At 70.3% G+C, this 227,448-nt stretch carries 211 protein-coding genes, 2 tRNA genes and 4 pseudogenes (1 of these 217 only partly in view); 147 read left to right on the forward strand and 70 right to left on the reverse strand.

The genetic code is table 11. The features are described 5' to 3' along the window. The 5 genes and pseudogenes from AC0L6Y_RS04150 to AC0L6Y_RS04170 form a co-directional block, all read left to right on the forward strand. Window positions 1-546, forward strand: partial view of a hypothetical protein gene (locus tag AC0L6Y_RS04150; RefSeq protein ID WP_473556091.1) — the 3' portion only. 882 nt of this gene lie to the left of the window's left edge; 546 of the gene's 1,428 nt are visible here — the last part of the coding sequence; the start codon falls outside the window, past its left edge; it ends in the stop codon at window positions 544-546. Between the two features lie 61 nt (window positions 547-607). Next, on the forward strand, window positions 608-1,435 hold the full coding sequence (locus AC0L6Y_RS04155) for a transglutaminase-like domain-containing protein (RefSeq protein ID WP_473556096.1): 828 nt from the start codon (window positions 608-610) through the stop codon (window positions 1,433-1,435). Next, on the forward strand, window positions 1,432-2,424 hold the full coding sequence (locus tag AC0L6Y_RS04160) for a double zinc ribbon domain-containing protein (RefSeq protein ID WP_473556100.1): 993 nt from the start codon (window positions 1,432-1,434) through the stop codon (window positions 2,422-2,424). Before AC0L6Y_RS04155 ends, AC0L6Y_RS04160 begins: the two co-directional genes overlap by 4 nt. 1,102 nt (window positions 2,425-3,526) lie before the next feature. Then, window positions 3,527-4,159, forward strand: a pseudogene (locus tag AC0L6Y_RS04165) (FtsK/SpoIIIE domain-containing protein); the annotation flags it as partial. A 313-nt stretch (window positions 4,160-4,472) separates the two neighbouring features. After that, window positions 4,473-5,426: a hypothetical protein gene (locus AC0L6Y_RS04170; RefSeq protein ID WP_473558649.1), complete on the forward strand. Its 954-nt coding sequence runs from the start codon at window positions 4,473-4,475 to the stop codon at window positions 5,424-5,426. On the opposite strand, the gene ald is transcribed toward AC0L6Y_RS04170, so the two are convergent. Then, on the reverse strand, window positions 5,412-6,527 hold the full coding sequence (gene ald / locus AC0L6Y_RS04175) for an alanine dehydrogenase (RefSeq protein WP_473556105.1): 1,116 nt from the start codon (window positions 6,525-6,527) through the stop codon (window positions 5,412-5,414). The two genes, AC0L6Y_RS04170 and ald, sit on opposite strands and share 15 nt — an antisense overlap. A 192-nt stretch (window positions 6,528-6,719) precedes the next feature. Between ald and AC0L6Y_RS04180 the strand changes: the two genes are divergently transcribed. The 5 genes from AC0L6Y_RS04180 (at window position 6,720) to AC0L6Y_RS04200 (ending at window position 12,283) form a co-directional block, all read left to right on the forward strand. Then, on the forward strand, window positions 6,720-7,928 hold the full coding sequence (locus AC0L6Y_RS04180) for an ABC transporter substrate-binding protein (RefSeq protein ID WP_473556108.1): 1,209 nt from the start codon (window positions 6,720-6,722) through the stop codon (window positions 7,926-7,928). A 24-nt stretch (window positions 7,929-7,952) separates the two neighbouring features. Next, the gene (locus AC0L6Y_RS04185; RefSeq protein WP_473556112.1) at window positions 7,953-9,149 is read left to right on the forward strand and encodes an ABC transporter ATP-binding protein; all 1,197 of its coding nucleotides are present in this window, start codon (window positions 7,953-7,955) and stop codon (window positions 9,147-9,149) included. A 2-nt stretch (window positions 9,150-9,151) separates the two neighbouring features. Continuing rightward, window positions 9,152-10,069 carry an ABC transporter permease gene (locus tag AC0L6Y_RS04190; RefSeq protein WP_473556117.1) on the forward strand — a complete coding sequence of 306 codons (918 nt, stop codon included), beginning with the start codon at window positions 9,152-9,154 and terminating at the stop codon, window positions 10,067-10,069. Between the two features lie 86 nt (window positions 10,070-10,155). Beyond that, window positions 10,156-10,911 carry an ABC transporter permease gene (locus AC0L6Y_RS04195; RefSeq protein ID WP_473558248.1) on the forward strand — a complete coding sequence of 252 codons (756 nt, stop codon included), beginning with the start codon at window positions 10,156-10,158 and terminating at the stop codon, window positions 10,909-10,911. Between the two features lie 4 nt (window positions 10,912-10,915). Next, entirely contained in the window at window positions 10,916-12,283 is a 1,368-nt protein-coding gene (locus AC0L6Y_RS04200) for a transaminase (protein ID WP_473556121.1), read from the forward strand. 165 nt (window positions 12,284-12,448) lie between these two features. Here the strand turns inward: AC0L6Y_RS04200 and gabT are convergent, their stop codons facing one another. Further along, window positions 12,449-13,795 carry a 4-aminobutyrate--2-oxoglutarate transaminase gene (gene gabT / locus AC0L6Y_RS04205; RefSeq protein WP_473556128.1) on the reverse strand — a complete coding sequence of 449 codons (1,347 nt, stop codon included), beginning with the start codon at window positions 13,793-13,795 and terminating at the stop codon, window positions 12,449-12,451. Window positions 13,796-13,872: 77 nt separating this feature from the next. On the opposite strand from gabT, the gene AC0L6Y_RS04210 reads away from it, so the two are divergent. Continuing rightward, entirely contained in the window at window positions 13,873-14,343 is a 471-nt protein-coding gene (locus tag AC0L6Y_RS04210) for an OsmC family protein (RefSeq protein ID WP_473556133.1), read from the forward strand. On the opposite strand, the gene AC0L6Y_RS04215 is transcribed toward AC0L6Y_RS04210, so the two are convergent. Genes AC0L6Y_RS04215 through AC0L6Y_RS04225 form a run of 3 tightly spaced genes read right to left on the reverse strand, consistent with a single transcriptional unit; the run spans window position 14,340 to window position 16,981 of the window. Beyond that, the gene (locus tag AC0L6Y_RS04215) at window positions 14,340-14,576 is read right to left on the reverse strand and encodes a response regulator (protein WP_473556137.1); all 237 of its coding nucleotides are present in this window, start codon (window positions 14,574-14,576) and stop codon (window positions 14,340-14,342) included. The two genes, AC0L6Y_RS04210 and AC0L6Y_RS04215, sit on opposite strands and share 4 nt — an antisense overlap. Window positions 14,577-14,623: 47 nt before the next feature. Continuing rightward, window positions 14,624-15,649, reverse strand: coding sequence for a hypothetical protein (locus tag AC0L6Y_RS04220; RefSeq protein ID WP_473556141.1), 1,026 nt, complete (start codon window positions 15,647-15,649; stop codon window positions 14,624-14,626). 6 nt (window positions 15,650-15,655) lie between these two features. Continuing rightward, window positions 15,656-16,981 (reverse strand): aminotransferase class III-fold pyridoxal phosphate-dependent enzyme, encoded by a 1,326-nt coding sequence (locus tag AC0L6Y_RS04225; RefSeq protein WP_473556144.1) that lies wholly within the window; start codon window positions 16,979-16,981, stop codon window positions 15,656-15,658. A gap of 104 nt (window positions 16,982-17,085) precedes the next feature. Between AC0L6Y_RS04225 and AC0L6Y_RS04230 the strand changes: the two genes are divergently transcribed. Both AC0L6Y_RS04230 and dxr read left to right on the forward strand, forming a co-directional pair. Beyond that, a complete protein-coding gene (locus tag AC0L6Y_RS04230) occupies window positions 17,086-18,051 on the forward strand; it encodes an FKBP-type peptidyl-prolyl cis-trans isomerase (protein WP_473556148.1) in 966 nt (321 codons plus the stop codon). A gap of 56 nt (window positions 18,052-18,107) precedes the next feature. Beyond that, the gene (gene dxr / locus AC0L6Y_RS04235) at window positions 18,108-19,187 is read left to right on the forward strand and encodes a 1-deoxy-D-xylulose-5-phosphate reductoisomerase (protein WP_473556154.1); all 1,080 of its coding nucleotides are present in this window, start codon (window positions 18,108-18,110) and stop codon (window positions 19,185-19,187) included. 41 nt (window positions 19,188-19,228) lie between these two features. On the opposite strand, the gene AC0L6Y_RS04240 is transcribed toward dxr, so the two are convergent. Then, window positions 19,229-20,611, reverse strand: coding sequence for a permease prefix domain 1-containing protein (locus AC0L6Y_RS04240; protein WP_473556158.1), 1,383 nt, complete (start codon window positions 20,609-20,611; stop codon window positions 19,229-19,231). Beyond that, a complete protein-coding gene (locus AC0L6Y_RS04245; protein ID WP_473556161.1) occupies window positions 20,608-20,967 on the reverse strand; it encodes a PadR family transcriptional regulator in 360 nt (119 codons plus the stop codon). Before AC0L6Y_RS04245 ends, AC0L6Y_RS04240 begins: the two co-directional genes overlap by 4 nt. Before the next feature lie 96 nt (window positions 20,968-21,063). Between AC0L6Y_RS04245 and AC0L6Y_RS04250 the strand changes: the two genes are divergently transcribed. The 24 genes from AC0L6Y_RS04250 to rbfA all read left to right on the forward strand — a co-directional run bounded on the left by AC0L6Y_RS04250 (window position 21,064) and on the right by rbfA (window position 46,961). Next, window positions 21,064-22,431 carry a M50 family metallopeptidase gene (locus tag AC0L6Y_RS04250; RefSeq protein ID WP_473556166.1) on the forward strand — a complete coding sequence of 456 codons (1,368 nt, stop codon included), beginning with the start codon at window positions 21,064-21,066 and terminating at the stop codon, window positions 22,429-22,431. 156 nt (window positions 22,432-22,587) lie between these two features. Further along, the gene (locus AC0L6Y_RS04255; protein WP_473556170.1) at window positions 22,588-23,775 is read left to right on the forward strand and encodes a substrate-binding domain-containing protein; all 1,188 of its coding nucleotides are present in this window, start codon (window positions 22,588-22,590) and stop codon (window positions 23,773-23,775) included. Between the two features lie 3 nt (window positions 23,776-23,778). Further along, window positions 23,779-24,534, forward strand: a complete 756-nt coding sequence (locus AC0L6Y_RS04260) for an ABC transporter ATP-binding protein (protein ID WP_473556174.1) — start codon at window positions 23,779-23,781, stop codon at window positions 24,532-24,534. Next, complete coding sequence (locus AC0L6Y_RS04265) at window positions 24,531-25,244, forward strand: ABC transporter ATP-binding protein (protein ID WP_473556179.1); 714 nt, start codon at window positions 24,531-24,533, stop codon at window positions 25,242-25,244. Before AC0L6Y_RS04260 ends, AC0L6Y_RS04265 begins: the two co-directional genes overlap by 4 nt. Next, entirely contained in the window at window positions 25,241-26,116 is an 876-nt protein-coding gene (locus tag AC0L6Y_RS04270; protein WP_473556185.1) for a branched-chain amino acid ABC transporter permease, read from the forward strand. Before AC0L6Y_RS04265 ends, AC0L6Y_RS04270 begins: the two co-directional genes overlap by 4 nt. Continuing rightward, on the forward strand, window positions 26,113-27,204 hold the full coding sequence (locus AC0L6Y_RS04275; RefSeq protein ID WP_473556190.1) for a branched-chain amino acid ABC transporter permease: 1,092 nt from the start codon (window positions 26,113-26,115) through the stop codon (window positions 27,202-27,204). Before AC0L6Y_RS04270 ends, AC0L6Y_RS04275 begins: the two co-directional genes overlap by 4 nt. Then, window positions 27,201-28,796, forward strand: a complete 1,596-nt coding sequence (locus AC0L6Y_RS04280; RefSeq protein ID WP_473556194.1) for an AMP-binding protein — start codon at window positions 27,201-27,203, stop codon at window positions 28,794-28,796. The genes AC0L6Y_RS04275 and AC0L6Y_RS04280 overlap by 4 nt, the downstream gene beginning before the upstream one ends. Continuing rightward, window positions 28,793-29,452: a TetR/AcrR family transcriptional regulator gene (locus AC0L6Y_RS04285; RefSeq protein WP_473556197.1), complete on the forward strand. Its 660-nt coding sequence runs from the start codon at window positions 28,793-28,795 to the stop codon at window positions 29,450-29,452. Before AC0L6Y_RS04280 ends, AC0L6Y_RS04285 begins: the two co-directional genes overlap by 4 nt. Then, window positions 29,449-30,207: a 3-hydroxybutyrate dehydrogenase gene (locus AC0L6Y_RS04290; RefSeq protein WP_473556203.1), complete on the forward strand. Its 759-nt coding sequence runs from the start codon at window positions 29,449-29,451 to the stop codon at window positions 30,205-30,207. Before AC0L6Y_RS04285 ends, AC0L6Y_RS04290 begins: the two co-directional genes overlap by 4 nt. Beyond that, window positions 30,204-31,109, forward strand: a complete 906-nt coding sequence (locus tag AC0L6Y_RS04295; protein WP_473556206.1) for an alpha/beta fold hydrolase — start codon at window positions 30,204-30,206, stop codon at window positions 31,107-31,109. Before AC0L6Y_RS04290 ends, AC0L6Y_RS04295 begins: the two co-directional genes overlap by 4 nt. Beyond that, the gene (locus tag AC0L6Y_RS04300) at window positions 31,106-31,885 is read left to right on the forward strand and encodes a CoA transferase subunit A (RefSeq protein ID WP_473556211.1); all 780 of its coding nucleotides are present in this window, start codon (window positions 31,106-31,108) and stop codon (window positions 31,883-31,885) included. Before AC0L6Y_RS04295 ends, AC0L6Y_RS04300 begins: the two co-directional genes overlap by 4 nt. A 1-nt stretch (window position 31,886) precedes the next feature. Further along, on the forward strand, window positions 31,887-32,528 hold the full coding sequence (locus AC0L6Y_RS04305; RefSeq protein WP_473556215.1) for a CoA transferase subunit B: 642 nt from the start codon (window positions 31,887-31,889) through the stop codon (window positions 32,526-32,528). 37 nt (window positions 32,529-32,565) lie between these two features. Further along, window positions 32,566-33,627 (forward strand): alpha/beta fold hydrolase, encoded by a 1,062-nt coding sequence (locus AC0L6Y_RS04310; protein ID WP_473556220.1) that lies wholly within the window; start codon window positions 32,566-32,568, stop codon window positions 33,625-33,627. A gap of 78 nt (window positions 33,628-33,705) precedes the next feature. Further along, window positions 33,706-34,857 (forward strand): flavodoxin-dependent (E)-4-hydroxy-3-methylbut-2-enyl-diphosphate synthase, encoded by a 1,152-nt coding sequence (ispG, locus tag AC0L6Y_RS04315; RefSeq protein ID WP_473556227.1) that lies wholly within the window; start codon window positions 33,706-33,708, stop codon window positions 34,855-34,857. 273 nt (window positions 34,858-35,130) lie between these two features. Then, window positions 35,131-35,733 (forward strand): SipW-dependent-type signal peptide-containing protein, encoded by a 603-nt coding sequence (locus tag AC0L6Y_RS04320; RefSeq protein ID WP_473556230.1) that lies wholly within the window; start codon window positions 35,131-35,133, stop codon window positions 35,731-35,733. 20 nt (window positions 35,734-35,753) lie between these two features. After that, on the forward strand, window positions 35,754-36,323 hold the full coding sequence (locus AC0L6Y_RS04325) for a signal peptidase I (protein ID WP_473556235.1): 570 nt from the start codon (window positions 35,754-35,756) through the stop codon (window positions 36,321-36,323). Continuing rightward, window positions 36,320-37,036 (forward strand): hypothetical protein, encoded by a 717-nt coding sequence (locus tag AC0L6Y_RS04330; RefSeq protein ID WP_473556240.1) that lies wholly within the window; start codon window positions 36,320-36,322, stop codon window positions 37,034-37,036. The genes AC0L6Y_RS04325 and AC0L6Y_RS04330 overlap by 4 nt, the downstream gene beginning before the upstream one ends. Further along, window positions 37,033-38,862 (forward strand): choice-of-anchor G family protein, encoded by a 1,830-nt coding sequence (locus AC0L6Y_RS04335; protein WP_473556246.1) that lies wholly within the window; start codon window positions 37,033-37,035, stop codon window positions 38,860-38,862. The genes AC0L6Y_RS04330 and AC0L6Y_RS04335 overlap by 4 nt, the downstream gene beginning before the upstream one ends. Window positions 38,863-38,894: 32 nt before the next feature. After that, window positions 38,895-40,658 (forward strand): proline--tRNA ligase, encoded by a 1,764-nt coding sequence (locus AC0L6Y_RS04340; protein WP_473556251.1) that lies wholly within the window; start codon window positions 38,895-38,897, stop codon window positions 40,656-40,658. A gap of 287 nt (window positions 40,659-40,945) precedes the next feature. Continuing rightward, entirely contained in the window at window positions 40,946-41,848 is a 903-nt protein-coding gene (locus tag AC0L6Y_RS04345; protein ID WP_473556255.1) for an endonuclease domain-containing protein, read from the forward strand. A gap of 448 nt (window positions 41,849-42,296) precedes the next feature. Further along, window positions 42,297-43,277 (forward strand): transcription termination factor NusA, encoded by a 981-nt coding sequence (nusA, locus tag AC0L6Y_RS04350; RefSeq protein ID WP_473556261.1) that lies wholly within the window; start codon window positions 42,297-42,299, stop codon window positions 43,275-43,277. Window positions 43,278-43,288: 11 nt separating this feature from the next. After that, window positions 43,289-43,567 carry a YlxR family protein gene (locus AC0L6Y_RS04355; RefSeq protein ID WP_473556266.1) on the forward strand — a complete coding sequence of 93 codons (279 nt, stop codon included), beginning with the start codon at window positions 43,289-43,291 and terminating at the stop codon, window positions 43,565-43,567. Window positions 43,568-43,664: 97 nt separating this feature from the next. Next, window positions 43,665-46,364 carry a translation initiation factor IF-2 gene (gene infB, locus AC0L6Y_RS04360; RefSeq protein ID WP_473556270.1) on the forward strand — a complete coding sequence of 900 codons (2,700 nt, stop codon included), beginning with the start codon at window positions 43,665-43,667 and terminating at the stop codon, window positions 46,362-46,364. A 156-nt stretch (window positions 46,365-46,520) separates the two neighbouring features. Continuing rightward, window positions 46,521-46,961 (forward strand): 30S ribosome-binding factor RbfA, encoded by a 441-nt coding sequence (gene rbfA, locus AC0L6Y_RS04365; RefSeq protein WP_473556277.1) that lies wholly within the window; start codon window positions 46,521-46,523, stop codon window positions 46,959-46,961. Window positions 46,962-47,547: 586 nt separating this feature from the next. Here the strand turns inward: rbfA and AC0L6Y_RS04370 are convergent. After that, window positions 47,548-48,975 carry an RNB domain-containing ribonuclease gene (locus AC0L6Y_RS04370; RefSeq protein WP_473556281.1) on the reverse strand — a complete coding sequence of 476 codons (1,428 nt, stop codon included), beginning with the start codon at window positions 48,973-48,975 and terminating at the stop codon, window positions 47,548-47,550. A gap of 9 nt (window positions 48,976-48,984) precedes the next feature. After that, a complete protein-coding gene (locus tag AC0L6Y_RS04375; RefSeq protein WP_473556284.1) occupies window positions 48,985-49,902 on the reverse strand; it encodes an HhH-GPD family protein in 918 nt (305 codons plus the stop codon). 38 nt (window positions 49,903-49,940) lie between these two features. Here AC0L6Y_RS04375 and AC0L6Y_RS04380 point away from each other — a divergent pair, with 38 nt between their 5' ends. Beyond that, on the forward strand, window positions 49,941-50,528 hold the full coding sequence (locus tag AC0L6Y_RS04380; RefSeq protein WP_473556287.1) for a nucleoside/nucleotide kinase family protein: 588 nt from the start codon (window positions 49,941-49,943) through the stop codon (window positions 50,526-50,528). A gap of 86 nt (window positions 50,529-50,614) precedes the next feature. Here the strand turns inward: AC0L6Y_RS04380 and AC0L6Y_RS04385 are convergent, their stop codons facing one another. Then, a complete protein-coding gene (locus AC0L6Y_RS04385) occupies window positions 50,615-51,610 on the reverse strand; it encodes a ketopantoate reductase family protein (RefSeq protein WP_473556292.1) in 996 nt (331 codons plus the stop codon). Between the two features lie 53 nt (window positions 51,611-51,663). Here AC0L6Y_RS04385 and truB point away from each other — a divergent pair, with 53 nt between their 5' ends. The 4 genes from truB to AC0L6Y_RS04405 are packed head-to-tail and all read left to right on the forward strand — an operon-like array spanning window position 51,664 to window position 54,398. Then, entirely contained in the window at window positions 51,664-52,575 is a 912-nt protein-coding gene (gene truB / locus AC0L6Y_RS04390; protein ID WP_473556297.1) for a tRNA pseudouridine(55) synthase TruB, read from the forward strand. After that, window positions 52,572-52,940, forward strand: a complete 369-nt coding sequence (locus AC0L6Y_RS04395; protein WP_473556301.1) for a hypothetical protein — start codon at window positions 52,572-52,574, stop codon at window positions 52,938-52,940. The genes truB and AC0L6Y_RS04395 overlap by 4 nt, the downstream gene beginning before the upstream one ends. Before the next feature lie 43 nt (window positions 52,941-52,983). Then, on the forward strand, window positions 52,984-53,439 hold the full coding sequence (locus tag AC0L6Y_RS04400) for a hypothetical protein (RefSeq protein WP_473556304.1): 456 nt from the start codon (window positions 52,984-52,986) through the stop codon (window positions 53,437-53,439). After that, entirely contained in the window at window positions 53,436-54,398 is a 963-nt protein-coding gene (locus AC0L6Y_RS04405) for a bifunctional riboflavin kinase/FAD synthetase (protein ID WP_473558250.1), read from the forward strand. The genes AC0L6Y_RS04400 and AC0L6Y_RS04405 overlap by 4 nt, the downstream gene beginning before the upstream one ends. 6 nt (window positions 54,399-54,404) lie before the next feature. Here AC0L6Y_RS04405 and AC0L6Y_RS04410 read toward each other — a convergent pair whose 3' ends face one another. After that, entirely contained in the window at window positions 54,405-54,992 is a 588-nt protein-coding gene (locus tag AC0L6Y_RS04410; RefSeq protein WP_473556309.1) for a hypothetical protein, read from the reverse strand. A 71-nt stretch (window positions 54,993-55,063) separates the two neighbouring features. Here AC0L6Y_RS04410 and AC0L6Y_RS04415 point away from each other — a divergent pair, with 71 nt between their 5' ends. Further along, window positions 55,064-56,320 (forward strand): MFS transporter, encoded by a 1,257-nt coding sequence (locus AC0L6Y_RS04415; RefSeq protein WP_473556313.1) that lies wholly within the window; start codon window positions 55,064-55,066, stop codon window positions 56,318-56,320. Here AC0L6Y_RS04415 and AC0L6Y_RS04420 read toward each other — a convergent pair. Continuing rightward, window positions 56,317-57,258, reverse strand: coding sequence for an ROK family protein (locus AC0L6Y_RS04420; protein WP_473558254.1), 942 nt, complete (start codon window positions 57,256-57,258; stop codon window positions 56,317-56,319). The two genes, AC0L6Y_RS04415 and AC0L6Y_RS04420, sit on opposite strands and share 4 nt — an antisense overlap. A 104-nt stretch (window positions 57,259-57,362) precedes the next feature. On the opposite strand from AC0L6Y_RS04420, the gene AC0L6Y_RS04425 reads away from it, so the two are divergent. From AC0L6Y_RS04425 to AC0L6Y_RS04450, 6 genes are all read left to right on the forward strand, one after another. Beyond that, the gene (locus tag AC0L6Y_RS04425) at window positions 57,363-57,818 is read left to right on the forward strand and encodes an SRPBCC family protein (RefSeq protein ID WP_473556317.1); all 456 of its coding nucleotides are present in this window, start codon (window positions 57,363-57,365) and stop codon (window positions 57,816-57,818) included. A 31-nt stretch (window positions 57,819-57,849) separates the two neighbouring features. Beyond that, window positions 57,850-58,878 (forward strand): deoxyribose-phosphate aldolase, encoded by a 1,029-nt coding sequence (deoC, locus tag AC0L6Y_RS04430; protein WP_473556321.1) that lies wholly within the window; start codon window positions 57,850-57,852, stop codon window positions 58,876-58,878. A 10-nt stretch (window positions 58,879-58,888) separates the two neighbouring features. Continuing rightward, the gene (locus tag AC0L6Y_RS04435) at window positions 58,889-60,406 is read left to right on the forward strand and encodes an aldehyde dehydrogenase family protein (RefSeq protein WP_473556327.1); all 1,518 of its coding nucleotides are present in this window, start codon (window positions 58,889-58,891) and stop codon (window positions 60,404-60,406) included. A gap of 61 nt (window positions 60,407-60,467) precedes the next feature. Then, on the forward strand, window positions 60,468-61,328 hold the full coding sequence (locus tag AC0L6Y_RS04440) for an aldehyde dehydrogenase family protein (RefSeq protein ID WP_473556330.1): 861 nt from the start codon (window positions 60,468-60,470) through the stop codon (window positions 61,326-61,328). Window positions 61,329-61,516: 188 nt separating this feature from the next. After that, the gene (locus AC0L6Y_RS04445) at window positions 61,517-63,019 is read left to right on the forward strand and encodes an SDR family oxidoreductase (RefSeq protein WP_473556334.1); all 1,503 of its coding nucleotides are present in this window, start codon (window positions 61,517-61,519) and stop codon (window positions 63,017-63,019) included. Window positions 63,020-63,118: 99 nt separating this feature from the next. After that, entirely contained in the window at window positions 63,119-64,036 is a 918-nt protein-coding gene (locus AC0L6Y_RS04450; RefSeq protein WP_473556339.1) for a glycerophosphodiester phosphodiesterase, read from the forward strand. Here AC0L6Y_RS04450 and AC0L6Y_RS04455 read toward each other — a convergent pair. Next, entirely contained in the window at window positions 63,924-65,375 is a 1,452-nt protein-coding gene (locus AC0L6Y_RS04455) for a M20/M25/M40 family metallo-hydrolase (RefSeq protein ID WP_473556341.1), read from the reverse strand. The genes AC0L6Y_RS04450 and AC0L6Y_RS04455 overlap by 113 nt on opposite strands. A gap of 52 nt (window positions 65,376-65,427) precedes the next feature. On the opposite strand from AC0L6Y_RS04455, the gene AC0L6Y_RS04460 reads away from it, so the two are divergent. Next, window positions 65,428-65,790, forward strand: a complete 363-nt coding sequence (locus AC0L6Y_RS04460; protein ID WP_473556344.1) for a DUF6804 family protein — start codon at window positions 65,428-65,430, stop codon at window positions 65,788-65,790. A 176-nt stretch (window positions 65,791-65,966) separates the two neighbouring features. After that, window positions 65,967-68,087, forward strand: coding sequence for a DEAD/DEAH box helicase (locus tag AC0L6Y_RS04465; protein ID WP_473556347.1), 2,121 nt, complete (start codon window positions 65,967-65,969; stop codon window positions 68,085-68,087). A 250-nt stretch (window positions 68,088-68,337) separates the two neighbouring features. Here AC0L6Y_RS04465 and AC0L6Y_RS04470 read toward each other — a convergent pair whose 3' ends face one another. Further along, window positions 68,338-68,883 carry a LysR substrate-binding domain-containing protein gene (locus AC0L6Y_RS04470; RefSeq protein ID WP_473556351.1) on the reverse strand — a complete coding sequence of 182 codons (546 nt, stop codon included), beginning with the start codon at window positions 68,881-68,883 and terminating at the stop codon, window positions 68,338-68,340. Window positions 68,884-68,905: 22 nt separating this feature from the next. On the opposite strand from AC0L6Y_RS04470, the gene AC0L6Y_RS04475 reads away from it, so the two are divergent. Further along, window positions 68,906-69,316, forward strand: coding sequence for a DUF5997 family protein (locus tag AC0L6Y_RS04475; RefSeq protein ID WP_473556353.1), 411 nt, complete (start codon window positions 68,906-68,908; stop codon window positions 69,314-69,316). Window positions 69,317-69,327: 11 nt separating this feature from the next. On the opposite strand, the gene AC0L6Y_RS04480 is transcribed toward AC0L6Y_RS04475, so the two are convergent. Next, entirely contained in the window at window positions 69,328-69,666 is a 339-nt protein-coding gene (locus AC0L6Y_RS04480; RefSeq protein ID WP_473556356.1) for a tryptophan synthase subunit alpha, read from the reverse strand. Window positions 69,667-69,732: 66 nt separating this feature from the next. Here AC0L6Y_RS04480 and AC0L6Y_RS04485 point away from each other — a divergent pair, with 66 nt between their 5' ends. The 5 genes from AC0L6Y_RS04485 to AC0L6Y_RS04505 all read left to right on the forward strand — a co-directional run bounded on the left by AC0L6Y_RS04485 (window position 69,733) and on the right by AC0L6Y_RS04505 (window position 74,766). Further along, window positions 69,733-70,701, forward strand: a complete 969-nt coding sequence (locus tag AC0L6Y_RS04485; RefSeq protein ID WP_473556360.1) for a J domain-containing protein — start codon at window positions 69,733-69,735, stop codon at window positions 70,699-70,701. A gap of 42 nt (window positions 70,702-70,743) precedes the next feature. Further along, the gene (locus AC0L6Y_RS04490) at window positions 70,744-71,448 is read left to right on the forward strand and encodes an SGNH/GDSL hydrolase family protein (protein ID WP_473556365.1); all 705 of its coding nucleotides are present in this window, start codon (window positions 70,744-70,746) and stop codon (window positions 71,446-71,448) included. Continuing rightward, entirely contained in the window at window positions 71,430-72,662 is a 1,233-nt protein-coding gene (locus tag AC0L6Y_RS04495) for a GNAT family N-acetyltransferase (protein ID WP_473556368.1), read from the forward strand. Before AC0L6Y_RS04490 ends, AC0L6Y_RS04495 begins: the two co-directional genes overlap by 19 nt. 247 nt (window positions 72,663-72,909) lie before the next feature. Then, window positions 72,910-74,298 (forward strand): GNAT family N-acetyltransferase, encoded by a 1,389-nt coding sequence (locus AC0L6Y_RS04500; protein WP_473556373.1) that lies wholly within the window; start codon window positions 72,910-72,912, stop codon window positions 74,296-74,298. A gap of 120 nt (window positions 74,299-74,418) precedes the next feature. Then, window positions 74,419-74,766, forward strand: coding sequence for a hypothetical protein (locus tag AC0L6Y_RS04505; RefSeq protein WP_473556379.1), 348 nt, complete (start codon window positions 74,419-74,421; stop codon window positions 74,764-74,766). 30 nt (window positions 74,767-74,796) lie between these two features. On the opposite strand, the gene AC0L6Y_RS04510 is transcribed toward AC0L6Y_RS04505, so the two are convergent. From AC0L6Y_RS04510 to AC0L6Y_RS04520, 3 genes are all read right to left on the reverse strand, one after another. Then, a complete protein-coding gene (locus AC0L6Y_RS04510) occupies window positions 74,797-75,882 on the reverse strand; it encodes a nuclease-related domain-containing protein (RefSeq protein WP_473556384.1) in 1,086 nt (361 codons plus the stop codon). Between the two features lie 13 nt (window positions 75,883-75,895). Beyond that, complete coding sequence (locus AC0L6Y_RS04515; protein ID WP_473556389.1) at window positions 75,896-76,798, reverse strand: nuclease-related domain-containing protein; 903 nt, start codon at window positions 76,796-76,798, stop codon at window positions 75,896-75,898. 76 nt (window positions 76,799-76,874) lie between these two features. Next, on the reverse strand, window positions 76,875-77,501 hold the full coding sequence (locus tag AC0L6Y_RS04520) for a VWA domain-containing protein (protein ID WP_473556393.1): 627 nt from the start codon (window positions 77,499-77,501) through the stop codon (window positions 76,875-76,877). A gap of 240 nt (window positions 77,502-77,741) precedes the next feature. On the opposite strand from AC0L6Y_RS04520, the gene AC0L6Y_RS04525 reads away from it, so the two are divergent. Next, the gene (locus tag AC0L6Y_RS04525) at window positions 77,742-77,996 is read left to right on the forward strand and encodes a hypothetical protein (RefSeq protein WP_473556397.1); all 255 of its coding nucleotides are present in this window, start codon (window positions 77,742-77,744) and stop codon (window positions 77,994-77,996) included. A gap of 31 nt (window positions 77,997-78,027) precedes the next feature. Here the strand turns inward: AC0L6Y_RS04525 and AC0L6Y_RS04530 are convergent. From AC0L6Y_RS04530 to AC0L6Y_RS04555, 6 genes and pseudogenes are all read right to left on the reverse strand, one after another. Then, a pseudogene (locus AC0L6Y_RS04530) lies at window positions 78,028-78,675 on the reverse strand (IS3 family transposase); the annotation flags it as partial. Next, a pseudogene (locus AC0L6Y_RS04535) lies at window positions 78,660-78,749 on the reverse strand (hypothetical protein); the annotation flags it as partial. The pseudogenes AC0L6Y_RS04530 and AC0L6Y_RS04535, both read right to left, overlap by 16 nt. Window positions 78,750-78,756: 7 nt before the next feature. Then, window positions 78,757-79,197, reverse strand: coding sequence for a transposase (locus tag AC0L6Y_RS04540; RefSeq protein ID WP_473556400.1), 441 nt, complete (start codon window positions 79,195-79,197; stop codon window positions 78,757-78,759). Window positions 79,198-79,236: 39 nt separating this feature from the next. Further along, a complete protein-coding gene (locus AC0L6Y_RS04545) occupies window positions 79,237-79,596 on the reverse strand; it encodes a hypothetical protein (protein WP_473556404.1) in 360 nt (119 codons plus the stop codon). Between the two features lie 340 nt (window positions 79,597-79,936). Then, entirely contained in the window at window positions 79,937-81,370 is a 1,434-nt protein-coding gene (locus AC0L6Y_RS04550) for a hypothetical protein (protein ID WP_473556407.1), read from the reverse strand. Window positions 81,371-81,374: 4 nt separating this feature from the next. After that, entirely contained in the window at window positions 81,375-82,433 is a 1,059-nt protein-coding gene (locus AC0L6Y_RS04555) for a hypothetical protein (protein WP_473556412.1), read from the reverse strand. A gap of 72 nt (window positions 82,434-82,505) precedes the next feature. Here AC0L6Y_RS04555 and AC0L6Y_RS04560 point away from each other — a divergent pair, with 72 nt between their 5' ends. Together AC0L6Y_RS04560 and AC0L6Y_RS04565 are read left to right on the forward strand one after the other, a co-directional pair. Next, window positions 82,506-83,120: a hypothetical protein gene (locus tag AC0L6Y_RS04560; protein WP_473556414.1), complete on the forward strand. Its 615-nt coding sequence runs from the start codon at window positions 82,506-82,508 to the stop codon at window positions 83,118-83,120. Next, window positions 83,117-84,787 (forward strand): ATP-binding protein, encoded by a 1,671-nt coding sequence (locus AC0L6Y_RS04565; RefSeq protein WP_473556419.1) that lies wholly within the window; start codon window positions 83,117-83,119, stop codon window positions 84,785-84,787. Before AC0L6Y_RS04560 ends, AC0L6Y_RS04565 begins: the two co-directional genes overlap by 4 nt. A gap of 694 nt (window positions 84,788-85,481) precedes the next feature. Here AC0L6Y_RS04565 and AC0L6Y_RS04570 read toward each other — a convergent pair. Next, on the reverse strand, window positions 85,482-85,721 hold the full coding sequence (locus AC0L6Y_RS04570) for an HhH-GDP family DNA glycosylase (protein ID WP_473556423.1): 240 nt from the start codon (window positions 85,719-85,721) through the stop codon (window positions 85,482-85,484). 205 nt (window positions 85,722-85,926) lie between these two features. Here AC0L6Y_RS04570 and AC0L6Y_RS04575 point away from each other — a divergent pair, with 205 nt between their 5' ends. The 8 genes from AC0L6Y_RS04575 to AC0L6Y_RS04610 all read left to right on the forward strand — a co-directional run bounded on the left by AC0L6Y_RS04575 (window position 85,927) and on the right by AC0L6Y_RS04610 (window position 100,508). After that, window positions 85,927-86,514 carry a hypothetical protein gene (locus AC0L6Y_RS04575; protein WP_473556428.1) on the forward strand — a complete coding sequence of 196 codons (588 nt, stop codon included), beginning with the start codon at window positions 85,927-85,929 and terminating at the stop codon, window positions 86,512-86,514. After that, window positions 86,511-87,674 (forward strand): hypothetical protein, encoded by a 1,164-nt coding sequence (locus AC0L6Y_RS04580; RefSeq protein WP_473556432.1) that lies wholly within the window; start codon window positions 86,511-86,513, stop codon window positions 87,672-87,674. The genes AC0L6Y_RS04575 and AC0L6Y_RS04580 overlap by 4 nt, the downstream gene beginning before the upstream one ends. Before the next feature lie 70 nt (window positions 87,675-87,744). Continuing rightward, window positions 87,745-89,076 carry a hypothetical protein gene (locus tag AC0L6Y_RS04585; RefSeq protein ID WP_473556436.1) on the forward strand — a complete coding sequence of 444 codons (1,332 nt, stop codon included), beginning with the start codon at window positions 87,745-87,747 and terminating at the stop codon, window positions 89,074-89,076. A gap of 124 nt (window positions 89,077-89,200) precedes the next feature. Further along, window positions 89,201-89,881: a hypothetical protein gene (locus tag AC0L6Y_RS04590; RefSeq protein WP_473556441.1), complete on the forward strand. Its 681-nt coding sequence runs from the start codon at window positions 89,201-89,203 to the stop codon at window positions 89,879-89,881. After that, entirely contained in the window at window positions 89,803-91,731 is a 1,929-nt protein-coding gene (locus AC0L6Y_RS04595; protein WP_473558259.1) for a hypothetical protein, read from the forward strand. The genes AC0L6Y_RS04590 and AC0L6Y_RS04595 overlap by 79 nt, the downstream gene beginning before the upstream one ends. Before the next feature lie 5 nt (window positions 91,732-91,736). Then, the gene (locus AC0L6Y_RS04600) at window positions 91,737-95,180 is read left to right on the forward strand and encodes an SNF2-related protein (RefSeq protein WP_473558264.1); all 3,444 of its coding nucleotides are present in this window, start codon (window positions 91,737-91,739) and stop codon (window positions 95,178-95,180) included. Continuing rightward, window positions 95,170-98,499 carry a helicase-related protein gene (locus tag AC0L6Y_RS04605; protein WP_473556446.1) on the forward strand — a complete coding sequence of 1,110 codons (3,330 nt, stop codon included), beginning with the start codon at window positions 95,170-95,172 and terminating at the stop codon, window positions 98,497-98,499. The genes AC0L6Y_RS04600 and AC0L6Y_RS04605 overlap by 11 nt, the downstream gene beginning before the upstream one ends. Then, window positions 98,496-100,508 carry an AAA family ATPase gene (locus tag AC0L6Y_RS04610; RefSeq protein WP_473556451.1) on the forward strand — a complete coding sequence of 671 codons (2,013 nt, stop codon included), beginning with the start codon at window positions 98,496-98,498 and terminating at the stop codon, window positions 100,506-100,508. The genes AC0L6Y_RS04605 and AC0L6Y_RS04610 overlap by 4 nt, the downstream gene beginning before the upstream one ends. Before the next feature lie 6 nt (window positions 100,509-100,514). Here the strand turns inward: AC0L6Y_RS04610 and AC0L6Y_RS04615 are convergent, their stop codons facing one another. After that, on the reverse strand, window positions 100,515-103,472 hold the full coding sequence (locus tag AC0L6Y_RS04615; RefSeq protein ID WP_473556453.1) for an AAA family ATPase: 2,958 nt from the start codon (window positions 103,470-103,472) through the stop codon (window positions 100,515-100,517). Continuing rightward, the gene (locus tag AC0L6Y_RS04620) at window positions 103,469-104,653 is read right to left on the reverse strand and encodes an exonuclease SbcCD subunit D (protein WP_473556456.1); all 1,185 of its coding nucleotides are present in this window, start codon (window positions 104,651-104,653) and stop codon (window positions 103,469-103,471) included. The genes AC0L6Y_RS04615 and AC0L6Y_RS04620 overlap by 4 nt, the downstream gene beginning before the upstream one ends. 148 nt (window positions 104,654-104,801) lie before the next feature. Here AC0L6Y_RS04620 and AC0L6Y_RS04625 point away from each other — a divergent pair, with 148 nt between their 5' ends. Then, window positions 104,802-108,359 (forward strand): TM0106 family RecB-like putative nuclease, encoded by a 3,558-nt coding sequence (locus AC0L6Y_RS04625; protein WP_473556460.1) that lies wholly within the window; start codon window positions 104,802-104,804, stop codon window positions 108,357-108,359. Window positions 108,360-108,563: 204 nt separating this feature from the next. Beyond that, entirely contained in the window at window positions 108,564-109,352 is a 789-nt protein-coding gene (locus AC0L6Y_RS04630; protein WP_473556466.1) for a DarT ssDNA thymidine ADP-ribosyltransferase family protein, read from the forward strand. Between the two features lie 61 nt (window positions 109,353-109,413). Here the strand turns inward: AC0L6Y_RS04630 and AC0L6Y_RS04635 are convergent, their stop codons facing one another. From AC0L6Y_RS04635 to AC0L6Y_RS04655, 5 genes are all read right to left on the reverse strand, one after another. Further along, window positions 109,414-109,869, reverse strand: a complete 456-nt coding sequence (locus tag AC0L6Y_RS04635) for a hypothetical protein (RefSeq protein WP_473556471.1) — start codon at window positions 109,867-109,869, stop codon at window positions 109,414-109,416. Between the two features lie 143 nt (window positions 109,870-110,012). Next, window positions 110,013-110,705 carry a histidine phosphatase family protein gene (locus tag AC0L6Y_RS04640; RefSeq protein WP_473556474.1) on the reverse strand — a complete coding sequence of 231 codons (693 nt, stop codon included), beginning with the start codon at window positions 110,703-110,705 and terminating at the stop codon, window positions 110,013-110,015. A gap of 108 nt (window positions 110,706-110,813) precedes the next feature. Continuing rightward, window positions 110,814-111,512, reverse strand: a complete 699-nt coding sequence (locus AC0L6Y_RS04645; protein WP_473556479.1) for a DUF2510 domain-containing protein — start codon at window positions 111,510-111,512, stop codon at window positions 110,814-110,816. Window positions 111,513-111,537: 25 nt separating this feature from the next. Then, window positions 111,538-112,731: a DUF2510 domain-containing protein gene (locus AC0L6Y_RS04650; RefSeq protein WP_473556486.1), complete on the reverse strand. Its 1,194-nt coding sequence runs from the start codon at window positions 112,729-112,731 to the stop codon at window positions 111,538-111,540. A 204-nt stretch (window positions 112,732-112,935) separates the two neighbouring features. After that, entirely contained in the window at window positions 112,936-114,189 is a 1,254-nt protein-coding gene (locus AC0L6Y_RS04655) for a DUF2510 domain-containing protein (protein WP_473556490.1), read from the reverse strand. Window positions 114,190-114,373: 184 nt separating this feature from the next. On the opposite strand from AC0L6Y_RS04655, the gene AC0L6Y_RS04660 reads away from it, so the two are divergent. Then, window positions 114,374-116,989, forward strand: coding sequence for a DEAD/DEAH box helicase (locus tag AC0L6Y_RS04660; RefSeq protein ID WP_473556496.1), 2,616 nt, complete (start codon window positions 114,374-114,376; stop codon window positions 116,987-116,989). Between the two features lie 141 nt (window positions 116,990-117,130). Here the strand turns inward: AC0L6Y_RS04660 and AC0L6Y_RS04665 are convergent, their stop codons facing one another. Continuing rightward, window positions 117,131-117,451, reverse strand: a complete 321-nt coding sequence (locus AC0L6Y_RS04665) for a hypothetical protein (protein ID WP_473556503.1) — start codon at window positions 117,449-117,451, stop codon at window positions 117,131-117,133. A 288-nt stretch (window positions 117,452-117,739) separates the two neighbouring features. On the opposite strand from AC0L6Y_RS04665, the gene AC0L6Y_RS04670 reads away from it, so the two are divergent. From AC0L6Y_RS04670 to AC0L6Y_RS04680, 3 genes and pseudogenes are all read left to right on the forward strand, one after another. Continuing rightward, window positions 117,740-118,162 (forward strand): DUF1761 domain-containing protein, encoded by a 423-nt coding sequence (locus AC0L6Y_RS04670; RefSeq protein ID WP_473556508.1) that lies wholly within the window; start codon window positions 117,740-117,742, stop codon window positions 118,160-118,162. 96 nt (window positions 118,163-118,258) lie between these two features. Then, window positions 118,259-119,709, forward strand: a pseudogene (locus AC0L6Y_RS04675) (aspartate ammonia-lyase). Next, window positions 119,706-120,545: a CPBP family intramembrane glutamic endopeptidase gene (locus tag AC0L6Y_RS04680; RefSeq protein WP_473556515.1), complete on the forward strand. Its 840-nt coding sequence runs from the start codon at window positions 119,706-119,708 to the stop codon at window positions 120,543-120,545. Before AC0L6Y_RS04675 ends, AC0L6Y_RS04680 begins: the two are co-directional and overlap by 4 nt. Here AC0L6Y_RS04680 and AC0L6Y_RS04685 read toward each other — a convergent pair. The 5 genes from AC0L6Y_RS04685 to AC0L6Y_RS04705 all read right to left on the reverse strand — a co-directional run bounded on the left by AC0L6Y_RS04685 (window position 120,539) and on the right by AC0L6Y_RS04705 (window position 124,270). Continuing rightward, window positions 120,539-120,745, reverse strand: coding sequence for a hypothetical protein (locus AC0L6Y_RS04685; protein WP_473556522.1), 207 nt, complete (start codon window positions 120,743-120,745; stop codon window positions 120,539-120,541). The genes AC0L6Y_RS04680 and AC0L6Y_RS04685 overlap by 7 nt on opposite strands. A gap of 62 nt (window positions 120,746-120,807) precedes the next feature. Next, complete coding sequence (locus tag AC0L6Y_RS04690) at window positions 120,808-121,074, reverse strand: DUF7218 family protein (RefSeq protein ID WP_473556527.1); 267 nt, start codon at window positions 121,072-121,074, stop codon at window positions 120,808-120,810. Window positions 121,075-121,131: 57 nt separating this feature from the next. Further along, a complete protein-coding gene (locus AC0L6Y_RS04695) occupies window positions 121,132-122,013 on the reverse strand; it encodes an SDR family oxidoreductase (protein WP_473556533.1) in 882 nt (293 codons plus the stop codon). 96 nt (window positions 122,014-122,109) lie between these two features. Continuing rightward, a complete protein-coding gene (locus AC0L6Y_RS04700) occupies window positions 122,110-122,658 on the reverse strand; it encodes a DUF6328 family protein (RefSeq protein ID WP_473556538.1) in 549 nt (182 codons plus the stop codon). 10 nt (window positions 122,659-122,668) lie between these two features. Continuing rightward, a complete protein-coding gene (locus tag AC0L6Y_RS04705) occupies window positions 122,669-124,270 on the reverse strand; it encodes a DNA-3-methyladenine glycosylase 2 family protein (RefSeq protein ID WP_473556543.1) in 1,602 nt (533 codons plus the stop codon). 84 nt (window positions 124,271-124,354) lie between these two features. On the opposite strand from AC0L6Y_RS04705, the gene AC0L6Y_RS04710 reads away from it, so the two are divergent. From AC0L6Y_RS04710 to AC0L6Y_RS04725, 4 genes are all read left to right on the forward strand, one after another. Further along, entirely contained in the window at window positions 124,355-125,746 is a 1,392-nt protein-coding gene (locus AC0L6Y_RS04710) for an FAD-binding oxidoreductase (protein ID WP_473556550.1), read from the forward strand. 100 nt (window positions 125,747-125,846) lie between these two features. Next, window positions 125,847-126,464: a hypothetical protein gene (locus AC0L6Y_RS04715; protein WP_473556553.1), complete on the forward strand. Its 618-nt coding sequence runs from the start codon at window positions 125,847-125,849 to the stop codon at window positions 126,462-126,464. Between the two features lie 40 nt (window positions 126,465-126,504). Beyond that, window positions 126,505-127,278, forward strand: coding sequence for a hypothetical protein (locus AC0L6Y_RS04720; protein ID WP_473556557.1), 774 nt, complete (start codon window positions 126,505-126,507; stop codon window positions 127,276-127,278). Window positions 127,279-127,382: 104 nt separating this feature from the next. Continuing rightward, the gene (locus AC0L6Y_RS04725; protein ID WP_473556562.1) at window positions 127,383-128,579 is read left to right on the forward strand and encodes a PrsW family intramembrane metalloprotease; all 1,197 of its coding nucleotides are present in this window, start codon (window positions 127,383-127,385) and stop codon (window positions 128,577-128,579) included. On the opposite strand, the gene AC0L6Y_RS04730 is transcribed toward AC0L6Y_RS04725, so the two are convergent. The 5 genes from AC0L6Y_RS04730 to AC0L6Y_RS04750 all read right to left on the reverse strand — a co-directional run bounded on the left by AC0L6Y_RS04730 (window position 128,569) and on the right by AC0L6Y_RS04750 (window position 133,552). Next, the gene (locus AC0L6Y_RS04730; protein WP_473556567.1) at window positions 128,569-129,645 is read right to left on the reverse strand and encodes a hypothetical protein; all 1,077 of its coding nucleotides are present in this window, start codon (window positions 129,643-129,645) and stop codon (window positions 128,569-128,571) included. The two genes, AC0L6Y_RS04725 and AC0L6Y_RS04730, sit on opposite strands and share 11 nt — an antisense overlap. A 185-nt stretch (window positions 129,646-129,830) precedes the next feature. Further along, complete coding sequence (locus AC0L6Y_RS04735) at window positions 129,831-131,021, reverse strand: MarP family serine protease (protein ID WP_473556572.1); 1,191 nt, start codon at window positions 131,019-131,021, stop codon at window positions 129,831-129,833. Between the two features lie 82 nt (window positions 131,022-131,103). Then, a complete protein-coding gene (locus AC0L6Y_RS04740) occupies window positions 131,104-131,952 on the reverse strand; it encodes an ABC transporter permease subunit (RefSeq protein WP_473556576.1) in 849 nt (282 codons plus the stop codon). Further along, window positions 131,949-132,866, reverse strand: a complete 918-nt coding sequence (locus AC0L6Y_RS04745; protein WP_473556580.1) for an ABC transporter ATP-binding protein — start codon at window positions 132,864-132,866, stop codon at window positions 131,949-131,951. Before AC0L6Y_RS04745 ends, AC0L6Y_RS04740 begins: the two co-directional genes overlap by 4 nt. Then, window positions 132,863-133,552 (reverse strand): TetR/AcrR family transcriptional regulator, encoded by a 690-nt coding sequence (locus tag AC0L6Y_RS04750; protein ID WP_473556584.1) that lies wholly within the window; start codon window positions 133,550-133,552, stop codon window positions 132,863-132,865. The genes AC0L6Y_RS04745 and AC0L6Y_RS04750 overlap by 4 nt, the downstream gene beginning before the upstream one ends. 150 nt (window positions 133,553-133,702) lie before the next feature. Between AC0L6Y_RS04750 and AC0L6Y_RS04755 the strand changes: the two genes are divergently transcribed. Together AC0L6Y_RS04755 and AC0L6Y_RS04760 are read left to right on the forward strand one after the other, a co-directional pair. Then, entirely contained in the window at window positions 133,703-134,176 is a 474-nt protein-coding gene (locus AC0L6Y_RS04755; protein WP_473556586.1) for a hypothetical protein, read from the forward strand. Continuing rightward, a complete protein-coding gene (locus AC0L6Y_RS04760; protein ID WP_473556590.1) occupies window positions 134,173-134,409 on the forward strand; it encodes a helix-turn-helix transcriptional regulator in 237 nt (78 codons plus the stop codon). The genes AC0L6Y_RS04755 and AC0L6Y_RS04760 overlap by 4 nt, the downstream gene beginning before the upstream one ends. Here the strand turns inward: AC0L6Y_RS04760 and AC0L6Y_RS04765 are convergent. After that, complete coding sequence (locus AC0L6Y_RS04765) at window positions 134,406-135,173, reverse strand: lysophospholipid acyltransferase family protein (protein ID WP_473556595.1); 768 nt, start codon at window positions 135,171-135,173, stop codon at window positions 134,406-134,408. The two genes, AC0L6Y_RS04760 and AC0L6Y_RS04765, sit on opposite strands and share 4 nt — an antisense overlap. A gap of 56 nt (window positions 135,174-135,229) precedes the next feature. Between AC0L6Y_RS04765 and AC0L6Y_RS04770 the strand changes: the two genes are divergently transcribed. Next, window positions 135,230-137,545, forward strand: a complete 2,316-nt coding sequence (locus tag AC0L6Y_RS04770) for an LLM class flavin-dependent oxidoreductase (RefSeq protein WP_473556602.1) — start codon at window positions 135,230-135,232, stop codon at window positions 137,543-137,545. A 7-nt stretch (window positions 137,546-137,552) separates the two neighbouring features. Here the strand turns inward: AC0L6Y_RS04770 and AC0L6Y_RS04775 are convergent, their stop codons facing one another. Together AC0L6Y_RS04775 and AC0L6Y_RS04780 are read right to left on the reverse strand one after the other, a co-directional pair. Further along, a complete protein-coding gene (locus tag AC0L6Y_RS04775) occupies window positions 137,553-138,479 on the reverse strand; it encodes a DUF4190 domain-containing protein (RefSeq protein ID WP_473556607.1) in 927 nt (308 codons plus the stop codon). Window positions 138,480-138,667: 188 nt separating this feature from the next. Further along, window positions 138,668-138,913, reverse strand: a complete 246-nt coding sequence (locus AC0L6Y_RS04780; protein WP_473556613.1) for a DUF167 domain-containing protein — start codon at window positions 138,911-138,913, stop codon at window positions 138,668-138,670. Between the two features lie 114 nt (window positions 138,914-139,027). Here AC0L6Y_RS04780 and AC0L6Y_RS04785 point away from each other — a divergent pair, with 114 nt between their 5' ends. From AC0L6Y_RS04785 to AC0L6Y_RS04815, 7 genes are all read left to right on the forward strand, one after another. Continuing rightward, a complete protein-coding gene (locus tag AC0L6Y_RS04785; protein WP_473556617.1) occupies window positions 139,028-140,914 on the forward strand; it encodes a patatin-like phospholipase family protein in 1,887 nt (628 codons plus the stop codon). Window positions 140,915-141,017: 103 nt separating this feature from the next. Continuing rightward, window positions 141,018-142,262 (forward strand): type II toxin-antitoxin system death-on-curing family toxin, encoded by a 1,245-nt coding sequence (locus AC0L6Y_RS04790; RefSeq protein ID WP_473556622.1) that lies wholly within the window; start codon window positions 141,018-141,020, stop codon window positions 142,260-142,262. A gap of 128 nt (window positions 142,263-142,390) precedes the next feature. Then, window positions 142,391-142,660, forward strand: a complete 270-nt coding sequence (gene rpsO, locus AC0L6Y_RS04795; protein ID WP_294178546.1) for a 30S ribosomal protein S15 — start codon at window positions 142,391-142,393, stop codon at window positions 142,658-142,660. 92 nt (window positions 142,661-142,752) lie between these two features. Continuing rightward, window positions 142,753-143,514, forward strand: coding sequence for a dienelactone hydrolase family protein (locus AC0L6Y_RS04800; RefSeq protein WP_473556629.1), 762 nt, complete (start codon window positions 142,753-142,755; stop codon window positions 143,512-143,514). 21 nt (window positions 143,515-143,535) lie between these two features. Next, window positions 143,536-144,573 carry an LLM class flavin-dependent oxidoreductase gene (locus AC0L6Y_RS04805; protein WP_473556635.1) on the forward strand — a complete coding sequence of 346 codons (1,038 nt, stop codon included), beginning with the start codon at window positions 143,536-143,538 and terminating at the stop codon, window positions 144,571-144,573. A 130-nt stretch (window positions 144,574-144,703) separates the two neighbouring features. Continuing rightward, the gene (locus AC0L6Y_RS04810; RefSeq protein WP_473556640.1) at window positions 144,704-145,330 is read left to right on the forward strand and encodes a TetR/AcrR family transcriptional regulator; all 627 of its coding nucleotides are present in this window, start codon (window positions 144,704-144,706) and stop codon (window positions 145,328-145,330) included. Beyond that, window positions 145,327-146,181: a 3-hydroxyacyl-CoA dehydrogenase gene (locus tag AC0L6Y_RS04815; RefSeq protein WP_473556645.1), complete on the forward strand. Its 855-nt coding sequence runs from the start codon at window positions 145,327-145,329 to the stop codon at window positions 146,179-146,181. The genes AC0L6Y_RS04810 and AC0L6Y_RS04815 overlap by 4 nt, the downstream gene beginning before the upstream one ends. Before the next feature lie 11 nt (window positions 146,182-146,192). On the opposite strand, the gene AC0L6Y_RS04820 is transcribed toward AC0L6Y_RS04815, so the two are convergent. The 3 genes from AC0L6Y_RS04820 to AC0L6Y_RS04830 are packed head-to-tail and all read right to left on the reverse strand — an operon-like array spanning window position 146,193 to window position 148,670. Further along, complete coding sequence (locus AC0L6Y_RS04820; protein WP_473556648.1) at window positions 146,193-146,900, reverse strand: M50 family metallopeptidase; 708 nt, start codon at window positions 146,898-146,900, stop codon at window positions 146,193-146,195. 39 nt (window positions 146,901-146,939) lie between these two features. Next, complete coding sequence (locus AC0L6Y_RS04825; RefSeq protein ID WP_473556653.1) at window positions 146,940-147,602, reverse strand: phosphoribosyltransferase; 663 nt, start codon at window positions 147,600-147,602, stop codon at window positions 146,940-146,942. 33 nt (window positions 147,603-147,635) lie between these two features. Beyond that, window positions 147,636-148,670, reverse strand: coding sequence for an NAD(P)H-hydrate epimerase (locus AC0L6Y_RS04830; protein WP_473556657.1), 1,035 nt, complete (start codon window positions 148,668-148,670; stop codon window positions 147,636-147,638). A 138-nt stretch (window positions 148,671-148,808) separates the two neighbouring features. Here AC0L6Y_RS04830 and AC0L6Y_RS04835 point away from each other — a divergent pair, with 138 nt between their 5' ends. From AC0L6Y_RS04835 to AC0L6Y_RS04850, 4 genes are all read left to right on the forward strand, one after another. Beyond that, window positions 148,809-149,396 carry an HhH-GPD-type base excision DNA repair protein gene (locus tag AC0L6Y_RS04835; protein ID WP_473556664.1) on the forward strand — a complete coding sequence of 196 codons (588 nt, stop codon included), beginning with the start codon at window positions 148,809-148,811 and terminating at the stop codon, window positions 149,394-149,396. 85 nt (window positions 149,397-149,481) lie between these two features. Continuing rightward, window positions 149,482-149,817 carry a YciI family protein gene (locus tag AC0L6Y_RS04840; protein ID WP_473556669.1) on the forward strand — a complete coding sequence of 112 codons (336 nt, stop codon included), beginning with the start codon at window positions 149,482-149,484 and terminating at the stop codon, window positions 149,815-149,817. Between the two features lie 33 nt (window positions 149,818-149,850). Next, on the forward strand, window positions 149,851-150,819 hold the full coding sequence (locus tag AC0L6Y_RS04845) for a squalene cyclase (RefSeq protein ID WP_473556673.1): 969 nt from the start codon (window positions 149,851-149,853) through the stop codon (window positions 150,817-150,819). Between the two features lie 95 nt (window positions 150,820-150,914). Beyond that, window positions 150,915-151,697 (forward strand): SDR family oxidoreductase, encoded by a 783-nt coding sequence (locus AC0L6Y_RS04850; RefSeq protein WP_473556677.1) that lies wholly within the window; start codon window positions 150,915-150,917, stop codon window positions 151,695-151,697. 21 nt (window positions 151,698-151,718) lie between these two features. Here AC0L6Y_RS04850 and AC0L6Y_RS04855 read toward each other — a convergent pair whose 3' ends face one another. Then, complete coding sequence (locus AC0L6Y_RS04855) at window positions 151,719-152,531, reverse strand: DeoR/GlpR family DNA-binding transcription regulator (protein WP_473556682.1); 813 nt, start codon at window positions 152,529-152,531, stop codon at window positions 151,719-151,721. A 128-nt stretch (window positions 152,532-152,659) separates the two neighbouring features. On the opposite strand from AC0L6Y_RS04855, the gene AC0L6Y_RS04860 reads away from it, so the two are divergent. The 3 genes from AC0L6Y_RS04860 to AC0L6Y_RS04870 all read left to right on the forward strand — a co-directional run bounded on the left by AC0L6Y_RS04860 (window position 152,660) and on the right by AC0L6Y_RS04870 (window position 156,027). Further along, window positions 152,660-153,364 carry a spermidine synthase gene (locus AC0L6Y_RS04860; protein ID WP_473556687.1) on the forward strand — a complete coding sequence of 235 codons (705 nt, stop codon included), beginning with the start codon at window positions 152,660-152,662 and terminating at the stop codon, window positions 153,362-153,364. Window positions 153,365-153,430: 66 nt separating this feature from the next. Then, entirely contained in the window at window positions 153,431-154,912 is a 1,482-nt protein-coding gene (locus tag AC0L6Y_RS04865) for an SPFH domain-containing protein (protein WP_473556690.1), read from the forward strand. 26 nt (window positions 154,913-154,938) lie between these two features. Further along, entirely contained in the window at window positions 154,939-156,027 is a 1,089-nt protein-coding gene (locus tag AC0L6Y_RS04870) for an LLM class F420-dependent oxidoreductase (RefSeq protein WP_473556694.1), read from the forward strand. A 21-nt stretch (window positions 156,028-156,048) separates the two neighbouring features. Here AC0L6Y_RS04870 and AC0L6Y_RS04875 read toward each other — a convergent pair whose 3' ends face one another. Then, window positions 156,049-156,225 carry a hypothetical protein gene (locus AC0L6Y_RS04875; RefSeq protein ID WP_473556700.1) on the reverse strand — a complete coding sequence of 59 codons (177 nt, stop codon included), beginning with the start codon at window positions 156,223-156,225 and terminating at the stop codon, window positions 156,049-156,051. 57 nt (window positions 156,226-156,282) lie between these two features. Here AC0L6Y_RS04875 and AC0L6Y_RS04880 point away from each other — a divergent pair, with 57 nt between their 5' ends. After that, entirely contained in the window at window positions 156,283-156,870 is a 588-nt protein-coding gene (locus tag AC0L6Y_RS04880; protein WP_473556704.1) for a mismatch-specific DNA-glycosylase, read from the forward strand. On the opposite strand, the gene AC0L6Y_RS04885 is transcribed toward AC0L6Y_RS04880, so the two are convergent. After that, window positions 156,849-158,660: a glycoside hydrolase family 15 protein gene (locus AC0L6Y_RS04885; RefSeq protein ID WP_473556710.1), complete on the reverse strand. Its 1,812-nt coding sequence runs from the start codon at window positions 158,658-158,660 to the stop codon at window positions 156,849-156,851. The two genes, AC0L6Y_RS04880 and AC0L6Y_RS04885, sit on opposite strands and share 22 nt — an antisense overlap. Window positions 158,661-158,695: 35 nt before the next feature. Continuing rightward, window positions 158,696-158,980 (reverse strand): GNAT family N-acetyltransferase, encoded by a 285-nt coding sequence (locus AC0L6Y_RS04890; protein ID WP_473556716.1) that lies wholly within the window; start codon window positions 158,978-158,980, stop codon window positions 158,696-158,698. Window positions 158,981-159,053: 73 nt separating this feature from the next. Here AC0L6Y_RS04890 and AC0L6Y_RS04895 point away from each other — a divergent pair, with 73 nt between their 5' ends. Then, entirely contained in the window at window positions 159,054-159,575 is a 522-nt protein-coding gene (locus AC0L6Y_RS04895) for a glutathione peroxidase (protein ID WP_473556720.1), read from the forward strand. A 36-nt stretch (window positions 159,576-159,611) separates the two neighbouring features. Here AC0L6Y_RS04895 and AC0L6Y_RS04900 read toward each other — a convergent pair whose 3' ends face one another. After that, window positions 159,612-159,992, reverse strand: coding sequence for an RNA-binding S4 domain-containing protein (locus tag AC0L6Y_RS04900; protein WP_473556724.1), 381 nt, complete (start codon window positions 159,990-159,992; stop codon window positions 159,612-159,614). A gap of 39 nt (window positions 159,993-160,031) precedes the next feature. Between AC0L6Y_RS04900 and AC0L6Y_RS04905 the strand changes: the two genes are divergently transcribed. After that, the gene (locus AC0L6Y_RS04905) at window positions 160,032-160,535 is read left to right on the forward strand and encodes an NUDIX domain-containing protein (RefSeq protein WP_473556728.1); all 504 of its coding nucleotides are present in this window, start codon (window positions 160,032-160,034) and stop codon (window positions 160,533-160,535) included. On the opposite strand, the gene AC0L6Y_RS04910 is transcribed toward AC0L6Y_RS04905, so the two are convergent. Beyond that, a complete protein-coding gene (locus AC0L6Y_RS04910; RefSeq protein WP_473556734.1) occupies window positions 160,494-160,988 on the reverse strand; it encodes a hypothetical protein in 495 nt (164 codons plus the stop codon). The two genes, AC0L6Y_RS04905 and AC0L6Y_RS04910, sit on opposite strands and share 42 nt — an antisense overlap. A 140-nt stretch (window positions 160,989-161,128) precedes the next feature. On the opposite strand from AC0L6Y_RS04910, the gene AC0L6Y_RS04915 reads away from it, so the two are divergent. The 4 genes from AC0L6Y_RS04915 (at window position 161,129) to AC0L6Y_RS04930 (ending at window position 163,631) form a co-directional block, all read left to right on the forward strand. After that, a complete protein-coding gene (locus tag AC0L6Y_RS04915) occupies window positions 161,129-161,731 on the forward strand; it encodes a CDP-alcohol phosphatidyltransferase family protein (RefSeq protein WP_473556739.1) in 603 nt (200 codons plus the stop codon). 80 nt (window positions 161,732-161,811) lie between these two features. Beyond that, window positions 161,812-162,243, forward strand: coding sequence for an FHA domain-containing protein (locus AC0L6Y_RS04920; RefSeq protein WP_473558272.1), 432 nt, complete (start codon window positions 161,812-161,814; stop codon window positions 162,241-162,243). Next, window positions 162,243-162,938: a transcriptional regulator FtsR gene (gene ftsR, locus AC0L6Y_RS04925; protein ID WP_473556746.1), complete on the forward strand. Its 696-nt coding sequence runs from the start codon at window positions 162,243-162,245 to the stop codon at window positions 162,936-162,938. The genes AC0L6Y_RS04920 and ftsR overlap by 1 nt, the downstream gene beginning before the upstream one ends. Window positions 162,939-163,079: 141 nt before the next feature. Further along, window positions 163,080-163,631 (forward strand): MerR family transcriptional regulator, encoded by a 552-nt coding sequence (locus AC0L6Y_RS04930; protein ID WP_473556751.1) that lies wholly within the window; start codon window positions 163,080-163,082, stop codon window positions 163,629-163,631. Window positions 163,632-163,685: 54 nt separating this feature from the next. On the opposite strand, the gene AC0L6Y_RS04935 is transcribed toward AC0L6Y_RS04930, so the two are convergent. Further along, entirely contained in the window at window positions 163,686-164,525 is an 840-nt protein-coding gene (locus AC0L6Y_RS04935; RefSeq protein ID WP_473556758.1) for a ParA family protein, read from the reverse strand. 66 nt (window positions 164,526-164,591) lie between these two features. Here AC0L6Y_RS04935 and AC0L6Y_RS04940 point away from each other — a divergent pair, with 66 nt between their 5' ends. The 3 genes from AC0L6Y_RS04940 (at window position 164,592) to AC0L6Y_RS04950 (ending at window position 169,872) form a co-directional block, all read left to right on the forward strand. Then, entirely contained in the window at window positions 164,592-167,990 is a 3,399-nt protein-coding gene (locus AC0L6Y_RS04940) for a pyruvate carboxylase (RefSeq protein ID WP_473556763.1), read from the forward strand. Between the two features lie 65 nt (window positions 167,991-168,055). After that, the gene (locus tag AC0L6Y_RS04945) at window positions 168,056-169,372 is read left to right on the forward strand and encodes a MinD/ParA family ATP-binding protein (RefSeq protein WP_473556768.1); all 1,317 of its coding nucleotides are present in this window, start codon (window positions 168,056-168,058) and stop codon (window positions 169,370-169,372) included. Continuing rightward, window positions 169,369-169,872: a peptide deformylase gene (locus tag AC0L6Y_RS04950; RefSeq protein ID WP_473556773.1), complete on the forward strand. Its 504-nt coding sequence runs from the start codon at window positions 169,369-169,371 to the stop codon at window positions 169,870-169,872. The genes AC0L6Y_RS04945 and AC0L6Y_RS04950 overlap by 4 nt, the downstream gene beginning before the upstream one ends. A 496-nt stretch (window positions 169,873-170,368) precedes the next feature. Here the strand turns inward: AC0L6Y_RS04950 and AC0L6Y_RS04955 are convergent, their stop codons facing one another. Next, window positions 170,369-172,198 carry an AMP-dependent synthetase/ligase gene (locus AC0L6Y_RS04955; protein WP_473556779.1) on the reverse strand — a complete coding sequence of 610 codons (1,830 nt, stop codon included), beginning with the start codon at window positions 172,196-172,198 and terminating at the stop codon, window positions 170,369-170,371. Window positions 172,199-172,301: 103 nt separating this feature from the next. On the opposite strand from AC0L6Y_RS04955, the gene AC0L6Y_RS04960 reads away from it, so the two are divergent. From AC0L6Y_RS04960 to AC0L6Y_RS04970, 3 genes are all read left to right on the forward strand, one after another. Next, window positions 172,302-173,267 (forward strand): ROK family protein, encoded by a 966-nt coding sequence (locus tag AC0L6Y_RS04960; protein ID WP_473556785.1) that lies wholly within the window; start codon window positions 172,302-172,304, stop codon window positions 173,265-173,267. Window positions 173,268-173,293: 26 nt separating this feature from the next. Next, window positions 173,294-173,983: a lysophospholipid acyltransferase family protein gene (locus AC0L6Y_RS04965; RefSeq protein ID WP_473556790.1), complete on the forward strand. Its 690-nt coding sequence runs from the start codon at window positions 173,294-173,296 to the stop codon at window positions 173,981-173,983. Window positions 173,984-174,072: 89 nt separating this feature from the next. Further along, complete coding sequence (locus AC0L6Y_RS04970; RefSeq protein ID WP_473556796.1) at window positions 174,073-175,452, forward strand: class II 3-deoxy-7-phosphoheptulonate synthase; 1,380 nt, start codon at window positions 174,073-174,075, stop codon at window positions 175,450-175,452. Between the two features lie 39 nt (window positions 175,453-175,491). Here AC0L6Y_RS04970 and pknB read toward each other — a convergent pair whose 3' ends face one another. After that, on the reverse strand, window positions 175,492-177,414 hold the full coding sequence (gene pknB, locus AC0L6Y_RS04975) for a Stk1 family PASTA domain-containing Ser/Thr kinase (RefSeq protein WP_473556801.1): 1,923 nt from the start codon (window positions 177,412-177,414) through the stop codon (window positions 175,492-175,494). Between the two features lie 137 nt (window positions 177,415-177,551). Next, window positions 177,552-178,760: a LysM peptidoglycan-binding domain-containing protein gene (locus AC0L6Y_RS04980; RefSeq protein ID WP_473558276.1), complete on the reverse strand. Its 1,209-nt coding sequence runs from the start codon at window positions 178,758-178,760 to the stop codon at window positions 177,552-177,554. Between the two features lie 316 nt (window positions 178,761-179,076). Between AC0L6Y_RS04980 and AC0L6Y_RS04985 the strand changes: the two genes are divergently transcribed. Continuing rightward, on the forward strand, window positions 179,077-179,418 hold the full coding sequence (locus AC0L6Y_RS04985; RefSeq protein WP_473556806.1) for an Rv2175c family DNA-binding protein: 342 nt from the start codon (window positions 179,077-179,079) through the stop codon (window positions 179,416-179,418). Here AC0L6Y_RS04985 and AC0L6Y_RS04990 read toward each other — a convergent pair. Beyond that, window positions 179,415-180,032 (reverse strand): hypothetical protein, encoded by a 618-nt coding sequence (locus AC0L6Y_RS04990; protein WP_473556813.1) that lies wholly within the window; start codon window positions 180,030-180,032, stop codon window positions 179,415-179,417. The two genes, AC0L6Y_RS04985 and AC0L6Y_RS04990, sit on opposite strands and share 4 nt — an antisense overlap. A 211-nt stretch (window positions 180,033-180,243) precedes the next feature. Here AC0L6Y_RS04990 and leuA point away from each other — a divergent pair, with 211 nt between their 5' ends. Continuing rightward, window positions 180,244-182,010, forward strand: a complete 1,767-nt coding sequence (leuA, locus tag AC0L6Y_RS04995; protein WP_473556817.1) for a 2-isopropylmalate synthase — start codon at window positions 180,244-180,246, stop codon at window positions 182,008-182,010. A 406-nt stretch (window positions 182,011-182,416) separates the two neighbouring features. On the opposite strand, the gene AC0L6Y_RS05000 is transcribed toward leuA, so the two are convergent. Then, complete coding sequence (locus AC0L6Y_RS05000) at window positions 182,417-183,100, reverse strand: trimeric intracellular cation channel family protein (protein ID WP_473556822.1); 684 nt, start codon at window positions 183,098-183,100, stop codon at window positions 182,417-182,419. Continuing rightward, window positions 183,097-183,849, reverse strand: a complete 753-nt coding sequence (locus AC0L6Y_RS05005) for an SDR family oxidoreductase (protein WP_473556826.1) — start codon at window positions 183,847-183,849, stop codon at window positions 183,097-183,099. The genes AC0L6Y_RS05000 and AC0L6Y_RS05005 overlap by 4 nt, the downstream gene beginning before the upstream one ends. Before the next feature lie 72 nt (window positions 183,850-183,921). On the opposite strand from AC0L6Y_RS05005, the gene recO reads away from it, so the two are divergent. The 17 genes from recO (at window position 183,922) to AC0L6Y_RS05090 (ending at window position 202,380) form a co-directional block, all read left to right on the forward strand. Further along, complete coding sequence (gene recO / locus AC0L6Y_RS05010) at window positions 183,922-184,653, forward strand: DNA repair protein RecO (RefSeq protein WP_473556830.1); 732 nt, start codon at window positions 183,922-183,924, stop codon at window positions 184,651-184,653. 182 nt (window positions 184,654-184,835) lie between these two features. Continuing rightward, a complete protein-coding gene (locus AC0L6Y_RS05015) occupies window positions 184,836-186,329 on the forward strand; it encodes an ABC transporter substrate-binding protein (RefSeq protein WP_473556835.1) in 1,494 nt (497 codons plus the stop codon). Window position 186,330: 1 nt separating this feature from the next. After that, entirely contained in the window at window positions 186,331-187,329 is a 999-nt protein-coding gene (locus AC0L6Y_RS05020; protein ID WP_473556842.1) for an ABC transporter permease, read from the forward strand. Further along, complete coding sequence (locus AC0L6Y_RS05025; protein WP_473556847.1) at window positions 187,326-188,192, forward strand: ABC transporter permease; 867 nt, start codon at window positions 187,326-187,328, stop codon at window positions 188,190-188,192. The genes AC0L6Y_RS05020 and AC0L6Y_RS05025 overlap by 4 nt, the downstream gene beginning before the upstream one ends. Then, on the forward strand, window positions 188,189-189,964 hold the full coding sequence (locus AC0L6Y_RS05030) for a dipeptide ABC transporter ATP-binding protein (RefSeq protein ID WP_473556852.1): 1,776 nt from the start codon (window positions 188,189-188,191) through the stop codon (window positions 189,962-189,964). The genes AC0L6Y_RS05025 and AC0L6Y_RS05030 overlap by 4 nt, the downstream gene beginning before the upstream one ends. Then, on the forward strand, window positions 189,961-191,046 hold the full coding sequence (locus tag AC0L6Y_RS05035; RefSeq protein ID WP_473556859.1) for a peptidase C39 family protein: 1,086 nt from the start codon (window positions 189,961-189,963) through the stop codon (window positions 191,044-191,046). The genes AC0L6Y_RS05030 and AC0L6Y_RS05035 overlap by 4 nt, the downstream gene beginning before the upstream one ends. A 35-nt stretch (window positions 191,047-191,081) precedes the next feature. Next, complete coding sequence (locus AC0L6Y_RS05040; protein ID WP_473556865.1) at window positions 191,082-191,882, forward strand: isoprenyl transferase; 801 nt, start codon at window positions 191,082-191,084, stop codon at window positions 191,880-191,882. A gap of 132 nt (window positions 191,883-192,014) precedes the next feature. Continuing rightward, window positions 192,015-192,770, forward strand: a complete 756-nt coding sequence (locus tag AC0L6Y_RS05045; RefSeq protein WP_473556869.1) for an NUDIX hydrolase — start codon at window positions 192,015-192,017, stop codon at window positions 192,768-192,770. Then, complete coding sequence (gene nadA, locus AC0L6Y_RS05050) at window positions 192,757-194,067, forward strand: quinolinate synthase NadA (RefSeq protein ID WP_473556874.1); 1,311 nt, start codon at window positions 192,757-192,759, stop codon at window positions 194,065-194,067. The genes AC0L6Y_RS05045 and nadA overlap by 14 nt, the downstream gene beginning before the upstream one ends. Before the next feature lie 2 nt (window positions 194,068-194,069). Next, complete coding sequence (nadB, locus tag AC0L6Y_RS05055) at window positions 194,070-195,797, forward strand: L-aspartate oxidase (protein WP_473556878.1); 1,728 nt, start codon at window positions 194,070-194,072, stop codon at window positions 195,795-195,797. Then, a complete protein-coding gene (gene nadC, locus AC0L6Y_RS05060) occupies window positions 195,794-196,663 on the forward strand; it encodes a carboxylating nicotinate-nucleotide diphosphorylase (RefSeq protein ID WP_473556884.1) in 870 nt (289 codons plus the stop codon). Before nadB ends, nadC begins: the two co-directional genes overlap by 4 nt. Beyond that, a complete protein-coding gene (locus AC0L6Y_RS05065) occupies window positions 196,660-197,814 on the forward strand; it encodes a cysteine desulfurase family protein (RefSeq protein WP_473556887.1) in 1,155 nt (384 codons plus the stop codon). The genes nadC and AC0L6Y_RS05065 overlap by 4 nt, the downstream gene beginning before the upstream one ends. 41 nt (window positions 197,815-197,855) lie before the next feature. Then, the gene (locus AC0L6Y_RS05070; protein WP_473556892.1) at window positions 197,856-198,938 is read left to right on the forward strand and encodes an Rv2578c family radical SAM protein; all 1,083 of its coding nucleotides are present in this window, start codon (window positions 197,856-197,858) and stop codon (window positions 198,936-198,938) included. A 61-nt stretch (window positions 198,939-198,999) separates the two neighbouring features. Continuing rightward, a complete protein-coding gene (locus tag AC0L6Y_RS05075; RefSeq protein ID WP_473556897.1) occupies window positions 199,000-200,058 on the forward strand; it encodes an aminotransferase class V-fold PLP-dependent enzyme in 1,059 nt (352 codons plus the stop codon). Window positions 200,059-200,157: 99 nt separating this feature from the next. Next, window positions 200,158-201,543, forward strand: a complete 1,386-nt coding sequence (locus AC0L6Y_RS05080; protein WP_473556902.1) for a glycine--tRNA ligase — start codon at window positions 200,158-200,160, stop codon at window positions 201,541-201,543. Between the two features lie 46 nt (window positions 201,544-201,589). Further along, on the forward strand, window positions 201,590-202,243 hold the full coding sequence (locus AC0L6Y_RS05085; protein WP_473556907.1) for a DsbA family oxidoreductase: 654 nt from the start codon (window positions 201,590-201,592) through the stop codon (window positions 202,241-202,243). Beyond that, window positions 202,240-202,380, forward strand: a complete 141-nt coding sequence (locus AC0L6Y_RS05090) for a hypothetical protein (RefSeq protein ID WP_473556913.1) — start codon at window positions 202,240-202,242, stop codon at window positions 202,378-202,380. The genes AC0L6Y_RS05085 and AC0L6Y_RS05090 overlap by 4 nt, the downstream gene beginning before the upstream one ends. 13 nt (window positions 202,381-202,393) lie before the next feature. Here AC0L6Y_RS05090 and AC0L6Y_RS05095 read toward each other — a convergent pair whose 3' ends face one another. Next, on the reverse strand, window positions 202,394-202,876 hold the full coding sequence (locus tag AC0L6Y_RS05095; RefSeq protein WP_473556918.1) for an aminoacyl-tRNA deacylase: 483 nt from the start codon (window positions 202,874-202,876) through the stop codon (window positions 202,394-202,396). Between the two features lie 153 nt (window positions 202,877-203,029). Between AC0L6Y_RS05095 and dusB the strand changes: the two genes are divergently transcribed. The 12 genes from dusB to AC0L6Y_RS05155 all read left to right on the forward strand — a co-directional run bounded on the left by dusB (window position 203,030) and on the right by AC0L6Y_RS05155 (window position 214,787). After that, window positions 203,030-204,106, forward strand: a complete 1,077-nt coding sequence (gene dusB / locus AC0L6Y_RS05100) for a tRNA dihydrouridine synthase DusB (protein ID WP_473558279.1) — start codon at window positions 203,030-203,032, stop codon at window positions 204,104-204,106. Then, window positions 204,099-205,352 carry a deoxyguanosinetriphosphate triphosphohydrolase gene (locus AC0L6Y_RS05105; RefSeq protein WP_473556923.1) on the forward strand — a complete coding sequence of 418 codons (1,254 nt, stop codon included), beginning with the start codon at window positions 204,099-204,101 and terminating at the stop codon, window positions 205,350-205,352. The genes dusB and AC0L6Y_RS05105 overlap by 8 nt, the downstream gene beginning before the upstream one ends. Window positions 205,353-205,390: 38 nt before the next feature. Next, window positions 205,391-207,286 carry a DNA primase gene (gene dnaG, locus AC0L6Y_RS05110; protein ID WP_473556929.1) on the forward strand — a complete coding sequence of 632 codons (1,896 nt, stop codon included), beginning with the start codon at window positions 205,391-205,393 and terminating at the stop codon, window positions 207,284-207,286. Window positions 207,287-207,475: 189 nt separating this feature from the next. Then, window positions 207,476-209,011: an ABC transporter substrate-binding protein gene (locus tag AC0L6Y_RS05115; protein WP_473556935.1), complete on the forward strand. Its 1,536-nt coding sequence runs from the start codon at window positions 207,476-207,478 to the stop codon at window positions 209,009-209,011. Window positions 209,012-209,030: 19 nt separating this feature from the next. Then, the gene (locus AC0L6Y_RS05120; RefSeq protein WP_473556941.1) at window positions 209,031-209,816 is read left to right on the forward strand and encodes an ATP-binding cassette domain-containing protein; all 786 of its coding nucleotides are present in this window, start codon (window positions 209,031-209,033) and stop codon (window positions 209,814-209,816) included. Then, a complete protein-coding gene (locus AC0L6Y_RS05125; RefSeq protein WP_473556945.1) occupies window positions 209,813-210,826 on the forward strand; it encodes a lactonase family protein in 1,014 nt (337 codons plus the stop codon). The genes AC0L6Y_RS05120 and AC0L6Y_RS05125 overlap by 4 nt, the downstream gene beginning before the upstream one ends. 64 nt (window positions 210,827-210,890) lie before the next feature. Further along, window positions 210,891-210,966 (forward strand) — tRNA-Asn (locus AC0L6Y_RS05130). Between the two features lie 104 nt (window positions 210,967-211,070). Beyond that, window positions 211,071-212,312 carry a sensor histidine kinase gene (locus AC0L6Y_RS05135; protein ID WP_473556950.1) on the forward strand — a complete coding sequence of 414 codons (1,242 nt, stop codon included), beginning with the start codon at window positions 211,071-211,073 and terminating at the stop codon, window positions 212,310-212,312. After that, the gene (locus AC0L6Y_RS05140; RefSeq protein ID WP_473556956.1) at window positions 212,309-212,977 is read left to right on the forward strand and encodes a response regulator; all 669 of its coding nucleotides are present in this window, start codon (window positions 212,309-212,311) and stop codon (window positions 212,975-212,977) included. Before AC0L6Y_RS05135 ends, AC0L6Y_RS05140 begins: the two co-directional genes overlap by 4 nt. Window positions 212,978-213,103: 126 nt before the next feature. After that, window positions 213,104-213,403 carry an SHOCT domain-containing protein gene (locus tag AC0L6Y_RS05145; protein ID WP_473556962.1) on the forward strand — a complete coding sequence of 100 codons (300 nt, stop codon included), beginning with the start codon at window positions 213,104-213,106 and terminating at the stop codon, window positions 213,401-213,403. A gap of 68 nt (window positions 213,404-213,471) precedes the next feature. Then, entirely contained in the window at window positions 213,472-214,371 is a 900-nt protein-coding gene (locus AC0L6Y_RS05150; protein WP_473556967.1) for a sensor histidine kinase, read from the forward strand. After that, window positions 214,368-214,787 carry a response regulator gene (locus tag AC0L6Y_RS05155; protein ID WP_473556971.1) on the forward strand — a complete coding sequence of 140 codons (420 nt, stop codon included), beginning with the start codon at window positions 214,368-214,370 and terminating at the stop codon, window positions 214,785-214,787. The genes AC0L6Y_RS05150 and AC0L6Y_RS05155 overlap by 4 nt, the downstream gene beginning before the upstream one ends. Before the next feature lie 4 nt (window positions 214,788-214,791). Here AC0L6Y_RS05155 and def read toward each other — a convergent pair whose 3' ends face one another. Next, window positions 214,792-215,358, reverse strand: coding sequence for a peptide deformylase (gene def / locus AC0L6Y_RS05160; RefSeq protein ID WP_473556976.1), 567 nt, complete (start codon window positions 215,356-215,358; stop codon window positions 214,792-214,794). Between the two features lie 40 nt (window positions 215,359-215,398). Here def and AC0L6Y_RS05165 point away from each other — a divergent pair, with 40 nt between their 5' ends. The 3 genes from AC0L6Y_RS05165 to AC0L6Y_RS05175 all read left to right on the forward strand — a co-directional run bounded on the left by AC0L6Y_RS05165 (window position 215,399) and on the right by AC0L6Y_RS05175 (window position 217,976). Continuing rightward, complete coding sequence (locus tag AC0L6Y_RS05165; RefSeq protein WP_473556981.1) at window positions 215,399-216,316, forward strand: DMT family transporter; 918 nt, start codon at window positions 215,399-215,401, stop codon at window positions 216,314-216,316. 70 nt (window positions 216,317-216,386) lie between these two features. After that, entirely contained in the window at window positions 216,387-217,595 is a 1,209-nt protein-coding gene (locus AC0L6Y_RS05170; RefSeq protein ID WP_473556986.1) for a glycosyltransferase, read from the forward strand. Between the two features lie 307 nt (window positions 217,596-217,902). Continuing rightward, window positions 217,903-217,976: transfer RNA gene (locus AC0L6Y_RS05175), tRNA-Ile, on the forward strand. Here AC0L6Y_RS05175 and AC0L6Y_RS05180 read toward each other — a convergent pair. Beyond that, window positions 217,958-218,308 (reverse strand): PGPGW domain-containing protein, encoded by a 351-nt coding sequence (locus AC0L6Y_RS05180; protein ID WP_473556992.1) that lies wholly within the window; start codon window positions 218,306-218,308, stop codon window positions 217,958-217,960. The genes AC0L6Y_RS05175 and AC0L6Y_RS05180 overlap by 19 nt on opposite strands. Window positions 218,309-218,349: 41 nt before the next feature. Between AC0L6Y_RS05180 and rlmC the strand changes: the two genes are divergently transcribed. Next, window positions 218,350-219,495: a 23S rRNA (uracil(747)-C(5))-methyltransferase RlmC gene (gene rlmC, locus AC0L6Y_RS05185; RefSeq protein WP_473556998.1), complete on the forward strand. Its 1,146-nt coding sequence runs from the start codon at window positions 218,350-218,352 to the stop codon at window positions 219,493-219,495. Window positions 219,496-219,508: 13 nt separating this feature from the next. On the opposite strand, the gene AC0L6Y_RS05190 is transcribed toward rlmC, so the two are convergent. After that, window positions 219,509-220,276 carry a maleylpyruvate isomerase N-terminal domain-containing protein gene (locus AC0L6Y_RS05190; RefSeq protein ID WP_473557002.1) on the reverse strand — a complete coding sequence of 256 codons (768 nt, stop codon included), beginning with the start codon at window positions 220,274-220,276 and terminating at the stop codon, window positions 219,509-219,511. A 101-nt stretch (window positions 220,277-220,377) separates the two neighbouring features. Here AC0L6Y_RS05190 and AC0L6Y_RS05195 point away from each other — a divergent pair, with 101 nt between their 5' ends. The 4 genes from AC0L6Y_RS05195 to AC0L6Y_RS05210 all read left to right on the forward strand — a co-directional run bounded on the left by AC0L6Y_RS05195 (window position 220,378) and on the right by AC0L6Y_RS05210 (window position 224,513). Then, window positions 220,378-221,217 carry a DUF1684 domain-containing protein gene (locus AC0L6Y_RS05195; RefSeq protein WP_473557007.1) on the forward strand — a complete coding sequence of 280 codons (840 nt, stop codon included), beginning with the start codon at window positions 220,378-220,380 and terminating at the stop codon, window positions 221,215-221,217. A 791-nt stretch (window positions 221,218-222,008) separates the two neighbouring features. Next, window positions 222,009-223,664 (forward strand): bifunctional 3'-5' exonuclease/DNA polymerase, encoded by a 1,656-nt coding sequence (locus tag AC0L6Y_RS05200; RefSeq protein WP_473557012.1) that lies wholly within the window; start codon window positions 222,009-222,011, stop codon window positions 223,662-223,664. Window positions 223,665-223,809: 145 nt separating this feature from the next. Beyond that, complete coding sequence (locus tag AC0L6Y_RS05205) at window positions 223,810-224,343, forward strand: DUF3145 domain-containing protein (RefSeq protein ID WP_473557018.1); 534 nt, start codon at window positions 223,810-223,812, stop codon at window positions 224,341-224,343. A gap of 8 nt (window positions 224,344-224,351) precedes the next feature. Beyond that, window positions 224,352-224,513: a hypothetical protein gene (locus tag AC0L6Y_RS05210; protein WP_473557022.1), complete on the forward strand. Its 162-nt coding sequence runs from the start codon at window positions 224,352-224,354 to the stop codon at window positions 224,511-224,513. A 16-nt stretch (window positions 224,514-224,529) separates the two neighbouring features. Here AC0L6Y_RS05210 and AC0L6Y_RS05215 read toward each other — a convergent pair whose 3' ends face one another. The 4 genes from AC0L6Y_RS05215 to AC0L6Y_RS05230 all read right to left on the reverse strand — a co-directional run bounded on the left by AC0L6Y_RS05215 (window position 224,530) and on the right by AC0L6Y_RS05230 (window position 227,447). Beyond that, the gene (locus tag AC0L6Y_RS05215; RefSeq protein WP_473557026.1) at window positions 224,530-225,276 is read right to left on the reverse strand and encodes a cytochrome c biogenesis CcdA family protein; all 747 of its coding nucleotides are present in this window, start codon (window positions 225,274-225,276) and stop codon (window positions 224,530-224,532) included. Between the two features lie 5 nt (window positions 225,277-225,281). Continuing rightward, complete coding sequence (locus AC0L6Y_RS05220; RefSeq protein ID WP_473557031.1) at window positions 225,282-225,779, reverse strand: thioredoxin family protein; 498 nt, start codon at window positions 225,777-225,779, stop codon at window positions 225,282-225,284. 75 nt (window positions 225,780-225,854) lie between these two features. After that, window positions 225,855-227,096, reverse strand: coding sequence for a beta-ketoacyl-[acyl-carrier-protein] synthase family protein (locus tag AC0L6Y_RS05225; RefSeq protein ID WP_473557034.1), 1,242 nt, complete (start codon window positions 227,094-227,096; stop codon window positions 225,855-225,857). 102 nt (window positions 227,097-227,198) lie between these two features. After that, window positions 227,199-227,447 carry an acyl carrier protein gene (locus tag AC0L6Y_RS05230; RefSeq protein ID WP_473557037.1) on the reverse strand — a complete coding sequence of 83 codons (249 nt, stop codon included), beginning with the start codon at window positions 227,445-227,447 and terminating at the stop codon, window positions 227,199-227,201. Between the last annotated feature and the right edge of the window lies 1 nt (window position 227,448).

A 227,448-nucleotide genomic window follows, 5' to 3' on the forward strand; every position in this document is an offset into this window, starting at 1 on the left:
GATACCGGGGAGCGCATCCGCATCGCCACACTCGACCAGTACGACGGCGTCGTCTACTCGGTCGGCAGCGCGGCCGAGGGCGGAAGCTCCGCGGACTTCGTTCGCGTGCCCGCGGCGATCGACCGCAGCTCCCTGGGGCTGCCGAGCCGCCAGCTCGAGGTGGAGATCGTCGACTACGAGGGCGTCTGGCTGCCGAGCCTCGGCCGGATCGAGTCGGTGGACTTCGCGGGCGAGGATGCGGCGGCTCTCAGCGATGACCTCGTGATCAACCTCGACACCGACACTGCCGCGGTCATCAGCGGAGTCGCCTCGGGCGACACGTATCGCCTCACCTCGGTGGCGACGACGACCCTGAGCCTGAGCGCGCTCCTGACGCTTACCCCCGGGTCGAGCGATCTGCCGCGCCTGGAGAACGTGCCGGACGGACTCTCGGCGCTGCTGGACTCGTGGGTTCGCGGGGTCACCCAGCCGGGGGAGCGACTGACGCGCACCTTCGATCAGCTCGCCGAGCTCGGCTACATCAGCCACGGCCTCAGCGTTCGATGAGCCGCCGAGCAGGTCGGGGCACGGCGCCGATCGGATCAGCGAGCTGCTGACGGCGCCGCGGATGATCGGCGACGCGGAGCAGTATGCCGTGACGGCGGCGCTCATGGCGCGCCAGCTCGGATTCCCGGCGCGCGTGGTGTTCGGGTTCGCCCCCGAGTCCGACGGCGCCACCGCGACCACGGAGGTGCGCGGCGGCGACGTGTCGGCCTGGATCGAGATCGAGACCGCCGAGTACGGCTGGGTCGCGGTCGATCCGGTGCCGGCGGAGCGTCCGATTCCGGAAGACGACCTCGACCAGGTCGAGGAGATCGCGCGGCCGCAGTCGCTCGTGCCGCCGCCCGCCGACGCCGTCAACGACCACGAGGAGCAGACCCCGCCGGAGAGCACCCGCGAGGACCCCGAGTCGATCGATCCGGTGCTCGCGGCGCTGCTCGCCGTGGTGCAGGGTCTCGGCGTGCTGCTCATGATCGCCGCGGTGCTGCTCGCCCCGTTCATGCTCGTGATCGCCGCCAAGCTGCGCCGTCGGCGGCTGCGTCGGAAGGGCGAGACGCCGCTCGATCGCATCCAGGGCGGCTGGGACGAGTTCGCCGACACGGCCCTCGACCACGGGATCACCCCGCCCGCCGCCGCCACCCGCGCCGAGTTCGCGAACCAGGTGGGATCACTGCCGTCCCGGGTGCTGGCCGCGGTCGTCGACCGCTCCATCTTCGCGCCGGAGACGGCCGAGCCGGAGGACGCCGAGCACGTGTGGAGCGCGGTGGACGAGCTGCGCGCGAGCCTGGACCAGTCGACGACGCGCTGGGGTCGCATCCGGGCCAGGATCTCGGTTCGATCGTTGGGTGCGGCGCGCTGGCTGGAGCGACGCGCCGGGAAGGAGACGGGCTCATGAACTGTCGATACTGCGGCTCTTCGCTTCGCACCGGAGCGCTCTTCTGCGGAGAGTGCGGACGTTCGGTGAACGGCGAGCGCAGCCTGCGGGGCCCGTCTGAGCCGGTGGGCGCGACCGAGGAGGTGACGCCGATCCCGATCGAGGAGCCGGGGCTGCCGTTCCCGCTCGCGCGCTCCACGTCGCTCCCGCGATGCCCGCAGTGCAGCGCGGTGGCGCTGAGCACGGATGTCTTCTGCCGCGAGTGCGGCTTCGTCGTCGGCGCCGCGGAGGTTCCGTCCGCGCGCGACACGGTCGCGGTGGAGGGGGACCTCGTGCCGCCAGCCTCCGACTCGTCGGAGGACGCCGAGGGGCTCGACGCCATTCCGGAGCCGTGGCCCGAGCAGGGCGAGGAGTCCGAGCCGAACGTCGACGTCGAGTCGGTCGAGGACTCCGCGCCGGTGCCGGAGAGCGCGAGCGAGGCGGAGGCCGAGCGGGACGTCGAGCCCGATGCGGAGCCGGATGCCGAGGCAGGCGCCGAGCCCGATGCGGAGCCGGATGCCGAGGCAGGCGCCGAGCCCGACGCGGAACCGGATGCCGAGCCGGACGGGAAGGACGACGAGTCCTCCTCCGCGGCGGCCGGACTGGATCTCGCCCCGCACCGCGACCCCGCCGCCGCGGGCACGGGGGAGCGCTTCGTGCTGCAGTTCAGCACCGGCGAGTCCGTCACGGTCACCGGCTCCGGTCTCATCGGCCGCAACCCGGTCGCACAGCCCGGGGAGTTCGTCGACCAGCTGATCGTCGTCTCCGACCCGGCGAAGACCGTCTCGAAGACGCATCTCGAGTTCGGCCAGGAGGGAGGCGTCTTCTGGGTGAGCGACCGCTATGCGACGAACGGCTCCGTGGTGCGTCCGGCTGGCCATGACCCGTGGCGCTGCGAAGCGGGCCGGCGCTACCGGATCGAGCGCGGCTCCCGGGTCGACATCGGCGACCAGTTCTTCGTCGTGAGCTAGGGGAGGTCGCGACTCCTCCGCCGGGTTCGCGCGGGGGAGGACTCCACGAGCCCCGCCCTGCGTGCGCGGGCGCGCGGTGCGGAGACGGTCGAATGGCGGCATGCCCGTCGACACGACTCCCGCAGCCCCGACGCCGCGCCCCATGCCGACGCCGCCGAGCGCGCCGCCCCGACCGCCGTTCCCGGTCGCGATGGCGGTCATCCCGCTGGTGCTCTCGGGCGCGATGTGGCTGTTGACCGGCTCCGCGCTGGTGCTCATCTTCGCGGCCCTCGGACCGCTGGCCGCCGTCGCGAATCTGGCCGACGGCTGGCGACAGCGGCGTCGCACGGCGCGGCGCGACGCCGAGAGCTTTCGGCGCGCGCTGGCGTCCTGGAACGCCGATGTCGACCGTCAGCACGACGCGGCCCGGGCGAGGCTCGCGCGGTCGCGGCCGAGCCTCGACGGGGAGCAGGCGGGCCTCGCGGTCGTGAGCGCGTGGCACCGAGACGCGGACGAGCTCCCGCTCGTCGTCGGGCTGGCGGAGCTGCGAGGCCTCGACATCGCGGACGAGGGGCCGGCCGCCGACATCGACGCCGAGAGCCGGGAGTGGCTGGAGGCCGGGCGCGCCCGCGCCGGTCGCCTCCGGAACGCGAGCGTCGTCATCGACGCCCGCGGCGGGGTGGGCATCGTCGGCCCGCGCGCACTCGCGCGAGCCCTGGCGCGCGAGCTGGCCACGCAGCTCGCCGCTCGGCTGTCGCCGGTGCGCTGGGGCCTGGTGTCACCCGAGGAGGAGAGCTGGATACGCGAGCTGCCGCACGAGCATCGCCATGACGGCGAGGCGGCGTTCCGCTTCCACGCGACCGATCGCGAGGGCGGCGCCGAGGTCGTGGTGCGGTGGGCGGGCGAGAGCGACGCGCCCGGCGACGCCACGCCGTTCGGCGACCTCGCCGCCGTCGTGCGGCTCGACGAGCTCGGCGCCGCGGAGCTGATGCGCGGTGGCCCGGAGGTGCGCGGCCTGCGCGTCGAGGCGCTCACCCAGCTCGAGGCCCGGCGGCGTGCGCGCGCGCTCGCGACGCTCGCCGCACGTCACGACCTGGCGCCCCGCTACGCGTTGATGCCGGAGATGCTGGCCTTCGCCGAGCTGGCGCCCGCCCACCGCGAGGCGGCCGGGCATCGCGGGCTGGCCGCGATCTTCGCCGTCGCCGAATCCGGACCGATCGCGGTCGACCTCGACGAGGACGGTCCGCACGCGCTGATCGCGGGAACCACGGGCTCGGGCAAGAGCGAAGCTCTCGTGTCGTGGGTGCTTGCGCTCTGCGCCACGCACACGGCCGTGGAGCTGGCGTTCGTGCTGATCGACTTCAAGGGCGGCGCGACCTTCGAGCCGCTCGCCGGGCTGCCGCACGTCGCGGGGGTCGTGACCGATCTGGACGCTCGCCGGGCGCGTCGGGCCATGCACGGGCTGCGCGCCGAGCTGCGGCGACGCGAGCGGATCCTCGCCGAGGCGGAGGCACGGAGCATCGCCGAGGTGCCGCCGGGGCGCCTCGCCCGCCTGGTCGTCGTCGTCGACGAGTACGCCGCCGTGGTGGCCGACCATCCCGAACTGCACGCCGTGTTCATCGATCTGGCGGCGCGGGGGCGCTCGCTCGGCGTGCACCTGATCCTGTGCACCCAGCGCCCGACCGGGGTCGTGCGCGAGGGGATCCTCGCCAACGTCACCCTGAAGCTCGCGCTGCGCGTGACCGACCGCGCCGAGTCCGCGGCGGTGCTCGGAACCGAGAGCGCAGCGCGGCTCGCCTCCGCCCCGCGCGGACGCGCCATCCTCAAGGACGCGCGGGGCGAGCGCGAGATCCAGCTCGCGCTGACGTCCCGTGGGGATGTCGAGACCGTCCGGCGCAGCGCATCCGCGCGACCGCCGGGGCTGCGGCCGTGGAGCGATCCGCTCCCCGCGACGCTCTCGCGGGACGAGACCCATCGCGCCCCGGGCGCCCCGGGCGCCCCGGGCGGCGGGTTCGAGCTCGCGCTCGGGCTCGTTCGATCGCGTGGAGCGCGCGACGCACGAGTGCGCGGTGTACCGCCCTGCGGACCACGGCGCGCTGCTGGTGATCGGTGCGCCGCGCTCGGGCCGCACGACGGTGCTTGCGACGCTCGCCGAGGAGGCGCAGCGGTCGGCCCCCGGCGGGGTGGTCGTCGTGCCCGTCGTGCCCGCCGAGGCGTGGGCGTGCCTGGACGCCGTCGTCTCGGATGCGAGCCGGCTGGGCCGACTGGTCGTCATCGACGATCTCGATGTGCTGCTCGAGTCCTTCCCGCCCGAGCAGGCGGTCGAGTTCCTCGGCCAGGTGACCCGGCTCACCCGCGACGCGGCGCGCACCGGCACGGGCGTGGCGCTCGCGGTGTCGCGTCTCGCGGGGGCGCTGCACGGGGTGGCGGGCGCGATCACCGCGCGGCTCGTGCTGCGCCAGGCGAGTCGCGAGGACCATCTGCTCGCGGGGCTGCCCGCCGCCAGCTTCGATCCCGCGCCGCCGCCGGGCGCGGGATGGTGGGACGGGTCCGCGATTCAGGTTGCACGGCCCGAGGGCGACGCCGAGCGCCTCCTCGCCGAACTGGCGCAGCGCGGGACGCGCGAGCCGGAGACCCTGCGCGTGCCGGACGAGCGCGGCATCGCGGTCGTGACGCCCCGCGTGCGCGCGTGCCGGGCGGCGTGGCAGGCGCTCGGATGGCCGGTCCGTGAGCTCTCGGAGCTCGCCGCCGTTCCCGACGCGGCCGTCACCGTGCGCGACGGAGGAGCGGCGCTCATCGGCGACGCCGACGACTGGAACGCGTCATGGGCGCTGCTGGCGCTCGCGCGCCGGGAGCTGCGATTTCTGGTGGACCGGAGCGTCCCGGTGTCGGAGCTGCGCCAGCTGACCCGGGTGCGGGCCGTGCCGCCGCCGCTCGCGTCGCCGAGCCTCGCCGATGACGTCGAGGAGTGGTGGCTGGTCGAGGGCGGCGAGGTGCGCCGGGTCCGGCTAGGCGAGGACTGACGCCAGCGGGGTCGAGGGCAGCCCGTGAGCGACGGCGACCGGTTCGGTGACCAGGCTGCCCGCGTGCACGTTGAGCCCGAGCGCAAGCGCCGGGTCGCGCCGCAGCGCCTCGCGCCAGCCGAGGTTCGCGAGCGTCGCCGCGTACGGCATCGTCGCGTTGGTCAGCGCGTAGGTCGAGGTGTGCGCGACGGCGCCGGGCATGTTCGCGACGCAGTAGAAGAGCGACTCGTGCACCCGGAACGTGGGATCGGCGTGCGTCGTCGGGTGGCTGTCCTCGAAGCAGCCGCCCTGATCCACGGCGATGTCGACGAGCACGCTCCCGGGCTTCATGCGCGAGACGAGCTCGTTGCTGACCAGCTTCGGCGCCTTGGCGCCGGGGACGAGCACCGAGCCGATCACGAGGTTGGCCTCGCTGACCGCGAGTTCGATCTCGAACCGGTTGGAGACCGTGGTGCGGACGCGGCCCGCGTAGAGCGCGTCGAGCTCCCGCAGGCGCTGGATATTGGTGTCGAGGATCGTGACTCGGGCGCCGAGACCGACGCTCACCGCCGCCGCGTTGGTGCCCGCGACGCCGCCGCCGAGGATGACCACCTCGGCGGACCGCGTGCCGGGGACGCCGGGAACCAGGATCCCCGGTCCGCCCTGCGGGCTCATCATCGCGTTGGCGCCGACGATCGGAGCGAGACGGCCCGCCACTTCGCTCATCGGGGCGAGCAGGGGGAGCGCGCGGTTCGGCAGCTGCACGGTCTCGTAGGCGATCGCGGTGATGCCGCTGGCCATGAGCGCCTCGGTGAGCTCGCGCTCAGCGGCGAGGTGCAGGTAGGCGAAGATCGTCAAGTCGGGCCGGAAGTAGCCGTACTCGGACTCGATCGGCTCCTTCACCTTGAGGATGAGCTCCGACTCGTTCCATACGGTCGCCGCATCCTCGGCGATGCGCGCCCCCGCGCCGCGGAAGTCGTCGTCGGTGATGGACGAGCCGAGGCCCGCGCCGCTCTGCACCGTGACCTCGTGACCGTGACTGGTGAGCTCATGGACGCCCGCGGGAGTGATGGCCACGCGGAACTCATTGTTCTTGATCTCGCTCGGAACCCCGACCTTCATGGCTTCAGCGTAGCCCGGGGGCGCCACGGATTCCGCAATTATTTTCGGAGCAGAGCGCGGATTTCGTGAAATGTATGTTTCGGAATGGAGGTTTTGCGCGATTTCCGTTCCCTCGCGGAACCCGCTGTGCCAGTATCGGAACACGGCGCCAGCGCCGACGATATTCGCGTGATTTGTGAGGAGATCCCCGTCATGACTCGGCCGCTTCCCGAAGACCCGATCATCCGCCAACTGGTTGCGCAGGCGCGCCGCTCGCAGCTGAGCCGCCGCGCGGTTCTCGCGGGCGCCGGGGCCGGCGCCACCGCCCTCGCGCTCGCCGCGTGCACGCCGTCCGGCACCGAGGCGCCGACCGCGGCGACCGACAACTCCGCGAACGACCCGACCCTCAACTGGGCGAACTGGCCCGCCTACCTCGACGAGGACGACGACGGCAACAACCCCACCCTCGACGCGTTCATCGCCGAGACCGGGATCGCCGTCAACTACCTGGTCGACATCGACGACAACAACACCTACTACGCGAAGGTGCGCGACCAGCTGGTGCTGGGCCGCGACATCGGCGCCGACCTGGTCTGCCTCACCGACTGGATGTGCAACCGCTGGATCCGCCTCGGCTACACGCAGGCGCTGAACGACGCCAACATCCCGAACAAGGCCAACCTGAACCCGAGCCTCGTCGACGTGAGCTTCGACCCGGGCCGCACCAACTCGCTGCCGTGGCAGGGCGGGTTCGCGGGCATCGCCTGGAACAAGGAGCGCGTGCCGGAGGGCATCCGCACCGTCTCCGACCTCTGGAAGCCGGAGTTCAAGGGCCGCGTCGGCGTGCTGAGCGAGATGCGCGACACGATCGGCGTCATCATGAGCGAGCAGGGCGTCGACATCTCGAGCGACTTCACCGAGGACCAGTTCCAGGCGGCGCTCGATGTGTTCCGCGAGCAGATCACGAACGGCCAGATCCGCAACGTGGCCGGCAACTCCTACCTCGACGACCTGGTCAACGAGGACACCCTCGTGGCGATCTGCTGGTCGGGCGACATCACGGTCATCAACTACGAGGCCGGCGACAAGTGGGAGTTCATGATCCCCGAGGGCGGCGGAACCCTCTGGAACGACAACTTCATGATCCCGATCGGCTCGACCCGCAAGACCAACGCCGAGACGCTCATGAACTACTACTACGAGCCCGAGGTCGCGGCCGAGGTCGCGGCGTGGGTGAACTACATCACCCCCGTCGAGGGCGCGCAGGAGGCCATGCTCGCGATCGACCCGGACCTCGCCGAAGACCAGCTGATCTTCCCGAACGCCGAGACGCTCTCCCAGGTCAAGGTGTTCCGGGGCCTGACGTCCGCGGAGGAGCAGTCGTTCGACAGCGCCTTCCAGGCCGTCCTGCTGGGCGCCTAGGCCGAGGGCGGGCGCGAGACGACCATGGCGAGCACCTTCGCCGAATCGGGCGCCGACCTCGAACTGGTCGGCGTCAGCAAGCGGTTCCCCGGTTTCACGGCGATCGAAGAGCTCGATCTGATGATCCCGGCAGGGTCGTTCTTCGCCCTGCTCGGCCCGTCCGGCTGCGGCAAGACGACGACCCTGCGCCTCATCGCGGGGCTCGAGGAGCCGACCTCGGGTCAGATCCTGATCGGCGGCAACGACGTGACCCACGTCAAGACCTACCGCCGTCCGGTGAACACCGTGTTCCAGAGCTACGCGCTCTTCCCGCACATGTCGATCATCGAGAACGTGGCCTTCGGCCTGAAGCGCCGCCGGATCGAGAACGCGATGGGGCTCGCCCACGAGGCCCTGCGTCTGGTCGAACTCGATCACCTCGCGCAGCGCCGGCCGGCCTCGCTCTCGGGCGGGCAGCAGCAGCGTGTCGCTCTCGCGCGCGCGGTCGTGAACCGTCCCGCCCTGCTGCTGCTCGACGAGCCGCTCGGCGCGCTCGACCTGAAGCTGCGTCGGCAGATGCAGATCGAGTTGAAGGACATCCAAGAGGATGTCGGCCTCACCTTCCTTCACGTGACCCACGATCAGGAGGAGGCCATGACCATGGCCGACACGATCGCGGTCATGAACAAGGGCCGCATCGAGCAGATGGGCGCGCCGGAGGAGCTCTACGAGCTGCCGACGACGGCGTTCGTGGCGAACTTCCTCGGGCAGTCGAACCTGTTCAGCGGCCCGGTCACCGCCTCCGCCGGCGACACCATCGTCGTCGACGTCGCCGGGCGCAAGATCAGCACCCCGACCTCGCGCGCCCAGCGACACACGGGCGAGGTGACGATCGGCGTGCGACCGGAGAAGCTGACGGTGCACTCGAAGGAGCCCGCCGAGAAGGCCGGCGTGAACATGCTCGGTCCGGGACGCGTCAACGATGTCTCGTTCTCGGGCGTCAGCACGCAGTACCAGATCGGCATCCCCGGCGTCGGCAACATCGTCGCCTTCGCGCAGAACATGGGATTCGGTCCGGCCGTGCACGACGGCGCCGAGGTGTGGGTGACCTGGAACGTCGAGCACGGATTCGGCCTCGCCGACGACCCGGCCGATCTTCGGCGCTTCGACCCCGATGACGACACCAAGTCGATCGCGCTGCAGCAGCGCCAGCGGCTCGAGGCGGAGCTCGGGAAGGCCTGACGATGGCCTTCGGAGCCTTCGCCGGGACGCCCACCAGCACCGCCGAACCGGCGGTGCGGCGGCGCAGTCCGATCGCGCTCTTCCTGCTGCTGCCGGGAGCGTTCTACCTGCTGCTGTTCTTCCTGGTGCCGCTGTTCTCGCTCATCCTGACGAGCCTCCAGGCGCCCCGCGAGTTCGGCGACATCGGGCAGTACGACTACGCCTTCAAGTGGGAGAACTACGTCACCGTTCTCGACACGTACTGGCCGGTCATCATCCGCTCGTTCGGCTATGCCGCGACGGCGACGGTGTTCGCGCTCATCATCGGGTACCCGCTTGCGTACTTCATCGGCGTCAAGCTGCGGCGATTCCCGCTCTGGCAGGCCCTCGCGCTGACGCTCGTGATCGCCCCGTTCTTCATCAGCTTCCTGCTGCGCACGCTCGCCTGGAAGCAGATCTTCTCCGATGAGGGCGTGGTCGTGGGCGCGCTGCAGGCGCTGTCGCTGATCGCGCCGGGGGACTACATCACCGGCACGCCGTTCTCGGTCATCTTCGGTCTGACCTACAACTTCATTCCGTTCATGACCCTGCCCATCTACACGTCGCTTGAGCGGCTCGACCTGCGCTACGTCGAGGCCGGCGGTGACCTCTACGCGAGCCCGGCGAGCACCTTCGTGCGCGTCACGCTGCCGCTGTCGCTGCCCGGCGTGATCTCGGGCACCCTGCTGACGTTCATCCCCGCGGCGGGCGATTACATCAACGCGAGCCGAGACTTCCTCGGCTCGACCGACACGGTCATGATCGGAAACGTCATCGAGGCGAACTTCCTCGTGCTGCAGAACTTCCCGGCCGCCGCGGCGCTGTCGATCGTGCTGATGGCCGCCATCCTCGTGCTCGTCAGCGCCTACGTGCGCCGGAGCGGAACGGAGGACCTGCTGTGAGCACCTCGACCCCCGTGCGTCGCACCGCGACCCGCCGCCCATTCCGGCTCGGCGTGGGCAAGTGGGGCCTCGGCGCGTACTCGATCATGGCGCTGGTGTTCCTCTTGATCCCGATCGCCTACACGATCGTGTTCTCGTTCAACGACGTGCGGCGCACCAACATCGTCTGGCGCGGCTTCACCTTCGACAATTGGCTGAACGTCTGCGACCAGGAGGAGGTGTGCGTCGCCTTCGGCAACAGCATCCTGGTCGGAGGCGCGGCGACGATCGCCGCGACGACGCTCGGCACCGCGATGGCCATCGCGCTCGTGCGCTACCGCTTCCGGTTCCGCGCGGCGACGACGCTGCTGCTGTTCCTGCCGATGGCGACGCCCGAGGTGGTGCTCGGCGCGGGCCTGGCCGCGCAGTTCCTCTCGGCGGGCATCCCGAAGGGGCTGCTCACGATCATCATCGCCCACACGATGTTCTGCATCAGCTTCGTCGTCGTCACGGTGCGCGCCCGCGTGGCGAGCCTCGACCCGGCGCTCGAGGAGGCGGGGCGCGATCTGTATGCGAGCCCCGGCCAGGTGTTCTGGCGCATCACCTTCCCGCTGCTGCTGCCGGGCATCATCGCGGCCGCGCTGCTCTCCTTCGCGCTGAGCTTCGACGACTTCATCATCACGAACTTCAACTCGGGTGCCGCCGTGACCTTCCCGAAGTACGTCTACACGGCGGCCGCGCGCGGCATCCCCGCGCAGGCGAACGTCATCGCCTCGGCGGTGTTCTTCACGGCGATCATCCTGGTGGTGGCCGCGCAGCTCTCCGCCGCGGCGCGGCGCAAGAAGCTCGCCAAGACCGGCTGACGCCATGTACGCCGATCGGGACCGGCTCGCGCGACTGTTCGAGGAGGAGCTCGCGCGCTACGCCGAGGCGCGCCCCGAATCGAAACGGCTCTGGGAGGCGGGGCGCGAGCACCTGCCCGACGGGGTTCCGATGCTCTGGATGGCGAAGTGGCCCGGCCCGTGGCCGCCCTACGTCGTCTCGGCTGCGGGGGCGCACTTCGAGTGCGCCGACGGGATCGACCATGTCGACCTGTGTCTCGGCGACACCGGCGCGATGGTCGGGCACGCGCCCGAGAAGTCGGTCGCCGCGATCACCGCGCAGCTGCGTCGCGGGTCCACCTTCATGCTGCCGACCGCCGACGCCGCGGCGGCCGCGGGCCTGCTCGCGGAGCGCTTCGGTCTGCCGCGCTGGCAGTTCACGCTGAGCGCGACGGACGCCAACCGGCACGTGCTGCGCTACGCGCGTCAGGCGACCGGGCGCGGCAGGGTGCTCGTGATCGACTTCTGCTACCACGGCACCGTCGACGAGGCCTACGCGACGCTTGACGATGAGGGGCACGTCGTCTCGCGGCGCGGCAACATCGGTCCGCCCGTCGACCCGGCTCAGACGACGGTCGTGGTTCCCTTCAACGACGTGCCGGCGATCCAGGCGGCGCTCGCCACGCGGGAGATCGCCGTCGTGCTGATCGAACCGGCGCTCACCAACATCGGCATCGTGCTGCCCGAGGCCGGCTGGCACGAGGCGGTGCGCGCGGCGTGCGACGAGACCGGCACGGTGCTCGTCATCGACGAGACCCACACGCTGTGCGCGGGGCCCGGCGGGATGACCGCGCGCGACGGACTGCGACCCGACGTGGTCGTGGTCGGCAAGACCATCGGCGGAGGCATCCCGGCTGCGGCCTGGGGAATGACCGACGAGCTGGCCGATCGGGTGAGCGAGAGCCTGCACTGGCGCGGCGAGGGTCGCGAGGACCTCGACGTGGGCGGGGTCGGCGGCACGCTCGCCGGCAACGCGCTGTCGATGGCGGGGATCCGCGCCACCCTCGGCGAGGTGCTGACCCCGGAGGTCTACCCGGGCATGATCGAGCGGGCCCGGGAGTGGACCGAGGGCGTGCAGGCGGCGATCGACGAGTTCGGGGCGCGCTGGCAGGTGACCCAGCTCGGCTGCCGCGCCGAGTACAGCTTCCGGCCGACGCCGCCGCGCGACGGACGCGAGGCGGCCGACGCCGACGATTTCGAGCTGCAGCAGTACCTGCACCTGCACGCGCTGAACCGCGGGATCCTGATCACGCCGTTCCACAACATGGCGCTGATGTGCCCGGCGACCACGAGCGACGACGTCGCGCGGCACACGATCGCGTTCCGTGAGGCCGTCGCCTCCCTCTACGACTGAGCGTGCTGTCGCGGCCGGATCGCGCAAAGTCGGAGAATCCGGTGTCTCGGCCACGAGTCGTGGACAGACCCGCCGAATCTCCGACTTTGCGGAGAGGTGCGGAGAGGTGCGCGGAGGAGGGCGCGCGGGACGCGCCGGGAGGCGCGGGGTGCGGAGGCGCGCGGGTTACAGCGCGGCGAGGCCCTCCTCGAGCACGCCGAGGGCGTCGCGCAGCTGCTCGTTCGTGATCGCGAGCGACGGCAGCATGCGCAGCACGTTCCCGTAGGTGCCGGCCGAGAGCAGCAGCACGCCCTGCTGGGCGGCGAACGCCACGAGCGAGCCGACGGCGGCCGCATTGGGGGCGCCGGTCTCGGGGTCGGCGAGCTCGATCGCGATCATCGCGCCGATGCCGCGCACCTCGCGGATGACGGGGAAGCGCGACTGCAGCTCGCGCAGCGCCGGCAGCAGCACGCCCTCGATGCGCGTCGCCTCGGCGAGCAGATCGTCGCGCTCGATGCGGTCGAAGACGGCGATCGCCGCGGCGCAGGCGACCGGGTTACCGCCGAAGGTGCCGCCGAGGCCGCCGGGCTGGGCGGCATCCATGATCTCGGCACGGCCGGTCACCCCGGCGAGCGGCAGCCCGCCCGCGATGCCCTTGGCCGACAGCACCAGGTCGGGCACCAGCCCGAAGTGCTCGCTGGCGAAGTAGCGCCCGGTGCGCGCCATGCCGGACTGGATCTCGTCGGCGATGAACACGATGTCGTTGGCGGTGCACCACTCCTGCAGCGCCGGCAGGTAGCCCTCGGCGGGCACGACGAAGCCGCCCTCGCCCTGGATGGGCTCGACGACGAGGCAGGCGAGGTCGCTCGCCCCGACCGTCTTCTCCAGGTACGAGATCGTGCGGGCCGCCGCCTGCTCGCCGGTGAGTCCGTCGTGCAGCGGGTAGGAGTTGGGGGCGCGGTAGACGTCGCCCGCGAACGGCCCGAAGCCGAGCGCGTAGGGCATGGCCTTGAAGTTCATCGCCATGGTGAGGTTGGTGCGACCGTGGTAGGCGTGCTCGAGCACGGCGACCCCGGAGCGCCCCGTGAACTTGCGGGCGATCTTGACGCCGTTCTCGACCGCCTCGGCGCCCGAGTTGACCAGCACGGTCTTCTTGGCGAAGTCGCCGGGGGTGTGCTCGGCGAGCAGTTCGGCGACCCGCACGTACTCCTCGTAGGGCGTGATGGTGAACAGCGTGTGGGTGACATCGCCGAGCTGCTCACGCGCGGCGGCCACGACGGCGTCGTCGGTGTGGCCGATCGTGGTCACGCCGATGCCGCCCCCGAGGTCGAGCAGCGCGTTGTCGTCGACATCGACGAGGATCGCGCCGTGGGCGCGCGCGATGTAGACGGGAAGCGCCGAGGAGACGCCCGCCGAGACCACCGCGCGGCGTCGCTCCTCCAGCTCCGCGGACCGCGGCCCGGGAATGGCCGTGACGACGCGCCGCGTGGTCGGCACCGGGGCTAGCGTGGGGGAGGACAGCGTCTCGCTCATGCTCAGATCCTACGACTCCGGGCGCGACGAAGATGCACGAAAAGCGCAACAAGAACGCGCCGAAAAGAGGGATTCCGGTGAAAAACGCACACGAGTTTGCGGTTTCCGTCGAGTGGACCGGAAACCGGGGCGAGGGCACCCGCTCGGCGCGAGGCTTCGGCCGCGAGCATCGTGTCTCTGCGGCCGGCAAGCCGGCGCTCGAGGCGTCGAGCGCGCGCGTCTTCCACGGGGATGCGGCGCGCTGGAATCCCGAGGAGGAGCTCATCGCGGCGCTCAGCCAGTGCCACATGCTGAGCTACCTCTACGTGGCGACGGCCGCGGGCGTGGTGGTCGAGGAGTACGAGGATGAGGCCTCGGGCACCCTCGTGGTCGACCCGGACGGCGCGGGGCGCTTTCGCGAGGTCGTGCTGCGGCCGGTCGTGACGATCTCGGCGGGTGATCCGGAGAGAGCGCGGGCGCTTCACGCGGAGGCGAACGCGCTGTGCTTCATCGCCAACTCGGTGAACTTCCCGGTGCACCACGAGCCTCAGCTCGTGGTGCGGGCCTAGTCCTCGGGGGCGGGGTTCGCCGAGTTCTCGGCGTCGTAGCGGAACGGCACCATCGTGGGTCCATCGTGCGGTCCGGTGTTCTCGGCCTCGCCCGCGCGACGGTAGATCAGCTGTCCCTGCTCCCAGGGCAGGATCAGCTCGTCATCGACCTCGGCGAGCGTCGTCGCCGAGAGCGGCAGCGTCTGACCGCCGAGCGGTCCGCCGCTGAGTCTGCCCAAGATCTTGTCGCTCATCGCTTCTCCTTCGAAGGTCGTGACCCGATCGTACGACGCTTTGCCGGTTAATCCTCGACGCTCGGCGGTGCCTGTGTGCTGTCCAACTGCGAATACAGGTCGGTGTAGCGCGTGTCGAGCGCGTTCAGCTCGGCCACGAGGGCGTTGTAGCGCTCGGTGTCGGCATTGAGCGCGACGCGGTCGGCCTCGAGGGCGTCGCTGCGGGCGAGCAGCGCCGCGCGTTCCGAGTTGAACTGCTCCTGGCTCTCGAACTCGCCGTCGTCGGCGCGCCGATTGAAGTCCTCGATCTCCGCGTTGAGCGCCGCGAGCTGCTGCTCGTACTGGTCGCCGCGCACCTCCAGGTCGGCCCCGAGCTCGTCGATCTGGGCGACCAGGTCGTCGATCTGCACCTCCAGCTCGGTCAGCGCCGCGCGCGACTGCACGTTCAGGTCGACGATGAGCTGGCGGTCCTCGAAGTACTGCGCGAAGTGCTCCTCGAGCTCGGGGCTCAGGTCGGCGAACTCGGTCGCCAGCCGCGCGTGCCATTCGTCGGCCAGCTGCGAGTCCGCGTAGGTGGCGAGCACCTCGCGCACGGGGTCGGCCTCCGGGATCTCGGCGACCGCCGCCGCCACCAGGGCATCCACGCGCTCCCGCTCGGAGCGGGGGAGCCGATCGTAGAGCGCGTGCATGAGCTCGTGGACTGCCGTCACCTCGACGGTGCCGGCGAGCCGCTCATCCGTCACGTCGAAGACGTAGATGCGCTCCGCCGCGTAGCAGCCGAGGACGGTCGAGCCCTCGATCGAGCAGTGCTCGTTGAAGGTCTCGGCCGACTCGATCGTCGGAAGGCTCGCGAAGAACACGCGGCGGGCGTCCTCGGTGAGCAGCGTCGCATCGGCGATCGCCTCGATCTCGGCGCTCGGCGGATTCGTCCAGACGGTGATCTGGTCGGCGATCGCCTGGCGCCGCTGCGCATCCCACGGCGCGATGACGATCGCCGCGATGGCGATCACGCTGAGCGAGGCGATCAGGGAGATCCAGGGCGAGCGCCGCGACTGACGGTGCCGCCCGGAGGCTGGCGACAGGGTCGTGCTCATGATCGGTCAGGCGAGCGAGGCGAAGGCCTCTTCGAGCACCGTCGCGGCGTCGTCGATGAGCTCCTCGCTGATCACGACGCTCGGCATGATGCGCAGCACCGAGTCCCAGCTTCCGGCATCCAGGGGGATCACGCCGCGGGCGAGCGCGAACTTCAGCACCGCGCTGAGCGCCTCCGGGTTCGGCTCGCGCGTGCCGGGCTTCACCAGTTCGACGCCGAACATGGCGCCCTTGCCGCGCACCTCGCCGACGATGTCGAACTTCTCGGCCCAGTCGCCGATGCGCGCCTGGAGCGCGCGCTCGACACGCAGCGCCTCGCCCAGCAGGTTGTCGCGCTCGATGATCTCGAACACCTTGAGGGCGGCCGCGGTCGAGACGGGGTTGCCGCCGAAGGTGCCGCCGATGCCGCCGGGCTGCACGGCATCCATGATCTCGGCCCGGCCGGTCACGGCGGCGAGCGGGAAGCCGCCCGCGATGCCCTTCGCGGTGGTGACCAGGTCGGGCACGACGCCGTGGTGCTCGATCGAGTACCAGGTGCCGGTGCGGGCGATGCCGGCCTGGATCTCGTCGGCGACGAAGACGATGCCGTTCTCCTCGCAGAACGCCTTGATGGCGGCGAAGTAGCCGGGGGCGGGGATGACGATGCCGCCGTCGCCCTGAATCGGCTCGACGAAGAAGGCCGCGACCTCGCTCGCCCCGATGTGGGTCGTGATGTAGTCGATCGTCTTGGCGGCGGCCTCCTCGCCGGAGAGCCCGTCGCGGAACGGGTAGCTGACCGGCACCGAGTACAGCTCGCCGGGGAACGGGCCCATGCCGGCGCGCTCGGGCCAGGGGCGGTAGGTCATCGCCATCGTGAGGTTGGTGCGGCCGTGGAAGGCGTGGTCGAGCGAGACGATCGCGCGGCGCCCGGTGTACTTGCGGGCGATCTTGACGGCGTTCTCGACCGCTTCCGCGCCCGAGTTGACGAGGATCGAGTGCTTCTCGAAGTCGCCGGGGGTGATCTCGGCGAGCTTCTCGGCGACGGCGACGTAGTTCTCGTACGGCGTTACCGTGAACAGCGTGTGGGTGAGCTTCTTGGACTGCTCGTAGGCGGCCTCGGCGACCTCCGGATGCGCGTGGCCGATCGTGGTGACGCCGATTCCGCAGCCGAGGTCGATCAGCTGGTTGCCGTCGACGTCGACGAGGATCGCGCCCGCGCCGTGGTCCATGTAGATGTTCGCGAGCGTTCCCGCTCCGCGCGACACGCTCGCCACGCGGCGCTCCTGCAGCGCGATCGACTTCGGGCCGGGGAGTTCGCTGACGAGCTTGCGCTGCTGCGGGACGCTGAATTCCATACCACCCAGCGTAGTTCGCGCCCGCCAGCGGGGCGTACAGCGCGAACATAGCTTTCTGCACGAGGATGAACGAAACCAACCCGAGGAGTCCCGTGCGTTTCGCTGTGCCCATTCTGTCTCTGAGCGTTGGCGCGCTCGTTCTCGCGGGCTGCACCGCGACCACCACCGATACCGAGACGAGCACGGGAGACGGCTCCTGCGTCGGAGTCGCCTCCGGCTCGGCCTCGGACGCGATCTCGGTCGTCGGGAACTTCGGCGAAGAGCCGACGGTCACGATCGATTCCCCGGTCTCGGTCGACGCCACCGAGCGCACGATCGTCAGCGAGGGCGACGGCGACCTGGTGGAGAGCGGCAGCCTCGCGCTGCTCGACTTCACGCTCTACAACGCCGTCACCGGCGAGCTGGCCACCTCGACCGGCTTCGGCACGGGCGAGTCGATCCAGCTCACCGTCGATGAGGCCGTCACGCTGGCCGGCATCGTGAAGACCGTCGAGTGCGCGCACGTCGGCGACCGCATCGCGAGCGTCGTGTCCTCGGAGGACGCCTTCGGCGACAGCGGCTACGCCGACTTCGGCATCGCGGCCGGCGACTCGGTGATCTTCGTCGTCAACGTCGTCGACGTCGTGGCGACGGCCGCCGACGGCGAGGAGCAGGACCTGCCCGAGGACTTCCCGCTCTCGGTGGAGTTCGACGAGGACGGCCGCCCGACGGTCACGATCGGCGACGAGGACGCCCCCGACGAGCTGACGATCGCGCTCACGCGCGTGGGCGACGGCACCGTGGTCGCCGAGGGCGACACCGTCACGGTCCAGTACCAGGGCATCAACTGGCGCACCGGCGAGATCTTCGACGAGAGTTGGGGGAGCGGCCCGACGAGCTTCTCGACCGAGGGCGTGATCGAGGGCTTCGGCGACGCGCTCGTCGGCCAGGCCGTCGGCTCGCAGGTCGTCGTGATCATCCCCGCCGACCTCGGCTACGGCCCGAGCGGCGGCAACGACAGTGCGGGCATCGAGGAGGACGACACCATCGTCTTCGTCGTCGACATCCTCGCCACGCAGTCCGCATCCTGATCTCCGGACGCGCGTCGGGCGCGCGCTGCGGGGTTCGCAGCGCGTAGCCTGACGTGATGCGCCGCGTCATCGTCCTCGGGTCCACCGGCTCCATCGGAGTCCAGGCGCTCGAGGTGATCGCCGCGAACCCCGACCGCTTCGAGTTAGTTGGGCTCGCCGCCGGCCGCAACAAGGAGAAGCTCGCCGAGCAGGTGCTCGCGACCGGCGTCGAGCGCACTGCCCTCGGGGTCGACGAAGCTGTTCAGCTGGTGCGCGACACCCCCGCCGACGTCGTGCTCAACGGCATCACCGGCTCGGTCGGGCTCGCGCCGACGCTCGCCGCGCTCGAGACCGGGGCGACGCTCGCTCTTGCCAACAAAGAGAGCCTGATCGTCGGCGGCCCGCTCGTGAAGGCGCTCGCGAAGCCCGGGCAGATCGTGCCCGTCGACTCCGAGCACTCCGCGATCGCGCAGGCGCTGCGCTCGGGGACGGATGCCGAGGTCGCCCGTCTGGTGCTCACCGCATCCGGGGGTCCGTTCCGCGGTCGCAGCCGCGATCAGCTGCGCGAGGTGACGCCCGCGGAGGCGCTCGCTCACCCCACCTGGGACATGGGCAAGGTCATCACCACCAACTCGGCCACGCTCGTCAACAAAGGCCTCGAAGTGATCGAGGCGCACCTGCTCTTCGACGTGCCCTACGACCGGATCGCGGTCACGGTGCACCCGCAGTCGATCGTGCACTCGATGGTCGAGTTCGTCGACGGCTCGACGATCGCGCAGGCCTCGCCGCCCGACATGCGACTGCCGATCTCACTGGGCCTCGACTGGCCGCACCGGGTGGCCGGTGTCGGAGTTCCGCTCGACTGGACGACGGCCTCCACGTGGGAGTTCGCGCCCCTCGACGAGGAGGCGTTTCCGGCGGTCGCGCTCGCCAAGCGCGTCGGCACGGCGGGGGCCACGTTCCCCGCGGTGTTCAACGCCGCCAATGAGCAGGCGGTCGAGGCGTTCCACGCGGGCGTCATCGGGTTCCTCGACATCCTCGACACCGTCGAGCGCGTCGTGGAGGCGCACCAGCCGGAGTCCGAGCTGAGCCTGGAGACGGTGCTCGAGGCGGAGCGCTGGGCGCGCGAGCGCGCCGACGCCCTGCTCGCGGGCTGAGTCCGCGCAGCCGTTGGACCTGCACGCCGGCTCACCCCGGTTTACGCGTAGCCGAACAGCGGCGGGAGCACCACGACCATGAGCAGCGCCCACGCACCGAACACCGGCAGGTAGCCGGTCTGCCAGCGCTCCGGGGAGGCCGGAGCTCCCCGGCCTCGAAGCGCGCGGATTCCGAGGCCCGCGGCGACCGCGAGGTTGGCGAAGAGCAGCACGTTGAGCCCGAGCGCCGCGACGCGGTTCGGGGTGAAGCCGAACTCGCCGATGCGGGCGAACATCGACCCCAGCACGAGAGCGTCGAGCGCCAGGGCTGCCGCAATCGCGACGAGGCGCAGCACATCCATCACTCTCGAGGCTGTCTCAGGACGCCGGGCCGAGAGGCCGTAGAGCACCAGAGCGAGCACCACCACCAGCACGACGTCGAAGGTGGCGAGCAGCTCGCGGTCGAAGTCGCGACCGATTCCGAAGGCGGCGTAGAGCGCCGCCGAGATGGCGAGCATCACCGCGAACAGCGGCGTGAAGATGGCCGTCAGCACGGGCGCGATGTTCTCGATCACGCTCTGCTTCGATTCCACCAGCCAGGCCGCCACCACGAGCGCGGCCGCGCCCCCGGAGGGAAGGATCCATGCCCCCAGTTCGGACACCGCATCCGGCGCGATCGCCCCGATGATGACACTCGTCAGGCCGAACAGCACTCCGCCGCCGAGCACGATGAGCACGACGTAGATCGCGAACTCGCCGGTGAAGCGAACGACGTCCATGCGGCGCTCTGACGACCTCCACTCGGTTCCGAGATAGGTCAGCGCGACGGCGAACCAGAGCACGACCGGGGAGTGGATCGCGGCGACGGGAGCTGTGAGGCCGCCGAGATCGAAGGGCGGGATGAGCAGAGCGAGGGTGGTCACCGTCACGAGCGCCGCGGGCGCCGCGATCTCGGCGGGGCTCAGACGCCGCAGCCAGGCGAGATAGCCGACGACGGGCGTCGTGAGCACGGCGGGCAACAGCCCGCTGAACCACCGGAACCCCTCGGCTCCATACGGGGAGTCTGCGCTGCCGGCGCCGGTTCCGAAGCGAAGAAGCTGCACGAGCACCGCCGCGCCAAGGGCGAAGGTCACCACGACGAGAAGCTCGTGTCGCCGAGCGCGACTGGCCGCCGCCGCCTCCGGCCCGACCCCGGAGAGCACGAGCTGCTTCCAGAGCCGGGCGCTGTGCACGCGCGCGAACTCGCGGGAGATCGGGTCGAGCGCGCCGAGGCGCTTCGCGGCGACGAGGAACGCCTCGTCGTCGTCGAGCCCGGCCTCGCAAAGCGCGTCGATCGAGTCGCGCAGGTGCGACTCGAGCTCCTCGGCATCGACTGCATCGACGGCGCGGCCGCGGGTGGCGAAGGCGCGCCATTCGGCGATCCGGGCCTCGAGTGCGGCGCTCACGCGGTCACCGCCGAACCCAGGCCGAAGTCGAGGCGGCCGAAGGCGCGTTCCAGCGCGCCCGAGGCGGTCGCCCACTGCGAGCGCTGTTCGCCCAGGGCGCGGCGGCCGTCGGAGGTGATCGCGTAGTACTTGCGCCGCCGACCTTCGTCGGAGCTGCGCCACTCGCTCGTGACGTAGCCGAGCCGGTGCAGCCGGTGGAGCAGGGGGTAGAGCATGCCGTCGGTCCATTCGAGTTCGCCGCCGGAGAGCTCGGTCACCCGGCGGAGGATGGCGTAGCCGTAGTTCTCGCCCTCGCTCAGGATCGCGAGCACGAGCGGGGTGGCGATCGCCGCCACCAGGTCCTTGTCGATTCGCAAGACTCTCCCTCGATACCTTGAGGAACTATACATTGCAGAACAATGTATGGGCGCGTTTGCGGGCAATTCGCGGCTCGGGCGCATTAGCCTGAGCGCGTGGAAACGGTCCTGCTCTACGCGCTCGGCGTGCTGATCCTGCTCGTCGGCCTGATGCTCTCGATCGGCCTGCACGAGGTCGGGCACCTGGTGCCGGCGAAGAAGTTCGGCGTCAAGGTCGGCCAGTACATGATCGGCTTCGGGCCGACGCTGTGGTCGAAGAAGTTCGGCGAGACCGAGTACGGCGTGAAGGCCATCCCGCTCGGCGGCTACATCTCGATGGCGGGGATGTTCCCGCCCGCCAAGCCCGGCGGCCGCGCGCGCACCGCGAGCACCGGCTTCTTCGACACCGTCATGCAGGAGGCGGATGCCCCCGCACGGCGTGGCAGCACCATGATCGCCGAGGCGCGCGAGGCCTCCCTCGACGGGCTCGAGGACGGCCATCACCGCGCCTTCTACAAGCTGGCGACCTGGAAGCGCATCATCGTCATGCTGGGCGGCCCGGCGATGAACCTGCTGCTGGCGATCCTGTTCTTCGGGATCGTCTACAGCGGCTTCGGTATCCCGCAGGTGAGCACCACCGTGGGCAGCGTCTCCGCCTGTGTGCTGCCGATCACCAGCGAGCGGCAGGAGTGCCTCGACACCGATCCGGCGGCGCCCGGCGCGGCGGCCGGACTGCTGCCCGGGGACGAGATCGTCGAGGTCGACGGGGTCGCGGTCGCCGACTGGACCGAGGCGACCGAGATCATCCGCGCGCACCCCGACGAGACCATCTCGTTCGTGGTGCTGCGCGACGGCGCCGAGACCGATTTGAGCGTGACGCCGATCCTCACCGAGCGCTACACCTTCGACGACGCCGGTGAGGTCGTGCTCGATGCGAGCGGAGATCCGGTGCTGGAGCCGGTCGGCTTCGTCGGCATCTCGCCCGCCTACGAACGGGTGACCGAGCCGGTCACCGCCGTCATTCCAGCGGTCTGGGATCGCGCCGTCGCGGTGGGGGAGGTCATCATCACCCTGCCCGGGCGCCTCTACGACCTTGCCGTCTCGACGTTCTCGGGCACCGAGCGCGACCCGAACGGGCCGGTGGGCATCGTCGGCGTCGGCCGCATCGCGGGCGAGATCGCGAGCCTCGACACGATCCCGGTGGTCGATCGCGCCGCGGGCATGATCGAACTGCTCGGCGGGCTGAACCTGGCGCTGTTCCTGTTCAACCTGATTCCGCTGATGCCGCTCGACGGCGGTCACGTCGCGGGCGCGATCGTGGAGTCGATCCGCCGCGGGCTCGCCAAGCTCTTCGGGCGCCCCGATCCGGGCCCTGTCGACACGGCGAAGCTGATCCCCGTGACGCTGACGATCACCACGGTGCTGGCGCTCATGAGCGTGTTCCTGATCTTCGCCGACATCGTGAACCCGGTGAGCATCTTCTAGTCGCGACCGCGAAAACGGCGGGCTCCCCTCGGGGAGTCCGCCGTTTCCGTGCGCGCGCCGTCTTGACTTCGGCGGGGTCGATTCCTAGGCTGACTGATACCTGAACCACCTGTCAGGTTTTTGCAATCCTTCTACGGCAGCAGGAAAGGTTCCACCATGCGAGTAACAAAGAAGTTGCTGGCGCCGGCGATCATCAGCATCGCCGCGCTTGCCCTTGCGGGCTGTGCGCCCACGTCCGACACCCCGGACAACTCCGGCGAGACCCCGATCGACATCGCCATCATCACCTCCGAGACCGGACCGCTTGCGGCCTACGGGGCGTCCTACCTCGCCGGCTTCGAAGCCGGCCTCGACTACGCCACCGACGGCACCGGCACGGTCGACGGCCGCGAACTCAACATCGAGTACGCGGACGACGCCGCCGACGCCGACAAGGCGGTGAGCGCGGCCAAGGACTTCATCGGCCAGGGCTTCAAGATCATCGCCGGCACGGTCTCCTCGGGCGTCGCGCTCGCGGTCGCCGAGCAGGCGGACCAGAACCAGGTGCTCTACATCTCGGGCCCGGCCGCCGCCGACGCCATCACCGGCGTCAACGGCTACACCTTCCGCTCGGGTCGCCAGACCTACCAGGACGTCGCCACCGCGGGAACCTTCATCGGTGACCCGGCCGGCCAGGACATCCTCGTCTTCGCTCAGGACACCGCCTTCGGCCAGGGCAACCTCGCCGGTGTCGACGCCGTCCTCGGCGCCGCCGGAGCGAACGTCTCCAGCGTGCTGGTTCCGGAGGACGCGACCGAGTTCACGCCTTTCGCGCAGCAGATCATCGACGCCTCGCCGGACCTCGTGTTCGTCGCCTGGGCCGGTGCCACCTCGGGCGCGATGTGGGAGGCCCTCACGCAGCAGGGCGTCTTCGACGCGACCACCGTCGTGACCGGTCTCGGTGACGTCTCCACCTACGGTGCGTACGGCGCGGCGAGCGACCAGCTCAACTTCCTGAACCACTACTTCGGCGGAGCCGCAGGCACCGACGTCGAGGCGGCCATGATCGAGAGCATCGAAGCCGCTGGCGGCACTGCGGACCTCTTCAGCCCCGACGGATTCGTCGCGGCGCAGATGATCGTCCAGGCCATCCGCGAGGGCGGCGACGACGTCGACGCCATGATCGCGGCGCTCGAGGGCTGGACCTTCGACGGCCCGAAGGGCAGCACGACCATCCGCGCGGAGGACCACGCGGTCATCCAGCCGATGTTCCAGGCCCGACTCGTCGCCGACGGCGACAGCTGGATCCCGGAGCTGGTCGACGTCGTTGACGCCGACAGCGTCGCCCCGCCGGTCGCAGGCTGAGTCATGACAGATCGGCCCGTGCTCACCGTCGAGCACCTCGGCCTCTCGATCGGGGGCGCACGCATCATCGATGACGTGTCGCTCTCGGTCGCCGAGGGAGAGATGCTCGGAGTGATCGGCCCCAACGGGGCCGGCAAGACAACACTGTTCAACCTCATCTCGGGTCTGATGGTCCCCACCGAGGGACGCGTCGAACTCGAAGGGGTCGACGTCACGTCGCACTCCATCCCACGACGGGCACGGGCCGGTCTGGGCCGCACGTTCCAGACCTCGAGCCTCTTCGGCGGCCTGACGGCTCTCGAGAACGTTCGGCTCGCCGCCCAATCCAAGCTCGGCGGTGCGCTCTCAGTCGTCCGCTTCCCGCGCATGCGGGATCAGGCGACCGAGATCGCCCGCCAGCGACTGGCCGAGGTCGGCCTCGCCGATTACGCCGACACCGAAGCGGGAGTCCTCTCGCACGGCGACAAGCGCAAGCTCGAGATCGCGATGCTGCTGGCGCAGGAGCCCCGCGTCATCCTGCTCGACGAGCCGATGGCCGGGGTCAGCTCCGGCGACGTCGCCGGTCTCGTCGAGGTCATCCGCGGCGTGCACCAGAGCGGTCGCACCGTGCTCATGGTCGAACATCACATGGATGTCGTGCTCGGCCTCGTCGACCGCGTCGCGGTCATGCACCACGGCAGCGTGCTCGCCTGCGACACGCCCGACAAGGTCATGGCCGACGCCACCGTCCAATCCGCCTACCTGGGGGAGTCCCTGTGAGTGAGCCCATCCTGCGCGTGAAGGGTCTGCGCGCCCAGATCGCCGGGCAGCAGGTCGTCGAAGACGTCAGCCTCGAGGTTCCGTCGACCGGAGTCACGGCGCTGCTCGGCCGCAACGGCGTCGGCAAGACGAGCACCGTCAAAGGCATCCTCGGTCTGATCGAGCGCAGCGGCGAGATCGAATTCGCCGGTGAGCGCATCGACCGCGAACCGACGCACCGCATCGTGCAGCGAGGCATCGGCTACGTGCCCGAAGACCGCGAGGTCTTCGCGAGCCTGAGCGTCGCCGAGAATCTGCGCCTCGCCGAACGCGACCGCGCGCCGCGGCGCGAACTGGTCGCCGAGCTCTTCCCCGACATCCACGCCCGGTCTGCCCAGCAGGCCGGCACGCTGTCGGGCGGACAACAGCAGATGGTGTCGCTCGCGCGCGCCCTGCTCAACGACAACCGCCTGCTGCTGGTCGACGAGCCCACCAAGGGGCTCGCCCCGCGCATCGTCAGCGAGGTCGCCGTCGCCCTCGAGAAGATGGCCGAGGCGACGCCGATCCTGCTGGTGGAGCAGAACCTGCAGGTCGTGCGCCGCCTGGCGGCGACCGTGGTGGTGCTGGAGGCGGGACGCGTCGTCTTCGCCGGCCTCGCCGCCGACCTGCTCGACGACGAGGAGAAAACGATGTCGCTGCTCGGCGTGCACTCGGCGGAGGACGCCGCATGAGCACCGTCATCCTGCTGCTCATCACGGGCCTCGGCCTCGGGGCGCTGTACTTCCTGATCGCCTCCGGCCTCTCGCTGATCTACGGGCTGATGGGCGTGCTGAACTTCGCCCACGGCAGCTTCCTCACCCTCGGCGCGTTCGCGGGCTTCGAACTCGCCCGGAGGCTCGACGGCGCCAGTTGGGGAACCTTCTTCCTCACCGTGATCCTCGGCGCACTCGTCGGTGCTCTCGTCGCGGCCCTCACCGAGCTGCTGCTGATCAGGCGGCTCTACAACCGGCACATCGAACAGGTGCTCGTCACGGTGGGTCTCGCGCTCGCGAGCGTCGCCCTGTTCGAGGGCATCTGGGGCACCGACGCGATCTACGTCTCGGCACCGGAGTGGTTCTCGCAGACCACCGAGATCCTCGGCGCGCGCATCCCCAACGACCGCTTCATCCTGATCGCGGCCGCGGTGATCGTGCTGCTCGGCATCGTGTTCTTCCTGCGGTTCACCCGCTTCGGCCTGGTCATCCGGGCCGGGGTCGAGAACCGGTCGATGGTCACCGCGCTCGGCATCGACGTGCGCAAGGCGTTCACGGTCGTGTTCGCGATCGGCGGCGCCGCGGCCGGGCTGGGAGGCGTGCTCGCCTCGCACTACTTCGGCTACGTCTCGCCCCACCTCGGCGGATCGCTGCTGATCTTCGCGTTCATCGTCACCGTGATCGGCGGACTCGGCTCGCTCGCGGGCGCCGCGATCGCCTCGGTGATCGTCGCCGTGCTGCAGCAGTTCGCGAACTTCTATCTCGGCGGCACGGGCGACCTCGTCGTCGTGCTGCTGCTCGCGGGCGTGCTGCTCGTGCGACCGTCCGGACTGCTGGGGAGGAAGGCATGAACCGCGTGCGCGCATTCATCACCGCGAACCGTTCGTGGCTGCCTTGGGCGGTCGGCGGGGTGTTCCTCGCCCTCGCGGCGATCCTGCCCCTGCTGGCGATCGAGATCCCGGGCGTGTTCCCGGGGGCCAGCTACACGCCGGGCACGCTGCAGCTGCTCGCGCTCTGCCTGCTGTTCGCCTCGTTGGCGCTCAGCTACCACCTGCTGTTCGGCACCGTCGGGCTGCTCTCGTTCGGCCACGCGCTGTACTTCGCGGTCGGCGCCTACGGCCTTGGCATCGTGCTCGAGCAGACCGACCTCGAGCTGCTGCCCGCGGTCGGCCTCGCGCTCGCCGCCGCGATCGTGATCGCCTCGCTGCTGGGAGCGGTGAGCCTCCGGGTCACCGGGATCTCGTTCGCGATGGTCACGCTCGCGTTCGCGCAGGCGGGCAACGTGATCGTGCGCCGCAACCCCGCGATCACCGGCGGCGAGGAGGGCATCCGACTCGACATCGAGCACGTGCCCGACTTCCTCGTGGGCGTGCTCAACACGCGCAACCTGTACTGGCTGACGCTCGTGCTGCTCGTCGTCGTGTACCTCGCGGTGCTGTGGTTCGAGAAGTCACGCGGCGGCCGGGTGGCCGCGGCGACGCGCGAGAACGAGCTGCGCGTGCGCGTGATCGGTCTGCGCCCGATCATCATCAAGCTGGCCGCGTTCGTGCTCGCCTCCGCGCTCGCCGCGCTCGTCGGCATGGCCTACCTGCTGCTGCAGAGCGGCGCGACGCCGCGGGCGACCTCGGCCGACTTCACGCTCACCCTGCTCGTGATCGTGGTGCTCGGCGGCGTCGGCTCGCGCTGGGGCGCGATCGTGGGCGGCATCATCTACACGCTGCTCGACCAGCGGCTGACCTCGCTCGCCGGCTCCGACGCGATCGCGGGGCTGCCCGACATCCTCCGCATCCCGCTCTCGGAACCGCTGTTCATCCTCGGCACCCTGTTTATCCTGGTCGTGCTGTTCCTGCCCGGGGGCATCGCCGGGATCGCGCGCACCGCGGTCACCGGTCGAGGCTCGCTCCGCAAGGACCGCGACGAGCTCGAGGAGGTCTCGTGAACCAGGGCGATGGACTGCACACGCTCGGGCGGTGGACAGCGGATCGTGCGCTGGCGACCCCGGACCGCGTCGCGATCGACGACCGCGGTGTCGTGCTCAGCTATCGCGCGCTCGATGATCGCGCCACCGCGCTCGCCGAGGCGCTGCTCGACAACGGCTACGGCGTCGGCGACCGCATCGCGACGATCACCGGCAACAGCGCCGACCATGTGGTGCTGTTCTTCGCCTGCGCGAAGGCCGGGCTGGTGCTCGTGCCCCTGTCGTGGCGGCTCTCGCCGCGCGAGCTCTCGGAGCAGCTCGACCTCGCCGACCCCGCTCTGCTGCTGGTCGAGGAGGAGTTCGCCTCGGTCGCCGAGGCGGCCCGGGAGCGCCTCGCGAACCCGCTCGCGGTGGGCGCCCTCGGGATGACCGGCATCGAGCGCACGATCGTGCCGCCGGTTCGTCGCACCGCCGATCCCGTCACCCGCCGCGCCGTGCGCGACGACGACGCGCTGCTGCTGATCTTCACCTCGGGCACCCTCGACCGGGCGCGCGCGGCGATCCTCACGCACGCGAACTGCTTCTGGACGAACCTCTCGCTCTCGCGCACCGCCGAGCTGACCAGCTCCGACGTCGTGCTCGCCGTCATGCCGCAGTACCACGTGGGCGGCTGGAACATCCAGCCGCTGCTGGCCTGGTGGATGGGCGCGACCGTCGTCTTGGAGCGCACCTTCGACGCGGGCCGCGTGCTGCACCTGATCGAGGACCGCCAGATCACCTCGATGATGGGCGTGCCCGCCAACTACCTGTTCCTCGCGCAGCACCCTGCCTTCGCGACCACCGACCTGACGAGCCTGCGGCACGCGATCGTCGGCGGCGCGCCGATGCCCGAGCCGCTGCTGCGGGTCTGGCACGGTCGCGGCGTGGCGCTCACCCAGGGCTACGGGCTCACCGAGGCGGCGCCCAACGTGCTCTGCCTGCCCGATGAGGACGCGCGCCGCAAGGTCGGCTCCGCCGGCAAGCCCTACCCGCACGTCGAGGTCGCGCTCGCTGACCCGGTGACCGGGGAGCACGTGACCGGGCCCGGCTCGGGTGAGCTGCTCGTGCGCGGCCCCGGCGTCTTCGCCGGCTACTTCCGCGACCCGGCGCAGACCGCCGCGACGATGCGCGGCGGCTGGCTCGCGACCGGCGACCTCGCGCGGCGCGACTCGGAGGGCTACTACCGGGTCATCGACCGGCTGAAGGACATCTTCATCACCGGCGGCGAGGGCGTCGCCCCGGCCGAGATCGAGGGCGTGCTGTTCCAGCATCCCGCGGTGGCCGATGTGGCCGTCGCGGGCGTGCCCGATGACACGTGGGGCGAGGTGGCGGTGGCCTGGGTGGTGGCGCGGCCCGGTGTCGCGACCGACGAGCACGACCTGCTCGCCCACTGCGAGGGAGCGCTCGCCCGCTTCAAGGTGCCCAAGCACGTCCGCTTCGTCGCCGCGGTCCCGCGCTCCGCGGCCGGCAAGACGCTGCGTCGCGCACTCGTCGCCGAATGGCTCGCCGAGAGCGCGCTCGGCTCGCTGGATCCGGCCGCCTCGACCGACGCCGAGTCGGAGCGCCGACCATGACGATCACGCCGCCGCGAACCCCGCGCGGCACGCGCACCCGGGCCAAGCTGATCGAGGCCGCCGAGCACGTCTTCTCGGCCGTCGGCTACGCCGACGCCTCCGTCGTGCGGATCACCGAGCGCGCCGGGGTCGCCCAGGGCACGTTCTACCTGTACTTCGAGAGCAAGCTGCAGATCTTCGAAGAGCTCGTCGAAGACCTCAACCACCGCGTCCGGCTGGCGATGAGCGAGGGCGCGCGCGGTGCCGTCGGGCGCCTCGAGGCCGAGCGGGCCGGCTTCCGGGCCTTCTTCCGCTTCACGGCCGAGCACCCGGCGCTCTACCGGATCATCCGCGAGGCCGAGTTCGTCTCGCCGCGCACGCTGCGGCTGCACTACACGCGCATCGTCGAGGGCTACATCGAAGGTCTCACCGCGGCGCAGGCCGCCGACGAGATCAGCGACATCGATCCGGTCGTCGCCGCGTGGGCGCTGATGGGCGTCGGCGAGATGATCGGGATGCGCTGGGTGCTCTGGGGCGACGGCGATGCGGCCGGCGACGACGCCGATCCCACCGCGAGCGGCACCTCCGAGGTTCCCGACCACGTCTTCGACGAGATGATGCGCTTCATTCGGGGCGCGCTGACGGCACCCAAGACCGAGGGGACGGCGACACCATGACCGAGCAGACCGCGCCACTGAGCGGACGCCACGCGATCGTGACCGGAGGCGGAAGCGGAATCGGCGAGGCCTGCGCGCGAGCGCTCGCTGCGGTCGGCGCGCGCGTCACGGTGGCCGACATCGACCTGACCGCCGCGGAGCGCGTCGCGGGCGAGATCGGCGGCACGGCCTGGCAGGTCGACCTCGCCGACACGGCCGCGCTCGCCGAGCTCAGCCTCGACGCCGACATCCTGGTCAACAACGCCGGAATCCAGCGGGTCAGCCCGATCGAGGACTTCGATCCCGAGTTCTTCGCCCGCATGCTGCGCATCATGCTCGAGGCGCCGTTCCTGCTGATCCGGGCGAGCCTGCCGCACATGTACGCGCAGAACTTCGGCCGCATCATCAACATCAGCTCGGTGCACGGCCTGCGCGCCTCGCCGTTCAAGTCGGCCTATGTCGCCGCCAAGCACGGCCTCGAGGGGCTCTCGAAGGTCGCGGCGCTCGAAGGCGCCGCGCACGGCGTCACGAGCAACTGCGTCAACCCCGGGTACGTGCGCACGCCGCTCGTCGAGAAGCAGATCGCCGACCAGGCGCGCGTGCACGGCATCCCCGAGGCCGAGGTCGTCGAGAAGGTCATGCTGACCGAGTCGGCGATCAAGCGACTGCTGGAGCCCTCCGAGGTCGCCGACCTCGTCGTCTGGCTGTGCGGTGACACGGCCGGCATGGTGACCGGCACCAGCCACACCATGGACGGCGGGTGGTCGGCGCGATGACCGGGTACCGACCCTTCACCGCGCCGGTGCGCGGCGGGGAGCTTGCGGCGGGGGAGTGGCGCCACGGCGCCGAGCCTCTCACGGCGGTGCTCGCGGTGCACGGAATCACGGCCTCGCATCGGGCCTGGCCGCTCGTTGCCGAGCGGCTTCCGGGAACGCGCGTGATCGCCCCGGACCTGCGCGGTCGCGGCGGCAGTCGTGGGCTTCCGGGCCCCTGGGGCATGCCGCAGCACGCCGACGATCTGGCGGCGCTGCTGGATGCGGCCGAGGTCGAGAGCTGCCTGGTCGTCGGGCACTCGATGGGCGCGTTCGTCGCCGTCGAGCTGGCTCGGCGCCACCCCGACCGGGTGACCGGACTCGTGCTCGTCGACGGCGGACTGCCGATTCCTCGACCCGAGGGCATCAGCGACGACGAGCTCGCGGCGGCGCTCATCGGCCCCGCGGCCGCGCGACTGTCGATGACCTTCCCCGACCACGCCGCCTACCGGGACTACTGGCGCGAGCACCCCGCCTTCGCCGCCGAGTGGGGCCCCACCATTGAGCAGTACATCGACTACGACCTCGTCGGCGAGGCGCCGGGCCTGCACCCCGCGACGCGCCTGGAGGCCGTGCAGCAGGACTCGCTCCAGCTGGACGGCGACACCGAGTACGCCGCGGCGCTCGCCGCGCTGCCGGTCGGCGTCGACTTCGTGCGGGCACCGCGGGGCCTTCTGAACCAGGTTCCGCCGCTGTACCCGGACTCGGAGATGGCGCGCTGGCGCGCCGCGCTGCCGAAGGTCGAGATCCACGAGGTCGCCGACGTCAACCACTACACGATCGTCATGGGGGAGCGCGGCGCCGACGCCGTCGCCGACCTCGTCGCGCGTCGCATCGCCGACACACACGCAAGGAGCACGGGATGAGCATCGACAAGACCGTCGCGACCGCCGCCGAGGCGGTCGCCGATATTCCCTCCGGGGCATCCATCGCCGTCGGCGGATTCGGTCTGAGCGGGGCGCCGATGGCGCTCATCGAAGCGCTGCTGGAGCAGGGCGCCGATCAGCTCGACATCGTCAGCAACAATTGCGGCGTCGACGACTGGGGGCTCGGGATCCTGCTCGGGGCCGGTCGCATCCGCAAGATGACCTCCTCCTACGTCGGCGAGAACAAGGAGTTCGAGCGCCGGTACCTGAGCGGCGAGCTCGAGCTGGAGCTCACGCCGCAGGGAACCCTCGCCGAGAAGCTGCGCGCCGGAGGCTCCGGCATCGCGGCGTTCTTCACCCAGACCGGCGTCGGCACGCAGGTCGCCGAGGGCGGACTGCCGCGCCGCTACGCCCCCGACGGCACTATCGCCGTCGCCTCGCCGCCCAAGGAGGTGCGGCGGATGATGTACGCGGGCCGCGAGCGCGACTTCGTGCTCGAGGAGTCGATCACGACCGACTTCGCACTGCTGCATGCGTGGCGCGGAGACCGCCACGGCAACCTCGTGTTCCGCAAGGCCACCCGCAACTTCTCGCCGCTCGCCGCGATGGCCGGCCGCACCTGCATCGTGCAGGTCGAGGAGCTCGTCGAGCCCGGCGAGATCGATCCGGATGCCGTGCACCTGCCCGGCGTCTACGTCTCGCGCGTTATCGAGGTCGGCGGCGACATCGAGAAGCGCATCGAGAAGCGCACCGTCAGCTCGGCGAAGGAGTCCTGAGATGCCCCTGGATCGCATTGGAATGGCGGCGCGGGCCGCGCTCGAACTGCCCGACGGCGCCTACGTCAACCTCGGCATCGGGCTTCCCACGCTCGTGCCCAACTACCTGCCCGAGGGCCGCACCGTCGTGCTGCAGTCCGAGAACGGCATCCTCGGCGTCGGCCCCTACCCGAGCGAGGACGCGGTCGATGCCGACCTCATCAACGCGGGCAAGGAGACGGTGACGACGCTGCCCGGCTCCGCCTTCTTCGACTCGGCGACCAGCTTCGGGATGATCCGCGGCGGCAAGATCGACGCCGCCATCCTCGGCGCCATGCAGGTCTCTGAGCACGGCGACCTCGCCAACTGGATGATCCCCGGAAAGATGGTCAAGGGCCCCGGCGGCGCGATGGACCTGGTGCACGGCGTCCAGCGCGTGATCGTGCTGATGGAGCACGTCGCCAAGGACGGCTCGGCCAAGATCGTGCGCGAGTGCTCGCTTCCGCTGACCGGGCGCGCGGTGGTTCACCGCATCATCACCGACCTCGCCGTCATCGACGTCGAGCCCGACGGCCTCGTGCTGCGCGAGCTCGCCCCCGGCGTCACCGTCGACGAGGTGCGCGCCGCGACCGAGCCCGAGCTGCGCGTCGAACTGACCGAATAGATCCCCGCACCGCCCTCGAGAACAAAGGAGTTCCTTGATGTCGCAGTCCCTCTTCGACGGAATCGTCGCCCACGACGTGACGACCCCGCGCCTCACCGCGCGCGTGCTGGAGCGCGCCGCGGCCGGGGAGGCGTCCGCCACCGTCGTGCTGATCCACGGCAACGTGTCGTCGTCGCTGTTCTTCCAGCCGACCATGCTGGCGCTGCCCGCCGAGTACCGCGCCCTCGCAATCGATCTGCGCGGCTTCGGCGAGAGCCAGACCCTCCCGGTGGACGCGACGCGCGGCGTGCGCGACTTCTCCGACGACGTGGCGAGCGTGCTCGACGCGCTCGGCGTCACCTCCGCCCACGTGCTCGGCTGGAGCATGGGCGCCGGCGTCGTCATGCAGCTCGTGCTCGACCGCCCCGAACTGGTCAAGAGCATGACGCTCGAGTCGCCGATCTCGCCCTACGGCTTCGGCGGCACCGGGGCGGGCGGACGCCGCCTCGATGCGGAGGCCGCCGGCACCGGCGGCGGGGGAGCGAACCCCGACTTCGTCGCCCGGCTCGAGTCGGGTGACACCAGCGCCGACGAGCAGACCTCGCCGCGCTCCGTCTACCGCGCCGCGTACGTCGCGCATCCGGAGAGCATCGAGCACGAGGACCTCTGGGTCGCCTCCATGCTCACCACCAAGACCGGAGTCGACAACTACCCGGGCGACGCGCGCGTCGTCGACGCCTGGCCCGGATTCGCGCCCGGAGGTCGCGGCGTGCTCAACACGATGTCGCCCGACCACTTCGACACGACGGCGATCGTCGACCTGCTGAGCAAGCCGCCCGTGCTGTGGGTGCGCGGCACCGCCGACGCGATCGTCTCCGACGCCTCGTTCTTCGACCTGAACATGCTCGGGCAGGTCGGGGCCGTCCCCGGCTGGCCGGGCGCCGACGTCGCCCCGCCGCAGCCGATGGTCACCCAGACCCGCGAGGTGCTGGAGCGCTACGCGGAGGCCGGAGGGTCGTATCGCGAACTCGTCTTCGAGGACTGCGGGCACTCGCCCCACCTCGAACAGCCCGCCGAGTTCGATTCGGCCTTCGCCGCGCACATTGCGGCGGCCGAGTAGCGGTGCGCGCGGTGGCGGGGTCGTGACGCGCGACCCCGCCACAGCGAGTCCTGTGCTTCGACCCGTAGGCTGGGGTCTGTGCCTGCACTGAACATTGGGATGCCGAAGCCCGCCCCCGAGACCCTTGCCCCGCGACGGAAGTCGCGTCAGATCAAGGTGGGCAAGGTGCTCGTCGGCGGCGATGCGCCCGTCAGCGTCCAGTCGATGACGACGACCCCGACGACGAACATCAACGCGACCCTGCAGCAGATCGCCGAGCTCACGGCTTCCGGCTGCGACATCGTGCGCGTCGCCGTGCCGAGCCAGGACGACGCGGATGTGCTGCACATCATCGCCAAGAAGAGCCAGATCCCGGTCATCGCCGACATCCACTTCCAGCCGAAGTACGTGTTCCAGGCGATCAACGCCGGCTGCGCTGCCGTGCGCGTCAACCCCGGCAACATCCGCAAGTTCGACGACCAGGTCGGCGCCATCGCCAAGGCCGCCAAGGACGCGGGCGTGAGCCTGCGCATCGGCGTCAACGCGGGCAGCCTCGACCCGCGCCTGCTCCAGAAGTACGGCAAGGCCACCCCCGAGGCGCTCGTCGAGAGCGCCGTCTGGGAGGCCTCGCTGTTCGAGGAGCACGACTTCCACGACTTCAAGATCTCGGTCAAGCACAACGACCCGATCGTGATGGTGAAGGCCTACCGTCAGCTCGCCGAACGCGGCGACTGGCCGCTGCACCTCGGCGTGACCGAGGCGGGCCCCGCCTTCCAGGGCACGATCAAGAGCGCGACCGCGTTCGGCATCCTGCTCGGGGAGGGCATCGGCGACACCATCCGCGTGTCGCTGTCGGCGCCGCCCGCCGAAGAGGTCAAGGTGGGTCTGCAGATCCTGCAGTCGCTCAACCTGCGCGAGCGCAAGCTCGAGATCGTCTCCTGCCCCTCCTGCGGCCGCGCCCAGGTCGATGTCTACACGCTGGCCGACGAGGTCACCGCGGGGCTCGAGGGCATGAGCGTGCCGCTGCGCGTCGCCGTCATGGGCTGCGTCGTCAACGGGCCCGGCGAGGCCCGTGAGGCCGACCTGGGCGTCGCCTCCGGCAACGGCAAGGGTCAGATCTTCGTCAAGGGCGAGGTGATCAAGACCGTTCCGGAGTCGGAGATCGTGGCGACGCTGATCGAGGAGGCGAACCGTCTCGCCGCCGAGATGCCGCCGGGCGAGAGCGGAGCCCCCGAGGTCGTCACCGCCTGATTCGCGGGTCTTCCTCACGATTTGTCCCCCCAATCGGGGGCAAAGCGGATCTTTACTCAACAGACTGGTCCGTCTACCTTGGAGATACCCGGATTTACCAACCGGGCTGCCGGTCGAAGTCGACCGGCCCATTAGGGGATCAGGGACTCGATGGGGCATGTCTTCACGCGCTCCTGATCGCCGACCGCTGGGGGTCAGGACATGGGGCAGAAAATCAATGCGCGTCGAGCGCGCGCACGCAACAGAATCATCGCACTCGGCTCTGCCGGGCTCGTGCTGGGCGGAGGGATCGCCGCGGGCTCGCTCGCAGCGTGGACCGACGTCGAGTGGATCACGGGCGGAGTCGACAGCTCCGCCGGAGTGACCGCCTCCACCTTCGAGGTGGAGCAGAATGTGGGCGCCGCGGCGGCGTGGGATCACCACGAGACCGAGCCGGCGGCCAACACCGTCAACTTCAGCACGGCGGCGGCGACGCTGACACCGGGAGACACGGTCTACGGCTTCGTGCGGCTGCGCACTCCCGTCGACTCGCTCGGGGGTGAACTCAGTCTCGTCGCCGACACCGACACCTCGGCTGCGAGCAGTCTGGAGGCGGCTCTCACCTACGGCGCCGTCCTGATGGACGCGCACACCAGCTGCAACGCGACCGACTACACCGACGACGCGACGGCCACGCTCGTGGCGCTCGGCTCGGCGCTGGACAGCGACGGGGCGGCCACGTTCGACCTCGCCGCCGCGACGGCCACCCTGCCGGGAACCGAGCAGACGGTGTGTTTCGCGCTCACCTTCCCGGCGAGCTACGCGAGCGACGACGCCCTCCAGGGGGAGACCGCGACGCCGGTGTGGCACTTCGACGCGATCTCGGTCGCGCCGTAGTCCGCAGCTCGCGCGCCGAGATGTCGACGACACTGCTGCCGTCGCCCGTGATTCGCGGGCGACGGCCCCGCGGCTCGACCGCGACCACGCTGGTCGCGGGTGCCAAGACGGTGATCATCACGATCGCCGGACTGCTCGGGCTCGTCATGGTGCTCGCGAGCATCGCGCCGGCTTTCGGGATCGCGATGGTGCGGCTCGAGACGGGCTCGATGGCGCCCACGTACCCCGCGGGCGCACTGCTCGTGGTGCGCGACGCGAGTGCCGACGAGCTGGCTGTCGGCGACGTGGTGACCGTCTCGCGAGCGGGGCACGCCCCCGTCACCCACCGCATCGTCGGCCTCGAGACGACCGGGGAGGGAGCCGCCCTGACACTGCGCGGCGACGCTAACTCGATCGATGACCCGCAGCCGTATCTGGTTCAGCGGGTCGGCCTCGTCCTCGGCGGGGTTCCCGTCGTCGGAGCGCTCGTCGGCGCGGCACAGCAGCCCGCCGGTGTCATCGCGCTGAGCGCCGTGGCCGCCGCCGTCGTGCTCTGGGCGTGGTGGCCGCCGCGACGTCGCCCCGACCACCGGGCGGAGCCGGCGTCATGAGCGCGAAGCTCCGCGGCCCTTTCGCTGCGGGTGGCGCGCTGACCGTCGGCGCGGCGCTCGCTGTCGGCGGTGCGGCCGCGCCCGCGGCGGCCGACATCGTCGACGACGGCGCCTCGAGCCTGCTCTGGATCGACGCCGCGCCCGTCACCATCGCGGCCGAGCTTGAGCCCGGCGACCGCGTCTACTGGTCGTTCACGACCGGTCTATCGGATGCGACCGACGGCGAGCTGTGGATGACGGTGCGGCGCTCCGGAGAACTGGCCGCACACCCGGAGGGCCTGCGGATCGAGATCCGCGAGTGCTCGACCGCCTGGGTCGTCCCGGCCGACGCCGCCGACGAGGCGACCTGCGCGGGTGTCGCGACGACCACGCTCGCGGACCGCGCGTTCGCCGACATCGGGGACGCCGAGCTCTGGGCGCTCGGATCGCTCGCCAACGACAGCGAGCGCCACTTCCTCGCCACGATCCGCTTTCCCGACCTCGCCCCGAGCGAGCTTCAGGCCACCTCCGCGAGTTTCGACATCGAGTTCCGGGCCGCCGGCGATACCGAGGGGATAGCCGGCGGCTCCGGTCAGCCCTCCCCGAACATCGCGCTCACCGGGGTCAACCCGGCCGCGGCACTCGCGCTCGCCGCCGTCCTGCTCGGCGCGGGCGGGCTGATCGTCGCCGCGGCACGCGCCCGGTTCGCGCGCCCGTCGGGGGCCCGCTCGTGAGCGCGCGCGACGGCGCCCGAGCCCGTCGCGGCGCCTCGGTCGCGGTCGCCGGGCTCGCCCTCACCTCGATCGTCGCCACCGGCCTGGTCGGCAGCTCCACGGCGGCGTGGACCGACACCGAGTGGGTCGAGACCTCCTCCGCCGGGCTCGACTGCACGGCGCCGGGTCTCGGCACCAGCACGGCGGCGGGCACCATGCTCGGCGGCGAGTTGCTCGGCCTCGACCTCGCGACGATCGCCGAGCTCGACGGCGTCCGCGTCGACAACGACGGAACCGACGCCGCACCGACGCCGGCGAGCGCCGATCCGGTGCCCGCATCCGATGACCAGGCCTGGCGAGACCCGCTCGAGTTCTCCGCCGCGTTCGACGCGATCAACCTGTCTCTCGGCGATGTGCTCGTGCTTCCCCTCGACACGGCGACGGGCGTGTACCACCAGTACGCACGCGCCTCCGACGACCTCGGCTCGGCAGCCGCGGCCGGGGCGGCGACCGACACCGGGGGCATCGCGCTCGACGCGTTCTCAGGACCGCAGGAGGACCGCCCGGAGTTCGGCACCCTCGAACTCGGCACCGTGCTCACCGGTGCGACCGGCGAGACGCTGTCGGACCTGGTCACCGCGAATCTGACCGACCTGCGGCTGGAGCTCGGCGCGCTCGTCGGCGTCGCGCAGGTGGACGGGTGCGGCGCCGCATGGAGCGACGACATCTATGCGGAGCTCCAACGCGACTACGCGATCGCCGGGCTCGACCTCGATCTCGACTCGCCGCTGGTCGGCAGCCTGGTCACCTCGGTGCAGTCCACGCTCACCGCACTCGAAGGCGCGGTCGCCGGGCTGTCGGGCGATGCCGGGCTCACGAACGCCCTGGCATCCGGAGTGCTCGGCTCGCTGTCCGGCGTGCTCGGGGCGCTCGGGGTGGGCGCCCCGACGGCGACCGTCGCGGTGACGGTCGACTTCTCGGCCGTCGACGCGCTGCTCGACGACACCATCAGCGACGACGAGGGCATCGTCGAGATCGACCTCGCCGCCGGAACGATCGGCGTCGACCTGGCGGCTCTGCTCGGTGAGCAGTACGGCACCGACGGGCTCAACGGACTCGACCCCAACACCGAGCTGCTCATCAACGACGCCGTGCTCACGGCGCTCACCGACGCGGTCTCGGCCGCCCTTGCGGACTGGGTCGCCGACGTCGTCTCGGCCATCGAATCCGCGCTCGACGTTGTCGACGTGAGCGTCACGGTGACCGTGCCGGTGAGCGTCACGGTCGTGGTCACCACCGTCGACCTCGGCAACCTGGTGATCGACATCGACGGCTCCCTCGACGAGCTGCTGGCCGGCTCCGGCACGATCGACGCGACCCTCGGGCTGGGCTCCTGCGGGCTGGTCTGCGCCGCGGTGTCGACGATCGTGAACGGCGTGCTCACCGGGGTCGAAGGCTCCATCGCGACGGTCGGGCCGGTCGTGGGCGGCCTCGTCCAGACGGCGCTGTCGACCGCGACCGGTCCGCTCGTGACCGCCCTCGAGTCGACCCTGTCGTCCACCTCCGCGGCGCTCATCGGGGTGCTCGGGGGCACGCTCGGCGGACTGTTCGGCACCGACGGGATCCTCTCGGTACTGGTCAACGCGCAGAACGATCCGGACCCGGCGTTCGTCGGAGCGGGCGCCGAGCCGCCGTCCTGGGCCAGCATCCCGGGGGCTCCGAGCAGCGCCCCGTTCGACAGCGGACGCTACGACGTGGCGGCGCTCGTCATCGGCGTCGTGGGTGCGATCAACGCCGTCGAGGTGGTGCTCGCGCGCGCCTCCGTCGGGGGCAACGAGATCGACTGAGCCGAGCATGTCGCGCGGATAGGCTGTACGCCGTGCCTACGCTCCTGTCTCAACTCTTTGTCCGTACCCTGCGCGAAGACCCCGTCGACGCCGAGGTCGCGAGCCACCGGCTCCTCGTGCGTGCCGGCTACATCCGCCGCCAGGCCCCCGGCATCTTCGCCTGGCTGCCGCTGGGGCTGAAGGTCCGCCGCAAGATCGAGACGGTCATCCGCGAGGAGATGGAGCGTGCGGGTGCGCAGGAGGTGCACTTCCCGGCGCTGCTGCCGCGCGAGCCCTACGAGGCGACCGGCCGCTGGGAGGAGTACGGCGACGGCATCTTCCGCCTCAAGGACCGCAAGGGCGCCGACTACCTGCTCGCGCCGACGCACGAGGAGGTCTTCACGCTGCTCGTGAAGGACCTGTACTCGAGCTACAAGGACCTGCCGCTGTCGATCTACCAGATCCAGGACAAGTACCGCGACGAGGCACGGCCCCGCGCCGGCCTCCTGCGCGGGCGCGAGTTCTCGATGAAGGACGCCTACTCCTTCGACTACACCGACGCGGGGCTCGACGCCTCCTACCAGGCGCAGCGCGACGCTTACGAGCGCATCTTCACGCGCCTCGGGCTCGAGTACGAGATCGTGCAGGCCGACGCGGGCGCCATGGGCGGATCGCGTTCCGAGGAGTTCCTGCATCCCACCCCGATCGGCGAGGACACCTTCGTGCGCTCGGCGGGCGGCTACGCGGCCAACGTCGAGGCGTACACCACGACCGCGCCCCCCGCGCTCCCGATCGAGGGGCTCGAACCGGCCGTCGTGCACGACACCCCCGACACCCCGACGATCGCCACCCTCGTGGACATCGCCAACCAGAACCACCCGCGCCCCGACGGCCGCCAGTGGACGGCCGCCGACACGCTCAAGAACGTCGTGCTGGCACTCACCCACGTCGACGGCTCGCGCGAACTGGTCATCGTGGCCGTTCCCGGTGACCGCGACGTCGACATGAAGCGCGCCGAGGCGGCGTTCGCGCCCGCCGAGGTGGAGCCCGCGACCGCCGAGGACTTCGAGAAGCAGCCGCTGCTGGTCAAGGGCTACATCGGCCCGTGGAGCCCCACCGGTTCGGTGCTCGGCGCCGAGTCGGCGACCGAGATCCGCTACCTGCTCGACCCGCGCATCGTCGACGGCACCGAGTGGATCACCGGCGCCAACGCCGACGGCAAGCACGTCTTCGGCCTCGTCGCCGGTCGCGACTTCGTCGGCGACGGCACCGTCGAGGTGGCCGACGTGCGCGCGGGCGATCCCGCGCCCGACGGCTCCGGCCCGGTCGACCTGCTGCGCGGCATGGAGATCGGCCACGTGTTCCAGCTGGGACGCAAGTACGCCGAATCGCTCGGGCTCAAGGTGCTCGACGAGAACGGCAAGCTCGTCACCGTCACGATGGGCTCGTACGGCATCGGCGTCACCCGCATCCTTGCGGCGATCGCCGAGACGACCGCGGATGACCGCGGACTGCTCTGGCCCGCCGAGGTGGCGCCGTTCGACGTGCACGTGGTCGCCACGGGCCGTGACGCCGCGGCGTTCGAGCTGGCCGCGTCGGTGGCGGGCGAGCTGGAGGCATCCGGCCGCGACGTGCTCTACGACGACCGCCCGAAGGTGTCACCCGGCGTCAAGTTCGGCGACGCCGAGCTGCTCGGTGTGCCGACGATCGTGATCGTGGGTCGCGGTGCGGCCGATGGCCTCGTCGAGCTCTGGGACCGCCGCACCAACGACCGCACCGAGGTGCCCGCCACGGAGCTGCTCGCCCGCCTCGCCTGAGCCGCGCGCCGCGCTGCCTGCTCGCGCCGCGCACCCCACCTCCGCGCGAGCGGTGCCAAACGTGGGGTGCGACGGCGCAGGATCGCACTTTTCGCACCGCTCGCGCCGCGCAACTCGCCCCGCGCAACGCGCGCCGCGCGCACCCCAACCTCCCCGCGAGCGGTGACAAACGTGGGGTGCGAGGGCGCAGGATCGCACTTTTCGCACCGCTCGCGGGGCTGTGGAGAGCGTCCACAGAGTGCCGCGTGCGCGGCACGCGCCGTGAGACCGTTCGCGAGCATGGAGGCATGCGCCGCAGCGACCTCCCGTCTGAGCTGCTGCTTGCCCCCGCTCGCACGGGGGAGGCGCTGGCGGCGGGAGTCTCGGCGGGGCGTCTGCGCTGCCCGGACATCGCGCATCCGTTCCATGGCGTCGTCGTGGCGGGCGAGGCGCCGAGAGAGGTGCTCGAGCGCTGCCACGCGTATGCGGTGCGGCTCGCGCCGGGGCAGTTCTTCTCCCATCGCACCGCCCTGCGGCTGTTCGGCGCGCCGCTCCCGACTCGAAGCGACGTGGAGCCGCTCGACGTCGGCGTGCTCGACCCGCGCACCCCGCCGCGGGCCCGTGGGGTGCGCGGGCGCCGGCTCTCGGAGGTCGACCTCCGTCTTGTGGGCGGGCTGCCCGTCCTCGCCCCGGCCGATGCGTGGTGCTACGCCGCATTCTCGCTCGGGCGCCGCGACGCGGTCGCGATCGGCGACTTCCTCGTGTCGCGCCGACGGAGCAGCCCGCGCATCGCGCCGTGTTGCACGCCCGCCGACCTGGCGTCGGCTGCTGCGCGCCACGCCGGCAAGCGCGGCGCCCAGACCGTCGGCTGGGCGCTGCCCCGCGTGCGCGTCGGGGTGGACTCCCGGCCCGAGACCCACCTGAGGCTCCTGCTTGTCGCGGCGCGCCTGCCGGAGCCGGTGATCGGGGTCGAGATTGCGGATGCAGACGGCGCGATGCACCCCGACCTCGCCTACCCGAGTGAACGCATCGCTTTCGAATACGAGGGTGACGTGCACCGAACCGATCGCGCGACGTGGATGCGCGATCTGACCCGCCGCGAGCGCATGGAGGCGGCGGGGTGGCGCGTCATCCGCGTGACCGCAGCGGACGTCTTCGCGCATCCGGATGCCTTCGTCGCCCGAGTGCGTCGCATCCTCGCCTCCCGCTGACCCTTGCCTCCCGCTGACCCGCGCCGCGCGCTTCCACCCGCGCCGCGCGCTCCCGCACCACTCCCGCGACGGTCAGCCCCCGCCCGCGCGCCGCGCAACCCGTCGCCCGCGCGCCAGCACCCCCCGCGAGCGGTGCCAAACGTGCCGTCCTGCGACCTCAGACCCCACGTTTCGCACCGCTCGCGAGGGAGTGGGGGGGGAGGGGGGCAATGAGGAGGCGAGCGGTGCGAGCACGCAGCCCGGGCGTGCGGCGAGCGCGCGACGCGGGCGGGCGGTGCGAGCGGGCAGCGCGGGCGTGCGGCGAGCACGCAGCCCGGGCCTGCGGGCAACACGCAAGGCGCGCCCGCCGCGCGATCCCCAGTTCGTATGCCGACCCCGCCGTGCTCGGTTAGACTGCATTGATGCGGCCGAGGGTAGGCCGCCCACAATCTGAATAGCGGAGGCCTAGATGGACATCGACCTCGGAATGCTGCGGCTCATGGAGCGCGAGCGAGAGATTCCGTTTGAAGAACTGGTCGGGATCATCGAGCAGGCCATCCTGATCGCGTATCTCAAGCACACCGACCAGGGCCCCGAGGTGGGCGCGCGTGTCGAGCTCGACCGCAAGACCGGTCACATCACGGTGTACGTCCCCGAACTCGATGAGGACGGCGAGGTCGTCGGCGAGGCGATCGACAACCCCGCCGACTTCGGACGCGTCTCCGCCTTCGCCGCAAAGCAGGTCATCTCGCAGCGCCTGCGCGACATCGGCGACGACAAGGTGCTCGGCGAGTTCAAGGGGCGCGAAGGCGACATCGTCGCGGGCGTCATCCAGCAGGGACCCAACCCGCGGATGATCCACGTCGACCTCGGCGCGGTCGAGGCGATCCTGCCGCCTGAGGAGCAGGTGCCGGGCGAGGACTACGCGCACGGCTCGCGCATCCGCGTCTACGTCACGAGCGTCAGCAAGGGCCCGAAGGGCCCGGCAATCACGGTCAGCCGCACCCACCCGGGTCTTGTGCGCAAGCTCTTCGCGCTCGAGGTGCCCGAGATCGCGAGCGGCATCGTCGAGATCGCGAGCCTCGCCCGCGAGGCCGGACACCGCAGCAAGATCGCGGTGCGCGCCCTCGAGCCGGGGATCAACGCCAAGGGCGCCTGCATCGGCGAGCTGGGGCAGCGCGTCCGCGCCGTCACCGCCGAGCTCGGCAACGAGAAGATCGACATCGTCGACTACTCGGATGACCTGGCCACCTTCGTGGCGAGCGCCCTCAGCCCGGCGAAGGTGACCAGCGCGTTCGTCGTCGACGAATCGCTCAAGGCGGTGCGCGCTCTCGTGCCCGATTACCAGCTCTCACTCGCGATCGGCAAGGAAGGTCAGAACGCGCGACTCGCCGCCAAATTGACGGGTGCGCGCATCGACATCCAGCCTGATTCGGTGATGGAGTCCTGAGCCGGGGTAGGATGGAGGCCGTCAGAACCTGCCTGGGTTGCCGACAGCGCGCTCCCCGCTCCTCGTTATTGAGGGTGGTGGCGCGCGACGGACGGGTCGTCGCGGATGCGGCGGCACGACTTCCGGGCCGGGGCGCCTGGGTGCATGACAACCCCGAGTGCATTGACACCGCGATCCGCCGCCGCGCCTTCGGGCGAGCGCTGCGGGTCGCAACTGGACTCGATCCCTCGAGTCTGACCACAGTGGAATCCGGTGCGAATGACCGCCCCGGAATCGAACGGACTGAATAGGCCGAAAAGCACATGGACAAGTAATGAGCAACTCGAAATGAGTTCCCTCACCCTTTGATGTCCGCTCCTGCCTGGAGTGGACCCAGACAGGAGAATTGTGGCTAACCCCCGCGTGCACGAGATCGCGAACGAACTCGGCATCGACAGCAAGATCGCTCTGGCGAAACTCACCGAAATGGGCGAGTTCGTCAAGAGCGCCTCATCCTCGATCGCTCCGCCGGTCGCTCGACGCCTGAAGAAGGCGCTTGAGGAAGACGGCGTCGCCAAGCCCGCCGCGGCCCCCGCGCCGAAGCCGGCCGCCAAGCCCGCGCCGAAGCCCGGCCCGAAGCCGGCTCCCGCCGCGCCCGAGGTCAAGGCCCCCGAGCCCGAGCAGCCCGCCGCGGCCCCCGCGACCCCGGCTCCCGCCGCGGAGAAGCCCGCGCCCGAGCAGCCGGCCGCGAAGCCGTCGGGCGATGCGCCGACCCCGGGCCCGCGCCCCGGTACGCCGCGTCCGGGCAACAACCCGTACTCCAGCTCGCAGGGCATGGCCCGTCCCGGCGCCCCGCGTCCGGGCAACAACCCGTTCTCGAGCTCGCAGGGCATGCCGCGTCCCGGCGGTGCCGGTGGCGCCATCCCGCGTCCCGCAGCGCCGCGTCCCGGCGCGCCCCGCCCGGGCGCCCCGCGTCCCGGTGCACCCCGTCCGGGTGCTCCGCGTCCCGGTGGCGGCGCCCCGTTCCAGCAGCGTCCCGGCGGCGGTGGCCGTCCCGGCGGTGCCGGCGGCGGATTCCAGCGTCCCGGCGGCGGTCCCGGCGGTTTCGCCGGTCGTCCCGGTGGTGGCGGCGGTCGTGGTCGTGGACCCGGCGGTGGCACCGCGGGTGCCTTCGGTCGCGGTGGCGGCAAGAGCAAGGCCCGCAAGTCGAAGCGGACGAAGCGCGCCGAATTCGAGATGCGGGAGGCCCCGACGCTCGGCGGCGTCGCGATCCCTCGCGGCGACGGCAGCAAGGTCATTCGCCTGCGCCGCGGCGCATCCATCAGCGACCTCGCCGACAAGCTGGAGACGCTGACCAAGTACAGCGTTCAGCCGGGCGCGCTCGTCACGGCGCTGTTCCACCTCGGTGAGATGGCGACGGCGACCGAGTCGCTCGACGAGGCCACCTTCCACATCCTCGGTGAGGAGCTGGGCTACAAGATCCAGATCGTCAGCCCCGAGGACGAGGACAAGGAGCTCCTCGCCGCCTTCGATCTCGACCTCGAGCAGGAGCTCGAAGACGAGTCGGACGACGAGCTCGAGATCCGGCCCCCGGTCGTCACCGTCATGGGTCACGTCGACCACGGTAAGACCAAGCTTCTTGACGCGATCCGCGAGGCGAACGTCGTCGCGGGCGAGGCCGGCGGCATCACGCAGCACATCGGTGCGTACCAGGTCTGGACCGAGCACGAGGGCAACGAGCGTGCCATCACCTTCATCGACACCCCGGGTCACGAGGCGTTCACCGCCATGCGTGCTCGTGGTGCGCAGGTGACCGACATCGCGATCCTCGTGGTCGCCGCCGACGACGGCATCATGCCGCAGACGGTGGAGGCCTTGAACCACGCGCAGGCAGCCAACGTGCCGATCGTCGTCGCGGTCAACAAGGTCGACAAGGAGGGCGCCAACCCGTCCAAGGTGCGCCAGCAGCTCACCGAGTTCGGCCTGGTCGCCGAGGAGTTCGGTGGCGACACCCTCTTCGTCGATGTCAGCGCGCTCCAGCAGAAGGGCATCAACGAGCTCCTCGATGCCGTGCTGCTGACCGCGGATGCCGGACTCGACCTGCGTGCGAACCCCAACAAGGACGCTCGCGGTGTCGCGATCGAAGCGAAGCTCGACAAGGGCCGCGGTGCCGTCGCGACGGTGCTCATCCAGTCGGGAACGCTGCGCGTCGGCGACGCGATCGTCGCCGGTACGGCCTACGGCCGCGTCCGTGCGATGCACGACGAGAACGGCGACCCGGTCGAGGAGGCCTACCCGGCCCGTCCGGTGCAGGTGCAGGGTCTGTCGACCGTGCCCCGCGCCGGCGACACCTTCCTCGTCACCGAGGAGGACCGCACCGCCCGTCAGATCGCCGAGAAGCGTGAAGCGGCCGAGCGCAACGCCCTGCTGGCCAAGGCCCGCAAGCGCATCTCGCTCGAGGACTTCACCAAGGCGCTCGAAGACGGCAAGGTCGAGAGCCTCAACCTCATCATCAAGGGTGACGTCTCCGGTGCCGTCGAGGCACTCGAGGAGGCGCTGCTCAAGATCGAGGTCGACGACAGCGTCCAGCTGCGCATCCTGCACCGCGGTGTCGGTGCGGTCACCGAGTCGGACATCGACCTGGCGACGATCGACAACGCGATCGTCATCGGGTTCAACGTGCGACCCGACGTCAAGGCGCGCGAGCGCGCTGCCCGCGAGGGAATCGACGTGCGGTTCTACTCGGTCATCTACGCGGCGCTCGACGACATCGAGAGCTCGCTCAAGGGCATGCTCAAGCCGGAGTTCGAAGAGGTCCAGTCGGGTGTCGCGGAGATCCGCGAGATCTTCCGCTCATCCAAGGCCGGCAACATCGCCGGTGTCATCGTCCGCTCCGGCACGATCACGCGCAACGCCAAGGCGCGCGTCATCCGTGACGGCGTCGTGGTCGGCGACAACCTGCAGATCGACTCGCTGCGTCGCTTCAAGGACGACGTCACAGAGGTGCGCACGGACTTCGAGGCCGGTATCGGTCTCGGCAAGTTCAACGACATCCAGATCGGCGACGAGATCGAGACGATCGAGATGAAGGAAAAGGTCCGGGCGTAAAGCTTGGGTGCCGGATGCGGCCGGGGCATTCCCCCGAGCCGCATCCGGCGACCACCCCTTCGAGGTGGTCGCTGCCAGGCCCAACCAGCGGCCCGGTGAAATACCCCGACCGCTCCCAAGCTGACGGCCGGTGAAGTGGAAGCAGGAGAGGGAGAGATGGCTGCGGGAGATCGCGCCGCCAAGATGGCGGATCGCATCAAGGAGATCATCGCGCGTCGGCTCGAGAAGGGGCTGCGTGATCCGCGTCTCGGCTTCGTGACGATCACGGATGTGCGCGTCACGGGCGACCTGCAGCACGCGAGCGTGTTCTTCACCGTGTACGGCACCGACGAGGAGCGCGCCGACTCGTGGGCGGCTCTCAAGTCGGCCACCGGCATGCTGCGCAGCGAGGTCGGCAAGAACATCACGGCGCGGCTGACGCCGAGCCTGGAGTTCATCCCGGACGCCCTGCCCGAGAACGCGGCGGCGCTCGACTCGCTGCTGAAGACGGCCCACGAGCGCGACGAGGTCGCCCGCCAGTCGTCAGTCGGCGCGAGCTACGCCGGCGAGGAAGACCCGTACGTCAAGCCGCGCGAGCTCGACGACGACGAGGACTGAGCCGCACCCACGTACCCGGTCGTGCCTTCAAGCCGCCCGCCCCGCCCCGCCCCGCCCCCGCTACCCCCCCCGGCTACCCGCGAGCGGTGCGAAACGTAGGGTGTCGGGCGCTGGGATCGCACTTTTGGCACCGCTCGCGGGGGTGTTCGAACGTGCACGGACGCGCGTGACGTGTGGCGTGGGCCGGTCGTTGGTCGGCGCGCGGCGCTGCCATTGACGCGCGGATGCGCTGGTCCCGTCCCGGCTCCCTCCCCCCGGCTACCCGCGAGCGGTGCGAAACGTGGGGTGTCGGGCGCTGGGATCGCACTTTTGGCACCGCTCGCGGGGGTGTTCGAGCGTGCACGGACGCGCGTGACGTGTGGCGTGTGCCGGTCGTTGGTCGGGGCGCGGCGCTGTCAGCAACGCGCGGATGCGCTGGTCCCGTCCCTGCTACCACCCCCGGCTACCCGCGAGCGGTGCGAAACGTGGGGTGTCGGGCGCTGGGATCGCACTTTTGGCACCGCTCGCGGGGAGGTGGCGGGCGCGCGGGTGCGCGGAGCGCGGGGGAGCGCGGGCGCGCGGGGCGCGGGTGTGCGCGGAGCGCGGGTCAGGCGCGGGTGAACTCGAGGGTGCCGGTGGCGATGTCGGCGCGCGTCAGGCGCACACGGAGTGACTCGCCAGGCTCGACGTCTCCCGTGACCTCGGCCTCGACGTCGGGGTCGGCGAGCTGGATGCGCCCTCCCGAACCGTTGGCCCGCACGACGACTGCGTCGAACTCCTCGCCGACGCGCGGGGTGAGCACGGCTGCCTCGACCAGGTCGAGGGTGAGCCGGTCCAGGCGTCCGGCGGCGCTCGCGGCGCGTCCCATGATGCCGGGCAGCTCCGGCAGCGACTCCAGCACCCAGGCAGGAGGTCGCTCGCCGCGCACGAGCGCCTCGCAGACGAGCAGCGCGAACCGGTCGACCAGTCGCCGCAGCGGCGCGGTGACGTGCGTGTACGGCGCGGCGATCGCGGCCTGGAGCCGCTCTTCGGGCTCCGCACCGTCGAACACCGTGTAGCTCGCGCCGCGGAACAGCGCCGAGGCCGCGTGCAGGATCGCCAGGTCGCGCGGCTGCTCGCCGTCGAGCCCGCGCAGGTAGTCGCCGTACGCCTGGTCGGCGGGCCAGGGCCGCCCGAGCGCGCGCGTCTGGCGGCGGAAGTGCTCGACCGACTCCTCGTCGGCGGGCGGCATGGTGCGCAGGATCCCGACGCCGCCGTCGAGCATGATCTGCGCCGCCGCCATCCCGGTCATGAGCGAGAGCTGGGCGTTGGCTCGCTCGATCGCGTGCAGTGCGCGGCGCTCCAGCGTGTAGCGGTCGCCGTCGTGGGCGACCAGGATCTCCGGCGTCGACAGGCTCGCCCCGCCGCGCTCCGCCTCGAGCGCGAGCCGCAGCTCGCCGAGTTCGAGCAGCAGGCGCAGCGTCTCGATCGATTCGCCGGTCCCGGCCGCGAGCTCCGCATCCGCTTGCTCGTAGGAGAGCTGGCGGCGGCTGCGGACCCGGGCCCGTTCGAGGGAGGTCTCGACGACGTCGCCGCGACCGTCGAGGCGGAACGTCCAGACGAAGGCGCCGCGCACCTCATTCGGCAGCAGCGAGGCGGCGTGCTCGCTGATGGCGACCGGATGCAGCGGGATGCGCCCGTCGGCGGCGTAGATCGTCATCCCGCGCTCGCGCGCCGTTCGATCGATCGCGCCGTCCGGCGTCACGAAGGCGGGCAGGTCGGCGATCGCGTAGTGCACGACGAGCCCGTCGGCGCCGCGTTCCAGCGCGAGCGCCTGGTCGAGGTCGGTGGAGCCCTCCGGGTCGATGGTGAGGAACGGGATGCCGGTGCGGTCGGCCTCCGGCAGCGGCGTCTGCGCGGCGGCGGCCTCCGCCTCCGCGATCACCTCGGGAGCGAACTCCCGCTCGAGTCCGAGGGTTTCGGGCAGTGCCGCGAGCGCGCTGACCAGTTCGGCCTCGGCGGTGGCACGGGCTAGGCGAAGCGGATGAACGGGCACGGCTCCACCCTAAGCGGCGGGCAGCGAGTAGCCCTCGGGAGCGGAGGTGATGAGCCCGTCGCGCTCGAGCCCGGCGAGTGCCCGCGCGAGCTGCTCGGCGTCGTCGAGACCGGCCGCGGTCCAGCGGGCGCGCAGCGCCTCCAGCGGCACCGGCACCTCGTGCGCGCGCAGCTCGCCGAGCACGAGCCCGCGCACCTGCCGATCGGAGCCCTCGTACCTTTTCTGGCGCGGCGCCCGCGCCCCGGTGTATGCCGGGTAGCCGGCGGCGCGCCAGGCGCACTGCGAGGCGAGCGGGCACTCCTCGCAGCGCGGCGCCCGCGCGGTGCACAGGGTCTGGCCGAGCTCCATGGTGCCGGCGTTGGCGAGTCGGGCGGTCGCCGCATCCGGTGGCAGTGTCGCCTCCATCTCGGCGAGGTCGCGGCGGGTCGAGGGCGGGCCGGGCTCCGCATCCCCGCGGACCGCTCGCGCGAGCACGCGACGCACATTGGTGTCGACGACGGGGGTGCGCACGCCGTAGGCGAAGGCGGCGACGGCGCGGGCGGTGTACGGCCCCACGCCGGGGAGGGCGAGCAGCGCGTCCACGTCGTCGGGCACCCGCCCGCCGTGCTGCTCGGCGATGGCGACGGCCGCCCCGTGCAGCGCGAGCGCGCGACGCGGGTACCCGAGCCGATCCCAGGCGCGCACCGCCTCACCCGGCGGCACGGCGGCCAGGTCGGCGGGGGCGGGCCAGCGCTCCAGCCACGCCTCCAGGCGCGGGATCACCCGCGCGACGGGCGTCTGCTGCAGCATGAACTCGCTCACCAGGATGCCCCAGGCCCCGAAGCCGTCCCGTCGCCACGGCAGGTCGCGATGGCCGGCCGCGAACCACGCCGCGACGCGCTCGCCGAGCAGCGCACGCGGGTCGTCGGGGGAGTCCGGTGAATTCATACCGTGCCAGGCTACGACGCCGTGGCTACGCTGGGATCATGCCGACATGGTCGCCCGCCCGCGAGGATGCGCTGGAGGCGCTCGCCGCCGAGATCCTGACCCACTACGCCAAGGGTCGGGTCACCGTGGCGGTCGAGGGCGCCGAGGGGTCCGGCTCGCGCGAGTTCGCGAGCGACCTGGCCGCCATCCTGGTGCGACGGGGGCACGCCGCCGTCGTGGCGCACATCGACGACTTCCAGCGCCCGCGGAGCGAGCGCGGAGCCGACACCCCCGAGGGGCGCTACCGTGACGCCTTCGACTACTCGGTGTTCCGTCGGGTGCTGATCGATCCGTTCCGGCTCGGCGGCAGCGCCGCGTTCGTGCTGGCCGCCTTCGACGCCGACGCGGATCAGCCGCTCGAGCCGACCTGGACCACCGCGCCCGCGAGCACGATCCTCCTGGTCGAGGGGGAGTACCTGCTGCGCTCCGACCTGCGCTCGATCTGGAACTTCAGCATCTGGCTCGACGGGCCGGGCGAGCCGCTGGCGAAGTACGCCGCCGACGCGGAGCCGCGCACGCGTGCGAGCGCCATCGTGGACAACAGCAACCCGGAGAGCCCCCGCCGGGTGTTCGCCGACTCCTGCTGACCCGGCTCCGCTGACCCGGCTCGCGCTGACCCGTCCCTCGCTGACCCGGCTCCCGCTGAGCCGACCCTTGCCGGCCCGGCGCCCCGCTAGACCGGCACGCGCGCGAGAACGTCCTCGGGGTCGAGGAACTGCCCCGACCGCTCCACCTGGTGCACGAGATTCACGAGGGCGGCGTTCGTCGGGGTGCTGATCCCCGCCTGCTGCGCCGCGGCGACGACCGCGCCATTCAGGAAGTCGATCTCGGTCAGCTGGCCGCGCTGGATGCTCTGCAGCGTCGAACCGGGGTTCGGCACGTCGCCCATCCGGTCGGCGAGCATCCGCGGGAAGAGCGAGCCGATCGCCAGCGGCGCCCACCCGATGGCCTCGAGCAGTCGGCCGGAGACGCCCTGCATCTCGCCGAGGCGGATGCCGCGCCGCCGCGCCACGCGCACCGTCTCGCGCATGCTGGCCGTCATCACCCGGCGAAGCCCCGGATGCGCGACCACCTCCTGCACGCTCAGCCCGGTGATCGCGGGCAGCGCGTTCACGTGGTTCACGAGGAGCTTGCTCCACTGCGCCGACTCGAGGTCGGGCGCGATCTCGGTCGGGAGGGCCTCGCCGAGCGTGGCGGCGAGAGCATCCAGCTCGTCGGGGGCGGTGCCGTCGCCGGCGCCGATCACGAGCGGCAGCGCGGCGGTGATGGTGATCCGCCCGGGGGAGAGGTAGGAGGCGGCGAACAGCGCCAGGCCGCCGATCAGCGGCGAGTCGGGGAGCTCCTCGCGCGCGACGGTGAGGCCGCCTAGGCCGTTCTGCACGACGAGCAGCGGGACGCCGCGCAGCACCGTGCCGTGCGCGTCGAGGGCGACACGGGCATCCTGCGCCTTGGTGGCGAGGATCGCGAGCTCGGGGGCTTCGGTCAGGAACTCGTCCGCGCTCACTCGCGCGACGTGCTCGCCGAAGCCGCCCTCCAGTCGGATGCCGTGCTCGCGGATCGCGGCGAGGTGCGCTCCGCGCGCCGCAACCGCCACCTCGTGCCCCGCCTTCTCCAGCAGGGCGGCGAGGGCGCCGCCGACGGCTCCGACTCCGATGATTCCGATTCGCACTCTGGCATCGTAGGGGCGCAGGCGTGGCGGGCGCGCGGCGATACGATGTCGAGGTGTCTGCAAGCCCGGGAGTGCTGCTCGTCGAAAAGCCGCAGGGCTTCACGAGCCATGACGTCGTCGCGAGGGCCCGTCGCGCCCTCGGCACGCGCAAGGTCGGCCACGCGGGCACCCTCGACCCGATGGCGACCGGGCTGCTGGTGCTCGGCGTCGACAGCGCCACCCGCCTGCTGACCTACCTCGTCGGACTCGACAAGGACTACTCGGCGACGATCCGTCTCGGCCAGTCGACGGACAGCGACGACGCCGAGGGCGAGATCACGGGCGGGGCGGATGCGCGCGGCCTTGACCGCGCCGCGATCGACGAGGTCATCGCGAGCCTCACCGGCCCGATCACGCAGGTCCCGTCGACGGTCAGCGCGATCAAGGTGCAGGGCCGGCGCGCCTACGAGCTGGCGCGCGCGGGCGAGACCGTGGAGCTGCGCGGCCGCGACGTCACCGTGGCCTCGTTCGTCGTCGACGAGGAGCGGCGCGGGTCCGAGCTGCCCGAGGGCACGATCGACCTCGACGTGCGGGTGAGCGTCTCCTCCGGCACCTACGTGCGCGCGCTGGCGCGTGACCTGGGCGCGGCGCTCGGCGTCGGCGGTCACCTGACGGCGCTGCGGCGCACGCGGATCGGCCCGTTCTCCGTCGACGACGCGATCGTGCTCGACCCCGAGCAGCCGGAGCGGGCCCGCGCGGCACTGCTCGCGCCCGGCGCCGTGGCGACCGCCCTCTACCCGAGCTCGACCCTCGACGAGGCCCGGCTGCGCGATCTGGCGCACGGCAAGCGCATCACGGTCGACCACCCGGATGCGGAGGTCGTCGCTCTGCTCGGACCGGACGGCCGGCTGGCGGGTCTGGCGTCGGTCGTCGACGGCACCGCGCGCATCCTCGTCAATTTCCCCACCCAGGAGGTGCTCTCATGATCTCCTGGTTCACGATCATTCAGGTCGTCATCGCGTCGCTCGCGGGGCTGTACTGCGTCGGTCTGGGCATCACCAAGCGCGCGCCCAACGACGCCGCGATCCTGTCGGTCGCGCTCGTGGAGCTGCTGCTGATCGCGCAGCTGATCATCGCGCTGGTGGCGCCCGGCTTCGGCAACGTCGCCACCGGCAGCGTGCTGGAGTTCTTCGTGTATCTCGTGACGGCGCTGCTGATCCCGCCGATCGCCGTGCTGTGGGCGCTGATGGAGCGCTCGCGCTGGAGCAGCGTGGTGCTGGGGATCGCGGCGATCTCGATCGCGATCATGATCTACCGCATGCAGCAGATCTGGGCGATCCAGCTGGCCTGAGCCGCGCGGCGTGCCGGGCCCGACGGCAGTACGCTGGGGGGCGATGTTGCGCTCACCCGAATCGAGTCCGTCGCCGCGGCGGATCAGCGGCTCCGGCCGCGCCCTCGTCGCCGTCTACGGCATCCTGGCGATCGCGGCGACCGGGCGCTCGGTGCTGCAGATCGCCACGCGCTTCGACGAGGCGCCGCTGGCCTACTCGCTCTCGGCCGCCGCCGCCGTGGTGTACGTGGTGGCGACGCTCGCCCTCGCGCTGCGCTGGGATCGGCTGGCCTGGATCACGATCGGCTTCGAGCTGCTCGGCGTGCTCAGCATCGGCACCGTGAGCGTGGTCGCGCCGGGGCTGCTGGGGCTCGACTCCGCGTCGCCGTTCGGCGGTCAGGCGACCGTGTGGAGCGCCTTCGGGGCCGGCTACCTGCTGGTGCCGCTCGCCCTGCCGATCCTCGGCCTGTGGTGGCTTCGCCGCAGCACGCGGGAGCCGGCGGAGGCGGCGGCGTCGTGAAGATCTTCCGCAGCCTGGCCGAGGTGCCCGCCGACTTCGGACCGTCGGCGATCGCGATCGGCAAGTTCGACGGGGTGCACCTCGGGCACCGCGCGCTGCTTCAGACGCTCTGCGCGCGCGCCGAGGAGCTCGGCATCTCGCCGGTGGTGGTGACGTTCGACCGCAACCCGCTCGCGCTGCTGCGGCCCGAGCTGTGCCCGCCGGCGCTGGTGAGCAATGAGCAGAAGCTCGAACTGCTGGCGGATGCCGGGGTCGAGGCGACCCTCATGCTCACCTTCGACCGCGCACTCAGCGCCGTCCCGGCGACCGAGTTCGTCGAAGACACGCTCGTGCACGCGCTCGGCGCCCGAGTCGTGCTCGCCGGTGCCGACTTCCGCTTCGGCGCGCGCGGTCAGGGCGATGTCGACCTGCTCACCCGGATCGGGGCCGAGCGCGGATTCGAGACCGTCGTGGTCGGCGACGTCGCCGGGTCGGGGGACGCCGTGAGCGGCTCGGCGCGGCGGACGTCGTCCACCTGGATCCGCGAACTGCTTGACGAGGGCAAGGTGCACGACGCGGCGAAGCTGCTCGGACGCGCCCCGACGGTGCGCTCCGTCGTGGTGCACGGCGAGCATCGCGGGCGCGAGCTCGGCTTCCCGACCGCGAATCTCGACCCCCGCCTCGAGGGCTTCGTGCCCGCCGACGGCGTCTATGCCGCCTGGGCGACGATCGACGGCGCGCGCTACCCGGCCGCCGTGTCGGTCGGCAACAACCCGACGTTCACGGGGGTGCCCGAGCACCAGGTCGAGGCGTACCTGCTCGATGTCGATGTCGACGCCTACGGGCGCACGATCGAGCTCGAGTTCGTCGACTTCGTGCGTCCGATGCTGCGCTTCGACGGCATCGAGTCCCTCGTGGCGGAGCTGAACTCCGACGTGGCGAAGGTGCGAGACATCCTGGCCGTCGAGCGCCAGCACTGACCGGCGCTAGGCGCCCGGTGCGTCGCGGCGGCCGTACAGGAACAGCACGATGGCGGCCGCGCTGCCGGTGATCGCGGCCCCCGTCCCGAGCTCCCATCCGGCGTCGCTGGCGATCAGGCGGCGCCCCCGAAGCACTGCCCGGGTGGCCAGCGGTGCGGCGCGGAGGCGCGCCGAGGCCACCGCCTCGGAGACGGTCGAGGAGACCGCGAGCGGCCGGCCGAGGGCGAGGGCGAGCTCCCAGGCATCCGCGAGCGTCGTGCCGAGCTCCGGCACGCGCACGCGCGTCCGGGCGGCGAGGCGCTCCATGGCGAGCGAGCGGATGCGGGTCGTCAGCTCGGCGAGGTTCTCGCTCTCCAGGGCGGCGCGTTCGCGTCGCGATCGCGTGGCCGTGCGAGCGACCGAGCGGGCGAGGTCGTCGACCGTGATTCCGGCGCGCAGCGTGGCGTGGGTGGCGATTCCCGGCCCCTCGGCCTCGAGGATCTCTGCCACCGCGAGCAGCAGCTCGCCCTGGCGCCTCGACCAGTTCGTCTCGACCCGCGCCGCATCGCGACGCGCGCCGTCGCGCCGCGGGAGGTGCCCAGTTCGATCGCGCATGAGGCGACTGTACGCGGGCGGGCTCGCGCACGAGGCGGCGCCACACAGGCACTCCCTCCTAGACTCGTGCGGTGAATGAACGGGAGGCCTTCGAGGCTCGAAGGCTTCGGCGCGGCCGCGTGCTCGTGTTCGTCGGCGTCGTGCTGCTCGCCCTCAACCTGCGCACCGCGGTGGCCGCGATCTCGCCCATCGTCGACCTCATCTCCGCGGAGCTCGCGCTCGATCCCGTCGCGCTCGGCGTGCTCGGGGCCACGCCTCCGCTCGCCTTCGCGGCCTCCGGGCTGATCGGGCCGATCGTGGTGCGCGGGGTGGGATTGGAGCGCGCTCTCGTGCTCGCGATCGTCGTCATGGTCGCGGGCCACCTGGGGCGCGCCCTCGCCGGCTCCCCGCTCATCCTCGTGACGGCGACGATCGTCACGCTGCTCGGGGTGGGCGTCGCCAACGTGCTGCTGCCGCCGATCGTGAAGCGCTACTTCCCGAGCCGGGTCGGGGCCGTCACGGCCATCTACGCGACCGTCATGTCGGTCGGCGCTACCATCCCGGCGCTCATCGCGGTGCCCGTCGCGGAGGGCGCAGGGTGGCGGGTATCGCTCGGCGTCTGGTTCGCCTCGGCGATCGTGGTGGCGATTCCCTGGGTGATCAGCCTGCTCGGGCGTCACGATCAGGCTCACGATGCGGCGGCCCGCGCCGCCGAAGCGGTCGAGACCGGCGCGCTTCCCGTCGCCTCACGGCTCAGCGTTCTGCGCTCGCCGATCGCCTGGTCGGTCGCCGGCGTGTTCGCCACGGCCTCGTTCGGCGCGTACGCGGCCTTCGCCTGGCTGCCGCTACTGGTGAGCGACCTGGCCGGCGTGGACCCGGCCGCCGCGGGCGGTCTGCTCGCGCTGTTCACGATCGCCGGCTTCCCCGCCGCGCTGCTGGTGCCCGTGCTCGCCTCGCGACTGCGCTCCGCCGCTCCGCTCGTCGTCGCCGGGATCGCCTTCCACGTCGCCGGGTATCTGGGGCTGCTCATCGCCCCGTTGACCGCGACGTGGCTGTGGGTGCTGCTGGCCGGCTTCGGCCCGCTGCTGTTCCCGCTCGCGCTGGCGCTTATCGGGCTCCGCTCGCGCACCGCCTCCGGAGCGGTGGCGCTCAGCGGCTTCGTGCAGGGCTTCGGCTACCTCGTCGGCGCGGCCGGTCCGTTCCTGGTCGGGATCATCCACTCGGCGACCGGGGGATGGGTCGCACCGCTGTGGCTGCTGCTCGCGGCCGCCGTCTTCGCCGTGCCTGCGCTGTTCGTGCTGGCGCGCGGTGAGACCGTCGAGGACGAGCTCGAGCGCCGCGCCGGCTAGGAGTCGATCAGCTCGGAGCGGTGGATGAGCGCGGCCGCGCCGATCAGCGGGCCGTCGCCGGAGAGCCCCGACGGCACGACACGCACCTTCGTCACGAAGCCGAACTGGATGTGCTCGGCGATCGGCTCGCGGATCGCGTCGAAGAGGTCCGGGGTCACGTGCGAGAAGCCGCCGCCGATCGCGACGACGTCCAGGTCGACGAGTGCGGTGGCGGAGGCGATCGCCTGGCCGATGGCGCGACCGGAACGGGCGACGGCGCGACGGGCGATCTCGTCGCCCGCGGCGTAGGCGGCGGCGAGTTCTTCGCCGGTGGTGCCCTCCCAGCCTTCGCGGCGCGCCCAGGCGACCGTCTTGGGACCGGAGGCGACCGCCTCCAGGCATCCGGCGCCGCCGCAGGCGCAGGGGTCATCGAAGCCGGCGACCTCGACGTGTCCGATGTGGCCCGCGTTGCCGGTGGGTCCGGGGACGGTGCGGCCGCCGAGGATCAGGCCGCCGCCGATTCCGGTCGACACGATCATGCCCATGGCGTTGTCGGCGCCGCGCGCGGCGCCCACCCAGTGCTCGGCGAGGGCGATGCAGAGACCATCCATGCGCAGCGTCACCGGCACACCGGGTGCGACGGGCTCCACGATGCTGCGCACCAGGTCGCGCAGCGGATACTCGCGCCAGCTCGCCAGGTTGAGCGGCGAGACGGCACCCGCCGCCACGTTGATCGGGCCGGCCGCGCCGATGCCCGCGCCGATCAGCTCGTGATCCGGGCCGACGCTGGCGAGGGCCGCCATGGTGGCGCCCGTGACCGCCTCGGCGAGCTGCTCCGAGCTCGAGTCGGGGCCGGTGGGGCGCCGGTGGCGCGAGGAGGCGACGACCGTGCCGTCGGCGGTGACGAGTCCAGCTTCGACCTTCGTACCGCCGAGGTCGATGGCGAGGGCAACAGGGATCACGGCAGGGCGCTACTTTCGGTCGGCGGATGCACAGTTTTTCCCAGCGTAGCGACCGCCGCGTGGCTGCTCATCCGGGGTCGACAGAGCAGTACACTGGCGGCGTGAACGGCGTCTCGAGGCTGGAACGGGTGATCGATCTGCCGCGCTCGATCGTCTGGGAGGCGATCGTCGACCCGATCCTGATGGAGGGCTGGCTGCATCCGGATGCGAGCCTCGTCGAGGGCGTCGACGTGCTCGAACGGCGCGACCCGGCCCCCGATGAGCCGGCGGTCCCCGCGATCGTCGAGAGCGACGGGCCGCGCCTGGGTCACGTGCGCGTCGAGCTGACCGAGTCGAGCGGCGGCTCCCGCGGCGGGGTCACCGAGCTCGTCCTCACCGTTCCGCAGCACATCGACAGCCGCTTCCGTGCGCCGCTGATCGCGGGCTGGCAGACCCGGCTCGACCAGCTGGAGGAGCTGCTGCGCGGGCATCCCGTCGATTGGGACAACTGGGAGCGCGATCACGGCGCCGACTATGAGCAGCACCTGCTGCGGGCCGCGACCGTCGCGTCCCCCTGAGAGTTTCAGGCGCGCTCGCTAGACTCGGGGGGTGAATGCCACCTCTTCCGGCGTGACGACGCGCACCGCGCTCGCCCCTGCCGAACGCGCGACCAGGCTGCTCGGCGCCGAGCTGACCGAGAAGAGCCTGCGACTCCATCTGGAAGGCCTCCCGGGCGTTGACGCCGTTGGCCTCGAGCAGCGCGCGGCGGCCCTCGGAACGCGCTCGATCAAGACCACCTCGAAGGCCTGGGCCCTCGACCGCATCATCGAGCTGATCGACCTCACCACGTTGGAGGGAGCCGACACCCCGGGCAAGGTTCGCTCGCTCGTCGCGAAGGCGATCACGCCCGACCCGAGCTCGCCCGACACGCCCCGCGTGGCGGCGGTCTGCGTGTACGGCGACATGGTTCCGGATGCGGTGGCGGCGCTCGGCGCCCTCCACGGCGACCCGGATGACGGCCTCATCTCCGTCGCGGCGGTCGCCACCGCGTTCCCGAGCGGTCGCGCCTCGCTCGCCGTGAAGCTCGCCGACACCCGCGACGCGGTCGCGGCGGGCGCCGACGAGATCGACATGGTGATCGACCGCGGCGCGTTCCTCGCGGGCCGCTACGGCGAGGTCTTCGAGCAGATCGTCGCGGTCAAGGAGGCCTGCCGCCGCGAGGACGGCACCTTCGCGAGCCTCAAGGTGATCCTCGAGACCGGCGAGCTGAACTCCTACGACAACGTGCGCCGGGCCAGTTGGCTGGCGATTCTCGCCGGCGGCGACTTCATCAAGACCTCGACCGGCAAGGTGAGCCCCGCGGCGACGCTGCCGGTCACCCTCCTCATGCTCGAGGTGGTGCGCGACTGGCACCGCCTGACGGGGGAGAAGATCGGCGTGAAGCCGGCCGGCGGCATCCGCACCTCGAAGGATGCGATCAAGTACCTGGTGACGGTGGCCGAGACGGTCGGCGAGGAGTGGCTGCAGCCGCACCTGTTCCGGTTCGGCGCCTCCAGCCTGCTCAACGATGTGCTGCTGCAGCGGCAGAAGCTCCAGACCGGCCACTACTCCGGCCCCGACTACGTCACGATCGACTGAGGACCGCAGCATGGTGAAAGACATTGACATCCCCGCCGGTGGCGGTTTCCTGGACTACGCCCCGGCGCCCGAGTCGACGAGCATCCTGAAGCTCCGCGATTCCTACGGCCTGTTCATCGACGGCGACTTCGTCGACGGCCACGGCACCCCGTTCTCGACGGTGTCGCCCGCGACCGAGAAGGTGATCGCCGAGATCGCCACCGCGAACGAGCGCGACGTCGATCTGGCCGTCGCCGCGGCCCGCCGCGCCTACGACAAGACCTGGTCGAAGCTGTCCGGCGCCGACCGCGGCAAGTACCTGTTCCGCATCGCCCGCCTCGTGCAGGAGCGCGCGCGCGAGCTCGCCGTGGCCGAGAGCCTCGACAACGGCAAGCCGATCAAGGAGAGCCGCGACGTTGACGTGCCGCTCGTCGCGGCCTGGTTCTTCTACTACGCAGGGTGGGCCGACAAGCTCGACTACGCGGGCCTCGGTGCGAACCCGAAGGCGCTCGGGGTGGCGGGTCAGGTCATCCCGTGGAACTTCCCGCTGCTGATGCTCGCCTGGAAGGTCGCCCCGGCGCTCGCCGCGGGCAACACGGTGGTGCTGAAGCCGGCCGAGACGACCTCGCTCACGGCGCTGCTGTTCGCCGAGATCCTGCAGCAGGCCGACCTGCCGAAGGGCGTCGTCAACATCGTGACCGGTGCGGGCGCGACCGGGGCGACGCTCGTGCGCCACCCCGACATCGACAAGGTCGCCTTCACCGGCTCGACCGCGGTCGGCCGTGAGATCGCCAAGGCGGTGGCCGGCACCGGCAAGAAGGTCACGCTGGAGCTCGGCGGCAAGGCCGCCAACATCGTGTTCGATGACGCGCCGATCGATCAGGCGATCGAGGGCATCGTCAACGGCATCTTCTTCAACCAGGGTCACGTCTGCTGCGCGGGCAGCCGCCTGCTGGTGCAGGAGAACGTGCACGACGAGGTCATCGACCGGCTGAAGAGCCGCCTGTCGACGCTGCGTCTCGGCGATCCGCTCGACAAGAACACCGACATCGGCGCGATCAACTCGCAGGAGCAGCTCGAGCGCATCACGGCGCTCGTCGCGGCGGGGGAGGCCGAGGGCGCCGAGCGCTGGAGCGCCCCGTGCGACTTCCCCGAGAACGGCTTCTGGTACGCCCCGACGATCTTCACGAATGTGTCGACGAGCTCGCGCGTCGCCCGCGAGGAGATCTTCGGCCCGGTGCTCAGCGTGCTCACCTTCCGCACACCCGCCGAGGCGATCGCCAAGGCGAACAACACGCCGTACGGCCTCTCGGCCGGCATCTGGAGCGACAAGGGCTCGAAGATCCTCGCCGTCGCCGACAAGCTGCGCGCGGGGGTGATCTGGGCGAACACCTTCAACCGCTTCGACCCGGCATCGCCGTTCGGCGGCTACAAGGAGTCCGGCTACGGCCGGGAGGGCGGCCGCCACGGCCTCACCGCGTATCTCGCCGCAGGCGGGTCGAGCAGCGCGCGACGCGCGCGTATCGAGACCAAGGGAGCAACCCGATGATCCGGCGGAGCGGGTCGAGTAGCGCGCCTAGCGCGCGTATCGAGACCGAGGGAGCAACCCGATGACCCACCTGACGATCCCCAAGACCTACAAGCTCTACATCGGCGGCAAGTTCCCGCGCACGGAGTCGGGGCGCAGCTACGAGGTGACCACGCCGAAGGGCAAGTTCCTCGCCAACGCCGCGCTCGCCAGCCGCAAGGACGGGCGCGACGCCGTTGTGGCCGCCCGCGCCGCGCAGCCCGGCTGGGCGGGCGCGACCGCCTACAACCGCGGTCAGGTGCTGTACCGCATCGCCGAGGTGCTGGAGGGCCGACGCGAGCAGTTCGTCGCCGAGATCGCCGCCTCCGAGGGCGTGTCGAAGTCGGCGGCCACCGCGCAGGTGGATGCGGCAATCGACTCCTGGGTGTGGTTCGCCGGCTGGGCCGACAAGTACGTGCAGGTCGCCGGAACCGGCAACCCTGTCGCGGGCCCCTACTTCAACCTCTCGGTGCCGGAGCCGACCGGCGTCGTCGCGGTCGTCGCACCGCAGGGCACGGGTGCGTCGCTCCTCGGCCTCGTCAACGTGGTCGCGCCCGCGATTGTGAGCGGCAACACGGTGGTCGTGATCGCGAGCGAGAAGCACCCGCTCAGCGCGATCAGTCTCGCCGAGGTCTTCGCCACGAGTGATCTGCCCGGCGGCGTCGTGAACGTGCTCACCGGCTCGCCGGCCGAGATCGCCCCGTGGCTGGCAAGCCACGCCGACGTGAACGCGCTCGACCTGTGCGGCGCCGACGGCCTCGACTGGGTCGACCTCGAGATCGCGGCGGCGGACACGCTGAAGCGCGTCCTGCACCCGGAGCCGGGCGTGCCCGCGCGCTCGTTCGACAGGATCGTGGCCCTCACCGAGACGAAGACGGTCTGGCACACCAAGTCGCTGATCTGAGCCGGGCGGCGCGTTCGCCGGTCGCGCGCGGCGCGAGCGGTGCGAAAAGTGCGATCGCGGCGCGCACGATCGCGCTTTTGGCACCGCTCGCGGGGACGGGCGCGGGTTTCTCGCGTGCACGACCTTGCGGGGGACTGGATCTCGTCGAGACCCGGGGTTTCTTCAGCCCGGAGGCCTAACGTGGCGGCATGCGCATCCTCCTGACCGGCGCGACCGGGTATCTGGGCGGGCGCTTGGCTCCCCGGCTTCTGGAACGCGGTCACGATGTGCGCGTGCTCGTGCGCGACCGCTCGCGACTGCGCGACGTGCCCTGGGCGGACGACGTCGAGGTCGTCGAGGGCGACCTCGGTGATCCGGAGTCGGTGCGCCGCGCGCTCGACGGCCGTGAGGTCGCGTACTACCTGGTGCATTCGATGACCGCGCACCGCGACTTCGCCGACGTCGACCGGCGGCACGCCGAGACCTTCGCGGTGGCGGCGCGCGCGGCGGGCGTCTCGCGCATCGTCTACCTCGGCGGCCTGCATCCCGAGGGCAAGCTCTCGCCGCACCTGCGCTCCCGTGCCGAGGTCGGAGAGATCCTGCTCGACTCCGGAGTGCCGACGGCGGCGCTGCAGGCGGGGGTCGTGATCGGCTCCGGCTCGGCGAGCTTTGAGATGATCCGGCACCTCACCGAGGTGCTGCCGTATATGCCCGCACCGAAATGGGTGCGCAACTTCATCCAGCCGATCGCCGTGCGCGACGTGCTCTACTACCTGCTCGAGGCGGCCGAGCTGCCGCCCGAGGTGAACCGCGCCTTCGACATCGGCGGACCGGATGTGCTGCGCTACGGCCAGATGATGAACGGCTACGCGGTCGAGGCGGGGCTTCACCAGCGGCCGATCGCCTCGCTGCCGGTGCTGACGCCGTGGCTCGCCTCGCACTGGGTCAACCTGGTCACTCCGATCCCGCGCTCGCTCGCCGTGCCGCTGGTGACGAGCCTGCAGAACGACGCCGTCTGCCACGAGCACGACATCGCGCGCTGGATTCCGGATCCCGAGGACGGCCTCACCAGCTACCGGCGCGCGGTGCGCCTGGCGCTCGGCAAGATGCGCGCCGGCGAGGTGGAGACCAGCTGGCAGAACGATCCCGTGCTCGGCGCCCCGAGCGATCCGCTGCCGAGCGACCCGGAGTGGTCCGGCCACACCGTCTACGTGGATGCGCGGGAGCAGCACTCCACGGCCTCACCCGAGCAGCTGTGGCGGGTGATCGAGGGGATCGGCGGCGACAACGGCTGGTACTCCTTCCCGCTCGCCTGGGCGCTGCGTGGCTGGCTCGACAAGCTCGTCGGCGGGGTGGGGCTGCGCCGCGGGCGTCGTCATCCGCACCAGTTGGCGCTCGGCGAGGCGCTCGACTTCTGGCGGGTGGAGCAGCTCGACCGCGGCCGTTTCCTGCGCCTGCGCGCCGAGATGAAGCTCCCCGGCCGCGCCTGGCTCGAGCTCTCCGCCGTGCCGCAGGACGGCGGCTCGCTCTACCGGCAGCGCGCCGTGTTCTTCCCGCGCGGCCTCGCCGGACGGCTCTACTGGTTCGCCATCCTCCCGTTCCACGGCGTGATCTTCCGCGGCATGGCCCTGCGCATCACGGAGCGCGCCGAGGCCGAAGCGCGCGCATCGGCGGCGGACGAGGACGCCGCCGACCAGATCACGACTCGGTGACGAATAGATAACAAACCGGTAACGCGACCTGCTAGGTTCGAGGCACCCGCAGCGACGCGGGGACCACATCCGTGGTGAACCCGAAACGAAAGCGTGTCAATGACGACAGCGCAGCCCGTTGCCGAGTCCCCGAAGCTCGGTCACCCCACCCATCCGCTTCGTCGCGCTCTCGTCGCGAGCGCCCTCACCCTCGGGCTCGTGCTCGTGATGGCGCTCAACCCCGACGCCGTCCGCGTGTTCGCCGCGAGCCCGTTCGGCGAGCTGCGCAGTCCCGGAGAGTCGGCCTTCATCGCCGCGCACCGCGGCGACCGCTCGGATGCGCCCGAGAACACGCTCCCCGCCTTCCAGTCCGCGTTCGACAGCGGCTTCGCCTACGTCGAGACCGATCTCCAGTTGACCCGCGACGGGCAGGTGGTGCTGATGCACGACACGACCGTGGATCGCACCACGAACGGCACCGGCAGTGTCGCGAACAAGACGCTCGACGAGCTGCGCAAGCTCGACGCCGGCTCCTGGTACGACGAGCGCTTCCGCGGCACGCTCGTGCCGACCTTCGGCGAGTTTCTCGACCTGCTCGCGGACTCGGACTCGCGAGCCCTGCTCGAGCTCAAGGGCGACTGGACGCCCGAGGAGGTGCGCTCGATGGTCGCCGAGATCTTCCCGCGCGGCGTGCAGAACCGCGTCTCGTTCGCGAGCTTCAGCAAGGTCTCGCTCGCCTCGCTCTCCGAGGTCGCCGCCGCGTTCCCGCGGATCGTGCTGCGGAAGACCCTCCCGAAGGACCCGGTCGCGCTCGTGCAGAAGTACACCGCCAGCGCGATCATGACCCGCACCGAGGAGCTCGAGCAGCGTCCCGAGGTCGTCGAGGCGATGCACGACGCGGGGCTCGGCGTGCTGCTCTACACGCTCAACGATCGGGAGAGCTGGGCCGAGGCCCTTGCGCTCGGGGTCGACGGCATCGCCACCGACCGCCCCAGCGCCCTCGACGGCTGGATCGCCCAGACGGCTCCCGGAACGTAGCCGGCGTCAGCTGCGGGCGAGGAGGTCGCGGAAGAACTCGATGCCGCGCAGGTAGGTCGAGACGCGGATGCTCTCGTTCGATCGCGTGCAGCGTCGCCCGCTCCGCGGTCGTCAGGTCGAACGGCAGGAAGCGGTAGACGTGCTCGCTGATACGGGTGAAGTGCCGCCCGTCGCTGGCCTGCAGCATGACGTAGGGCGTGACGATCGCCTCCGGGAACAGCTCCCCGATGGAGGCGGACAGCCGCTCCCACGCCTCGCCGCTCGCGGGCGAGACGGGCGAGGGCTCGGAGCCGTAGACGAGTCGCGCCTCGACGCCGTCGCGGTGCACCACCTGCTGGATGTGGGCCAGCGCCTCCGCCAGGCTCGATCCGACCGCAATGCGCACGTTGACCATCGCGGTGGCCTTCTCGGCGATGACATTGTCGCCCGCCGAGCCGCGCAGGCGGGTGACGGCGTAGGTGGTGCGCACCATCGCGTTGGTCTCCGGGCCGAGGCGCGAGAACACCGCGGTGAGCAGGCCCCGGAACAGGCCGACATGGGTGAACAGGAAGCGCATCGGCTGCTTCGTGTGGGCACCGAGCCGACGGATCATCTCGGCGGTCGGCTCGGCGAGCTGCGCGGGGGCGGGGGAGCGGTCCAGCCGCACGATGGCCCGCGCGAGTCGCGTGGTCGCGCCGTCGCGCACGGGCGTGGAGGCGTGGCCGCCGCTGCGCTCCACCGAGAGCTCGATGCCGGCGAGCCCCTTCTCGCTGACGCCGACGACGGCGACGGGGGCGGCGACGCCGGGGAAGATGCCCTCGACGACGGCTCCGCCCTCATCCACCACGAGGCCGGGGCGAATGCCGCGCTGCTCGAGCAGGTCGACGATCGCGGGGGCGCCGTGGCCGGCGACCTCCTCGTCGTGGCCGAACGCGAGGTACACGTCGGCGGCGGGGGTGAAGCCCTCGGCGAGCCGCGACTCGACCGCCTCCAGGATGCTTCCGAGCGCGCCCTTGTCGTCGATCGCGCCGCGACCGCGCACGCGCTCCTCGCCGTCCTCGTCGCGCACCAGCTCCGCCTCGAAGGCGGGGAACTGCCAGCCGGGCTCGTCGGCGGGCACCACATCCTGGTGCGCCATCAGCACGAGCGGCGCGGCGGCGGCGTCCCGACCGGCCCAGCGGAAGAGGAGGGACGCCTCGCCGACGAGCTCGTGCTCGAGTCGCTCGTGCACGAGCGGGAACAGCTCGGCGAGCTTCGCCCGGAACGCCGCGAAGGCCTCCCAGTCCACCTCCTCGGAGTTCGAACGGGAGACGGTCGGAATCCGGATGAGTTCGCGCAGGCGGTCGACAGGGGTGCTCACTCCTCGACATTACAAGCGCGAGCGCGGCGGCCGCGCTCGATAGGCTTTCGGCATGACTTCGAGGTCGCGCGAGTCCGCTCCGGTGCCCCGGCGCCTCGCGCTCGCGCCCGCCGTCATCGCCGCGATGGCACTGCTCATCGGGGTGGCGCTGCTCGACAGCGACGCGTTCCTCGTCATCCGGTTCGTCGTCTCGATCTTCGCGCTGATCATCGCCTGGTTCGCGGTGCGGGCGCGTCACTGGTGGTGGGTGCCGCCGCTCGGCGCGATCGCCGTGGTGTGGAATCCGGTGCTGCCGATCGCGGTGCCCGGCGACTGGTGGCTGGGCATGCAGTACATCGCGGTGCTCGTGGTCGTCGCCGCGGGCATGCTGATCCGCATCGCGGTCGTGCCCGCGAGCGGGTCGCGGACCCGCTAAGGCGAGGATTCGGCTAGACTGGGGCCACGTTCCGCCCCACCGGCCAAAGCCGGGTCTGGGATTCCGCGGGAAGTACACGGTGAACGCCGATCCCGCATGGCGGTCCCGTTTTACACAGCAACGGCCTGAGCATCAGGCGGATCGACCGGCATTCTGGCGAATGCTCGAGGAGAATCATGGCCCAAACCGGGCAGAAGTCGCGCAACGGGGGACGCCGCGCTGCGCCGCAGCGCAAGCGTCAGCACCAGGACGAGACGGGTGTCATCCCCGTCCTGGCGCGCATCGTGCGCACGATCGAGAACTCGGCCGAGCGTGGCAAGGTGAACGCCGCGAACCGCACCCGGTTCCGCGTCGTCGCGGTGCTCGTGCGCGAGGAGCGCGCGCGGATCAAGGGGGATGCGAGCCTCGGCGAGGCCGAGCGCAGCAAGGAGCTCACCCGCCTCGACGGCATCGCCACGATCATGGCGAAGACGGCGTCGCGCGACACGAGCCTGATCCAGCTGCTCACCGACACGGCGCCGCTGTCGACGGCAGCGCTCGAGGTGCGTCGCACGATCCTGATGGAGGCGGGAGCGGAGCTCAGCCCCGAGGATCTCGTGATCGTGACCGAGACGCCGGAGAAGACGCCGGCGGAGGACCGCCAGGTCATCCCGCAGTCGGTCAAGCAGTACCAGATGTCGAATCCGTTCCTCGCGCCCGACTTCAGCGCCGCGCAGGCCAAGCCGGCCACCGAGGGACGTCTGGCGAACTGGGAGCTCATCGAGCCGCTGTTCCGCTCCTTCGAGGTCGGCGCCGGCGGCGGCGCCGCGACCATGAACCTGCCCGCGCCGCGCACCCGCGAGACGCCGGGCGGCACCGAGCTGATGATCCACCAGGCGCGCTTCATCGAGTCGGCGCGCACCGGGCACCGCAGCTTCCTGCTCGCCGACGAGCCGGGTCTCGGCAAGACGGCGCAGGCGCTGCTCGCGGCCCACGTCTCGGGCTCCTACCCGCTGCTCGTGGTCGTGCCGAACGTCGTCAAGGTGAACTGGGCGCGCGAGGTCGAGAAGTGGACGCCGCAGCGCACCGCCACCGTGGTGCACGGCGACGGCGACGACCTGGATGCCTTCGCCGACGTCACGATCGTCAACTACGAGATCCTCGACCGGCACGCCGCCTGGCTCAGCCGTCGCGGCTTCAAGGGCATGATCGTCGACGAGGCGCACTTCATCAAGAACAAAGAATCGCAGCGTTCGAAGAACGTGCTCGCGATCGCGAAGAGCATCCGCGCCGTCAGCCCGAACGCCCTGTTCATCGCCCTCACCGGAACCCCGCTGATCAACCAGATCGAGGACTTCCGGATGATCTGGCAGTACCTCGGCTGGATCGACGACAAGCAGCCGCTCGCCCAGCTGATGAAGAAGCTTGAGGAGACCGAGCGCACGCCCGGCGACCCCGGCTTCTTCGCCGCTGCGCGCGGCGCCGTGATCGACATGGGCATCGTGCGTCGCAAGAAGGAGGATGTCGCCGCCGACATCCCCGCACGCCGCATCGCCGACATCCCGGTCGAACTCGACGGGGAGGCAGGGCGCTCGATTCGCGCCGCCGAGCAGGCGCTCATCTCGCGTCTCGTGGACCGCTACCGCCGCGTGCTCGCGCAGCGCCCGGACGCGAACCCCGAGGACATCATCCGTCTCGTGGCGCACGCCGAACTTGAGGAGTCGCGTTCCGCGGCCTCGGGGGGCGACAACGTGTTCACGATGGTGCGCAAGATCGGGCAGGCCAAGGCCACCCCGGCGGCGGACTACACGGTCAACCTGGCCCGCAACGTCGGCAAGGTGGTGTTCTTCGCCAAGCACATCGACGTGATGGACACGGCGGAGAAGCACTTCGCGGCGGCGGGGCTGCGCACCGTCTCGATCCGCGGCGACCAGAGCTCGAAGGCGCGCCAGGAGGCGATCGACGCGTTCACCAACGACGAGGACGTCGCTGTCGCGGTGTGCTCGCTCACGGCGGCCGGCGTCGGCGTCAACCTGCAGGCCGCGTCGAACGTCGTGCTCGCCGAGCTCAGCTGGACGAACGCGGAGCAGACGCAGGCGATCGACCGCGTGCACCGCATCGGCCAGGGGCTGCCGGTGACCGCCTGGCGCATCATCGCCGCGGGCACGCTCGACGCGCGGATCTCCGAGCTCATCGACGCCAAGGCGGGCCTCGCGGCCCGCGCCCTCGATGGCGTTCACCTCGACGAGAGCGAGGAGGGCTCGGTGCAGCTTTCGGCGCTCGTCACGATGCTCCGGGACGCCGTTTCCGAGCTCTGAGCGCCTCGCGGTCTTGTACCCCGAACCGGTCGTCCTGTCCTACATGTGAGGGACACCCAGAATGGGGGGAGCGCGACAGTGGTGGGATGAGTAACTTCATAAGTGCACTAGTTGGGGGACTAGGGGCGGCGGTGACATCGTCAGAACGCGAATACCGGCTACGGGGGTAACCGGACACAGCGGACGAAGTCACCGCCGCCAGTAACTTTTAACGGGCCGTTTTCGCCCGCAGCCTCCTCGGGCCCGGCGCTCAGCGCCGCGTGCTGTTGGCCGTTCGGCCCCGCACGATGCCGATGAACGTGTCGATGCGCGGGTCCGCGGCATCGCCCGCATCGCTCACGCGCCAGGCCAGCCCGATCCGGGTGGGGGCGCCGTCGCGGATCGGACGCGCGACGACATCGCGGCGCGAATGGGTCCGGGCGACCGACTGCGGCATCCGCGCCACCCCGACGCCCGCCGCCACCAGCGCGACCGTGTCGGCGTCGTCGCCGGGCTGCACGACCTCCTCGGCGAGGTCCGCCTCGCTCACGTCGTCGACCACCGAGAACACGTGCTCCTTGGCCGCCACGACGACCGGGGTCTCCTCATAGAGCGGAATGACGTGCAGCTCCTCGCTCGCGGCGACGTCGCGCACGAACGCCATCGCGGCGCTCCCGTCCGCCAGCGCCGCCAGCGCCTCCGCCTGCGAGCTGGGACGCAGCTCGAGCGGGTCGCGGCGCATCCGTTCGCGCCAGATGCGCTCCCACTTGGTGGGGGTGACACCCGGCACGAAACACACGACGAAGGGATCTGCCACCCGCTCAGGCTAGCCTGGGGCTGTGAGTGAGCAGACGATGAACCCGGCAACCGCGGCCAAGAAGCTGGAGCTGCTGCTGGCGGCGACGCCCGAGGAGTTCCGCGCGAAGCCGCTGACCCGGTCCGAGGTGCAGGCGCTCATGACCGACCCGCCGGAATGGCTGAAGGTGCTCCGGGCCGACGGACCGCATCCGCGCGAGGTCGTCGCACGCAAGCTCGGCGTCTCGAACTCGGGACTCGCGCGCGGCGGCATCGTCGAGCCGCTGACCACGCCGGAGATCAAGGCGCTGCTGGACGAGATGCCCGACTGGCTCGTCGCCGAGCGCGAGCGTCAGGCCGCGGTGGTGCGCGAGAACGCGCGCATCAAGCGCGAGAAGCGCCCCGCGGGGGAGCCGCGCGACACCGGTTCGCGCAAGGGCGGCTCCGGGGTCTAAAGGGTCCGCGCCTACGCGCTCCAGCGCAGGCGATCCAGCCGGCCGAGCATCGACCACACGGTCTCGCTCAGCTGCGGGTAGGCGAGCGCGATCTGGCGCAGCATCCGCCGATCCACCTCGGCGCTCGGACGGCGACCGTTGTCGGCGGCGATCAACTCGGAGCGCAGGCCCAGCACGACGAACTCGTCGATCGTCGGCAGCACCTCCATGAACGCCCACGGATCCTCGCCGCCGTGCAGCCGCTCCCAGACGACGGTGCTGAGCTCGTCGTGCGCCTCGGCGCGCAGCACCTCGAGGCTGGCGCGGCGCAGCACCCCGGGGCGGGGGAGTTCACGGCGCTCGTCGGTCACCCTTCGAGACTACGCGTCGCGACCTCCGCGCACGCCCGAAGCGCGCCGGTTCGATACCATCGACCGATGCCCGATTCGCCCCTCTCCGCGAGCCCCTATGAGGTGCTCGGCGTTGCGGCGACGGCGAGTCACGACGAACTGCGCAAGGCGTACCGCAAGCGACTGCGTGCCACCCACCCGGATTCCGGCGGCAACGTCGAGCAGTTCCACCGCGTGCAGCGCGCCTGGGAGCTGATCGGCACGCCCGAGGCGCGCGAAGAGTTCGACCGCGCCGGCGAACCGGTGATCGGCGGGCACTCCTGGGCGCCCGGCGGGCCGCCGCCGCGCCAGGACACGCGTCCGCAGACGCGCCAGCACGGGCATCCTGGCGGCTGGTTCCGCGAGCAGTACCTCGCCGAGCTGCGCGAATGGGTGGGTCGCGGCGTCACCATCGCCGACCCCTACGACGCGGCGCTGCTGCGCCGTGCGCCGCACACCGTCAAGCATCTGCTGGCGTCCGCGATCGCCGAAGAGGACACGGCGCGCGTGCTGTCGACGCTCGGCATCGGATTCACCGTCTGGCATGACGTGTCGACCGGAGTCGGCGGCGGCCCGCCGTCGCGGATCGGAGTCGGGCATCCCGGCGGAACGCCGATGAGTCAGGTCGAGAAGCTCGATCACATCGTGCTGGGCCCGACCGGGCTGTGGGGGCTTCTGAGCGAGGACTGGGGCGAGCCGGTCAAGGTCAAGCGCGGCGAGATCATCGGCGCCGGACTTCAGCCCGGCGAGCAGCCGCTCAAGGCGCTTGGCGCGCGGGCTCGGTTCTTCGCGCGCGCGGCGAAGGTGAAGTTCTCGGGTCTCGTCATCGTGGTGCCGGAGGGCGCGGCACCGGCCGACGTCGTGCCGCTCGGCATGGTGAAGGGGGCGCACGCGCTGCTCGTGCAGCGGCCCCGCGTCGTGCAGCTGCTGCGCACCGGAATCGCCGGCATCGGCACGGGCGGAACCGACCTGTTCGAGGTGCGGTCGCGCGTGCAGGCCACGGCGCGCTTTGTCTGAGCTTCTCGACGCCTCGCCGCGGGCACGGTACCGTGAAGTGACGTGACCCTGACTCACACCCTGATTCACCTGCTCGGCGGCCGTGCCGTCGAGCGTGCGGTGATGCGCGGACTCGCGAGCGACGGCCGTCTTCCGGTCGCTCCGACCGGTCCGAGCATGCTGCGTCCCGGCGACGACATGCTGCGGGTGCGGCTGGTCGGCGGGGGCATGGTGCGCAGCCTCGGCGTCACCAGCGCCGAACTCGGACTGGCGGGCCATCTGAGCCGCCTGCTGCAGGGCTCGCTCGGGCGCGGCGTCAGCATCGACGCCTGGGGCGAGTCTGGCGCCGACCTCGACGACATGGCGCCCCGGCTCTGCCCGGAGGGCGCCCCGCGCCCCCACGTGCGCGTGGTGCTGGTGGGACTGATCGAAGCGATGCGGCTGCGGCCGAGCGCGCGGTGGCGGAAGGATCTCGCGCTGCTGGAACCTGCCGTCGCCGCGGGGGAGCCTCCGCTCGTCGTGGTGCTGGCACCGAGCATGCCGGGCGACCTCGACGTCTCGCCGTGGGTGCGGCGGCACGTCGCGCAGGCGATCGAGAAGCTCAACGCGACGACGGCGGACTGGGTGAATCGGCATCCGGGGGCCTATCTCGTGCCCGCGATCGCGCCGAGCACCCGCAGGATGCTCGGAACGTCGGAGGACTACGCGCGCACGGCCGCGGCCATCGCGCCGGTCGTGGCGGAGGCGGTATGGGCGGCGAAGGAGTAGTCGCCGGGAGCGGCGGCGCGCCCGCGCTGCCGTACACGGTCGCGCCGATCGAGACCGAGCGGCTGCGGCTGCGGGTCGTGAGCGCGCGAGATGTCGACGCCATCCATGCCGTGCAGTCGCGCGAGGATGTCTGCCGCTACCTGCCGTTCCCTCCGCGCTCACGCGACGAGATCGCCGAGAAGGTTGCCGTATGGGCCGCCGGGGGAGTGCTCGCCGCGGACGGCGACCTGGCGATGCTCGCGATCGAGCGGCGGGAGGACGGCGTCGTCATCGGCCACCTCCACGCGGTGCTGTCGAGCGTCGAGAACGCGAGCGCGGAGGTCGGCTGGGCCCTGCACCCGGACCACGCGGGCCAGGGCTACGCGAGCGAGGCGGCACGCGCCGCGCTGCGCGAGCTGTTCGGCCGGGTCGGGCTTCACCGCGTGTTCGCCTGGGTGCAGCCCGAGAACGTCGCCTCGGCGACGCTGTGCCGCCGTCTGGGGATGCGCATCGAGGCCGAGCGCGAGCACTTCGGCTGGCTGCGTGGGGGCTGGCGCGACCTGCAGGTGTGGGCTGTGCTCGACCGCGAGTTCGCGGCGGTGGAGGCGGGGGCGCCCGCGCCGGCAGGACCGGACTTCGTGCGCGAGGTGCCGTACGGTGATGCGGCGGGCGCCGCGCCGGAGCCGGCGCTGCCGGCGGAGTTTCCTGGCATCCGGACGGAGCGACTGCGACTGCGCTTGCTCACGAACGACGACGTGGATGCGGTGCACCGCTACCAGAGCCGCGAGGACGTCTGCCGCTATCTGCTCTTCGAGCCGCGTGACCGCGACGAGGTAGCCGCGAAGCTCGCCGAGCATGCGGCGCACACCACGCTCGCGGTGCGCGGCGACTACTGGCAGGTCGCCGTCGAGCGGCTCGACGACGGCGCCGTGATCGGGGACCTGTACTTCGCGCTCACCGAACCCGGCAGCGCGGCCGCCGAGATCGGGTGGACCTTCCACCCCGACGCCCACGGTCAGGGCTTCGCGACCGAGGCCGCCGCGGCGCTGCTCGACTTCGCGTTCGACACGTTGCGGTTGCACCGCGTCGCCGCCGAGTTCGACCCGCGCAACGAGCGCTCCATTGCGTTGTGCCGCCGCCTCGGCATGGTCGAGGAGGCCCACTACCTCGAGGACCTCTGGTTCAAGGGCGCCTGGGCCGACACCGGCCAGTACGCCCGCCTGCGGGTTGAGTAGCCACGAAAGCGGCGTATCGAAACCCCAACGCTCTGCGGGTTGAGTAGCGCGCTCCGCGCGCGTATCGAAACCGCAAGGCTCTGCGGGTTGAGTAGCCGCCCCCGGCGGCGTATCGAAACCCCAAAGCCCGAAAGGCCTCGATACGTCGCTGCGCGACTACTCGACCCCCAAGCCCCCGCGGGTTGAGTAGCCGCCTCCGGCGGCGTATCGAAACCCCACCCCCTCACCCCGCCTACGCTGGAATGCTATGAGCACCTACCGCCTCCACCCGATCGACGAAACCTCGCGCGCCCGCCTGGCCGAGCAGGGCCTCACCCTCTCGCTGGTTGACGGCCTCGACGACTCCGAGTCCGGAGTCGCGCGCTACGACGCGTGGACACAGGCCGACGGTCGCGGCTTCTACCTCGACCGTGCCGCCGACGATGCTCTCGCGTTCCACCGTGCGGGTGTCGGCGACCGCCGCACCACGGGCGTCTGGGACGACGCCACCCCCGCCACCCTCGAGCCGGTCGCGACCATCAACTCCTGGCCGACCGAGCTGAGCGTGCCGGGCGGTCGCGCCACCACCGGCTGGGCGATCAGCTCGGTGACGGTCGCGCCGACGCACACGCGGCGGGGCATCGCGCGCTCGCTGCTGGAGGCGGAGCTGCGCACCGCATCCGCTCTGGGCGCTCCGGTCGCGATTCTGACGGTGTCCGAGTCGACGCTGTACGGACGCTACGGCTTCGGGCCCGCCGTGCTCGCGACCGATTGGGTCATCGAGTCGCGCCGCGCCCGCCCGCTGCGGCGCCGCACCGAGGCGGGCCGGGTCGAGTTCATCTCGCTGCAGGATTACCGCTCGGAGGTGGCGTCGCTGCACGAGCGGGTGCGCGCGGAGCGTCCCGGCGAGATCGCGGTGTGGCCGTCGCGGTGGGATCAGATCGCGGGGCTCGCGCCCGCGCAGGAGGCCGAGGCGAAGAAGCGGCGTGCGGTGCGCTATCTCGACGCGGACGGCGTCGTGCAGGGCGTCGTGATCTACAGCGTCTCCGGCGGCGAGGACGACTTCACCGAGCACCGCGTCGACGTGAAGTACCTGCTCGACGCGACGCCGGAGGCCTACGCGGCGCTGTGGGGCTTCGTCGTCGAGCTTGACCTGGTGCGCGAGGTGACGGCGCGGCTGCAGCGTCGACGAGCCACTGCGCTGGATGCTCGCCGACTTCCGCGCGGCGAAGGTCAGCACGATCGAGCACGAGTATGTGCGCGTGCTCGATGTGGTGGCGGCGTTCGAGGCGCGCGGCTACTCGGCCGCGGGGTCTCTCGCGTTCGAGGTGACGGATCCGCACGGCTTCGCGGAGGGCACCTGGCTGGTGGAGGCGGATGCGGCGGGCACCGCGACGGTGCGCGCGGTCGACGAGGCGCCCGCTGGCGTTCCGCTGCTGTCGCTCGGCGTGCCGGAGCTGTCGAGTCTCTACCTCGGCGGGGTGTCGGCCGCGACGCTCGCCGCGGCGGGACGTGTGCACGAGCGCACCCCGGGCGACGCCGCGGCCGCGGATGCGCTGCTCCGCTCGCCCGTGCCCCCGCACCTCTCCGTCTGGTACTGAGCCGGTTGAGTAGCTGCGAGAGCGGCGTATCGAAACCGCAAGGTTCTGCGGGTTGAGTAGCGCGCAATGCGCGCGTATCGAAACCGCGCTGTAGCGGGTTGAGTAGCCGCCATTGGCGGCGTATCGAAACCCAGAAGACCCAGCACACCCCAACCCCGCGGTCGCACCATAGAACCGTGACAACTCCCGACGACGACCCCACCCGCATCCGCTCCCAGCCGGCGCTCACCCGCTCGACGGGCCGTGTCTGGCTGATCGTCGGCGGGATCTTCACGGTGATGTCGCTCGCCGTGCTGGTGCCGATGACGACCCTGCCGCCGGCGGGCGTCGCGCTCACCGCGGCGATCGTGGTGGTGCTCGCCTACGCCGTGATCGTGCTCGCGCGCCTCCTCGTTCCCGCGCGACGCCTCCGGCTGCGCCTTGGCGTGATGGCGGTGTCACTGCTCGTCTCGGCCGCGGTGGCGCTCATCGCCGCGGTGATCGTGGCGACGTCCGCGGCGCAGGAGCTGGCGGGGGTCGTGTGAGCCGCAGCTGATGAGCTCCGGCGCGAGCCGTCAGCGGTTCAAGAGCGAGTTGTAGAGCCCCCAGAGCACGACCAACCCGACGATCGGGCCAGCCAGATCGGTGATCAGCCTCTCGATGACGGATCTGCGGCGTCGGCGACTCCGACGCCGTGTCGCCGGCCGTCGCGCTGACGACGAAGGCGGTTCCGAGAGTGCGGACGCAATTCGTGCGCCGAGTGAAGGACGCGGCCGCGGCCGCGCGGGCACGTTGACGCGTTTCGGCTCCGGTCTCGCAGGTCGCCGGGGTCCGACGGCCGCGGCGAGTGCGTCGTACTCACGTCGCACATGGTCCGGCGGTGATGACGGCTGCGGCTTCGTCATCCACGTCTCGGGTCGCACCGCCGCGTCCACAATCCGTGCGATCTGCTCGTCGCTGTAGACGGGCCGGCGGCGCAGAGTGCGGACGAGTTCCCGGTCGGAGATGACCTGGATCAGCGTGACGCCGTCGCCCGACGGCGCCTTGCGAGTGATCTGGCTCGGCGCGACGAACACGATGAGCGACACGACGTCGATCGCGAGGCCGGATGCTCGCGAGAGCGCCTCTTCGACGCGCTTGGACTCGCGGATCGAGGCGAAGATGTAGGGCTGTTTGAACCCGTTGACGTGCAGCCCGCGGCCCGCGGCCCAGACTTTGCGTCCGGGGCTGTACTTCGTGTTGATGGCGAAGACACCCGCGGGTGAGATGGCGATGTGATCGATGTCGGTGCCGCGGTTGCCGACGGGTACCGAGTGCAGAACCGTCCATTCGGGGCCGAGCGTGGCGAGGAGTTCGGCGACGCGGCGCTCGCCGGTGACACCGTCGAACCAGCCGCGCGCCTCGTCGTCAATGACGACAGTCCCGCCCTCATCGACCCGAATATTGCCGCGGTCCCACTGGCGCAGGAGTTCATCCATCAGGGAGTGACCCGGCACGCGCTCTCGAAGATCACTCATGAAAAGAGCATGGCTCGCCGATCGAGCGCGGGGTACCCCGACTTCGGGTGGCAGGGGGTGTCCGGGCTCGACGTGCACTGCTTCGTGGCGGCGATCTGACTGCCGATCTCGCAATGCCAGCGCGCGCCGTGCGGACGCGTTCATGCGCCCCGAGCATCTACAGACTTGTCACCCACATCCAGAAGGCCAAAAGGATGGCCGCCGGAATGAGGAGGTCGCGAACGACGACGTCGGCTCGTGAGCGACTGCGTTTTGGGGGAACCTGCGATTTCGAGGCCGACTCGGGCGTTTCCGGCGATGGTGCGGTCGTCGTTCTCGGTGAGCTGCCCACGGTGGCGCTGGTCTTGCTTCCGGGCCGCCATCCGTCGCCGACCAGCGCCTCAATCGAGAGGAATTCGCTCAGCACGACCCGCGGATCGCTCGACACGCTCGGAGTCTGCCGCCAGGTCTCAGGCCGGCAGGCCGCCTCGGCGACTTCGGCGGTCTGTTCAGCGGTGAAGACGGACGGGCCCCGCAGCGCGTGCGGGATCTGCCGGTCGGAGAGGATGAAGAACTCAGGATCACCCGGCGCAGGTTCATGAGGACGACGGTGCGTGATCCGCTCGGGTTCGACGAAGACGAGCAACGAGGTCACAGGGACGGTCAGACCTGAGGCGCGAGAAAGCGACTCGGACGCACGCCGTCCTTCCCGGAGGGAGCTGCTCACGTAGGGCACGCTTCGAGGTCCGACCATCAGTGTCCGACCCGCGGCCCACACCGGGGCGCCGGGGCTGTACTTGGTGTTGATGGTGAACACGCCAGCTTCACCGATTGCCACATGGTCGATGTCGCCGTATTCGCCGGTGGGAACCGAGTGCAGAATCGTCCAGCCGTCGCCGAGCTCGTCGAGAAGCGCGGCGATGTGTCGTTCGCCGATGACGCCGCGATACCAGCTCATCGCCTCGTCGTCGATCACGACCGTGCCGGGTTCCGTTCCAGGTCGGATGGATCCGCGGTCCCGGTGTCGCAGCAACTCGTCGATGAGAGAATGGCCGGGCACCCGCTCCCGAAGATCGCTCACCGTCTGAGAGTGCCTCACCGGCGATGGTGAGGCACCCCCGACTTCGGGTGGCAGGGGCACCTGGTTGGCTCGCCGCCTACGCCCCGCGCGCCTCCCCGCGCTCGTCCTCGTCGAAGCCGCGCTTGCGCTTCCGGCGCACGTCGGTCATGTAGCGGCTGGTGGAGCGGCTCATGCCGCGCACTCCGTCGGCGCCGGCGTCGTAGGTGAGGGCGGAGTCGCGGCCGATGCCGAGGTCGCGGGCGGTGAGCACGGCGTCCTGGTTGGCGCCGAGGAAGACGAAGTCCCAGTTGTACTGCTCGGCCTGCCGGGTGATGAGGTCGCGGACCATGTCGTGGTCGTATTCGCGGCTGGAGTTCTCGTGGCCGTCGGTGACGATGATGACCTGCACGGTCTCGGGGCGGGCATGCTCGGGCAGGGCGGCGAGCTGCTGGCCGAAGATCTGGATGGATGCGCCGAGCGCATCCATGAGGGCGGTGCCGCCGCGGGGCTCGAGTTCGATGCGCACGGTGCGCGCATCGGCCATGGTGTGGGTGTGTTCGATGACGCCGTCGAAGATGACGACGTCGACGGTGAGGAGCCCGTCAAGGGCGGACTGCTCGGCGAGCAGTCCGTTGAGCGCGTCGACCATTTCGTCGCGGATGGTGATCATCGAGCCGGAGCGGTCGATGACGAGCAGCAGGGCGGTGTAGTTCGGGTCGGTCATGGGGGCTCCTCGGATGAGATCGGATACCCGCGAGCAGCGAGTCGATCAGTTTCGGGGAAGCCACCGACATCGACCTTCAGCACCTCCACTAGGCCGGCGAATCGGGACGCGCGTGCGACTCGAGAGCCAGTGCAAAAAGGACGCGCCAAACGACCGCCCGAGGTGTCCGATCGGGAGTCGCGCTGGAGAACGGCTCGTCGCTGATCGCGCGGGGTAGCCGATGCGCGCGAGTCGATCGATGTGGCGTTGCTGTTGCTGGTCGTCTTGCTTGATAAGGACAATCACGAGCACCTTTCGGCCAACCGGAAGGTAGTTGATCCGACCGCGGTATTCCTGCCCGGCGTTGCCCGTAGCGATCTTGGAGACCTGTCGCCACCCTCGGGCGCCCTCGAGGTCTTTTCCGACCATGTCGGCCGTGTCGAGTTTGAACAGCGCGCGCACGGCCGACGCCGGATTGCCGAAATCCTCCAGGACCTCAGGGTTGTCGGAGCCTGACCCGGTTCCCCGGTCGGCTTCTTTGTGTTGATCATGCCGCGGTTGCGGCTGGGATGTGAAGTCGTTCTAACTCCACGGGGCTGAGGTTTCCGAGGGCTGTGTGTCGGCGGGTCGGGTTGTAGAACCCTTCCATCCACTCGAACATTGACGAAGCCAGCTCCGCCTTCGAGGTCCAGGTCGAGCGGTCGAGAAGTTCGAATTGCATCGTTGACCAGAACGACTCGATGAGCGCGTTATCGACGGACGAGGCGACTCTGCACATCGATCCGAGCAGCCCCGCTTGGCGGAGCCGACGCCCGAAGAGGCAGCTGGTGTATTGCGCGCCTCGGTCCGCGTGGACCACGGTTCCGGGTTCGGGTCGGCGTCGCCGGCGGGCCATCTCGAGCGCGTCGACGACGATCTCAGCGGTGATCCGGTCGGAGATCGACCAGCCGACGATCCGGCGCGCGTAGGCGTTGATCACGGCCGCGCAGTAGACCCAGCCATCTCTTGCGCGATGCTGCGTGATGTCGCAAAACCAAAGCCGGTTCGGCTCAGCCGCCCGGAACTGCCGCTTCACGAGGTCCTCATGGGTCGCGGTGTCCGGCTTCCAGCCGCGGCGCTTGCGCCGGTGAGACCGTCCTGACGCATCAGCCGGGCGACACGCTTCCTTCCGACGTGAAAACCGCGCCCGGGCCTCAGCGCGGCGAGGACCCGCGGGGCGCCGTAGGTGCCGCGCGAATCCCGGTGAACCTGCCGAATCGTTGCGGTCAACGAAGCATCAGCGATCGAGCGCGCCGACGGTGGCCGTGCGAACCACTCGTAGTTGCCCGAGGCCGAGACCCCGAGAAACCGGCAGGCAACCGTGACAGCGATCCCGACGACGGCGAGTTCCTGGACCAGCCGGAACCATATTTTGGGAGCACGTTCTCCCGGGCGAACTAGGCGCTGGCGCGTGTGAGGATCTCAATCTCCATCTCGAGCACGCGGTTCCGGCGTCGCAGCTCGACGAGCTCGCGATGCTCGTCAGTCGTGGCGCCGGCCTTGCGACCGGAGTCGATCCGTCGCGATTCATCCAGTTCCGCAGACAGGACTCGCTGATCCCAAGATTGCGAGCAGTCGTGACCACCGGGTTGCCCAGCGCGACAAGATTCAGGGCCCTGCGCCGGAACTCCGGCGGGTGAGCAACAGGCATCACACGGACTCCTTCCGAGATGATCATCGCCTCACCAGAGGTGTCCGGAAAAGCGGGCCTGGCTTCCTATGCGACGCGTCGGTGTCCGCTTCCCGAGGCGATGATGTCGACGACGCCCTCCGTGCGGGACACCAGCCTCGAGGAAGCGTGCGCTGGCTCGAACGCTTTGCCGTTCAGCTCGACGGAGTCGATGCCGTGACATATCCAGTGCACCGGTTGTGTCTCCGAGGCAACGATCAGGCGCGACGCGCCGATCTCGTGTCCTCGCACGACAATCACCGGTCGCTCCGAGAAGTGTCCGTGGAACAGGTGAAAGGCACGCTCCGCTTCGGACTCGAAGACGAGCTCGCAGTGAGCGCACCGAAACTGAATCGCCGGAGGCAGGAACTGGTGGACTATAGGCTCTGGCAACCCCAGCTGATCCATGCGATCACGTGCCCAAAGCCCATTGATCCAGCTGCCCTTCGTCGAGTTGTATGCCTGCCAACAGGGTCGGCTCACAGTCCGGATGGTGCGGGCGGTGAGCCGATGCGCTGAGATGCACGACGACAGCCTCCCGTATCGCGGAGTTATATTTAGTGGCGCGGTCAGACGTCGGTGTGCGCGAGATTCGCACAGTTCGTTCCCGGATGGTCGAGCCTTCGAGCGCGGCGTGTCAGCTGCATCAAGCCCGAGCGCGCCCCGCGCATTGCTTCACGGCGTGGCCTGGCATTCGCTGCGGTCGTGGGCTTTGGACCCCGCACCGAGTGGCAAAGACCGGTCGTTCCTAGGCCCAGAGCTCTTGCCCGCCAATATGGACTTCGACCCGCGCGGATTCCAGAGCGACCGTCACTCTCATGACATCTCCGCGCTTCGCTTCGGACGCTGCGAGAAGTGGGTGCCAACCCCAGCAGAAGGGGTGATCGTCGCCGGTCTTGATCGTGGCGACATCTTCGCCCTTCCATCTCGCCGTGAACGACTTTCCGGCAAGAAGAGCGTGGGCACCCGCAGCGAACGAAGTCACGCCGCTACTCAGGAACGAGGTCGTGACGTCCATTGTCTGAGCGATCTGGCCTTCTGCAGTCCACGTCCACGTCTTGCGGCGTGGTTCAGCCTTCAAGCGCGATCTTGCCGCTTGGCGGACGGCGTTGATGGCGGCAGGGTGCGGGGAGCTCCCTCGCAAGCCCCAGACGTTTGGCCCGAATCCTTCCATCCACTCTGCGTAGGTCGTCCATATTCCGTATGTGCCGCGCGCGATCCCCGCTTCCTCACAGGCCTCGTTGAGAGACTGTCGGTCCATGATCTGAGATGGAATTGCCTTCAGTACGTTGATCATGGTCGCCGTGGTGCTGCCGAGGATTGCGTGGTAGTCGAGCGTCTCCGCGGGATAGACCAGGTCGCCGTCGACGACGAACGCTGGATGCTCCTCGAAGAATGTCTTCATTGCACTGATCGGCGCCAGCACGTCGAGCCTGCGGAACTTCCACACCCGTTTCGCTCCTTCGTGGATCGAGGCGACTGTCTGAGGTGAGTTGACGGAAAGTATTGACCGGGCGGTGTTCACCAGACGGTTCGCATGCAGGCTCTCGCTCTGTTTTTCGGTCCAGAGCCATTCGCCGGCCCAACGCACGGTGCGGTCACGCTTCAGGACACGTTCAATGCTCCGCGAGTCAAGTGGTTGATCCGATGTCGCCAGCGCTTGGCGGATCTCCTCAGCGGTGGTCATTCCGAAGGAGCTCGTGTGTTTGCTCGCCACCGCGCCCGCTCGCAGTACCGGGATGTGTGCTTTGCTGACGACCCATCCGTCTTTTGCCCGTATCGCGTCGTCGGCAAGGTCGTCGGAAGTCACTCCAACTAAGGCCAGGATGTTGAGGAATCCGGCGCCGGTGAGAGTTGAGCGACTCAGCCCCGCTTGAGCCAGAAATTCCCCGATCGGCTCCGCGACAGGCGAATGGGCGACCAACGCCTGCGCGATTGGCGCGGCCATCGTCAACTCTGTCCCCGCGAGACGGGGTTTGATCTTGGCGACGACCTGGCGCACTCGCTCGCGCGTGACACCGATCGCCGCCCCTGCTTCATCGAGAGTCACGATCGGTCCGAGCAAGCCGAGTCTCAAGCTCAGAGCGTGCAGCCATTTGTCGCTCGGCGGCTTCTCATGGGTCTCCTCGTACGCCGCTCTGAGCCGCTCCATGAATTCGTCTTCCAAGGTCCGAACATTCACGCGATTAGTCCTTCCATTCAATCTTTCTCAAACGCGCGGTGCACGCGACGAGATCAAGCTCGAGGACTGCGCGCTGTCCGCCTGAGAGGCCGAGTTTGGCAATGAGCGGCGCGATGCCCCACATTCGAGCGTTGCCGATCGTGACTCGACTCGCCATTTCACGTTCGGCTGGGTGAAACGCGCGACCTTCAACGATCTCCGCGATCCCGTGAGGTATCGCGACGACGGGGCTCGGACCGTGGGGGACCGAAAATTCAATCAGGAGTGCGCCGGTAGTGTCCCACCTGAACTCTGTCGGACGCACCCGCACCTTGCTTGGCGCCACACCCGTGCGTCGCGAAGGAGCGACTGCCAAGTCGCGTCGTCCGCGAAGGGCCCAGAGTCCATGACCCATCCGGGTGACCGCCGGGTGCATGCTCAACGTCGTTGCGACCGTGGTCGCTTTCAACCCGACCTTTTTGGCTTGCACGAACAGAACTCGGCGGTGTATACCGCCGGGTTCTGTTCGGAGCGTGTCGTACAGGAACTGGCTCACGGGGTCCAGGGGCTCTGAGCTGATGACGCTCACAGTAGGCGGCGCGAGACCCTCGCGGTCCTCCGTTGTCGAGAATCCGCGACCGCAGGTCGTGAGGCGTGTCGCGAAATCCCAGTCGGCGGGGAGAAGTGTGTAAGGGTGCTGGCCTCGAGCTCGTGCCCAGCCTCGAAGGACTTCGTCCCAGTCGAGCGGTCCGGTCATGGTGAGGAGTCGCCGGAGAGCGCGCAACGAGGCCGTAGTGACGCTCTCCGGCGATGTCGTCGGCGCGCGAGCTTCGCTGCCGGCGTCGCCGCTCGCTCCGGCCTGCGTCTCGAGTGCGGCCTCGAGCGAGTTGCGGCTTCGGCGGACGGTCTCGCGGGACACGCCAAATTCGACTGCGATCGAGTCGAGACTGTGTCTGGCACCGTTCGTCGTGCTGAGTCCTGCGGCCTTTAACGCCATGGCCGACTTGGCTTCGCTCCAGTCGCGCGTCAGTGCGAGGGCCGCGGCACGGCGCGACTCGAAATCGCCCCTCGACACGTCGTCCATGAGGATATCTTGACACAGGGTAGTAAGTGTGCGAAACTCAAATCGGTAGTAAGTGTGCGGCGAGCGAAGGCGATGATGAAGCTGACCAAGAAGGACGTTGCCGTGATTGCACTCGCCCGGCTCGGCGGCGCTTCGGGTGTGATCGACACCGAGGATGCGGCCATTGCTGCCCACGCGATCGACCCTGCTGCGTTCGGTTGGAAAAAATACAGCGAACGCGTTGACCTTGACCTCGTGAGAACCACGCTTCGCCACGAAGGCGAAGGTCGCGAGCCGCGAATCGAAGGCTCAATTCAGAATGGTTGGCATTTGACCCCGCTTGGGGTCACGTGGGTCGAGCAGCATGCCGATTCGCTTGGCTCTGCTTCAATCTCAGTGGCGGCTACACCCGCAGCGACACAACGCCGTCGAGTCGAGACGCGGGAATCTGGGGCGGCCGTGAACCGAGTGCGCACGTCCGAGGCCTATGTGCTGTGGAGTCGCGGCGCCGAGTTCAGTCCTCGCCAGGCCGCCGCAGTGTTTCGCATCGACGAGTACACGCCGGCGAAACAACGAAGCCGCAAGGCAGCGCAGCTTCAAGAGCTCACGCGAGGCGAGCGCGACATCCAGGGATTCATGGACGACGCGATACCAGTGGCGCTACAGCTTAGTGCTCCTGTTGGTCGGCAACAGAAAGGCAACGAGTGAACACGATCAATGTCAAGGCGCACATCGGGCGCGACATTCTTCAGTCCGCACAGCTGTTCCGGACACCCGAGGCTGCGGTGTGGGAGTACGTCGTTAATGCGCTTCAGTACGTCGACCACGGCACAGTTCCGCGGGTGAGCGTGCACGTTGACGTCGCCGCGAAGAAGATCCGGATTGAGGACAACGGTTCAGGCATGGACCTCGACGGGTTGCAGCACTTTTTTACGATGCACGGCGAGAATCAGGAACGTCGCAAAGGTGTGCCCGGGCGCGGAAAATTCGGCACTGGCAAGTCCGCGGCATTTGGAATCGGGCGTTCGCTGACGGTTTCTACAACACGCGGTGGTTTGCGTCAGACCGTTCGGCTCGACCGCGACGCGATTGACAAGTCCGATGGCGACGTGGTGCCAGTCACTTCCGTCGAGCGCGATGCGGACGCGCAAGGCGAGCCTCACGGCACCACGATCGAGATCGGCGGAATCAACGTTCGTCTGTCGAAGGAGCCGATTGTCGCGCTGATCGAGCGCCACCTTTCTGCGTTTCAAGGGGCTCCGGTCGTCACCGTGAACGGCCGCGTTTGTGAGATCGTTCGTCCGACATCCACCTTGACAAGAGTCTTTACACCATCCCTTGAGCAACAAGCGATCTTGGGTGAGATCGAACTCACCGTCAGCGCTGCGGTCGCCCCGTTGGACGAACTGCATCGAGGGGTCCAAGTCACGATTGGCGCGGACAATTTGATCGCTGTCGAGACAGCTGGCGTCGACTCCAAGGAGTACGGAAAGCTCCTATTCGGGCACGTTGATTGCGCTGAACTCGACAATTCTAAGTACGACCCGGTCGCCGCGTACACGACCGACCGAAGCATGAAGCTCAACCTGGCGCATCCGGTGGCCGTCGCGCTCGTCGCGTTCATCGGCGCGAGTCTTGAGCAGGTTCGACAAGAACTTGTCGCTGTCGGCAAGGAGGCGAAGGCTGACGAAGACCGGAAGCGATTGCGAGCAACCACAACCAAGATCGAGGACATCCTCAATGCCGACCTCAAGGACTTCCGCGAACGCGTGGAAGGTCTCGGCAATAACACCCGCCGACGGACGCCGCTAGCGGGGGTCGCGGGCGGCCACGAAGCGGACCCTGCCGAGAAAGTGCTCGATCCGAACGGCGACGAGAAGGGTCGCGCGGACGGCGTGGCCGGCGAAAACGTCGCCGATCCGATCCCTAATCCGGACCCAACTCCGCGCCCGCCGACACCGCCCGGGCCCGACGATGTAGGCGGAGAGGACGCCTCTAGTGCGGCAATCGTCGACCCCGACGCAGATGCGTCGGTTTCGCCGGCCGGAACAGGACACAGCCGTTTGCGCGGTGGGCTGACGATCGATACCGACTACTACGGAGCGGCGTATGACCGCTACCGCTGGGACCAGGACGAACGAAAGATTATCGTGAATCTGGATCACCCTGTGGTCAAAGCCGCGAAAGACCTTCCGGACGACGAGTCAACATATCGCCGTCTTATCTGGGAAATCGCGTTCACTGCGTACGCGGTCGCGCTCGCGGATCTGCAATTCGAGCGCGATCCGGCGCGAGACTCCAGCGACGCCACCTACGAGATCCGTGACGCCCTGCGACGGGTGTGGGCTAACGCTGGTGCCCTCTATGCGGTGTAACTCCGATTTGGCCGACCCGGTACATACGGTCTCCGCGCAACAACGGAGATCCGAGATGACGGCTCTATCGCGTGAAAGACGGAACCGCTCGCGTTCTTGGCGGCGCTTCTCCGGGCGATCGTGACGCAGTTCACGTTGTTGAAAGCTCCTTTCCAGTACGCGCCGTAGAGGGTCGGAAACGGTGCTGAGTCGTACACGCAAACGCCTGGCGCGTTTGAGAACGAGTACCTGCGTAGCGTCTCACGACGAAGGCGAGTCGAGGGGCAGCGCACGAGTTGCCAGGGTGGAGACGGCTGACGGATTTCGCGGAACGAACGGCGTCACAGCCGGGCCCGGCGGTTCAAGCGATGTCAGGCTCGTCGCCTTTCTGATCGGGCGCCGAGGACTGCCGTCGTCTCGAACGCGCAGGCAATATGTCGCTCGCGCGCGTCAAAGTTCAGCGGGTCGGGATTCTGCGTGCAATGCGCTACGGCCATCGGAAGTGGCCCGCTTTGGCAACGGAGGGCTGGGCGAACCGTGACTTGCTGGCCAACGCAGACGCAGCGGAGCTGTTGGACGGGGGATGGGGCCGCGACGGGGACGACCGGCGAGCTGAACTCTGCTGCCCGCCGGTTCACCGAGGTGCCCGCGTTCGCGTCCGGTGACGACCCAATGTCCGCGTTGGCAGCATTCGTGATCACGCGCATCATTCCGATCACGGTTCACTCCAGATTCGGGATGCGTCGCCATCGTGCTCGTGGTGGAGGCGTGGGATTGCCGGGTGGACGAAGTTCGCCATCCTCAGGTTGAAGCGGTGGAGCTGCGCGTGGCCAAAGATCTCAGCCCAGTCGTCGGCGGTGCGGGCAGCGAACTCCGCGATCCCGAACGCGCCGAGTTGCTCTCGAATCTTGAACGGAATCGCCCGGGCCCGCTCCGCCCTGACCAGTTGATCCATGAGGCACGCAAGCGTTGGGGCATGGGGAGCCGCCGACATCGGACGTCGAGCCGTTCCTGAAGCGGTGCGAACGCGTGGCGGTGTCGCGGACTGCACGTGGCTTGCTGCGTGACACTTCAGCGACGAGCCACAAATCGAACACAGCATTCCCGACGCGTCGCCTTGGCTCGCTCGAGCGGCACGGCTGCGGCCCTATGTTTATAAGATGACTTTCACGCAGGAAATTGAACTGCGCGGCACGACGCTTCGAGTCGACCCGGCCGTGCAGAACGTGCTGGGTGCTCCGATGTCGGTGCGCGATGCCGGCGACGTCGAGGGCGCGGCGCACGTTGCCACGATCGAGACCGCCGATGGGATGCGCGCGACCGTTGGCGTGTGTTCGTGGCCGGGGGACGAAGCCGATGTGCGACTGCTCGACTTCTGGTCGGGCGCGGACGACTACCGACGGCTTGAACGCGCCGGCAAGATGTCTCTCGCGACGGTCGCCGACCGGCGGGTCGGGATCTTGCGCGCGATGCGATACGGCGAGCGAGAGTGGCCGACGCTGCAGACGGTCGACTGGGCGCAGCTCGACCAGCTGGCTGGCACCGACTTCGCCGCGCTGTTGACGGAGCACGGGGCGACGGTCGGCACGGTCGCGGAGCTCAACCCGGCGGGTCGCCGGTTCAAGGAGGCGCCGGCGTTCGCGTTCGCCGACGCCCCGGTCAGCGCGCTCGTTGCGTTCGCGGTGACACGGGTCGTGCCGATCATGGTCGGGTTCGGTCGGCCGGGCCTGGAGTCCGTGCACGGATGACCGCGATCCACATCGAACTCCCCGAGCACTCCAGCTACGGCGAGATCATGAAGGCGTACTTCTCGCTCATGCGCGGGTTCGGAATCGAACTGGGGATGCGCTGCGACGCGAAGCTGACCGAGCAGGAAGGGCCCGAGTGGTGGTCTGACCTGATCGCACAGCGTCGCCTTGATGGTCGCTGGAAAGGTGCGGTGAACCTCAACGATCCGAGCATCACCCTGCCGGAATATGTGTGGGGCCAGGACTCTCCTCTGGCGCTGGTGTTCTCGTCGAAGCCTCAGTCGAAGATCCTGGCGAAGAAGATCCATCACGCGCGCAACACATGGCTCCACTTCAGCGAAGCACCCGGGCCCGTAGAACTCGGCGAAGTCGCGGCACTGATCAAGCAGTTTGCGAGCCTGAACGGTCTCACGGTCGAGGCTCCCGCTGCACGGATGGTCAAGCGCACTCAGCGGATCTCGACCGGGCAGTACCAGCCCTACCACGACGTCGTCGCGAAGTGGCTCGAGGCGCACCCGCCGGCCGCCGCCGACGCGGATCAATCGGATGCCGCCCCGGCTGATGAGCCCACTGTTGACGCGCCGTCGGAGTCGGTCGATGTTCCGACGCCGGCACTCGAGCGCCGTCCGCCCATCGGCGGACGCTGGGGCGGCGACGTGCCGCCCGTGCGGTACGTGCCGAGTCGCACCGGCGATCTGGTCGATCCGACGACAGGGCACGGTCTGCGCGTTGACGTTGACGCCGGTGACTGGGAGCGGAAGCGGCGCCTCTGGCTGGCGCCGAATCCGATGGGCGGCATCTGGATCGACGACCGCGACGGCGCGGTCGGGGGCTACGTCCACGGCGTCGCGCGTCTGCTCGGCTACCTCGGCGCCGAACCGGACGAGGGGCAGGCTCGCGGGTTCCTGCTGCCGCACTATTACGAGCTCGATGGGGGGCGCATCGTCGATCTTGATTCGGGGGAGCGCCTCAGCGACGCGGTGTCGCCGGGCGCCCGCGGCGGGGCGATCGCCCTTGAGTCGGCGGTCGCGGCGGCCTCGGAGGAGCACGCCGGTCTGCGACTGACGAACTACGGCGACCTCGTGGCGACGAGCGCGAGCGGCGTCGAACGCGTCGCCGTCGTGGAACCCGAGACGTGGTTCCCCGGGCGACTCGCATGATCGCATGCCGCACCGATGTCGGTGCCCTGTGCGATCCTGCTCAACTGTTTTCTGGCCGGAGAGGAACACGATGATTGCCGATGGCATCAAGCTGAATGGCGCGAACAGCGTCCCCTGGAGTGACGACAAGGTGGAGGGGGCGGTCACCGACCGCGTGTACTTCGGTCGTGACGAGTCAGGCGTCGGCGAGGTGCAGGTCGCGGTCGCGTCGGTGACCGCGAAGCCCACGAAGGCGCTGCTCGCTGATCTGTGGAAGACCCGCGGCACGAAGAGCGCCATGCCGGTGGTGGTGGCTGCCGTCGCATCCGACGGCGTGTGGATCTTCAGCGGCGGCACGGATGCCCTGCCGCTCGGTCCGCTGCCGCGAGCCCAAGCCGAGCTGCGTCTCCAGGCCGTGCTGGACGAACCGGACGGCCTCGCCGCAGCGCAGCGACTGCAGGCGATTGAGGCCGCATACGACTCGACCGGCGTCGGGGGGTTCGCCAACCACTACCTGTTCGCGAGCTACCACCTCAAGCAGGACGTGCCGCGACGTGCCGACTGGGCGGAGGCGGGCGAGCGTGCGCGAGGCATGCTCCAGCAGCGTGGTCGCGACCTGATCGGCTCTCTCGGCTTCACCGCGGAGCCCGCGCCGGGCGGCGCGCTGGTGCTCCGTGGCACCACGGGCGCTCGCCGCGCCATCGCCGTGCTGCTCGACGAATCGGAGCACTTCGACCAGAAGAGCCCCCGCCATCAGCTGTCTCCGGTGGCGCACGGTCTGGAGCTTGCGCGTCGCGAAGAGGTCGGGTGGGTCGTCTTGCTGCGTCAGAGCACCCTGCGGCTGTATCCGGGGCGTGACGGTGTCGGCGTCGGCCAGCGCGGGCAGTCCGAGACGTACTTCGAGCTTGACCTCGCGATGGTCGATGCGGATTTCGCGGCACTGCTGCCGCTCGTGTTCTCGTCGGAGGCACTGGAGCCGGGAGGCTCCGCCGACGAGATCCTCGCCGGATCGGGCCGCTACGCCGCCGACCTCGGCTCGCGTCTTCGCGATCGCGTGTACCTCGGCGTGGTTCCCCGCTTGTCGATTGCGGTCGCCGAGCGTCTGCCGCAGTTGGGGATCGCGACCGACGCCGTGGGCCTGCAGCTCGCCTACAAGCTGAGCATGCGGATCCTGTTCCGTCTGCTGTTCCAGGCCTACGGCGAAGCCACTGAGCTGCTGCCCGCCGGTCGCAACGAGCACTACGACGCCAACAGCCTGCGCGCGTTCGTCGAACGCGAGATCAGCACCGGCGAGCATGAGTTCGCCGACACCGCCTCGTTCGATCTGGCGCGACCTCGCCCAGGTGTGGGACGCGATCGCGCACGGCAACCCTCGATGGGAGGTTCCCGCCTACGGCGGAAGCCTGTTCGATCCTGCGAGTGAGGAGGGCCGCCTGCTTGACAAGCTCCAGCTGCCCGACAGCGTCCTCGGCCCGGCGCTCCAGTCGATGCTCACCGAGCTCACCGAAGACGGTGTGCCGGGCGCCGTCGACTTCCGTTCGCTCCAAGTGCGCGAGTTCGGCACCATCTATGAGGGGCTGCTCGAGTCATCGCTCTCGCTCGCCGAGACCGATCTCACGGTCGACAAAGCAGGCGTGTACGTGCCGGCCAAGGAGGGTGACGAGATCGCGGTGCGCGCGGGCCAGCCGTACTTCCATTCGGCATCCGGCGAACGCAAGGCGACGGGCTCGTACTACACCCCCAAGATCGTGGTCGATCACCTGATCACCCGGTCCGTCGAACCGGCGCTCGATGCGCACCTCGCGCGTGTCCAGGCGCTCATGGAGGAGGGACGCGAACGCGAGGCGGGCGATCTGTTCTTCGACTTCCGTGTCGCCGATCTTGCGATGGGGTCGGCGCACTTCCTGGTCGCCGCCGTGGACAAGATCGAACGCGGCATGCGCGACTTCCTCACCGCGACGCCGGTTCCGTCGGTGCGCGCCGAATTGCAGCGACTCGCCGAGAAGGCGCGCGAGGCGCTCGGCGCCGATGCCCAGGCAGCGGAAGCGATCACCGAGGCGCAGCGCTGCGCCGTCAGGTCGCGCGCCGCTGTGTGTACGGGCTCGACATCAACCCGCTGGCGGTCGAGCTCTCACGCCTCGCGCTCTGGATCCACACCTTCGTGCCGGGGTTGCCCATGTCAAGTCTTGACCACGGTTTGGTGTTGGGTAACTCGCTCACGGGCATGACGAGCGTTGATGAAGCTTTGGACGCGCTCGACCCGCGGCGCAGCCCCGGGGCTTCGGGGTTCTTCGATTCGATTCTGATCGACGAGCTCGAGGCCGCGAAAGCCCAGCTCATTGAGTTCGCAAGTGCGAGCGAAGCGGACAAGTCTGAAGTTGCGGCTGGAGCTCTCTTGCTTGCCCGGGCGCGGGAAGCGTCCGCTACCGCGAAGGCGATTTTCGATGCAGCAGTCGCGACACGAAGCGGCGAAGTTCCTGCCGGAGCTCGGTTCACGAAAGAAGACTTGGACTCGCTCCTTGAGCTTCCGGCGATCGCCCAAGTTACCTCGCGTTTGGTACCGGGACACTTCCCTTACCTCTTTCCGGAGGTGTTCTTGCGTGATGACCCGGGCTTCGACGTCGTCGTCGGGAACCCGCCGTGGGACAAAGTACGCTGGGAGGCCGCACCGTTCTGGGCGAGGGTGAGTCCTGGGCTCATGGCGCTGCGCGACAAACAGCGCGACGAAAAGATCGAGTCTCTGCGTCGCGAGTACCCCGTCGAGGCTGCGCGCGAGGCGGCGGAGATCGCGGAGCGCGGGAGGCTCCAGGACTACTTCAAACAGTCGTTTGAATGGCGCGGGGGCACCCATCTCGAGCTTGCTCAGTTGATGCTCGAGCGCGCGCTCAAGGCATCGCGAGCTCGGGGTCACCTCGGACTCGTGCTGCCAAGGCAGTTTCTCGTGCTCGCGGGCTGGAAGAAGCTCCGCGAGATCGTATTCACGCGGCACAGCGCCAACCTCGTTCAGGCGAGGAACACGGGTGGCTGGATGTTCGAGAACGTACACGCCAGCTACGCAGTTGTGCTTCTAGCGAGCGGGCCTCTCGCTGAGACGCCTCTTCAAGTGTCGGTCGTCACGAGTCGGGAACAGCTAGCGAGGCTTGACCAGGATTCGGCCGTTGCGTTCTCCGTTGACGAACTCCGCTCGTTCTCCGACACCATGGTGGTGCCGTGGTTTGATGAGCCCGAAGGTCGCGCGGTCTTTGACAAGCTTCGCGCGGGTGTTCGTCTGGCTGCCGCCGGCGGTTGGATCACCGCCGTTCACGACGCGCGGTGGGACTTCCGCGGGACCGGTCCGGATCGAAGCCACGCAACACATCGCCGCACGGAGGGCGCGTGGGGAGTGATGATGACTCAGACGGTCGACGCGTACTCACTGAGGCTCGAGAGTCCGAAGCAGTTCGTATCGGATTTGGCAGCGCTCGCCGAAAAACGGCGCGGAATCGAGATCGACGACCGGGGTCAGCCACGATTCTCGGTCAGGCATCCGGTAGTTCTCTTTCGTCACCCGAGTCACAACACCAACACGCGAACCCTGATTTCAACGGCGCTACCGGCTCAGGGCTTCATATACAACAAGGGCTACGTCCATGGCCTAGCGCACGATGTCGGGACGAGTGAAGACGCTTTGCTCGCTTTGATTGGTGTACTCGGGACCAACGTCCAGGATTGGTGGGTTCGGCGCTTTGTCGATCGTCACGTGACGGCGCCCGTGATGAACAACCTCCCACTGCCGCGCCTAGAGCAAAAACACGTGCGGGAGATCGCCGAGCGCGTCGCCGTGCTCCTCGCAGCGACCGGGTACACGAAGCTTGCGGGTGGGATCGATGTTGCTGCGCGCTCGCAGCGATCGCGGTTTGTGAGCGACAGCCGGGAGACGCACCTGGTAGCTATCGAGGCGCTCGTCGCACGTGGACATGACTTGACGCCGGACGATCTTCGGGTTGTCCGGTCCGACTTCAGCGCGCAAGGCATGCCGGAACCCATTTATCAGGCCGCGGCCGCCCGCCTCGCGGAACTCCGGGAGGCGGGCAATTGACCGAGATGTTGCCCGTCTTCGCGACGAACCGTCTCGCCCCGCCGATGTCGGTCGGCGACGAGATCGCTCGGCTGTTCCGGGTCAATCGCGACGCTTTGGCCAGTGCGCCGAGCGCCGCGATCGCCACGGCATACGTGAATCCGGCCGGGTTCCTGCTGCTGGCCGACGAGCTCGAGAAGATGCCTCGGATTCGGCTGCTGCTCGGTGCCGAGCCGATCCCGGACCCGGTTCTGGCCGAGCGCGCCGAAGACTCGGTGCGCTCCCGGCTCAAGGCCGCGCTCACCGACCACGACGCATGGCTTCGCGCCGAGCGTGACGCCCTCGGTTTCGTTCCCGAAGCCACCCACTCCGCGAAACGTTTGGTCGAGTGGCTGCGCGCCGCGGATGAGCTCGGCGAGCCGGTGGTCGAGATCCGTCGCTACACCGGCGGATTCCTGCACGGCAAGGCCTACATCAGCCACCATCCGACACATCCCGCGTACCTCGCAGGGTCGAGCAACCTCACGCTCGCCGGGCTGACGCGCAACGCCGAGCTCAACGTCGGCGCCTCCGGCACCCACGGCTCGACCGGACAGGTCATCGACTGGTTCGAGGAATGCTGGGCAGACAGCGAGCCTTATGATCTCGCCGCGCTCTATGAGCCGCTGTGGGGCGAACACAGCCCCTGGACGGTGTTCCTCCGGATGCTGCTCGAAAGGTATGGCGCCCACCTCGACGAGGAGGAGGCGTCAGCGACGCGGTTCGAACTGACGCGGTTCCAAGCCGACGGCGTGCGACGGATGCGCCGTCTGCTCGACGAGATCGGCGGAGTGCTCGTCGCCGACGAGGTGGGTCTCGGCAAGACCTTCCTTGCCCTCGAAGTGATCGCCGCCGCCACCGAGGAGCTGCGCCAGAGGGTGCTGATCGCGGCGCCGGCGGCGCTCAAAGCGGGCGTCTGGGACCCGCTTCTTGAACGGTACGACATGAGCCGTCGGGTGCGCGTCCACTCCTACGAGGAGATCCGCAACCGGATGGATCCGGAGCACCCCGAGCATCGGGAGTTCGTCGAGCGCGCCGAGGACGCCGCGCTAGTGATCGTCGACGAGGCTCACAACCTCCGCAACGCGTCCGCGGCGCGTTCCACGGCTCTCGACCGGGTGATCCTGTCGGGCAAGCATCCCAAGAAGGTGGTGCTGCTCACCGCGACCCCGGTGAACAACTCTCTTGCCGATCTTGAGACTCTCATCAAGTACTTCGTGCGTGATGACGCACGGTTCGCGTCGCAGGGCATCCCGTCGGTTCGCGAGTACATCCGCAATGCCCAGCGGCTGGACCCGGAAGCGCTGACGCCCGCGCACCTCTTCGACCTGATGGACGAAGTCGCGGTGCGCCGCACGCGGAGCTTCGTGAAGCAGAACTATCGAGGCGACACCGTTCCCGGCCCGGGTGGCCGTCGGATCGTCGTCGAGTTCCCCGACGCCGACGTATACAAGGTCGACTACACGTTGGATCAAGCGGGCGAGCAGCTCGTCGACGCCGTCACCTACGCGCTCGATATTCCCGAAAGCGAGAAGCACGTCGCGTCATTCGAGGAGCGCCGGGACGATCCGGGGCGACTACTTCTCTCGCGCTATGCGCCGAGTGCATACCTGCTGAGCGAGAAGCTCGACGCTCGCCAGGTCTCGAACATGGGTCTCCTGCGTTCGGCACTTCTGAAGCGCCTCGAGTCATCGCCGAATGCGCTCGCCAGCACCCTTCAGGTGTTGATCAACGCCCACGAAGGCTTCCTGGCTGCACTTGATGAGGGCTGGGTGCTGATCGGCGGCGCGCTTCGCGACTACGTCAACTCGGAGTCGGAAGACCTGGACGAGATCGTCGCGGCGCTCGACGAAGATGAGTCCCATCAGGCGTCTCCGGCGGATGACTATCACGCCGAACTGCTCGCGTCCGATGTCGCGCTCGACCTGGAGCTGCTGCGGAGCATCCGCGAGAAGGCTCTCGCAGCCGCCGATGGGGAGGAACCCAAGGCAGAGCGCCTGGTGGCGGAGCTGGAGACCATCGCTACTGTGTCGCGAGGAACAAGCCCCAAGGGGCTCAGCTCCGCGGATCGCCGCAAGGTGATCGTGTTCTCGACGTATGCCGACACGATTCGCGGCCTGCATGATCGGCTTGAGAGCGCGCTGGAGAATGCACCCGAGGGCAGCCCGCTCGCTGACTACCGGGGCCGACTCGCGCCTCCGATCATCGGCGAGTACGCCTCCGGCAAGACCGGGGGCATCCACCAGAGCTCGCGTGCCGCTGCCATCGCCGGGTTCGCGCCGCGAACGGCGGGACGCCTGAGCGATGAGGGTCTGCCGCTCAGCGACGACAAGTTCGACATCCTCCTCACGACCGATGTCCTGGCCGAAGGCGTCAATCTGCAGCAGGCGGGGCGGCTGATCAACTACGACCTGCCGTGGAACCCCATGCGCATCGTGCAGCGGCATGGCCGCGTCGACCGGATCGGCAGCGAGCACGACGAGATCCACCTCGGCGTGTTCTTCCCCAGTGAGCATCTTGACGAGTACCTCAAGCTCGAGCACACGCTGATCCGCAAGCTGAAGCAAGCGGATGCCGCTGTCGGCACCGGTGTCGTCTTGCCCGGGGTCAGCGCCTATCCGCCGAAGGACCACTACGACGCCGACGACATCGTGGGCGAGATCGAGGAGCTGGTCGAGAGCAGCGGCGGATCGGCAGCCGGTTCGGGGGAGGAGTATCGTCGTCGGCTCGCGAACGCTCTCGACGCGGAACAGGGTCTCCGTGAGCAGCTGAATCTGCTTCCCCACGGGATCGGGAGCGGGTTCCGTTCGACGACATCGGCGGGAAATCAGTACGTATTCTGCATGCGCATGGGCGACAGCGAGCACGTGTGGTTCCGCAACGTGCCGGTCGGCGTCAGCTGGCAGCCATGCGCAGGCGAAGACGGTGTCTGGAAGGTCGAAGACGACACGCTCAAGTCGCTCGTGGCCGCCGACCCGGGGAGCATCACGACGGCCCGCGAGCTGAGCGATGAAGCGTTCCGCGGCGCGTACGACGCCTGGGCGCTGGCCCGCGATGATGCCCACGCCGAATGGATGCGCGGCACGGACCCGAACGCGCTCTCGCCGACCCTCCCGAAGGCGTTCCGCGACGCGGCCGACTTCGTCATCGCGAACGGCGCGACCCTCGGCGGTGAACGCCAACGCGAGGTGATCCGTCGACTCAAGGCGGTGCCGAGCGTCAAGGCGGCGCGCGCGATGCGTCAGGTGCTCTCGGGGAGCGCGGAGGGCGACGCGCTCATCGCCGCAATCGTGTCGGTCCTTGACGAATTCGGCATCCAGCCGGCAGCGAAGGTCGTGCCGCTTCCCGTCATCGACAAAGACGACGTCCGGCTCGTGGCGTGGATGGCCGTGGCAGGGGCTGACCACGGAGCGGGGGCCCATGGTGATTGAGTTCGGCTACCGCCCGTCGCCCGACGACCTCGATGCCGCTTTCGGCCGGGGCGCATTTTCGCGCGCTGTCGTGATCGACGAGTCGGTGTCGAAGCTGCACGAGGCCGTCGCGGATGTCCGCACTTTGGCGGGGTCGCAGGCTTCGCTCCCCGCTGGCCTCTACTGGTTCCATGGTGTCGCCGAGCCATTGGTGATGCAGATTGGAGCTGGTCGCTCGGGGGCGTCGCGCGAGCTGACGCTCGACGCCTGGGATGACACGAGCGACGACCCACTCGCGGAGGCGTATCGGTGGGCCGAGCATTTCTGGGCCGAGGGCACGCCGATTCCGCCGCCCAGGTTCGCCGAAGGCGACCGTGCCATCACCGTTCCGGGCGGCGAAGATGTCGAGGTCCGCGAACGCACTTTCGACGACGGCCGCTGGGCATACCGAGTGCGAGGCGAAGGCGGATTGCGATCCGTTCTTGAGAACAAGTTGGCTGAGATCGATGCCGCCGATCACCCCGAGGACTGGGTGCTCGGTGAACGGTCATCTGCTGCGCGCTTCGGAGCGACCCTGACTCGGACGAAGCTCAGAGGGCGCTTCGCGGACACCGTCTACTCCTTCCGTGCGACGCGCACGGTGTTCCGGCCCTACCAGTTCAAACCCGTGCTCAAGCTGCTGCAGACCGGTCACGCGCGTATCCTCATCGCGGATGAAGTCGGCCTCGGAAAGACGATCGAGGCGGGTTTGATCTGGACTGAGTTGGAAGCGCGCCACGAGGCCGACCGTGTGCTTATCGTGTGCCCGTCCGGACTCGTGGACAAGTGGCGCGACGAAATGCAGGAGCGTTTCGGGTTCGACCTCGCCGTGCTTGACCGTGAGGAGCTCAATCGCTATGTCGAGCAGCATCGTGAAGGCCGGCTGCCCAAGCGCAAGGCCTACGTGGTGCCGTTGGAGACGCTGCGCATCTCGCCGGCGCTCGACGAGCTGCAAGAGAACCCGCCCGAGTTCGACCTCGTGATCGTGGACGAAGCGCACTCGATGCGCAACAACGACACGAAGAGCTACGAACTCGGTGTGCAGCTGTCGGAGTGGACGACTGGCTCCAACATGGTGTTCCTCACCGCCACACCCATCAACCTTCGCGAGACAGATCTCCTGCACCTTCTCGGACTGCTGGAGCCGGCCGACTTCGAGAACATCGAAGACCTGGAAGCACGGCTCGCCCCGAACGCAGTGCTCAATGAAGCTTCGCGAATGCTGACCCGAAGCGATGTCGAGGGCAAGGACTTCGACGAAGTGCTCGCGCAGCTCGGCGGGATGATCTTCGAGCGCGCCATCACTCTGCGGCCCGAGTACTCAGAGCTGCGCGACATCCTCAAGCGGGCACCTCTCGCCCCCAAAGACGTTGCGGCGGCTCGTCGGCTGATCGGCGAGCTCAACGCGCTCTCGACCACCGTGACCCGCACTCGGCGCGCAGAAGTCGACGAGAAGAAGGCGATCCGCGATGCGGAACCGGGGATCCAGATCGTATGGAACCGCGCGGAGTCGGACTTCTACCGCGAGTACCTGATCTGGTGCGAGGCACGAGCGGCGCTGGCGAACACGCCGATGTACTTTTCGATGCAGATGCCGATTCGTCTGGCGAGCACGAGCGTTCACACGGCGGCGCGCCAGGTGCTAGGTCGAGTTGACTCGGACGTGTGGGATGGCGATGCGAGCGACAACCAACCGCGCAATTGGGTTGATCCGCACCCGGAGCTGCTCGCCGCCGCGAAAGACGTACTCGACGCACCAGACTCGAAGGTCGAGCGTTTGCGGGAAGTCCTTGCCGAGCTTCATGCCCTCGGCCGGCAGAGCCTGCTCTTCACCTGGTCGAAGGCGACACTTCGAAGTCTGAAGGCGACGTTCGAGGACGAATACCGCATCGCCGTCCTGAACGGCGATGTTCGCCGCGAGCAACGGCGAAAGATCATGAAGGATTTCCGCGAAGGTCGATACGACTTCGTCTTCGCGAACCGTGTTGCGAGCGAAGGTCTCGATTTCGAGTTCTGCTCCGCCGTGATCAACTACGACCTGCCGTGGAATCCGATGGAGATCGAGCAGCGTATCGGCCGCATCGACCGAATCGGTCAGAAGTCCGACAAGCTCATCATTCGCAACTTCTACAACGAAGAGGCCATCGACTCCCGAATCCTTTACAAAGTCCTGCGCCGTATTGAGATCTTTGAGCGATCGATCGGCGAACTTGAGCCGATCGTCGGGCAGCACATGGATGTGCTGAGGGCGGCGATGGACTTCTCCTTGACGAAGGCGCAACAAGAAGAGAAGGCGCAGCAGTTCCTCACCGCGATCGAGGCACAGCGTGCCGGCCTGCGTGAAGTCGCGGAGTCGGCCGCCGCTCTCATCGTCTCCAATGACGTCGAAGTGGCGGGGCTTCAGGACGAGCTGATTGCGACCGGGCGCTACCTGGGTCAGGCCGAACTGGCCCACCTCGTCGACGATTGGGCGCTCACCGACCACGCGGCTCCGCTTGCGTGGAGCCCGGACCATAAGACGGTTGAGTTGAAAGGCAACGCGGCGATGGCCGCGCGCGTCGTCGAACTCACTCAACGTCGGCGTCGTACGCGCTCGGAGACCGCGCAGTTGACCACCGACCTTCAAGGCCAGATTCCGATTCTCCTCTCGATCGACCACGAGCTTTCGCGCACGAGCGGCGTCGACCTGCTTGCGGCGACGCATCCTCTCGTGATGGCGGCTGCGGAGGTCCCCGGACACCGGCACGCTCGTTTCGCGTCCGTGCGGGTTCGGCGCACTGACGACGTGCGACCGGGAAGGTACCTGGTCGTGCTGGCACACGCCGAGCACGCCAGCCGAGGAGGCGACGAGATCTGGGGCGCCGCGGTCGACTTCGACGGCACAAGCCACGGCGACGCGCCGGCAGATGCGGTCCTTGCGGCGCTTGCGGGTGGAGTGCTGTCGGAAGGAAGCGACGTGACCGACGGGTCTCTGCCTCGTCTTGCGAAGAGGGCGAAGCGAGATCTTGAGCGCCGCCACCGCGAAGTTCAGGACCGCCGTGACGTCGAAGAAGGTGCGCTGACCGAGGCTCGGCGGGCCATCTTGGTCGAACAGCATCGACGTCGGATCGAGGGCATCCGTCAACGCATGCAGACCATGATCGACCGCGAACGCGGACACAAGGTCCTGCGCATGGTCGAAGGGCAGCTTCGTCGCCAGACGGAACGGCATGAGCAGCTCCTTGCCGAGCTCGACGCGAAGAAGCCGAACGCCGTCGCACTCAGGTACCTGGCGGTCTGTGCACTGGAGGTTGTGGAGTGAACGATCAGCAGCATGAGATGGTTGTCGCCGATGAGGCGGCCAACGAGAAGGGCTACAACGAGGCCCTAGCGAGGCGGGCTACCGCCCATGAACGAGCTCATCGGGAATCGATATTCAACACCTTCACGGTGGACAGAGTCCCCGTTCTGCCTGAGCGTGGAGAGCTGATCGGACGAGTAGCGCTGCGAGCACCCCATTGGATGGTCGATGAGGCGGTCGACTTCTACGTCGGCACCGAGTGGCTCGACGGCGATGGATTCAAGGTCTTCAAGTGGACAGCCCCGATCGCCTGCACCTACTACCGTCGCCCCGAGAACCATCACGCGCTCTGCGATGAAGTTGTCGCGGTTCGCGTTTTCGCCCATCACCTTGACCGCATCGTCGATTATGAGGACGACATCGTCGACGAGGTTCCCCGAGACGAGCTCTTCCCCAAGCCGATCCTTGAGGTGCCGAAGGCGCCCCGCAAGGCGACCCCGCCGGTTCCGAAGTCCGAGGCGGAGCGCGAAGAGCCAGCGCTGGCACCGACGTCGTCGACGTCAGGTGCCGCGCCCGACCAATCGGCTCCTGTTGGCGGGGCCATAAGCGAGCCCCCGGCCGCACATCCGCCGTCTGTGACGCCTAGCGCACCTGGGCCGGCGCTCCGCGCTCCGAACCTGCTCCGCCGCCAACTTGCCGCGCCGAAGAGCACGTCGATGTCCGCGGTTCTCTCAACCCTTCAGCCCGACCAATACGACGTGATCACGAAGCCGGCAGACGCCGTCCAATTCCTCCAAGGCCATCCCGGCACGGGGAAGACGATTATCGCCGTTCATCGAGCTGCATATCTGCTCACTGCCGGGAAGGGCACCCGACTCGCGAAGAACGAACGCGTGCTGCTGCTCGGCCCGACGGTTGAGTACGTTGAGCACGTCAAGGCCGCCCTCCGAAAGCTCATCGGTGACAACGGCAACTACGAGGTCATGGCGATCCCGACTCTGCTTGAACAGTTTGCGCGCCTCCCGAAGACCGCGACATCAACCAAGACCGTTGTCTACCAGGACGCGAGTCGCGGCTTGGCGCGGCTCGTGGACCAGGCGATCGTCCGAGCGAAAGCGAGCGTCGAGCCCCCGGGTACAGTCGACGGCGCACTCGTGTACGACCAGCTCATCGGGATGCTGCAGGATCCTCCGGACGACGGACTCGACGCGGAATGGGTCGAGTACCTTCGCGAGCTCCGCTATACGAGCTACGACGCGCTACGGCGTCAGACCGAACTTCGCTACCGGGGTCTCTTGGCATACATCGGAGTCCGCACGAGCAAGAACGAACAGCCCACGCACGTGTTTGTCGACGAAGCACAGGACATTCACCCCATCGAATGGGAGGTGCTGGGCCGACTTGGAAACCGTGGCGGGTGGACGATTCTGGGGGACCTCAACCAGCGCCGCACCGACCACACCTTCCACACCTGGGACAAGGTGGCGGAGCTTCTGGCGGTCGAGAACGACGACGGCAGAGCGCCCGTCCAGGTGCTCGAGCGCGGATATCGCTCGACGGCGCAGATCATCAAGTTTGCGAATCAACTTCTGCCCGACACCGAACGCGCGCTCTACTCCCTGCAGCAAGACGGCGAGATCCCGGTCGTTGAGCAGGCCCAATCAGAGGCGGCACTCCCGGCGGCGGCGTGCGACGCCGCAGAACTGCTTCTTTCGCGGGTCGGCAGCGGGACCGTCGCGATACTCACGGTCGACCCGCATCGAGTGGGGACGGTCCTGGCCCGTCGCGGCTGGAGTCTTGCGCCTACCGACGCGTCGAGGTGGCGAGACGGCGACCGTGAGCTGAGGGTGCTTGCTCCCGAGCGGGCCCGGGGCCTTGAGTTCGACGCCGTTGTCGTCGTCGAGCCGGCCGCCTTTCCCGTGAACGTGGGACGGCTGGGAGCGCTGTACACGTCGCTTACGCGCGCGAATCGGCTGTTGACGATCGTGCATCGAAAGCCGCTGCCGCAGCGCCTTCGCATCAAGCGGTAGCGCCGCTTACCCCGCCTCCACCGCAATCCGCGACGGCCCGCCCGGCTCGGCGACGACGCGCAGTTGCGCGGCGATCTGCTCCTGCATGGAGGTGACGTGGCTGATGACGCCGACCGTGCGGCCGCCCTGCTTGAGGGAGTCGAGGGTCGACATGGCGATCTCGAGGTACTCGGTTGAGAGGCTGCCGAAGCCCTCGTCGACGAACAGGGTGTTCAGCTCGATGCCGCCGGCGCGGCTCGTCACCGCCTCCGCCAGGCCGAGCGCCAGGGCGAGGGACGCCAGGAACTGCTGACCGCCCGAGAGCTGGTTGGCGGGGCGGGCGGTGCCGGTGAACTCGTCGAAGACCTCGATCTCCAACCCCGCGGCGGCGCCGGCGCGCCGCATGCCGCGCTCCGTGTGACGCATCTCGAAGCGGCCCTGCGAGAGCGTGTGCAGCCGGATGTTCGCCGCCGCGAGCACATCCTCCAGCTCGGCGGCGATGTAGTAGCTCTCGAGCGACATGCTCTTTGTGTTCGGCGTGCGGCCGTGCACCGTCTCGGTGAGGCTGTTCAGCAGCGCGAACTCCGCCGCCAGCTCCTCCGTGGCCGCCAGCAGCTCGGCGAGCTCGGCGCGGCGAGCCTGCAGCTGCGTCGCGCGCGACTCGGCCTTCGCCTTCTCGGTGGTCGCCGCCCGCGACGCGCTCTGCGCCTCGGCGTGGGCGACCGTCGCATCCGTCACTGAGATCACCTCGTCGGGGAGGTCCTGCAGGTCGGCCTGCTTCAGGATGCCCCGGTTCTCGCTCACCGCGGCGGCATGCTCGTCGATCCGGCCCGTCAACTCGGCGGTCGCGCGCTCGTCCCGGAGCGCACCTTCGACCTCTTCGACGGTCTCGAACTTCTCGACCGTCAGCTTCGCCGCGAGCTTCGCCTCGGCCGCGCTGTGCTGCGTCGCAGTCTGCGTGAGCGCCGCCAGTGCCTCAACGAGCGCCTTCGTAGCGTCGCGTTCGCCGACCAGGGATGCCTGCCGCGCCGCCACGCTCGCGAACTCGCCCCGCAGAGCGGCGACCTTCTTGGCGAGAGAGTCGTGCTCGGCCCGCAGCGTCGTGACCGCCGTCGCGGCGGCTTTCTCCGCCGTCTCCAGCCGGGCGCGTTCGGCGACGAGCCCGGAGCCCTCGGCACTCTCCTCGCCGTCGAGCGGCGCGCCGTTCAGCTCCGCACCGTTCAGCTCCGCATCGATCTCGTTGATGCGCCGGGCCGCCGCGGTCGCCTCGGCGAGTTTCGCCTGTGCCGACTCGGCAGCCGACGTGAGCGCCTCGACGTCGCCCTCGCCGGCCGCGGCGGCGAGCGTCGCCGCCGTGACCTTCAGCTCGTCGACCCGGTCGCGCGCCTGAGCGGCGGGCGGCTCCAGCTGCGTCACCCGGGCCTGCGCCGCGTCGACATCGTCTTGCGTGAGGGGGTCGCCGGTGAACTCGGCGGGGGAGGGGTGCTCGGTCGAGCCGCACACCGCGCACGGCTGCCCGTCTTCGAGCGTCTTCGCCAGCACGGCGGCCTGCCCGTTCAAGAAGCGGTCGAGCACGTCATCCGCGTGGGCGCGCGCGGCGGTGAGCGCCTGGTCGGCGGCGAGCTGCGCCTCTTGCGCCTTCCGCAGCGTTTCGGCGACGCTTGCGGCCTCCGTCGCCGCGGTCAGCCGTGCCTTCGCGCGGGCGACCTCGTCCGAGGCGGAGGCCGCCTGTGCGGCCGTCGGCACGAGCGGCGCCCGTTCCTCCTGCAGCCGCCCGATCGTCTCGGCGGCGGCGGCGAGTTGGGCGGTGAGCGCATCCGCCTCGGTCGTCTTCTTGGTGATGTCGGACGCGAGTTCCTGCATCCGCCGCTCGTCGCGCAGAGCCTCGCTGAGTGCGCCGAGTTCCTCGGTGAGCCGCGCCACCTCGGCGCCGAGCGCCTCATCGGCGGCCGAGCCTTCGTAGGCGGCACGCGCCTCGGCGACCGCCTCGGTGGCGCGCTGCGAGGCCTCCCGCTTCTCCGCCTCGTCCTCGAGTAGCGGGCGCACCTTGTCGGCGCGTCGCGCGCGCTCGAGCTCCGCCCGGGTGGCGTCGATCTCCGGCTGTCGCGCCGTCAGTTCGGCAAGGGTCTCGCGCGCCGAGGCGGCGCGGGCCTGCTTGCGGGCCAGATCGAGGCGGGCGAGCGCCGCCTTCTCGCCCGCATCCGCGGTCTCGACGCTCTCGGCGGCGGCCAGCAGCGCCTCGGCGGCGTGGGCGATCACCCGGTCGAGCCAGTCCAGCTCCTCGCCGGTCACCGGCTCGCCGAGCTCGTCCGGGGCGTCGACCAGTTCGAGGATCGTGCCCTGCTTCGCGCGCGAGCCCTCCAGCTTCTTGCGAAGCTCGCCGCGCTGCTCGGCGAGTCTCGCCTGGTAGGCGGCGAAGCGTCCGGTGCCGAACAGCTTGCTCAGCAGTTCGAGGCGCTGCTCGCTGGTGGCCAGCAGGAACTCCTGGAACCGCCCCTGCGCGAGCATGATCACCTGCAGGAACTCGTCCTTGTTGAGCTTCAGCAGGCTCTGCACGAGCTCCGCCGCCTCGCGCTCCTTCGTCGCCTTGCCGACCCAGGTGTCGCCCTCGAACACCTCGACGACGACGCGCGCGCTCTGCCGTGTGGTGCCGACGCCGTTCTTCTTCGGCCGGTCGAACTCGGGCGACCGCGTCACGCGGTACTCGAGCCCGTTGGTCTCGAACTCGACGATCACCTCCGTCGGGTCGTCGACGCCGCAGAAGTCGCTGCGCACGGCGTTGCTCGCCCCGGCGGCGCTCACGTTGTCCCAACGCGGAGTCTTGTTGTAGAGCGCGTAGGCGATCGCATCCAGGATGCTCGTCTTGCCGACCCCGGTCTCACCGGCGATCAGGAACAGCCCGTCGGCGTCGAACTCGCGGAAGTCGACGTGCTGGCGCTCCTTGAACGGACCGAAGCCCTCGATGGTGACGGTGCGGATCCTCATCGCAGCTGTGCCTCCGCGTCGGTGGTGGCGATGACCGCATCCAGGATCTTCTGCTCCCTCTTCGTCGGCCCGTCGCCGCTTCGCACGTCGACCAGGAACGACTCGATCACCTCCGGGTCGGTCTTGCCCTTCACCCGTTCGGCGTAGCTCGCTGTCGACGTGGCGACGCTCTCGCTCGGCTCGTGCACCACCTCGGCGCAGTGCTCGAACCGGGCGCGCAGGCGCTGGAGCGGCTCGAGCTGCTTGTTCTTGTCGGTGTACACGGCGCGCACGTAGTGCTCGGTGAACGGCGCCCACGCGGACTCGGTGAGCAGCTCGTCGAAAGTGCCGCGGATCTCCTTCAGCGCGCGCGGAATCGGCAGGTCCACCCATTCGACCGTTTCGAGCCCCGTGGCCCCCAGCTCAACCAGCCAGCCGCCGCGTGGCTTGCCGGCCTCCTTGAAGGAGTAGTGCAGCGCCGCACCGGAGTAGCGGATGTGCTCGGCCAGCTGCGCCCGCCCGTGGATGTGGCCGAGGGCGACATAGTCGACGCCGTCGAAGGCGGTCACCGGCACCGCATCGACCCCGCCTGCCACCAGCGGCGCCTTCGTGATGGCGCGCTCCGAATCCGAGGATTCGCTTTCGGCGCCCGCGACGAAGGTGTGCGCGATGGCGACGGTGCGGCGGCCCGCCGAGGCGCGCTCGGCGATCGACTCGCGCACGCGCGACATCGCCGCGGAGACGACGTCGTGCTGGGTGCGCGCGTCGCTCGGCGCCCAGGCGAGGTGGCGCACCAACTCGGGCTGCAGGTAGGGAAGGCCGTAGACGTTGACGGCGCCGTGCTCGTCCGCCAGCTCGATCGGGGTGCTGACCTGTGCTGCGTCGGTGATGAGATGCAGCCCCGACGCCGCCGTGAACGGGCCCGCGAAGCCGAGCCGCACCGCCGAGTCGTGGTTGCCGCTGGTCACCACCACCTTCGCGCCGGTCTCGAGAATCGACACCAGCGCGCCCTGCAGCACCGAGACGGCGTCGGCGGAGGGATTCGTCAGGTCGTAGACATCGCCCGCGACGATCACCGCATCCACCCGGTGCTCGCGCACGATCGCCGGGATCGCGCCCAGCACCTCGCGCGCCGCGTCCAGGGTCGAGTAGCCGTGGAAGGTGCGGCCCACGTGCCAGTCAGAGGTGTGGAGGATGCGCATCGAGGCTCCGGCTTCGGCAGGGGTTCGGCAGGTGTTCGGGCGGAAGCCTCAGTTTTTCAGATGCCGCCGACGTTTCCCCCGCTTTGGAGCGATCGGCGAGGCGGCCGGTGCTCCCGGCAGCGTCGCACGTTGCCGCTAACCTGCCGCTGTGTTCATCCTCCGCGACGTGTCCGGCGAGGGGGCGGCCGCCGCGCGCGGCGCCCTCGTCACCAGCCCCAGCGACCTCAAACTGCTCTCCGACTGCGAGTTCGCCTTCGCGCGCGTGCTCGACGTCAAGCTGGGGCGTCTCGACGGGGTGCCGGTCGACGACGATCCGATGCTGAAGCGCGCCGGGCGGCTCGGAGACAAGCACGAGGCGGACGTGCTCGACGGCTACCGCGCCGAGCATCCGAATGCCCCGGGCGGCCAGCCCGGTGTCGTCGAGATCGCGCGCCCCACCCCGCTGACCGCCGAGAACCTGCGGGCCGCCGCAGCTTCCACGGTGGAGGCGCTGCGAGGCGGCGCGGCCGTCGTCTTCCAGGCGACCTTCTTCGACGAGACCGACCCGGCCGCGCCCACGATCGGCTACGCCGACTTCCTGGTGCGGCAGCCCGACGGGCGCTACCGGGTGCAAGACACGAAGGTCGCGCGCTCCGTCAAGGTGAGCGCACTGCTGCAGCTCGCCGCGTACCACGACCACCTGCAGCGGCTCGGCATCCCCGTCGACGACACCGTCGAACTGCTGCTCGGCGACGGCTCCGTCAGTCGCCACCAGATCGCCGACATCGCGCCCGTCTACCGGCTGCGGCGCGAGCGCCTGCGCGAGGTCGTCGCAGCCCGGCTTGCCGCCACCGAACCCGCCGTCTGGGGCGACCCCGACCTCGCCGTCGACGGACGCTGCGTGCACTGCGCCGAACAGCTCGAGTCGCACGATGACCTGCTGCAGGTGGCGGGCATCCGCCTCGCGCAGCGCCAGAAGCTCATCGACGTCGGCATCACCACGATGACCGCGCTCTCCGCCAGCCCTGAGCGCCCCGAGGCGTGCACCGTTCCCGAGCGCAGCTACCGCGCCCTGCACGAACAGGCACGGCTGCAGACCGAAGGGCCGGATGCCGCGGGCATGCCCCGCATCGCCCTCCACACGCCGGGGGCCATCGCCGAGCTGCCGGCGCCCGACGCCGGAGACCTCTACTTCGACTTCGAAGGCGACCCGCTGTGGCGCGGCGAACGCGACGGCCGCGTGCTCTGGGGCCTCGACTACCTGTTCGGCATGACCGACAACGATGACGCGTTCACCGCATTCTGGGCACACGATCTCGACGCCGAGGCGGAGTCCCTGCGCGCCTTCCTCGACCTCGTCGCGGCGCGGCGGACGGCGCATCCGGGCATGCACATCTACCACTACGCGGCCTACGAGAAGACGCACCTGCTGTCGATCGCGGCGCGGCACGGCGTGGGGGAGCGCGAGGTCGACGAGCTGCTGCGCGCCGGAGTGCTCGTCGACCTGTACCCGCTCGTGCGCAAGATGCTGCGCGTGGGCGTCGGCTCCTACTCGATCAAGAAGCTCGAGCCGCTCTACATGGGCTCCGAGCGGCGCGACCCGGGCGGCGTCGCCACCGCGGTCGGCTCCGTCGAGGAGTATCAGCGCTCGCGTGAGCTGGCACTCTCGGGCGATGAGGCGACGGCGCAGAAGATGCTCGACGACATCGCCGACTACAACCGCTACGACTGCGTGTCGACCCGGCGCCTGCGCGACTGGCTCATCGAGCGCGCGGCCGAGCACGGTGTCACCCCGGGCATGCCGCAGACGATCGAGGAGGATGAGCGCGCCCCTTTTGAGGAGAGCCCGCTCGCCCTCGGTCTCGAGGCGCGAGCACACGAAGCGGATGCGGCGGGCGACCCCGCCAGTGCCGCCGGACTGCGCCTCGCCGCGGCCGCCATCGACTACCACCGCCGCGAGCAGAAGAGCTTCTGGTGGGAGCACTTCGCGCGGCTCAGTGACCCCCTTCGCGACTGGGCGGAGCAGCGCGGAGTGTTCGTCGTCGAGCGGGCCGAAATCGAACTCGACTGGTTCAAGGAGGGCAAGCAGCGCAACCTGCGGCGCCACGTGCGCCTGCACGGCGAGTGGGCGCCCGGCAGCGGGGTGCCGCGCGACGGCGGCGATGCCTTCGCGCTCTACGAGGCGCCCGGACCGTTCCCGAAGAAGGGGCGAGCGGCGGGTTCGCGGATCGACGTGGGGGTGACCTTCCTTGGCGAGGGCGACGAAACCAGCGTGCTCATCCAGGAGGTCTGCCCGGCGGGTGTCGACGAATGGAACGAGCTCCCCGAGGCCCTCGCGCCCGGTCCGCCGCCGAAAGCAGGCAGCATCGAGGTGGCGATCCAGGAATTCGGGGCGAAGCTGCTTGCGGAGGCCGCGCTCGAGGCGGGGGAGTGGCCGCGCTCGGCCGCGTCCGATGTTCTGATGGCGGCGACACCGCACACCGACGGGCCGCTCGCGGTCGCCGCCGGAGCCGACGATGTCGTGCGCGCCACGGTCGACTCGCTGCGGCGACTCGATCGCAGCTACCTGGCGGTGCAGGGTCCTCCCGGCACGGGCAAGACCTACCTGGCCGCGCACGTGATCCGCGCGCTCGTCGCCGAGCACGGCTGGCGGGTCGGCGTGGTCGCGCAGTCGCACCGCGTCGTCGAGAACGTGCTCGACGGTGTCGTCGAGGCGGGGCTGGACGCGCGGCTCGTCGCCAAGGCCCCGTCGAGCGAGGGCGGGGCGGGCTACTACTCCGAGAGCCTGTTCAGCGAGCTGGGGAAGAACGGGCACGCCGCGTTCCACGCGGAGCACGCGGCCTCCGGCTACGTCATCGGCGGCACCGCGTGGGACTTCACCAACCTGAACCGCGTCGCCCGCGGGCAGCTCGACCTGCTGGTGATCGACGAGGCCGGCCAGTTCTCGCTCGCCAACACGATCGGGGTGGCCGAGGCCGCCGCCCGCGTGCTGCTCGTCGGCGACCCGCAGCAGCTGCCGCAGGTCAGCCAGGGCATCCATCCGGCGCCCGTCAACGGGTCGGCGCTCGGCCACATCGGGGGAGGGCACGACGTGCTGCCGCCCTCGCTCGGCTACTTCCTCGCCGAGACCCGGCGGATGCATCCCGCCCTCACCGCGGTCGTCTCGCACCTCAGCTACGACGATGCCCTGCACGCGCACCCGAGCGCGTCGGCGCGCGAGCTGTCCGGCATCGAGCCGGGGCTGCACGCGGTGCCGGTCGTGCACGCCGGCAACGCGACCGACTCGCCCGCCGAGGCGGAGCGGGTGCTCCAGATCGTGCAGTCGGCGCTGGGACAGCCCTGGGTGTCCGGCCCCGGCGCCGCGCCCCGGGCGCTGGTCGCCGACGACGTGATCGTGGTGACGCCGTACAACGCGCAGCTGGAGTGCATCCGCGGGGTGCTCGATGCCGCCGGGCTCGAGCGGGTGCGCGTTGGCACGGTCGACAAGTTCCAGGGGCAGGAGGCGGTGATCGCGATCGTGTCGCTCGCCGCCTCGAGTGCCGAGGATGTGGCGCGCGGGCTCTCGTTCCTGCTGTCGCGCAACCGCCTCAACGTGGCGATCTCGCGGGCGCAGTGGGCGGCCTACCTGGTGTACTCGCCGGGGCTGCTGCGGGCGCTCCCGACGACGCCGGACGGGGTGGCCGAGCTGAGCCGATTCGCGGAGTTGGTGGTGGGGCGCGAGGGCTGAGCGCGGAGCGGCGGAGGCGTCGAAACCTCACGAAAAACGTCCCCCGACGGGCGTACTTCGCGCCCAGCGGAGTCGCGTACGGTGGAACCCGCACCCCACGCATCACCCTGAAAGGCCCGCTCCCTCATGCCCGAATGCATTCACGGTTTCGACGAGGGTCTTTGCGACAGCTGCTTCCCGCGAAAGGCGCCCGAGCCGAAGGACGTGCCGACGCGCACCCCTCGCGCAACCCGCAGTTCCGGCGTCTCGAGCCTGCGCCAGAGCCCCGCATCGACCGGCCGCTCCGCTGCGGCGCGCACATCGTCGAGCGGCGCCGCGGGTGGGCCGGCCGCCTACAACCTCGCCACCCAGCGGGTCTTCCACTTCACCCACATCCGCAACCTGCCGGGGATCCTCGCCGACGGCGCATTGCGCGCGGACGCCGCCCCGGCCGTCGATGTCACGTCGACGCTCGCCCGGGACGCACGCGCCGAACTCGAGACGCCGGTCGGCTCGCGAATCGCCGACCACGTGGCGTTCGCGCTCACCGCCGAGTCCGAGCGGTGGCGCGAGCTGCGTGCCATCTTCGCGCGCGAGACGCCCGTCACGCCGCACTGGGCAGCCGTCGTCGCCGGGCTGGCGGCCAGCGACTTCGTGGTGCTGGCGCTTCCCGTGGCGAAGCTCGGCGCCGAGGTCATCGTGTCCGACGGGGACGCGGCCGCGGGTTCGTCACGCTTCGCGGTCGGCGTCGACGCTGGCAACATCCTGCTTCGGCAGTGCCGCAGCTCGGCCTACTTCGCCGATCCGGATGACACCAGTGCCGACATCGGCTTGCGCGAGGGAGAGCTGCTGGCGGGCGCCAGCGTGCCCGTCTCCTCGATCGCCCTGATCGGTGTCGCCCACGAGCCCGCGCGGGATCGTGTTCGCGAGATCCTGGGCGACGCCTGGCCGAGTGGCTCCGGAGCGGCCCCGAAGGTCGCGGTCTACCCGCCCTGGTTCCAGGTCGCCGAGTAGCGGGTCAGGAGCCGCGCGGGGCAACGCCGGAGCCGTCTGCGCCGGTGGTGCCTGCGCCGAACTAGTGCGCGTCGGATTCGTGGGCGCCGGGGCCCTCTGCGCCGGACTCGTCCGCGGCGTGACGGGCGTCGCTTGAGGAGATGTCGGTCGCGGGCTGGGGGCGACGGGCCGACATGTGGCGCTCGTGCGCCATCAGCTCCCGTTCGCGGTAGGGGCCTGTGACCCGGTCATCGTGCAGCGACAGTCCGTTGACCGGTGTGTGCGTGCGACTGCTTCGATCTCCTGTCACGGCCCGCTTGAAGGCACCCGCGGCGCGGCGGAGTGTGCCCGGGTGGTCGAGTGCGGTCTCGCTGCGGTGATCCGCGGGAGGAGTGAGCTTCCGCTGATCCGTTGCGTCGAGATTCGGGTCGCGCTTGCGGTCGCGCTTCCGCTCGAGCTTGTGGTCGCGGTTCGGCTCGACGCCCGGCGACGTGGTCGTCTTCGGGCGAAGCGAATCTGCGCCGGCATTCACGGGCATCTCAACTCCGAGTCCCTTGTGACGTCCGCGCTCCGAAGCTGATGGGTCCTGAGGCATTCTGGCGCTCCCTTCGCGCCTCCTCAGTGAACTACGTACCCGTGAAAGAGCTATCGATTCGCCCCGAATCCGGTGCCGATCCCCAGCTAGCCTTCAGCGAGATCGAACGACTCGCCGGTCGGATCGGCGGCGGCCGGGTCGACCAGTCGTCGCCCGCCGATCGGCCGGTTCATCCACGATTCGACGACGAAGCCCTCGCGCCGTGAGCCTTCGACCACGACGACGCCGGTGTTCTCCAGATCGTTGCGCACCGCGAAGTCCGGGTCGACGTTGAGTGCCGAGCCTCCGCACCAGACCCGGATCGCGGCGCCGTGACTCACCACCGCGACGGTCGCATCCGGCTCGGGGTGGCGCTCGATGATCCGGTCGAGAGACCGGTTGTAGCGATCGAAGAACGCGAAGCCGTCGCCCGCGCCCGGCATCGCGGCACCCAGGTTGCCGAGCCCCCACTGATGCAGCGTGCCGAAGTACTGCATGACCGCCTCGCGGTCACGGCGCCCTTCGAGCCCGCCTGCCTCGATCTCGTGCAAGCCGTCCTCGACGACCGGGTCGAGGCGCCGTGCGGCGGCGAGCGGCGCCGCCGTCGCGTGCGTCCGCACCAGGGTCGACACGTAGATGCCGTGGACGCGCTCGGGAGCGAGCGCGTGCGGCAACGCGGCCGCCTGCTGCTCACCGAGTTCGGTGAGCCCGGGGCCGGGGTGGTCGGTCGCGAGAATGCCCGCCACGTTGGCCGGTGTCTGTCCGTGACGAATGAAGAGGATGCGCATCGTCTCCAGCATGGCACGCGCGCCTGGCGCGAACCTGGCGAGTTCGCGGGGGAGAGTGGGTGCGCGTGAGCGCGTGAGCGTGTCAGCGCGGGGTTTGGGGCCAGAGTGCGCCGAGACGCGTCAGCTCAGGTCGCCGAAGGCGGCGCGGCCGGCGGCGCGTTCGTCCCGCGGACGCAGCTGCGGGCGCCGTGCGCGCCGGGACTCGGGGGCGCGGGGGCTGTTGTTCTCGGTGCTGCCGTTGACGCTGATGGCGCCGGTGTCCAGCGCGCCGGTGCCAGCGGTGCCGGTGCCAATCGTCCCGGCGTCAATGGTGCCGGTGCCAATGGTGCCGGTATCGACGGTGCCCGTGTCGATCGCACCCGTGTCAATGGGGCCCGTGTCGATCGCACTGGTGTCGATGGCGCCGCTGCGGCCCGACCCGGTATCGCCGGCGTCGGGACCAGCGGGCGCAGCACTGAGTGCACCTGCCGCGCCTCCGCGGATCTGACCGGAGTCCACAGTGCCGGGTGACGCGCTGCTCGCGGTCGTCTCGGGTGTGAGGCCCGTCGACGACGCTGCGGGGGAGGCGCCGGAGTCGAGGGCCGGATCCGTGCCCCCTGGCGAGGTCGCGGCAGCGTCGGAGTCGTCGTCACGAGCGGCGTGCGCGCCGCGCACCCGGACCCGCAGCTCGACGGCCGTGGGCGTGGCGCGGGGAACGGTCTCGATCAGCTTGGCCGAGATGTGCGCGGTCCAGCCCTGCCCGTCCCACCAGCGCAGCATCTGCGCATCCGTGGGGTCGGGGTACCAGCCGGCTTCGGTGCTGTCCGGTACCTGGGTCATGATCGCTGGTCGCTCCCGCGGGCCCCTAGTTGACGGCGTAGGCGTAGCTGAAGTCGCCCGTGCTGCTGTCGAGGCTCACCCAGACCAGCCGCTCGGCGCCGGTCGGCATGACCGCCTCGCAGGTGTAGGTCGTGCCCTCCGCGGTGGATCCGAGCCAGAGCGGGCAGCTGACCGAGGTCGCCGTGCCGCCTCCGACCAGTTCGCGCACGAGGGTGTCCTGCACCTCGATCGCGACGATCATCGGCTGCGCGAACCCGGTCGCATAGGCGGCGACCGGCGCACCGATCGCGGCGATGCCGAGCAAGAGGAACGTGACGAGCGGTCCCGCCCCGGCAACGCGCACCCGTCGTGCGATCAGGTAGACGAACGCGCCGAGAAGCGCGAAGGCCGCGCTCGCCGGTTCGAAGCCGCGCGCGCGCAGCGTCCGAACATCGGCCAGCGCCCACAGGATCGTGAGGAGGTAGGCGATCCCGACCACCGCGAAGATGATCGGCTGGGGGAAGAAGAACAGGTAGACATACCCGGCGGCGGCGGCGAGCACGAGCGCCAGCAGCGGGCTCAGCGCGATCAGCCATGCGGGACCGGTGGAGGTTCCCGCGTCGGGAAGCAGGTAGCGATCCGGGAGATCGCGGCGACGGCCGTCCACGGCCGGGATCGACCCGGTGGTGAGGGACTCGGTGGCGATGGAGCCCGTCGAGGTGGACCGCCAGGCGGTGTCGTCGGTTCCCGCGCCGTAGCCGCTGCCGCCGGACGTGGCGAAGCCATCGGATCCGGCCTCGCCGACGATCGGCGTCTCGCTCGTGCCGATGCCGAACTCGACCTCCATCTGGCGGGCGGCGGCAACGCGGTCGGCGGCCTCGTCCAGAGATTCGGTGGCGAAGAGGTTCGCGGACTGGGGGGTGAAGTAGCCGGCGTCGGCGCCGTTGGCGGTTCCGGTGTCGGTGGCCGTCGTCGCACCGGCATACGAGCCGGCCGATGCCGCTGCAGCCGCCTGCTGGGCGGCGTGCTGGCGGGCGGCCGCGTCGCGCTCGGCTGCCGCTCGTTCCGCGGCCGCGCGCTCTTCGGCGGCGCGTGCCTCCGCTGCGGCCTGGTCCTCGGCGCTCGGCTTGTCGGCGACGTGCTCGGTCCAGGCGATGCCGTTCCACCAGCGAACCCGCGTGGGGGAGGCCGGGTCGTCGTACCAGCCTGCGGGCACGACCCGTGTCGCTTGGTCGGTCACGGGTTTCCCCCTCCTTGCCGTTGACGTGTCGTTCAGTCTAGGCAGAACGACCTGTGCACTTCATGTCCCCAAACGGGGACGGTTCGAGAGCACCCGATTCGCCGAAGCGAGGTGATGCGGGGTGGTGAGGGTGTCTCGGGGGTGATTCGGCTTTCGCTCAGCGATGGTTCAGGGATGCTGAAGCTGGATGCCGACTCCAGATAACTACATCGTGAAGATCCCCCAGTCGTCGACACGCCAGTTGATCCAACCATTTGCGCGCTGAAGGCTGACGGTGACCACGAATTCTTGACCGCGCGCGTTGGTCGCGGCGCATCCGAAGCTCTGGCCGACGAGCAGCGGCGGCATCTCGGGGCAGTCCAGGGCGATCTCGCCGCCGAGGGTGGCGGCCGCATCCTGCACCGAGTTCTCGGCCTCCTGGGCGAACGCGGTCGGCGCCAGAGCGATCACGAGTCCGGGCACGGCGATGACCGATCCGGCCAGGACAACCGTCAGCGAGACCCAGGTCAGCAGCGGGCCGAAGCCGCGGCCCGACTCGCGCACCACCGCGGTCATGCGCACGATCAGATAGGCCGGGGCCGTCAGGAACGCCCAGGCCCACGGCGGCGGCTGCTCGAAGCCGAGACGCGCGAGGGCCCGCGAGTCGACGAACGCGAGGATCACGACGAGCAGGTACGGAACGACGATGACGAGCGCGAGGAACACCGGCGAGGCGGGTCCGGCGAGCCCCGACAGCAGGAACAGCAGTCCGAGAACGAGGAGGACCAGGGGGAGCAGCGCGATCGACCACACCGGGCCGGTGCCGACCTGGCGCGGGATCTCCGCGGCCATGCGCGCGCCGTGCGCGGCGCGGCTCGGTCGGGACGCGTCCCCGCTCGCCGTGCGGCGTCCCTCGTGGGCGGCCCCGCCGCCGCCGGCAGCGCGAGTCGGATGCTCGGAGGTGCCGGTCGCGCGACGCGCGTGCTCGGCATCCGGGATGTACCGCTCCTCCTGGTCGCCGAGGTGCGAGGTGGCGGTGCGCGGCGTCGGGGTATCGCCCAGCAGGTCGTCGAAGCGCGAGTCGAGGTTGTAGGCCTGGCTTGTCGGGGCGCCCGCGGGCACTCCGTAGCTCGCGTAGCGCTGGGCGGGGGAGACCTCGTCGGGGAACAGATCGCTGTAGTCGGGTGCGGCGAGCGAGAGCGCGGGGTCGGCGAAGGCGCGGTTCGGCGTGCCGAACAGCAGGTCCGCGTCGTCCGCGGTCGCCGTGGCGGTCTCGGCCGCGCGCGGTTCGAACACCTCGAACGGGTCCGCGTAGTCGACCCGCGTCGCGGGGCGCGACGGGCTCGGGGTCGCGGGCCGGCGCGCGTCGGAGGTGTGCTCGGTCCACGAGTGGTTGTCCCACCAGCGCAGCTGCGGCAGGCCCAAGGGGTCCGGATACCATCCCGCTGGAACGCGGGTGTCGTTGTTGGACACGCTCACGCTCCCTCTTTGTCCCCCAGCAACGGTGGCAGAAAAACACACCGATTACCAGGATATTCTAAGCCGCCCGATCCGCGGAGGGTAGTCAGATCGGTACACCCATAGCGGGGGACACGCGCACGCCCGCGAGGCCGTCGCCCGCTGCCGGAACGCCGGTCCCAGCGAGTAGGGCAGACTCGAACGCATGCTGACCGATCGCCTTGCCGCCACCCGTCCGGCCGGCGACTGGGATCCGGATGCCTTCATCGCGGTCTTCGATGACTGGGCGAGCGAGCAGGGCATCCGTCTGTATCCGGCGCAGGAGGAGGCGGTGCTCGAGCTCGTGCTCGATCGCCACCTGGTGCTGTCGACGCCCACCGGCACCGGCAAGTCCCTGGTCGCGGTGGCGGCGCACGCGGCGGCGCTCGCGCAGGGGAGGCGGAGCTTCTACACCGCCCCGATCAAGGCGCTTGTGAGCGAGAAGTTCTTCCAGCTGACCGACACCTTCGGCGCGCAGAACGTCGGCATGGTGACGGGCGACTCGAGCGTCAACCCCGAGGCGCCGATCATCTGCTGCACGGCCGAGATCCTGGCGAACCTCGCCCTGCGCAACGGCCCCGACACCGACGCCGACGTCGTCATCATGGACGAGTTCCACTACTACGCCGACCCGGATCGCGGGTGGGCGTGGCAGCTTCCGCTGCTGCAGCTGCCGAAGGCGCAGTTCGTGCTGATGTCGGCGACCCTCGGCGACGTGACGGCGCTCGCCGACGACCTGGAGCGCCGCACCGGGCGCGAGGTCGCGCAGGTCACGGGCGTCGAGCGTCCGGTGCCGCTGCACTACCGCTACGTGCAGACGCCCGTGCACGAGACCGTCGCGGAGCTGCTGCGCGACGGGCTCGCGCCGGTGTACCTCGTGCACTTCTCCCAGGCGGCCGCGGTCGAGCGGGCACAGGCGCTCGCGAGCGCGGGCGTCGCCACGCGCGAGCAGCGCGACCGCATCGCCGAGGAGATCGGCGGCTTCCGCTTCGCCGCCGGCTTCGGCCAGCAGCTGTCCCGCCTCATCCGCCTCGGCATCGGGGTGCACCACGCAGGCATGCTGCCGAAGTACCGACGGCTGGTCGAGCAGCTCGCCCAGCTCGGACTGCTGCGGGTGATCTGCGGCACCGACACCCTCGGGGTCGGCATCAACGTGCCGATCCGCACCGTCCTCTTGACCGGGCTCACCAAGTTCGACGGCACCCGGATGCGGCAGTTGACCGCGCGCGAGTTCCACCAGGTGGCGGGGCGCGCCGGACGCGCCGGTTTCGACACCGCCGGGGAAGTGGTGGCCGAGGCGCCCGAGCACGAGATCGAGAACGCGATCGCCACTGCGAAGGCGGAGGCGCGCGGCAAGAAGCAGGGCCCGAAGAAGCGCGCCCCCGAGGGCTTCGTCAGTTGGGGGCCCGCGAGCTTCGAGCGGCTGATCGCCGCCGAGCCGGAGACGCTCACCAGTTCGATGCAGGTGACCGCCGCGATGCTGATCAACCTGATCGGCCGCCCCGGCGCCGACGCGCCCGCGCGGGAGGCGTCGAGCGCCTTCCAACTGGTGCGCGACCTCGTCTTCGACAACCACGAGCCGCCCGCGCGGCAGCGCGAGCTCGCGCGGCGCGCGATCGGCGTGTACCGCACCCTGCGGCAGGGGGGCGTGGTGCTGCAGACCGGCGGCGGCTTCGACGGCTCGGCGAGCATCCGGCTGATGGTCGATCTGCCGCCGCACTTCGCGCTCAACCAGCCGCTGTCGCCGTTCGCGCTCGCCGCGTTTGAACTGCTCGACCCGGAGGCGGAGGTGGGCCGCGGCGGGCCGGAGGCGCATCCGGATGCCGCCGGAACCGACCACTACGCGCTCGACATGATCTCGATCATCGAGGCGACGCTCGACGACCCGCGGCCGGTGCTTGCGCAGCAGCAGTATCGGGCGCGCGGCGAGGCGGTCGCGGCGATGAAGGCCGAGGGCATCGAGTACGAGCAGCGCATGGATCTGCTCGAGGAGATCACCTGGCCGAAGCCGCTGGAGGCGCTGCTCGAGCAGGCGTTCGAGACTTTCGCGTCGTCGCAGCCGTGGGTGCGCGACTTCGAGCTGCGGCCGAAGTCGGTGGTGCGCGACCTGTACGAGCGGGCGATGAGCTTCGGCGAGTACATCGCCTATTACCAGCTGGGGCGCAGCGAGGGGCTCGTGCTGCGGTACCTGTCGGACGCGTACCGCACCGCGCGGCAGTCGATCCCCGACGAGCGCAAGACGGAGGACCTGACCGACCTCATCGAGTGGCTCGGCGAGCTCGTCCGCCAGGTCGACTCCTCCCTGCTCGACGAATGGGAGGCCCTCCTCTCCGATTCCGGTGGCGGGGATGCATCCCGGGCGTCGGGGAGTGAGGCGCGCGGCACGCGGGAGGGGCGCGACTCACTCGGTACGGCGACCCCGCGCAGCGTGCTCTCGAACCGACGCGCGTTCATGGTGCTCGTGCGCAACGAGCTGTGGCGGCGGGTGCAGCTCGCCGCCCTGCAGAAGGACGACGAGCTCATCGCGCTCGACCCCGAGGTCGACTGGCCCGCGGTCCTCGACGCCTACTTCGAGGAGCACGACACGATCGGCACCGGTCCGGATGCCCGCAGCGCCGCCCGAATCCAGATCGACGAGCAGCCGGATCGCTGGGTCGTCCGTCAGGTGATCGACGACCCGGCCGGTCACCACGATTGGGGCATCAACGCCGAAGTCGATCTGGAGGCGTCGGCGGAGCAGGGGATCGCGGTCGTGCGCGTGGTCTCGGTCGAGAGACTCTAGGGGGCGCTTCGCGCGCCGACAGGTGTCACACGCTATGGGGCGTGCGTCTCCGGGCGGCCGCGCAGAGCCGGGCCGACGTCGAGGCGTGAGCCGCCGCCGTGTGTCGCCGCACGTCGCTGAAGCCGCAGCCGTTGGAGCGACCTATTCCTCGTCGTCCAGCACCGAGAAACGCCGGGGCATCACCGAGCGCGCGGTGGCGGCCTCAAGCTCGTGAGGCACGTGCGCCGCGTTGTGAATCGACTCGAACACCCAGTTGACGGCCGGCAGCACGCTGACGAGCAGTCCGATGGCGCCGAGGGCGGAGAAGGTGATCGCGACGACGGGTGGTGCAGCCCCCACGCATCCGAGCTCGGTTGCGGCGCACGGCTGGCTGGCGATCGCGACGTTGACGATCGCGAAGCTGATCGCAGCGACGGCGATGGCCGCCAAGGCGAACGCTCCGAGCGCGCGTCGTGATTGCACCTGTCAAGCCCCCTGCCGCCCGCCCCCTGCGGTTGCCTTGTCAGCGTAGGGCGCGGGGGTGCCCCGGCACATTCCCCCGTCTGGGGCGCCCGCGACTGGGGGTCACGCGGACGCGGCGATGCCTCGGGAGCGCTGAGGTCACGACGACGCCCCCGGCAACCCCTACCGCGTACCTCCCGCGCCTACCGAGTGCCGCGCGCCGCACGCCCCGGCGCCCGGGATGCATCCCTGCCGCCCCGGCCGGGGGTGGGGTTGCGCTGGGAGGCGGCTGGGAGGAGGATGCGGGACATGGTTCCCGAGATCAACTACATCGCCGTCATCCTCGCCACCCTGTCGAGCATGGTGGTGGGCTCCATCTGGTACGCCGAGAAGGTGTTCGGCGCACGCTGGATGAAGCTCAGCGGGATGACCCCCGAAGACACCCAGAAGGGCTTCGTGAAGGCGCTTGTCATCACCCTGATCGTGAGCTTCGTCACCGCGCTCGTGCTCGCCGGAACCGCCACCATCGTGCACGCCTACTACGACGGCGGCAGCTTCCTGATCTCCGCCATCATCACCGCGATCGTGCTCTGGGCCGGCTTCACGGCCGCGCGCTTCATCACGCACGACCTCTTCGACCGTCGTCCCGCGGGCCTCACAGTCTTGAATGTCGCGCACGAACTCGTCACGCTCGTCGTCATGGCGCTAATCATCGGCGTCTGGCCGGCTTAACCCCGCCGAACGCGCGCGACCCGACGTACACTCGGATTCGTGGACGACCCTGACGGTACGCCGATCACTTCCGGTCCTGAGCAGGCCCCGGTGCAGCTGGCCTCGCCCGGCCCGACGCGCACCGAGCGCGATTCGCTCGGCGAGAAGGAGATCCCGGATTACGTGCTCTGGGGCATCCACACCGCCCGGGCGCTCGAGAACTTCCCGATCTCGCGTCGCGCGATCTCGAACTACCCGGACCTGATCCGGGCCCTCGCCCTGGTCAAGCAGTCCGCCGCCCGCGCCAACCGCGACCTCGGGGTGCTGAGCGCCGAGAAGGCGGACATCATCGACAAGGTCTGCGCCCGCATCGCCGACGGCGAGTGGCATGACCAGTTCGTGGTGGGAGTCGTGCAGGGCGGCGCTGGCACGAGCACCAACATGAACGCGAACGAGGTGATCGCGAACGCGGGCCTGCAGATGATGGGCTACGACCTGGGCGAGTACCACGCGCTGCACCCGATCGACGATGTGAATCGCAGCCAGTCGACCAACGACGTGTATCCGACGGCGATCAAGCTCGCGATGGTGTTCGGCCTGCGTCGGCTGCGCACCGAGCACGCGCTGCTCATCGAGAGCTTCGCGGCGAAGGCGCGCGAGTTCGAGAACGTCCTCAAGGTGGGGCGCACCCAGTTGCAGGACGCCGTGCCGATGACCCTCGGCCAGGAGTTCCACGGCTTCGCGACGACGCTGCAGGAGGATTCCGACCGGCTCGGCGAGGTGATCCCGTGGCTCAGCGAGATCAACCTCGGTGCCACGGCGATCGGCACCGGCATCACCGCCGACCCGCGCTACGCGGAGGCCGTGCGACGCCACCTGGAGGAGCTCACCGGCATCCCGCAGGAGACCGCCCCCGACCTGATCGAGGCGACGGCAGATACGGGCATCTTCATGACCGTCTCCGGCACGCTCAAGCGCGCGGCCGTCAAGCTGTCGAAGATCTGCAACGACCTGCGTCTGCTGTCCTCGGGGCCGCAGGCGGGCCTCGGCGAGATCTCGCTCCCGGCACGGCAGGCAGGGTCGAGCATCATGCCCGGCAAGGTCAACCCGGTGATTCCGGAGGTCGTCAACCAGGTCGCCTTCGCAGTGATCGGGGCGGATGCGACGGTCACCGCCGCGGCGGAGGGCGGCCAGCTGCGAGCTGAACGCCTTCGAGCCGGTTATCGCGCACAGCATCCTGCAGTCGCTGTTCTGGATGACGAACGCGTGCCGCACGCTGCGGGTGAACTGCATCGACGGGATCCGGGCCAACGAGGCGCGCCTGGCGATGCAGGTCGAGTCGAGCGTGGGGGTGGTGACGGCGCTGACGCCGTACATCGGCTACGCGGCGGCCGCCTCGCTCGCGCACGAGGCGCTCACCTCGAACGCGTTCGATCTCGCAGCTGGTGCTGGATGCCGGCCTGATGACGCCCGAGCAGGTCGCGAAGGTGCTGCGGCCGGAACGGCTCAGCGGGCTGGTGCCCGCCACCTCGGTGATCACGCTGCCGACCCCGGAGGACATGGCGTGAGCGCGGCACCTCACGCGGCCGTGTCGTCCACGCCGCTCGAACTCGATGGCGAGCGCACCGCGAAGCTGATCCCGGCACTCGCGATCGCCCTGTCGGCGTTCGCGCTGTTCGCCCTGCAGCTGCCGCTGCTCGGCTATCCGCTGCTGGTCGGCGGCCTGGTGTGGGCGCTGCTGCTCGACCGCGCGCTCGCCCAGGATCTGCTGCTGATCGGCGTCGGCATCGCGATCGTGTCGACGACGAGCGTGGAGGCGGATGTCTCCTGGCCGAGCTTCATCCGGATCGGCATCGTGCTGGGCGCGGCGGTGGCCGTGCCGTTCCTCATCGACCGCTTCGTGTACCGCCGCCGGGCGGTGCGCTTCCCGTGGCGCAGCCGCGAGAAGAAGACGCGCCTCGAGATGCTGTACCTGTTCGCGGTGCCGGCGCTCGGCTGGGCGATCCTGCCGTTCTACTTCATCCGCTCGGGCGCGTACGAGAACTGGCCGAACATCGAGAACGCGTCGGAGCTGGCACGGTTCTTCGTCGGCGTGAACGCGGTCGGCACCTGGGACGAGCTGTTCTTCATCTGCACCTGCTTCGCGCTGCTGCGCCGTCACTTCCCGGTCTGGCAGGCGAACCTGCTGCAGGCGACGATCTTCGTGTCGTTCCTGTGGGAGCTCGGCTATCGCTCCTGGGGTCCGCTGCTGACGATCCCGTTCGCGCTGCTGCAGGGCTTCCTGTTCAGTCGCACGCGCTCGCTCGGCTACGTGCTGATCGTGCACCTGCTGTTCGACGCGATCGTGTTCCTCGCGATCGTGCACGCGCACCATCGCGACTGGATTCCGATCTTCGTCTACTGACCGCCGACGACCGGCGCCGGTGTCGCCCCGTCGAGTTCGGCTTCGGGGTCGGTCTCCGGCTCGGCCTCGACTCGTTCGTCGGGGTCGATCGTGGGCGGCGGCAGTTCGGTCTCGACGGCGTCGTCGAGGGGCACCTCGCGCTCGTCCTCGGGGTTCGGGACGTAGTCGAGGGTCTCGTCGGTGTTCGGCTCTCGTTCCATGGCGGACTCCTTCCGTGCTGTCATTGTCGCGCGCGGCGCGGGCGAGGGGTAGGTCTTCCGGCTCAGTGCTCCCGCAGTCGGCGGATGAGGTCGTGCTTGCGGAGGTCGGAATAGCCGGTCAGCCCGAGCTCTTTCGCCCGGGAGCGCAGCTCGTCGACCGTCCAGTCCTCGTAGGCGGGGGATTCGCCGCCGCGCTCGCCGACGGCGCTGCGGCCGTCGCGCGCGGCGGCGTTGGAGATCCGGGCGGCCTTCTCTTTGCTGCTGCCCTCGGCTCGGAGCGTCTCGTAGAGCTCCGGATCCTTGAGCGCGGTGTCGCGGGAGGTGGGCATTCGATGTCTCCTTCCGGGCGGGTGGTCGGGCGGGGGCGAATCGGCGGCGGAACGGGGTCAGAGCGGCTTGCCGCCGGTGACCGGCACGATCGCCCCGGACACGTATGACGAGGCGGGGTCGGCGAGGAACACGTAGGCGGGCGCGAGCTCGGCGGGCTGTCCGGCGCGCCGCAGCGGCGTGTCCTGGCCGAACTCGGGCAGCGATTCCGGCCAGCTGGTCGCGGGAATCAACGGCGTCCAGATCGGGCCGGGGGCGACGGCGTTGACGCGGATGCCCCGGCAGCCGAGCTGGCGTGCGAGCGCCTTCGTGAATGCGACCTGCGCCGCCTTGGTCATCGCGTAGTCGATGAGGGCCGGGGAGGGGTCGAAGGCCTGGATCGAGGTGGTTGAGATGATGGAGGAGCCGGGTTTCAGGTGCGGGATGGCGGCGCGCGCCATCCAGATCGGCGAGTACAGGTTGGTCTCGAAGACGCGCTGGAACTCCTCGTTCGGCAGGTGCTCAAGTCCGTCGCGGTTCTCCTGGTAGGCGGCGTTGAGCACCAGGATGTCGAGCCCGCCGAGCCGTTCGACGACGGTCTCGACGGCGGTCTCGTTGGCCTCCTCGCTGCGCAGGTCTCCGGGAAGCCCCATGCCGACGCGGCCCGCGTGCTCGACCCAGCCGATGGTGGCGGCGGCGTCATCGACCTCGTCGGGCAGGTAGGTGATGGCGACGTCGGCGCCTTCGCGGGCGAAGGCGATCGCGACGGCGCGGCCGATGCCCGAGTCGCCGCCGGTGATGAGCGCGCGCATCCCGTGCAGCCGGCCGGATCCGACGTAGCTCTCCTCGCCGTGGTCGGGCACGGGAACCGTCGCCTGGGTGAGGCCGGGCTGCTCCTGCTGCTGCTCGGGGAAGCCGTCGGTGCGGTAGCGCGTGACCGGATTCAGGTCGAGGTTCGTCATGTGTCCGGTTTACGTCGTCACGCGGCTCCGCGGGTCGGTTCTGCCCGCCTTCTCACCGCGTGCACAGCGCCCGTTCAGCCGGACGCGCCGCGGCGGCTACGGGTCGAGGTGTCGGGACCGCGCCAGCAGCGGCAGCAGGAACCACGCGATGATCGCCAGACTCAGGGTGACGCCGCCCGCGATGAGGCCCGCGGCCCGGCCGAGCACGACGTCGAAGATCAGCAGCGCCGTGCCGGTGAGGGTGCCGGCGAGGGTGACGAAGGTGATCCGCATGATGACGTTCGCCACCGCGACGAGCTGCGGTTTCGCCTGTTGGCGGAACAGCGCGCGGTGCAGGGTGACGGGCGTCAGCGCGAGCAGCGTGGCGAGCACGGCGAAGCCGACGAGCACGAGATAGATGACGCGCTCGTGGGTCTCGAGCTCGCTGAAGCGGGACTGGAAGGGGATGGTGAGCAGAAAGCCGGTCAGGATCTGGGACCCGGTCTGGGTGACCCGCAGCTCCTGGAGGATCTCGCCCCAGTTGCGGTCGAGCCGCTCGACCTCGGTCTCGTTGCGGCCGTCGGCGCGGTTCGCCCCGCCGTTTCGCCCGTCGTTCCCCGGTCGTGCGTGTGCGTCCTCGCGGGCGCCTGACTGCTCCGTCGCCATGGTCCCGATCCTAGGAGTCGGCGCCGGCGCTGTCGCGGAGGTTCGGCGCACTCGAAGGCTCGGCTTTGCGGGACGGCGCGGCGCCGGGGCGCGCCCGCCAGAGGTGCAGCGTCGCGTAGCTGCGCCAGGGCGCCCAGCGGGCGGCGTGGGCCGCGAGCGCGGCGGCGGATCCGGGGAGGCCGTGGGCCGCCGCCGTCTGGCGCACGATCAGATCTTCGGCCAGGAAGGTGTCGGGATGCCCGAGGACGCGCATCGCGACATAGCCGGCCGTCCACGGTCCGATGCCCGGCACGGCGAGGAGCGCGGCGCGCAGCTCGTCGGCGCGCGTCTCCGGGTCGAGACGCAGACGTCCGTCGAGGATCGCGTGGGCGGCCGCGACGATCGTCGCGATCCGGCGGGCGGGACCGCGCAGCGCCTCGGTTCCGTGTTCGGCGAACTGCTGCGCCGAGGGGAAGCGTCCGCCGCCCAGCTCGCTCACGAGGCGACCGGTGACGGTGCGCGCCGCGGCGACTGAGATCTGCTGCCCGAGCAGGGTGCGGAACAGGGTCTCGGCGCCGTCGACGCTGCCGGGCAGTCGGAGACCGGGGCGCGCCGCGACGAGCGGGGCGAGCACCGGATCGGCGGCGAGCGCGCGGTCGACGGCGAGGGCGTCGGCGTCGAGATCGAACAGCCGGCGGAGCCGGGCCGAGAGCGCGGGCACATCGGCGAGATCGTCGAGCCGGGCTCGCACGATGACGCCGGGCCGATCGGCGTCGACGCGCACGCGCACGGATGCATCCCCACGAGGAAGGGCGACGGTGCGCGCGAACTCGCTCGGGTCGTCGCTCTCGAGTCCGGGGACGGCGTGATCGGCGAAGAACCGCAGCAGGCCGGCGCCGTCGAAGGGCTCGCGCGCGGGGAGCCGCAGCGTGAGCGCGGTTCCCGGGGCGGTTCCCGGGGCGGTGCCCGGGGCCGCGTCCGCCGCGGGCCCGTGGGCGGCGGGCGCGGTGCGCGCGGCCGCCGCAGGGCCGCCGCCCGCGCGCTCGGGGGCGAGCGCTCGCGACCCGCGACGGGCGAGCGCCCGCAGTTCGGTCGGGCTCGTGCGATACAGCTCGGCGATCGTGTCGTTGAACTGCCGGAGGCTGCCGAATCCGGCGGCGAAGGCGACGTCGGCAATGGGCAGCTCGGTCACGGCGAGCAGCGTGCGCGCCGTGTGCGCGCGGTGCGCTCGGGCGAGGGCGAGCGGCCCCGCTCCGAGCTCGGTGCGCAGCACGCGACCGAGGTGACGGCTGCTGTAGCCGAGTCGCCGCGCGAGGCCTTCGACGCCGTCGCGCTCCACCACGCCATCGTCGATCAGGCGCATGGCCCGCGAGGCGAGGTCGTCGCGCAGATTCCACTCCGGGGAGCCGGGCACGGCGTCCGGCTGGCAGCGCTTGCAGGCCCGCAGCCCCGCCTCGTGGGCGGCGGCCGCGGTGCGGAAGAACCGCACGTTCTGCGGCTTCGGGGTGACGGCCGGGCAGCTGGGTCGGCAGTAGATGCCGGTCGTGGTGACCCCGGCGATGAACTGGCCGTCGAAGCGCGCGTCACGTGCCGACAGGGCGGCGTAGCGTTCGGCGAAGGCGGCGTCGGGCATGCTTCAGAGTGTCACGCGCGAGACGGGTCTGTCAGCGGAAATCGGACATCGCGAGCGGGCGTCCGCGCCGGATAGCCTCGGGGCATGAGTCACGAGCACCTCGATCGTCACCGGGCCGCGCTGGCCGAGCTGCTGGGACCGGCGCTCGTCGTGGAGCCGTCGGTGCTGGAGACGCTGCGCGCCGACAAGTCGGGCCACCTCTCCGGGGCGCCGCCGCTGGCCCTCGTCGAGGCACGCAGCATCGAGGACGTGCAGGCGACGCTGCGCTACGCGAACGAGCACGGCATCCCGGTCGTTCCGCGCGGAGCGGGCACCGGCCTTGCGGGCGGTGCGATCGGCGGCGCCGGCGAGCTCGTGCTCTCGACGCGCGCGATGCAGCGCGTGCTCGAGCTCTCGGCCGCCGACGAGCTCGTGGTGGTCGAGCCGGGGATCCTCAACGGCGACCTCAACGACCAGTTGGCGGCGCACGGACTCTGGTTCGCCCCCGATCCCGCGAGCCGGGCGATCTCGACGATCGGCGGCAACATCGCGACGAACGCCGGGGGCCTCTCCTGCGTGAAGTACGGCGTCACGCGCGAGGCGGTGCTGGGGCTCGCGGTCGTGCTCGCCGACGGGCGGATGCTGCGCACCGGGCACCGCACCGTCAAGGGCGTCACCGGTCTCGATCTGGCGGCCCTCATGGTCGGCTCGGAGGGCACGCTCGGCGTGATCGTCGAGGCGACGCTGCGGGTGCGGCCGCGGCCGCAGGGCACTGCCGACACGGTCAGCGTGAGCTTCGCGTCCACGCGGGACGCGGCACGCGCGGCGTCGGCGATCATGGCCGCCGGCATGCAGCCCTCGGCACTGGAGATCCTGGATGCGGCGGCGCTGCGGGCCATCGGCGACTACCTGAATCAGGATCTCTCCGATCGCGGCGCGCAGCTGCTCATCCGCACTGACGGCGAGGGTGCCGTCGAGGCGGCGCAGCGCGCGCTGGAGCTTGCGGCGGAGCTCGGCGGTCGCGGCGAGCTCGCCGTGAGCGTCGAGGCCGGCGAGGAGCTGTTCGCGATGCGACGCGCGTTCCACGGCGCCATGGCGGCACGCGGCGAGGTGCTGATCGAGGATGTCGCGGTCCCGCGCAGCGCGCTCGCCGACATGTTCGACGAGCTCGAGCGCATCGGCGCCCAGTTCGATGTCGACATCGCGACGGTGGCGCACGCGGGCGACGGCAACCTGCATCCGAACTTCACGTTCGAGAGCCAGGGCTTCGATGCCGCGGGCGAGCCGATCGTGCCCGAGGAGGTGTGGGCGGCGGCCGACGCGATGTTCACGGCGGCGCTCCGGCTGGGCGGCACGCTCACCGGTGAGCACGGCGTCGGACTGCTGAAGCGGCGCTGGCTGCGCACCGAGATCGGCGACGTCTCATTCGAGCTGCAGCGCGAGATCAAGCGGGTGTTCGACCCCCGCGGGATCCTGAATCCCGGCAAGGTCTACTGACCCCGCAGCCCAGTTCGCTCTGAGCGAATTCTCAGGCTACGCGGGAATGCCGCAGAGGTAGACCGGGTTTTCTCCTGTTGAGGTGAGTACGTCCAACACGATGAATACGATCGACGCCGTTACCAGCACACCGAGTCCGCTGTCAGAGCGCACGGGCCGCGCCCGCACGCGCTCCGGCATCCCGCGCCCGTTGACGGGACGATTGCGTCTTCGCCCCACCCGCCGCGGCCGCGGTTTCGTGGTCGGCGTCGTCGACGCCGCGGGTCCCGACACGAACGGCTTCGCGCCGCGCGATCGGGTCGCCTGGCGCGACCGCGGTCAGGAACTCGACGACCTCGTGCTGCTCGACCAGACCGATGTCCTCGGGGTGCCCGACTGGATCAGCGACGAGCAGGTCGTCAGCTACCTGGCTCCTGGCCTCATCGCGCGGGCCCTCATGCGCACCCGGCCGGTCGTGCGCGGCGCCGACGTGCGCGTCGAGTCGACCGACCCGGTGGTCACCGACATGACCGCGGCATGGGTGCGCTCGCTCGGAGCGCGCGTCGTCGAGGCCGAGCAGGCCGTCGCGATCCGCGACGAACCGCAGGCCCGCCGCATCGGACTGGGAAGCCACGGCCGTCTCGCGCAGGCCGCCGTCGAGGTGTTCCAGGCGATTCGCGCCGGGGTGTTCGACGACGTCGAGCCGATCGAGGGGCGCCGACCGAACCTGGCGGCCTGAGACCGGCGGCGCGGCCTCGAGCGCGGGGTAGGGTCGCAAGGTGAACACCGATGCCCTGATTGCGAGTTCGGCCTTCGTCGGTTTCGTCGTTCTGACCCTGCTGATCGCCGACGCGATCTCGGCCTGGGTCGAGGCGCGCCAGGTGCGCGATGACGACGAGCCGGATGCGCTGACCCGCCGTCGCATCCGCGATCTCGCCTGGCTGGTGGCGATCGTCGCCGCGCTCGCGGTGATCGTCGCCTTCGCGGTGGACTCCGCCGCCCGCGCCGTCTGGGATGCCGACGATCCGGTGGCGGCGGCCCTGATCCTGTTCGCCGTGACGGTCTTCTCGTTCCTCGTCGGGATCGGGGCGGTGGTCGCGGCCGGGCGCCGCGAGCGTCCCAGCTACGCTCGGATCCGTCGTGATCTGCGCGACCGTGCGATCTACAGCTTCGATGATGAGGAGCTGCTCGACTTCGAGCGTCGACTCGCGCTCGCCGATCGCATGCGGGTGCGCCGCGTCCAGAACGCGCTGCCGCTGCGCCTGCTCGGGGTGTCGGTCGTCGTGGCGCTCGCCGTCGCGAGCTGGCTGCTGGCCCCGGGCGCGTTCTCGATCGTGTTCACGGTCGGCGCCGTCATCTCGCTGGCGGCGGGCGCGCTCGCGGTTCGCGCCGACGCGGTGCGCCAGGCCGCGCTGCACGTGGTGCTCGAGGCGCAGCGCGCGGAGGTCGTCGCTCTGCTGGAGCGGGCGCGCATCCCGCAGCGTCGTCGCGTCCCGGGCCTGCGCGACCGGGTCAGCCGCGCGCTCGCGATCCTGCGCGAGCAGCAGGGCTGAACCGGCGCCGAGCTCGCGCCGAAGCCGCCGGTGAGCCGCCGGGGCCGGGTCGAGGTTCGGCGGACATTCCTCTCCGTATACCCACGCTGGAATAGGCTGGCTCCATGAGCCAGGAGAGCCCCGACGCGGCACCCGATGAGGTCCGCCAGACGACCGATCACGCGCCCCAGGCGGTGCTGGAGCGACCGGCGCGCCCGCGCACGGGACGTGTCGTCGCCGCCGTCATCGGCTTCACGATCATGGGCGGCGCTCTCCTGCTGCTCGCCGCCTACTTCCTGACCATCCTCGGGCCCGGGTTCACGCTGATCGCCGCGATCATCGCCCTCATTCCGCTCGCCGTCGTGCTCGTCGGCGTCGGATGGATCGACCGCTGGGAGCCCGAGCCGCGCGGCGCGCTGCTGTTCGCGTTCCTCTGGGGTGCCACGATCGCGATCCTGGTCGCCCTGTTCGTCGACTCCGGCCTGCAGGAGGTCATCGCGGCGATCGGCGGGCCGACCGACTTCACCAACTTCGCGCAGAGCGCCATCCAGGCGCCCATCGTCGAGGAGGTGGGCAAGGGCATCGGCGTGTTCCTGATCTACCTGGCCGCCAAACACCACGTGGATGGTCCGATCGACGGCATCGTCTACGCGGCCGTGGTCGCCGCGGGCTTCGCGTTCACCGAGAACATCCAGTACTTCGGTCTCGAGGTGTCGGGGTACTACGGCGAGGATTCCAACGTCGCGCTGGTCTTCTTCGTGCGCGGCATCCTGTCGCCGTTCGCGCACGTGCTGTTCACCGCGTGCATCGGCTACGCGATCGGCGTCGCGGCGAAGCGCGGCAGCTCGCTCTGGACCTTCGGCGCGTTCCTCGTCGGGCTGATCCCCGCGATCGTGCTGCACGCTTTCTGGAACGGCTCCACCTTCTTCGCCGACTTCTTCGTCGTCTACATCGCCATCCACGTGCCGATGTTCCTCGTCGCGGTCGGGATGGTCGCGCTGATGCGCCGGCAGGAGGTGCGGCTCACCGGCGAGCGACTGTCCGAGTACGCGGCGGCCGGCTGGATCAGCGCCGCCGAGGTGCCGAGCCTGGCCACGCCCGCGGGGCGGCGGCAGGCGATGCAGTGGGCGAAGGCGAACGGCATCGGGTCGCTCATGCGCGACTACATCCGCGACGCGACGAAGCTCGCCTACGCGCGCCAGCGGATGATGACCGGCCGCGACCTGATCGGCAACCAGGCCGACGAGGCGGCGCTGCTTGCGAAGATCACCGACACGCGACGCCGGCTCGCCGAGGCACGGCCGACGACCGCTACGGCCTGAGGCTGAACAGGCTCCCCAGCAGGTCGGGAACGATGCCGAGGATCCAGACCAGGGCGATCGCGACCAGGCCGATGATCGCCGGCATCGGAAGGCCGCGGCGCAGGCGCTGACCGGCGGGCGCGACGAGGTTGGCCGCGAGAGCGTCGGCGACGCGCTCATCGCGGTACCGCTCGGTCTGATCGAGCGTCTTCGCCCCCACGGTGTCGGCGATGCGCAGCAGCCGCTGATACACCGCGGGAGAACCGGATTCGAAGCCGCCCGGGTGGTAGACGAACATCCAGTCGTCGATGATCTCGACGTCGAAGGGCGCGGCCTCGTCGATCAGCAGGGCCATCAGGTCGGGGGTGAAGACGTACAGCGCGTCGGTCTCGTAGCGGGCGGGGCAGTACAGGGTGAAGTAGCGATCGAAGTCGCCCTCGAGGCGGAGGCGCTGCGAGCGATCGAAGGTCATCGGCAGGTTGGAGGCGCCGAAGAGCCCGTTGTTGGCGCGGGAGTCGAGCACCATGTGCGGCAGGCGCCGGTCGAGGTGGAGCGCGAGAAACCCCCAGCGCTGCACGCGGCGGTTCTTTCCCGAACCGGTCGTGTACTGGTAGTTCCCGAAGTCGAGGAACCGCCCGTCGGCGCTGCGGAAGTGCTCGGTGGAGGCGCGGGAGGCGCCGATCCTGAAGATCGATCCGGGGTAGCTCGGAGCGGCGCTGTACGGCGAGAACTCGAGGCCGTTGGCCAGCGCGAAGCGGTTCAGTTGGGCCCAGCGCACCCACTTGCGGCGCCCCATCAGCACGATGATCGCGCCGATGCCGACGACCGCGACGGCACCGACGAGGAGCACGCCGACGAATGCCGGCAGGGCCGAGTCGATGCGACCGAGGAACGCGGTCGCCGCGGCCCCGAAGAAGATCGACCCGCCGATCAGGGCGAGCGGCAGCGCCACGACGACCTGGACGAGGGTGCCGGGCGCCAGCAGCGTTCCCGGCAGCCCGAGGGCGCGCGCTCGGCGTCGGAACTCGCGCACGTCCGCCGCGGGCGGGGCGGCCAGGAGCGGGGTGTAGTCGACGGTGCGGCCCATCAGCCCATCTAAGCGGGTCGTGAGGGTTGTTCGCGGCTTAACAGACTCGTCGCCCAGCGGCGGGTCAGTGACTCCGGCTCTTCTGGGCGACGAGTTGTCCTGTACTCAGGGTGCACCTCGGGGGCGTCGGCGTCAAGGGGAGATTCGTCGAGTGCCGCTCAGTCGAACGGCTCGCGGCGGGCCGCTCACTCGGCGATGCAGCTCCCGGAGGAGACGGCGGCGCTGAGCTCGGGGGCGACGTCGACGACGGGCGCGAGCTCGGTGTTGGTCATCGCGTACCCGAGCTGCGAGGAGTCGGCGCTCTTGGCGAACACGACGCCCGCGACCTCGCCGTCGAGCGCCAGCAGCGGGCCGCCCGAGTTGCCGGGGTTGATCTCGGCGGCGAGCGTGTAGACCTCGCGTTCGCTCGTCGAGCCGCCGTAGATGTCGCGGAGGCGCTCGGATGACACCGCGAGAACCTCGGCGCCGCCGGAGACGAACGGCCCGCCGAACGGGTAGCCCTGCACGACGCTCTCCTCGCCCGGGAACAGAGGCTCGTTGAGGTCGAGCGCCGGAACGGTGAGCCCGGTCGTGGCGATCACGGCGAGATCGTCCTGCGCATCGAAGTAGACGACGCGTCCCTCGACGCTCTGCCCGTTGGGCGCCTGAACGACCGGCTGGTCAACGCCCGCGACGACGTGGGCGTTGGTGACGATGCGGTTGGCCGAGACGACGAACCCCGAACCGGATTGGTTCTGACCGCAGGCGTACGCGGTCCCGGTGATGCGCACGACCGAGGCGGAGGCGGCGACCAGCGGATCGGTGCTGGTCTCCACGTCGGGCGCGGTGCTCGGCGCCGTCGTGACGCCGCCGATGTCCTGCCCGAGCACCGGGACGCCGTCGGCCAGGACCAGCGAGCGCAGCTGTGCCAGCGCGCTGTCGACGGGGTCGGGGGTCAGCCGCTGGATTCCGGTGATCACGGTCGACTCGCTGGCGGCGCGCGAGAGGACGGGGGCGCCGAGGGCGGTGACGCTTCCCGCGAGCAGGGAGACGGCGAGGGCGGCGGTGACGAGGGTGGCGGCGCCGCCGAGCAGTCGATCGACGGGCCGGAGCGCGGTGCGGTCGACCCCGCGCCCGATGAGTCGCCCGATGGCGCTGCCGATCGAGTGCCCGAGGATCAGCAGGAACACGGCCGCGGTGACGACGAAGAAAACGCGCCACAGCGGCCACGGCACGATGCCGGTGAGCAGGGGCGCGAGGAAGTACGCCGCGACCGCGCCGGCCGCGAGCCCGAGCATCGAGCCGAGGCTCCGTGCGAGACCGCGCCGCAGGCCCGAGACGAGAAAGCCGACCAGCGCGATCACGAGGATCACGTCGAGGGCGAGGGCAGCGGTCACCGAGATGCTCCAGTCAACAGAACGGACGCATCCAGTCTGTCGGATGCGTCCGTCCTTTGGCTGAGCGCGGTGCGCTGCCGGGTCAGCCGGTCACATCGCGACGGTGCAGCGCCACGACCGCGCCGGCGACCGCGAGGACGGCGATTCCCCACAGCAGGCCGAGGCCGGCCAGGTCGAATCCGTCGACGAGGGGCGCATTGCCGTAGGCCCAGTCGTAGGGCGAGAAGCGCTGGAGCCATTCGACGTCGGCGTTCTGGTTGCCGACGGCGTTCAGCACGTACCCGGCGATGGCGATGCCGGCGGCGGCGCCGGTGGCGATCGCGCGCGTTCCGGTGAGGGCACCGGCGAGCAGCCCGATGCTCGCGGTCAGTAGCGACAGGCCGAGCAGGGCGAGGCAGGCGGCGACGATGTTGGCGACGTCGAGGTCCAGTTCGGACGGCTCGTTGAGCAGCGCCGTGATCGCTCCCGTGTAGACGACGAGCCAGGCCAGGCGCACCACGACCGCGAGGGTGGACTCGAGCGCGAACTGGATCCGCCCGACGCCGTGCGCGAGGGTGAGCTCCAGCCGTCCGCTCTCCTCGGCTCCGGCGATCGCCGAGGACGACCACGCGGTCGCGGCGATGGTGAGCAGGGCGAAGACGATGAGCCCGAAGATCGTGGCCTGCGCGTACCCGGCGCCGCTGGTGAGGTTCTCGTAGCCGAGGGTCTTGATGAGCTCCTCCGGCATGCTGTCGAGCACCGCGGCCATCTGGTCGTTGCCGATGGACGGGTAGAGCGGCAGGTACAGGAACAGGGCGGCGCTGACGCCGACGGTCCAGCCGAGGGTGCCGCGCCAGGTGTCGACGACCAGGCGTCGGAAGATCGGCAGCGGCAGTCGCCGAAGCGGCGGCGCGGAGGCGTGGGCCGGGGCGGGCGTTCCGGTGCGGGTCATGAGCTGACCTCCTGTCGTCCGTAGAGATCGAGCACCGACTCCTCGAGGTCCGGTTCCTCGACGGTCAGATCGGTGATCCGGTAGCGCGCGAGCAGCTTGACGACCTCGTCGATGCTGCCGTTGACGGTCGCGTGCACGCGTACCGTGGGGCCGTCGATCACGTCGACATCCCGCAGATGCTCGATGCGCGACAGCGCCTCTCGGATCTCGGCGCCGGGCGAGTCGACGATGCCGGCGTTGAGTCGGCGGATCGCGTTCAGCCGCAGCGAGGCCACGTCGCCGTCGGCGACGAGCCGGCCGTCGGCGAGCACGGCCACCTGGTCGGCGGCCTGCTGGATCTCGCTGAGCACATGCGAGCTCAGCAGCACCGTCTGGCCCGCCTCGCGCGCCTCGCGGAGCATCTGCAGGAACTCGCGCTGGATGAGCGGATCGAGCCCGCTGGTCGGTTCGTCGAGCACGAGCAGCTCGGGGCGATGCATGAAGGCCTGGATGAGGCCGATCTTCTGCTTGTTGCCCTTCGAGAGCGTCCGCACCGGCCGGGTGAGATCGAAGTTGAGACGCTCCGCGAGCGCTTCGATGGTGCCGGGGGCGACCGGGCCGCTGATGTCGGCGAAGTGCTTGAGCATGGCCAGCCCCTTGGCGCGGCCGCCGAGTCGGAGCTCGCCGGGGATGAATCCGATGCGGCGGCGCTGGCCCGCGCCGCCTGCGCTCGGGTCCACGCCGAGGACGCGCGCCGAGCCGGATGTGGGGCGGATGATGTCGAGCAGCAGGCGCAGCGTGGTGGTCTTGCCGGCGCCGTTCGGTCCGATCAGGCCGTAGACGGCGCCGCGCTCGACCCGGATGCTCAGGTCGCGCACGGCGGTCACCGAGCCGAAGGTCTTGGTGAGCGCCGTGGTCTCGATGGCGTAGTTCATGCGATTTCTCCCTCGGAGGGGGCGGGCCGGTCGTGGCCGGCGGGGTCGGTGGCGGCGAGCGCGCTCCGGGCGGCGACGAGGAAGCGGTCGTCGGTGTAGAGGCCGTGCGTGTAGAGCTCGAGCGTCGGGATCGTCATGCGGCGCACCATGGCGTCGCCGAAGTAGTCGGCGCCGAAGACTCGGCTGAGCTGCTTCGCCATCAGCAGCGAGGAGAGCCCGGAGAGGGCGACCAGGGCGGCGCGCGCCTCGGGGTCGTCGCTTCGGCGCATCGTGCCCGCGTCGGTGTGCGCGTCGAGCATGTCGCGGGTCGAGGCCAGCAGTTCGTCGAAGAGGCGGTCGGCGGCGGGGGAGCCGTCGGTGAGCATGCGCGAGAGGTAGTCGATCCACGGGCGGTACTCGTCGATGTCGGCGAGCCAGCGCTGCAGCTGCTCGCCCAGCCGCGAGATGTCGGTGTCGGCTTTGCGATCGAACAGCTCGTCGATCACGAAGCGGTCGCAGGCGTCGCGCAGGCCGTCCTTGGAGCCGAAGTGGTGGATGACGAGCGCGGGGCTGACGCCCGCCTCGGTCGCGATGGCGCGCACGCTGGTGCGGTCGACGCCGTCGCGCCCGAACAGCGCGATGGCGGCATCGCGGATGCGGGCCGGTGTCGAGCGGTCGTCCGGCCGCCGACTCGTCGCTGAACGCATGTTCAACAGGCTAAACGCACGTTCAGCGCGCGTCAAGGCATGTCTGGCTTGCTCGACGCCATGTAAAAGAAAATTGACACGGTGTCGAAGAATGTGTACTTTCGAGGTGTCAAGTTTCTTTTACACGCCACGAGTTCTGGAGGTCACACCATGGTTGCGGAGCAGCGCAACGCCTGGATCGCACTCGCCGTCGCCGTCATCGGCTACGCCGTCTACTTCGCCCTGGTCATGGGCGGCGCCGCCGGCGGTCCGCTCGCCGAGGCCGACTACATCACCCCGATGCTGATCGTCATCGTCGGCTCGGTCATCGGCACCGTCGTGCTCACCGTCGCCATCGCGATCATCACCGCGATCGTCGCGGGCGTGCGCGACCCGAAGACCGCCGACGAGACCGTGCGGCGCGTCATGCAGGAGAGCGACGAGCGCGATCGCGCCATCAACAAGGCGGGGGAGCTCGCCGCGCGCTGGCTCGTCATCGCCGGGGCGCTCGCCGCCCTCGTCTTCGCGTGGTTCGAGTTCGGGCATTTCTGGATCGCCAACGTGATCTTCCTCGGCTTCTACGCCTCGGCGATCTTCGGCGCGATCTTCAAGCTGTCGGCCTACCGCTGGGGCCTGCGCGCATGAAGTCCACCCAGGTCACCAACTCGATCCGGGCGCTCCGGTTCGCCCGCGGCGAGATGACCCAGTCGGAGCTGGCCGACCGGGTCGGAGTGACACGGCAGACCATCATCGCCATCGAGCAGGCCAAGTACTCGCCGTCGCTCGAGGTCGCGTTCCAGATCGCGCGCGCCCTCGAGGTGCCGCTCGACGAGGTGTTCCACTACCCGGGCGAGACGGGCGCCGGGCCGAGCCGCTAGTCGGCGGTCTCCTCAGGCCGGCGCGAACCGCGCTGCTCGTGCTCGGTCTCGGCGACGGTCGGGGCCGTGCCGCCGAGGCGCGCGGGCTGCCACCACTGGCCCGTGCCGTCCACCGGGTAGCTCGCCTGAAGGTCATCGGTGAGGCGCTGCAGGGTGGCGCGCAGCGCGTCGGTCGCCTCGGTGATATCCGCCCCCGCGGCGACCGTGATCGGGTCGCCGACCAGGACATGGACGGGCACGCCGAAGCGGTCGCGGCGGCGCCCCTTCGCCTGCTTGGTGAGGATGCGATGCCCGCCCCAGACCGCGATCGGGATGATCGGAACGCCCGCCTCCTGCGCGAGTCGGGCGGCACCGGTCTTCAGGTTCTGCACCTCGAAGCTGCGGCTGATCGTGCCCTCGGGGAACACCCCGATCAGCTCGCCATCACGCAGCGCCGTGATGGCGGCGTCGTAGGCGCCCGCGCCCGCCGCGCGGTCGACGGGGATGTGCTTCATGTTGCGCATCCAGAATCCCAGCGGCCAGCCGCGGAACGCGCCCTTCTTCGCCATGAAGCGGATGCGGCGCCGATTGTGCAGCCACAGCACCCACTCGACGAGGGCGAATTCGAGGAAGCCGAAGTGGGTGATCGCGATCACGGCGCCGCCGTCATCCGGCAGATTCTCGGCCCCGCGCACGTCGCGTTTCACGCGAAGGGCACCGAACAGCAGCCGACCGGCGCCGATCGCGGCGGTGTAGATGGGCTCGTTCCGGTACCGGGCGGTCATGCAACCAGCGTACGCGGCGGGTAGCGGAGCGCGTCCCATCGGAGGACAGTGGGGTCATGCCCGACTACGGCCACGAGCTGTCGTTCGGCACGTTCATCACGCCGAACGTGTCGCCGAGCGACGGCGCGCTCCGGCTGGCGCAGCACTCGGAGGAGCTCGGCTTCGACTTGGTGAGCTTCCAGGACCACCCGTACCAGCCGGCGTTCTTCGACACTTGGACGCTCATGACCTGGGTGGCGGCGCACACCTCGCGCGTGCAGATCTCGGCGAACGTGCACAACCTCCCGCTGCGCCCGCCCGCCGTGCTCGCCCGCGCGGCCGCGAGCCTCGACCTGCTCTCGGACGGTCGGGTGGCGCTGGGGCTCGGAGCCGGCGGATTCTGGGATGCGATCGTCGCGATGGGCGGGCCGCGCCGCACCCCGGGCGAGAGCATCGAGGCGCTCGACGAGGCGATCGAGATCGTGCGCGGCATCTGGGACGTCGACGATCGCGATCGCCTGCGCGTCGACGGGGAGCACTATCGCGTCGAGGGCGCGAAGCGCGGCCCGCGGCCCGCGCACGACATTCCGATCTGGGTCGGCGGCTACAAGCCGCGCATGCTGCGTCTGATCGCGCGCCGGGCCGACGGCTGGCTGCCCTCGCTGTTCGGTCTCGAGCCGGGCGATCTGGCTCGAGCGAACGAGATCATCGATGAGACCGCCCTCGAGGCCGACCGCGACCCGCGCGCGATCCGCCGCATGCTGAACGTGGGTGGCGACATCTCGGCCACGGGCACCGAGCCGTTCCACGGTCCCGCGGAGCGGTGGGTCGACGACCTGCTGCCGCTGGCGGTGCAGGACGGCATCTCGACGTTCATTCTGGCGACCGACGATCCGGCGATGATGGAGGCCTTCGCGCTCGAGGTGATCCCGGCGTTGCGGGCCGCGGTCGCGGAGGCGCGGGGTTCGGAGGGTCGCGCCCCCAACGGCGTGCGAAGTGCGGCTGCCCGCGCCAAGCGGGTTGCGGGCATCGACTACGACGCGCTTCCGGCCTCTCTCGCCGCGGAGGCGATCGAGCCCGGCGATCCCGGATATGCCGGGGTGCGCAACACCTACAACCGCGGCGGCGCGCCCGGACTGGTCGTGACCCCGCGCACGGTCGAGCAGGTGGCAGATGCGATCGCCTTCGCCCGCCATCAGCCGGTGCCACTGGGCGTGCGCAGCGGCGGCCACGGGGTGAGCGGACGCTCGACGAACGACGGCGGCATCGTGATCGACATGTCGCACTTCGCCGAGATCACCGTGCTCGATGAGGCGACCCGCCGGGTGCGCGTCGGGCCGGGCGCGCGCTGGATGGACGTGTCCGCGGTGCTGGCGCCCCACGGCTGGGCCCTCACCTCGGGTGACTACGGCGCCGTCGGCGTCGGCGGGCTCGCCACGGCGGGCGGCTTCGGCTGGTTCGCCCGCGAGCACGGGCTGACGATCGACCATCTGCGCGCGGTCGAACTGGTGACCGCCTCCGGGGCGCTGGTTCGCGCGAGCGAGGAGGAGCACCCGGAGCTGTTCTGGGCGATGCGCGGTGCGGGCGCGAACTTCGGCGTCGCAACGGCGTTCGAGTTCGAGGCGCATCCGGTGCAGCCGCATGTCGGCTGGGCCCAGCTGGCGTTCGAGGCGTCCGCGGCGCCCGGCGGCGTCGCCGGGTTCCTCGTCAACTGGGCCGCCGCGATGGTGGTGACCTCGCGCGACGTGACGTCGTCACTCGTGTTGACCCCGTCCGTTCCGGGGCAGCCGCACATCGTGCGCCTGCTGGCGGTGGTCGACACGGCGGATTCCGGTGTCGTGATCGAGCGGCTGCGGCCGTTCGCCGGTCTGGCGCCGATCGTCGGCCAGCAGGTGCAGATGGCGCCCTACGAGGAGGTGGTCGCCTCGCTCATCGAGCACGCGCCGCACGACGAGCACGGGGAGCCGGTGTCGCGCTCGGGGCTCGCCGACACGTTCGGCATCCAGCTCGCCACGCGGACGGTGCGGCTGCTGGAAAAGGGGGCGAGTCACTTCGTGCAGCTGCGCTCGCTCGGCGGGGCCGTCTCCGATGTGGAGAGCGACGCGACGGCCTACTCGGGTCGGTCGGCGACGGTGTCGATCGTGGCGCAGGGCTCCGAGGAGCGAGCGCTCGATGCGGAGTGGCGGCGGATCGAGCCGCTGCTGTCCGGTTCGTACCTGAACTTCGATTCGAGCCTCGACCCGGCGCGGCTCGCACGCGCCTGGTCTCCGCAGACGCTGGAGAGGCTGCGTGCGCTGAAGGCGGAGTGGGACCCGGAGAACGTGTTCCGCGACAACTTCAATGTCGCGGCCGCGAGTGCCGGGGCGCGCACGGCGCAGCCCCGGCCCCGCTGAGCCGTGCCTAGACGACCTTGACGAAGATCGGGTCGCTGAACCAGGACGATACCGACCAGGTTCCCGCTTCGACGTCGTCGCTCGGAACCATGATCACGATGTTGCCGGTCGCCGAGGCGCCCGTGTACAGCTCGTTGATGTCATGGACGCCGTCGGGCTCGACGACGAAGGCGTCGCTCGTCGTGTGGGTGGTGCCCGCGGCCGAGACGAACTCGATCGTGACATCGATCCACGGGGTGGCGCTGTCGTCGCCCAGGTAGGTGTAGGTCACCGGCACGAGGAGGTACTGGAAGCCCGGCTCCGGAGCGTCGTTGAACTGGTTCTCGTTCGCGATGACCTTGTTCGCGTTGAGCACCGCCTCGCCCAGCGTCACCTCCCATTCGGTCGAGCCGAAGTCGCCGAGCTCGATCGTCGAGCCCGCCGGCGCGGGGTTCGCGCGCGTGCCGAGCTCGGAGTCGGCGGGTGCTTCGTCGGCGCTCTCGTCGACCGCGGACTCCTCGTCCTCCTGCGTCGTCGACTCGAAGCCTTCGGTCACGCTGTCGGAGACCGCGGAGCCGGCCGCGCCGAACACGGCGCCGACGCTGACGATGATGGCGATGAGCCAGCCGATCGGCCCGAGGATGAGCCCGGAGATCGCGAGTCCGCGCTTGCCGGACTTCTTGGCCAGGGCGATGATGCCGAACACGATCGCGCCGATGGCGGGGAGCCAGGCGGCGAAGCTGAGTCCGGGGATGAAGGCGAAGACGAGTGCGACCAGGCCGAGGACGAACGCGGTGATCGACAGCGCGCTGCCGCCCGACGTGCTCGCGGCCGCCACCGGGGGCGCGATGGGAGTCTCGACCGGGGTCTCGGTCTGCGTCATCGTCGCGGCGCTGTCGGTCGGCGGGGCCTCGGAGGGCTGCTCGACGTTGTCAGGGGTGTTGGATTCCTGCATGGGTGCTTCCTGTTGTGATCCGTGAGCCGGCGGCGCTGAACGCCCCGGCTCCGCGCAGGTCGGCGACCCGCACGGCTGCGCTCGCTGTGACACCGCGCAACATGAGAAGTCCACACTATAGGTACGACATTCCCTCAGATTCACCGTGGGGCGAGCGCCCGCGACGCCATCGTCACGCGGCGGTGCGGTCAGTCGATGCGGACGGTCTTGAACCGGGCACCGTGGCCGCGCGTGATCTCCACGCGGGAGGGGGCGACGCCGAAGTGCGCGGCGAGGGCCTTCTCGACCGCGGTGTTCGCGGCGCCGTCGACGGCGCGCTCGCGCACGAAGACCACCAGGGTGCCCTCGGCATCCGTCTCGATGAGCGGACCCTTGCGACTGCCCGGCTTGACGCGGATGCGCAGCTGCGCGGGCGGCTCGACGGGCGTGGTCACCCGTCCAGCTTGGCACGCGGTGCGCCCGGGAGTCGGGCCCGACGGCCGCTGAGCGTTGACGCTGGCGACCGGGGATGCGAAGGTGGCGCCACGACGACGCGGGAGGTCGGGCCGATGGCGCGCACACGGGGAGAGACGATCGACAAGGCGGGCGCGGATCGCTGGGCGGACCCGCCGCGGCAGTGCGATCTGGTGATGAAGGGCGGCATCACCTCGGGGGTCGTGTACCCGCTCGCGATCGCCAGGTTCGCCGAGGAGTACCGCCTGCGCGGCGTCGGGGGATCCTCGGCGGGCGCGATCGGCGCGGCGCTGGCGGGGGCGGCCGAGTTCGGGCGCGAGACCGGCGGATTCCGCACCCTCACCGAGATCCCGGAGCGCCTGCGCGGCGGCCGGCTCGAGGCGCTGTTCCAGGCGCAGCCGAGCACCGAGCCGCTGCTGCGGGTGCTGTTCGCCGTGCTGCGGGCCAGGCCGGGCGCGGCGGCGAAGGTGCGGGCCGCGGTGGGTGCGCTGGTGGCGCGCTTTCCGGGCCGCAGCGCGCTGGGGGCGCTCGCGGGCGTCCTGCTGTTCGTGCTCGGCGTCGCGGGCGTGGTGGTTGCCGTGCTCGGCGAGCAGTGGTTCCAGGTGGCGCCCGGCGCGGCCCTCGCGCTCGCCGCGCTGGCGCTCGTGGTGGTCGGCTGGGCGCTCGCGCTCGCCGCCCGGATGGTCGATCTGCTGACGGTCGCGGTGCCGCAGAACCTGTTCGGCATCTGTCGCGGCCTCGGTGCCGAGGACGGCGGCCCCGGCTTCACCGACTGGCTCTCCGACCTCATTGACGAGGTCGCGGGCCTGCCCGCGGGCGGCCCTCCGCTCACCTTCGGGCAGCTCTGGGGCGACGACGAGGCGGCGGGCCGTGACCGTCGGGCGCGGGACATCGATCTGCGTCTCATCACGACCTGTCTCAGTCGTGGCCGGCCGTACGAGATGCCGCTCGAGGGCTCCAACTTCTTCTTCGACCCGAAGGAGTGGGCGACGCTGTTCCCGCCGAACGTCATGGCGTCGCTGCTGGCCGCGCCCGCGGTCTGCGCCGAGGCGGAGGAGGGCGCGACGGCGGCGAAGGGCCGACGCGAGAACCAGGTGGCGACCGAGCGCGGGCTGGTGCGCCTGCCGGAGGCCCGCGACCTGCCGGTGATCGTCGCGGTGCGCATGTCGCTGAGCTTCCCGCTGCTGATCTCGGCGATCCCGCTGCATGCGGTGCGCCGACGGCGCGGCGAGAAGCTGCAGTTCGAGAAGCTCTGGTTCACCGACGGCGGCATGTGCAGCAACTTCCCGCTGCACCTGTTCGAGGCGCCGCTGCCGACGAGGCCGACCTTCGCCATCAATCTCGGATCGTTCCGCAGCGACAGCGAGCAGCATCCGGCGGATGAGTCGGAGAACATCGTGTTCGCGACCCGCAACTCCAGCGGCATCCACCCCCCGTATCAGCCGATCGCCGAGGAGGGGGCGGGCGCGCTCGTCGACTTCGCCGGCACGATGCTCGACACCTCCCGCAACTGGCAGGACAACTCCTACGTGACGATGCCCGGCTACCGCGACCGCATCGTGCGGGTGCTGCAGACCAGCGATCAGGGCGGCCTGAACCTGAACATGTCGGATGACTCGATCGAGCGCCTGGCCCGGCGCGGTGAGGCGGCGGCCTCGGCGCTGATCGACCAGTTCACGAAGCCGCACTACCGGGGCTTCGACGGCTGGGCGAACCACCGCTGGGTGCGCTACCGCGCGCTCATGGCGACGCTGCCCGAGTTCCTCGGCGCCTACCGCCGGGGCCGCGCCGAGCTGCACATCGACCCCACCGATCCGCCCGGCTTCGATCTGCCGGCGTCGAGCCGCGCGCTCGCCGGGAGGCTCAGCGGGGCGCTCACCCACGGCGCGGAGGCGGTCGCGGCGGCCCCGGATGCGGCGGTCGAGTCGCTCACCGACTCGCCCAGGCCGCGGGGGAGCCTGCGCCGGGTCGCGCGGATCTAGCGCGTGCGCGTCGTGGACGACCTGGCAGGCCTACCGAGTCGAAGTTCAGCTGTCGTCGGTAGGTACTACAGTCGGCAACACGCAAACGTGAGGATTTACCTGCATGGCTCGCACACTTCATACTCCGCGGACGTTGGCCGCGGCATCGGGCTTCGAGATTGAGGATGTGATCATCGAACTCGTCCGTATCGGGCTTTCGTACGCCACCGATCCGCATGTGGTTATTCGTGCAGAGGACCAGCGGCCAGCTTTGCGCGCCCTTGGCATGACTGTGCCTTCGGATGAGCGCCGGAAGTCTTTTTGGTCTGAGGCTCTTCAGATCAGTCGGCAGGAGCTGGATGCCTTACTGATTGAGCTCGGCTTTTCGACAAGCCCCGAGGCGCGGCAACTGCCGAAGGGTGCCCATGCGAAGCTCGCGGCCTACCGGGAGTCGACTCGACGTTCGCCGCGTGAAACTCGACCCGCAAGCCCTTCAGCGCTACGGCAACCGGAAGCGCAACTACCGCTCGCGCCTCGTGCTGAATGGCGATCAATCGGCCAAAAGCGACCGACGCAGTTCCTCGAGCCAGACGACATACATCTGATCCACCGCGAGCTGGAGCTGGACGCCGAGCAGGCGCACGACCCTATTTTTCCTCCTGGTGCGAAGCACCCCGAGCTGGTTGCGTCGGCATGTATGAGGCCGACTACGGGCTACCCGCATCATGTGAAGTATCCGACGGTTGAAATGGCGGCGGCCGCGCTTGTTCACTCGTTGGTCAACAATCACCCGTTCCACAACGGGAATAAACGAACTGCGTTGGTTTCGATGATGGTATTCCTGGACAGGAATAACCATTGGCTGGCAGGCTCGCTCTCGCAGCGTGAGCTCTACCTCTGGATCCTCGAAGTGGCTAGGCACCGTGTTCTAGACGAGGCATACCGGTACGAGGATCGGGCCGACCAAGAGGTGCTGGCAATGTCCGACTGGATTCGCCGGAATTCTCGCGCCATCGAGCGCTCCGAGCGGCCGATTGTCTGGCGGGATCTCCGTGCATTACTTGTCAAAGAGTTTGACTGCACGATTACGCCGCGATCCGGAAGCAAGATTGTTGTCGAGCGCGTCGTCCGATCTCGCTCGCACAGCGTCCTGCGTCGTTTTAAGCGGCCGATAAGGCGGTCCTTCACGATCTCGGTGGCAGGTGACGGAAAGGAAGTTGGGTTGGGCACCATCAAGTCGTTGCGGACCCAGCTGTGTCTAACTGAGGAGTTCAACATTGACTCCGCGATTTTCTATGGCTCGGCTCAGACGCCGAACCAGTTCATCGCGAAGTATCAGCGGCTGCTGCGTGACCTGGCGCGCGTCTAGGTACTCGTGATCTGTCCGACCGCCACGCTCTGCTAAACTCCCAAGGTTGCCGTCAGAACGGCCGCGGATGAAGAGAGCCCACACACTCGGTGATGGGCGCCGCGCAACGAGAGGAAGGGGTCCCATCTATGGCACTCGACAACGAGACCAAGAAGGCGATCATCGAAGAGTATGCAACGCAGCCCGGTGACACGGGATCCCCCGAAGTGCAGGTCGCTCTCATGACCAAGCGCATCAAGGACCTCACCGAGCACCTCAAGGAGCACAAGCACGACCACCACTCGCGTCGTGGCCTGCTGCTCCTCGTCGGTCAGCGTCGCCGCATGCTCGGCTACCTCCAGGACATCGACATCGAGCGCTACCGCTCGCTGATCGAGCGCCTGGGTCTGCGTCGATAGATTCCGCGAACTTCTTGCCAAACGGGCCGTCACCTTCGGGTGGCGGCCCGTTTCGTCTGTCCCGGATGTGCTGACTCGCCTACGCTCTCAGCATGCCCGCGGCGCTCAGCGAGATCGACCTGCCCGAACAAGCCGGGGGCAGTCGCGGACTGACCGCGGTGCTCGGCGTTCCGGACGGGGCGGGCCCGTGGCCCGCCGTTGTCATGGTGCACGAGGCCTACGGCATCAACGACGTGATGCGGCGGCAGGTCGAACGGCTGACCTCGGCCGGCTACCTGGTGCTCATGCCCGACCTGTTCGCGCAGGGTGGCGCTCGCCGCTGCCTGGTGTCGACGTTTCGGGCGCTGCGTGCGGGGGAGGGTCGCGCCTTCGTCGACATTGAACGCGCACGGGAGTGGCTGCTCGCGCGCGAGGACTGCACGGGCCGGGTGGGCATCCTCGGCTTCTGCATGGGCGGCGGGTTCGCGCTCGCCGCCGCCAGCGGGCGCGGCTTCGACGTCGCCTCCGCCAACTACGGGATGCTGCCGGCGAACCTCGACGACGACCTGCGCGGGGCGTGCCCGATCGTCGCCAGCTTCGGCGGACGCGACGGGTCGCTGCGGGGCGCCGCCGACCGGCTCGAGGCGTCGCTTGAGCGGCTCGACGTGCCGCACGACGTGAAGGAGTACCCGGGGGCCGGGCACGCCTTCCTCAACGACGCTGACTCCGGTCCGCTCGCGGCGCGCCTGCTGTTCACGCGGTTCCTCGGGCTCGGCCCGAACCCGGAGGCGGCGGCCGACGCGTGGCGGCGCATCGAGCGCTTCTTCGCGGCCGCTCTCGGCGACCCGGCGACCCGGCCGGGAATACCCGGCTAGGCACCGGTGTTGCGCCGGAGGATGACTGCCGCGCCCGCCCTCTCCGTGCTCGACCTCGTGCCCGTGCGGCACGGCCAGACCTCCGCCGACGCGGTCGGGGCCTCGCTCCGGCTCGCCCAGCGCGCCGACGAGCTCGGATACCGCCGCTACTGGTTCGCTGAGCACCACAACATGCCCGCCGTCGCCTCGACGACGCCGCCGGTGCTGATCGCGCTTGCGGCGGGGCGCACCCGCAGCATCCGGCTCGGATCCGGCGGCGTCATGCTGCCGAACCACGCGCCGTTCGTCGTCGCCGAGCAGTTCGCCGCCCTCGAGGCGGCGGCCCCCGGGCGCATCGATCTGGGGCTCGGGCGCGCGCCGGGAAGCGATCCGGTGATCACGGCGCTGCTGCGCTCGAGCGGACCGACGAGCGACGCCGACCGGTTCCCCTCGCACGTGAACGACATCCTCGCCCTGCTGCGCCGCGATGGCGCCTCGCTGCAGCTCGGCGAGCGCGACTACACGGTGCGCGCCACTCCGGCGGCGGCGGGCGTTCCCGAGGTGTGGCTGCTCGGCTCGAGCGACTTCTCAGCCCTGCTGGCCGCGAGGCTCGGGCTGCCCTACGTCTTCGCGCACCACTTCTCCGGCGAGGGCACCGAGCGCGCGCTCGACCTGTACCGCACCGGGTTCCAGCCGAGCGAGCACGCGGCCGCGCCGCGCACCTTCGTCACCGTCAATGTCGTCGTGGGGGAGACCCGCGAAGATGCGGAGGCCCGAGCGCTGCCGAGTCTGCTCAACATGGCGCGGATGCGCTCCGGGCAGCCGCTCACGGTGCTCGACACGGTCGAGCAGGCCGCGCGCGCCGACGTCAGCCCCGCGCAGCACGAGCTGATTGCCGCGATGCGCGGACGGTGGGTGGTCGACGCGCCCGAGGCGGCGGCCGCCGCGGTGCGCGCGCTCGCGCAGCGCTTCGGCGTCGACGAGGTGATGGTCTCGCCGACGGCGGGGGCTCGCGAGGCCGACCCGGTCGACCGCAGCCTCGCCCGCGAGCAGACCCTCGAGGCGCTCGCCTCGGCGTAGCGCGACGCGGCCGAATCGACGCGGCCGAATTGACGGGCCCGAATCGCCCCGACCGGAGTCGCCACGACCGGACCCGACCGCACAAAACGGAGTACACTCATAAATAAGTGAAGTCCGTAAGGAGGCGAGGATGTCGGAACTCGGTCGCCGCGAGCGCAACAAGGTCGAGAAGCTGACCCGCATCCTCGACTCCGCCCGCGCCGTCTTCGCCGAGAAGGGCGAAGCCGCGGCCACGACGGCGGAGATCGCCGACCGCGCCGACGTGTCGCACGCGACGCTGTTCCGCTACGCCGCCACCAAAGCCGAGCTGTTCATCATGGTCGGCAACGAGAGCCTCGCGCGGGCGATCGACCGCGGCATCGCGGCGTCGGCGAACGAGGCGACGCCCCTGGACCGACTCCAGGCGCTCATCGCGCCGGTGGTCGGCGACGGCTGGAGCCTGCCGAACCTCGCCGCGTATCAGCGCCGCGTCGTCGACGGCTCCGCCAGCGGCGACCAGCGCGACATCGCGCTGCACATGGTGCAGCAGATCGTGGATGAGGTGGCGAGCATCCTCACCGAGGCGTGGCAGGGCCCCGGCCCGGCGCCCGCGGCGGAACCGGCCGCGCGAGCGATCTACGCCGCCATCCACCTCGAGGTGCTCGGCGCCGAGCGTGACGAGCGACGCCGCGCCAACTTCCTTTCTGACATCCGAGCGCAGGCGGAGATCATCCTGCGCGGATACCTGACAACACCCCCTGAAAGGACAAACCCATGACCGCCATCAAGAAGGTCACCGTTCTCGGCACCGGCGTGCTCGGCTCCCAGATCGCGTACCAGACGGCCTTCCACGGCTTCGAGGTCACCGCGTGGGACATTGACGATGCCGCCGTCACCGCCGCCCACACCCGCTTCGCGGGGCTCGCCGCGACCTACGACGCCGAAGTCGACGGCGCCAAGGACGGCAAGTCTGCCGCCGCGCTCGAGCGCATCACCGTCACCAGCGATCTCGCCGACGCGGTGAAGGACGCCGACCTCGTCATCGAGGCCGTGCCGGAGAACCCGGCCATCAAGACCGACACCTGGACGAAGGTCGGCGAGCTCGCGCCGGAGAAGACGATCTTCGCCACCAACACCTCGACGCTGCTGCCGAGCTCCTTCATGGAGGCCACCGGACGGCCCGAGAAGTTCCTCGCGCTGCACTACGCCAACCGGATCTGGGCGATGAACACCGCCGAGATCATGGGCACCTCGAAGACCGACGCGGCCGTGTTCGACACGGTCGTCGAGTTCGCGAAGGAGCAGGGCATGGTTCCGATCCCGCTCAAGAAGGAGCAGCCCGGCTACGTGCTGAACTCGCTGCTCGTTCCGCTGCTCAACGCGGCGTCCGCGCTGCTCGTCAACGAGGTCGCCGAGCCCGAGACCATCGACGCCACCTGGCGCATCGGCACGGGCGCGCCCCTGGGGCCGTTCCAGATCTTCGACGTCGTCGGCCTGACCACCGCGTACAACGTCTCGGTGATGGGCGACGAGACCTCGAAGAAGTTCGCGGAGCTCGTCAAGCGCGACTACATCGATCAGGGCAAGCTCGGCGTCGCCACCGGCGAGGGCTTCTACCGCTACGGCTGACGCCGGGGGCGCTAGTACGCCTCCAGCACCGTCGTGACCGCCCACACCACGCTCGCGCCGATCAGCGCGCTGAACAGCAGCAGCCAGAAGATCGACGGGATGCCGGTGCGCCGCGACAGCAGGTAGGCATCGGAGGAGGTCAGCCGGGTGCGGCCGCGGGTGTGCACGGCGATCACGGCGGCGAACCCGCGCACGCTGCCCACCAGCAGAGCGATCGCGATCACGAGCAGCGCGTAGCTCTGCTGGGTGGGCGTCGCCCACAGCCACAGCGCGACGCTCGCCGCGGCCGAGACGGCAACCACCAGGAAGCCGACGAGGTTGCGGATGACCAGCAGCGTGAGCACCAGGATGGCGCCCCCCACGACGAGCGCGAGCGCCGTGTAGCCCTGCGTGACGCACCACAGCTGCACGGCGCCGACGATTGCGGGCGCCGGGTAGCCGAGGGATCCGCTGACGACGGCGCCCAGTTTGCCGCGGCCGCTGCTCACCGCCTCGCCGGAGTGGTTCATCCGGATCTTCATGCCGTGCACGAAGCGCCCGGTCAGGATGGCGCCGACCGCGTGTCCGAGCTCGTGCACGAGGGTCGTGAACAGGCCGAACCACCTCCAGATCGGCTGCGGGATGCTGAGGGCGGCCGCCGCCGCGACCAGCACGATCAGCAGCGTCGGCGAGATCTCGACGGGTTCGGTGCGGGCCAGAGAGTCGAGAAAGTCGTCCACGCCCGCAGTCTCCCACGGGGCGGCACGGCCTGAGCACGCCTAGCGGTCCGGGCTGCCGTCGCCGCGGTCGCGCGCCGCCCGAAGCAGCGCGGTGACCTCGGCGTCGGTCGTCGCGCCGAACTCGCGGTAGTGCGCGCCCACCGCATGGAAGTCGCGCGGCTGGATGAGGCAGATCACCTCGTCGGCGCCCCGTACGAGCACGGCCGCATCCGGCCCGCCGACTGGCACGGCGAGGATCACCCGCTGGGCGCCGTGTGCGCGGGCCACCTGGCACGCGGCGGAGGCGGTGGCACCGGTCGCGACGCCGTCATCGACGATGATCGCGGTGCGACCGGCGAGTGCGACCTGGCCGAACTCGCCGCGGATCCGCTCGGCGCGGGTGTCGAGGGTGCGGCGCTCCGCGCGCTCCACGTCGGCGACGTCACGTTCGGTGACGCCCGCTCGGCGCACCAGGTCGGCATCCAGCAGCCGCACGCCGCCCTCGCCGATGGCGCCCATCGCCACCTCGGGCGAGTACGGCACGCCGAGCTTGCGCACGATGATCACATCGAGCGGGGCATCGAGTGCCGCGGCGACCTCGGCGGCCACCGGGACCCCGCCGCGGGGAAGTCCCAGCACGACCGGATCCTCGAACTCCCGTTCGGCCAGCCGTGCGGCGAGGCGTCGGCCGGCCTCGACGCGATCGCGGAACTCCGCAGCCATGTTCGACCTCCTCGTCGGGTGGGGTGGCGCGTGTCAGTCGCGCCGGATCTCGAAACCGGTCACCCCGGTCGGGTCGACCGCGTGCTCGTCGAGGCGGTCGACGCGCGCGCCGAACGGGCCGACGCGCAGCCAGTCGAGCAGGCGCTCGACGACATCGGGGGTTCCCTCCAGCTCGCACTCGACCGAGCCGTCGGGCCGGTTGCGCACCCAGCCGGCGACGCCGAGGCGCTCGGCCTCGGCGCGGGTCGCCCAGCGGAACCCGACGCCCTGCACGATGCCGTGGATGCGGGCGTGGATGCGGGTCGGGGGCGAGGGTGCGGGTCTCGATATGCGCTGCGCGCTATTTGACCGGCTTACGTCGGCGGGTCTCGATACGCGCTGCGCGCTACTCGACCGGCCGTCCAGGTCGAGGCCGATGTCGATGAGGATGACTTCGCCTGCGAGCTCGGCGCCGGGTGAGTGCAGCAGGCCCGCCTTGAGGGCGCCGAAGGTGACGGTCACATCGGCGGGCAGCACCGTCGGGTCGGGCAGGCTGCCGTCGTCGGCATCGATGCCGCTCGGCAAGTCCACCGCGACCACCAGCGGCGCGGTGTCCGCCTCCAGCAGCGGTCGGATGCGCGCCACCACCTCGCGGGCGCGGCCGCGCAGCGCCGGGGAGCCGGCGCCGCCGATGCCGAGGATCCCGTCGAGCACCACGTCGGCAGAGCCGATCAGATCCTCCAGCTGCGCATCGGCCTCGACGTCGCTCAACAGCTCGACACCGGCCGCACGGGCCGCTGCCGCTCCCGCCGGATGGATGCGCGATCCGGTCGGCACCGCCACGACCCGGGCGCCCGCGCCCGCGAGTTCGGCGCCCGCGAAGAGCGTGTCGCCGCCGTTGTCGCCCGCGCCGACGAGCAGCACCACGCGCGCCGCGCGATCGGGTACGCGCTCGGCCAGCAGGCGCTCCACCTCGGCGGCAAGCCCGGCCGCCGCGCGGCGCATCAGCGGCACTCCCGCCTCCAGCAGCGGACGTTCGGCGGCGCGAATCTGCGCCGCCGTGTAACCCCGTTCGTCGTGCGCGGTCATCTCTCCAGGGTAAGCGCGGGGGTCTCGATACGCGCTGCGCGCTACTCGACCCGCTCAGGTGTGGGCGCTGCGCGGGGGTCTCGATACGCGCTTCGCGCTACTCGACCCGCTCAAGGGTTCGGGTGGCACCATGGGGGCATGACCCCCGCGATTCACATCACCGGCGATGCCGCCGCCGACGAACTGCTCTCTTCCGACCCGCTCGCGCTGCTGGTGGGCATGCTGCTCGACCAGCAGGTCGCGCTCGAGACCGCGTTCGCGGGACCGCACAAGATCACCCAGCGGCTGGCGGCATCCGGTCGCCGTTTCGACGCCGCGACGATCGCCGCGCACGATCCGGACGCCTTCGTCGCGCTGTGCGCTGAGACCCCCGCGGTGCACCGGTTCCCCGGCTCGATGGCGGCGCGCATTCAGAAGCTCTGCACGACCCTGGTCGACGAGTGGGACGGCGAGGCGGCGGCGCTGTGGAGCCGCGGCGAGCCCGACGGCGCGACGGTCCTGAAGCGACTGAAGGCGCTGCCCGGGTTCGGCGAGCAGAAGGCCCGCATCTTCCTCGCGCTGCTCGGCAAGCAGTACGGGCTGACCGCGCCGGGCTGGCGTGAGGCGGCAGGCCCCTATGGGGAGGCCGGCTCGCTGCGCTCGGTGGCCGACATCGTCGACCGCGACAGCCTCGAGAAGGTGCGCGCGAACAAGAAGGCGGCCAAGGCGGCGGCGAAGAACTCCTAGCCGGTTGGTGCACAGATCTGTCTAGGTTGCGCCGGAGGTGCTCCCGGCGGAGCATGAAGGTGGGGTCAACAGAGAAGAGACGACGATGTCGAAATTCCTGATCATCTACCACTCGCCCTCGAATCCGTCGATGGAGGAGGCGCCGCCCGACGTCGACATGGACGCCGAGATGAAGGCCTGGATGGCGTGGGGCGAAGGTCTCGGCCCGCACCTGACCGACTTCGGATCGCCCGTCGGCGGCGGCGTGCACGTCGACCCCGGCGGCGCGACCTCCGACAGCACGCTGGACGTCTCGGGCTATTCCTTCGTCGAGGCGGCCACCATGGAGGAGGCGCTGGCGTTCACCAAGAACCACCCGCACCTCAACTTCCCGGGCGCGAGTCTCGAGGTGCACGAGGTGCAGCCGATTCCCGGCATGTAGCGCCACTCCGGGCGATCCTCGTACACTCCCCGCATGGCTGATGCGGCGTTGATCGAGTGGATGCGCGACTCCGACCCTGCCCTGCGGTGGCAGGTGGAGCGCGATCTGCTTGGCGCCCCTGAAGCGGTCTGGCGCGCGACGCGCGCCCGCGTGGCCACCGAAGGCTTCGGCGCCGACCTGCTCTCGCGACAGGACGCCGACGGTCAGTGGGCCGGGGGCGCGTACTTCCCCGCGAACCTCGACCTCACGAGCGACGAGGCGCAGAACGGGCAGCCCTACACGGCGACGACGTGGAGTCTCAACGCGCTGCGCGAGTGGGGACTCGATGCGGCGGTGCTGGCGGGCACCGCCGACAAGCTGGCCGCACACAGCCGCTGGGAGTACGAGGATCTGCCGTACTGGGCGGGCGAGGTCGACTGCTGCATCAACGCGTTCACACTGTCGAACGGTCTCTGGTTGGGGGCAGACGTCAGCTCGCTCCCCAGTTGGTTTCTGGAGCATCAACAGCACGACGGGGGCTGGAACTGCGAATGGGTCGACGGGTCGACGGTGTCGTCGTTCCATTCGACGCTCAACGTGGTGAAGTCGCTGCTCGACCATGAGCAGGCGACCGGAGGCAGCGACGAACTGCGGGCGGCGCGTCACCGTGCGGAAGAGTATCTGCTGCGTCGGAGACTCATGTTCGGCCTCTCCAACGGAGAACAGGTCGGTGAGTGGGTGACCCGCTTCCCCTACCCGTTCCGGTGGGCATTCAACGTGCTGCGCGCGGTCGACTATTTCCGCGCCGCCGCCCAGTTCGACGACAGCGCGCCGGATCCGCGATTGACCGACGCAATCGCGGCGATTTGTTCGCAGCGGCAGCCCGACGGTCGATGGCGGCAGTCGCGCCCGCATCCGGGCCGGGTCTGGTTCCAGGTCGATGTGGCGGAAGGGCGGCCGTCGAAGTGGCTGACGTTCTACGCCACGCGCGCGCTCGACTGGTGGGACGCGGCGCACGCCTGAGCCTGAGGGACCTTCGCCCTATCGCTTCCGCGCGCCGAGGCGCACGCTAGAGGGAGCGAGGCAGTGTTGCCTCGCCCGAGGAAAGCAGGGTTTCCATGTCACGCACCTATGTCATCACCGGTGCCGCGAGCGGCATCGGCAAGGCGACCGCCGATCTGCTGATCGAGCGCGGCCATCGCGTCATCGGCGTCGACCTCGCCGGCTCGGACGTGAACGTCGACCTGACCACCGCCGACGGCCGCGCCGAGATGATCTCGGGGGTCACCGAGCACTCCGGCGGATCGATCGACGCGATCATCGCCAATGCCGGACTCGCCACCCCGACCGCGCGCACCGTCGCCGTCAACTACTTCGGCGCCGTCGCGACCCTCGAAGGCCTGCGGCCGCTGCTGGCTGGCTCCGAAGCGCCGCGCGCCGTCGCGACTGTGTCGATGGCGTCGCTCTTCCCGTCCGACGAGGCGCTGCTGACCGCGCTGCTCGCCGGTGACGAGGTGGCCGCGCTGCACCGCGGCGCCGAGCTCGAGGCCGCGGGCGGCGACGCCGCGAACCTGATCTACGGCACCACCAAGGCGGGGCTCTCGCGCTGGATCCGCAGCCACGCCGCCACGCCCGAGTGGGCGGGGGAGGGCATCCCGCTGAACGCGGTCGCCCCGGGGGTGGTCGAGACGCCGATGACCGAGCAGTTCACTGCGACGCCGGAGGCGCGGGAGGCGATCCTGCAGGTGGTGCCGATGCCGTTGAACGGCATCTTCGCCCCGCGCGATGTCGGCTATCTGCTGGCCTGGCTCACGAGCGAGGAGAACGCGCACCTGTGCGGTCAGGTGGTGTTCATCGACGGCGGATCCGACGTCATCATCCGCGGCGACTCCACCTGGTGAGGCACCGCGGTCGAGTCCCGATCAGGCCCGGTCGACGGCCCGACCGTCGGCGACGACGACCTCGACCTGCGCCTCGGTGAGCGCCGCGGCGATGTCGCCGGTCGGGGGTGCATCGGTGACCAGAATGTCGATCTCGTCGAGGGCGCAGACCCGAGCGAAGGCGACGCGGCCGAGCTTGGTCGAGTCGGCGACCACCATGACGCGCTTCGCAGCGCGCCGCATCTGGGTGCTCACATGCGCCTCGAAATCATGCACGGTCGTGACCCCGAATCTCGGGTCGATCCCGTCGACGCCGAGGATCGCGAGATCGAGGGTGAGCGAGGCGAGCGCCGAATCGACGAGCGAGCCGATGAGCTCGAACGACTGCCGTCGAGCGACTCCGCCGGTGACGACGACGCGAACGCCCGACCGCACGGACAGCTCATAGCCGATGTTCAAGGCGTTGGTGACGACCGTCACACCCGGCTCGCTGGCGTCCGCCCCCAGTCGCGTGCTGCGTCCGAGCGCGCGGGCGATCTCGATCGTGGTGGTGCCGCCGTTCAGCCCGACGGAGTCGCCGATCGAGACGAACTCGAGGGCGGCTTCGGCGATCCGCAGCTTCTGGTCGGTCTGGCGGTCCGCGCGGAACTGCAGCGGCCACTCGAAGCCGGAGCCGAGCGCCGTGGCGCCGCCGCGGGTCCGCGTCAGCATGCGCTGGTCGGCCAAGAGCTGCAGGTAGCGGCGGGTGGTCGCCTCGGAGATGCCGAGCTCCTCGGCGATCTCGGTGTTCGACACGGAGCCGCGGTCGGCTACCAGCTCAAGAAGCGCGTTGAGTCGCTGGGCTTGACTGGTCACCGTGCACCTTCTTGCGGGATCCGAGGGGTGCGCCGGTCGGAGCGCACAGCACCACCGTACGGGATGCGTTCGCGCTGGCCGCTTCGCGTCGCGCCGCCGTTTCGTCGGCTGGCGACTAGCCTTCGGGGATGGCGCGCATCGGCTTTGAAGAACTCGACTTCCAGATGACCCCGATGGGGGAGATCTCGCTGCGCCGTCGACACGACCCGCACCTCGGGGTCGAGGTCTTCGAGGTGAAGCTGAACGACGAGTACCTGATGTCGAGCCTGTTCACGGTGGCGGAGGAAGAGCTCGCCACCCTCGGCCTCGCCGCGGTGTCGGGTGACGCGCTCGACGTGCTGGTCGGCGGCCTCGGCCTCGGCTACACCGCGGTCACCGCGCTGGCCGATGCCCGAGTGCGCTCGCTGACGGTCGTGGATGCGCTCGGCGAGGTGGTCGGCTGGCACGAACGCCGACTGCTGCCGGTCTCGAACCCTCTGCTCGACGACGAGCGAACGCGCCTCGTCGTCGACGACTTCTTCGACCTCGCGCGCCGCGAGCGTGCGGCCGACGCCCCGCGGTTCCACGCGATCCTGGTCGACATCGACCACACGCCGAGCCACCGCCTCGACTCGACGCACGCCGACTTCTACACCGCCGACGGGCTCCGCGCGCTGGCTCGGCATCTGCATCCCGGCGGGGTGTTCGCGCTCTGGTCGGACGACCCGCCCGAGGCGGAGTTCCTGGCGCTGCTGGGCGAGGTGTTCCCGCACGTGGCGGGCGAGTTGGTGAGCTTCGACAACCCGATCACCGGGGGAGTGTCGACCAACTCGGTCTACGTCGCCCGGCTCTAGTCCCGTTGCCGCCAGATCCACGCCGAGCGCGTATTGAGTTGCGCTCGAATCCGCCATACTGATCCCATGATCTTTCCGGGGGATTCTCTGACCGTTGGCGTGCTCGTGGCAGTCGTGGTGGTGCTTGCCATCATCGCCGGGATCGTGATCCTGGCCGGGATCAAGGTGGCCAAGCCCGACGAGGCGATCATCGTCACCTCGCGCCAGCAGCGCGGGCGCAAGGGCGAGGACTTCGACGCCAGTGCGGGGCAGAAGGTGGTGCTCGGCTCGCGCGTCTTCGTGAAGCCGATCGTCGAGGCGCACTTCAAGCTGAGCCTGCGCAGCCGGCAGTTGAACGTGCAGGCCACCGCGCAGACGCGTGACGCGATCACGATCAAGGTGAATGCGGTCGCCGTCGTCAAGGTCGGCGGCAGCGAGTCGATGGTGCGCGCCGCCGCCCAGCGCTTCCTGAACCAGCAGGACCAGATCGAGTCCTCGACCGAGGAAGTGCTCTCCGGCTCGGTGCGCTCGATCGTCGGCCAGCTCACCGTCACCGAGATCATCACCAACCGTCAGGCCCTTCAGGGGCAGGTCCTCGAGACGGTGCGCGAATCCCTGGACGTTCAGGGGCTCGTCATCGACACCCTCCAGATCAAGGAGATCGACGACGACAACGGCTACATCCGCGACCTCGGCCGCGGCGAGGCGGCGCGTGTGAAGCAGGTCGCCGAGATCGCCGAGTCGGAGGCGCGTCGAGCCTCGGAGCAGGCCCGCATCGGGGCAGACCAGGCGGTCGCCGAGGCGCAGCGCGAACTCGATCTGCGGAACGCAGAGATCCAGAAGGAGACCGACAAAGCGCGCGCCGAAGCGGCCGCCGCGGCTCCGCTCGCCGAAGCGATTGCGCAGCAGGAGGTCGTGGCGCAGCAGGAGGTGACCGCGCAGAAGCGGGTCGGGCTTCGCACGCAGGAACTGGATGCCGAGATCAAGGCCGTCGCCGACGCCGAGGCGTACGCGATCGAGAAGCGAGCGAACGCGAATGCGCAGGCCGCGATCGCGAACGCGAACGCTGACCGAGATGCGCGCAAGGCCGCCGCGCAGGCCATCGAGTCGGAGGGTGTCGCCGAGAAGAACCGCCGCATCGCGGCCGCCGAGGCGCTGCGTGCCGAGGGTGACGCGGAAGCCGAGGCGATTCGGGTGAAGGGTCACGCCGAGGCCGAGTCCTCGCGCGCTCAAGCTGAGGCGCTTGACGAGCGTTCGGCCGAGCTGCTGCGTCAGCAGATCATCGAGCAGCTCCCCGACATCGTCCGCGCGGCCGCGGAGCCGCTGGCGGCGATCCAGAACATGACGGTGATCTCGTCGGATGCGACCGGAACGGCGCAGATCGGGCAGAACCTCGAGAGCCAGCTCGCGACGACCCGGCAGATCATCAAGGACCTCGTCGGCGTCGACATCTCGGAACTGATCACGGGGCGAGCCGTCGGACAGGCCGCGGGCGAGGCCCTGGCCGGCGCCGACGGTCGTGCAGCGGTTCGCGGACGTGCCTCGCGCGCGACGAACTCCGGGGAATAGCGTTCGGCGCGAATAGACTCGCCGACGTGACATCGACGTCTGCACTGCTCCCGCCCGTTGCCCGCCCCCGACTCGGCGTGGTCGTCGACTACGCCGACGACTTCCGTGACGCCGTCGCCGACGTCGTCGAGTACGAAGCGCTCGGCGCCGACCTGGTCACCGTCTCGGAGGCGTACTCCTTCGACGCCGTCTCGAAGCTGGGATTTCTCGCCGCCCGCACCGAGCGCATCACGCTGGCCGCGGCGATCCTGCCGATCTACTCCCGCACGCCCACGCTGATGGCGATGACCGCCGCCACCCTCGACACCATCTCCAGCGGACGCTTCGAGCTGGGGCTCGGCGCCTCCGGGCCGCAGGTGATCGAAGGCTTCCACGGGGTGCCGTTCACCGCCCCGCTCGCCCGCACGCGCGAGATCATCGAGATCGCCCGCGCCGCCTGGCGCGGCGAGCGCATCGAGCATGCCGGCAGCCAGTACACGATCCCGCTGCCGGCCGATCAGGGAACCGGACTCGGCAAGCCGCTCAAGATGATCGGGCAGACGGTGCGAGACCGCATCCCGATCCACATCGCGGCGCTCGCTCCCAAGGGCGTGGCGCAGGCGGCGGAGATCGCCGAGGGCTGGATCCCGCTGTTCTTCCACCCGGAACTCGGGGCCCGAGTGTGGGGCGACCCGATCGCGGCGGGCCTTGAGCGGCGGGATGCCTCACTGCCGCCGCTCGAGCTGCTCGTGCAGCTGCCGGTCTACGTCGGGCCCGGGCACGAACGCGCCCTCGAGGGCTACCGCGCGCGGGCCGCGCTCTATATCGGCGGGATGGGCGCCAAGGGGGCGAACTTCTACAACACCGTGGTCGCGTCGATGGGCTTCGAGGCGGAGGCCGAGCGCATCCAGGATCTGTATCTCGCTGGCGACAAGGCGGCGGCCGCCGCGGCGGTGCCCGAAGAGCTGCTGCGGGCGACGGCGCTCATCGGCGACGAGGAGCACGTGCGCGAGCGCGTGGGAGCGTTCCGCACCGCGGGAGCGTCGAGCCTCATCGTGCAGCCGCTGGCACCGAGTCGCGAGGCGCGGATCGCGCACGTCGCGGCCGTGCGGGGCATGCTCGACGAGCTCGACTGAGCTGTCGGGTCGGCGGGCGGCTCAGTTGCCGGAACGCGGTGGGCGGCCCTTCAGGCCGTTCGGGTCGGGGCGCTCGGGTTCCTTGGCCGTGGCCGGACTCACCTTCGAGTCGTGCGGCGGATCCACCACCTCCGAGGGGTGCTGGCGCTCACCGCGCTCCGCGTCCGGGTCGGGGCCCTTCTTCTCGTGGTCGTTCATGCCCTGATCGTCCCGCACGAACCGGCCGCGTGCCGAGATTCAAAGGAGAATCGCAACATGGGGTTCAGCCGCGACGAGCTCGAGTCGTTCCGAGATGCTGAGATCGACGATCTGGTCGGTCCGGGGCTGCGGCTGCTCTTCGTGGGGGTGAATCCGGGACTCTGGACCGCGGCGACTGGGACGCCGTTCGCGCATCCGGGCAACCGCTTCTTCCCGGCGCTCGTGCAGGCGGGAATCCTCACCGAGCGCCCCGGATTCGCACGCGGACTCAGCGAAGCCGAACGCGCTCGCATCGTCGACGCCGGGATCGGCATCACGAACCTGGTGCGCCGGGCGACGGCCCGCGCCGACGAGCTCTCCCGCGATGAGCTCCGCGCCGGGGCCGAACGGCTGCGTGCCGACGTCCGCGCCTGGCGACCCGCCGTCGTCGCGATCGTCGGCATCACCGCCTACCGCGACGGCTTCGACCGTCCGCGGGCGCCGAGCGGTCGCCAGGCGGAGCCCCTCGAGGGCGTTCCGGTGTGGGTGCTGCCGAGCCCGAGCGGACTCAACGCGCACGCCACCGTCGCGTCGCTCGCCGAGGCGTACGCCGAGCCCGCTCGCGCCGCGGGGCTGCTGCCGGCTCAGGAGCCGTCGGAGTCCTGACCGCGATCCTCGGCCGCCCCGGCGATCGCATCCGCTGCCCGCACCAGGGCCAGGTGCGAGAACGCCTGCGGGGTGTTGCCGAAGTGGTCGCCGGTCACCGGATCGACCTCTTCCGAGAGGAGGCCGACGTCGTTCGCGAGTCCGACCAGGCGATCCATCAGCCGGGTCGCGTCCTCGCGGCGCCCCGACCGCGCATACTGCTCGACCAGCCAGAACGAGCAGGCGAGGAACGGATGCTCGTCGCCGGGAAGCCCGTCGACGCCCGACTCGGCGCGGTAGCGCAGCAGCAGGCCGTCGCGCATCAGCTCGCGCTCGATCGCCGCGACCGTGCCGAGCATGCGCGGGTCGTCGGGTTCGACGAACCCGATCTGCGCCAGCTGCAGCAGAGAGGCGTCGACGTGCGTGGCCCCGTAGTACTGCACGAAGCTGCCGAGCTCCGGGTCGAACCCGTGCTCCTCGATCTCGGCCCTCAGCTCCTCGCACTGAGCGCGCCAGACATTGACGGGGCCCTTCAGCCCGTGCTCCTCGACCGCGCGCACGGCGCTCGCGAACGCCGCCCACATCATCGCCCGCGAGTGGGTGAAGCGGCGCACCGGGCCGCGGATCTCCCAGATGCCGTGGTCGTCCGTCTCCCGCGCCTCGACGAGACGGTTCATCAGGGCGAGCTGCAGCGACCACGAGAACGAGTCCTCGGGCACCCCGATGGTGCGAGCCTGCTCGAGGGCGAGCATGACCTCGCCGAAAACGTCGCCCTGGAACTGCTGGGCGGCGCCGTTGCCGACGCGCACCGGTGCCGAGCCGCGGTAGCCCGGCAGGCTCTCGATCGTCGTCTCCCCGAGCCGGCGCTCGCCCGCGAGGCCGTACATGATCTGCATGTCGGCGGGGTCTCCCGCGATCGCGCGGAGCAGCCAGGTGCGCCACTCCTGCGCTTCCAGCTCGTAGCCGTGCAGCATCAGCGCCTCGAGGGTGAGGGCGGCGTCCCGCAGCCAGACGTAGCGGTAGTCCCAGTTGCGCACGCCGCCCGGCTGCTCCGGAAGACTCGTCGTTGCCGCGGCGACGATGCCGCCGGTGTCCTCGTGGGTGAGTGCGCGCAGCACCAGCAGAGAGCGCCGCACCGCGCGTTCGTAGGGGCCGGAGACGGCGCAGCGCTCGGCCCAGTCGCGCCACCAGTCCTCGGTCGCCTCCAACTGGTTGTCGACGTCCAGCGCGGGCGGCGGTTCGCGGTGGGCCGGGTGCCAGGTGAGCACGGTGTCGACGACGTCCCCAGCCGAGACCTCGAAGTTCGAGCGGTGCACGTGATCGTCGGGGCGCAGCTCCGGCCCGCGGATCACGAGCGCATCCGGTCCGGCGACGGCGAGCAGCGCGCTCTCGTGGCCTTCCGCATGGCGCGGCGACTGGCGCACCCACGGCACGGCGTTGGCGTAGTCGAAGCGCACCCGCAGCACCTGCTCCATCGCGACGGTCCCCGAGATGCCGACCACCCGGCGCACGAGGTCGGCTCGACGGTCGCCGTGCGGCATGAAGTCGATCACGTCCACCTCGCCGGTCGGCGTCGACCAGTGCGTCACCAGCACGAACGTGTCATCGCGGTACTCCCGCGAGGTGCAGTGCTTCGAGTCGCGCGGACCGACGCGCCACCGCCCGTGGTCGGCGTTGCCGAGCAGCGCCCCGAAGGTGGAGGCGGAGTCGAAGCGCGGCAGGCAGAGCCAGTCGATGTTGCCGTCGACGCCGACGAGCGCGCCGGTGTGGCAGTCGCCGATGAGGGCGTAGTCCTTGATGTCGAGCGCCATCGTCTCTCCTCGGATCGGGGCGGATGCGGACGAGGTCAGCCGAGCATCGCCGCCCGCTCCGGGTGCTGCTCGAACCAGTCGGCGACGAACCAGCAGCCCGCGCGGATCGGCCCCGCCCCGCGGGCCTCGACGTCGTCGACGGCGAACTCGACCAGCTGCGCCGCGTAGCCCTGATTGCGATGAGTCGGCACCGTCACCGTGCGGTGGAACGACACCGCGCCGTTCTGCTCGGCGTACTCGAGCACGCTCGCGATGGCGCCGCCCACGCGCAGCACGTAGCGGTGGGCGTCGGGTTCGTGGCTCATTTCCGTGGCGGCCATGAATCCAGGCTATCGAGCCGCCGTCAGCGGCGCTCGGCCAGCGCATATCGCGGTCCCGGCATATCGTGGAGGCATGGGCATCCGCGACATCGAACTGACCACCATCGACGGCGAGCCGACGACGCTCGCCCAGTTCGGCGACCGCGCGGTGCTCGTGGTCAACGTCGCCTCGCGCTGCGGTCTCACCCCGCAGTACGAGAAGCTCGAAGACCTGCAGCGCCGCTACGAGTCGCGCGGCTTCACCGTTCTGGGGTTCCCGTGCAACCAGTTCGCCGGCCAGGAGCCCGGCAGCGCCGACGACATCAAGGAGTTCTGCTCCACCACCTTCGGGGTGACCTTCCCGCTGATGGACAAGGTCAAGGTGAACGGCACGCACGCGCATCCGCTGTTCCAGGCGCTGAAGGAGACGCCGGATGCGCACGGCAAGGCGGGTCGCGTGAAGTGGAACTTCGAGAAGTTCCTCGTCGCCCCCGACGGCCAGGTGACGCGCTTCCGGCCGACCACGCAGCCGGATGATCCCGCCGTGATCGAGGCGATCGATGCGGCGCTCGCACAGCGCGCCGAGAGCCCCGAGTCCGCGGAGCACAGCGCCTAGAGGCGGAGCGCAGTGCCTAGAGGCGGAGCGCAGCGCCTAGAGCTCGTCGCGCCGCCGCAGGCGCTCCAGCTCGCGCCGGTCGCGCTTCGTCGGCCGACCCGTCCCGCGGTCGCGCACGCCGACCACCGAGCGCTCCTCCGGCGGCGGCGGGGGAGGCGAATGGTCTTCCAGCGCCTCGGCCGCGAGGGCGGCCCCGACGCGCTTGCGGATCAGCTGCCGCACGATCACCACGCGCGGTCCCGCCTCGGTGCGCACGCGCACCTCATCGCCGATCGACAAGGCGTGAGCCGCCTTCGCCCGATCGCCGTTGACGCGCACATGCCCGGCGCGGCACAGCGCGGTCGCCGCCGACCGGGTCTTGGTCAGCCGCACGGCCCACAGCCAGGCGTCGAGTCGAGCGCTCACGACAGCGAGCATACGGACCGCGCGCCCGGTCGCGCTCATTAGGCTGAAGGCGTGACACGAGCCAGCCATGATCCCAGCGCCCGGCGGCCGCACGGTCCGGGCGATGCGTGGGTGGACGGGCCGCAGGGCAGGTTTTGGGGCACCTACGGTGCCGCAGGGCTGCTCGTCGTGCACGCGGGTTCCGGAGCGCTGCTGCAGCTGCGTGCCACCTGGAGTCACTTCGGCGACACCTGGGGGCTGCCCGGCGGTGCGCGCAAGCCCGAGGAGTCGGCCGTCGAGGCGGCGATTCGCGAGGCCGACGAGGAGGCCGGCGTTCCGCCGGAGCGGGTGCACGTGCTCGACAGCGTCGTCCACGATGTCGGCTACTGGTCGTACACGACCGTCCTGGCGCGCGTTGACGAGCGCTTCGAGCCGGTCATCGGCGACGCCGAGAGTGCTGCGCTGGAATGGGTGGCCCTCGACGACGTCGCGGCTCGCCCGCTGCATCCGGGCCTGGCGGCCTCGTGGCCCGCGCTACGAGATCGCCTGCGCGAACTGGATGTCGCGCTCGGCTGAGCGCTGCTCGTCCTGCTCCGCGAGCGAGGCCTTCCACGCCACGAGACCGCGGACCAGTTCGCTCTCGTCCTCGGCGAGACGCTCCATCGCGTCCGCGGGCACGTAGAAGTTCACCGCGACCCAGCCGCGCACCGACTCGTTCTCGTCGCCGGCGAGCTCACGCAGCAGATCGCACGGCGCCGCCTCGTTGCGGGCGACGCAGGCGCGCACGCCGGGATCGCTGTCCCGGGCCAGGCGCTCGAACACCTCCGGCGGCGTGTGATAGCTGCTGGCGACGCTCTCCCGGATCTTCGGGTTGCTGTCCTGGGCCAGCAGCCGCAGACGCCGGATCTTGCTCTCGGTGACCGGGGGAGCAGGGTGGAGCGCCGCGGCCTCCTCGGCCGTCAGCATCTTCGGGGCATTCGCACGCATCTGCGCGCGCTGGGCGGGCGTGTTGAAGCGGATGCACGACATGCGGCGAGTTTAAGCGCTCGCGCCCTGCGCGGTCCCGTGACCCGCCGCGCCCGAGCCAGCGGCGAAGACGTGCTCAGGTTCGAATATCCGCAATCGTGAATATCGCTCCGTCGCCCTAGAATCGCATCAGGAGGGGACGTGTGACCGAGGTCAGCAACCGGATCGTGACGATCCCCAACGCACTGAGCCTGCTTCGGCTGCTGCTCATCCCCGTGTTCCTGGGCACCCTGATCGCCGCCGAGTACATCTGGGCCCTCGTGATCCTCGTCGTCTCGAGCGTCACCGACCTCATCGACGGCGTCGTCGCACGGCGCTTCGACCAGATCACCCGACTCGGGCAGCTGCTGGATCCGGCCGCCGACCGGCTCTACATCCTGGCCACGCTGATCGGGCTCGCCTGGCAGCAGTTCATCCCGTGGTGGCTGGTCGCCATCATCATCGCGCGCGACGTGATGCTGATCATCCTCGGGGTCGTCCTCGCCAACCACGGCTACGGTCCGCTCTACGTGCACCATCTGGGCAAGATGGCGACCTTCGCGCTGCTGTTCGCGCTGCCGGTGCTGATCCTCGGCGGGGCGTTCGCCGCCCTCGAGCCGGTGGCCGCGGTGCTCGGCTGGGCGGCCGCGCTGTGGGGCGCATTCCTGTACTGGTGGGCGGGCATCCTGTATCTTCGCGAGACGATTCGTGTGGTTCGAATCTCGCCGGGTTCGGGTCGCAGTGCGTCCGATAGTCTGAACGCTTAGAGGAGGTCGAGATGGTCGACACGGGCGAAAACGGTGCCCCCGAAACGCCGCAGGGCGACGCGAACGGGCAGCCGTCGGCGATGCCGCCGGCCGACACCACCGCGCACTTCTCCGACGAATTCGTCGCGCAGCTTGCCGCGATGGAGGCGGGCGTCAGCCTCGAGGAGCAGGAGGCGATCGCGGCGCTGCCGTCCGGTTCGGCTCTGCTGATCGTGCGCCGCGGCCCCAACATCGGCGCGCGCTTCCTGCTCGACTCCGACCAGACGATCGCCGGCCGCCACCCGGATGCCGACATCTTCCTCGACGACGTCACCGTCTCGCGTCATCACGCGCGGTTCGTCCGCACCGGCACCGCGTTCCACGTGGAGGACCTGGGGTCGTTGAACGGCACGTACTTCCTCGGTGAGCGCATCGAGGCGGCTCCGCTGTCCGATGGCGCCGAGGTGCAGGTCGGCAAGTTCCGCCTGACGTTCTACGCTTCGCGCGCCGACGTCGCGGGTGCCGCGTCCTGATGCCTACCGGTTCCTCCGCGGCACGCTCCCACTCCTCCCCGCAGCTGCTCAGCATCGGGCAGGTGCTGGCGCGGCTGAATCCCGAATTCCCCGAACTGTCGCCGTCGAAGCTCCGGTTCCTGGAGGAGCGGAAGCTGGTGACCCCGTCGCGCACCGAGTCGGGCTACCGCAAGTTCTCGCACGCCGACGTCGAACGGGTTCGCCTCGTGCTGTCGATGCAGCGCGACTACTACCTGCCGCTCAAGGTCATCCGCGCCTATCTCGACGACCTGGATGCCGGACGCGACCCGGTGCTTCCCGGCGGGGGTGCGGTGCTCGGACCGTCGATGCTGCCGTCCGAACGCCGGCTGACCCGCGATGAGCTGATCCGTGAGGCGGGCGCCACGACGCTGCTGCTCGGCGACGCGATCTCGGCGTCGCTCATCGTTCCCGCGGAGCACTACGGCGACGAGGCCCTCGCGGTTCTGACCGCGCTGGTCGAGCTGCAGCGCTCCGGAATCGAGCCGCGGCACCTGCGCGGCTTCCGGGCGTCGGCCGAGCGCGAACTGGGGCTCATCGAGACGGCGCTGATTCCGGTCGCGCGCCGCACCGACTCGGCGAGCCGGGCGAAGGCGCGCGAGATGGCGCGCGAGATCGCCGGCCAGCTCGAGGTCGTGCGCTCCAACCTGATCCGCTCGGCGCTCAGCAAGCTCTGAACCATCGAATTCGCCCGACGCTCCCGCGTGTCGCGCGCGATGTGATTGTCGCCGCCGCATGTCGTGGGTACCGTGGGGGAAGACGAGAAGTTGAAGTTCAACTTCAAGCTGAGGGTTACCCCGGCGGATCGAGGATGGCAGATGAGCGACGTGAAACGCAGCGAGGACTCGCGCTACGACCTCGGTCTGCTCTTTACCGACGGGTTGCCCGAGATGGACGACACCGCGGGCTACCGCGGCACCGTCGCGGCTCGCGCCGCGGGCATCAGCTACCGTCAGCTCGACTACTGGGCTCGCACGCAGCTGGTCGAGCCGACCGTGCGCGGGGCAGCCGGATCCGGCTCGCAGCGCCTCTACGGCTTCCGCGACATCCTCGTCCTCAAGCTCGTCAAGCGACTGCTTGACACCGGGATCTCGCTTCAGCAGATCCGCACGGCCGTCAACCAGCTTCGCGAATCCGGCGTGAACGACCTCGCGCAGACGACGCTCATGAGCGACGGCGCGAGCGTCTACCTGTGCACCTCCGATGATGAGGTCATCGACCTCGTGAGCCGGGGACAGGGCGTCTTCGGCATCGCGGTCGGCAAGGTGCTGCGCGAGGTGGAGACGAGCCTCGTCGACCTCGACACGGTCGCTGCCGACGAGCAGCGCGACGACCTCGCCGCCAAGCGCGCCTCCCGCGCCGCCAGCTGAACCCCGCCCGCCCCTCGCCCGCGGCGAGGTTGCGGCATTTAGGCGCGGCCGCGGCTAGGCGCTGGGTTCGGACTCGGGGGCGACGAGCGGCTCGGCGACCGAGACATCCTGCAGGTTGGCGGTGCGCAGCACGCGGTCCAGCAGCTGGTCGAAGTGCCGTGCCATCTCCTGCGCGCTCTCGCCCGGCCAGATGTGCAGCGGCTTCGCGGCGCCCTGCGCCTGCTGCAGCGACGTGCGCTCCGGCAGCTGCGGCGACAGCACCAGCGGCCCGAACATGTCGCGCAGCTCCTTGATGCGGAACTGGTGCTCGAGCGACTGCACGCGCGCCCGGTTGACGATGATGCCCAAAGGCTGAAGGCGGGGGGAGAGCCCGCGACGGATTTCCTCGATCGCACGGAGCGCGCGATCGGCCGCGGCGACGGAGAACAGGCCCGGCTCGGTGACGACGGTGACGCGATCACTCGCCGCCCAGGCGGTGCGGGTGAGGGCGTTCAGCGACGGCGCGCAGTCGATGAGCACGAGCTCGTAGTCCTGCTCGACGTGCGCGAGCGCCTCCTCGAGCTTCCAGATGTCGCGAATGCTCGGATGCGGGCCGTCGAAGTTGATCGCCGACGGCGAGCCGATCAGCACATCCACCGTGCCCCGGTGGCCGCGCGTCCACCCCGAGGGGGCGATGGCGGCGCGGACGGTCTTCTCCTTCGGCGAGGCGAGGACATCCGCGATGTTGAGGTGGCCGGCGACCGAGATATCCATTCCGGTCGACACATCGGACTGCGGATCGAGATCCACGACCAACGTGGAAACGCCGCGCGCGAAGGCCGCAGACGCCAATCCGAGCGTCACGGTGGTCTTGCCTACGCCCCCTTTGAGGGAGCTGACGCTCAGTACGTGCACGAGAAGGGAGCCTACCTTCAGTAATCTGAGAGCAGCAGAAAATCAGCCGCGTGCCGAGAGGACCGAATGTTCAAGAAGATCCTGGTAGCCAACCGCGGTGAAATCGCGATCCGTGCTTTCCGTGCCGCCTACGAGTTAGGCGCCAAGACGGTGGCCGTGTATCCCTACGAGGATCGCAACTCGATGCACCGTCTGAAGGCCGACGAGGCCTACCTGATCGGCGAGGAGGGCCACCCGGTCCGCGCCTACCTCGACGTCAGCGAGATCATCCGCGTCGCCAATGAAGCTGGCGCCGACGCCATCTACCCGGGCTACGGATTCCTCTCCGAGAACCCGGACCTGGCCCAGTCGGCCGCCGAGAACGGCATCACCTTCATCGGCCCCGGCAGCAACGTGCTGGAGATGGCCGGAAACAAGGTCACCGCCAAGGAGCACGCGATCTCCGCGGGCGTGCCCGTGCTGAAGTCGACTCCGGCGACGACCGACATCGAGGTGCTGCTCGCCGGTGCCGACGAGATCGGGTTCCCCGTCTTCGCCAAGGCGGTCGCCGGCGGCGGCGGTCGCGGAATGCGGCGCGTCGACAAGCGCGAAGACCTTCGCGGCGCGCTCGAAGCCGCCATGCGCGAGGCCGACAGCGCGTTCGGCGACCCGACCATGTTCATCGAGCAGGCCGTCGTGCGCCCGCGTCACATCGAGGTGCAGATCCTCGCCGACGCGACGGGCGAGACGATCCACCTGTTCGAGCGCGACTGCTCGGTGCAGCGTCGTCACCAGAAGGTGGTGGAGATCGCGCCGGCCCCCAACCTCGACGAGGACACCCGTCAGGCGATGTATCGCGACGCGGTCGCGTTCGCGAAGTCGATCGGCTACGTCAACGCGGGAACGGTCGAGTTCCTGCTCGACACCGCGGGGGAGCGCGCCGGAGAGCACGTGTTCATCGAGATGAACCCGCGCATCCAGGTCGAGCACACCGTCACCGAAGAGGTCACCGACGTCGACCTGGTGCAGTCGCAGATGCGCATCGCGGCCGGCGCCACGCTGGCCGAGCTGGGGCTGACGCAGGACTCCGTGCAGCTGCACGGCGCCGCCCTGCAGACGCGCATCACGACCGAGGACCCGGCGGCCAACTTCCGCCCTGACACGGGCAAGATCACCACCTACCGCTCGCCCGGCGGCTCCGGAATCCGCCTCGACGGCGGCACGGTGCAGACCGGTTCGCAGATCAGCCCCCACTTCGACTCGATGCTGGCGAAGATGACGGCCCGCGGTCGCGACTTCCCGGCCGCGGTGGCGCGCGCCAAGCGCGGTCTGGCGGAGTTCCGCATCCGCGGCGTCTCCACCAACATCCCCTTCCTGCAGGCGGTGCTCGAGGACCCGGCGTTCGTCGCCGGGGACCTCGCGACGAGCTTCATCGACGAGCGCCCCGAGCTGTTCAACGGGCACGAGTCGCGCGACCGCGGCACGAAGATCCTCAGCTGGCTCGCCGACGTCACCGTCAACCAGCCGAACGGATCCGGCGCGCACGCGATCGACCCGGCCCGCAAGCTCCCGGCCGTCGACCTCGACGCCGCGGCGCCCGCGGGAACCCGGCAGAAGCTGCTCGAGCTCGGACCGGTCGGCTTCGCCAGCGCCCTGCGGCAGCAGACGGCTCTTGCGGTCACCGAGACCACGTTCCGTGACGCGCACCAGTCGCTGCTCGCGACCCGCGTGCGCACCAAGGACCTGACCGCGGTCATGCCGCACGTCGCGCGGCTCACGCCCGAACTGTGGAGCGTGGAGGCCTGGGGCGGCGCGACCTACGACGTCGCGCTCCGCTTCCTCGGCGAAGACCCGTGGGAGCGACTCGCCACCATGCGCGAGGCGCTGCCGAACGTCGCGATCCAGATGCTGCTGCGGGGCCGCAACACGGTCGGCTACACGCCGTACCCGACCGAGGTGACGAGCGCGTTCGTGCGCGAGGCCGCCTCGACGGGTGTCGACATCTTCCGCATCTTCGACGCCCTCAACGACGTCGACCAGATGCGTCCCGCGATCGACGCGGTGCTCGAGACCGGCAGCACGGTCGCCGAGGTGGCGCTCTGCTACACGGCCGACCTGCTCGACCCGGACGAGACGCTCTACACGCTCGACTACTACCTGAAGCTCGCCGAGCAGATGGTCGAGGCGGGGGCGCACATCCTCGCGATCAAGGACATGGCGGGCCTGCTGCGCGCGGGAGCCGCTGAGAAGCTCGTCACGGCCCTGCGGGAGCGTTTCGACCTTCCCGTCCACGTGCACACGCACGACACGGCAGGCGGCCAGCTGGCGACGCTCATGGCGGCCTCGCGTGCCGGCGCCGACGCGGTGGACGCCGCGAGCGCCCCGATGGCGGGCACCACCAGCCAGCCCTCGCTCTCGGCGCTCGTCGCCGCGACCGCGCACACCGAGCGCGACACCGGGATCTCGCTGCAGGCCGTGAGCGACCTCGAGCCGTACTGGGAGGCCGTGCGCGGCGCCTACCGGCCCTTCGAGTCCGGGCTTCCGGGCCCCACCGGACGCGTGTACAAGCACGAGATCCCGGGCGGCCAGCTCTCCAACCTGCGTCAGCAGGCGATCGCGCTGGGACTGGAGGACCGCTTCGAGGTGATCGAAGACCTCTACGCCGCGGCCAGCCAGATGCTCGGCCGTCCGCCGAAGGTGACCCCGTCGTCGAAGGTGGTCGGCGACCTCGCCCTCGCCCTCGCGGCGGCGAACGCCGACCCGGCCGACTTCGAGCAGAACCCGGACAAGTTCGACATCCCCGACTCCGTCATCGGCTTCATGGCCGGCGAGCTCGGCGATCTGCCCGGCGGGTGGCCGGAGCCGCTTCGCAGCAAGATCCTCGAAGGCCGTCACGTCAAGATCGGCGTCGAGCCGATCACCGCCGACGACGAGAAGGCTCTCGCCGGGACGCCGGAGGAGCGCCGCGCGGCGCTCAACCGTCTGCTGTTCCCCGGCCCGACCAAGCAGTTCGAGCAGGTCCGCGAGATGTTCGGCGATCTCTCGGTCGTCGACACGATCGACTACCTGTACGGGCTCAAGCCGGGCACCGAGCACGCCGTGCCGATCGCGCCCGGAGTCGACCTGTTCGTCGGCCTCGAAGCCATCGGAGAAATCGACGACAAGGGCATGCGCACCGTCATGACCACGCTCAACGGCCAGCTGCGGCCGGTGTACGTGCGCGACCGCAGCGTCGCCGTCTCGACCCCGACGGCCGAGAAGGCGGACCCGGGCAAGCCCGGTCAGATCGCCGCACCGTTCTCGGGTGTCGTCACCCTCAAGGTCGCCGAGGGCGACAAGGTGGAGGTGGGTCAGCCGGTCGCGTCGATCGAGGCCATGAAGATGGAGGCCGCCATCACGTCCCCCATCGCCGGCACCGTGAAGCGTCTCGCCATCCCGAGCACGCAGCAGGTGGAGGCGGGAGACCTGTTGGTGGTGGTCGAGTAGGGACCGCGCCGCGCCGGTAGAATCGGACGTTGGCGCGAACCGGCGTCAGCGAAAGGGGAGTGAGCGTGGCGCGAGTGCGCAACGAGAAGCCGACGGCGGCCGACGAGTTCGGCGACGCGGTTTCCGCGGTGGACGGCGACGAGGGTCTTGCGGCCCAGCTGCCGGAAAGCCTCACGGTGAGCATCGAACTGCCCACGACCGTGCACGAGCCCGCCGATGACGAGGCGGCCGTGACGCTGCACGACATCGCGATCACGCCGGTGCTGCCGCAGGGGGACGCGCGGGCGACCACGTCGATCCATCTCGACGCCGACGAGCACGCCGAGCTTCCCGGGGACGACGAGACCGACGCGGATTCGGGCGAGCAGGCGGTCGCGATCGTGCCGCCGCTGCCGGGCGACGACGTCGCCGTGCACACCGGCGACGCGTCCTCTCCGGAGTCGGCGTCGATGCTCACGGCCGAGCGCCTCCTGCACGAGAAGAGCGGCGCCCGCCGCGGCGTCCCTGAAGGCTTCTGGCCCCACCTCGTCTACCAGGCGAGCTTCCACCAGATCAACCTCGGCGACTCGCCCGCGGTGCGCGAGCGCAAGCAGCTGGATGCGCGCATCGCGAAGCGGCTCGAGGGCGGCACCCGCTTCGTGCCGGTGCTCACCCGCAAGGGCGGGGTCGGCAAGACCACCATCACGACGATTCTCGGCATGGCCCTCGCCGATGTGCGCGAAGACCGCGTCATCGCGGTCGACGCCAACCCGGACCGCGGCACGCTCTCCGAGCGGGTCAACAAGCAGACGCGGTCGACCGTGCGCGACCTCGTCACGCACGCGCCGAGCATCCGCGACTTCTCGGAGCTGTCCAGCCACGTCTCGCGTGACGAGACGCGCCTGGACGTGCTCGCGTCCGACACCGATCCGCTGCTCTCCGAGGCCTTCGACGAGGACGACTACAACGTCGTCGCCGACATCGCGGCCCGTTACTACTCGCTCGTGCTCACCGACTGCGGCACCGGAATCGTGCACTCCGTCATGCGGGCCACGCTGCAGCGTGCGGATGCCGTGGTCATCGTCTCCGGCGGCAGCGTCAATGAGGCGCGGCTCGCCTCCGAGACGCTCACCTGGCTGGAGGCGAACGGCTACGGCGACCTGGTGAAGAACGCGATCGTGGCACTGAACACCGCCACCCAGGGCACCAACCTGGTGAAGCTCGATGAGATCGAAGCGCACTTCCGCTCGCGGGTGCGCGACATCGTGCGCATTCCCTACGACGCGGAGCTCGCAGCGGGTTCCGTCGTGCGGTTCTCGGCGCTTCAGAAGTTCACGCGCGACTCGGCGCGGGAGCTGGCGGCGCTCGTGATGGACGGGCTGCCGGCCCGGCGGTCGGCATGACCGAACGTCAGATCCGGCTCTTCGGAGATCCGGTGCTCCGTTCGGCGAGCGATCCGATCACCGTGAAGCCCGGCGACGCGAAGCTGCTCGCCCTCGCGGAGGACCTGGTCGACTCGGTGAAGCTGCCCGGTCGCGCCGGCGTCGCGGCACCGCAGATCGGCGTGGGGCTGCGGGCGTTCTCGTACAACGTCGACGGCGAGGTCGGCTACGTGTTCAACCCGGTGCTCGAGGTCTCGGGGGAGCCGGAGGACGTCAACGAGGGATGCCTGTCGGTGCCCGGATTCTCGTTCCCGCGTTCGCGCTACCCGTTCGCGCGGGTGACCGGCGTCGACGCGCACGGCAACGACGTCGTCCTGGAGGGCGACGGGCTGATGGCGCAGGCGCTGCAGCACGAGTGCGACCACCTCGACGGCAAGCTCTACGTCGAAGGTCTGGCGCCCGAGGTCAAGCGCGAGGCGCTGCGCGAGATCCGCCAGTCCGACTGGTTCGCACCCCGCTAGCCCCCGCGGGTTGAGTAGGGCCGCGCAGCGGCCCGTATCGAAACCGCCTCTGTCGTGCCGCGCGGCTGTGGTTTCGATACGCGCCTTCGGCGCTACTCAACCACCAAGTTGAGCGGGTTGAGTAGGGCCGCGGTGCGGTCCGTATCGAAACCGCTTGTGTTGCGCGCGGCCGTGGTTTCGATACGCGCCGTTGGCGCTACTCAACCACCAAGGTGAGCGGGTTGAGTAGGGCCGCGGCGCGGCCCGTATCGAAACCGCTTGTGTTGCGGCGCGGCTGTGGTTTCGATACGCGCCCTTGGCGCTACTCAACCAGCAAGATGAGCGGGTTGAGTAGGCGCCGAGCGCCGTATCGAAACCGCGCGTGCTGCCGCGCGGCCTTGGTTTCGATACGCGCCTTCGGCGCTACTCAACCGGCGAGGGGTGCCGGTTGAGTAGGCGCGCAGCGCCGTATCGAAACCGATCGGCTCTCACGCGGCGCTACTCAACCGGCGGGTGACTAGTGGACGAGCGACTGCCCGGTGGTCTCCGGCGAGGCCGACGAGTACATGACGTCGATCTCGCGCGAGAAGTCCGCCATGATCGGGTCGCGCTTGATGCTCATCTTCGGCGTCAGGTGTCCGCTCGCCTCGGTGAACTCGGTCGCGAGGATCGTGAACTTGCGGATCGACTCGGCGCGCGAGACGCGCGCATTGGCGACATCCACCGCGCGCTGCACCTCGGCGATCACCTTCGGGTTCTTCGCCGCGTCCTCGAGGGACTGGTCGGCGGCTTCCCCGTTGTTGTTCAGCCAGACCGGCAGCATCTCGGGGTCGAGGGTGATGAGCGCCGAGATGAACGGCTTCTGGTCACCCACGACGACCACCTGCGAGACGATCGGGTTGGCGCGCACCGGGTCCTCGAGCACGGCGGGGGCGACGTTCTTGCCGCCGGCCGTGACGATGATCTCCTTCTTGCGGCCCGTGATGGTCAGGTAGCCCTCGTCATCGATGGTGCCGATGTCGCCGGTCTTGAACCACTCGCCGTCGAAGGTCTCCTTCGTCGCCTCCGGGTTGTTCCAGTAGCCCGCGAAGACGTCGACGCCCTTGACGAGCACCTCGCCGTCGTCGGCGATCTTGATGCCGACGCCCGGCAGAGCCGGTCCGACGGTGCCGATCTTGAACTTGTCGACGAGGTTGACGGTCGCGGGAGCGGTCGTCTCGGTCAGACCGTAGCCCTCGAGGATCCGCAGGTCCAGGCTGCGGAAGAAGTGGCCGAGTCGCGGTCCGAGGGGCGCCGAGCCGGAGACGGCGTAGCGCACGCGGCCGCCCATGGCTGCCTTCAGCTTGCTGTAGACGAGCTTGTCGAAGATCGCGAACTTGATCTTCATGCCCAGCGGCACGTGACCGGCGTCGAGCGCCTTGGAGTGGGCGATCGCGGTCTCCGCCGCGGCGCGGAAGATCTTTCCCTTGCCGCCGGCTTCGGCCTTCTGCTCGGCCGAGTTGTAGACCTTCTCGAACACGCGCGGCACGGCGAGGAGGAACGTCGGCTTGAAGCTTCCGAGCGAGGGGAGCAGCTTCGAGGTGTCGCCCTGGTGGCCGACCTTGACGCCGGTGGTGACCGCGAGGATGGAGATGAAGCGCGCGAAGATGTGCGCCGTCGTGATGAACAGCAGGGTGGATGCGCCGGGAGCCACGACCTCCTTCATCGCGACGCCCGCGTTGCGGCACAGTTCGACGAAGTTGGAGTGCGTGAGGATGCAGCCCTTCGGCCGACCGGTCGAACCCGAGGTGTAGATGAGGGTGGCGAGGTCGGAGCCCTGCGCGATCTTCCGGCGACGTTCGATCTCGTCGTCGGAGACCTCCGTGCCGCTGGCGGTGAGCTTGTCGAGGTCGCCGAGGCTGAGCTGCCAGACCTGGTTGACGTCAGGCAGCTCGCTGCGGACCTCGTCGAAGCGCGCGAAGTGGTCCGGCGTCTCGACGATCAGCGCGGTGGCGCCGGAGTCGCTGAGGATGTACTGCACCTGCGATGGAGCAGAGGTCTCGTAGATCGGCACGAGGACGGCGCCCGCGAACCAGGCCGCGAAGTCGACCAGCGTCCACTCGTAGCGCGTCTTGCACATGAAGCCGATCTTCGTGCCGGGCTCGATGCCCGCGGCGACGAAGCCCTTGGCGAGCGCGACGACCTGACGGTGGAACTCGGCCGTGGAGACATCGCTCCACCCGTCGTCGCCCGTCGGCAGCGCGAAAAGGGGGGCTTCGGGGTCGATGGCCAGGCGGTCGACCAGCAGGTCGGTCGCGTTGGCCGTGGGATCCGCCGGAACCAGGGCCGGGGTGAAGAACTCGCTCACGGAAACTCCTTTGTCACCGGGTATGTGTGGTGGACTCCAGTCTACGTGTCGCGCGCGGGCCGGTGGGGCCGTGGCGAGCAACACGCGGCTAGACTCGGGCGTCGTGCATGCCATCGGAATCGACATCGGCGGAACGAAGATCGCCGGGGCCCTCGTCTCCCCTGAGGGCGAGATCATTCGCCAGCTCCGGCGCCCCACCCCCGCGGGGGATCGCGACGCGCTCATCGACCACGTCGTCGAGATCGTCAGCGAGCTCGCCGATGGGGAGGACGTCGTCGCGGCGGGCGTGGCGGCGCCCGGGTTCATCGATGCCACGCAGTCGATCGTCTATTACGCGCCCAACATCAACTGGCGCAGCGAACCGGTGCGCGAGCACCTGAGCGAACGGCTTCCGGGCCTGCCGATCACCGTCGACAACGACGCGAACGCCGCCGGATGGGCGGAATACCGCTTCGGCGTGGGCCGCGGCGTGAACGACATGACCCTGCTCACGATCGGCACCGGCGTCGGCGGCGCGATCATTGCCGACGGCCGACTGCTGCGCGGCGGCTTCGGCACCGCGGGCGAGATCGGGCACCTGCGCGTCGTCCCCGGCGGCCTGGCCTGCGGATGCGGCCAGCGCGGCTGCATCGAGCAGTACGGCTCGGGCCGTGCCCTGCTGCGCATGGCGAACGACATCGCGGATGCGGGCGGAATCGGCCAGAACCTCGCCGCGGTGCGCGAGGCGCAGGGCGGACTCGACGGGGCCCTCGTTGCCGCGCTGATCGCCGAAGACGACCCGGGCGCGCTCGCGGCGCTGCGCGAGCTCGGCGGCTGGCTCGGTCAGGCCGCCGCCTCGATCACCGCGGTTCTCGACCCGCAGGTGTTCGCGTTCGGCGGCGGTGTCGCCGCCGCGGGGGAGCTGCTGCTCGAACCGGTGCGCGAGGCCTACCTCGCCCACGTTCCCGCCCGCGGCTACCACCCCGAGCCGACCTTCGTCGTCGCCGAACTGGTGAACGACGCCGGAATGGTGGGCGCCGCCGACCTGGCCCGGCTTCACGCAGAACGCACCGGCGAAGCCGCGCGCTAGGCTCGTCACACGTTTCCGGAGGCGCCGTGTTCTATTGGTTGATGAAGTACCTCGTCGTGGGCCCGTTCATGCTCTCGGTGTTCCGACCGTGGGTACGCGGCCGTGAGAACGTGCCCGAGTCCGGTCCCGTGATCTTCGCGAGCAACCATCTGTCGTTCATCGACTCGGTGTTCCTTCCCCTCGTCGTCGACCGTCCGATCCGGTTCCTCGCCAAGAGCGAGTACTTCACCGGTCGCGGCGCCAAGGGCTGGCTGATCAAGCGCTTCTTCCTCGCCATCGGGCAGCTGCCCATCGACCGCTCGGGCGGGCAGGCCTCGCAGGCCTCGCTGCACGGCGGCCTCGAGCACCTCGCCGAGGGCGGCCAGCTCGGCATCTACCCCGAGGGCACGCGCAGCCCCGACGGCCGGCTGTATCGCGGGCGCACCGGCGTCGCGCGCATGATCCTGGATTCGGGCGCGATCGTCGTGCCGGTGGCGATGGTCGACACCGAGAAGGCGATGCCGACCGGCACGCTGATCCCGAAGGTGCGCCGCATCGGCGTCGTGTTCGGCGAGCCCCTCGACTTCTCGCGGTTCGAGGGCCTGGAGGGCGACCGCTTCGTGCTGCGGTCGATCACCGACGAGATCATGTACGAATTGGCGCGCATCGGCGGCCAGGAGTACACGGATGTGTACGCGACCTCGGTGAAGAAGCGCAAGCCTTCGCGCGTCGGCTGAACGCTCACGCGACGGCGCGGCGGTCCCCGGTCGGCTAGGGTCGATCGTTGGGCTGTGTTGGCCCGATTCCGAGAGCAGAAGGACCCACCGTGGTAGACCCGTCCGAGACCGTTGTGCAGGCAGATCCCAGCGTGATCGCCGGTCTCGACTATTGGCGTGAGCTCCCCATCAAGCAGCAGCCGCAGTGGCCGGATGCCGAAGCCGCCGCGGCCGCGTCGGCCGAGATCGCCACGCTTCCGCCGCTCGTGTTCGCCGGTGAGGTGGACATTCTGCGCGAGCGACTGGCGCGAGTGGCGCGCGGCGAAGCGTTCCTGATGCAGGGCGGCGACTGCGCCGAGACCTTCGCGGGCGCCACCGCCGACCAGATCCGCCGCCGCGTCAAGACGCTGCTGCAGATGGCTGTCGTCCTCACCTACGGCGCGTCGATGCCTGTCGTGAAGATGGGACGCATGGCGGGGCAGTTCGCCAAGCCGCGCTCCAGCGACACGGAGACCCGCGGCGAACTGACGCTGCCCGCCTACCGCGGGGACATTGTCAACGGCTACGACTTCACGCCCGAGAGCCGCGCCGCCGACCCGCGACGCCTCATCCAGGGCTACCACACGGCCGCGTCGACGCTGAACCTGGTGCGCGCGTTCACGCAGGGCGGGTTCGCCGACCTGCGCGAGGTGCACCGCTGGAATCACGGCTTCGCCGCGAACCCGGCCAACCAGCGCTACGAGGGTCTCGCGCGCGAGATCGACCGCGCGGTCAAGTTCATGGAGGCGGCCGGTGCCGACTTCGACGAGCTCAAGCGCGTCGAGTTCTACACCAGCCACGAGGGCCTGCTGATGGACTACGAGCGTCCGATGACGCGCATCGACAGCCGCAACGGCACCCCGGTGAACACGAGCGCCCACTTCCTGTGGATCGGGGAGCGCACGCGCGACCTCGACGGTGCGCACGTCGACTACTTCTCCCGCATCCGCAACCCCATCGGGGTGAAGCTCGGCCCGTCGACGACGGCGAGCGACATGGAAAAGCTGATCGACAAGCTCGACCCCGAGCGCGAGCCCGGTCGCCTGACCTTCATCACGCGCATGGGGGCGGGCAAGATCCGCGACTCGCTGCCGCCGCTGCTGGAGGCCATCAAGGGCATGGATGCGAACCCGATCTGGGTCTCGGACCCGATGCACGGCAACGGCATGACGACCCCGACCGGCTACAAGACGCGTCGCTTCGACGACGTCGTCGACGAGGTGCGCGGCTTCTTCGCGGCGCACCGCGACGCCGGAACGCACCCGGGCGGCATCCACATCGAGCTCACCGGCGACGACGTGACCGAGTGCCTGGGCGGGTCCGAGATGATCGACGAGGCGACGCTGGCGACGAAGTACGAGTCGCTGTGCGACCCGCGACTGAACCACATGCAGTCGCTGGAGCTCGCGTTCCTCGTCGCGGAAGAGCTGGGCGCGCCCGCGAAGCAGTGATCGTCGACGGACGCCCGGTGGACTGACTGTCGCCGGGCGTCAGTCGGCGCTCAGCCGGACGCGCACGGTGCTGTTCTTCGGCACGGTCTCGCCCGCTTCGGGGTCGAGATCCTCGACCGTGGCGATCCCGGGCAGCGTCTCGCCGATCAGTCGGCTGTTGTTGTTCCAGTACTCGACGACCAGGCCAGCTGCCTCGAGAATGGGGCGCGCCTCCAGCCAGGTCTTGCCTTCGACGTCGGGAATCTGCACCGGCTCGGGGCCGCGGGAGATCTCCAGGCCGACGGTGTCGCCGGGCTTTCGCGGTCCGTCGCTGCTGGTGAGCCCGATGACACGGCCTTCGGCGACGTCGTCGGAGTACGAGCGGATCTCCCGGCCCTCGTCGACCGTCAGGTTGACGTCAGCGAGACGCTGGGTCGCTACCTCGACGGTCTCGCCGCGGATCACTGGGACGGCGCCGACCGAGACCGCGAGTTGGATCGTGCGGCCTTCGAACGTGGTGCCCCCTTGCGACAGGTCGACGGGGTCGCCGTCGGCGTCGAGGTCAGTGGCGCTGATGACGAGCCCCGAGTCGAGGTCGGAGCTGAACTGCTCCACGATCGGATCGGCGACGATCAGGCCCTCGTCGGCGAGCAGGGCCTCGACATCCTCGAGCGGCAGTCCGGTGAGGGTCTCGAGGGTCACCTCGCGGGGGCCGAGCGAGACGACGAGGGTGACCTCCTCGCCCAGGCGGATACTGGATCCGACTTCCGGGTCGGTCGCCATGACCGCCCCTTCGGGAACGTTGACGCTGTGCGCCGTCTGGTTCTCCTCGGCGACGGTGAGCCCGATCTCGGTGAGGATCGCGGTCGCCTCTTCGGGCGTCGCGGTGACGACGCTGTCGGGGATGGTGGCGTGGGCCCCCGGTCCGGCGCCGAAGTACCAGCCGGTGGTGCCGGCGACGGCGGCGAGCAGCACCACGAGAATGAGGATGAACGGGGCGCGACGCCGGCGACGGCGCGCGATCGTCGCGAGCTGCGCGGTTGCCGCCCCGAGGGCCGCGGGGCCGGTGTCGTTGCGCGGGGCGCTTCGAGCGCCGAGCACCTGCGTCTCGGCGTCGGAGCCCGCGAACGGCGCGGCGGGAGCGGGCGGCAGCACCATCGTGCGCTGCATCGCGGTCGAACCGGTCGGCAGCGCGGTGCGCAGCAGTGCCTCGGTCTCGTGCAGCTGGTCGAGCATCTGGCGCGCGTCACGCGGACGGTGCTCGGGGTCGCGGGCGGTGGCCCACAGCACCAGCTCGTCGAGCTCGGCGGGGACCTTGTCGTTGGCGGCGCTCGGCACCGGCACGGAATCGTTCGCGTGCTGGTAGGCGATCTGCATCGGCTGCTCGCCCTTGTACGGCTGCTCGCCGGTGAGCATCTCGTACATCATGATGCCGACGGCGTAGATGTCGCTGCGGGTGTCGGCGACACCGCGGGTGACGAGCTCGGGGGAGAGGTAGGCGATCGTGCCCATCAGCGCCGCGCCGGTCGCCGTGTTGGCGGTGGCGGCGCGCGCGAGGCCGAAGTCGCCGATCTTGATGCGGCCGTCGTCGGCGAGGAGAACGTTCTCGGGCTTCAGGTCGCGGTGGACGATTCCGGCCTTGTGGGCCGCCGCAAGGCCCGAGAGCACCGCCTCGGTGATGTCGAGGGTCTGCTCGGCGGTCAGCGATCCGTATTCCTCGATCAGGTCGCGCAGCGTGATTCCGGGCAGATACTCCATGACGAGGTACGCGTAGTCCTCGTCCTGTCCCTGGTCGAAGACGTTGACGACGTTCGGATGCGCGAGCCGGGCTGCGGAACGGGCCTCCTGGATGAAGCGCTGCTTGAACGCGCTGTCGTCGGAGAGGTGCCCGTGCATGACCTTGATGGCGACGCGGCGCTCCAGGCGGAGGTCGGTGGCCAGGTAGACGGTGGCCATGCCGCCGCGGGCGATGCGTGAGCGCACCTGGTACCGCCCGTTCGATCAGGCGGCCGATCATCGGATCGGTCGTATTCGCGCTCACGCCGGAAGTCTAGATTGCCTCGGTGGACCGAACCTGTTGCCACACGGTGGGCGGCGAGCTCCGGAGAACGGCTCGGCGATCAGCCCAGCTGGGCGAGCCACGCAGTCGCGCTCGCTTCCCACTTGGCGTAGGCGTCCGGGTATGCCGAGATCTGCACCGCCTGAGCCGCCTGCGTGAGCGTCATGCTCTGCCAGCCCGAGATGTCGAGCAGCCCGCGGGTCTTGCCCTTGTTCGGGTTGCTCGGGCCGCCGTAGAACAGCTGGGCGGCGTAGCTCGGGGTGGTCAGCTGCGCGACCGTGCCCCATCCGGTACTCGGACGCTGCTGGAACAGTCCGACCGAGTCGCGATCGCCGTAGTTGATGTTGCGAAGGCTCGACTCCTGCATCGCCGCGGCGAGGGCGATGATGATGCCGCGGTCCGGCACGCCGAGCGATCGGCCGACATCGACGATGATCTGCGCGTTGGCCTTCATCTCGCTGGTGAGCGAGGTGACGGCGGTGCCCGCGGGGCTGGTCGTGGTCTTGCCGGGGATCAGGATCTTCTGACCCGGGTAGATGATGCTCGACCAGCTGAGGCTGTTCGCGGTGAGCACCGTCTGGGTGCCGAGGCCGTAGCTCGCGGCGATCTTGGAGATCGTGTCGCCGGACACGACCGTGTGGAAATACTGCGTGGCCGTCGGCGTCTCGGTCGCGGACTCCGGTTCGCTGGACGAGTCCGGCTCGGTGGGGGTCGTGCTGACGACCTCTTCGACGTCGATCGACGGCTCATCGGCCGGAGCGCTCGAGCCGCTGGTGTCCTGCGGGATGACGATGCGCTGGCCGGGGTAGATGATGCTCGACCAGCTCAGGCCGTTGGCGGAGAGGACCTTCGACGTCGCGATGCCGAACCGGGCGGCGATGCCCGAGATCGTGTCGCCCTTGACGATCGTGTACTTGTTCGTGGTGTCGACGACCGGGGCGGTGGCCGCCGGTGCGGTTCCGGGCAGCTTGAGGACCTGGCCGGGGAAGATGAGCGACTTCCAGCCGAGACCGTTGAGGGCCAGGACGGATGCCGTCGAGAGCCCGTAGCGGCTCGCGATCGCCGAGACGGTGTCTCCGGTGGCGACGCGGTAGGTGGCCGGAACGGTGGTGCTGGCGACCGTGGTCGCGGCGGCGGTCACCGTGGCGGCGAGGGCGCGCGCGCCGGAGGTCTCCGGAAGCGTGGACTTCTTGGGCTGGGCGGATGCGGGAGGCAGCGGTGCCGTGACATTCATGCTCACGGTCAGCGCGCCGGCGAGAACGAACGGCATCGTGGCGCGCATGCCGCGATTCACGCGCCGTGCGGCTCGGTCGCGATCAAGACCGGCCCCCGGCTCGACGACGAGCGAGTGCCCGCTGGGAGTGAGGCCCGCAAAGACAGCACGAGCGATCTCGTCGCGCTCGCGAAGGTCCGACACATTGACCGCCTTTCTCCCCGCCCCCGGGATTCACCTGGCTGTGTCGGGAATAACGCTGTCACAGATGGTAATTACTGTCAATCAAAGTGACGAATGTGATTTGTGTGACTCGGGCGCGTTTTGGGGGAGCCTTCGCGCGCCGGCGCGCGGCTCGTGGCACTCTTGACGCGTGAGTTCTCCTGCCGACCGTGAATGGTTGACCGTCCCCGACCTTGTCGAGATGCTCGGCGTCTCCACCAGCCGCGTCCGCCGGCTCTTCGAAGATCGCATCCTGCTCGCGGAGCGTCGCGACGGCGTGCTGCGCGTCCCCGCCGACTTCCTGAAAGACGGAGAGCCGCTGCACGAGCTGCGCGGCACGCTCATGGTGCTCGCGGACGCGGGCTTCAGCGACGAGGAAGCGATGCACTGGCTGCTGGACGAGGACGAGGTCCTCAGCGCCGCGCCCATCGACGCACTCCGGCAGGGTCGCAAGTCCGAAGTGCGTCGAGTGGCGCAGTCGCTGGCCTTCTAGACCGCGACGAGCGCCGACTGCACGGCGACCACGTCGGGGCCGTAGACGGCGTCGAAGTACTCCTGGATCGACCCGTCGTCGTAGTACACGGTCACGAACAGGTAGCCGTTCTCCGAGAACGAGAACAGCACGTCAACGGGAAGATCCGTCGTCACCACCTCCTGGATCTCACGCAGCTCCGCATCGGAGCTCTCGCCCGCGTTCTCCGGGTCGAGTCGCGGGTCCGGGTCGCTCATCATCGGGTCGTAGAGGGCGAGCGGAACCGGATCCTCGGTCACCGTGAAGATGGCGCCGTCCCAGGTGCCGAAGACCGCGAAGGTGCCCCAGGTGACGTCGTTGGCGGTCTCCTTGATGTCGATCGCGTCCCAGTTCCAGCCGACGATCTCGGCGCCGGCGCACTGCGGCGGGTAGGACTCGGCGATCGCACCCAGGCAGAGCTGGGGAGCGGCGTCGCCGATCTGGAGCACCGTGCCCTGACCGACCACGGTGCCGGGGGCGGCGGGGGAGACGGCGGGCGGAACCGTTGCCTGTCCGCCCGGGCCCATGCTCGCGCAGCCGGCGAGCAGCAGAAGTGCCGCACCCGCAACGGCGGGCGCGAATCGTCGTAGTGTCATGCCTCCAGTCTCGGGTTCGATCCCGTTCGCGACCACCCAACCTTTGCCGCGACTTCGTCGTCAGGCGGCTCCCTGCCGCGCAGTGCTACCCTGAATGCGTGCTGTTCGGCCTGCTTCTTCTTAGCTGCCGCGACGAGGCCTAGTTCAACGGCCTTCCTCGTCGCGGAGTTCGTCGTTGGCTGAGACCCGACTCGTAGAGAAGCAGAAGACCATGAAGAACACCCAGCAGCCCAGCGGAATGCCGGTTCATCGCTACCGCTCGTACTCCGACCAGTTTCGGACGCACCTCGCCGATCGCACGTGGCCCGACAAGGTCATCGAGAAGGCTCCCATCTGGTGCGCGGTCGACCTGCGCGACGGAAACCAGGCGCTCATCGATCCGATGAGCCCGGAGCGCAAGCGCATCATGTTCGACCTCCTCGTCAAGATGGGCTACAAGCAGATCGAGGTGGGCTTCCCCTCGGCGAGCCAGACCGACTTCGATTTCGTGCGCCAGCTGATCGACGAGGACGTGATCCCGGACGATGTCACCATCCAGGTGCTCACCCAGGCGCGCGAAGAGCTGATCGCCCGGACCTACGAGTCGATCAAGGGCGCCAAGCAGGCCATCGTGCACTTCTACAACTCGACGAGCGTGCTTCAGCGCGAGGTCGTGTTCCGCACCGATCAGCAGGGCGTTCTCGACATCGCGCTGCAGGGCGCGCGCTGGTGCAAGCAGTACGAGGCGACCATCCCCGAGACGAGCGTCTACTACGAGTACTCGCCCGAGAGCTACACCGGCACCGAACTCGACTTCGCGGTCAAGGTCTGCAACGAGGTGCTCGAGATCCTCGAGCCCACCGCCGAGCGCAACGTGATCATCAACCTGCCCGCGACCGTCGAGATGGCGACGCCGAACGTCTACGCCGACTCGATCGAGTGGATGAGCCGCCACCTCGCCCACCGCGAGAACGTGCTGCTGTCGCTGCACCCGCACAATGACCGCGGCACCGCCGTCGCGGCCGCCGAGCTCGGCTACCAGGCGGGTGCCGACCGCATCGAGGGATGCTTGTTCGGCAACGGCGAGCGCACCGGCAACGTCGACCTGGTCGCGCTGGGGCTCAACCTCTTCACACAGGGCATCGATCCCGAGATCGACTTCAGCGACCTGGACGAGATCCGCCGCACGGCCGAGTACTGCAACCAGCTCAAGGTGCACGAGCGCAGCCCCTGGGCGGGCGACCTCGTGTACACGGCCTTCAGCGGATCCCACCAGGACGCCATCAAGAAGGGCTTCGAGGCCCTGGATGCGCGCGCCCAGGCCGAAGGCAAGCACGTCTCCGAGCTGGAGTGGGCCGTGCCGTACCTGCCGATCGACCCGAAGGATGTCGGTCGCGGCTACGAGGCCGTCGTGCGCGTCAACTCGCAGTCCGGCAAGGGCGGCGTCGCCTACCTGCTGAAGTCGGACCACGCGCTCGACCTGCCGCGCCGTCTGCAGATCGAGTTCAGCCAGGTCGTGCAGACCAAGACCGACGCCGAGGGCGGCGAGGTCACGAGCGAGCAGATCTGGGAGATCTTCCAGGACGAGTACCTGCCGGCCCCGGCGGAGCGACCCGACGACAAGTGGGGACGCTTCGAGCTGCTGTCCACGCGCACGGCGAGCGACATGTCCGGATCGGTCGAGCTGGACGCGCGCCTGCGCATCGGCAGCGACCTCGAGGAGGTGCGCGGCGTCGGCAACGGCCCCATTGCGGCCTTCCTCGGCGTGATGGCCGAACAGGGGCACGACATCAAGCTCTACGACTACGTCGAGCACACCCTCTCGGAGGGCGGCGACGCGCTCGCGGCGGCCTATGTCGAGCTGCAGGTTGGCGAGGTCCGACTCTGGGGCGTCGGCATCGACGGCGACATCTCGACCGCCTCGCTCAAGGCGGTCGTGTCGGCGGTCAACCGCGCGGTGCGGATGCGGACCGCTGACCGCGAGCTCGTCTCGGCGTAGTCCAGCACTCACCACCCGGGACTCACCACCCGGCATCCCGACAGCCCGGCGGACCGTCAGCTCGACGGCCCGTTCCGGGCTGTCGGTCCGTTCCGGGCTGTCGGTCCGTTCCGTTCCGGGTTGCCGGTCCGTTCCGGGCTGTCGGTCCGCGGTCCGCGGCCCGACAGCCCGTTCCCGCCGCCCGCCCGTCTGTTCCCACCAAATGCAGGAGAAAACGCGGCCGGATGCCGTGATCCCGGGGCTCGCGGAGCCGTCCGTTGACGGATCTCCTGCATTTCGTCGACAGTGCCGGAGGCAGCGACAGCGGGGACAGCGGCGACAGTGCCGGAGGCGGCGACAGTGGCGACAGCGGCGGCGGTCGAGGTGGAGATGGAGGTGGCGGCGGCGGCGATCCCGGACGGGGGCGTCAGATCTCCGCGTCGGGGGCGTCGCGTCCGAGCCGCCGGGGCCACAGGTTGCGGGTGATTGGACGCTGCTCCGGCAGGCTCCAGTGGAACAGCACCGCGAGGATCCGCACGACGAAGGTGAGGGCGACGCACACCACGGCGGCGATGAAGACGGGCACGCCCAGCGCGACCAGCACGACCAAGCTGGTGGTGCCGACGATCGTCGCCACCGCGTAGAGCGAGCCGACATGCATCAGCGCGATCGGAAGCCCGAGCAGGAGGTCGCGGAAGATGGACCCGCCGACGGCGGCGAGCACCCCGACGAAGATCGCGGGCACCGCGGGAAGCCCGAGCGACAGCGCCTTCGTCGTGCCGAGCGCGCCGAACAGGCCGATCGTCAGGGCGTCGAGCACGGTAATGAACGGGGCGATCCGGTTAACCAGGCGCTCCAGCAGCATTCCGAGCAGTGCGGCGGCGGTCGCCACCGGCAGGTACCAGTTGCTCAGCAGCGTGGCGGGCACCTCGACCAGCAGGACGTCGCGCAGCACGCTGCCGCCGAATCCGGTCGCAAGGCCGATGATGGCGACGCCGAGCAGATCGAGCCGTCGATCACGGAACTGCGCGGCGAACGCGGCCCCCTGCATGCTCCCGATTGCGACGGCCAGAACGCCGATCCAGATGGGGATCTCGAAGGAGGAGGTCACGGTCCATTGCTAGCACGTGCCGCGCGCGCGGCGAATTCGGCGAAGGTTTCTCGGCCGAAGCCGGGCAGCCCGGTCAGGTGGTGCCCGGCCCGGAACCCGCGAACGGTGCGTCCGCCGAGGTGCAGGGTGCGCACCGTCTTGGCGGCGCCGTGCGCGCGATGCCAGATCTCGGCGACCTCCGCGAACGACAGGATCTCCGGCCCGCCGACGTCCTCGACGCGACCGGCCGGCGACTCGCTGGCCAGGTCCGCCAGGCGCTCGGCGACCTCCTCGACGGCGATCGTCTGCAGCGAGATGTCGAGCACCCGCGTGGTGGCGAGGCGGTGCTGCAGCTCGATCAGCTCGACCGGGAAGGAATGGAACTGGGTTGCGCGCAGAATCGTGAACGGGATCCCGCTGCCCTCGATCACCGCCTCGCACCGCACCTTGTCGCGGTAGTAGAAGTACGGGATGTCCTCGACGCCGACGATCGAGATGTACACGACGTGCTCGACCCCGGCGTGCGCCGCGGCTCGCAGCAGGTTCTCGGTGCCGTGGCAGTCGCGCCGCCGGTTGGTCGCGAGATGGACGATGGTGGCGGCGCTGGCGACGGCCGCCTCCAGGCCCGAGTTCCGGTCGAGGTCGCCGGTCACGCGCATCGCGCCGGGATGGCGACTGAGAATGTCGACCTCGTGGCCGCGCGAGCGCAGCGCCTCCACGGTCGGGCGTCCGAGCCCGCCTGTTCCGCCGGTCACCAGAGTCGTCGACATGATCGCCCCTTTGCGAATCGCCGCGCTCACTCCAGTGTGCCACGCACCGGGCTCGCGGGGGAGACTAGGGGAGTGCCGACCTACCGTGATGAGGGCGTCGTGCTTCGCACCCACAAGCTGGGCGAGGCCGACCGCATCGTCACGCTCCTGACCCGCCAGCACGGCAAGGTGCGGGCCGTCGCGAAGGGGGTGCGCCGCACGGCGTCCCGTTTCGGCGCGCGGCTCGAGCCCGGCATGGTCGTCGACGCGCAGTGCTACATCGGCCGCAGCCTCGACATCGTGCAGCAGGCGGACACGATCGGCTCGTACGGCGCCGACATCGCCGACGACTACGGCCGCTATACGGTCGCCATGGCGATGCTGGAGACGGCGGACCGGCTGACGGATCACGAGGCCGGCACCCAGCACTACCTGCTGCTGGTGGGGGCTCTGCGCTCGCTCGCGCGTCGAGAGCACGACGCCGGAATGACCCTCGACGCCTACCTGCTCCGCGCGCTGTCGATCGCCGGATGGGCCCCGAGCTTCGTCGACTGCGCCGTCACCGGGGCACCCGGCCCGCATTCCGCCTTCGTCGCCCAGCTCGGCGGGGTGGTCGCCGACGAGGTCGCTCCGCCCGGTGCCGTGCGGCTGGACGCCGCCACGCTGGAGGTGCTCGGGGCGCTGCTGGCGGGCGACTGGCCGGTCGCCGAATCCGCCGACGAGCGGGCCCTCGCGCAGGCCACCGGGGTGGTCGCCGCGTACACGCAATTCCACCTCGAACGGGCGCTGCGATCGCTGCCGCACGTGGACCGAACCGGGGTGTGAACGACACCGGTGCAAGAGCGGATTCGGGGGGGCCTCCGCAAGCCCTAGAGTGATCCCAACTCCCGCTTCGAGGAGTAGTGGTCACGAATGACTGATGGAGGAACCCCGGCCATGAAACTCACCCCGCGACGCATCGGCGTCGCTCAGCAGCGCTCGCCGCGACTCTCGTGCTGTCGGCCTGCGTGCCGACCACGACGCCCGAGGACGACACCTCGATCACCGTGGCCCTGCCCGGATCGCTCTCCAACCTGTACGTCGGCCAGGAGAACGGGATCCTCAACTACTACATCGCCTCGATCGCGCAGGAGGGGCTTGTCACCCTCGACGCCGAGGGCGAGATCCAGCCCGCCCTCGCCGAGAGCTGGGAGCAGGTCGACGACCTGACCTACCGCTACACGCTCCGCGAGGACGCGGCGTTCCAGGACGGCACCGCAGTGACCGTCGACGACGTGATCTTCTCGATCGAGATGGCGCAGGATCCGGAGCTCTCGCCCGGCTTCTCGTTCTACCTCGGCGGCATCGTGTCCATGGAGGAGACCGCCGACCGTGAGCTGACGATCACCCTGTCGGCGCCGGATGCCTCCTTCGCCACCCTGATGAGCACGACCGGCGTGCTGTACGTGACCTCGAAGGCGTACTGGGAGGCCAACGCGGGCTCGATCGGCACCGGCGAGGGACTGCTGCTCGGCACCACGCCGTACCGCGTCACCGAGTTCGTGCCCGACTCGCACGTGTCGTTCGAGCGCGTGGACACCTGGTGGGGCGGCGTTCCCGAGATCGAGAACGTGCGCGTCGACTTCATTCCGGATGAGAACACCCGCCTGCTGGCGGCGCAGACCGGCAACATCGATGTCGCCTTCAACGTGCCGTTCCAGCAGGCCGATCAGTGGGCGGCCATCGAGGGCGCCGAGGTGCAGTTCGTCAACGACCTGTCGTACGTCGGCCTGCTCTTCGACCTCGAGGTCGCGCCCTTCGACGACGTGAACGTGCGCGAAGCCGTTGTCCACGCGATGGACCGCTCGGCGGTCGTCGAGAGCGTGCTCGACGGGCACGGCGAGGTCGCGCTGGCGATCCCGACGCCGGAGTCGCTGATCGCCGCCTACGGCGACCAGGCGGATGCCCGGCTCGAGGCCCTCCCGCAGCGCGATTTCGACCTCGACGCCGCCGCCGCGGCGCTCGCGGCGTCGTCGGTGCCGGACGGGTTCACGGCCGAGCTCACCTACCCGGCGACCGGTCCGGAGCTGGGCCGCGCCGCGCTGGCGCTCTCGGCGAACCTGGCCGAGATCGGGGTCACGATCGACGTGCGCGAGGTCACGATCGAGGAGTGGCTCGCCACCATCGGCGACGGCGAGCACGGCCTCGGCTACATGTGGTACTTCTCGACGACGGGCGACCCCGGCGAAGTGATCAGCTACCTGTACGGCCCGGAGAACCCGTCCCGCTACTCCAACTCGGCGGTCGAGTCGCTGCTCGCGGAGGCGTTCATCGAGAGCGACCCGACGGTGCGCGCCGACCTGATCCTCGGCGCCGAGGAGCTCGCGCAGACGGACCTGGCGAGCTTCCCGCTCTGGTGGGGCCAGTCGGCGACGGCGTTCCTCGACGGCTGGACCATCGATACCGACACCCCGTTCGTCTACACGAACCCGTGGCCGGCGCTGCTGACGCGGAGCGAATGACATGAGCGGTGCGCCTCGGCGCGCGCTCCTCGCCGGGTGGGCATCCTCCTTCTGGGGGATGCTCACCCTGCGGCTCCTCGGAGTTGTCGCGATCGTCTTCGTGCTGTCCGTGCTGATCTTCGGCATGATGCACCTGATCCCCGGGGATCTGGTGCGGAACCTTCTGGGTCTGCGGCCCGCGAATGAGGAGACGATCGCGGCGATCCGCGAGCAGTATCGCCTCGACGATCCGTTCTGGGTGCAGTACGCGACCTGGCTCGGCAACGCCCTGACCGGGGATTTCGGCACCTCGATCCGCTACCAGCTCCCCGTCGCCGACGCGATCGCGCAGCGCATCCCGCTCACCGCGATGCTGTCGGTGCTGGCCATGCTGATCGCCGCCGTCACCGCGATCCCGCTCGGGGTCGTCGCGGCGCGCTTCCACCAGAAGCCGGTGGATCGCGTCGTCACCGGCGTCTCGGTGCTCGGCCTCAGCGCGCCGGCCTTCGTCGTCGCGCTGCTGCTGCTGTACGTGTTCGCGTACTACCTGCCGATCTTCCCCGTCTACGGCGGCGGGGGCGGCGACCTGCTCTCGCAGCTGTACTACCTGGTGCTTCCCTCCACCGCGCTCGCGGTCGGGCTCGGCGCCATCCTGATGCGGCTGACCCGCGCCGCCATGATCGAGTCGCTTGCGAGCGACTACATCACCTTCGCGCGGTCGCGCGGGCTCGGCGAGGGGCGAGTGCTTCTGCTGGCGCTGCGCAACTCGGCGATCCCGATCGTCACCGCCGCGGGGCTCGTGTTCACCTACGTGATCGGCGGCACCATCCTCGTCGAGGCGGCCTTCGCGCTTCCCGGGCTGGGCCTCATGCTGCAGGACGCGGTGCTGTTCAAGGACATCGCGCTCGTGCAGGCGCTCGTGCTGCTGATCGCGGCCGTCATCGCCCTGCTCACCGTGGCGGTCGACTTCACCTACGCGGTGCTGGATCCGCGTGTTCGCAGCCGGAGGAGCGTCGCATGACCGCGCCCAAGACCACGGCCATCGCCCTGCGACCCTCGTTGCGCGCGGGCCGCGTCGGCTCCGTCGGCCTCGTCGTGACGGGCGGGATCCTGGCGATCGCGCTCGTCCTCGCCGCGTTCGGGTCGGTGCTCGCGCCCGACGCGCTCGTTCAGGACATCCTGCTCGGCGTCACCCCGCCCGGCACGCCCGGTCACCCGCTTGGCACCGATGAGCTGGGGCGCGACATCCTGCAGCTGCTGATCGCCGGGTCCGGTTCGGCGCTCGCGGGACCGGTCGTGATCGCGCTCGGCTCGATGCTGCTCGGCGTCATCCTCGGCACGATCACCGGCTATGTGCAGGGCTGGCTCGACTTCACCATCGGTCGCGTCACCGACCTGCTGCTGGCGCTGCCCGTCGTCGTGGTCGCGATCGTCGTCGCCGGCGTCTTCGGCAGCGGCTACTGGGTGACCGTCGCGATGCTCGTCGTGCTGTTCGCCCCCTCCGACATCCGGCTGGTCCGCTCCGCGGTCATCGAGCAGTCGGCGAGGCCGTACATCGAGTCGGCTCGGATGCTCCGCCTCGGCCCGTTCCGCATCATGTTCCGGCACATCCTGCCGAACGTCTCGCCGATCATCGTCACCAACGCCCTCGTCAACTTCGCGATCGCCATCGTGGCGCTTTCGTCGCTGTCGTTCCTCGGCGTCGGCGTGTCGCCCGGCGCCGCCGACTGGGGGCGCCAGCTCGACGACGGTCGAGGACTGCTCCCGATCAACCCCGCCGCCACGATCGCCCCGGCGATCGCGATCGTCGTCGTCGCCTGCGCGGCCAACCTGCTCGGCGACGCGCTTGCCGCCCGGGCCGAGCGCAAGGGAGGCGCCGAGTGAGCGCGCATCCGATCCTTCTCGACGCACGCGGACTCAGCGTGCGAGGCCCGCGCGGCGTGATCGTCGAGCCGGTCGACCTGCAGGTTCGCGCGGGCCGCACCCTCGCGGTGGTCGGCGAGTCGGGGTCGGGCAAGTCGCTGACCGCGCGCGCCCTCACCGGACTGCTCGACCCGGCACTCTCGGCCTCCGGAACGGTGCTCTGGGGTGAGCGTGAATTCGACCTCGCGGGCGCGGTCCCGTGGGCGGGCCTCCGCGGCTCGGCGATCTCGCTGCTGCTGCAGGACCCGTTCACCTCGCTCAGCCCCGTGCACCGCTGCGGCACCCAGATCGCCGACACCGTGCGCGCGCTCGCCCGTCGTCGCGGCAAGCGGATGACGGGCGCAGCGATCCGAACCATCGTCGAGGACCGCCTGCGGGAGGTGGGGCTGGACCCCGCCGTCGCGCGGCGCTACCCGCACGAGCTGTCCGGCGGCATGCGGCAGCGGGTCGCGATCGCCGCGGCGATCGCCGGCGACCCGGACGTGCTCATCGCCGACGAGCCGACGACGGCGCTCGACGCCTCCACCCAGGGCGAGGTGCTCGCCGTGCTCGCCGAGCTGCAGGAGCGGCGCGGGCTCGGCTTGGTCCTCATCTCGCACGACCTCGGCGTGGTGCGCGGCTGCGCCGACGAGGTCGTCGTGCTCTATGCGGGGACGGTCGCCGAGCGCGGCCCGGCCGGGGTCGTGCTCGATGCGCCCGTGCATCCGTACACGGCGCGACTGCTCGCCGCCGACCCGCCGCTGGATCACCGCCTGGCAAAGCTGGAAGGCATCCCCGGGTCGGTGCCCGCGCCCGGACAGCGCCCGGACGGATGCGCGTTCGCACCGCGCTGCCTGCTGGCGACCGAGCGGTGCCGCACCGAGGCGCCGGCGCTCGAGGCGGTGCCCCGAGGCGGTGTCGTCGCGTGCCACCACAGCCGCACCCCGCTCGTGATCGAGGAGCGCGGACGCGCCGCCGAGGCAGCCTCGCCCGCCGCGCCGGGCGCGCTGCTGACGGTGCGCGGGCTGCGAGCCCAGCACGGCGCGACCGAGATCCTGCACGGCGTCGACCTCGATGTGGCCTCGGGCGAGATCGTCGGTGTCGTCGGCGAATCGGGCTCCGGCAAGACCACGCTCGCGCGCTGCGTGGCCGGCCTGCACGCGCCGTCGGCGGGCGAGGTCAGCCTGGACGGAAACGCGCTGGCGCGCCGCCTCGCCGACCGCGACCCGCGTGACGTGCAGATCGTGTTCCAGGACCCGTACTCGGCGCTCAACCCGCGACTCACCATCGGCGATGCGCTGCGCGAGGCCCTCGCCGTCGGCGATCGTCCGGCGAGCGACGTCGCCGAGCTGCTCGAGAGCGTCGGGCTTCCGGCGCGCTACGCCGCTCGACGCCCGCGTGACCTCTCCGGCGGCGAGCGTCAGCGCGTCGCGATCGCCCGAGCGCTCGCCCCGCGGCCTCGGCTGCTGATCTGCGACGAGTCGGTGTCGGCGCTCGACGTGTCGGTGCAGGCGCAGATCCTGGCGCTGCTGCTGCGCCTCCGCGATGAGCTCGGCACCCCCGTGCTCGTCATCACCCACGACCTTGCGGTGGTGCGCCAGGTCTGCGACCGGGTGCACGTGCTTCGCCGCGGTGAGATGGTGGAATCCGGGACGGTGGCGCGCGTGTTCGATGCTCCCGAGCATCCGTACACCGCGTCGCTGCTCGCCGCCAGCGAGATCACGGCCGAACGGAAGGAGCCGACCCGCGCATGACCGAGATGACGTCGTTGCCCCGCGTGCCGGCGATTGCCGAGCTCACCCCCACGATCCCCGCGCTCGAGCAGTCGCCGGGGCTCGCGCTGCCGGATTCGGCGGCGGCGGTGTGGGCGCGCCCGACCGGAAGCGCGATCGTGCACCGGGCGCTGCTCGGGGAGGCCGCGGCCCCGCTCGCCGGGGCGCTGCTGCGCCGCCGACCGCAGACGGTCGGCTCGGTCATCACCGGCGCGTTCGGCGCCGCGGACGACCTGGAACTCGTGATCGCGGCGCTCGTTGCGCGCGAGAGCGAGGCCGGGCATCCGCTGCTCAAGTGGGAGGTGCGGCCCGGGCAGGACGTCGACCCCGCGGCGCACGGCTTCCGGGCGCTGCGCACACCGCACCGCTCGGGCGACGGCACCGACCCCGGCATTCGCGGCTGGGTTCGCGACCTCGTCGACTGGCCGCGCGGCGAGGTGGCCTACTACCGCCAGACCACCGACTTCACCTGCGGCGGCGTCTCGGCGCTGCTGGCGCTCGAGGCGGTGGGGGAGCGCCTGCTCGGCGACGACGCCGACGCGAACCGGCTGACCGAGCTGCGCACCTGGCGGACCGCCACCAACGTGCCGGCCTGCGATCCGCTGGCCCTCGCGGTCACCGTCGATCGGCTGCGCGGCGACGCCCACCGGGTCGAGGTCTACCTCGACACCGAGGAGCCCGTGCTGCTGGAGGATCTCGACGATCCGGCTGAGCTGTCCTTCCGTGCCGACCTGCAGCGCCTCGCCGCCCGAGAGCTCGCCGAGCGCGAGGTGGCCTGGCATCACGAGCGGCTCGGCATGGACCAGGTCGCCGAGGCCGTGGCGGCCGGCGCCGTCGCGATCCTCCTGATCGATCTTGAGCCGCTCATCGACGACCCGACGCCGCACTGGGTGGTCGCCTCCGCCGTGCGCGACGGCGTGCTGCTGATCGACGACCCGTGGGTCGAGACCGAGATCGGCGAGAGCTGGGTGATGACCCACGAGCTGCCGATGACCGAGGATGCGCTCGACGGCGTGGTGCGCTGGGGTCGCGGCTACCGCGGCGTCATCCTGCTGCACCGCTGAGTGGGGCCGGGGATCAGGCTGGCTAGGCTGACACGGTGACCTCGACCACGCATCCCGATGCGGAGCCGTTCCGGCCCCTCGACTGGACCGGGCTCTACCCGCCCGCGTTCCCGGCCGGGTCGGTTCCCGCGCACGTGGCGATCGTGATGGACGGCAACGGGCGCTGGGCCAACCAGCGCGGCCTCACTCGCACGCAGGGGCACCAGGCGGGCGAGGCGGCGCTGCTCGATGTCGTCGCCGGGGCGATCCAGGCCGGGGTGAAGCACCTCAGCGTCTACGCATTCTCGACCGAGAACTGGAAGCGCAGCCCCGACGAGGTGCGCTTCCTCATGGGATTCAACCGGGACGTGCTGCACCGGCGGCGCGACCAGCTGAACGACTGGGGCGTGCGCGTGCGCTGGGCCGGGCGGCGTCCGAAGCTGTGGCGCAGCGTGATCGACGAGCTGCAGTTCGCCGAGCGCCTCACCGCCCGCAACTCGACGCTGACGCTCACCATGTGCGTCAACTACGGCGGCCGCACCGAGATCGCGGATGCCGTGCGCCAGATCGCGGCGGAGGCGGCAGCGGGGCGGCTGAACCCGGCTCGCATCAGCGAGAAGACGATCCAGAAGCATCTGTACGTGCCCGATCTGCCGGATGTCGACCTGTTCGTGCGCAGCTCGGGGGAGCAGCGCACCAGCAACTTCCAGCTCTGGCAGGCAGCCTACGCCGAGATGGTGTTCCTCGACACGCTGTGGCCGGACTTCTCGCGCGAGGACCTGTGGCGCGCGATCGGGATGTACGTCGGACGCGACCGGCGCTTCGGCGGCGCCGTCGACGCCCCGAAGCCCCACTGAGGCGCCGGTGTCCCGCGTCGGCGCCTCCGTCTCGCGCGGGTTCGGGTCAGCCTGACCTGAAGTGCTAGAATCTGTTCGGGTTGAAATGACTCTTACACTGAGTCGCCCGGGAACGGCACGGAAGGAGTCACGATGGATGCCGATCGACAGCTCTCGCTCGCGGTCTCGACCGTGATCTTCGCGCTGCGCCCGCATCCGACCTCCGGCCGCAGCGTCGTGAGCCTGCCGCTCGTGCGCCGCACGCGCGAGCCGTTCGCCGAGCGCTGGGCGCTGCCCGGCGGCTGGGCCGACCCGGCCGAAGGGCTCGAGCAGACCGCCGCGCGCAACCTCGTCGAGACGACCGGGGTGCGCCCCGGCTACCTCGAGCAGCTCTACTGCTTCGGCGCGCCCGAGCGCTCGCCCAGCGGCCGCGTCGTCAGCGTCGTCTACTGGGCGCTCGTCGCCCCCGAGCAGACCGACGCCGACCGCGAAGCCGACAACGTGCGCTGGTTCGCCGCCGACGAGCTGCCCGAGCTCGCCTTCGACCACAACCTGATCGTCGAGTACGCGCTCTGGCGACTGCGCAACAAGCTCGAGTACAGCCAGATCGCGCACGCGCTGCTCGGGGAGACCTTCACGCTCAGCGAGCTGCGCCAGGTGCACGAGGCGGTGCTCGACCGCGAACTCGACCCCGCCAACTTCCGGCGTCAGATGGAATCCTCCGGCGCCCTCGTTGCCACCGACGAGCGCGTCGTCGGCGGGCGTCACCGTCCGCCGCGCCTGTACCGCTACGACTCCGCGGCGGCGCTCGTCGACCACGGGCCCCTGACCGAGCACCACGGCCTCGCCCACGCGGGCGCCCCGACCATCACCCCTGCAGGAGAGGACGCCGACCATGGCCTCCGTTGACACCACCATTCAGCTGATCCGCACCACGGGTCGCAACGCCGAGGGGCAGCCGCAAGAGGCCTGCAGCCCGGCGCTCGCGAAGAGCCCGTGGGACTTCGACCGCGAGCTGCAGTACGGACCCGGCTCGTCCATGGGCGACGTGATCCCGACCGGCTCACCGCGCCAGGGCGCGATCCCGCGGGAGTACCAGGACGCCACCCCCGAGGAGCTGGATGCGCGCATCCGCGCCGCCAAGCAGACCCTCGGCGACCGCGTCGTCGTGCTCGGCCACTTCTACCAGCGCGACGAAGTCGTCGAGCACGCCGACTTCCTCGGCGACAGCTTCCAGCTGGCCAACGCCGCCCAGACGGTGCCGAACGCCGAGGCGATCATCTTCTGCGGCGTGCACTTCATGGCCGAGACCGCCGACATCCTCGCCCGTGACGACCAGGCGGTCATCCTGCCGAACCTCGCCGCCGGCTGCTCGATGGCCGACATGGCCGACGAGGACTCCGTCGAGGAGGCCTGGGCCGAGCTCGAGGCGATCTACGGCACCGAGCCGGACGCCGAGGGCAAGGCGCCGATCATTCCCGTCACCTACATGAACTCCTCCGCCGCGCTCAAGGCGTTCTGCGGTCGCCACGGCGGCATCGTCTGCACCAGTTCGAACGCCGAGACGGTGCTCGAGTGGGCGTTCGAGCGCGGGCAGCGGGTGCTGTTCTTCCCCGACCAGCACCTGGGGCGCAACACCGCCAAGAAGATGGGCGTTCCGCTGGAGCGCATGCCGATGTGGAATCCGCGGAAGCCGATGGGCGGCAACACCGCCGATGAGCTGCTCGACGCGCGGGTGGTGCTCTGGCACGGCTTCTGCAGCGTGCACAAGCGCTTCACCGTCGCGCAGATCGACCAGGCGCGCGCAGAGCACCCGGGCGTGCAGGTGATCGTGCACCCCGAGTGCCCGATGCCGGTCGTCGACGCCGCCGATTCCGCCGGCTCGACCGACTTCATCCGCAAGGCGATCGCGGCCGCCACCGAGCCGACCACCTTCGCGGTGGGCACCGAGATCAACATGGTCAACCGCCTCGCAGCCGAGTTCCCGCAGCACGAGATCTTCTGCCTCGACCCGGTGGTGTGCCCGTGCTCGACGATGTACCGCATCCACCCCGGCTACCTCGCCTGGGTGCTCGAGGCGCTCGTCCGCGGCGAGGTGCTGAACCAGATCCGCGTATCCGAGGACGTGGCGGCGGATGCCCGCATCGCCCTCGAGCGCATGCTCGCCGCGCTGCCCAAGGACGCGGCCCCCACCACGAAGGACTGAGGATGCGCGTCGTCGTCGTCGGGACCGGGATCGCCGGCCTCATCACCGCCTACCGCGCGAGCGCCAACCACGACGTGGTGCTCGTGACGAAGGCCGAATTGGCCGAGAGCAACACCAAGTACGCGCAGGGCGGCATCGCCGCGGCGATGTTCCCGGACGACAGCGTCGACTCGCACATCGAGGACACCCTGGTCGCCGGGGCGGGCCTGTGCGACAGGAACGCCGTCGAGGTGCTCTGCGGCGAGGGGCCGCAGCGGGTGCGCGACCTGATCGCGCTCGGTGTCGAGTTCGACCGCGCCAGCGAGGAGCCGGATGCGGAGCTCGCGCGCGGCCACGAGGCGGCGCACTCGCACCGCCGCGTGCTGCACGCCGGCGGGGATGCCACGGGGCTCGCGATCGAGGTGGCGCTGCTGCGCGCGGTCAAGCGTCTCGCGGTGGAGGTGCACGAGCACACCTTCCTGCGCGACCTGATCGTCGACACCGATGAGACCGGCGCCCGCCGCGTCGTCGGCGTCGAGGCGATCGATCCCGACGGGCGCGAGATGACCATCGCCGCCGACGCCGTCGTGCTCGCCAGCGGCGGTGCCGGACAGCTCTACCGCCACACCACCAACCCCGAGGTCACCACCGGCGACGGGGTGGCGATCGCCTACCGCGCCGGGGCCGCGGTGCAGGATCTGGAGTTCTTCCAGTTCCACCCGACGTCGCTCGCCGTGCCCCGAAACCCGCTCGTCTCCGAGGCGGTCCGCGGCGAGGGCGCGGTCCTCGTCGACGAGAACGGGCGCCGCTTCATGTTCGACGTGCACCCCGACGGCGAACTCGCCCCGCGCGATGTCGTGGCCCGCGGCATCGCCGCCGCCATGGCCGCGCAGGACGGCCGACCGGTGCTGCTCGACGCCACGGCACTCGGCGGCGAGTTCCTCGCCGAGCGCTTCCCCGGCATCACGCGCGTCGTCACCGAGCACGGCTTCGACTGGGGGAGCGAGCCGATCCCCGTCACCCCGGCCGCGCACTACTGGATGGGCGGAGTGCGCACCGACACCTTCGGTCGCTCGAGCCTCGCCGGACTGTACGCGGTCGGCGAAACCAGCAGCACGGGCGTGCACGGCGCCAACCGGCTCGCCTCCAACTCGCTGCTGGAATCGCTCGTGTTCGCCTGGCGCGCCGCGGACGCGCTGGACCTGCCGCCGCATCCGCTCGCCCTCGACCCCGCCGACCTGGGCCCCGCCGCCGTGGACCCGGCCGCCGTGGAGCCGGCCGCCGTGGACCCGGCCGACCTGGGCCCCGCCGCCCTGGGCGCCGCCCTGGACTCAGCCGCCCTCGACTCCGCCGCTCCTGCTGCCCCCCGCGTCGACGAAATGCAGGAGAAACTGGCGGATGCCGACCTCGCCCCCCAGCAAACAGGCGGCGAAGTGTTCGCGCGTCCTGCATTTCGTCAGCTGATGTGGGAGCGCGTGGGGCTCGAGCGCGACGCCGAGGGCCTGCGCGCCGCGGCCGTGCGACTCGCTGGGATGCGGGTCGTCGGCGACACGATCGACGACCACGAAGACCGCAACCTGCTTGAACTGGGCCGCCTCATGGTGGCGGCGGCGCTGCGCCGCGAGGAGTCGCGCGGCGCGCACTCCCGTCTCGACTTCCCCGAGACCGAGGAGGCCTTCGCGCGTTCATTCCTGTGGGTGCATGAGTCGGCTCTCGCCCCCGAGCGGGTCGTGGCGGAGGTGCTGGCATGAGCCGCGCGATGACCCCCGAGTACCTCGACGACCTGATTCGTCGAGCACTCGCCGAGGACGCCCCGTGGGGCGATGTCACGAGCGAGGTGTTCGTTCCCGCCGACGCACGGGCCACCGCCACGCTCTCCTCGCGCGAACCGGGAGTGCTGAGCGGCCTGACGGTGTTCGAGCGCGTGTTCCAGATCGTTGATGCCTCGATCGGCATCGAACTGCTCGCGAGCGACGGCGACGAGGTCGAGCCGGGCGCGATCCTGGCTCGGGTGACGGGGCCCGCGCGCGCGATCCTGCGCGCCGAGCGCATCGCCCTGAATCTGTCGCAGCGCATGTCGGGCATCGCCACGGCGACGCAGCGCTACGTCGACGCGGTCGCCGGCACGAACGCCCGGATCGTCGACACCCGCAAGACCACACCCGGCCTGCGCGCGCTCGAACGTCAGGCGGTGCGCGACGGCGGCGGGCACAACCACCGCTTCTCCCTCTCGGACGCCGTGATGGCCAAGGACAACCACCTCGCCGTCCTCGCCGCGCAGGGAATCGGCACCGGCGACGCGATCCGCGCCGCGCGCGCGAAGCTCGGCCACACCGTCCACCTGGAGGTCGAGGTCGACCGCGTCGACCAGATCGACGAGGTGGTGGCGGCCGGCGTCGACACGATCATGCTCGACAACTTCACGCTCGACGAGCTCCGCGAGGGCGTCGCCCTGGTCGCGGGCCGCGCCGTGGTCGAGGCGAGCGGCGGGGTGACGCTCGACACGGTCGCCGACATCGCCGCGACCGGCGTCGACGTCATCTCGGTGGGCGCTCTCACGCACAGCGTGCGCGCGCTCGACCTCGGGCTCGACGTCGAGGTGCAGCTGCCCTCATGAGCTACCTCGACCAGGCGGCGACCCGCCCCGTGCGCCGCGAGGTGCTCGAGGCGATGTGGCCATTCCTGGCGGGGGAGTACGAGGGCGAGTTCGGGAATCCGTCGAGTCGCCACGAGATCGGCGACCGCGCCGCGCGCGCGCTGGCGGACGCCCGCGGCCGCATCGCGGGGCACCTGGGATGCCGGCCCGGCGAGGTGATTCTGACCTCCGGCGGCACGGAGGCCGACAATCTCGCGCTGAAGGGCATCGCGCTGGCGAACCCGCGCGGCCGGCACCTGGTCACGACGGCGATCGAGCACGAGGCGGTGCTCGAGAGCGCCGACTATCTGCGCCGCCTGCACGGCTTCGAGGTGACCTTCGTCGATCTCACGCCGGAGGGGCTCGTCACCTCCGCGGCGCTCACGGCCGCGCTGCGCGACGACACGACGCTCGTCAGCATCCACCACGGCAACAACGAGATCGGATGCGTGCAGCCGATCGCGGAACTCGCCGCCGCGGCGCGCGAGGCCCTCATCCCCTTCCACACGGATGCGGTGCAATCGGCCGGCTGGTTCGACGTCGGTCTGGCGAGCCTCGGCGTCGATGCCGTCAGCATTGCCGGTCACAAGCTCGGCGCGCCGAAAGGCGTCGGGGCGCTGGCGGTGCGCCGCGGCGTGGCGCTGGAGCCGCTGATCCACGGCGGCGGGCAGGAGCGCGGGCGCCGCTCGGGCACCGAGAACGTCGCGGGCGCGGTGGGCCTGGCGACGGCGCTCGACCTGGCGGCCGCGGCGCGCGGCGCTGCCGCCGACACCGCCGTCGCCCGCGACGCGCTGATCGACGGCGTGCTGACCGCCGTTCCGGGCGCGCTGCTGACCGGGCCGCGCGAGCCGCGGCTGCCGGGGCACGCCTCCTTCTGCTTCCCGGGCACGAGCGGCGAGGCGGTGCTGCTCGAACTGGAGCGCCGCGGGGTGGTCTGCTCGAGCGGCTCGGCCTGCGCGGCGGGCAGCGACGAGCCCTCGCACGTGCTCACCGCGATCGGCATCGCAGTCGAGGTGACGCAGACGGCGGTGCGGTTCACGTTCGGGGCGGAGTTCACGCCCGCCGATGCCGAGAGGGTGGTCGCCCGCGTCGCGGAATCGGTCGCGGCGGTCGGCGGACTCGGCGCATCCTGAGCTCCGGTTGACGTCGACTAGAACATATGTTCGAATGAGGCATGCGGTGGAGCGGGCAGCAGCTGAGTGCGGAGAACGTCGAAGCGCTGCCCGGCCTCGCGCGTCTCAACAATCTGGTGCGCAGTGTGCAGACGCCCGAGTTCGCGGGCGTCACCTTCCACGAGGTGCTCGCGAAGTCGGCGCTCAACAAGGTGCCCGGCGGCGGGGGAGCGCTGCCCTTCGGCTGGACGATCAACCCCTACCGCGGGTGCCAGCACGCCTGCACCTACTGCTTCGCCAGGCCGACGCATGAGTACCTGGACCTCGACGCGGGCCGTGACTTCGACAGTCAGATCATCGTCAAGACGAACGTCGCCGAGGTGCTCGAGCGCGAGCTCGCCCGGCCCAGTTGGCAGCACCACCCGGTCGCGCTCGGCACTAACACCGACCCGTATCAGCGCGCCGAGGGCCGCTACCGGCTGATCCCGGGCATCATCGCGGCGCTGGCGGCCTCCGGCACGCCGCTCAGCATCCTCACCAAGGGCACCCTGCTGCGGCGCGACCTGCCGCTGCTGGCGGAGGCACGCGAGCACGTGCCCGTCGACCTCGCGATGTCGATCGCGATCTTCGATCCGGACCTGCAGCGCTCGGTCGAACCCGGAACCCCGACCGCCGCGGCACGGCTGCAGACGGTGCGGGCGGTGCGCGAGGCCGGCTTCGACTGCGCGGTGCTGCTGATGCCGGTGCTGCCGTTCCTCACCGACACCCGCGAGCACCTCGACCGCGCCTTCCGGATGCTCGCCGAGGCGGGCGCCACGAGCGTCGCCTACTCCGCACTGCATCTGAAACCCGGGGTGAAGGAGTGGTACCTGGCCTGGATCGAGCGGGCGCATCCGGAGCACCTGGAGCGCACCCGCGCCCTCTACGCGGGCGGCACGTACGCGCCGAAGGAGTACCGGCGCTGGCTCGCCGAGCGCATCCGGCCGCTGATGCGCCAGTACGGATTCGAGCGCACCCGGCTCGCTCCCGGAACCGGGGTGCCGGCATCGTCCGCGCATCCGACGGGCGCGGCCCGCGGTTCACGCCTGCTGGCGACGGAACTGTCGCCGCGCGCCGCCGCAGCGCTGCAGCCGTCGCTGTTCTGAGACAGCCAGATCGCTCGGCGTGGCTCTTGCCGTGGCGGGACGCGGGCGCAATGCTCGGATCATGACATCTGAGGCTCTCGCCGCGGCGATCGATCAGTTCGGAGATCCGCGGGGGTACCTCGCGGTGGCCTCGATCGGGCTGCCGCCGCAGCGCTCCGTCGACGCCATGATGGCCGACCTCGAGGCGTGGGCGGCAGCCGATCGCGACCCGCAGGGCTACGACCCGGTCATCGAGCGGACGCGCGCCTCCTACGCCCGCCTCGTGCGGGTGCCCGTCGACCAGGTCGCGATCGGCGGTGCGGTCTCGGTCATGACCTCCCTTGTCGCCGAGGCGGTGCCGCCGGGCGCCGAGGTGCTCGTCGCCGACCACGACTTCTCGTCGGTGCACTTCCCCTTCCTGCAGCGTCAGGGGGAGGGCGGCATCCGCGTGCGCGTGGTCGCCCTGGATGCCCTCGCCGAGGAGATCCGCGACGACACCCATCTGGTGGCGTTCTCGCTCGTGCAGTCGGCGACCGGGCAGGTGGCCGACGTCGGCGCGATCCGCGAGGCGGCCGCGCGGGTCGGCGCGCTCACCTACTGCGACGTGACCCAGGCCGCGGGCGTCTACCCGGTCGATGCATCGCTGTTCGACATCACCTCGTGTCACACCTACAAGTGGCTGTGCTCGCCGCGCGGTGTCGGCTTCCTGACCGTCAGCGAGCGCGGGGCGCAGGCGCTGCGACCGCTGCAGGCCGGCTGGTACGCCGGCGACGACGTGTGGAAGAGCACCTACGGGCCGGAAATGCATCTGGCGACGAACGCCCGGCGCTTCGACGTCTCGCCCGCCTGGCAGGCGTGGGTCGGCGCCGAGCACGCCGTCGAGCTGTTCGCGGGCCTCGACATGCGCGAGGTGTGGGAGCGGACCAGTGGACTCGGCGACGCGCTCTGCGAGGCGCTCGGCATCCCGCTGCAGCATCAGCCGATCGTCACCTGGCCCGACACCAGCGGGCAGGACCTCCGCACGCTCATCGCGGCGGGCGTCCGCGTCTCGGGCCGCGCGGGGCGGCTGCGGGCGTCGTTCCACCTCTGGAACGACGAGTCCGACGTCCAGGCTGTCACCCAGGCACTCTGGGGGTCGTGACCGCCGGTAGGCTGACTGGCAGCGTCCGGCGTTCGCCGTTGACGCATCCCGCGCATCATTGACCGCGCAGCCAGCGCGGCTGACCTCTGGAGTTTCTTCGTGGCAACGCCCAACCCGCTCGATTCGATCATCTCCCTCGCCAAGCGCCGAGGCTTCGTCTATCAGGCGGGTGAGATCTACGGCGGATCCCGCTCCGCCTGGGACTACGGCCCGCTCGGCACCGCGCTGAAGGAGAACATCAAGCGCGAGTGGTGGAAGTTCATGGTGCAGACGCGCGACGACATCGTCGGCATTGACTCCTCGGTGATCCTGCCGAAGAAGGTCTGGGAGGCCTCCGGTCACGTCGAGGTCTTCAGCGACCCGCTCGTCGAATGCCAGAGCTGCCACAAGCGCTACCGCGAAGACCACCTGCTGGAGGAGTTCGAGGAGAAGAAGGGCCGCGCGCCCGAGAACGGCCTCGCCGACATCGCCTGCGCCAACTGCGGCACCCGCGGCCAGTGGACCGAGCCGCGCGCCTTCAGCGGACTGCTGAAGACCTTCCTCGGCCCGGTGGATGACGAGGCCGGCATGCACTACCTGCGGCCCGAGACGGCGCAGGGCATCTTCGTCAACTTCGCCAACGTCATGTCGAGTGCGCGCATGAAGCCGCCGTTCGGCATCGCCCAGGTCGGCAAGAGCTTCCGCAACGAGATCACGCCCGGAAACTTCATCTTCCGCACCCGCGAGTTCGAGCAGATGGAGATGGAGTTCTTCGTCGAGCCCGGCACCGACGAAGAGTGGCACCAGTACTGGATCGACGCGTGCATGAAGTGGTATCGCGACCTTGGCATCCAGGAGGAGAACCTGCGGTTCTACGAGCACCCGCAGGAGAAGCTCAGCCACTACTCGAAGCGCACCGTCGACGTCGAGTACCGCTTCCGCTTCGCCGGATCGGAGTGGGGCGAGCTGATGGGTGTCGCCAACCGCACCGACTTCGACCTGAAGACGCACTCCGAGCACTCGGGCGTCGACCTGTCCTACTTCGACCAGACCAAGAACGAGCGCTGGATCCCGTACGTGATCGAGCCGGCGTTCGGTCTGACTCGCGCGCTGATGGCGTTCCTGGTGGATGCCTACAGCGAGGACGAGGCGCCCAACACGAAGGGCGGCGTCGACAAGCGCACCGTGCTGCGTCTCGACCGCCGACTCGCTCCGGTCAAGGCGGCGGTGCTGCCGCTGTCGCGCAACGAGAAGCTCTCGCCGGTGGCGAAGGAGCTCGCCGACCGGCTGCGCCAGCACTGGATCATCGAGTTCGATGACGCGGGCGCGATCGGCCGCCGCTACCGTCGCCAGGACGAGATCGGCACCCCGTTCTGCGTCACCGTCGACTTCGACACGCTCGACGACAACGCGGTGACCGTGCGCGAGCGGGACACGATGAGCCAGGAGCGCATCCCGCTCGAGGGCCTCGAGCGCTACCTCGCCGGCCACCTCCTCGGCGCCTGACCCCGCTCGGCGGGAATACGCGCGGGTGGGGGGCGTTGAGGTTGCGGTGAGTGAATCCATCAAGGTCGACATCTGGTCGGATGTGCAGTGCCCCTGGTGCTACATCGGCAAGCGGAAGTTCGAGGCGGCGGTGGCCGAGTTCGACGGTGACGTCGAGGTTGAGTATCACTCGTTCGAGCTCGCGCCCGACACGCCGGTCGACTACGACGGGACACCCGCGCAGTACCTCGCCGAGCGCAAGGGCCTGCCGATGCCGCAGGTCGAGCAGATGATCCAGCGCGTCACCGACATCGCCGCGAGCGTCGGACTCGAGTACCACTACGAGCACGTGCACCAGACGAACACCATCAAGGCGCACGAGCTTCTGCACCTCGCCAAGGCGCACGGCCGCCAGGCCGAGATGAAGGAAGCGCTGCTGAAGGCGTACTTCGTGGACGGCGGACACGTCGGGCGCGTCCCGGATCTCGCCGACCTCGCGGCGGGCCTCGGCTTCGACCGCGATGAGGTCGTCGAGGCGCTCGAGAGCGAGCGCTTTCTGCCCGCGGTGAAGGCGGATGTGGCCCAGGCCGCCTCCTACGGAATCTCGGGGGTGCCGTTCTTCGTCTTCGAAGAGCGCTACGGTGTGTCGGGGGCACAAGACACCACCGTGTTTGCCGACGTGCTTCGCCAGCTCAGCGCCGAGAAGGAGACCGCAGCATGACTCAGCCCACGACCCCGAGCCCGCTTGAGATGGTGGGAGCCCCGGATGCGGCGGCCTGCGAGGGCGATGTCTGCGTCGTCAACGCGCACCCGGAGCACGCGCTCGTGACGCGCGCTCTCGACGCCGACGCGGTCTGAACGCCGAACCCGCCTACTCGCGCACCGCGATCGGCTCGGTGATGTCGGCGAGGGTCGCCTCGAAGGAGCGGATCACCGCATCCGCCTCCGTGAACAGGCTGAGCCCGTGCTGCCCGGCCCCCATCGACACGCGACGCCCGGCCATGCTCCGGTCGGCGAAGACGGGCCAGGCCGTCGTCGAGCCGAACGGCGTGATGGTGCCGCGCTCGTAGCCGGTCGCGTCGAAGGCGACCTCCGCATCCGGCAGCTTCAGCCGGTTGACGCCGACCAGCGCCCGCAGCTTCGGCCAGGAGATCTGCCGGTCGCCGGGCACGAGCGCGAACAGGAACGTGCCGTCGCTGCGTTTGACGACGAGGGTCTTCACGATCTCGGCCGGGGTGATGCCGAGAATCTGGGCCGCCTCCTCGAGTGAGCGGGCGGGGGCGCGCTCGATGATCTCGATCTCGATTCCGCGCGCGGCGGCATCGGCTTCGACGCGTTGACGTCCGTTCGTCACCTGGTCAGGACCTTTCTGGGAGAATCGAGACGATGTCCATTCTCACCGTCACTGACCGCAACGCCGAGAGCCCGGCGTTCGATTCCCGACGCGCGCCCCGCGGCGCTCCGCATCGGGCCGATCGAGCTCGACGTTCCGGTGGTGCTCGCGCCGATGGCCGGCATCACCAACACGGCGTTCCGACGGCTGTGCCGCGAGTACGGGGCGGGCCTCTACGTCTCCGAGATGATCACCAGTCGCGCTCTCGTGGAGCGGACGCCCGCGAGCCTGCGGCTGATCCAGCATCACGAGTCGGAGACGCCCCGGTCGATCCAGCTCTACGGCGTCGACCCGAAGACGGTCGCTGAGGCGGTCACCTTCCTGGTGGCCGAGGATCGCGCCGACCACATCGACCTCAACTTCGGCTGCCCTGTGCCGAAGGTCACCCGCAAGGGCGGCGGTTCGGCGCTGCCGTGGAAGCTGGGCCTGTTCCGCGAGATCGTCGAGGGCGCGGTGAAGGCCGCCGGCGACATCCCGCTCACGGTGAAGATGCGCAAGGGCATCGACGCGGATCACCTGACCTACCTGGAGGCGGCGAAGGCCGCCGAGGGCGCCGGAGTCGCGTCCATCGCGCTGCACGCCCGCACGGCGGCCGAGTTCTACTCGGGCCACGCCGACTGGTCGGCGATCGCGAAGCTGAAGGAAACCATCCACAGCGTCCCGGTGCTCGGCAACGGCGACATCTGGAGTGCCGAGGACGCCCTGCGCATGGTCGCCGAGACCGGCTGCGATGGCGTCGTCGTCGGTCGCGGATGCCTGGGGCGCCCGTGGCTCTTCGGAGACCTCGCGGCCGCGTTCCAGGGCGGCCACCTCAAGGCGGAGCCGACGCTCGGCGAGGTGGCGACGGCGTTCCAGCGCCACGCGGAGCTGCTCGTCGAGTTCTTCGACGACGAGGGTCGCGCCTGCCGCGACATCCGCAAGCACGTGGCGTGGTACTTCAAGGGCTACTCGGTCGGCGGTGAGCTTCGCGCGGCGCTCGCCCGCTCTTCGAGCCTCGACGAGATCGCTGAACTGCTCGCACAGCTCGACCCGGCCCAGCCCTACCCGGGCGCCGAGGCGGAGGGTCAGCGCGGGCGCGCCGGCACCCCGAAGGTGCCGACGCTGCCGTACGGCTGGCTGGACAGCCGCGAGCTCGAGGGCGCGCAGCGCAGCGAGCTGACCGAGGGCGAAGGCGACACCAGCGGTGGCTGAGGCGCAGCCGCCCGTCGGCTACTCCGAGCACGACATCGAGCGCTGGCTTCCCGAAGACCACCACACCACCCCGCGCACCGATTTCGCCCGCGACCGCGCGCGCATCCTGCACTCGAGCGCGCTGCGCCGGCTCGCCGTGAAGACGCAGGTGCTCAGCCCGACGGCGGGGCTCGACTTCGCCCGCAACCGGCTGACGCACTCGCTCGAGGTGGCGCAGATCGGCCGCGAGCTGGCGCTCCGTCTGCGACTCGACCCGGACGTGGTCGACGCGGCGTGCCTCGCCCACGACCTGGGGCATCCGCCGTTCGGCCACAACGGCGAGAAGGCGCTCAACGACTGGGCGGCGCCCTACGGAGGCTTCGAGGGCAACGCGCAGACGCTGCGCCTGCTGAGCCGTCTCGAGCCGAAGGTGTTCGGCCCCGACGGGCGCAGCTACGGTCTCAACCTGACGCGCGCCAGCCTCGACGCGAGCTGCAAGTATCCGTGGCCGCAGGCGCAGGGGATCCCCGACCCGAGCGGCCGCAGCAAGTTCGGCTTCTACGCCGACGACACCCCCGTCTTCGAGTGGCTGCGCGCCGGGGCACCCGACCGCGTGCGCTGCATCGAGGCGCAGGTGATGGATCTCTCCGACGACATCGCGTACTCGGTGCACGACTTCGAGGATGCGATCGTCAACGGCTACCTCGACGTGCCGGCGCTGAGCGCGCGGGTCGACCACGAGGCGCTCGTCGACGCGATGTTCGTGTGGATCGGCGGCGAGATCTCGCGCGACGACCTGCTCGCCGCCTTCGACCGCCTCGACGGCCTGCCGTGGTGGATCGACTCCTGGGACGGCTCGCGGCGCGACCTGGCGAAGCTGAAGAACCTCACCAGTCAGCTCATCGGGAGGTTCTCGCACGCCGCGATCCATGCGACGCGTGCCGCGCACCCGAAGGTGGCGCTGGCGCGCTTCGGCGGCGACGTGCGCGTGCCGCGCGAGACGCAGGCCGAGATCGCCGTGCTGAAGGGGATCGTCGCCGCGAACGTGATGTCGACGAACTCGCGGCAGCCGTACTACGAGCGGCAGCGGGAGATCCTCACCGAGCTGGCGGATGCGCTGTGGAGGCGCCCCGAGAACCTCGACACCGGCTTCGCGGCCGACTGGGCCGCCGCGGCCGATGACACCGCGCGGCGCCGCGTGATCGTCGATCAGGTGGCCTCGCTCACCGACGTCTCCGCGAATCAGCAGCACGACCGGCTGCGGTAGACCGCGGCGCGCACGCCGCGCGCCGTAGAATCAGCGGCATGCCCGGGCTCATTCGTCGAAACGACATCGACGAAGTGCGCAGCCGCATCAACATCGCCGACATCGTCGGCGACTTCGTCACCCTGAAGAGCGGCGGCGTCGACTCGATGAAGGGCCTGTGTCCGTTCCACGAGGAGCGCAGCCCCAGCTTCCACGTGCGACCGAGCGTCGGCCGGTACCACTGCTTCGGATGCGGCGAGGATGGCGACGTCTTCAGCTTCCTGCAGAAGATGGATCACGTCACCTTCACCGAGGCGGTGGAGCGGATGGCGGCCCGCCTCGGCTACGAACTGCACTACGAGGGCGGCGGGGCGGCCCCCGATCACGGCAACCGCGCCCGCCTGATCGCCGCGAACGCCGCGGCAGAGGAGTTCTTCCGCGAGCAGCTGCGCACGCCGGCCGCGCAGGTGGGCCGCGACTTCCTCGGCTCGCGCGGCTTCGATGCCGCCGCCGCCGAGCGCTTCGGCGTCGGCTTCGCGCCGAAGTCGTTCTCGGCGCTCGGCGACCATCTGAAGGGCCGCGGCTTCACGCAGGACGAGCTCACCGCATCCGGCCTGCTCAGCACGGGGGAGCGCGGCAACGTCTACGACCGCTTCCGCGGGCGGCTGGTGTGGCCGATCCGCGACGTGACGGGCGCGACGGTGGGCTTCGGCGCCCGCAAGCTCCTCGACGACGACCAGGGCCCGAAGTACCTGAACACGCCGGAGACGCCGATCTACCACAAGAGCCAGGTGCTCTACGGGCTCGATCTGGCCCGCCGAGACATCGCCAAGGGCAAGCAGGTCGTGGTGGTGGAGGGCTACACCGACGTGATGGCCTGCCATCTCGCGGGCGTGACGACGGCGATCGCGACCTGCGGCACGGCGTTCGGCGTCGACCACATCAAGGTGCTGCGCCGCGTGCTCGGCGATGTCGACAACAGCAACACGCAGGGCACCGGCCAGGTGATCTTCACCTTCGATCCGGACGAGGCGGGGCAGAAGGCGGCGAGCCGCGCCTTCGCGGAGGAGCAGCGCTTCGCGGCGCAGACCTTCGTCGCGGTCGCCCCGGACGCTCTGGATCCGTGCGACCTGCGCCTGCACCGCGGCGACGAGGCCGTGCAGTCGCTCATCGCGACGCGGAAGCCGATGTTCGAGTTCATGATCCGCCGCCAGCTGGCCGGCCACGACCTGGAGACGGTGGAGGGCCGGGTTGCGGCGCTGCGGGCCGCCGCCCCGGTGGTCGCGGGCATTCGCGACAGCGCGATGAGCGTCGGCTACGTGCGCAGTCTGGCGGGCTGGCTGGGCCTGGACCCGCGGGAGGTGAGCCGTGCGGTCTCGTCGAGCCGCGGCGCCTCGACCCGCGCCCCGGAGCGCTCCGCGCCGCCGCGCGCCGGGGCGGAGGAGCCGGCCGAGCCGGCAGCTCCCGAGTTCCGGCTGATGGACCTGCCGACCGACCCGTTGACGCGGGGTGAGCGGGATGCGCTGATGGCGATCCTGCAGCACCCCGAGCACGTCGGCCGCGAACTCCTCGAACGCGTCACCCAGGTGAAGGTCGGCAACGCCGCGCTCGGCGTGGTGCGCGACGCTGTTGCGACCGCTCTCGCCGAGGTCGAGGGGGATCCGGCCTCCGAGGATCGCTGGGTCGCGAGCGTCGCAGAGCAGGCGCCCGCGGGCTTCACGAGCCTCGTCTCGCAGCTGGCGATCGCGCCGATCCCTCAGCGGCCGGACCAGATCGGGGCATACTGCCGCGACGTGGTCACCTCCCTCATCGACCGCGACCTGCTGCGATTGAAGGCGGAGGTGCTCGGCGCCATGCAGCGGGCGCAGTCCGACGGCGATCAGGAACGCTGGTCGATTCTGGCGCGGGAGTCGGCGGCGCTTGAGACGGAACGACGACGCCTGCGCGAGAGCTGAGCCCGGCTCAGCGCGCGCGGCCGGGGCTCGGTGTGTTATCAAGAGAGGTGCTCTCGACGCGGTGACACCGGTCCGAGCCCGACACCCCACCTGAAAGGCCCCGCGTGACTCACCTGTTCGCTCTCCGACGGAGAGGGGCTGCGGCGATCGCCGCGGCATCCGTCGCCCTGCTGCTGTCCGGCTGCGCCGGTGCGGGCGCGCCGCGTCCGATCGTGGTGGGAACCACCTCGGACATCGTCTCCCTGGACCCGGCGTTCGACGCGCGACGGCACGACGACGGCGTTCCTGCACCAGCTGTATCCGCGGCTCCTCGAGCTCGATGCCGCCACCGGTGAGATCGATCTCTCGCTCGCCGAGACCGCCGAGTTCACCTCCGACACCGAGTACACGGTGACGCTGCCGACGGGGCTGGAGTTCCCGAACGGCGACGAACTCACGGCCTCCGATGTCGTCTTCAGCTTCGAGCGCCAGCTCGCGATCGGCGACACGACGGGACCGGTGACGCTGCTGCGCGGGCTGCAGTCGGTGGCCGCGCTGGACACCCACACGGTCGTCTTCACGCTGCGCGAAGCCGACGACGTGACCTTTCCCGCCGTGCTGGCGGGACCGGCGGGGGCGATCCTCGACGAGGAGATCTTCGCCGCCGACGCCATCACCGACGACGAGGTGATCGTCGCCGGCGGCGGGTTCGCGGGCAAGTGGAAGATCGCCGGCGTCGACGGCACGACGTACACGGTGGTCGGGTTCGAGGACGATCTGGAGGATCCGTCCGGCACCGTCATCACGATGGAGACGGAGCTTGAGGCGGCGAGTCTCGCTGAGCGTGTGGCCGCGGCCGAGGTCGATGTCGCCTTCGGCAGCTTCACCACCGAGGAGCGTTCGGAGCTGCTGGCGACGTCGGGTCTGACGACGCGGGTTCAGCCGACGAAGACGATGCGAATGCTCGCCTTCGACTTCAGCACCATGCCGTTCGGCTCCGGCACCGAGGAGGCGAGCTCGAAGGCCGCCGTCGCCGTGCGCAAGGCCATGGCCGACCTCGTGGACCGCGTCTCGCTCGCGGAGATCGCTCCGGCGGAGTGGTCGCCCGACTACGGATTCCTCCCCGCCGCGCTGCGCACCGGGTCGCTCGAGGCGGGAACCGCTCCGGGGGAGCAGGGCGTGCTCGCCGGCTATGGCGACGCCGAGGGCGGTGCGGATGCGGAGCGCGCCGCGGCCCGGCTGGCGGACGCGGACGTCGAGACGCCGGTTCCGCTTGTGATCAGCTATGTCGCGAACGCGGAAGACGTCGCCGGCGAGGCGATCCGCGCCGAACTCGAGACCCAGTTGGAGGAGGGCGGACTGTTCACCGTCACCTTCGACGAGGTGGATGGCCCGTTCAGCCGCGCGACGCTGGGTGCCGAGCGCTACCCGATCTTCCTGTACACGACGACGCCCGCGGGCGTCGATGTCGATGACGCGCTCACCCGCCTCTATTCCTCTGATCTGGGGCTGCCGACCGGGATCGGCGACGAGACGACCGATGAGCTGATTGCGCAGCAGGGCACCACCGCGAACGTGTCGGATCGTGAGGAGGTCATCACGACCCTTGAGGCGCGTCTCGCGTCGCGGCTTCCCACCTTGCCGCTGCTGTCGGGGCGTCAGACGATGTACCTCGCGCCGGGCGTGACGCTCGCGACGATCGCCGAGTTGGGCGAGGGGTGGCTCGGCGGCCTCACCCGGCGGTGACGTGGCGTAAGTTGTGAGCGTGAGTCACTCCGCCGTCACCGTTCGCGCTGACGACCTGACGCTCGGCTATGGCGTCCGCGAGGTCGCCGTTGACGGGGTCAATTTCGAGCTGTTCGCGGGCGAGATCCTGGGCGTCGTGGGGGAGGCGGGCTCGGGCAAGAGCACGCTCGCTCGCGCCGTCGCCGGCCAGACCCTGCTGGGCGAGATGGCACCGCCGCGGATCTTCGGGGGCGGCCTGTCGGTGCTCGGCGTTCCGCTGCGCGACGCATCTGCCCGCGTTCGCAGCCAGCTGGCGTGGCGCGTCGGCTATCTTCCCCAGGACGGCGGCTCGACGCTCGAGCCGCGGATGACGATCGGCGAGAACGTGGCGTCGCCGCTGTTCCAGCGCGACCGCCGTGCGAACCCGGACGAGGCGGGCCGCCGCGCCGCCGCGCTGATCGACTCGGTTCGGCTTCCGCTCTCGGTGATGGACAAGTTCCCGCACGAGCTCAGCCGCGGTCAGCGTCAGCGCATCGCGCTCGCGCGCGCCCTCGTCGTGGCGCCCGAGATCCTCGTCGCCGACGACCCCACGATGGGCGTCGATGTTCTGATGCGCGGCCGGATCCTCGACGTCATCAAGGAGATGCAGCAGGAGCACGGCTTCTCGGCGATCGTCGTCGGCCACGATCTGCGCGAGCTGCGCACCATTACCGACCGGATCGCGGTCATGCACGCGGGGCACTTCGTCGGCTACGGCAAGGTCGATGAGGTGCTGCGCGACCCGCTCCACCCGTACGTGCGCACTCTGGCGGCGCTGCAGCGATGACGGAGTTCCTCCTCGGCGGCTACGGCGCCGCGATGGGCGGCAGCGCCCGCGGCATCGGCCGTGGGCGAAGCCACGCCGACGGGCGCTTCGAGTACCTTGGCCTCGTCGCCGAGGTGGAATCGCCGTCCTGGGTGACGGTCACTCCGCGCCGCGTGTTCGCCGCGCTGGAGGCCGACTCGGCCGTTGCCGCGTGGGAGCGGGCGGACGACGGCTCCCTTCGCGAACTCGCGGTGCGCGACAGCGGCGTGGCCGCGTCGCCGTGCCATCTCGCGGTTGCGGCACGCCCGTCCGGCGGTGACGCGCTCGTCGCGGTGCGCTACGGCGATGGCGTCGTGGCGGTGCACGGCGCGGGTGCGAGCGAGGGTGACGGTCTTGGGCCCGCCGAGCAGGAGCTCGACGCGAGCGGCAGCGGCCCGTGGCCGGCGCAGGCGTCGCCGCACGCCCACCACGTGCTCGTTCTCGACGACGGACGCATCGTGACCGCCGACCTCGGCGCGGATCGCGTGCACCTGCACCGCTGGCGCGGCGCACGGCTGGAGAGAATCGCATTGATCGCGCTGCCCGCGGGGACCGGGCCGCGCGACGTGCTGCCGCTGCCCGGCGGCAGCTTGGCCGTGCTGGGCGAGTGGGGCCTGACGGTGAGCCTGCTTCGACCCGCGGGGGACACGTTCGAGTTCGCGGGCTCGGCTCCGCTTCCCGGGGAGCCGGGGCGCAGCCAGGCCGCGGCCCTGGCGCTCTCGGCCGACGGCCGCTTCGTGATTGCGGGCGTGCGCGGCGCGAACCGGATTGCGGTCACCCGCTGGGACGGCGCGGAGCTCACCGCCGTCGGCGATGTCGACTGCGGGGGCGACTGGCCCCGCCATCTGGTCCGCGACAGGGAATTCGTGCACGTGGCCAACCAGCGCTCCGACTCGGTGACGAGCTTCGCGCTCGATTCCGAGGGCGCGCTGACGCCCCTCGGCGAGCCGGTTCTCGCGCCCTCGCCGACGTGTCTTGCGGTGCTTTCGTGACGGGGGCCCAGGCGGACAGAATGGCCTCGCAGGTTTGCTAAGCTAGACCGGCTGTTCGCAGTAATCCTCGGTAGCTCAATTGGCAGAGCAATCGGCTGTTAACCGATAGGTTCTTGGTTCGAGTCCAAGCCGGGGAGCCATACAGGAATCGGGTCCCGATTCCCCGCGCTCTACTCCCTCGGGAGTAGTTGCCGCGCGCCCTCGGGTCTACACGCGCCCGGGCGTGCGCCCGTAGCATCGGGGGATGCCCGCCTCTTCGACGTCATCCGAGGCTGCTTCGGCGATGCTTCCGCCGTGGATGCACCTGCCGCGGTGGGCGACGCTGTGGCTGCCGGTGGGCATCACGTTCATCGCGCAGGTGCCGATCGCGGTGATCCGCCTGCGCGCCTCGCTGGTTCCGGGGAGCGTCGGCAGCAGCCTGTTCGACGCGCGCCCCCGCGAGGCGATCATCTCGTTCCTGCTCGCCGTTCTGGCGCCGGTCGTTCTCGCCGCGGCGCGGCGATACCCCGGACCCGTCATTGCGATCATCTCCGCGGCGGCCTCGGCCGACCTGCTGTTCGGTCACGACTCGAGTCCGCCGTACGTGGCGCTCGCGTTCGCCGTGGTGGGCGCGATCGTGCGCGGCGCTCGCGTCTGGGCCTGGGTGTCGATCTCGATCGCCTGGGTCGTGACCCTCGCGATCGCGCTGCTGCCGCCGTTCGGCGCCTGGGCACCCGGACGGGTCGCCGTCACGACGCTCGGGATCCTGCTCCTGGTGGGGATCGGCGAGGGGCTGCGCAGCCGAATGGAGCGGACACGCGAGTTCGTGCGCGAACAGCGCGAGCGCCAGCGCAGCGAGGTGCAGGCCGAGCGGGTGCGCATCGCGCGGGAGCTGCACGATGTGCTCGCGCACTCGCTCAGCCAGATCAACGTGCAGGCGGGCGTCGGGCTCCACCTGATGGAGCGGCAGCCGGAGAAGGCCGAGGATGCCCTGGCGAGCATCAAGGAGACCAGCAAGACCGCGCTCGACGAGGTGCGCGCCGTCCTCGGAGTGCTGCGCGCCGAGCGCGGAGCCGACCCGAGCGCGCCGCTCGTGCCCGAACCCGATCTCTCTCGGCTCGACGGGCTGATCGCCTCGGTCACCGCCACCGGGCTGCGCGTCGTGCTCGACGACCGGGTCGCCCACGGCAGCGTGCCGAAGCCCGTGCAGCTGGCGGTGTACCGCGTCGTGCAGGAGTCGCTGACCAACGCGCAGCGGCACGCGCTCGGCGCCCGGACGGTGACCGTGACGCTCGTGCGCGTGGGCTCCCGTCTCCACCTCGATGTCATCGATGACGGGACAGCCGCGCCCGGGCCGGCCAGCGAATCCGGCGGGCGCGGGCTGCTCGGCATGCGCGAACGCGCCGAACTGCTCGGCGGTCACCTGACGGCGGGCCCCGCCCCGGAGGGCGGCTTCCGCGTCGCGGCCGAGTTCCCCCTGCCCGAGCCCACCCCGGAGAAGCCATGACGATCCGCGTCGCCCTCGCCGACGACCAGCACCTGATCCGCGCCGGCTTCCGGAGCCTGCTCGAGGCCGAGCCGGACCTCGAGGTGGTGGGCGAGGCGGCAACCGGCCGGGAGGCCGTCGCCCTGGTGCGCCGGGAGCGCCCCGATGTGGTGCTGATGGACATCCGCATGCCCGACGGCGACGGACTGTGGGCGACCGAGCAGATCGTCGCCGATCCGTCCCTCGGAGGCACCCGAGTGGTCGTCGTCACGACCTTCGAACTCGACGAGTACGTCGCGCAGGCGATTCGCGCGGGCGCCAGCGGATTCCTGGTGAAAGACACCGAGCCCGTCGAGCTGCTGCGCGCCGTTCACGTCGTCGCCGCGGGGGAGGCGCTGCTGAGCCCCCGCGTCACGAAGCGCCTGCTCGAGCAAGTCGCGGGCGGACTGACCTCGCCCCCGGATGCGAGCCGGCTCGCGGTGCTCACCGAGCGCGAGCGCGAGGTGCTGGCGCTGGTCGGGCAGGGACTCACCAACGATGAGATCGGGCGGGCGCTGTTCCTGAGCCCGCTCACGGCGAAGACGCACGTGTCGCGCATCATGTCGAAGCTCCTCGCGCGCGACCGGGTCCAACTGGTCGTGATCGCCTACGAGACGGGCCTCGTCACACCCGGCCGCGCGGAGTAGTCGGCACGCCAGGACTGCGCCCGGTGGAGTAAGCGGAACGGTCCCGTCAGCAGATTCGCCCGAGCGGCGAGACGGCGAGAGTGGGGTCATCAGGTTCCGCAGGAACCCCGAACGCAAGGAGCACTCGTGCTGAATTCTCTCGCCATCGCCGCATCGGTCGCCCACGTCGGCAGTCACGCCGCGTTCTGGTTGGCGCCGCTGTTCTTCCTCCTCTGGCTCGCGCCGATCGTGGTGCTGATCGTCGTGCTCGCCCGTTCACGTCGCCGCTTCGCCGGGGCCGCCTGGCACGCGGCCGCGCACGAGGGCGCTCGCGGCGCCGAGAAGACGCTCGCCGAGCGGTTCGCCAACGGCGACATCGACGAGGTCGAATACCGCGCGCGGCTCGAGGTGCTGCGAGCCAACCGCTCGACGCCGCCGAGCGAATAACGCCCCGCGCGTCCCCGCGCCGCCGGTAGTCTCTCCTTCGGGCCCGAACGCCCGAAGGAGAGACCCGCGTGAACGACTGGATTCAGGACAACTCGTTCGTTGTCATCGTCGGCCTGGCGGTGGCGGCGGGCGTCTTTCTCGTCGCGGCGCTCGTGCTGGCGGTGCTCTGGCGTCGCGCTCGTCGCGGGACAAGTCGCGATGGCAGCGACCGCGTCACCCTCGAGCGCGAGCGGCTCGACCTCGAACTCGAGCTCGCCGAGCAGGGGTCGCGCCTCACCATCGTGCGCGAGCTGCATGAGCTGATCGTGCACTCCGTCTCGGTGGTCATCAGCCAGGCCGACGGGGCTCGCTACGCCGCCGCGGCCGACCCGCAGGTCGCGGCGCGCACCGCGGCGACGATCGCCGACACCGCCCGCACCACCCTCGGCGACCTGCGTCGCGTGATGGATGTGGTGCGCGCGGGCGAAGCGCAGGCCGGACCGCAGCCGAGCCTCTCCTCGGTGCGGGAGCTGTTCAAGGTGATGCGCGACGCGGGGCTCGTGATCGAGTTCGTCGAGACGGGGACGCGGCTCGACCTGAAGCAGGGCACCGAGCTGGCGATCTACCGCATCCTGCAGGAGGCGCTCGCGAACTCGCTCGGGCATGGCGGCGAGGGCACCCAGGTGCGGGTGAGCTTCAAGTGGACCGACCACGGCCTCGAGGTGCTCGTCGATGACGACGGCATCCGCGCGCACGCGCGCCGCGACGGCCTCGACCCGAACGTCGAAGCGCAGCAGCGCGCCTACTCCCAAGACGACGACCTGGCCGCCCTCACACAGCGTCCGACCGGCCGCGGCATCTCCGACATGCGCCAGCGCGCGGAGCTGTTCGGCGGCGTCTTCAACGCGTTCGAGGTGCCGGGAGTCGGCTTCTCCGTCTCGGCGATCTTCCCGGGCATCCACCGCGAACCGCGCGCGGAGAGCCGGTGAGCCCTCGGCGCGCGCCGGCCCCGCCCATCCGGGTGCTCATCGTCGACGACTCCAGCCGGCAGCGGGAGGGCTGGGCGCTGCTGCTCGGCTCGCAGCCCGAGTTCGAGGTCGTCGGCCAGGCGAGCGACGGGGCGGGGGCGCTCGCGTTCGCCCGCCGCAACCCGGTCGACGTGGTGCTGATGGATCTGCACATGCGACGCGTCGGAGGTGCGGTCGCCGCCGAGCGCATCCGCACCGACGAGCGGGTCGCCGAGCAGGGCACCCCGCCGCGCGTCATCCTGTTCGCGACGGTCGACCTGGACGAGCAGCTGCCGGCCGCCGCCGAGGCGGGCGCCTACGCGGTGCTGTACAAGGACGTCGAGCCCGAGGCGCTCTTTGACGCGATCCGATCGGCGGCCGCCTACCGCCCGAGCTGAACGGTCAGGCGTCGAGGTCGTTGACGCCGGGCATCCACGACTTGCCGGGGGAGCCCCAGCTCTGCTTCTTGATCGCCTTGACCACCGCACGGTTGTGCGGGTAGCTGAGCCGATCGGCGTAGAGCACGCCGTCGAGGTGGTCGTACTCGTGCTGGAAGATGCGCGCGAGCCAGCCCTCGGCCTCGATCTCGAAGGGCGCCCCGGAGGCGTCCTGAGCGCGCAGCAGCGCGCGGCCGGAACGGCGCAGCGGGAACCGCTCGCCGGGGATCGACAGGCAGCCCTCCGACTCCTCGTCCTCGTCGGGTTCGCCCGGCTCGGGGGGTGAGATCCAGAGCTCCGGGTTGACCGCGGTGCCCTCGTGGTGCACGCCGTCCTCGTCGTCCCAGCGGTAGACGAAGACCCGCAGCGGCACACCCACCTGCGGGGCGGCGAGACCGACGCCGGGGGCGGCATCCATGGTGTCGACCATGTCGCGCACCAGCTCGGCGAGCTTCGGCCCGAAATCGGTCACCGCGGCGGCGGTGGTGTGGAGTACGGGATCTCCCGTGATGACGATAGGGAGAACGGCCATGGGTCAAGGATATCGGGGCGGATGCCGCTAGATTCGATTGGTGCCCCCCGTCCTGAGCGATTTCGATGCCTCGAGCTTCGTCGGCTCGCTCGCCCCCGTCGGCATCGTGATCGCCCTGATCGGCGCGGTGTTCCTCTCGCTGGGGGCGCAGTTCCAGCATCGCGGCGTGGAACAGGTCGAGGAGTCGCACGGATCCGGGGCGAAAGCCGGCCTCAGTCCGGGGCAGCTGTTCCGCCTTCTGGCGCGGCCGTGGTGGGCGCTCGGAACCCTGATGCTCGGCCTGGCGATCGTGTTCCAGCTGACCAGCCTCACCTTCGCGCCGCTCATCGTGGTGCAGCCGCTCGGCGTGGTCGCGCTCGTGCTGACCTCGATCCTCAACGCTCGGCTCTCGGGCCACCGGCTCGAGCATCGCGCGCGCAACGCGATCTTCATGTGCGTCGGCGGGATCGGCGTCTTCGTCGCGATCGCCGCCGTCTACGCCAAAGAGCACGTGCTCGGGGATGCGCAGCTCATCATCGTGCTCTCGGCCCTCGCCGCGATCCTCGTCGCGCTCGGCCTCGCCTTCGTCCGCTGGCGCACCAGCGCCGGGGCGATCTTCTACATCCTCGCCGCGGGCGTGCTCTACGGCTTCGTCGCCACCCTCGCCAAGGCGGTCATCAACCGGCTCGGCAACGGCAACTTCGAGTGGCTCACCGTGCTGTGCATCGTCTCGCTGCTGGCCGCCGCGGCGCTCGGCGGCTACTTCGTGCAGACGGCGTACTCGGTGGGCGCGCCCGACCTCGTGATCGCGGGGCTCACGGTCGTCGACCCGCTCGTCGCGGTCGTGATCGGGATCACCGTGTTCGGTGAGGCATCCGAGGTTCCGCTCTGGGTGATCCTGACCTGGCTCGTCGTCGGGACGGTCGCCGTGATCGGCGTGTTCCAGCTCGCGCGCCACCACCCGCAGACTCACCGCTAGTCGCGTCGGCGTTCCCCCTGCACTGGGGTACCTTGAAGGGTGCCCGACACCCGAGCGAAGGAATCCCCGCGTGCCTGACGCCTCCCCGGCCGCCGCGAGCGCGCCGCTGAGAATTCTGCTGGGCTGCGACACGTTCGCGCCCGACGTCAACGGATCGGCGAGCTTTGCGCGCCAACTCGCCGTCGGCATGGCCGACCGCGGACACCAGGTCGAGATCATGGCCCCCGCGCCGAAGGGCGTGCGCGCCGGCACCTACCGCGAGATGCATGGCGGCACCGAGTTCACGGTCTACCGCATCTACAGCTGGCGCTGGATCTTCCACCCGTGGCTGCGTTTCGCGCTGCCGTGGCGCGCCGTCGCCAACTCGAAGCGCGTGCTCGCGCTGTCGAAGCCCGACGTCGTGCACTTCCAGTCGCACTTCGTGCTCGGGCGCGGGCTGTCGATCGTCGCCGAGCAGCAGGGTGTCCGCCTCGTCGGCACGAACCACACCATGCCCGAGAACATCGCGCAGCACGTGCAGATCATGACGAAGTCGATGCTGAAGGCGCTCATCCGCGCCCAGTGGCGCGCCGCTGCGCGCGTCTTCGAGCGCTGCGATGCGGTGACGAGCCCGACGCGACGCTCCGCCGACTACCTGGAGGAGAACACCGGGCTGCGCGACACCTACGCGATCTCCAACGGTCTGCGCCTGGATGCCTACACGCCCGACTTCTCGGCTCGCGAGCGCAACCGGATCGTCTTCCTCGGCCGTGCCGACGAGGAGAAGCACATCGAGGATCTGATCCGCGCCGTCGCGAAGCTCGACCCGGCGCTCGACGTCGCGGTCGACATCCTCGGCGACGGGGATCAGCGGCAGAAGCTCATCGCGCTGGTGGAGGAGCTGGGGCTGCAGGATCGCATCCGGGTGCCCGGTCGAGTGAGCTACGACGAACTGCGCTCGACGTTGAATCGCGCCTCCGTGTTCGCGATGCCGTTGATCGCCGAGCTGCAGAGCATCACGACGATGGAGGCGATGGCGTCGGGTCTGCCCATCGTCGCCGCCGACGCGATGGCGCTGCCGCACCTGGTCACCCACGGCGTGAACGGCTACCTGTACCCGCCGCGCGATGTGGACGCCCTCGCCGCGCGCCTCACCGACGTGCTGAGCGCGCCGGAGGCCGAGCGCGAGCGCATGGGCCGCGCCTCGCTTCAGGCCGTGCAGGCGCACGACCTCGACCGCACCATCGACGCCTTCGAGGCGATCTACCGCGGCGTCCCCGTCACCCAGCCGGTCGAGTAGCCGCCCCGCTGGTCGAGTAGCGGCGAAGCCGCGTATCGAGACCAGCGCCGCGCAAGATGAGCCGGTCGAGTAGCCGCGCAGCCGCCCTTGCCGGTCGAGTAGCCGCGCAGCGGCGTATCGAGACCAGCGCCGCGCAAGATGAGCCAGTCGAGTAGCGGCGCAGCGGCGTATCGAGACCCGCCCCGCGCAACCTGTGCCGGTCGAGTAGCCGCGCAGCGGCGTATCGAGACCAGCAGCCCGACCGCGGCGCATCGAGACCCACCCTGCGACCCCCACCCCCGCCCTCCCGATACACTCAAACCCGCACGGGGCGGTAGCTCAGCTGGTTAGAGCAGCGGACTCATAATCCGTCGGTCACGGGTTCAAGTCCCGTCCGCCCTACTCTCGCGCTTCGTCTCGACGCGTCGTGCGCGCGCATCCTTCGCGGCATCGATCGCCTTCTTGGCGGTCGTGTTGACCTTCTTGCTGAGCTTCCGCGCGCCGGTGAACTCGGTCGCGAGCACGCCGAGTCCGCCGATCGCGATGAGGGTGCCCGGGCCCGGCAGCGGCATGAGCACGAACCCGACGACGATCGTCGTGCCGCCGACGACCCCGACGCCCGCACGGTAGAGCCGGTTCGCGGTGGGGTTGAGCCGGATGCGTTCCCGGCGGCTGAGCGGCACGTCGTCCGCGGCGGCCGGTTCGGCACGCGACTCCGACGATCCTGCAGACATGCTCGAAGTTTAAAACCCGTGCCTGTCGATACCCTGATCTGATGCAGTGCTCCTACTTCGACGCGGGTGTGTGCCGCTCGTGCGAGTTCATGGGGCAGCCCTACGAAGCCCAGCTCGCGGGCAAGGTGTCCACGGCGCGCGCGGTGCTGGGGGAGACCTCCGGTGCCGACGTCGCCGAGTGGCTCCCGCCCGCGGCCAGCGTGGAGGACGGCTTCCGCAACAAGGCGAAGCTCGTCGTCGGCGGCACCGTCGACGCGCCCACGCTCGGCATTCTCGACGAGCGTCAGCGCGGGGTCGACCTGCGCGAGTGCGGCATCCACGCGCCGGGTCTGCGCGCCGCGGTCCCGGCGATCGCCGAGTTCATCGGCCAGGCCCGGCTCACCCCCTACGACGTGCCCGCGCGCACCGGCGAGCTCAAGCACGCCCTGCTCACCGAGGCGCCGAGCGGCGCGCTCATGCTGCGCTTCGTGCTGCGCTCGACCGAGTCGGTGTCGCGCATCCGCAAGCACCTGCCGAGCCTGCGCGCCGCGCTGCCGCAACTCGAGGTGGTCAGCGTCAACCTGCAGCCCGAGCACAAGGCGGTGCTGGAGGGCCCCGAGGAGCAGTTGCTCACCGAGGCCGACAGCATCGGGATGCGCGTGGGCGGCCTCGACCTGCATCTGCGGCCGGGCGGCTTCTTCCAGACGAACACGGCGATCGCCGAGGGCATGTACGCACAGGCGCGCGAGTGGGTCGACGAGGCGGCGCCGTCGAGCGTGTGGGATCTGTACTGCGGCGTCGGCGGGTTCGCCCTGCACGCCGCCGCACCCGGCCGGGCGGTGCTCGGGGTCGAGACGAGCGAGCAGGCGGTGCTGAGCGCTCGTCGCACGGCCGTCGAGGCGGGGCTCGCAGACGTCGAGTTCGCAGCGCTGGATGCGACCGCGTTCGCGGAGACCGCCGCCGAGCATCCGGAACTCGTCATCGTCAACCCGCCCCGGCGCGGACTCGGCGACCGGCTCACGACCTGGCTGGTCGCCTCCACGGTGCAGACGATCGTCTACTCGAGCTGCAACGTGCACTCGCTGGAGCGCGACCTGCGCGCGCTGCCCGGCTTCGTGGCGCGGCGCGTGCGCGTGTTCGACATGTTCCCCCAGACCGCGCACAGCGAGGTCATGGTGCTGCTGGAGCGCCGCGGCGCCGAACTGTAGGGCTGCCGTCGCGCTACGGGTGCACCGGCGCGGCCGTGTAGGCCGCGGCGACGTCGGGGTCGCCGCTGAGGCTCAGCGCGGGGGTGTCCGCCAGCGTGACGCGATCCCAGGCGAACGCGGCGAGCCATCCCGCGGGCCCGGCGACCGTCGTGGTGCCGGGGCGGATCGAGGAGGCGCCATCGTTCTGGGCCACCTGCCAGTCCTCGAGAATCGTCCACCGCACGCCCGCATCGGTCGCGTGCAATGCGAACGGGGCCGGCAGCCGGTCGAGGTTCGGACGCGAGCGGTCGAGGAACACCCCAAGGTGCTCCGCGATGCCGTCGGCGAACACCGCCGCGCTCGCCTCCGCGGGCGGGGTGTAGCCGGCGCCGTCGGCGGTGCGCAGGTCGCCCAGGTGCATCGTCGTCTCGTGCAGCATGCGCCGGCGCCAGAAGCCGGCGGTCCCGGGCTTGCCGTAGAGCGTCCAGCACGGGCGTGCCGGGTCGGTCGATGTCAGGGCATCGAGCAGCAGGCTTCGGGATTCGCGAAACCACGACTCGAGCTCCGCGGGGTCGGGGGTCTGGTGGGCGCCGCGTTCGGCGCACTCGCCGCTTCGCACCGTCGCTGCCACCCAGCGGTAGATGCCGCCGAGGTGGTCGACCATGCGGGCGACGTCCTCCCACATCGGGTTCGCGACGGATGCGTCGGGAGCCAATCGGCCGGTGTCGCGGGCGAAGGCATCCGAGAGGTCCGCGATCGCGGTCAGCGGATCGCCGACGGCGTCGAACAGGGAATCGGTCACTCAATGACGCTAGCAGTGCGACCCGCGCCGACTCATGCCGACTCGGGGGAATGCGCCCGTGTCGGCGTGCGTTGCATACCCCGACCCGACAGGATGGAACCATGACCGAGCAGAGCACCGCGACCGCCCCCACCACCGCCGAAGACGCCTTCGCGCTCTACCACTCGCGGCGCGAGCAGGCGGTCGTGCAGCCGCTCGGCAGTCTCGCGCTCGTCAACTCGCAGGTGGTCGACTCCGAGCAGCCGATCTGGGGTGTTCCCGGGCGCTGGGCGCCGCTGGAGGCGGGGGAGTCGGGACTCAAGGTCATCGCGGCCGCGGCCGACGGCATCCGCGTGAACGGCGAACTCGTCGACGGCGAAGCGATCGTGCGCGGCAAGGACCACGAGACCCCGGGCGATGTCGTGTTCAGCGACACGGTGCGCGGTGCGGTCATCGCGCAGGCGACCGGCGGCTACGCGCTGCGGGTGTGGGATGCCAACTCGGAGGGCATCCAGAACTTCGGCGGCATCGACGTTTTCGACTACAACCCCGACTGGGTGATCACGGCGCGCTGGGAGGAGAACCCCTCCGGCACGACGGTTGGCTTCGAGCACCTGAAGGACGACGGTGTGACGCGCGAGCAGGTCGTTCCCGGCCGGATCATGTTCGAGCGCGACGGGCATGAGTTCGATCTGGCCGCGTTCAAGGCCGGTCGCGCCCTGCAGCTTGTCTTCGCCGATGCGACCAACGGCGAGTCCACGTACAGCGTCGGCCGGTTCCTGTTCCTGGCGCCGAACGCCGACGGCACGATCACCCTCGACTTCAACCGCGCGGTGATTCCCCCCTGCGCCTTCAGCTACGCCTTCAACTGCCCGATGCCGCCGAAGCAGAACCGCTTCCCGTTCGCCATCGAGGCGGGCGAGAAGAACGTGCTCGGCAAGGACGGCCAGCCGCTGCACTGAGCCGCGGGCGGTGTGCCCGGAGGGCGCCGGCCATTGCGTGCCGGCCCCGCCGCCTGCCGGATCCGCGGTTCCCCTTCAGAAATGCAGGAGATCTGAGGGATACCGGGGTCGTCTCCCCTGTGATTCCGGCATCCGCGCTTCGTTGCTCCTGCATTTCGTCGACGGCCAGTCGAGGGCGGAGCCCGGAGGGGACGCGGGCTGAGCAGCGCGACGCGCGTGGCCGAGGCGAAGCGTGAGCGCGGGCCTGCCCAGCCGCCGCGATTTACCGAATGCAGGAGATCTGAGGGATGCCGGGGTCGCCTGTGCCGTCCTTTCGGCACGCGCCTTTCGTCGCTCCTGCATTTCGTCGAGAGCTAGCTGACGGCGGAGCCGGGCTGGGCAGCGCGACGCGCTTGGCCGAGGTGAAGCGTGAGCGCGGGCCTGCCCAGCCGCCGCGATTCACCAAATGCAGGAGATCTGACGGATGCCGGGGTCGCCTGTGCCGTCCTTTCGGCACGCGCCTTTCGTCGCTCCTGCATTTCGTCGAGAGCTAGCTGACGGCGGAGCCGGGCTGGGCAGCGCGACGCGCTTGGCCGAGGTGAAGCGTGAGCGCGGGCCTGCCCAGCCGCCGCGATTCACCAAATGCAGGAGATCTGACGGATGCCGGGGTCACCCAGCCCGTGATTCCGGCATCCGCGTTGCGTTTCTCCTGCATTTCGTCAAAGACAGGCCGGCGGAGGTGCCGGGCAGGGGAGCGGGACCCGCGCGGCAAGGTACCCGCACGGCGTCGGCGGCAGGCGCGAAGATGGGGTGTGCACATCGCGTTGAGCTCGGCGGGCGAGAACGTCGTCGCGGTCGAACTCGACGACGACCTCGCCGAGGTCGCCCGGCACGAGCTGGCCCGCGACAAGTTCGCGACGTGGGTCGCCGAGCGCGAGGCGCAGCATCCGCGCTGGGTGTGGGGCGACTCGTCGCGCTGGCATGCCGAGCTGCTGGCTGAGGGAGTCCGCGTGGAGCGGGCGCACGACCTGCGGCTGTGCCGGCGCATCCTGCGCGGCTCGACCCACACGCGCGGCACGGCGCTGGCCCGCGCGCCGCGCGACGACTGGGACGCGCCCGCGACCGAGCGAGCCGCCGTCCGCCGTGATGGGCTGTTCGACCTCGAACCGGCGCCAGCCCCCGATCCGGACCCCGTCGAGGAGCTGCGACGCCAGCGCGCCGCCGTGGCGGAGTCCGAGGCACCCGGCCGACTGACCCTGCTGCTCGCCGCCGAGAGCGTGGGCGCCCTGATCGCCGCCGAGATGCGCTTCGCGGGGCTGCCGTGGAACGCCGAGCGCCACGACGAGCTCCTGACCGAGGCGCTCGGACCCCGCCCCGCCCCGGGCGAGCGCCCCGCGCTGATGACCGCCAAGCTCGCCGAGATGCGCGCCGCGCTCGGCGTCGACGACGTCAACCCCGAGTCGCAGCCGAGCCTGCTGCGTGCGCTGCAGAGCGCGGGACTCCGCGTGCAGAGCACCAGCAAGTGGGAGCTGCGCGGCCTCGAGCATCCGGCGATCGCTCCGCTGCTGGAGTACAAGTCGCTGCAGCGCCTGTTCACGGCCAACGGCTGGAACTGGCTGGACGAGTGGGTGCACGACGGGCGGTTCCGCCCCGTGTACGTGCCCGCCGGCGTCGTCACCGGTCGCTGGGCGAGCGACGGCGGCGGGGCGCTGCAGCTGCCGAAGTCGGTGCGTGCGGCGGTGGTCGCCGATCCGGGTTGGACCTTCGTCGTGGCGGACGCCGCCCAGCTCGAGCCGCGCGTGCTGGCGGCGATGTCCGGCGACCTGGCGATGGCGCGCGCGGGCCAGGCCCACGACATGTACGAGGGCATGGTCACCTCGGGCGCGGTCGAGTCGCGTGAGCAGGCCAAGTACGGCATGCTCGGCGCGATCTACGGCGGCACGACGGGGGAGAGCGGCCGGATGCGCCCCCGCATCGCGCGCGCCTTCCCGCGCGCGATGGAGTTCGTCGAGGCCGCCGCCCGCGCGGGCGAACGCGGCGAGTCGGTGACGACCTGGCTCGGCCGAAGCTCCCCGGCGGGCAGCACCGCCAGCTACGACGAAACGCGCACGGATGCGGAACAGCGCCGCGCCCGCACCGACTCCGCCGCGTGGGGTCGCTTCACCCGCAACTTCGTGGTCCAGGGGACGGCCGCCGAGTGGGCGCTGTGCTGGATGGGGGCGCTGCGTCGGCGGCTGTGGACGATCGGCGGGGGCGACTCCTCGCCGGCGCCGGTGACCGAGCGGCCGCATCTGGTGTTCTTCCTGCACGACGAGGTGATCGTGCACACCCCGCAGGCGCATGCCGCCGCGGTCGAGGCTGCCCTGCGGGACTCGGCCGTCGAGGCGGGGCGCCTCCTGTTCGGCGACGGCCCGGTGGAGTTCGCGCTGAGCGTGGTGACGACGGAGAGCTACGCCGAGGCGAAGTAGCCGGAGCGAGAGCGCGGCGCGGGAGCAAAACCGCCGATCAGCAATCACATGCTTGTGATTCCTGAGCATTGTGCGCGATAATCGAGCAACAACTGAATCCGATTGCAGATCGATGGGGAAGTCGCATCTGAGGATCGGAGGAGTTGTGACTGTTGTAGCCGGTGATGACACCGTTATTCGTCGCGCCTTCACGCGCGGCGTCGTCTACGTGCACTCGGCACCGCGTGCGCTGTGCCCCCACGTCGAGTGGGCAGCCGGTCGTGCTCTGGGTCGTGCCGTCAACTTCGACTGGCGTCCTCAGCCGGTGCTCAAGGGCGCCCAGCGCACCGAGTACTACTGGGAGGGCCCGGCAGGCACGGGGGCCGAACTCGCCTCCGCACTGCGCGGCTGGGAGCACCTCCGCTATGAGGTGACCGAGGACCCGTCCGCTGGCTCCGACGGCGGACGCTGGATGCACACCCCCGAGCTCGGCATCTACTTCGCCCAGACCGACTCCGCCGGCAACACGGTCATCCCCGAGGACCGCGTGCGCTTCGCCATGGAGTCGGCGGGATCGGATGCCTTCGAACTCCACCGCGAACTCCGACTCGCGCTGGGCCAGGCCTGGGATGACGAACTAGAAGTGTTCCGCCACGCGAGCGATGAGGCGCCCGTGGTGTGGCTGCACAAGGTGGGTTAGGAGCGATCATGCGAATTCTGCACCGGGAATGGGATGACGTCCTGGAGGGCGTCGCACCGCCGCTGCTCGACCTCGCGGAGCTGGAACGACTCGTCACCGCCGACGAGCTGTACCAGCTGGAGGACGACTGCACCGAGCACGACGGGTGCCGTCCGATCCGCCTCCGCTAGCGCGCCGGTCGGCGGTCTAGCCGATCAGCAGCCGTTCGAGGTTCTCGATCGGCGCGTACCAGCCCTGTTCGAGCACGAAGGTCTGGGCGAGCTTGTCGAGGCCGAGGATCACGGCGACGCCGACCAGCACCATGATGATGCCGACGATGCGCCGGAACCAGCCGTCGGGGCGGTTGAGCAGTCCGAGCTTGCGCGCGAACGACTGCCCGAGCAGGGCGACCAGCAGGAGCGTGATCGCCAGGCCCAGCGCGTAGGCGATGATCGCGGCGAGACCCTCGCCGAATGAGGCCGGCAGCACCGCGGCGATGATGAGCGCGTAGGTGGGGCTGCAGCTGCTGAACGTGGGCCCGAGCGCCGCGCCGAGCAGCAGATCGCCGGCAGGCCCGCCGACGCGCGAAGAGCGGTCGAGCGCGGCACCGGAGCGCGCCTGCAGGCCGGTGACGAGCATGAGGCGCTCCCACAGGTGCGGGAACACCAGCGTGATGCCGAACAGGACGACGATCCCACCGGCCACGATCTGCCAGACGATCTGCGGTACTCCGAGGAGCGCCGTGGTGGCCTTCAGCAGCAGCGTGAACGCGATGACCGAGACGGCGAGACCGGTCGCGATCAGCACGGGGCGTCGCCACGCCGGGGGGCTCTGCGCGCCCGCGTCGGTGCGGGCGATCGAGCCGCCGACGATCACCGGAAGGAGGGGGAGGACGCACGGCGCCGCGACGGTCAGCACGCCCGCCACGAAGGCGATGAGAAGCAGGGTCAGCACGGTGCTCAGAGCATCGCGTCGACGACGGCGGCGAGCGTCGGCTCGTCGTAGACGACGAAGGACTGCAGGCTCGTGCCGTCGTTGTCGACCTCGACCATCGTGGTCTGCACCGTCACGCCGTACTTCTCACGGAGATCCTGGTTGCTGTCGTAGTCGACCTTGATGATCGTCACGCCGCTCGGCACGCCCTGGGCGAGGATGTCGCTCTCGAGGCTGCGGCACTGCGGGCACCAGGAGGCGTGGAAGAACAGCAGGATGCGGCCGTCGGCGTTCGCGATCGCCGTGTCGCTGTACTCGACGTAGCTTCCGGCCGCGACCGCATCGTCAGCACCCGACTCCGAGTCGGTCGAACCGGCGTCCATCGCGGGCGCCGACGACGTCGTCTCGGGCGTCGTGTCGAGCGCGGACTCGCCGGTCGATGCCTGAATCGCGATCACCGCGATCACCGCGATGGCGATGATGCCAGCGAGGATTCCGATGATGGCTCCGGCGCGCAGTTTCATTCGCTCAGTCTGGCAGGGTGCGAAAAGGGGGCGCCGGACTCGTCCGACGCCCCCAGGCAATTCTCAGACTGCGGGTCAGCCCTCGTAGCTGCGGATCGCGATGACCGAGTTGTGGCCGCCGAAGCCGAAGCTGTTGCTGATCGCGAGCTGCGGCTCGTCGCCGAGCTTCTGCACGCCCGCGCTCACCAGCAGCGGGATCTCCGGGTCCTGGTCGACCAGGGTCGCGGTCGGCGGCGCCTGGCGCTCCTGCACCGCGAGGATCGTGAAGATCGCCTCGAGGGCGCCGGTTCCGCCGAGCAGGTGGCCGTGCGCCGCCTTCGTCGCCGAGACGGGGATGCCCTTCACTCGCTCGCCGAAGATGGCGAACAGCGCCTTGTACTCGGCGATGTCGCCGACCGGCGTGCTCGTGGCGTGCGCGTTGATGTGCGTGACCTGGTCGGCGGTCGCGCCGGCCTGCTCGAGGGCGGCGCGCACCGCGCGGGCCGCTCCGCGACCCTCGGGGTCGGGAGCGGTGATGTGGTACGAGTCGCTCGTGACGCCGCCACCGGCGATCTCGGCGTAGATCTTCGCGCCGCGCGCCTTCGCGTGCTCTTCAGTCTCCATCACGATGCTGGCGGCGCCCTCGCCCATGACGAAGCCGTCGCGGCTGACGTCGTAGGGGCGCGAGGCCGTCTCGGGGGAGTCGTTGCGCTTCGACAGCGCCTGCATCGAGGCGAAGGCCGCGAGCGGCAGCGGGTGGATGCACGCTTCGGTGCCGCCGGCGATGATCACGTCGGCGAGCCCGGCCTGCAGGTGGTCGTAGGCGTTGGCGATCGCCTCGGTGCTCGAGGCGCACGCCGACACGTCGGTGCGGGCGAACGCACGCGCATCCAGGGCCATGCTGACGGCGGCGGAGGCCGCGTTCGGCATGAGCATGGGGACCGTCATCGGCAGGACGCGGCGCGGGCCCTTCTCGCGCAGGGTGTCCCACGCGTCGAGGAGCGTCCAGAGTCCGCCGATTCCGGTCGAGTATTCGACACCGAGTCGCTCCGGGGCGAGGTCGGTGATGCCCGCGTCGGCCCAGGCCTCACGGGCGGAGATGAGGGCGAACTGCGCCGAGGGGTCGAGACGCTTGATCTCCTGGCGCTCCAGCACCTCTTCGGGGCGAACGCGAGCCTGTGCGGCAAAGGTGACGGGCAGCTCGTGCTCGGCCACCCAGTCCTGGGTGAGCGAGCGAACCCCGGTCTCGCCGGCGAGCAGCGCGTTCCAGCTGTCGCGCGCGGTGCCGCCGAGCGGCGACGTCGCGCCGATTCCGGTGACAACGATCTTCTTGGTCATTCCAACTCCCGTAGATCCTCGGGCATGCCGAGGCCGGACGACTACGCCGGATGGCGTCCGTCGTTGACGCGCGCGCCGACGTTGCGGCGCGCGCGTCGAAACTCAGCCCTGGGCCGAAACGATGAAGTTGACGGCGTCGCCGACGGTCTTCAGGTTCTTGACCTCTTCGTCGGGGATCTTGACGTCGAACTTCTCTTCGGCGTTGACGACGATGGTCATCATCGAGATCGAGTCGATGTCGAGGTCGTCCGTGAACGACTTGTCCAACTCGACGGTGTCGGTGGCGATTCCGGTCTCGTCGTTGATGAGCTCGGCCAGGCCCGCGAGGACCTCTTCGGTGGACAGTGCCATG

The sequence above is a fragment of the Pseudolysinimonas sp. 10J20-29 genome, from assembly GCF_055809595.1.

Coding starts and splice junctions, on each gene's coding strand:
- AC0L6Y_RS04155 (WP_473556096.1), top strand. CDS start 608: ATGATCGGCGACGCGGAGCAGTATGCCGTGACGGCGGCGCTCATGGCG.
- AC0L6Y_RS04160 (WP_473556100.1), top strand. CDS start 1,432: ATGAACTGTCGATACTGCGGCTCTTCGCTTCGCACCGGAGCGCTCTTC.
- ald (WP_473556105.1), bottom strand. CDS start 6,527: ATGAAGGTCGGGGTTCCGAGCGAGATCAAGAACAATGAGTTCCGCGTG.
- AC0L6Y_RS04180 (WP_473556108.1), top strand. CDS start 6,720: ATGACTCGGCCGCTTCCCGAAGACCCGATCATCCGCCAACTGGTTGCG.
- AC0L6Y_RS04185 (WP_473556112.1), top strand. CDS start 7,953: ATGGCGAGCACCTTCGCCGAATCGGGCGCCGACCTCGAACTGGTCGGC.
- AC0L6Y_RS04190 (WP_473556117.1), top strand. CDS start 9,152: ATGGCCTTCGGAGCCTTCGCCGGGACGCCCACCAGCACCGCCGAACCG.
- AC0L6Y_RS04195 (WP_473558248.1), top strand. CDS start 10,156: ATGGCGCTGGTGTTCCTCTTGATCCCGATCGCCTACACGATCGTGTTC.
- AC0L6Y_RS04200 (WP_473556121.1), top strand. CDS start 10,916: ATGTACGCCGATCGGGACCGGCTCGCGCGACTGTTCGAGGAGGAGCTC.
- gabT (WP_473556128.1), bottom strand. CDS start 13,795: ATGAGCGAGACGCTGTCCTCCCCCACGCTAGCCCCGGTGCCGACCACG.
- AC0L6Y_RS04215 (WP_473556137.1), bottom strand. CDS start 14,576: ATGAGCGACAAGATCTTGGGCAGACTCAGCGGCGGACCGCTCGGCGGT.
- AC0L6Y_RS04220 (WP_473556141.1), bottom strand. CDS start 15,649: ATGAGCACGACCCTGTCGCCAGCCTCCGGGCGGCACCGTCAGTCGCGG.
- AC0L6Y_RS04225 (WP_473556144.1), bottom strand. CDS start 16,981: ATGGAATTCAGCGTCCCGCAGCAGCGCAAGCTCGTCAGCGAACTCCCC.
- dxr (WP_473556154.1), top strand. CDS start 18,108: ATGCGCCGCGTCATCGTCCTCGGGTCCACCGGCTCCATCGGAGTCCAG.
- AC0L6Y_RS04255 (WP_473556170.1), top strand. CDS start 22,588: ATGCGAGTAACAAAGAAGTTGCTGGCGCCGGCGATCATCAGCATCGCC.
- AC0L6Y_RS04260 (WP_473556174.1), top strand. CDS start 23,779: ATGACAGATCGGCCCGTGCTCACCGTCGAGCACCTCGGCCTCTCGATC.
- AC0L6Y_RS04270 (WP_473556185.1), top strand. CDS start 25,241: ATGAGCACCGTCATCCTGCTGCTCATCACGGGCCTCGGCCTCGGGGCG.
- AC0L6Y_RS04275 (WP_473556190.1), top strand. CDS start 26,113: ATGAACCGCGTGCGCGCATTCATCACCGCGAACCGTTCGTGGCTGCCT.
- AC0L6Y_RS04285 (WP_473556197.1), top strand. CDS start 28,793: ATGACGATCACGCCGCCGCGAACCCCGCGCGGCACGCGCACCCGGGCC.
- AC0L6Y_RS04290 (WP_473556203.1), top strand. CDS start 29,449: ATGACCGAGCAGACCGCGCCACTGAGCGGACGCCACGCGATCGTGACC.
- AC0L6Y_RS04295 (WP_473556206.1), top strand. CDS start 30,204: ATGACCGGGTACCGACCCTTCACCGCGCCGGTGCGCGGCGGGGAGCTT.
- AC0L6Y_RS04300 (WP_473556211.1), top strand. CDS start 31,106: ATGAGCATCGACAAGACCGTCGCGACCGCCGCCGAGGCGGTCGCCGAT.
- AC0L6Y_RS04305 (WP_473556215.1), top strand. CDS start 31,887: ATGCCCCTGGATCGCATTGGAATGGCGGCGCGGGCCGCGCTCGAACTG.
- AC0L6Y_RS04310 (WP_473556220.1), top strand. CDS start 32,566: ATGTCGCAGTCCCTCTTCGACGGAATCGTCGCCCACGACGTGACGACC.
- AC0L6Y_RS04325 (WP_473556235.1), top strand. CDS start 35,754: ATGTCGACGACACTGCTGCCGTCGCCCGTGATTCGCGGGCGACGGCCC.
- AC0L6Y_RS04330 (WP_473556240.1), top strand. CDS start 36,320: ATGAGCGCGAAGCTCCGCGGCCCTTTCGCTGCGGGTGGCGCGCTGACC.
- AC0L6Y_RS04345 (WP_473556255.1), top strand. CDS start 40,946: ATGCGCCGCAGCGACCTCCCGTCTGAGCTGCTGCTTGCCCCCGCTCGC.
- nusA (WP_473556261.1), top strand. CDS start 42,297: ATGGACATCGACCTCGGAATGCTGCGGCTCATGGAGCGCGAGCGAGAG.
- AC0L6Y_RS04355 (WP_473556266.1), top strand. CDS start 43,289: ATGGAGGCCGTCAGAACCTGCCTGGGTTGCCGACAGCGCGCTCCCCGC.
- rbfA (WP_473556277.1), top strand. CDS start 46,521: ATGGCTGCGGGAGATCGCGCCGCCAAGATGGCGGATCGCATCAAGGAG.
- AC0L6Y_RS04375 (WP_473556284.1), bottom strand. CDS start 49,902: ATGAATTCACCGGACTCCCCCGACGACCCGCGTGCGCTGCTCGGCGAG.
- AC0L6Y_RS04380 (WP_473556287.1), top strand. CDS start 49,941: ATGCCGACATGGTCGCCCGCCCGCGAGGATGCGCTGGAGGCGCTCGCC.
- AC0L6Y_RS04395 (WP_473556301.1), top strand. CDS start 52,572: ATGATCTCCTGGTTCACGATCATTCAGGTCGTCATCGCGTCGCTCGCG.
- AC0L6Y_RS04400 (WP_473556304.1), top strand. CDS start 52,984: ATGTTGCGCTCACCCGAATCGAGTCCGTCGCCGCGGCGGATCAGCGGC.
- AC0L6Y_RS04410 (WP_473556309.1), bottom strand. CDS start 54,992: ATGCGCGATCGAACTGGGCACCTCCCGCGGCGCGACGGCGCGCGTCGC.
- AC0L6Y_RS04435 (WP_473556327.1), top strand. CDS start 58,889: ATGGTGAAAGACATTGACATCCCCGCCGGTGGCGGTTTCCTGGACTAC.
- AC0L6Y_RS04440 (WP_473556330.1), top strand. CDS start 60,468: ATGACCCACCTGACGATCCCCAAGACCTACAAGCTCTACATCGGCGGC.
- AC0L6Y_RS04445 (WP_473556334.1), top strand. CDS start 61,517: ATGCGCATCCTCCTGACCGGCGCGACCGGGTATCTGGGCGGGCGCTTG.
- AC0L6Y_RS04450 (WP_473556339.1), top strand. CDS start 63,119: ATGACGACAGCGCAGCCCGTTGCCGAGTCCCCGAAGCTCGGTCACCCC.
- AC0L6Y_RS04460 (WP_473556344.1), top strand. CDS start 65,428: ATGACTTCGAGGTCGCGCGAGTCCGCTCCGGTGCCCCGGCGCCTCGCG.
- AC0L6Y_RS04465 (WP_473556347.1), top strand. CDS start 65,967: ATGGCCCAAACCGGGCAGAAGTCGCGCAACGGGGGACGCCGCGCTGCG.
- AC0L6Y_RS04485 (WP_473556360.1), top strand. CDS start 69,733: ATGCCCGATTCGCCCCTCTCCGCGAGCCCCTATGAGGTGCTCGGCGTT.
- AC0L6Y_RS04495 (WP_473556368.1), top strand. CDS start 71,430: ATGGGCGGCGAAGGAGTAGTCGCCGGGAGCGGCGGCGCGCCCGCGCTG.
- AC0L6Y_RS04500 (WP_473556373.1), top strand. CDS start 72,910: ATGAGCACCTACCGCCTCCACCCGATCGACGAAACCTCGCGCGCCCGC.
- AC0L6Y_RS04510 (WP_473556384.1), bottom strand. CDS start 75,882: ATGAACGCGTCCGCACGGCGCGCGCTGGCATTGCGAGATCGGCAGTCA.
- AC0L6Y_RS04520 (WP_473556393.1), bottom strand. CDS start 77,501: ATGACCGACCCGAACTACACCGCCCTGCTGCTCGTCATCGACCGCTCC.
- AC0L6Y_RS04540 (WP_473556400.1), bottom strand. CDS start 79,197: ATGATCATCTCGGAAGGAGTCCGTGTGATGCCTGTTGCTCACCCGCCG.
- AC0L6Y_RS04545 (WP_473556404.1), bottom strand. CDS start 79,596: ATGGATCAGCTGGGGTTGCCAGAGCCTATAGTCCACCAGTTCCTGCCT.
- AC0L6Y_RS04555 (WP_473556412.1), bottom strand. CDS start 82,433: ATGGACGACGTGTCGAGGGGCGATTTCGAGTCGCGCCGTGCCGCGGCC.
- AC0L6Y_RS04560 (WP_473556414.1), top strand. CDS start 82,506: ATGATGAAGCTGACCAAGAAGGACGTTGCCGTGATTGCACTCGCCCGG.
- AC0L6Y_RS04570 (WP_473556423.1), bottom strand. CDS start 85,721: ATGGATCAACTGGTCAGGGCGGAGCGGGCCCGGGCGATTCCGTTCAAG.
- AC0L6Y_RS04575 (WP_473556428.1), top strand. CDS start 85,927: ATGACTTTCACGCAGGAAATTGAACTGCGCGGCACGACGCTTCGAGTC.
- AC0L6Y_RS04580 (WP_473556432.1), top strand. CDS start 86,511: ATGACCGCGATCCACATCGAACTCCCCGAGCACTCCAGCTACGGCGAG.
- AC0L6Y_RS04585 (WP_473556436.1), top strand. CDS start 87,745: ATGATTGCCGATGGCATCAAGCTGAATGGCGCGAACAGCGTCCCCTGG.
- AC0L6Y_RS04600 (WP_473558264.1), top strand. CDS start 91,737: ATGTTGCCCGTCTTCGCGACGAACCGTCTCGCCCCGCCGATGTCGGTC.
- AC0L6Y_RS04605 (WP_473556446.1), top strand. CDS start 95,170: ATGGTGATTGAGTTCGGCTACCGCCCGTCGCCCGACGACCTCGATGCC.
- AC0L6Y_RS04615 (WP_473556453.1), bottom strand. CDS start 103,472: ATGAGGATCCGCACCGTCACCATCGAGGGCTTCGGTCCGTTCAAGGAG.
- AC0L6Y_RS04620 (WP_473556456.1), bottom strand. CDS start 104,653: ATGCGCATCCTCCACACCTCTGACTGGCACGTGGGCCGCACCTTCCAC.
- AC0L6Y_RS04635 (WP_473556471.1), bottom strand. CDS start 109,869: ATGCCCGTGAATGCCGGCGCAGATTCGCTTCGCCCGAAGACGACCACG.
- AC0L6Y_RS04640 (WP_473556474.1), bottom strand. CDS start 110,705: ATGCTGGAGACGATGCGCATCCTCTTCATTCGTCACGGACAGACACCG.
- AC0L6Y_RS04645 (WP_473556479.1), bottom strand. CDS start 111,512: ATGACCCAGGTACCGGACAGCACCGAAGCCGGCTGGTACCCCGACCCC.
- AC0L6Y_RS04660 (WP_473556496.1), top strand. CDS start 114,374: ATGCTGACCGATCGCCTTGCCGCCACCCGTCCGGCCGGCGACTGGGAT.
- AC0L6Y_RS04670 (WP_473556508.1), top strand. CDS start 117,740: ATGGTTCCCGAGATCAACTACATCGCCGTCATCCTCGCCACCCTGTCG.
- AC0L6Y_RS04685 (WP_473556522.1), bottom strand. CDS start 120,745: ATGGAACGAGAGCCGAACACCGACGAGACCCTCGACTACGTCCCGAAC.
- AC0L6Y_RS04690 (WP_473556527.1), bottom strand. CDS start 121,074: ATGCCCACCTCCCGCGACACCGCGCTCAAGGATCCGGAGCTCTACGAG.
- AC0L6Y_RS04695 (WP_473556533.1), bottom strand. CDS start 122,013: ATGACGAACCTCGACCTGAATCCGGTCACGCGCTACCGCACCGACGGC.
- AC0L6Y_RS04700 (WP_473556538.1), bottom strand. CDS start 122,658: ATGGCGACGGAGCAGTCAGGCGCCCGCGAGGACGCACACGCACGACCG.
- AC0L6Y_RS04705 (WP_473556543.1), bottom strand. CDS start 124,270: ATGCCCGACGCCGCCTTCGCCGAACGCTACGCCGCCCTGTCGGCACGT.
- AC0L6Y_RS04710 (WP_473556550.1), top strand. CDS start 124,355: ATGAGTCACGAGCACCTCGATCGTCACCGGGCCGCGCTGGCCGAGCTG.
- AC0L6Y_RS04715 (WP_473556553.1), top strand. CDS start 125,847: ATGAATACGATCGACGCCGTTACCAGCACACCGAGTCCGCTGTCAGAG.
- AC0L6Y_RS04725 (WP_473556562.1), top strand. CDS start 127,383: ATGAGCCAGGAGAGCCCCGACGCGGCACCCGATGAGGTCCGCCAGACG.
- AC0L6Y_RS04730 (WP_473556567.1), bottom strand. CDS start 129,645: ATGGGCCGCACCGTCGACTACACCCCGCTCCTGGCCGCCCCGCCCGCG.
- AC0L6Y_RS04740 (WP_473556576.1), bottom strand. CDS start 131,952: ATGACCCGCACCGGAACGCCCGCCCCGGCCCACGCCTCCGCGCCGCCG.
- AC0L6Y_RS04745 (WP_473556580.1), bottom strand. CDS start 132,866: ATGAACTACGCCATCGAGACCACGGCGCTCACCAAGACCTTCGGCTCG.
- AC0L6Y_RS04750 (WP_473556584.1), bottom strand. CDS start 133,552: ATGCGTTCAGCGACGAGTCGGCGGCCGGACGACCGCTCGACACCGGCC.
- AC0L6Y_RS04755 (WP_473556586.1), top strand. CDS start 133,703: ATGGTTGCGGAGCAGCGCAACGCCTGGATCGCACTCGCCGTCGCCGTC.
- AC0L6Y_RS04760 (WP_473556590.1), top strand. CDS start 134,173: ATGAAGTCCACCCAGGTCACCAACTCGATCCGGGCGCTCCGGTTCGCC.
- AC0L6Y_RS04765 (WP_473556595.1), bottom strand. CDS start 135,173: ATGACCGCCCGGTACCGGAACGAGCCCATCTACACCGCCGCGATCGGC.
- AC0L6Y_RS04770 (WP_473556602.1), top strand. CDS start 135,230: ATGCCCGACTACGGCCACGAGCTGTCGTTCGGCACGTTCATCACGCCG.
- AC0L6Y_RS04775 (WP_473556607.1), bottom strand. CDS start 138,479: ATGCAGGAATCCAACACCCCTGACAACGTCGAGCAGCCCTCCGAGGCC.
- AC0L6Y_RS04785 (WP_473556617.1), top strand. CDS start 139,028: ATGGCGCGCACACGGGGAGAGACGATCGACAAGGCGGGCGCGGATCGC.
- AC0L6Y_RS04790 (WP_473556622.1), top strand. CDS start 141,018: ATGGCTCGCACACTTCATACTCCGCGGACGTTGGCCGCGGCATCGGGC.
- rpsO (WP_294178546.1), top strand. CDS start 142,391: ATGGCACTCGACAACGAGACCAAGAAGGCGATCATCGAAGAGTATGCA.
- AC0L6Y_RS04800 (WP_473556629.1), top strand. CDS start 142,753: ATGCCCGCGGCGCTCAGCGAGATCGACCTGCCCGAACAAGCCGGGGGC.
- AC0L6Y_RS04805 (WP_473556635.1), top strand. CDS start 143,536: ATGACTGCCGCGCCCGCCCTCTCCGTGCTCGACCTCGTGCCCGTGCGG.
- AC0L6Y_RS04810 (WP_473556640.1), top strand. CDS start 144,704: ATGTCGGAACTCGGTCGCCGCGAGCGCAACAAGGTCGAGAAGCTGACC.
- AC0L6Y_RS04815 (WP_473556645.1), top strand. CDS start 145,327: ATGACCGCCATCAAGAAGGTCACCGTTCTCGGCACCGGCGTGCTCGGC.
- AC0L6Y_RS04825 (WP_473556653.1), bottom strand. CDS start 147,602: ATGGCTGCGGAGTTCCGCGATCGCGTCGAGGCCGGCCGACGCCTCGCC.
- AC0L6Y_RS04830 (WP_473556657.1), bottom strand. CDS start 148,670: ATGACCGCGCACGACGAACGGGGTTACACGGCGGCGCAGATTCGCGCC.
- AC0L6Y_RS04835 (WP_473556664.1), top strand. CDS start 148,809: ATGACCCCCGCGATTCACATCACCGGCGATGCCGCCGCCGACGAACTG.
- AC0L6Y_RS04840 (WP_473556669.1), top strand. CDS start 149,482: ATGTCGAAATTCCTGATCATCTACCACTCGCCCTCGAATCCGTCGATG.
- AC0L6Y_RS04845 (WP_473556673.1), top strand. CDS start 149,851: ATGGCTGATGCGGCGTTGATCGAGTGGATGCGCGACTCCGACCCTGCC.
- AC0L6Y_RS04850 (WP_473556677.1), top strand. CDS start 150,915: ATGTCACGCACCTATGTCATCACCGGTGCCGCGAGCGGCATCGGCAAG.
- AC0L6Y_RS04860 (WP_473556687.1), top strand. CDS start 152,660: ATGGCGCGCATCGGCTTTGAAGAACTCGACTTCCAGATGACCCCGATG.
- AC0L6Y_RS04865 (WP_473556690.1), top strand. CDS start 153,431: ATGATCTTTCCGGGGGATTCTCTGACCGTTGGCGTGCTCGTGGCAGTC.
- AC0L6Y_RS04875 (WP_473556700.1), bottom strand. CDS start 156,225: ATGAACGACCACGAGAAGAAGGGCCCCGACCCGGACGCGGAGCGCGGT.
- AC0L6Y_RS04880 (WP_473556704.1), top strand. CDS start 156,283: ATGGGGTTCAGCCGCGACGAGCTCGAGTCGTTCCGAGATGCTGAGATC.
- AC0L6Y_RS04885 (WP_473556710.1), bottom strand. CDS start 158,660: ATGGCGCTCGACATCAAGGACTACGCCCTCATCGGCGACTGCCACACC.
- AC0L6Y_RS04890 (WP_473556716.1), bottom strand. CDS start 158,980: ATGGCCGCCACGGAAATGAGCCACGAACCCGACGCCCACCGCTACGTG.
- AC0L6Y_RS04895 (WP_473556720.1), top strand. CDS start 159,054: ATGGGCATCCGCGACATCGAACTGACCACCATCGACGGCGAGCCGACG.
- AC0L6Y_RS04900 (WP_473556724.1), bottom strand. CDS start 159,992: ATGCTCGCTGTCGTGAGCGCTCGACTCGACGCCTGGCTGTGGGCCGTG.
- AC0L6Y_RS04910 (WP_473556734.1), bottom strand. CDS start 160,988: ATGTCGTGCATCCGCTTCAACACGCCCGCCCAGCGCGCGCAGATGCGT.
- AC0L6Y_RS04920 (WP_473558272.1), top strand. CDS start 161,812: ATGCCGCCGGCCGACACCACCGCGCACTTCTCCGACGAATTCGTCGCG.
- ftsR (WP_473556746.1), top strand. CDS start 162,243: ATGCCTACCGGTTCCTCCGCGGCACGCTCCCACTCCTCCCCGCAGCTG.
- AC0L6Y_RS04930 (WP_473556751.1), top strand. CDS start 163,080: ATGAGCGACGTGAAACGCAGCGAGGACTCGCGCTACGACCTCGGTCTG.
- AC0L6Y_RS04940 (WP_473556763.1), top strand. CDS start 164,592: ATGTTCAAGAAGATCCTGGTAGCCAACCGCGGTGAAATCGCGATCCGT.
- AC0L6Y_RS04950 (WP_473556773.1), top strand. CDS start 169,369: ATGACCGAACGTCAGATCCGGCTCTTCGGAGATCCGGTGCTCCGTTCG.
- AC0L6Y_RS04980 (WP_473558276.1), bottom strand. CDS start 178,760: ATGCCGTTCGTTCTCGCCGGCGCGCTGACCGTGAGCATGAATGTCACG.
- AC0L6Y_RS04990 (WP_473556813.1), bottom strand. CDS start 180,032: ATGACACTACGACGATTCGCGCCCGCCGTTGCGGGTGCGGCACTTCTG.
- leuA (WP_473556817.1), top strand. CDS start 180,244: ATGAAGAACACCCAGCAGCCCAGCGGAATGCCGGTTCATCGCTACCGC.
- AC0L6Y_RS05005 (WP_473556826.1), bottom strand. CDS start 183,849: ATGTCGACGACTCTGGTGACCGGCGGAACAGGCGGGCTCGGACGCCCG.
- AC0L6Y_RS05020 (WP_473556842.1), top strand. CDS start 186,331: ATGAGCGGTGCGCCTCGGCGCGCGCTCCTCGCCGGGTGGGCATCCTCC.
- AC0L6Y_RS05025 (WP_473556847.1), top strand. CDS start 187,326: ATGACCGCGCCCAAGACCACGGCCATCGCCCTGCGACCCTCGTTGCGC.
- AC0L6Y_RS05035 (WP_473556859.1), top strand. CDS start 189,961: ATGACCGAGATGACGTCGTTGCCCCGCGTGCCGGCGATTGCCGAGCTC.
- AC0L6Y_RS05045 (WP_473556869.1), top strand. CDS start 192,015: ATGGATGCCGATCGACAGCTCTCGCTCGCGGTCTCGACCGTGATCTTC.
- nadA (WP_473556874.1), top strand. CDS start 192,757: ATGGCCTCCGTTGACACCACCATTCAGCTGATCCGCACCACGGGTCGC.
- nadB (WP_473556878.1), top strand. CDS start 194,070: ATGCGCGTCGTCGTCGTCGGGACCGGGATCGCCGGCCTCATCACCGCC.
- nadC (WP_473556884.1), top strand. CDS start 195,794: ATGAGCCGCGCGATGACCCCCGAGTACCTCGACGACCTGATTCGTCGA.
- AC0L6Y_RS05065 (WP_473556887.1), top strand. CDS start 196,660: ATGAGCTACCTCGACCAGGCGGCGACCCGCCCCGTGCGCCGCGAGGTG.
- AC0L6Y_RS05070 (WP_473556892.1), top strand. CDS start 197,856: ATGCGGTGGAGCGGGCAGCAGCTGAGTGCGGAGAACGTCGAAGCGCTG.
- AC0L6Y_RS05075 (WP_473556897.1), top strand. CDS start 199,000: ATGACATCTGAGGCTCTCGCCGCGGCGATCGATCAGTTCGGAGATCCG.
- AC0L6Y_RS05090 (WP_473556913.1), top strand. CDS start 202,240: ATGACTCAGCCCACGACCCCGAGCCCGCTTGAGATGGTGGGAGCCCCG.
- dusB (WP_473558279.1), top strand. CDS start 203,030: ATGGCCGGCATCACCAACACGGCGTTCCGACGGCTGTGCCGCGAGTAC.
- dnaG (WP_473556929.1), top strand. CDS start 205,391: ATGCCCGGGCTCATTCGTCGAAACGACATCGACGAAGTGCGCAGCCGC.
- AC0L6Y_RS05125 (WP_473556945.1), top strand. CDS start 209,813: ATGACGGAGTTCCTCCTCGGCGGCTACGGCGCCGCGATGGGCGGCAGC.
- AC0L6Y_RS05135 (WP_473556950.1), top strand. CDS start 211,071: ATGCCCGCCTCTTCGACGTCATCCGAGGCTGCTTCGGCGATGCTTCCG.
- AC0L6Y_RS05140 (WP_473556956.1), top strand. CDS start 212,309: ATGACGATCCGCGTCGCCCTCGCCGACGACCAGCACCTGATCCGCGCC.
- def (WP_473556976.1), bottom strand. CDS start 215,358: ATGGCCGTTCTCCCTATCGTCATCACGGGAGATCCCGTACTCCACACC.
- AC0L6Y_RS05180 (WP_473556992.1), bottom strand. CDS start 218,308: ATGTCTGCAGGATCGTCGGAGTCGCGTGCCGAACCGGCCGCCGCGGAC.
- rlmC (WP_473556998.1), top strand. CDS start 218,350: ATGCAGTGCTCCTACTTCGACGCGGGTGTGTGCCGCTCGTGCGAGTTC.
- AC0L6Y_RS05195 (WP_473557007.1), top strand. CDS start 220,378: ATGACCGAGCAGAGCACCGCGACCGCCCCCACCACCGCCGAAGACGCC.
- AC0L6Y_RS05210 (WP_473557022.1), top strand. CDS start 224,352: ATGCGAATTCTGCACCGGGAATGGGATGACGTCCTGGAGGGCGTCGCA.
- AC0L6Y_RS05220 (WP_473557031.1), bottom strand. CDS start 225,779: ATGAAACTGCGCGCCGGAGCCATCATCGGAATCCTCGCTGGCATCATC.
- AC0L6Y_RS05225 (WP_473557034.1), bottom strand. CDS start 227,096: ATGACCAAGAAGATCGTTGTCACCGGAATCGGCGCGACGTCGCCGCTC.
- AC0L6Y_RS05230 (WP_473557037.1), bottom strand. CDS start 227,447: ATGGCACTGTCCACCGAAGAGGTCCTCGCGGGCCTGGCCGAGCTCATC.